Below are 230,686 nucleotides of genomic sequence, written 5' to 3'. Positions count from 1 at the left end.
CAATCGTTTTAAACCTTCTAACAAGATTTCAGCAATATCTCGCTTTGCTATTGCACCTACAATTCCACACATATTTAGTTCCTTAGCATTCAATCATTTCTTTTGTTTGAGTGGACGTTTCCAGTTAGCAATCTGTTTTTGCTTAACACGGCTAACCACTAGCTCATTTTCAGCCACATCATTGGTGACAGTTGTCCCGGCAGCGATTGTTGCACCTTTAGCAATTTTTACTGGCGCAATCAGCTGGCTATCCGAACCGACAAACACATCATCCTCGATCACTGTTTGAAATTTATTCGCACCATCATAATTACACGTAATCGTGCCGGCACCAATATTCACATTATCGCCAATTTCGCTATCACCTAAATACGTTAAGTGGCCAGCTTTAGTTCCTTTGCCTAAATGGGCTTTTTTCAGCTCGACAAAATTACCGATATGGGCTTTTTCATCTAGTTTACAGCCGGGTCTTACTCGAGCAAAAGGCCCAACAGTGCAGGCTTTAGCGATAACAGAATTTTCAATAATACTGTAAGGACTAATTTCACAGTCATCATCAATCACACAGTTTTTTAATATACATCCAGCGCCGATATATACCCGATTACCTAAATTAACCGAGCCTTCAATAATCACATTACTATCGATCACCACATCCATGCCATGTACAAGCTCACCGCGTAAATCAAAACGGCTCGGATCACGTAATGTTACTCCGGCAAGTAGCAGTTTGTCGGCAAGATTACGTTGGTAAGTTCGCTCCAAATGAGCAAGCTGCATACGATTATTCACCCCTTCTATTTCGTAAACATGAAGGGGATGCGTCGCTTTAATCTCACACCCATCTTGGTGCGCAAAATCAATAACATCAGTTAAATAGAATTCTTGTTGGGCATTATGATTGGTAATTTTACTCAGCCAATGCTTAAGTTGTTTACCTTGAGCGAGCATGATACCTGTATTAATTTCTGTAATCGCTTGTTGCTCGGCAGTGGCATCTTTTTGCTCAACAATCGCCGTAATTTCATCATTATTTCGGACAATGCGACCATACCCCGTCGGATCAGCTAACATTGCCGTTAACAACGAGATACCATTGGCAGGCTTATTGTTAATGAGATCTTGTAGGGTTTTTACCGCAATCAATGGCGTGTCGGCATAAAGAATTAACACATCTTCGTCATCTTGTAGATAAGGCACAGCTTGTAAAACCGCGTGAGCGGTACCAAGCTGTTGCTCTTGTAATACTAGCTGAACGTTTTGACCCTGTAATGCAGTAGCAAGCTGCTCTTTACCATGACCATAGATAACATAAATATTGTCTACCTTAAGTGATTCAACCGTATCAACCACATGTTGTAGCATCGATTTATGCCCAATTTTATGTAACACTTTGGGAAGTTGTGAATACATCCTGGTGCCTTTACCGGCAGCAAGAATCACAGCGCTTAATTTAGACATCATCATAATCGCATAAAAAATAATACGGTTACTATAATAAAAGACTGCATCGATAACAATGTAAATCAATTTGATTTGATTAATTTTTACATCAAAATAAGTATTAGGATATAATCTTAAATATTACGTCACAATATCATTGGAAATAATATGCAACTAAAAAATGATCGATACTTGCGCGCACTACAGTGCCAACCCGTTGATTGCACTCCTGTATGGATGATGCGCCAGGCTGGCCGCTATTTACCAGAGTACCGCCAACTCAGAGCAAAGGCTGGCGATTTTATGACGATGTGCAAAAATCCGGAGCTCGCATGTGAAGCAACACTACAGCCCCTGCGCCGCTTTGATCTTGATGCTGCAATTATCTTCTCTGATATCCTAACAATTCCAGATGCAATGGGATTAGGTTTATACTTTGAACAAGGTGAAGGACCTAAATTTCAACGCAATATCACCAGTCTTGCCGATATTGAGGCTTTACCGATTCCAGATCCGGAGTTAGAACTCGCTTATGTCACCGATGCAATCCGCTTAACCCGTCAATCACTACAAGGTAAAGTGCCTTTAATTGGTTTCGCAGGTAGTCCATGGACACTCGCAACTTACATGGTTGAAGGCGGAAGCAGTAAAACATTCGGTAAAATCAAAAAAATGCTTTATAGCGATCCCGCCGCTTTGCATTTATTGCTTGATAAGCTTGCAGATAGTGTTGCGTTATACCTCAATGCCCAAATACAAGCTGGTGCACAGTCGATTATGATATTTGATTCATGGGGCGGCGCATTAAGCCATCGCAGCTACGTGGAGTTTTCGCTGCAGTATATGCAAAAAATTCTGGCCGCCTTACAGCGAGGACAACGCGGCACTCAATATACACCCGAATATGTCCCTGTCACGCTGTTTACCAAAGGCGGCGGTCTATGGCTTGATAAAATTATGGCCACGGGATGTGACGCAGTAGGGGTCGACTGGACCGTTGATTTAAGCACTTTACCAAAAGGGCATACCGCGATACAAGGTAATTTAGATCCAACTATTTTATATGCTGATAAAACAACGATTGAGCAAAATACGGCATTAATTTTAAAAGAGTTCGGACCTCATAACGGTCATGTATTTAATTTAGGACATGGTATTAACCAAGACACGCCGATTGCAAGCGTAGAAACCCTGATTAACGCCGTACACCAATTTTCCAAAAGAGAAGTATAATAGAGAATTAGCATGATTAAAAATCCAATCCACCTACGCTTAGAAAAACTAGCAACTTGGCAACTCAGGTTATTCATGGTGTGCCTATGCGAACGAATGTATCCCAATTTTGCACTTTACTGTCGACAGACAGACTCTGAAGCGGCGACAAAATACCAATCGATTCTAGCACTAAACTGGGAAACGTTATTAGTTAAAAAAAGCAAAATCAATTTTGATAGCCAACTCGAAAAACTAGAAGAGATCATTCCCTCTGTCAATGAACAAAGTCCATATAGTATTTATCCGGCACTTGATGCGTGTGAGGCGTTAAGTGAGCTACTGCATTCGTACCTTAGCGGTGAAGAATTAGTTAAACACGCCATCGCCATTAGCCAAATATCATTAAAAACTATTGTTGAACTCGAAATGGCTAAAAATGATAACAACTTGACCCAAGCGGCACTGGAAAAATGCCAACCAGTACTCGATGAGCTCGATATACAATGGGACATATACCGTTTACTCAAGGATGAAGAACAACTCAACATTACCTTGATCAAAGGATTAAAAAACGACTTGCAGGAAGAGCCCATCAGCAATATTGGTGTTTTTTTAACCGATTAAACGCAGTGAAAGTAAATTTTTACAAATTTTTGAAAAATTTTACTTTAATCTTCTCTAAATATAGTCTACATTTAGACACAATGAGTATGTGTTCAGCCACATTATTTCAATCAACAATAAATATTATGTAAGGATATGTTCATGAATAAGACAGAACTTGTAGATGCGATTGCAGCTAAAGCTAACATCACTAAAGTTGCAGCAAAAACGGCTCTTGAAGCAACGTTAGCAGCTGTATCTGAATCACTTGAGAAAGGTGATGCAGTTCAACTAGTTGGTTTTGGTACTTTCAAAGTAAACAGCCGTAAAGCACGTACTGGTCGCAACCCTAAAACTGGTAAAGAAATCAAAATCGCAGCAACTAAAGTTCCAGCGTTTGTTGCAGGTAAAGGTTTAAAAGACGCAGTTAAATAATTTATATTCGCTAATTGTAGCTGATAATTATTCTAATTGAATTAGTCAGGATTTTAGGTCAAATTATTAAATAATTTGACCTTTTTGTTTTATTAAGCACTATATCTTTAATTATTTATCACATAACATTGATAAAAAAAGCGGCTAATGCCGCTTTTTTACTTTGATTTTATTTAACTGGTCGCATTGCTGGGAACAAAATAACATCGCGAATAGTATGACTATTAGTGAAAAGCATCACGCTGCGATCGATACCAATACCAAGCCCTGCTGTTGGCGGTAAGCCATGCTCAAGTGCCGTAACATAGTCTTCATCATAAAACATCGCTTCATCATCGCCTGAATCTTTTTGTTTAACCTGATCAGCAAAGCGCTCTGCTTGATCTTCAGCATCATTGAGTTCTGAGAAACCATTACCAATTTCACGTCCACCAATAAAAAATTCAAAACGATCCGTCACAAATGGGTTGTCATCATTACGACGTGCCAGAGGAGATACTTCAGCTGGATACTCAGTAATAAAGGTTGGTTGAATTAAATTCGCTTCGGCAACTTCTTCAAAAATTTCAGTTACTACGCGACCTAATCCCCAAGATTTTTCAACCTCAATACCGACTGTTTTTGCAACTGCACAAGCTTTATCAAAATCATCGAGATCGGCATTGTTTGTTTCTGGTCGATAATGGCAAATTGCTTCACGCATCGTCATTTTAATAAATGGTTTACCAAAATCAAAGCTATGCTCACCATACTGAACCACTGGTGAACCTGTTGTCACCACCGCTAAACGGCGGAATAATGTTTCAGTAAGAATAATAAGATCTTTATAATCAGCATAAGCCATATAAAGCTCCATCATCGTAAACTCGGGGTTATGCCGAGGTGATACACCTTCATTACGGAAGTTACGGTTGATTTCATAAACGCGTTCAAAACCACCCACAACTAATCGTTTAAGATAAAGCTCAGGTGCAATGCGCAAGTACATATCTAAATCAAGCGCATTATGATGAGTAATAAATGGCTTAGCTGATGCACCGCCAGGAATGACTTGCATCATCGGTGTTTCAACTTCCATAAAGTGCTGCTCAGCCATAAATTGACGAATTTCAGCCACAATTTGCGAACGGACTTTAAATGTCGCACGAGATTCTTCATTGGTAATCAAATCAAGATAACGTTGACGGTAACGCGTCTCTTGATCCGCTAAACCATGGAATTTGTCCGGTAGCGGTCTAAGGGCTTTAGTTAATAATCGAATTTCTTCACAATGAATCGATAACTCACCGGTTTTGGTTTTAAACAGATAACCTTTAGCAGCAATAATATCGCCTAAGTCCCATTTTTTAAATTGTTCGTTGTATAGCCCTTCCGGTAAATCATCACGTGTCACATAAAGCTGAATTTGGCCACCAACATCTTGTAATGATACAAACGATGCTTTACCCATAATTCGGCGCATCATCATTCGTCCTGCAACAGCAACATAAATTTTTGATTCAACAAGTTCTTCGTTCGTCTTCTCGCCATATTTCTCATGTAATTGGTTAGAAATCGCATCACGACGAAAATCATTAGGGAATGCAATACCTTGTTCACGAATCTGTACAAGCTTTTCACGACGAGTTTTCAGTTCATTATTTAACTCTTCTAAGCTATTTTGAATTTGATCTTGAGTTTCTGTTGACATGGTTTTTACCTTAAATTAACTATTTATAATCCAGCTTTTAAGCTTTCTTCAATGAATTGATCTAAATCACCATCCAAGACGGCTTGTGTATTACGTGTTTCCACGCCAGTTCGTAAATCTTTGATTCGAGAATCATCCAAAACATAAGAACGTATCTGGCTGCCCCAACCGATATCCGATTTATTCTCTTCCATCTGTTGCTTCTCGGCATTTTTCTTGTGCATTTCAAGCTCATACAATTTTGCTTTCAACTGTTTCATTGCTTGATCTTTATTGCTGTGTTGTGAACGATTATTCTGGCATTGCGTCACAATGCCGGTTGGAATGTGCGTAATTCGAACAGCTGATTCAGTCTTATTAACATGCTGCCCTCCGGCACCTGACGCGCGGTAAACATCAATACGTAAATCTACCGGATTAATTTCAATATCAATATCATCATCGACTTCAGGATAGACAAATACTGACGCAAACGAAGTATGCCGACGATTACCTGAGTCAAAAGGGCTTTTGCGGACTAAACGATGAACCCCGGTTTCGGTGCGTAACCAACCATAAGCATAGTCACCCGCAATACGAATTGTGGCTGATTTAATACCAGCAACATCGCCATCGGAGATCTCCATCACTTCCGTGGTAAATGAACGTGATTCAGCCCAGCGCAAATACATGCGTAATAGCATTTCAGCCCAATCTTGAGCTTCCGTACCACCTGAACCGGATTGAATATCCAAATAACAATCAGCACTATCATATTGACCCGCAAACATGCGACAAAATTCTAGTTTATCGAGTTTTTTTTCGAGTTCAATTAGTTCGAAATTTGTTTCATCAAATGTATCTTGATCTTCCGCCTCAATAGCTAGCTCTAATAGCTCTGCTACATCATCTAGACCTTGAATAAGTGAGTCGATGGTACTGACGATTTCTTCAAGCGCTACTCGCTCTTTGCCGAGTGATTGCGCTTTTTCTGGATTAGACCAAACATCCGCCTGTTCGAGTTCACCGTTAACTTCCTCAAGACGCTCTTTCTTCTCTTCATAGTCAAAGGTACCCCCGGATAACCGCTGTACGTTCTGTTAGTTCTACAATTTTACTTCTGACTGGATTAATTTCAAACATAATACTCAATTTAAATCGTGTTATATTAGGCCTTATTTTAACGAAATATGAATAAATAATACAGATAATTAACGCGAATAAACAAGATTATTATCAAGATCGATACCATTAAACTCATCTTATTACATTGAATATTTTCAGTTAATGGTATTTATTAACACCAGAAATACCGTTAATCTATTTTGCGACGTTACCGGCAATATTGAGTACATCCCAGGTTCTTGCAAAAGGCGGAGCATAAATAAAATCCATAAAGCCAAGCTGTTCAACAGTTAGTTTTGCATAAATCGCCACGGCTAATGCATCAACACGGTGAACACTCCCACCTAAATAGGCACCGCAAATTTGCCCGCCCAATAATACTCGCGAAACTTTATCGTAAATAAGCTTAACCCAAATATCTGTTTGTGGTTGCACATAGTCTGTGTGATTTTTATCTTTGACAAAAACAACACCATAATCGATATTATTGTGCTTAGCCTCTTCTTCAGTAATTCCCGTACGGCCCGCTTCAAAGTCAAAAATACGGATGCCACTCGAGCCAAGCGTGCCAATGAATTGGCTATTATGACCAGCCATTACATCGCCCACTAAGCGGCCTAATTTATTGGCGGTGGTCGCAAGCGGAATAAAAGTATTACCCAAAATACAATGCACAACCGTCGCACAATCGCCAGCCGCATAGACATCAACAATATTAGTGCGACACGCATTGTCGATAATAATCGCCCCTTGGGGGGTTAATTCAATACCACTTTGCTTTAAAAAGGCCGTGTTTGGCTTAAAGCCTGTTGCTACAATAACCAGATCAGCAAGGTAGCTATTTTTATTCGTGACAACCGCTGTGACTTTACCATTGTCACTCAGAATGCTATTTACCGCTTCTTCAGTTCTTAAATTAACCCCATTTTTGACCAACTCTTGCTGCAATAATGTTGTGATTTGCTCATCAAAAGCTTTATTTAAAATACGCGGTGCAAATTCAACGAGGGTAACATTTTTACCTTGATGTCTCAATGCTTCAGCCGCTTCAAGCCCAATAAAACCACCACCAATAATTACCACGTTTTCGGTATGATCTAGCGCATTGACAATTCTTTTTGCATCATCGCGTGAATGCATTGTCATCACATTTTGCACATCCAAGCCATTCACTGGCGGACGAGAGGGCGATGCACCAACAGCAATTAATAGCTTGTCATACACAAACTCAACCTGTTTTTTATCGCTAAGATGATGACTTATTACCGTTTTATGCTTTATATCAATCTCAATCGCTTCATGCTGTAACTTAATATCAATGCCTAATTTTATAAAATCCTGATAAGGCCTAGCGGTCATTTGTTCAATATCAGTAAATTCCCCAGCCACATAGTATGGAATACCACATGAACCAAACGAAACAACCTCACTTTTTTCTAGCACGGTGATTTTTGCATTTTTATCACACTTCAAAATTCGCACAGCAGCAGAAAGCCCTGCGGCATTGGCACCTAAAATTAAATAATTCATTTACACTCCTTAACCACCGAATATATCAATGCAATTTAAATTCTTGTCATCACCCATTTAACGCTAAGATAGCTCATCTAAGCTATCAAGCCCCGCTTGTGGATCATTAAACACATCCATATCCATTGTGCCAACTTCACGGTCAGTCGCAACTGCAGAGGCCATTGTTCCAGATACATTAGCAACGGTTCTTGCCATATCAATAATAGGATCGATTGCCAACACAATACCAATTAAAGCAAAAGACTCGGCCATGCCCATACCCGATAAAACAATTGTCGCAGCAACCGTTGCTGTTCCCGGTATACCCGCAATTCCAATTGAGCCAATTACCACCACAATGAGCATCATAATATAAAATTGTACCCCAGTTTCGATGCCAATCATATGTGCAACCATAACTGCAATCATTGCCGGAAAAAAACCGGCACAGCCGTTCATACCCATGGTACTACCTAATGAGCCGACTAAATTCGCCGTACCACTGTTTACACCCATCCGATTGGTCAAGGTTGAAATGGTCATTGGTAAAGTACCAATCGATGAGCGGCTGGTAAAGGCAAGTAACCATGTACTGAAAGCTTTTCGGATAAACATAACCGGAGGCACACCATGGATAGCAATAATCACAATATGAACAACCAACATCACAAGCATAGCAATGTAAATTGCTAAGACAAAACTAGATACATCGATAATTGCTGGGATACCATTCGAAACAATAGTGCGTGCAAGTAACGCAACAACAGCAAAAGGCATATATTTAATGATAGTCATTGTCACCGACATCACGATTTTATATAAACCTTGAATTAAATTTTTAAATACCCCAATAATTTCGGGATTTTTCTTTTCCATTCGATTGGCCGCAATACCAAGTAAAGCAGAAAAGATCACCAAACCAACAATATTTTCGGTATTCATTGCGGTGATAATATTACTTGGAATTAAACGTAGTAGCGTATCAACTAAATTAGTATAGGTTTTGGCTTGAGCAACAACCGAAGTACTTGAGGTACTCGCACCCAAATTAAATATATTTGCTAATAGCGCACCTAATACACAAGCAATTGCGGTTGTAAACAATAACCAAAAAATACCTCTAAATGCGATTTTAGGTAAGTTTTCTTTACCCGCAAAATCAATAATCACTTTGACAATAGAAACAAAAATCAATGGAATAACGAGCATGCGGATAAATGCAATAAAGGCATTACCAACAAGCCCATACCATATACTGATTTCATTCATCCACACTGAAGATGTAGTTGGAAAACCGCCAAATGCTTGAATTGATAATCCTAAAATAGCCCCCAAGATCAACGCAACAACCATTCTTAATGAAAAAGAATATTTTTTATTTTGTAATTGCTTCAAAACAAAAAAACAAATTAAAATCGCAACAATACCTACTAGTGTTTGATAATGAGTAATAGATAAAAATCTATCAAAAAAAGTTCCTTCTAACATCGCAGATGAATTCATAGAATTATCCCCTTATTTAATGTATAAATAATTCGAAAATGGTGACTACGATAATCATTTCGAATATCAACCATACTGGAAATTTCGATATAAGCCAGCCTGTAAACAACACTTTCTTTGTTTTGCTATAATGTATGCCATAAAAGCAATAAGCACAAATAGCTATTTCCATATTAATATAATAGGAATTGGATTATCGACAGGCTAATTTGCTTAATTAGTGAGAAATATTATCAGTATAATTTGAATAATCTGATAGTTTAACAGCGTAAAACCACGCAAATTCTCAATGGCTTGCAGCATATGACTCTGCATGAGATAACCGTGAGATTAAATATCTGCAAATGGTACCAAGATAGTGATACTTTGCTAAAAAAATGCCTCATACAAGGCATCTTTTTAGATCAATTAATGTGTATTGACTATTTATCATTTTTACATAATAAAGGATAGATAATCCCAGCTAATACCGCACCAATAATTGGACCAACCCAGAAAATCCAAAGTTGTTCAAGTGCCCATCCTTGAACAAAAATAGCCTGACTCGTTGCGCGAGCTGGATTAACTGAAGTATTAGTAACGGGAATGCTAATTAAGTGAATCAACGTTAAGCCCAAACCAATTGCGATAGGTGCAAAACCTACTGGTGCTTTACTATGCGTTGAGCCCATAATAATCATCAAAAAAGCAAAAGTCATTACAATTTCACATACCATGCCAGCAAGTAAGCTATATTTAGCCGGCGAGTGTTCACCCACACCATTAGCCGCAAAGCCATCAGCTAAACTAAATCCTGTTTGGCCACTTGCAATCACATAAATTACTGCTGCCGCAATGATGCCGCCAATAACCTGAGCAATAATATAGGGTATTGCTTCCTTCAATGGAAAACGTTTACCGACCGATAAGCCAATTGTCACAGCCGGGTTAAGGTGACAGCCTGAAATATGCCCAATTGCATACGCCATGGTTAGCACAGTTAAGCCAAATGCTAAAGCCACGCCTGCATAGCCAATAAATGAACCAGCTAAAACTGCACTACCACAGCCACCCAGAACAAGCCAGAACGTGCCAAATGTTTCAGCAACACATCTTATTTTTAGAGAATACATATGAATTCCTTTCCTTTTTAAATATTAGAATAATGCCTATTATATTTACACATCAAAATGATGCGGTATCAATAACTCATTTAGATAATATTGATATATAATAAGAGGTTAGCTATTTATCATGATTATTTATCATCGTCAATTTTAATATATAAAAGCGGTATTCATCGGTGAAATAAAACACAAATAAGTATAAAAAAGGAATTTGATACTCAAAGTTAATACACAAATTATCATATTTTATTTACAATGGTCGGCTTACTTAGTAGCAGAGTGCGCTGCTATACAATATCAACATCATCGAGCGCTTTATCTATGTGGTTTATTCGATTCAAACAAGCGATGGCGATTTTATTTATGCCATGGCTATTATCACTGATCGTCCAAAGCTTAGGACGCTTATTTCTACTGTTCACTTACGTCAGCCAACACAAAATTTTAGAATATCAAAACGATGTTATTGAACTATTAACAATCGGTCTACGCTTTGATATTAGAATTGCTAATATAGCGTTTGGCACATTACTGATTTTAAGCCTATTCACCCTATTTTCTGCCAAAGTCACCGCGTTTTGGCAAAAAATACTCAGTTATTTAGCCACATGTTGTCTGCTATTAATCACTGTTTTTACTGTCATCAATATTTTCTACTACATAACCTACGATCGCCATATTGATGTGTTTATTTTTGGATTGATTGATGATGATACTGTTGCGGTACTAAAAACGATCTGGTCTGATTATCCCGTGATATGGGGTGGGTTTGCTTTAATCTTATTAACGTACGTTTTATTTAAATTCACCACCTTTTGGCGGTGTTTGATTACCAAAAGAATTAATCACACAACTTCATCATCGATTGCTATACCGTGTGCTATCGTTGTGTTAATCATGCTATTTATTGGCTGTCGTGGCGGCGTCAGCACATTCCCATTAAGGGAAGCTAATGGCCAAATATCGCGCTATGCCATGTTAAATCAATTTGTGCCAAATGGCGTTATTGCCATGAATTGGGCTTATACGGCTTATCAGTTAGAAGATCAGCTAGTACATCTTTCACCAGTACAGCGCGAACAAGCGATGAAAGCATTTTTTGGTGAAGATAAACCAGATTCAGTCAATATTTTTATGAGTGAAACTGACCAAAATCCAATCGCAGAAGCCAAATTGCCCAATGTTGTTTTTTCGGTGATGGAAAGTATGGGTAGTCATTTATTCCAATTCGATAGCGCTAACCGGGATCTGCTAGGCACACTGCGACCACATTGGCAAAATGATTGGTTGTTCTCTCGCTTTGTTTCGGAAGGCGATGGCACAATTGACTCACTTAATCGTTTTTTTGTTCGCAGTCCAATGGATAAAATCAGCCAATCGATTGCACAAGATGCCCAATTTATTAGTAACATGTTTAAGCCTTTTAAAGATAATGGTTATAAAATTATTTATATCACTGCCGGTAATGGTGCTTGGCGAAATTTAAATCAATTTCTACCAAAATTAGGCGTTGATGAATTTATTGAACAAAATACACTACAGCATGAATTTCCAGATGCAGAGCTAAGTACTTGGGGCGTGCCTGATGAGTATATGTTTAAATATGCCGAAAAGAGATTGGCGCAAGCGGAAAAAAACGGTGAACATGTCATGATCATGATGATGTCGGTCACCAATCATCCGCCTTATCACCTTCCGGCTGGTAATCCTTATTTTAACTATACTTTCACCCCTCAAGAGTTACAAAGATTTAAAAATATGGATTCAGAAATTGAATTAAGAAATATGTTCAATACATTTCGCTACAGTAATGAACAGCTCGGTAATTTTATTAACTGGGTCAAATCGCAACCACTGGCTGATCACACAATTTTAGCTGCAACTGGCGACCATAATCTGCGCCGTATTGGCTATCCCGATCCACAAGATTTAGTGTTGAGCCATGCAGTACCATTCTACTTGTATGTACCCAAAGCCTATCAATACAATTCTGTCTATGATAAGCGCCGTATCGGTAGCCATAAAGATATTATGCCGACCTTGTATCAGCTGTCACTTTCTCAAACGCCTTACTATCAAACTGGCTGTAACTTATTAGCAACAACCCTTAATCCGTTATGGTGTAATGTCGGCTATAATCCTTATGTAACAATTGATCAATATGGGGCGTATGCGTTAACTAACAACACGTTTTTACCTTGGCAAGATACTGAAGGACTAGCGGTCAGTGATGGTCAACACGAATTAACGCCAGCGCAACAAGCCGTGCTCTCACGTTGGCAAAGTTGGACAAAGCTGCTGCAATGGCAGCTCACCAAACAAATCGAGTCACACTAATTTAAATAAGTAAAATGAGAAGATGGAGGTATTGCTGTAATCATGCTTGAGATTACAGTAATCAGCCAAATTATAGGCAAAAAAATACCGTTTTAAAACGGTATTTTTTATTGATGAAGTGATTAACTACTTAGCAGCCGCATACAACTGAGCAACTTTATCCCAGTTTACGATATTCCAAAACGCAGCAATATAATCAACACGACGGTTTTGATATTTGAGGTAATAAGAGTGTTCCCAAACATCAAGCGTTAGAATGGGTGTACCCCAAACGCCAGCAAATTTTTCACCCATAATCGGGGTATCTTGATTCGGTGTTGAAACCACTGCTAATTTACCATTTTGTAAAACTAACCATGCCCAACCAGAACCAAATCGACCCGTTGCAGCAGCAGCAAATTTCTCTTTAAACGCATCAACTGAACCGAAATCTTTTTCGATAGCCGCTTTAAGCTCACCTTTTAATTCAGTACCGACTTTCAACAAGTCCCAGAATAAAGTATGGTTAGCATGACCACCAACGTTATTTTTAATTGGATTTAATTTATCAGCAGGCACTTTATCTAACTGAGCTAATAGTGCTTCTGGAGATAAGTCACGTAATTCAGCCGGTAGTGATTCAAGTGCTGCATTGGCATTGTTAACATATGTTTGATGATGCTTGTCATGATGCAAATGCAATGTTTCAGCATCCATATAGGGTTCTAACGCATCATATGCATAAGGTAAAGGGGATAACGTGTAAGCCATGGTATTGCTCCTTTGTAATTATTTTAGGAAATAGCATTAAAGACAACATTCGCTTTATTTAGTATACGCGCTTTACCACTTGTCTCAATCTATTATTTTTATAGTTAATATCTATAAAAGTTTATCTTATTTTTTATAGGGTTATATCGTGAATTGTGAAAAATTTATCGCCCGCTTTTTACGGGCATTAGTCTAAAATATACGTCATATACTCGCTTAATAACAGATCTCATAACACGGCTGATAAGCAGTGCCACCGGGTAGTTTCATTCGGTGCTGCTCAACAAAACTGCGCAATAACTCGTCGAGCTGTTTCATCATTTGTGCATCGCCTTGTAGCTTATAAGGGCCATACTGTTCAATACGTTTCATGCCCGATTGCTTAACATTGCCGGCAACAATACCTGAAAATGCACGACGCAAATCAGCCGCTAGCCGTTCAATAGGCTGATCTTTATGTAAATTAAGTGCCGCCATATTCTCATGCGTCGGATCAAAAGGATGTTGTAAATCATCGGCGATTTTTAACGTCCAGTTAAAACCGTATGCATCGCCACTCGCTAAACGAGCCGATTTTACTTGTTTTACACCATTTTTCATGATGCGTGCGACTTCTTCAGGGTCATCAATGACAATTTGATAAAGTTTCGTCGCTTGCTCACCCAATGTGCTGCGCACAAAATTATCAATCGCGTCAAAATATGCCGCGCACTCTTTAGGACCAGTTAAAATGAGTGGTAATGCCTGATTTTGATTCGCTGGATCTAATAAAATACCCAAAATATAGAGTAGCTCTTCCGCTGTGCCAGGGCCTCCGGGAAAAATAATAATCCCATGAGACATCCGCACAAACGCCTCAAGGCGTTTTTCAATATCAGGCATAATGATAAGTTCATTCACTAAGGCATTCGGTGGCTCCGCGGCAATAATTGAGGGCTCGGTCATGCCAATAAAACGGCTCTCTTTGTAGCGCTGCTGAGCATGGCCAACAGCGGCGCCTTTCATCGGTGCCTCCATAATTCCAGGACCACAACCCGTACAAATATTGAGTTCACGTAAACCGAGTTGCATGCCAACTTGCCGAGCATAATAATATTCGATTTCATTGATCGAATGGCCACCCCAGCAGACAATTAAATTGGGATCTTCACCGACATGCAGCGCATGCGCATTACGCAAAATCGCAAACACCAAATTGGTAATGTAAAACGAGTCATCATTCTTACCGCCAGTCGGTGTTAATATTCCTTGGATAACCGAAACTTGGTTATTAACAAATAAAATATCACGCAGTACGGCAAATAAATTAGCTTGTATTGAACGAATAATTTTACCATCAACAAATGCACTTTGTGGTGGGTTAACCAGCTCGAGTTTTATCCCCCGTTCCTTAGTAATCACGTTGATATCATACGATAAAAACTTATCAAGCAATTCTTTGGTATTGTCTGTTTTACTACCCGCATTGAGTGTTGCCAATGAACAATTTCTAAATAACTGATAAAGCTCACTATTAGCCGATCGCTTTAACATATTGACTTCAACTTGCGCTAACAGATCCATCGATCCTAATGGACTAATATGAGTAATCACACACACCTCTCTTTTCAACTTTTTTGCAGTTATTATGACCATTATTCTATACAATATTACAATTAACACGCTTATTATTGTGCTATTTTTACGCTTATCATTGCTTTTTAGCTACAATTAATTATCAACTTGATCAAAAATAGTCAATCGATTAACAGGCATAACATCATTATTGAGTTAATATGGAAAACAACAATCCGGCTTTTCAAGCATTATCACTCTTCACTCAGCGTTATATAGAGCAGTGGCAAACCGAATTTAATCATCTACCGCGAAGTACCGAGTTATATGGTATGCCCTCACCGTGTATTATAAAAAAAGATGACTCTGCCGTCTTTTGGTTACCCGTTGCAACAAATCATCATTCTTTAGAAGTGGTTGAAGAGGTTATTTACCTCACTATCCATCCTGATACACGTCTTTTTTATAGCGCACAATATGCCGGAGATATGATGGCAACCTTTGATGAGCGGTCTTTATCGTTAATCCAAGTGTGGAGTGATGAGGATTTTTCGCGCTTAGAGCAAAATATGCTTGCTCATTTGAGTATGCAAAAACGATTAAAACGCCGCCCTTCTGTTTTTATTGCCACCACCACAGATGAAACCGAAATCATTACGATTGATAATCAAACCGGTGCTGTGATGCTCGAAAAATTAATCGAAAACAAAACTGACAAGTTAGCAGAGAACCTTGCTACGTTTTTGAACGGCCTAAAACCTATTGCTCAATAGCTTTTTTAAGGCGTATAATATTTAGCTAAACAATAGAAAACAGGTGAATTCATGTTTGAAGGTCTCACAGCTGCGGCAGCCGATCCTATTTTAGGGTTAGCGGATATTTATAACGCGGATGAACGTACTCATAAAATTAATCTTAGTGTTGGCATCTATAAAGATGAAAACATGCTTACGCCGATTTTAAATTGTGTCAAAAAAGCAGAAACATTTTTATTAGAACGCGAACAGACTAAATCCTATTTACCAATTGACGGACTTGCTACGTTCAACAGCGCCACCCAAAAATTGCTATTTGGTGAAGACAGTCCACTGCTTCAAACTGGCAGAGTCAAAACAGCACAAGCACCTGGTGGAACCGGCGCACTCAGAATCATGGCGGATTTTTTGGCTCGCCGAACCAAAGTGCGCCGCATCTGGGTTAGTAATCCAACTTGGCCAAATCACCAAAGCGTCTTTCAAACCGCTGGACTTGAGGTAAGGGAATACCGCTACTACAATCCACACACGCACGAGCTTGATTTTGCCACTTTACTTGAAGATCTCAGTCAAATTTCAGCCGGTGATGCGGTGCTATTTCATGGTTGTTGCCATAATCCAACGGGCATTGATCCAACGGCTGAACAGTGGCAAGCAATCTCTGATGTTGCTGCAAAAAATGGCTGGTTGCCGGTTTTTGATCTTGCTTATCAGGGCTTTGGTAAAAATTTAGATGACGATGCTTTTGGCGTACGCTTTTTTGCTGAGCATCAGCCAGAACTCTTAATCGCCAGTTCTTACTCGAAAAATTTTGGCTTATATAATGAGCGAGTTGGTGCATTGACCTTAATTGCACAAAATGACGATATTGCAACGAAAGCATTTAGTCAAATCAAAACCATGATTCGAGCTAATTACTCAAACCCACCTTCGCACGGTGCCAAAATTGTAGCTTATATCCTCAATGATCCAGAAATGAAAAATGAATGGATTGATGAGCTAACAACCATGCGTCAACGAATCCACCGTATGAGACAATTATTTGTCAAAACATTGCAAGAAAAAGGTGCTAGACAAGATTTCAGTTTCATCGCCAAACAAAATGGTATGTTTTCTTTTAGCGGCTTAACGGAATCGCAAGTCCTCACCCTTCGTGATGATTATGGTATATACACCGTTAATTCCGGTCGAATCAACGTTGCTGGCATGACGCTCGATAACATGTCTTTACTGTGTGAATCTATCGTAAAAGTTTTAGCATAGCCCCCTATTATTGCTCGGTTGCTCGCTCAGCACCAAATCAACCGAGCCATTTTCAATACTTTTTAGCCTGTTTAAGGCATAATCAATAGCATCTCAAATTAAATCAAGTATAATCTAACAAAAGTCATTAATTAAGAATTAGTTAAGTAGGATTGTTATGAAACAAGGTCGCTCCGTTATCGATCAATCGCTGTTTTCTCTCAGTTGGCCCATTTTTATCGATATTTTCTTGCACTTAGCAACACTCTTGATAAATACTTACATGATCAGCCATGTATCAATGACAATGGTTGCAGCCACAACAGTTGGTAACCAATTTTTTGATATTTTTATTCCTATCTTTAACTTTATTGGTATCGGTTGTAGCGTGGTTGTTGCTCAATATTTGGGAGCAGGAAACCGTGAACAAGCCCGTAAAGCGATTCATTTATCGATCTCATTTAACCTTGTGCTAGGTGTTTTATGCTACGCGTTTATCTCCGTCATGGGTTATCAAGTCTTAATCTGGATGAATACACCAGATGCTATTTTAGATATGAGCTATGATTATTTTCATGTACTGGGTATCTGCTTAATCTTTGAAGCCATTGCCATTATTATGGCATCTTGCTTACGGGTTTATGGTCAATCCAAAGTCGCTATGTATGTGTCAATTATTATGAATGTTATCACTGTTATTGGTAATATCATCGTGCTATACGGATTTTGGGGATTCCCACAAATGGGGCTCGTTGGCGTTGCATGGTCAACCGTAATCGGCCGGGTTATCGGTGTCACGTTATTATTCTGCTTACTGTTTTATGGACTGAGAATTAAAGCTGAACTCTTTTTATTTTTACATTGGAATAAAAAGATTCTTAAACAAATTTTCCAAATCGGCTTACCCTCAGCCGGAGAGAACCTATCTTGGTCAGGGCAAGTACTGGTTATGACCGCATTTATTGGATTACTGGGCGAAACCGCCTTAGCGGCGCAAGCGATTTTCTTCCAAATATCCTATTTTATGATGCTCTTCTCTCTCTCTATCGGCGTTGGTAACGAAATTATGGTTGGTCACTTAGTAGGCGCTAAGCGATTTAATGATGCTTATAAACGAACCTTTAAAAGTTTGATATTGGGTATGGTTGTTACCGCCATCGTGGTCATTACGTTCTTTTTAGTCAGAGAACCACTCGTCACTTCATTCACCAACGATTGGGACGTGGTAAACACCATTTTACCTATTTTTATCTTATCGATTTTTCTGGAACCGGGGCGCACGCAAAATATTATCATGGTCAATGCGCTACGTGCCACCGGTGACGCTAAGTTTCCGTTATATACCGCATTAATTTTTATGTGGGGAATTGCGATCCCAATTGGTTATTTCCTTGGTATCAAAATGGGGATGGGGCTACTGGGTATTTGGATCGGTTTTGCTTGTGATGAATGGGTCCGTGGCTTGGTGAATGCATGGCGTTGGAAGTCACGTAAATGGGAATCTAAGCGCCTTAATATTGAACATTAATAATTAGCTTACTTATCACCACTAGTGATTATGGTGATAAGTACATTTTGCAATTTAATATTTTATTAATGTTTATCTTATAGGATATTGTAATACTCAATCATAAATACGCTCAAGGTGCATATATATGAGAATACTCCTTATTGAAGATGACGCCTTAATTGGTGATGGTATTAATATCGGTCTAAAAAAAATGGGCTTTACATTAGATTGGTTTACCGATGGTCAAGAAGGTGAGAATGCCTTATCACTTGCGCCTTATGATGCGGTTATTTTAGACTTAACGCTGCCGAAAAAAGACGGTTTAGCGATACTGAAAAGCTGGCGTCAAGCCGGTATGACAACGCCGGTGTTAATTTTGACGGCTCGTGATGCAATTGAACAACGCGTGACTGGCTTGCAATCGGGAGCTGATGATTATGTCTGTAAACCCTTTGCGCTATCTGAACTCTCAGCCAGACTGCAGGCATTAATCCGCCGTAGCCATCAAAAAATAACACCCGAGCTGACCACCGGTGATATTAGCTATAACCCAGAAACTCAAGAAGTCAAAAAAGCGGGTCAATTAGTTGTGTTAACCACCAAAGAAACCCGCCTATTAGAACTATTTTTGCTCAATGCAAATAAAGTACTATCTCGAGAGCTCATTCAAGAAAAACTATACAGCTGGTCCGATGAAGTCGTCAGTAACACCGTTGATGTTTATATTCATAATTTACGTAAAAAACTCGGTAATAATATCATCAAAACGGTTTACGGTGCAGGTTATGCACTCGGGCAAGAGTAGGAATTCATGCTATGAAATCGCCAAGTTTACGCTTAAGGCTTACTTTATTTATTAGTGGTATTTTGTTATTAGCTTATCTCATTACAACTAGCATCTCCTATTTTGAGCTGAAAAATTCACTCAACCAGCTATTTGATAGCCAGCAACTACTTTTTGCTAAACGCCTTGCCGCTTTAAATACCCATGGTAATGTGATGATTAAACCAGGCTACCCTAAAAAAATCCCAGAAATTGATGATAATGAAATTGAGTCGTTAAATTACGATGATGATGCACTTGCTTTTGCGGTGTTTAACCGTAAGGGCGAAATGATAATGGATGATGGTGAAGAAGGCCGAAAACTCTATTTTTACGGTGGTTTTTTTCCAACGGCAAGTCACCGCGCAATGGTCAGTGAGCAAGGGCGGTGGCGCATATTATGGCTACTTAGTAACGACAACCGTTCCGTCGTTGCCGTAGGACAAAAACTTGATTACCAACAAGATATTTTAACTGACTTGATCTATAAACAGTTAATTCCTTGGTTAATTACCTTCATTATAGTGATTTTATTTGTCGCTATATTAATTGGCCGCAGCTTTACACCGATAAAAGCATTGGCAACCAAACTGGCTAATCGAGAACCAGATGAAGATACCCCGATTAATCTTAATGGTATTCCAAAAGAGATTAGCCCATTTATTCAAGCTTTGAATAAACTTTTTGGTCGAATTTCATCAATGATTACCCATGAGCGGCAATTTATCTCTGATGCGGCACACGAATTGAGAACCCCACTTGCTGCGCTGCGCGTACAGACAGAAGTTGCCCAATTATCAAATGATGATCCTGTCAGCCAAAATAAGGCGTTAAGCAATTTACTCATTGGGATTGACCGGACTTCGCACTTAGTTGATCAGTTATTAACCTTATCACGGTTAGACTCTCTAGAAATCCAAGATGAACTCAAAACGCTTTATTGGCGTGACATTATTAGCCAAGTTAAAGAGGAATTATCGCCGTTAGCGATGCAAAAACAGCTACAAATCACCATCGATGAACAAAGCCCAAATGAGAAGATTATTGGCCAACCTTTATTGTTATCCATGCTCACGCGCAACTTGATTAATAATTCGATACGCTATATTCCAACTCATTCATGCATTACGATAACCATTGCACCCAATATCATCTATTTTGCCGATAATGGACCGGGTGTTAGCGATGATATCGTATCACGTTTAGGTGAACGTTTTTATCGCCCAGCAGGACAAAAAGAGAAAGGGAGTGGACTGGGTTTATCGATTGTCAGAAAAATTGCTGAATTACACAAAATTACCGTAAAATTAAGCAATCAAGAACAGGGTGGATTTATGGTCACCCTGTCATATTGAATTAATTAAGCTTCGGGAAAAAAGTGACAAGCAAATAGATAAATCCACAAACTAACTGCTAATAAAATAGACACAAAAACAGCTGCCGAACCATAATCCTTTGCGCGGCCAGATAATTCGTGCCGTTCAGTGCCAATTCGATCGACAACACACTCAATAGCGCTGTTGAGCAGCTCAACTATCATGACAAAACCAACAGAACCCACAAGTAATATCCGTTCATAGATCGAAAAATCAATCAACATTACCACCACATAAGCACCGATGAGTAAAAAACACTCCTGTCGAAATGCTGTTTCATATAGAAATGCTGATTTTAGTCCCTGAATAGAATACTTGGCAGCATTAATTACCCGACTTATTCCTTTTGCCTTTGCCATATAACAACCTAATTTTATCTTACATAACCGTAATTCATCAAACGCTGAAAGCGTCTTTCTAGCAATCCTGAACTATCCATCGTTTCTAATTCGTTAAGATCTTCAATTAAGCGTTTTTTTAACGATGATGCAACTGCTGAATAATCTCGGTGTGCGCCACCTAATGGCTCAGGTACAATCGCGTCAATCAAATCAAGCTTTAATAGCTTATCTGCCGTCATATTCATCGCCTCAGCAGCTAATGACGCTTTATCCGCGCTTTTCCATAAGATAGATGCACAGCCTTCTGGCGAAATAACAGAATAGGTACTATATTGCAACATATTCACTTTATCACCTACACCAAGTGCTAATGCGCCACCCGAACCGCCCTCACCGATAACAGTACAAATAATTGGCACATTCAAACGTGACATTTCACGTAAATTACGTGCAATTGCTTCTGCTTGTCCACGCTCTTCTGCGCCGATACCAGGATAAGCACCCGGTGTGTCTATAAACGTAATAATCGGTAAGTTAAAACGCTCAGCAAGCTCCATTAAACGTAGTGCCTTACGGTATCCTTCTGGCGCTGGCATACCAAAATTTCGATAAATTTTAGTTTTAGTTTCACGGCCTTTTTGATGTCCAATTACCATAACGGGGCGATCATCAATACGTGCCACGCCACCAACAATTGCTTTATCATCGGCATATGCTCGATCGCCATGCAGCTCATCAAAATCAGTAAAGATCTCTTTCAAATAATCGAGTGTATAAGGTCGATTTGGATGACGAGCTAACTGCGCCACTTGCCATGGAGTCAAATTCGAAAAAATTTTTTTAGTCAACTCTTTACTTTTTTTATTAAGCTGTTTGATCTCTTCATCAAGATTAATATCAAGTTGAACTTCTTGCGAATTCATATTTTTTAATGAGTCGATTTTCGCTTCTAACTCAGCAATAGGTATCTCGAAATCTAAGAAATTATTCATAACTATCCAACGGTTGCCTCTTGTTATCCCGCTAATTGAGCAGGACGAATCAATATTCTGTATTTATTCAATTCACAAATAATATCGTATCAAAATTAAACATATCATGTAATGATATTCTAGCTTCGGTCAATTTTACTATGTATTGAACATAAAGTGCTACAAATTTCCCAATTTTATCGAAAACTAATCAAACTCGAGTTCAATTCGTTCATTACCTAATAATGTTTTCAAACCAATTAACAATTCATCGTTAGGTGTCACACGCCAAGTTGTACCAAATTGAATACGAACACGGGCATGATTGGCTTGATAATAAATATTCACCGGCACACTACCGTTGCGATAAGGTTCAAATGATTTTTGTAATTGCTGTAGAAAAGAACGACTAATTTCTGATTCTTCCAACGAAATACTTAAACCTTTGACATATTTTTCTCTTGCTTCACTCACTTCAATAATTTCTCGTGCAGACATTTTAAATCCGCCGTTAAAATCATCAACGCTTACTTGACCTGAAACAATCAAAATCTTATCTTCTACAAGCAAATGCTCAAACCGTTCGAGCGCTTCACCAAATGCGATAGCCTCTATACGTCCAGATCGATCATCTAAGGTAAATAAACCGATGCGGTTGCCCTTCTTCGTTAAACGAATTCGAGCTGAAATAACTAATCCGGCAAAGGTAGCCATTTTCCCCCAACCGGTTGGACTGGCCTCACTAATGCGAGCGCCATTAGTATAACGACTTAACTCTTTTAAATACTGCGTCACTGGATGACCCGTTAGGTATAATCCAAGCGCCTCTCGCTCGCCATCAAGTATAACTTGCTCTGGTAATTCAGGCACATTACCATAGGCATATTCAACTTGTTCTGGCTCTTCAGCTAACACGCCAAACATATCTTCTTGACCAATATCTCGTGCTTTAGCATGTTGATCCGCCGCTTGCATCGCATCGTTAATACTATGCAAAATTGCTGCCCGATGTGGGCCTAGCTTATCAAATGCGCCCGCCATCGTTAGTTTTTCTAATACACGACGGTTAAGTTTTTTGATATCTGTTTTGGCACAAAGTTCAAATATATTTTTGAAAAATCCATTTTTACCTTGGGTATTACGCGCTTCAACAATCGCCTCAATTGGTCCCTCTCCCACCCCTTTAATCGCGCCAATACCATACACAATTTCGCTTTTATCATTAACGTGGAAGTGATATAAGCCACTATTAATATCGGGAGGATTAACTTTAATTCCCATGCGTAAGCATTCGTCAACAAGGCCAACAATTTTTTCGGTATTATCCATATCAGCGGTCATCACCGCCGCCATAAACTCGGCCGGAAAATGCGTTTTTAGCCACAACGTTTGATAAGAAACCAGTGCATAGGCAGCGGAGTGAGACTTATTAAAACCATAACCGGCGAATTTTTCAACGAGATCAAAGATTTTCATGGAAAGCTCACCATCGATACCACACCGTTCGGCCCCTTCTTTAAATACTGAGCGCTGCTTTGCCATCTCTTCCGGTTTCTTTTTACCCATTGCCCGGCGTAATAAATCAGCACCGCCTAGCGTGTAGCCCGCTAAAGTTTGGGCGATTTGCATGACTTGTTCTTGATAAAGAATAATGCCGTAAGTGGGTTCTAAGATCGGTTTTAATGATTCATGTTGATATTGGCTATCAGGATATGACACCTCTTCACGGCCGTGCTTTCTATCAATAAAGTTATCCACCATGCCCGATTGCAAGGGACCTGGGCGAAATAAAGCAACAAGGGCTATCATATCTTCAAAGCAGTCAGGTTTTAAGCGCCTAATTAAATCCTTCATCCCGCGCGACTCTAGCTGGAATACCGCCGTTGTTTCAGCCCGCAGCAGTAATTCAAATGATAGTGCGTCATCTAAAGGAATGCGATTAATATCAACTAAAGGTTGACCTTCTCTGATCATGCGGGCATTTATCATTTCTAGTGCCCAATCAATGATCGTTAAAGTTCTTAAACCCAAAAAGTCAAATTTCACTAAACCCGCATACTCAACATCATTTTTATCAAACTGAGTGACGGGATGATGCCCTTCTGAGTCACAATAAATCGGTGAAAAATCGGTAATTTTAGTCGGTGAAATAACTACGCCACCAGCATGCTTACCGGCATTACGTGTTACCCCTTCTAATTGACGAGCAATATCAATCAAGCCTTTGACATCTTCGTTATTATCATATAGCTCTTGTAGCTGAGGCTCAACTTCAAATGCTTTCGCCAGCGTCATCCCCGGATCCATTGGAATCAATTTTGAAATACGATCGACAAAACCATATGGATGCCCAAGCACTCGTCCAACATCGCGAATAACCGCTTTTGCCGCCATTGTACCAAAGGTGATAATTTGTGATACTGCGTCACGCCCATACATTTCAGCAACATGATCAATCACAAGATCGCGCTTATCCATACAGAAGTCGACATCAAAGTCTGGCATTGAAACACGTTCAGGATTTAAAAATCGCTCAAAAAGTAGATCAAATTCAAGCGGATCTAAATCAGTAATTTTTAACGCGTAGGCAACAAGCGAACCGGCACCAGAGCCTCGGCCAGGGCCAACAGGCACCGCATTATCTTTTGACCATTGTATAAATTCCATGACGATTAAAAAATAACCAGGAAACCCCATTTGGTTAATAACACCCAGTTCAATATCTAATCGCTCATCATATTGCGGACGGCACTTTTGCCGCACCTCAGGATCGGGAAATAAAAATTCTAATCGCTCTTCAAGACCTATTTTTGCACGATGAACCAAAAAGTCTTCAGTCGACATATCACCCGTTGGAAATTGAGGTAAAAAATATTCACCTAACCGAATAGATACATTACAACGCTTTGCAATCTCAACGCTATTAGCTAACGCTTCGGGAATATCGGAAAATAGCTCACACATTTCCGCTTCGCTGCGAAAGTATTGCTGAGGGGAAAATTTTTTCGGTCGCTTTGGATCATCGAGCGTATCACCGTCATGAATGGCGACGCGAATTTCATGAGCTTCAAAATCTTGGCTATTAATAAATTTAACATCATTGCTCGCCACAACCGCTAAATCATATTGTTCGGCTAGCTTAATCGCCTGCTCAACAAAAAATGTTTCATTTTCTCGGCCCGTTCTAATAAGCTCTAAATACCAATGATTTTCAAAGTACGTTTGATAAAATTCAATCGCCTGACTAACCAACGTTGGATTATTGCGAATGACACCAAGACCAACATCACTTTTATAACCCGCTAAAATAATCAGGCCAAATCGGTGCTCAACTAACCACTGTTTATCAACAACCGGACCATCACCAAGATACCCCCGTTGGTATGCTTTTGAAATTAATAGTGTTAAATTCTGGTAGCCTTCATTATTAGCAGCAAGTACCGTCATATCATAAAACTCATCGCTTTCTTCATGACGAATTTTAAGATCAGCACCAATAATCGGCTTTACCCCTTTTGATAAGGCACTACCATAAAACCGCACAAGTCCACACAAATTGGTAAAATCAGTTATTGCAAGGGCAGGCATAGCCATTGAAGCGGCGTGTTTAACTAAAACATCGGTTTTAGCAACACCATCAATCATCGAAAAGTCACTATGTACGTGTAAATGGATAAATTTAGGATCAGACATAAACTCATACTAATAATTAAATTTTATGCGATTATATCATTAATTCACTAGCGGGTTGAAACAATCTTATCTGTCATACCAGTACAGATTAACTCGATCAATTGATTGATAAAAACAGTTAATATAGTGTAATAATTATTTCAATACGAAACAAAAGCACCCATTTTTCTCAGATTAAGCTAAAATAACGCACAACAGTGAAATCAATAATTATGTGAATAAGGTTTATCATCGAATGGATGAAAATGCAGATGTTATCGCAATGCTATGCCGTCGTATCAAAATGGCAAGAATTGAGAAAAATCTCTCTCAAGTAGAGTTAGCTGAGCTATCTCAAGTTGGAATCGCAACAATTAAACGTATTGAGCTCGGTGAATCAATTACTTTACTGACACTGATCTCAGTTCTACGAGGCCTAAATGAACTCGATCAGTTAAATCATTTATTAGTACACAATGAATTAAAAAATCAGTCAAAAAAAAACATGCAACAAAGAAAACGTAAATTAAAAACCAAAGAAGATAATAGCCCAACAGAGATAGTTGGAAACGATTTTATTGTATCGCATTTAAGCAACATGCATTGGAAATACTAAAATGTATTCGACAACAAGAAAACCACCCAGTAATAATGATTAAAAAACACGGAATATCACTGACAATATCCCGTATCAATTAAGCGAGTTTATTCACATCTAATTGTAATTGCCAATCCACCACGAGACGTTTCACGATATTTAGAATTCATATCCTTACCCGTTTCATACATAGTTTCAATAACTTTATCAAGTGAAACTTTGGCAATTGTTGTCCGTCTTAACGACATCCGCGCTGCATTAATTGCTTTAACTGCAGCAATAGCATTACGTTCAATACATGGAACTTGCACTTGCCCACCAACCGGGTCACAAGTTAACCCTAAATTATGCTCCATTCCAATTTCAGCTGCCATACAGACTTGTTGCGCATTACCACCAAGTAATTCAGCTAAACCGGCTGCGGCCATTGAGCAAGCAACACCGACTTCACCTTGACAACCCACTTCCGCGCCTGAAATTGATGCATTTGTTTGATAAAGCTGACCAATGGCACCACAGGTTAAAAAGAAACGAATATAAATATCAGGAGTAATTGGCGTCACGAATTTATTATAATAAGCTAATATTGCAGGAATAATACCACATGCACCATTAGTCGGCGCGGTCACCACTCTTCCGCCCGCAGCGTTCTCTTCACTAACGGCTAAGGCAAACATATTAACCCAATCGATGATAATCATCGGATCGGCAATAATTTTCTCTGATGATGTTGCAAGTTGTCGGTGTAACGAACACGCTCGACGAGATACTTTCAGTGGTCCAGGTAATAAGCCTTCCGTATTCATACCTCGTCGAATACACTCATCCATGGTTTGCCCAACACGCGTAAAATAAGATTCGATTTCATCGTAGCTATGCATGGTTAATTCATTTTTCATCATAATACTTGAGATAGATAATGAATTATCATTACAATATTCCAATAGTTTTTCTGCACTTGAAAATGGGAATGGCACATCTTTACCAGAGGTGTCTTCCAAACCAAATTCCTCTTCAAGAACGATTTTACCACCACCAACAGAATAATAGGTTTCTTGCAGCACAAGCTTGTCATTATCAAATGCAGATAATGTCATGCCATTCTCATGTAAAGGTAAAAATTTAGAATGGAAATTCATGCTAGTTGCTAATGGAAAATTAACCTGATATTTACCACCATAAATAGACAATTTTCCCGTTGTCGCAACTGAATGAATAAAACCAGGAATAGTATCAATAGCAACTGTATCTGGTTTTTCACCGGCAAGCCCCATAATAATTGCGACATCCGTTTGATGTCCTTTACCTGTCAAAGATAGCGAACCATATACATCAGCAGTAATCGTTGTCACAGATGACATCAGATTTTTCTCGATTAATTGATCTATAAACAGTTTACCAGCACGCATTGGCCCGACAGTATGGGAACTTGATGGCCCAATTCCAATTTTAAAAATATCAAATACAGAGCCCATTATTATCTCCTCACTACTACTTAAACTTCATATATATGTCTAAATAATAAAAATCAAACTACTTCATGTTAAATATAAAAAATGTCAGCACTGCCAATCACAGCACTGACAAATAACCTAAGCTTATACTAAGCTATATACTGCAGCTGAAATGGCAATTAAACCCATAATAACGATAAACACGTTACTAACTTTGCCACGATATTTGGCTAAAACCGGTAATTTATGAATCGCATACATCGGCATTAAGAATAAAATAATCGCTAGAATTGGCCCACCTAATGATTCGATTAAACCTAAAATACTTGGATTTAATGTCGCAACAATCCAAGCTGTTACAAACATAAAGATCGCGGCGATATTATCCAGTTTTTTCTGGCTAATTGTTTTACCTTGACTACGTAACGCTTTATTAACCATACCATTAAACCCTTCTTTGCCCCCTAAATAGTGACCTAAGAAAGATTTAGTCATTGCAACAAATGCAATTATTGGTCCCATATACGCAATCACTGGAGAGTCAAAACGGTTAGCAAGATACGATAAAATTGAAATATTTTGTGCTTTGGCATCTAGTAATTCAGCAGGCGTTAAACAAAGCGCACAGCTAAATACGAAAAACATGACAGTCACAACCATTAGCACATTGCTCATACCAATGATTTTGCCACATTTTTGCTCAACATACTTATCACCATACTCTTTACGTTTAGCAACCGCAAGAGATGAAATAATTGGCGAATGGTTGAACGCAAAAACCATAACTGGAATCACTAACCATAAAGTCATCCAAAGACCTTGGCTACCCATCGCAGAACTGCCTGACCAAGCAAAATCAGTAAACAACGCACCATTCCACTCTGGAATTAAAAATAATGCTAAGATCATCAATACCACAATAAATGGAAAAACTAACACTGACATCACTTTAACAATTAAGTTTTCACCTAAATGCACAATCAGCATTAATGCGCCAACTAAGACAAATGAGAGTAACACTCGTGGTGGTGGTGTCATGGCTAATTGATGTTCCATGAAGTTAATCACGGTATTGGTAATGCCTACGCTATACACGAGCAAAATTGGATAAATGGCAAAGAAATAAAGCACGGTGATAGCACCACCCGCTGCGCGACCAAATGCTTCTTCCGCAACAACCGTAATATCACCGTCAGCGCTCTTTCCAGATAAAACAAAACGACACAATGCGCGATGAGCAAAAAACGTCATTGGAAATGCTAATACCAGCATAACCAATAGTGGTAATAATCCACCAGCTCCTGCATTAATTGGCAAAAATAGCACGCCAGCACCAATTGCCGTACCATATAGGCTTAACATCCAAGTTGTATCAGTTGCGCGCCATTTCGGTATTTGGCCATTATCTGCTGTTACTATTTTGTCATTACTCATAAACTACTCCTCTATATATCTATACGCATTTTTAAACTTGCTAAATAGTAGCAAAATTTTTAAAAAAAAGGAGTGACCCGCATCACAAAAATAAAAGCTTATTATTCAAAGGGTTATAGTTTACTGATTGATACCTAAGGACAAAAAATAGGACAAGGAATCACTATTGATACGCATGATTAATGATAAGTTAATTAATGTTGCAATTTTGATACGTTATCAAGGATAAAAAATTTATTTTCTCTCAATAAACCAAATAGATAACCTAAATAGTAATCCCTTTTTTTAACTAAGTAAATGGTGAAAAATTATTTTCTTTGATGATTCTTCTCTAAATTCAATAACCAATTTTTTCGCCATAATCCGCCACCATAACCGGTTAATTTACCATCGGCGCCAATAACTCGGTGGCAAGGAATTACAATACTCATTTGATTGAGTCCATTTGCATTAGCAACCGCTCTTACCGCTTTGGGCTTGCCAATCAAAATAGCCTGTTGTTGATATGAGCGCGTTTCACCAAATGGAATCTCAACTAACCCTTGCCACACTTGTTGCTGAAAATCAGTGCCACGAATATCAAATGGAATCGTAAACTGATCACGATTACCGGCGAAATATTGCTCAAGCTGCTGCTTGGTTTGTTGAATATGTTGATTTTCACCGCGCAGTAATTTGGCGTTATAGCGCTTGACTAATTGCTTAAACTCGATGTCTAAGATGCGGCGGTCAGTAAATTCAAGCAAACACAGTCCCTTCTCGGTTGCACCTGCAAACATCGTCCCTATTGGCGTTTCAATGCGACTGATATACACAATATTATGATTTTTAGCTTGTGAGGCACTCACACCAAATATCGCTTTAAACGACTCCCCCAAGTGACTTAATGATTCAAATTCACTATCATATGCAGCATTTATTATCGACTCACCATCTTGTAATTTTTTTAACGCCATATTAAGACGATACATACGTTGAAAAGCTTGAAAAGTCATATTATGATGCTTTAAAAACCAACGTCGAACGGTATAAGGCTCTAAGCCTTTTTCGCGTAGGTCTTGATCTGATATTTTTTGTTCAGGATGCTGCTCTAAAAACGCTAATAAACTAGCTATATCAGCGGGTGTTTGGTCCAACAAATATTGGGGTTTACAAATTTTGCATGGCCGGTAGCCACTTAGCATCGCATCATGCATCGAATCAAAAAATTCAATATTCTCTGGTTTTGGTTTATGCATAGTACAGATGAAACGACAAAAAATCCCGGTTGTTCGAATACCCGCATAAAATACTCCATCATAACGCGGATTTTTATTAACAAGTGCTTGATATAATTGTGCGAATGTTGGTTGCATAGCGCTCCCTTTATTGTTATTGACCGTTGTTATACTTTAAACAAAAAAGAATTATGCTACCAACCGTAAAATTAACAACTATTATTTATTTTACATGACGACAATATGGTAATAAACCTTAATATGTATTATATAATTGAAAAAAATTATGTAATTCAATACAGTATGAATCATTCGAGTAACAATAATCAGTCTTAAACAAAATCGAGAGTTTACTGTTAAAATTGGTAATAAAATTTCTTTAGTGTTGGCTTGGGTGCTGCTAAACTAACACAATTTTATAGCTAATCTGGAATAAATCATGCGAGCAAGTCAATATCTTCTATCTACATTAAAAGAAACACCAGCTGACGCTGAGGTTGTGAGTCATCAATTAATGCTTCGCGCGGGCATGATCCGAAAAGTTGCTGCCGGTCTTTATACCTGGTTACCAACGGGGTATCGTGTACTTAAAAAAGTAGAAACCATTGTCCGGGAAGAGATGAATAAAGCCGGGGCAATCGAAGTTTTAATGCCCGTCGTTCAACCCGCTGACATCTGGGAAGAAAGTGGTCGTTGGGAACAATATGGCCCAGAATTATTACGTATTAAAGATCGTGGCGATCGTGACTTTGTCTTAGGTCCAACGCATGAGGAAGTCATTACGGATTTGATCCGTAATGAACTCAGCTCTTATAAACAATTACCGTTAAACTTTTTCCAAATTCAAACCAAATTCCGTGATGAAGTTCGTCCACGTTTTGGGGTAATGCGTTCACGTGAATTCATTATGAAAGATGCGTATTCATTCCATACTTCGCAAGAATCATTACAAAAAACGTATGATGATATGTATAAAGCGTATAGCGCTATCTTTACCCGCGTTGGACTGGATTTTAGAGCAGTTAGAGCCGATACGGGTTCAATCGGCGGCAGTTCATCACACGAATTCCAAGCACTAGCAGATTGTGGTGAAGACGATATTATCTTTTCAACTGAATCCGATTATGCTGCCAACATTGAAATGGCGACCGCACTGGCACCAAGTGGAACAAGAGCTTCACCAAGCAAAACGATGGAATTAGTTGATACGCCGAATGCAAAAACAATCGATGAACTCGTTACGCAGTTTAACTTACCGATTGAAAAAACGGTTAAAACATTAGTTGTGAAAGCCAGCAAAAACAGTGAACATCAATTAGTGGCGTTATTAGTGCGTGGTGATCATACACTAAATGAAGTGAAAGCAGAGAAATTAGACCTTGTTGCAACGCCAATCGAATTTGCCTCAGAAGAAGAAATTAGACAAATTATCGGTGCTGGGCCAGGATCATTAGGCCCAGTTAACCTTAACTTACCTGTGATCATTGATCGTGATGTTGCGGTTATGAGTGATTTTGGCGCGGGTGCTAACATTGATGGTAAGCACTACTTTAATATCAATTGGGAACGTGATGTTGCATTACCAACTGTTGCCGATATCCGCAATGTCGTTGAAGGTGATGCAAGCCCCGATGGCAAAGGAACATTGCTAATCAAACGCGGCATCGAAGTCGGCCATATTTTCCAATTAGGCACCAAATACTCGCAAGCAATGAATGCCACCGTACAAGGTGAAGATGGCCAAAATCATGTCATGATCATGGGATGTTATGGTATTGGTGTTACCCGAATTGTGGCGGCAGCAATCGAGCAGTGTAATGATGAACGAGGCATTGTATGGCCAGAGGCTATCGCGCCGTTTAGTGTCGCGATTATCCCAATGAATATGCACAAATCAGCTAAAGTACAAGAAACCGCTGAAACACTGTACACTCAGCTGCAAGCTGCCGGTATTGAAGTCTTTTTTGATGATCGTAAAGAACGCCCAGGCGTGATGTTCGCTGATTCAGAGCTAATTGGTATTCCGCACACTATCGTCATTGGTGAACGCAACCTTGATAATGGTGAAGTAGAATATAAACATCGTGCAGGTGGTGAAAAAGAGATGATCAGCATCGATAACATTATTGAGTTCATTAAACACAAAGCACAATAATACCGACGTCGATTTAAGTCACAATGCCCTTATTATATTAATAAGGGCATTTTTTATATTTATGCTTTTGGTTTCCAACGCTTTAATAATAAGGCATTGGTCACAACACTCACACTACTGAGCGCCATAGCCGCCCCGGCAATCATTGGATTAAGCAGACCAAATGCCGCTAAAGGCACGCCAATCACATTATAGAAAAAGGCCCAAAATAGATTTTGTTTAATCTTATTATAGGTTTTTCTAGAAATATCAATCGCATCAGCGATTAATAGCGGGTTACCTCGCATTAAGGTAATTGCCGCAGTTTGCATCGCCACATCCGTCCCCGTGCCCATCGCAATACCAATATCGGCGGCGGCAAGTGCAGGGGCATCATTAACGCCATCACCCACCATCGCCACTTTACCATATGCCTTTTGCATTTGATAAATTTTATCGGCTTTATCTGTTGGCATCACTTGGGATACAATTTCATCAATCGCTAATCGTTTACCGACTGCGTTTGCTGCGCTAGCATTATCACCGGTTAACATAATGGTTTTCACGCCTAAATGTTGTAAAGCGGCAATAGCCGGCATCGTCTCATCTTTAACCACATCAGAGAAACCGAGTAGTGCTAATACTTTGACATGATCACGCGTTTGCTCAGCTAACCACGATATCGTACAACCCATCGCTTCTAGCGCACTTACTTGATGGTTTAACTCAGCAAAATCAGCGTGCAATGATTGCATCCAACGTGAGCTGCCTAAAACATAATGCCGCTCATTGACCGTTGCTCGAAGTCCCGATCCTGCTACATTTTCAAGGTTCTGCGCATAACCATATTGTAACTGTCGCTCAGTTGCTGCTTGTAGTACCGCTTTAGCCAGTGGATGCTCACTACCCACTTGCATTGATGCCGCAATCGTTAGAATGCTATCATCGTCACTCCCCGCAATGGTGTTAAAACTGACTAGTTCAGGCTTACCAATCGTTAATGTTCCAGTCTTATCAAAGGCAACCGCTTTAACACTGTGCATGGTTTCAAGTGCCTGCGCATCTTTAATTAAAATACCATGACGAGCTGCAATCCCGGTACCAACCATGATAGATGTCGGCGTTGCAAGCCCTAACGCACATGGGCAAGCTATCACTAATACGGCAACAGCATTGAGTAACGCAACCTCCCAATTATCTTGTATAATTCCCCAGCCGAGTAAGGTAATTAGAGCAATGATTAAAATCACTGGTACGAAAATGGCACTGATACGATCAACAATACGTTGAATCGGTGCTTTTTTCGCTTGTGCAGACTCGACCAGTTGGATAATTTTAGCTAGCATCGATTGTGCTTGAATAGCCGTCGTTTTGACAATCAATAACCCTTCACCATTAATCGCGCCGCCCGTTACGCCGTCGCCTACTTGCTTACTAACCGGCAAGCTCTCACCGGTTATCATTGACTCATCGCTACTTGAAGCTCCTTCAATAATCAGCCCATCAACCGGGATACGCTCCCCTGGCTTGATAATGACAATATCATCAAGCTTAACTTGATCGATAGGTAAAGCTAACTCTTTGTCACCGCGTTTGATTCTAGCGGTTTCTGGTCTAAGAGCGCTGAGCGCCTCAATCGCCTTAGTGGTTTGATGCTTTGCGCGCGCCTCCAACCATTTACCAAACAAAATTAACGTAATAATCACCGCCGCTGATTCAAAATACAGGTGCGGCATATAATCGTTTCCCCACCATTTGATCAGCTGATATAACGACAAGCCGTAAGCTGCACTGGTACCGATTGCGACCAGCAGATCCATATTACCGGTAAATGCTTTAACCGCTTTCCAGGCACTACGATAAAAACGCGCACCTAGGATAAATTGTACTGGCGTTGCAAGAATTAATTGTCCCCAAGCAGGTAGCATCCAATGAATACCAAATAGCTCAAGTAACATCGGTAACGCAAGCGGTAAAGCAAGCAGCGCCGAGATAATCACTGGCCATAATGAAGGCTGTTTTGGCTTGACAACTTGCGCTTTCTTTTCGTCTAAAAATTCTGCGGTATAACCCGCATCTTCAACGGATTGAATTAACAACGCAACATCAAGGTGCATGCCCGTAATAGTGGCTTTTTCTGTTGCCAGATTAACTTGAGCACTTTTCACTCCGGCAACATTATTTAATGCTTTTTCGATTCGATTGACACAAGAAGCACAGCTCATTTCACCAATTGACAATATAACCTGTTGTTCATCATCCGCTGAAGGTAGTGCAATGGCATGATAACCCGCTTCTTCAACAGCCTGAAATAAGTTATCTATGTTCATCTCCTGCGCTGTTTGAACCGTCGCTCTTTCTGTCGCTAAATTCACACTAACTACCGTCACGCCATCAACTTTATTGAGCGCCTTTTCAACTCGGCCAACACAGGATGCACATGACATTCCTTCAACCATAAATTGATATTCTGCCACTTAATCTACTCCCTAAATGTATCGATTTCTTTTGATGGTATCACTATAAATCCGACCTTAATAGTAGGATAAAGAGATAATTTACGCTTTTTACATTTAATTTATATAATTATCTATGCTAATGATTTTATGGCTTATTCACTATTTAAATACTTAATTTGCACCATTAATATATGATGTTTACCCCAAATAATACTAGTATTATCTAGATAGATATGGTATAAAACGCGCGCACATTTTCTATTTATATTTTAGCAAATGTGACACTAAACAATTTAATTTACTAACGTTATAACACACACATATTACAACACTTTGCCGGGGTGCTTTGGTGAAAACTAAAGTCGGTTGAAGCGAATATGTGGAGGCATAACCCCAATTTTTAATGAGGAAATCATGACTACAGTATCTATGCGCGATATGCTGCAAGCTGGTGTACACTTCGGTCACCAAACCCGCTATTGGAACCCAAAAATGAAACCATTTATTTTTGGTGCTCGTAATAAAGTTCATATTATTAACCTTGAAAAAACAGTTCCTATGTTCAACGAAGCATTAGATATGCTAAATAAAGTTGCTGCTCGTCGCGGTAAAATTTTATTCGTTGGTACAAAACGTGCTGCAAGCGAAGCGGTAAAACAAGCGGCAGAAAGCTGTGGACAATTCTATGTCAATCACCGTTGGTTAGGTGGTATGTTGACTAACTGGAAAACAGTTCGTCAATCAATTAAACGTTTGAAAGATCTAGAAACGCAATCACAAGATGGAACTTTTGATAAATTAACCAAAAAAGAAGCGTTAATGCGTACACGTGAAATGGCTAAATTAGAAAATAGCCTTGGTGGTATCAAAAATATGGGTGGTTTACCTGATGCGATTTTCGTTATCGGTGCAGATCACGAACATATCGCGATTAAAGAAGCAAACAACCTAGGTATTCCTGTTGTTGCTATCGTTGATACTAACTCAAATCCAGATGGCATTGATTACATTGTCCCTGGTAATGACGACGCAATTCGTGCAATCCAACTTTATGCAAATGCAGTTGCAAGCGCAGTAAGTTCTGGACGTGAACAAAACCAAGCTCCGGTTTCATCAGAAACGTTTGAAGAAACAGCTGCTGAATAATTTATTGATCGATATTTACCTATTATTAGGAGGAGTGTTCTCCTCCTATTCTTGTGTATCAAATACAATTTGCCGAAGATAATTTGGGCAAATGACAGATTTAACAGAGGATTAAAAAATGGCTGAAGTAACTGCCTCTATGGTTAAAGAACTGCGTGAAAGAACTGGCGCAGGTATGATGGAATGTAAAAAAGCATTAGTTGAAGCAAATGGCGATATCGAACTTGCAATCGATAACATGCGTAAATCAGGTCAAGCAAAAGCAGCTAAAAAAGCAGGCCGCGTTGCTGCCGAAGGCGTGATTATTTCTAAAATTTCAGCAGATAAACAATTTGGTGTGATTTTAGAAATTAACTGTGAAACTGACTTTGTTGCAAAAGACGCTGGATTCTTAGCATTTAGTGAAAAAGTAGCAGAAGCTGCGCTCGCTGATCGCATTAGCGACGTTGCCGTATTACAAGCTAAATTTGAAGAAGAAAGAACTGCATTAGTGGCAAAAATTGGTGAAAACATCGGTATTCGTCGTATTGCTGAAATCAATGGCGGCGTTGTTGGTAGCTACCAACACGGTGCTCGAATTGGTGTATTAGTTGCCGCAAACGGCGCTGAAGATGAGTTAGTTAAACACATCGCAATGCATATTGCAGCAAGTAAACCAGAATATGTGAATCCATCTGACGTTCCAGCTGATGTTGTAGAACATGAACGCCAAATTCAAATTGATATTGCAATGCAGTCTGGTAAACCACGTGAAATCGCAGAAAAAATGGTTGAAGGCCGTATGCGTAAATTCACTGGTGAAGTTTCTTTAACTGGTCAACAATTTGTCATGGATCCATCAAAAACTGTTGGTGATTTACTCAAAGAGAAAAACGCAGCAGTTGCAACTTTTATCCGTTTTGAAGTGGGTGAAGGTATTGAGAAAGTTGAAGTTGATTTCGCAGCTGAAGTTGCGGCAATGTCCAAACAATCTTAATTTTGAACTGAAAATAGCTGAAACCGCCGTTAAGGCGGTTTTGTTTATCAGAAAAATGTTTTAGAATTACACTTACAAATCGATTATTAATTTTTTACTCATAGGATCATTCGGCTATGACCACGCAAACTCCCCACTATAAACGTATCCTTTTAAAACTGAGCGGTGAAGCCCTACAAGGTGATGAAGGTTTTGGTATTGACGCTTCTATTCTTGATCGCATGGCTTTAGAAATTAAAGATCTAGTCGAAATGGGAGTCGAAGTTGCGGTAGTCATTGGTGGCGGTAACTTATTTAGAGGTGCAGGCCTTGCAAAAGCAGGCATGAACCGAGTTGTTGGTGACCATATGGGTATGCTGGCAACCGTGATGAATGGCCTGGCTATGCGCGATGCACTACACCGCATAGAAGTGAATGCGCGTTTAATGTCTGCCATTCCACTTAACGGTGTATGCGATGACTACCGTTGGACGGAAGCCATTAGTTTACTACGTCATGGCAAAGTTGTTATTTTATCAGCAGGAACGGGCAATCCATTTTTCACTACTGATTCTGCAGCCTGTTTAAGAGGCATTGAAATCGAAGCAGACGTGGTGTTAAAAGCGACTAAAGTGGATGGTGTCTACTCCGCAGATCCGGTCAAAGAACCGAATGCAACACTATTTAAAACACTCAACTATGAGAAAGTACTTGATGATGAACTCAAAGTGATGGATCTTGCTGCCTTTACCCTCGCTCGAGATCATAATCTACCTATCTGCGTATTCAATATGAATAAACCAGGTGCACTAAAACGTGTTATCCTTGGTGAACCAGAAGGTACACTTATCAACAATAATGTGACTATAAGTCAATAATTATAGGAAAGAAGGTTTATTATGCTTAATGAGATACATAAAGACGCTCAGGATAGAATGGAAAAAAGCTTAGAAGCTTTCCAAAATCATATTGGTAAAATTCGTACCGGTCGGGCTTCACCAAGCCTACTTGATGGTATTATGGTTGAATATTATGGTAGTGCAACACCACTACGTCAACTTGCTAACGTGGTTGCGGAAGATTCACGTACCCTTGCCATTACGGTATTTGATCGATCATTGTCGCCAGCCGTTGAAAAAGCAATTTTAGCGTCTGATCTAGGCTTAAATCCGTCCTCTGCTGGAACGGTTATTCGAGTACCACTACCGGCACTAACCGAAGAACGTCGCCGTGATTTAACTAAAATCGTTCGTGGTGAAGCAGAGCAAGGACGAGTTGCGATTCGTAATGTTAGACGTGATGCTAACGATCAAATTAAAGCGCTATTAAAAGACAAAGCTATTTCAGAAGATGATGAGCACAAATCACAAGATGTGATTCAAAAACTCACAGATAATATGATCAAAAAATTAGATGTTATTCTTGCTGACAAAGAAAAAGAGTTGATGGAATTTTAAATAAATCGTATTGGAAGTTAATGTTCTAATACGCCCAAAAATAGATATGATTGATTCAACTTATTCAGTTATATCTATTTTATTCGGTTCTGGCATTAAAAAATAAGATGCAAATATGCAAAATAAACCAGTTGATTTATTCGATTACTATGGCCAAAATCCAAAACAATTTTATCATAAAAAAATTTACTCTAAATTTTGTATTATTTTTTGGTTACTGTTTATTATATTAGGGTACTTTATTCATCCTATTATGAGTATCATCGGTCTTTTTTTATTTCCTATTTTTTTAATCATAAGTTCAAAACATTATTACTTTAATGCAACAAACAATCGTAAAATTGTTTCTGTTCTAGACGTAAGTTTCGAAAATTATTTAAAGAAAAAGGACGAAATTCTTTATTGTTTTTTAAATAAGCGGTTTGTCCGTCTAAAACAATTGTTAGATGAAAAAGAAGATCTCAGTTATATCGATCATGATTTCCCTGATGATCTAGATGAAATCAATCAATTATCCGATGAAGAACGTAGTTATTTTGATTCGATTCATCTAGAAATAGATAAAGAAGAAAATAGCCAAAAATACTATTGTATACTGTGGCAACAAAGAGAAAACCCAAAAGATGATGAAGATGAGCTGATAGGATTAACTGACGTTCTTATTTTAGAACACAGTGATTACTTAGCACTAAATGCTCTCATTGAGCCCCAAAAAGTGAAAAAGAACAAAGCCACTTCAATTGTATCTTAAAATTAAAATTCGAATATAAATAAAACAGCCGAGTATTAAACTCGGCTGTTTTATTTGAATGTCTATATGCCGTTAATTTTCAATCGCCATACGCAATTTTTGCATTGCGTTTTTTTCTAACTGACGAATACGTTCAGCAGACACCTGATATTTTGCCGCAAGCTCTTGTAGTGTTGATTTAGTATCATCAGCATCTAACCAGCGCGCTTTAATGATATCTTGGCTGCGTTCATCTAATTTAGACAATGCTTCATGCAATTTATCAGTTGTATCGGTTTCCCAATTATCATTTTCAATCGATTGTGAAAAATTGGAATTAATATCTTCTAAGTACAATGCTGGTGCAATAACTGCATTATCATCATCGTCATTATCCATATCAAATGACATATCTTGGGCTGACATACGTGATTCCATTTCAAGTACATCTTTACGTGTCACGCCGAGTTCATCGGCCACAATACCGACTTCATCATGGCTAAACCAACCTAAACGTTGTTTGGATTTACGTAGATTAAAAAATAATTTACGCTGCGCTTTCGTCGTCGCAACTTTAACAATTCGCCAATTTTTCAGTACATATTCATGAATTTCAGCCTTAATCCAGTGCACAGCAAATGACACCAAACGTACGCCCATTTCAGGATTAAAACGACGTACTGCTTTCATTAAACCAATATTGCCTTCCTGAATAAGGTCAGCTTGTGGCAGACCATAACCGGAATAACCTCGCGCAATATGCGCAACAAAACGAAGATGTGATAAAATTAGCTGCCTTGCCGCATTCACATCGTCTTGATAATACAGTTTTTCACCTAGTTCTTTTTCTTCTTCTGCACTTAACATCGGGTAAGTGTTAATCATGCGCAGATAAGATTCGATATTACCTTGTGGAATCAAAGCAACAGATTGCATTTTTACTTCGTTAGCCATATAAATTCCCCCTACTTATTTTCGCGGTTCTTAGCAGACAACCCCGAATATCATATTCAATTTAGCTCATTTAACATTTAACTATTTAAAAGTTAGACCACTGATATGTGATTTAGTTCACATTTTAGTCCAAATAATAACCATTTTCATACTGACTATTGTATCAACAACACACCTGCCTCACTAAGCAATATGGGTCATCTTTAAATATTTTTTTGTTGCAACTAGCGCAGAAAGCCAGCCAATAATAGTAGATAATAACACAATAAACAGTGCTTCATCCCAGTTTAGACCATCTATGGTAAATATTGTTCCAAAAACAGATGAAACATTCAAGATGATCGCCTCAATTTGAAAAATAAATATTTCCGATAATATCAAAGCCACTACCGCACTGACAAACCCATTAAACATTCCACTATATAAAAATGGCCGTAGGATAAATCCTTCGGTTGCGCCAATAAGCTGCATCACAATAATGGTTTGTCTTCTGGCAAAAATAGCTAACCGAATACTATTGCCTATCACTAATGACACGGCAATCATCATAAAAATAGCAATCGTCCAGGCAATCGCTTTGACCATATCAGTTAACGCCGTTAAACGCGTAAACCAGCTATCATCCAATCTAACATCGCTGACCCCTTTGAGTTGAACAATTTCCGTCTGCATCGCATGCAAAATTGCGCTTTGCTTTGCCTCCTCTTTAGGAATGACAATTGCCACAGCGGGCAATGGATTCTCATCGAGCAAATCGATTGCCTCACTAAATCCTGACCACAGCTTAAACTCCTCAAGCGTTTGTTCTCGCGATAAGTACACAACGTCAGCTACCTCTGGATACTGCTTGATGTTACTCACTAAGGTATCCGTTTCCTGCTGAGTTAATGATTTATCTAAATAGACCGTTAAATTGGGCGTTGGATACCACTGATGCGCCGCTTCGTTGGCATTTTTCCAAAGTAGATAACTAATCGTTGGTAACACAATCGAAATGGCAATCACAATAATGGTTAATAAAGTAGCGAAAATATGCTGTTTACAATCATTAAACACATTTTGCCAAGCATATTTAATCTGCCGAATCCAGCGTGGAAAAAAGGCATTATCATCTCGTTGTGGATTCTTTTTACGGCTAGTCACTAACATGCGTATCTCCAATTAAGCGCCCTTGGCTTAAATTTAAAATACGGTGATGCTTACGCCGTATAAGTCCAGTATTATGCGTTGCCATTAATACTGTTACGCCGGTTTGATTAAACTCTTCAAATAATTTTAAAATATCTTTAGACAATTTATCATCCAAATTACCTGTGGGCTCATCAGCGAGTAGTATCGTCGGCTTATTAACAATTGCTCTTGCAATGCCCACTCGCTGCTGCTCCCCGCCAGATAATTGAATCGGATAGAATTTCATCTTATCAATTAAGCCAATTTTATCTAATGCAGCCGAAACCCGGCGACGAATCTCTTCAACAGGCTTACCCAAAATAATCAGCGGAATGGCAACATTATCATAGACCGTATGATCCATCAGCAATTGGTGATCTTGAAAAATCACTCCAATTTGCCGGCGTAAAAAAGGCAAATCGGATTTTTTTAGCTGACTGACATCATAGCCATTAAGCAAAACATGACCATCATTGGCGCGTTCTAATCCACAAATCAAACGTAATAAAGTACTTTTGCCGGCGCCAGAGTGACCCGTCAAAAAAGCCATTTCCCCACTGTTAAGCGAAAAGTTAATATTCTGCAACGCGGGTTTACCGCCAGAATAAACTTTACTGACGTGATTAAATTGAATCATACGCTTTCGCTATTATCTGTATTGTTGTCAAAAAGTGCATCAATAAAATCCTGAGCCACAAAAGGACGCAGATCATCGATTTTTTCACCGATCCCGATATAACGAATCGGAATATTAAACTGATCGGCAATGCTAAAAATTACCCCACCTTTTGCTGTGCCATCAAGCTTAGTCAGCGTCAAGCCAGTTAATCCAACCGCTTCATCAAAAAGTTTGGTTTGGCTCATCGCATTTTGGCCAGTGCTACCATCTATGGTTAGCATAATTTCATGAGGCGCTGTTTCATCTTGTTTTTTCATAACGCGGACAATTTTCTTGAGCTCATCCATCAAGTGAGATTTATTTTGTAATCGACCAGCGGTGTCAGCAATTAACACATCCACTTTTTTTGATTTAGCCACTTGTAAGGCATCAAAAATCACTGAAGCAGAATCGGCATTGGTATGCTGGGCAATGACAGGAATATTATTACGCTCGCCCCACACTTGTAATTGCTCAACAGCTGCCGCTCTAAAGGTATCACCCGCCGCTAACATGACCGATTTACCTTGATTTTGAAATTGCTTAGCCAGTTTACCAATGGTTGTTGTTTTACCGACACCATTGACGCCAACCATTAAAATAACAAACGGTTTATGACCATCGAGATCAAGCGGTTTATCTACATCAGCAAGAATAGCACTCATCTCTTGTTTCAATAAGTCATGTAAGGCATCAGCATCTTTCAGCTGTTTTCGTGAGGCATGCTCTGTCAGCGAGGCAATAATTTTTTGAGTCGTATCAACACCAACATCAGAAATTAGTAGTTGTTCTTCCAATTGATCAAATAGTGCATCATCAATTTTCTTACCTTTAAACAGACTGATAAAACCAGAGCCAATATTTTGCTTAGTCTTAAATAGACCATTTTTTAAGCGAGCAAAAAAACCCACCTTTTTTTGTTCTGTCATTTGAACAATAACTCCAATAATTTCTTATAATTGACTAAAATTTCTTACTTATTATCAACCAAATAACCCATTTTAACAAATCTATATTATTGATCAATTTACATTTTTATCAGCAGATTTTACCATGCGAATCTAACTAGGCTACATAGCATTATATTAGCACAATGGCGCTTTAGCTATGCTTGGCTGGCAAGATCTGCGGCAATGCTAATTTGCGCATCAGTTGGCGTTTGGCCAGTATACAAAATAAATTGCTCAACTGCTTGTAAAATCATCACTTCTCTGCCCGATATTGTCATCAGATTGTGGCGCTTTGCTTCATTAATCAGTGGCGTACAAACCGGCATTGCAATCACTTCAAAAACAACGCAAGCTTTATGAATTAATTCAGCTGGAAAAGAAAGTTTATCGCTATCAGCGCCACCTGACATGCCAATTGGCGTTGCATTGACTAAAATATCATAATGCTTGGTCGGATGAGTCACTGCTGAAAAATGATACTTTTGCGCTAATGATTGACCGGCAGCCTCATGACGGGCCAATATGGTGACATTTTTAAACCCAGCATCATAAAATGCCGCGATAACGGCTTTTGCCATCCCGCCACTGCCATGGATCATAACCGACTGCGATTGGCATAACCGATATTGGCTAATTAATTTACGAATAGCAATATAATCGGTGTTATAAGCGGTTAAATGACCATTATCATTGACGATGGTGTTGACTGAATCAATAGCAAGAACCGAATCGGTCAAAGTATCTAGAAACGGCATGCACGCTTCTTTAAATGGCATCGAAATCGCACACCCACGAATACTTAATGCCCGAATTCCCTTAATCGCATCTTCAATATTATTGGTTGAAAAAGCTTTATAAACAAAATTCAGTCCTAACTGCTCATATAAACTATTATGAAATCGTGTGCCAAAGTTACCCGGTCTTGCCGATAAAGACATACAAAGCATCGTGTCTTTATTGATCATAATATTCTCCCTATTGAGTTTATCTTTACATTACATACGATATAAATCAGCTTCAGTCAGCTTAGTCCATTGCCCTAAAGCCAGTGGGTTAGCAAGCAGATTAAATTGGCCAATTTGCACGCGAACTAACCTTAAACAAGGGAAACCAACTGCCGCGCACATCCGCCTGACTTGGCGATTCTTACCTTCGGTGATGGTAAGACTTAACCATGATGTTGGCACCGATTTACGCTCTCTAATCGGCGGATCTCGTTGCCATAATGCCAAAGGTTCTGCCAAGATTTTAGCCTTAGCTGGTTTAGTGGTAAATTCTTTTAATTGAACGCCGTTTTGTAGCTGCTCAATCGCGGTAGGTGTCAATATTCCCTCTACTTGCGCCCAATAAGTCTTCGGTAATTTAAACCTAGGCGAGGCAATTTTCGCTTGTAAACTGCCATTATTGGTTAATAGCAGTAGTCCTTCGCTATCGGTATCTAATCGACCAGCAGGATAAAACTCAGGGAGCTCAATATACTGTTTGAGTGTGGGGTGTTTTTCATGTTCAGAAAACTGGCAAATCACCCCAAAGGGTTTATTAAATGCGATTAATGAAGCAACCATACTATTAAGGTTTTATTATTTTTCATAACGAGATTATACACATAATTTGCCAATAAACTCCCTATCTATTTACATAATAGATATTTTTTAAACAAAATTAATTAAGCTTTTTTTGCCATTTAATGCTAGGAAAAATGGTAAAAAGATTGATAATTGAACTAATTTTAGCTATTTATTTTTTTACGTAAAAAAAGTTTGTAAAAAATAAAAATATTCGGTAGATTAGGTATAGTCAATTTATGCATAATTATCTTTATTATGATAGGAGCAATACAATGCGCTTAATTCCCTTACAAACGGCACAAGAAGGCGGTGCATGGGCCGCAAATTATATAATTGAACAAATTAATAAATATCAACCAACAGCAGAAAAACCGTTTGTGCTGGGTTTACCAACGGGAAGTTCACCGTTACTGATGTATCAACAATTAATTAAACATTTCAAAGCCGGCCACGTTAGCTTTAAACATGTTGTGACATTTAATATGGATGAATATGTCAATCTGCCAGAAAATCATCCACAAAGTTATCACACCTTTATGTACCAAAACTTCTTCAACCATATTGATATTAATCCGAATAATATTCATATTTTGAATGGTAATGCGCAAGATGTTGAACAAGAGTGCCAAGAGTATGAAGATAAAATTAAATCTTATGGCAAAATTAATCTGTTTATCGGTGGAGTAGGTCAAGATGGCCATATCGCTTTTAACGAGCCAAGTTCATCACTACGATCACGCACACGGATAAAAACATTGACTGAAAATACACTCATTGCTAACTCTCGATTTTTTGATAATGACATCAACAAAGTGCCAAAATATGCCTTAACTATTGGTGTTGGGACATTAATGGATGCAGAAAAAGTGGTATTATTAGTGTTTGGGCATAATAAAAGTATTGCATTACAAGCCGCCGTTGAAGGATCAGTCAACCATATGTGGACCGTCAGTATTTTACAAACGCATCCCAAAGCAATTATTGTCTGTGATGAGCCAAGCACAGATGAATTAAAAGTCAAAACGCTAAAATATTTTAAACAGCTTGAAGCGAATAACTTAACCGTTACCGTGCTGTAGCATAATTTTACAATTGGCTTACTCAGATTTAGTATAAGGATAAATTTTATGTATGCATTAACTAATTGTCGAATTTACACTGGCATGGAAATACTTCATGAGCACGCTGTTATTATCGATAATGACACCATCAGCATGATTTGTCATCGTGATCATATTCCGGCCAATATTCCGGTTGAAAACCTATCAGGCGCCCTACTTGCGCCAGGATTTATTGATATCCAACTTAATGGCTGTGGTGGCGTGCAATTTAACGAAACCATAGAATCGCTTAGTATTGAAACGCTTGAAATCATGCAGCAAACCAATCTGCGCTCCGGTTGTACGAGCTATTTACCAACACTTATTACCTCAAGCGATGAATTTATGCGTAAAGCGGTTGAGGTAATGCGAGCATATCTGCAAAAACAGACGAATCAAGCGTTAGGTCTGCACCTTGAAGGCCCTTATATCAATCCAGAGAAAAAAGGAATTCATAATCCGAATTATATTCGCAAACCCGACCAAAACATGATCGATTTTCTTTGCCAAAATGCCGATGTGATAAAGATTATCACCTTAGCGCCAGAAAGAGTTGAAGCAGCCATGATTAGGCAGCTGGTCGATGCAGGCATTCATGTTTCAACAGGCCACACTAATGGCACTTATGAAGATGCGCGAAATGGCTTTAATGCGGGTATTAGAATGGGAACACATTTGTTTAATGCCATGCCAGCAATTACCGGCAGAATGCCTGGCGTCGTTGGTGCTATTTACGATGAGTCTCAAGTCTATTGCGGTATTATTGCCGATGGCTTACATGTTAACTGGGCCAATATACGCAATTCACACCGCATTAAACAAGATAAGTTAATTCTGATTACGGATGCGATTCTACCCGTTGGGACCAATATTGAACAATGTACCTTTGGTGGCCAAACCGTATACTATAAAGATGGTAAATGTACCGGCATTGATGGCACATTAGGCGGCTCTGCTTTGACCATGATCGAAGCCGTTAAAAACAGCGTCAATTATGCCGGTATTGCACTAGATGAGGCACTTAGAATGGCAACATTATACCCAGCTAAATCTATCGGTGTTGAGAGTAAATTAGGCACAATTAGCGTTGGAAAAGTGGCAAATCTCGTGGTATTTGATCATGATTTTATTATTCAAAAAACTATTGTTAACGGCCAGACACTTAGCTAAACGCCCCGCCATTCTCACGTTGCTAACTATTGCTGCACAGTAAATGAGGATGGCACGGCTAACGAACAAATAATGTCATAGCCTATTAATTAAGTATATAATGTGCTAATTAATCCATTATTAGTCACATTTATTACCATCTAACAAGGACAAAATAGGTCATGACATTGAATTATTTGAACTTGATAGGCAATGCAGAATTAGTGAAACAGCTAAACTATGCAATGATTTATCGATTAATTATTCAACAAAGTCCAATATCTCGAATTCAATTAGCGGAAATTAGCCAGCTTGCACCGGCGAGTATTACCAAAATTACACGCCAGCTATTGAAAAAAAAACTGATCAAAGAAGTGGATGTTCAGCAATCAACTGGTGGTCGACCCGCTGTATCTATTGAAGCAAAATTTGATTACTATCAAGTTATTGCCATCAAATTTAGTCGTGATGATCTAACCATTGAACTGTATGATCTTGGTGGCAATAGTCTAGCATTTAAATCTTATCCCTTAAATGACTTTACTCAGCGATTAGCGCAAAATTACCTGATTAATGTTATCGAGCTATTTATTCACGAACAGAGTAAAAAAATCAAAAACTTGATTGCGATCTCTGTTGTTATGCCTGGTGTCATTGATTCGGTACAAGGTATTATCCGCTATACACCGCATATCCAAGTCAATAACTGGCCACTAGCTCATATTTTAAACGAAAAGTTTCATGTCACGGTGGTTGTAGGTAACGATGTGCAAAGCTTAGCCTTAGCCGAAAGTTATTTTGGTTCAACCAAGACCGTCAAGGACTCAATTTTAATTCGTGTCCATCGCGGGGTTGGCTCTGGCGTCATTATTAATCATCAGCTGCTAATGAATCATAATCAAAGCGCAAGCGAGGTTGGCCATATTCAAATTGATCCACTCGGCGGACGCTGTCATTGTGGTAATTTTGGCTGCCTTGAAAATCAAGTGGTGAATATTGCTATTGAAGAAAAAGCAAAACGACTGCTTGAACAAGGTTATCCTAGTAAATTAACGAGCGAGAAGTGTGATATTGCAACCATTTGCCAACTGGCAAATCAAGGCGATAGGCTGGCTGAAAAACTGATTAAAAACGCGGGGGAAAACCTAGGACAAGCCGTCGCAATTATGGTCAATATTTTTAATCCGCAGTGTATTGTACTAGCCGGTGAAATAACCAAAGCACCGCAAATATTACTCAGTGCCGTACAAAGTTCTCTGGAAGCGCAAACCTTAAAACAGCTGCGAGAAAACGTGGTAATTGGCTGCTCGACGTTAAATGATAAATCCGCAATCGGCGCATTTGCCTTAGTGCAACAAGCGCTATTCAACGGCTCTTTAATTATGATGATTTTAGGTGACGAGAAATAACAACCGCCACACGAGCTGCAACGAACAGACAGCTCGTGTAATAAATCACTAGCGTAAAATTCTCAGCATACGGCGCAGTGGCTCCGCCGCCCCCCACAATAGCTGATCACCTACCGTAAATGCAGATAAAAATTCTTTACCCATGTTAAGTTTACGCAGGCGCCCAACCGGGGTTGATAACGTGCCCGTCACTGCTGCCGGCGTCAGTTCACGCATTGATAACTCACGATCATTTGGAATCACTTTAACCCAATCATTATGGTGAGCAAGTAACTGTTCAATATCCGTAATCGCAATGTCCTTTTTCAATTTCAATGTAAATGCCTGACTGTGGCAACGCAGCGCGCCAATGCGGACACACAAACCATCAACCGGAATAATTTGACTGGTTCCCAAAATTTTATTGGTTTCAGCTTGCCCCTTCCACTCTTCCCGGCTTTGACCGTTATCGAGTTGTTTATCAATCCACGGAATTAAGCTGCCCGCTAACGGTACGCCAAAATTATCAGTCGGTAATGAACCATCGCGCATTTTTGCGGTCACTTTTTGCTCAATATCTAAAATAGAGGCGTGAGGATTAGTTAGCTCTTTAGCAACATCGGCATGTAACATACCCATTTGTGTCAGCAGCTCTCGCATATGACGAGCACCACCACCAGAAGCCGCTTGATAAGTAGACACAGACACCCAATCGATCAGATCAGCCGCGAACAAGCCACCTAGCGACATAAGCATCAAACTCACTGTGCAGTTACCGCCAACAAATGTTTTTATACCACGATCGAGCGCAGCATCAATATTTGCACGATTGACTGGGTCAAGAATAATGATCGCATCATCTTTCATACGCAGGGTTGAAGCAGCATCAATCCAGTATCCTTGCCAACCAGATGCACGCAATTTAGGATAAACAGCAGAAGTATAATCACCGCCCTGACAAGTGACAATAATATCTAAGGCTTTTAATGCATCAATATCGTTTGCATCTTGTAGCACGCTTGTTTTACCTGCAAAAGCCGGAGCTTGCTGACCTGTTTGAGATGTTGAGAAAAATATGGCATTAATACCATCAAAATCACGTTCTTGAATCATACGCTGCATTAATACAGAACCAACCATGCCTCGCCAACCGATAAAACCAACATTTTTCATAAGCAATTATCCATAAATTAAATAAATCGTTATTTTTAATGGGTACATACCCAAGCTCTCTAGATTTAACTATTAAAACAAAATATCAGTATAAAACAAGCAAGATAATAATTATTTTGAAAGTGGAATCGGTTATAAAAGGTGATTATGTCATTACTGATACCAATTGTAGGCTTACTTTCATAATAATCTAAATTTATCTTAGATTCTAATGTAAATAAACGAGTTTTATCGGCATATTCTCGCCTATATGCTATAAATATAGCATGATGTTATGGTATTATGCTTACCCTAAACGATAACAGTTTGATATCCATTTGATTTATTATGTCAACACCATTTGATCCAACAAAACGATTTTTGATAAAAGGAATAGCAGCAGCCTGTCTGTTGTCGGTTGCTCGTGTTGGATTTGCAGCGACAGCTCAAATAGTTGCAGTACGTGTTTGGCCCTCTTCAACGTATACGCGTATCACACTTGAATCGAATGTTCGCTTATCTTACAAACAATTCTTACTGACTAATCCGAATCGTTTAGTCATCGATATTGATGATCTCAATTTAAATGGTACATTTCGCAATATTACCGCTTTAGTGCAACCTCAAGATCCCTATATTAAACAGTTAAGAGTTGGGCAGTTTGATCATAAAACCGTTAGATTAGTTATTGAATTAGCCCAATCGGTGAATCCAAACTTATTTACATTAAGCCCAATTGCAGAATTTAAAAATCGCTTAGTCATCGATCTCTATCCACAAATGCCTAGCGCTGCTGATGATGATCCGCTATTTGCGTTACTGCAAGAATTTAATAAAGGGGAATTAGGTGATGATGAACCCACTGTATCACCGATGCCAAAAAAGCTTAATGATAAAGTTATCATTGTACTTGATCCAGGTCATGGCGGAGAAGATCCTGGCGCGATTGGTTATTATAAAACACGTGAAAAAGATATCGTGTTACAAATCGCACGTAGATTACGCGATTTAATTAAGAAAGAAAAAGATATGATCGCCCATATGACACGTAATGAAGATGTTTTCTTACCTTTGCGCGTCAGAGTTGAAAAAGCACGCACACTCCATGCCGATTTATTTATCTCAATCCATGCGGATGCCTTTACTAAACGATCGGCAAGAGGGTCATCGGTATTTGCCCTGTCAACCAAAGGGGCAAGTAGCTCTGCGGCAAGCTATCTTGCTCAAACCCAAAATGAAGCTGATGAAATCGGTGGCGTTAGCCGTAGTGGCGATCGTTATCTTGACCATACTCTTCTTGATTTAGTCCAAACTACAACTACCAGCAATAGCTTAGTGCTTGGTAAAGAGATTTTAACCCAAATGAAGCGGGTCAATACGCTGCATAAATCACTAGTTGAAAGTGCCGGGTTTGCGGTATTAAAAGCGCCTGACGTCCCTTCGGTGTTAGTTGAAACGGCATTTATTAGTAATATCAATGAAGAGAAAAAACTGAAAACGGCTAACTTCCAAAATCAAGTCGCCAAAGCAATACTTGACGGCATTAAAAACTACATTAAATTACGCAAAAATTAATCAGTATAAGCGAACTAAGATTAGCACACCAAGCTGACAATAACGACTCATCGTCAATCACAATCATATCGTGTATTTATTATCGATCATGATCTCATATAGTATAATTTAGCATATAAATCGCTATAACCTGTAAATTAAGTCGATAATTCGTCATTTTAACTACAAAAATAAACACATTAGTAAACATTGCAGACTTAACAATCAAATAAAATTATTTTAAAACGAAAATTTAGCAATAAATTCGACGTATAAAAAAAAACTATATCAAATGATAAAAAAATAGAATTATTCAATATCAACGTTTTTTGTTATCTTCAAATAAGACAAAATTTAACCCGTTAATTGAGGAAACAAATATGACTACATCTGTTATTGGCTACCCACGTATCGGTAAACTTCGCGAATTAAAATTTGCCATTGAGTCTTATTTTAAAGGTGATAACACCCAAACTGACTTACTTGCTGTTGCAAAATCGCTACGAGCAACACACTGGCGGCAACAAGCTGACAATAAAATTCAATATATCTCATCCAATGACTTTTCATTTTATGATGCCATCCTTGATACAGCGTGTTTACTAAATATCATCCCGAAACGTTATCAGCAACTCAATTTACCAGCACTAGATCAATATTTTGCCATGGCACGTGGTTACCAAGGTGAGCATGGTGACGTCCATGCTCTAGCAATGAAAAAATGGTTTAATACCAATTACCACTACCTAGTACCTGAAATCGAAGCAACAACTGAAATAAAACTGGTTGGCAGCAAACCGTTTGATGAATACCTTGAAGCGAAGCAATTAGGTATTGAAACAAAACCAGTGATTATCGGACCACTGACCTTTTTAAAATTAGCGAAACTCCCTGCTGGTCAAACCTATCAGCACTATCAAGCAGCAGTGATTGCAGCATACCAAAATATCATCGCTAAATTCTCACAATTAGGCGTAAATTGGCTACAAATCGATGAACCTATTTTAGTCACCGATTTAAACCAACAAGACATTCAAGCATTTGAACAAATTTACCAAGCTTTGCTAGCGAAAAAGCGCAACGTTAAAGTTTTACTGCAAACGTATTTTGGTGATATCCGTGATTGTTATGCGCAGGTAACTGCCCAGTCATTTGATGGAATTGGTATCGACTTTGTCGAAGGTAAACAGTCAGTTACGCTTTTACAACAACATGGCTTCCCGGCGGATAAAATCCTATTTGCCGGTGTGATTAATGGTAAAAATATTTGGCGTAATAACTATGCAAACACCTTAGCATTACTCGATAAAATTAAGGCTAAAACAACAAAGCTCGTCATTAATACCTCTTGTTCGCTATTACACGTCCCTTATACATTGCAAAGTGAAACAAAATTAACGATAGCGCAAAAAGCATACTTTACTTTCGCCCAAGAGAAACTACAAGAACTTGCAGAACTCGGTTTACTGATTAAAGAGGCAGATGCCAAACAACACACAGCCTATAAATCAAATCAAGTCTTGTTTACTCGTGAGCGTGAAGGAACGCATCACGCCATCAAACAACGTGTGACAGCACTAACCAAGCAAGACTTTGTCCGCTTACCCGAATTTGCTGAGCGCGAAAAATTACAACAACAAAAACTGAATTTACCGGTATTACCTACCACAACAATTGGTTCTTTTCCCCAAACCGGTGACGTACGTTTAAATCGTGCAAAATTTAAAAAAGGTGAAATCAATCAGGCGCAATATACTGAATTTAATCAGCAAAAAATTTCCGAATGCATTAAATTACAAGAAAACATCGGCCTTGATGTCTTAGTTCATGGTGAGTTTGAACGTAATGACATGGTGGAATACTTTGGCGAAAGCTTAAATGGCTTTTTGTTTACTGAAAAAGCTTGGGTGCAGTCTTATGGCACACGCTGCGTTAAACCGCCAGTTATTTGGGGTGATGTATCACGTTCCAAGCCGTTTACGGTCGAATATTCACAGTATGCGCAAAGCCTAACAAACAAACCGGTTAAAGGCATGTTAACAGGCCCTGTCACCATTTTAAATTGGTCATTCCCACGTGAAGATATCTCTTATAAAGAATCAGTATTCCAAATTGGTCTAGCTATCGCTGATGAAGTCTTGGATTTAGAAGCTGCAGGTATTGGTATTATCCAAATTGATGAAGCGGCGTTAAAAGAGAAACTACCATTACGTAAAGCAGATTGGCACAGCGAATATCTTGATTGGGCAATCCCAGCTTTCCGTCTTGTCCATAGCAAAGTGAAGCCTGAAACACAAATTCATACACATATGTGTTATAGCGAATTCACTGACATCATTAAAGAAATTGATCAGATGGATGCCGATGTCATTTCGTTTGAAGCATCACGTTCTAATCTCGAAATTATTGATGTGCTAAAACGCAATAACTTTAAAACCGAAGTCGGGCCCGGTGTTTATGATATTCACTCACCACGCGTCCCATCAATTGATGAAATTCGCCTAACGATTGAAAAACTATTGGCCAAAATTGATAAACAAAAATTGTGGGTCAATCCAGACTGTGGTCTAAAAACACGTGGTGAAAAAGAAGTTGTTGCCAGTTTAACTAACCTAGTCAAAGCAACACAGGCTATTCGACAGGAATTATAGCGATGAAGATTAATCAAAAATTCAAAGATAAGACCATATTGTCTTTTGAGGTTTTCCCACCGCGGAAAACCTCTCCACTGGAATCGATTTACGGCACACTACGTGAGCTTGGTAATTTAAAACCAGACTTCATTAGCGTCACCTATGGTGCTGGCGGCAGTTTAAATGGCGAAACAACTATTAATATTGCCCATGCCGTTAAGCATACTTATGGCATCGAAAGTGTTGCACACCTTCCATGTATTCACTTTAGCAAAGATGAGATTAAATCCATTTTAACTGAGCTAAATCATGCTGGGGTCGTTAATGTGCTGGCATTAAGGGGGGATATTACACCTGAATGGCAACCCAAAAAAGACTTTAATTACGCTAGTGAGCTAGTCACTTTTATTAAAGAACAAGGTGATTTTAATGTGATTGGTGCCTGCTACCCTGAGGGGCATACCGAAGCGACAACCGTAAAACAAGATCTGATTAATTTAAAAGAAAAAGTGGATGCAGGTACCAATCAATTAATTTCTCAGCTTTTTTTTGATAATGACTATTTTTATGTTTTCCGAGAGAAAGCCGCTAGCATGGGTATCCATGTCCCCATTGAAGCCGGTATCATGCCGGTTGTGAATAAAAAGCAGATAGAAAGAATGGTCTCTATTTGTGGTGTTAATCTACCTAAGAAGTTTAAACAGATGATGGAAAAATATGAGCATCATCCGGAAGCTTTTCGTGATGCAGGTATTGCGTATGCGATAGATCAAATCGTTGATTTAGTATCACAAGACGTAGACGGCGTACACTTATATACAATGAATAACTCATTAATTGCCAGACGAATTAATGAATCAGTCGCTTCATTATTTAGTGTGCCAAAACAGATTCAATAACTAACGGCGCCTTGAGTGGCATCTTTGTCTTTATTGTGATAATAATCAAAAGATAAAAATTCACTTGCGCGTCATTTAACTACAGAGCTTAATATTGTGTTATCAATTTTGGGATATAGAATAAAAGACAAAAAATGAATGGTAAAAATTGGTTGCGGGGGCTGGATTTGAACCAACGACCTTCGGGTTATGAGCCCGACGAGCTACCAAGCTGCTCCACCCCGCGTCAGAGAGGTGCCCATAATATAGTATTAAAAAAAGATTGCAACTATTATTATGGCAACATGCTTAAAAGATAAGCAAATGATTAAAAATGTCGGTTAAAGCAGCGATAGGTGTCTTAAATTAACACTATTTTTCACAACGATGATTTAAATAAGCCTATTACAACATTTTGTTGTTCTGTGCCTTTTTATATCATCATATATGCTAAGTGGGATATGATTAACATTGGTAGATATGCTAGACTACTGGAGTATTTGTAACCTGCATCGAGAGTCACGCCCATGAAGTTTAAAGCAATCATATTAGGATTTATTAGCTATTTATCAATCGCAGCAAGTTATGCAGATAATGCATCTCTCGATCAGTTGCGTAACCGTTTTAGTCAATGGCAAACAAGCTATCAGTCACTATCAGATTCTGATCAGAAAAAGCTGCTTGATTCGCTCCAAAGCTATCCTTTATACCCTTATGCCAAATATCAATACCTACAAGCTCATCTCGATACACTAACGTCAGATCAAATCAATCAGTTTATCGCCGAAAATCAAAACTTTCCGCTCTCAACAACACTAATGCAAAACTATTTACAAGCGTTAACCATACGTCAAGATTGGAATAGTATTACCCAATTAAATATCGATAACTCGATTGCTTCACAATGCCGCTACCAATATGCACTATTTCAGCAAGGCAAAAAGACGTTAGCATTAGAACCGATTAAAGAGATTTGGTTATCTGCCAGTGATCTGCCCGCAGCCTGTGATCCGATTTTCGCTGAATGGAGTAAAACCAGCGATAAAACGGCGAATACCGTTTTAACTCGTATCGATCTCACTTTGAAAAGAAATAATGTTAAATTAGCGCGTCACCTTACCGACCAGTTACCCGATAACTATAAAACCCTGAAGAAAAACTTAATTGCGCTGTATAATAGTCCAAAAACCTTACCTGACTTTGCCCGTAATATTTCACCAAGCCCATTTAGTCAAAAAGTGGTGATGCAATCTTTTGCCCGTTTTGCCAGTATAGATACCGATAAAGCAAAATCCTTAATTCCAACCCTAGTTAAGCAACAAAAGTTAAGCAAAGATGATGAAAATGCAATGTTTAGAACTATTGCCAGTAACTATTTTCAAGATTCAGCTACCGATGAACAAATTAAATGGCGAGATCAATTCATCGCACAAGATCGCAGTACGTCGTTGGTTGAAAGACGAATTCGACAAGCCCTTAGAAAAAATGATATCAACGATCTCGCTTACTGGTTAAATCTGTTAAACCAACAAGATAAACAAAAAGATGAATGGCAATATTGGCAAGCAATCGTGTTACTTAACAACAAACAGGAACAAGAAGCTAACACAATTTTTAATACGCTGATAGAAGGACGTGGTTTTTATGCAATTTATAGCGCACAAAAACTCAATAAGCCTTACCATTTTGATCTTAATTATCCGGTTATGAAAGGCGAGGCATCAAAACAAAAAGAGCTAACCATCCTGCGTGATAAATATAAAAATGATCCGGTAATGAAACGCATTGATGAACTGCATTTTTGGCAAATGCGAGCCGAAGCCGCAAAAGAATGGCGCAACTATTTATATAATACTCCCCATAATAAACAATACGCCGAGCTTGCACGCTATTCCCATAGCATGGGCTGGGGTGAACATAGTATTCAAGCCACAATAGCCGGTAAATTATGGGATAATTGGGTTGAGCGCTTCCCCATTGTCTATCAAGACCTATTTAATGAATCACTCACTGAAAAAACAATACCGCTATCATTTGCTCTGTCTATCGCCAGACAAGAAAGCGCACTCGATGCAACCGTACAATCACCCGCAGGTGCAAGAGGATTGATGCAATTAATGCCAGGAACCGCTAAAGATAGTGCGAAAAAAATCACTAACTTGGACTATACCTCAGCTGAACAACTCTATGATCCTAAAACCAATATTCAATTAGGCACCTACTATTTGAATTATGTTTATCAATTATTTAATAACAATCGTATTCTAGCCTCTGCGGCTTATAATGCTGGGCCAAATCGTGTTAATCGCTGGCTAAAAGACACATCAGGCAAGCTTGATGCGATTGCATTTATTGAGAGTATCCCTTTTACAGAAACGAGAAATTATGTTAAAAGTGTACTCGTTTATGATTACATATATGCACTGTTACTTAACAACCAACATGATACTATTTTGCATGATAATGAAATAAACAATGCCTATTAAATTTATGATCAATAACACGATATTTAGTTTTAGAAGAGAATCCAATGAAAGACGATGATTGGCAAAATACAGTAAATTTTTTACAACAGGCTTTTGAAGATAACTATCAGCTTGATTTATTCAAGCTGCTGATGACAACCGATGAGCGCAGTGCACTCATTACGCGCGTTAAAATAGTCAAATCCTTACTCGAGGGCAGTGTAAACCAACGTCAACTGAAAGAACAATTGGGAATCGGCATTGCAACGATTACACGTGGTTCAAACTCTTTAAAAGATGTTTCTCCAGAATGTAAAGCTTGGCTAGAAAAAACCCTTTTAAATAAATAAGACGCTAAATTTAGCGCCTTATTTAATATCAAAGTTACATTACAAACAACCCGCATCATCTTTCATAATGATGGGCACGCAATAATCGCATTCCATCAATGGTATCTCCGATACAATAGATGATGCAGTTAAGTTACTGTGATCATAGTGAATTTCAATCACATCACCGGCACGAATTTTGATATTTAAGCGAGGAAGTGCTGAAAAATAAACTTGTGACATAAAATCAGAAAAACCACTTGGTATACCAACATATTTAAAACAAATATACAGGCCGCCTTGATTCACATATTTATGTATATTATCAACGATACTATTGTCTTCAAGACCAATCGTATAAAATATCTGCTGTTCATCGATATGATCTTTATCACTGTGCGTGCGCATGAAAGTATAGATTCGATCAGGTAACATTTTATGATTTTTAAAATATTTGGCTAAATAATCGGTAAAAAATTGTTTTCTAAAAACGGCATTATTTTGTATCAGTTGATTTAAGGAGCAGTTATTTCGATATGTTATACCCCAAAAGACCTTTTCAGGAAAGTTGACAAATGAGGGTTCTGGCAACATAAATCTAGTTCGATTCAGTACAATCGGTGGCATGATTCCCTCTAAATCCCATAAGGTATTACGTCGATATGTTGCCGGAGTGTCACTAAACTGTTTCTTAAATGATCTAGTGAAGGTTTGCTGAGAATCAAAGCGATATTGCATAGCAATATCTAAAATAGGCTTACTGGTTAATTTAAGAGCTACTGCTGCATGAGTTAAACGACGATTACGAATATAAGTACCTAAAATTTGACCGGTGACTTTTTTAAACATTCGTTGCAAATGCCATTTTGAATAACCGGACTTATCAGCGACATGATCAATAGATAATGGCTGTTCTAAATTTTTTTCAATCCAAAGTATTAAATCGGATATAATGCTAGTTTGATTCATCATAATGCGTCATTATCCATAATATTAAGCCCACATTTTTCTTAATTATGCCGCAAATATTGCTATAATCAAGAGATAAAACAATATTTTAATAATATGAATGCTCTCCAGATTGATGATCCGTTAAATCTCTTACACCGACTAATTCCGTAAACTCAGTGAGTAACTGTTTTTCGATACCTTCCTTTAACGTGACATCAACCATCGAACATCCATTACAACCGCCGCCAAACTGGAGTATAACGTAATTATCTTCGGTAATTTCTACTAAACTGACATAACCACCATGACTGGCAAGTTGAGGATTAATTTCAGCTTGTATCATATAATTAACACGTTCAATCAAGGGAGCGTCATCTGATACTTTTTTCATTTTAGAATTTGGTGCTTTTAACGTTAACTGAGAACCCAACTCATCAGAAACAAAATCAATTACCGCTTCCGCTAAAAATGGCGCACTAATGTGATCAATATAAACAGAGAAATCGCCATTATCTTCTTCAATATCTGACTCTTCAACCGCATCAGGTGCGCAATAAGATACGCCACATTCCGCTGTTGGTGTACCAGGATTAATGACAAAAACACGAATCTGCGTTCCCTCTGGTTGGTTACTTAATAATTTTTTAAAATGCGCCCTTGCTGCATCATTAATCGTAATAATCGACATATTTCCTTCTCCTGCCAAAAAATGTTATCCTCAATCAGGATAATAGTTGACTTAATTTATCAATTATTATAAAGCTTGTTTTGGCTTTTACAAGCGGGTACGACATAAACACAATATCTGAATATGTAATGCGCCTTGTTTTTTAAGTTCTTTACTCAGCTCATGTACGGTGTAACCTGTCGTGACAATATCATCGATAACGGCTATCGTTTTCCCCGTTAAATCCTCATAACAGCTAAAAGTATTTTTTACATTACAAGCTCTTTGCGATTTAGATAATAATTTTTGTTCCAACCTGCCGGAATGACGCGACAGTAGATAAGGCTTGAAATCGCTATCAAGCCAGTGTGCAATATGTTGAGCTAACAATTGTGATTGATTATATCCCCTTAACCAATATCGAGATCTAGACAATGGAACACAAGTGACAATATCCGGCTTAGCTAAGCCATAGCACTCTCTCGCGTGATACCAAGCTAAAAATATTAACCTTGCCAACCCATACGATAATTGAGTTTTTTGCCGAGATTTGAATTGGTAAATAAGCTGACTCAAAGGAGGTCTATAATCCGTAAATGCAGTTAATGTATGCCAGGCTGGTTTAAAATCAAGGCAGTAATAACAAGGCTGATTGATATTGAGTAAGGGTAAACCACAACCTAAACAGGTTAATGAAGTATCAGAGAGATGCTTAATACACTCACTACACACTCCCCAAGGTAAACTAAGTGGTAAACAACACAAGATACAGTTCATGAGAAAATCACTCAAACTTTACCATCATAACCTACAATAATTGTACAATATGTATTGCAATCAAGTGTTGCTAAATTTTGCGAGATACCACTAAATTTATTATTTTCTTTTTCCTATTGTGGTGTGAATTAGTTATAATGCCAGCAATTAAATCGTATTAAAGGAAATTGAAATGAATGCAATAAAAGCATTATTATTGACAGCAACCCTAACACTTATTTCAACGTTTGCTATCGCCAATAGCAAAGTATTAATGGAAACAACAGCCGGTAACATTGAAATCGAACTCAACAGTGAACAAGCTCCAATCACGACTGAAAACTTTTTAACCTATGTTAATAACGGATTTTATAATGGTCTTACCTTTCACCGCGTTATCCCTAACTTTATGATTCAAGGTGGTGGCGCAGATGATCAACTTAATTTTAAAACACCTAAAGCACCAATTAAAAATGAAGCAGACAATGGCTTGAAAAACGACCGCGGTACGATTGCGATGGCAAGAACAAGTGCTGCAGATAGTGCAACGAGTCAGTTTTTCATTAATGTGGTAGATAATGATTTTCTTAATTACCAATCACCAGCCAATTATGGTTATGCGGTATTTGGTAAAGTGACCCAAGGTATGGATGTAGTTGATAAAATTGCTTCTGTACCGACGGATCGTAAAGGGCCGCACCAAAACGTACCTGTTGACCCGATTTATATTACAAAAGTGAGTGTGATTGAGTAATCTCAAATAAAAAAAGCGCAATATGCGCTTTTTTTTATCTATTATTTAAGTCGCATCAACAAATTGGCCAGCGACCTGACGCCAACCCCTGTTGCCCCTGTTGCCCATAACGCTGTTGCGCTTTTACGAAAGGTAGCAGAACAATCCACATGTAGCCAATTCTTTTTATAATCTTTAATAAAGTAAGACAAAAAAGCCGCTGCCGTGCTTGCACCTGCGGTATTAGGTAAGCCAGAGTTACCAATGTCAGCAAATGACGATGGGAACTGACCACGATGAAATTCTGCTAAAGGCAGTTGCCAAAAAGCTTCATGTTCATCATCTGCGCCATTTAATAACTGCTTTGCAAAACTATCATCAAAAGACAATAACGCATGGTAATCATTACCCACCGCGGCTTTAGCCGCCCCCGTCAAGGTGGCGCAATCAATCAGGTATTTAGGATTATCGTTATCAGCGCATAAAAGGCCATCAGCAAGAACTAAGCGGCCTTCAGCATCGGTATTTTCAATTTCCACGCTGACGTTATTACGATAACGAATAATATCGCCAAGCTTAAATGCATCACCACTGACTAAATTATCTGCGCAGCATAAATAAAGCTTGATACGTTGTTGTACTCCGCGAGCAATCGCTAAGGCAAGTCCGCCGCTAACTAACGCCGCGCCACCCATATCAGCGCGCATAGACTCCATAAAGCTACTTGGTTTTAAACTATAACCACCCGAATCAAAGGTAATCCCTTTACCAACCAAGCAGGTAAAAATAGGCGCTTGTGGATCTTGTGTAGGATTATAGTCAAGTTCAAGTAACACTGGGGGACGAACCGATCCTTTACCCACCGTATAAAGCCCCATATAGTTTTTACTTTTTAAGCCGTCACCCACAATAAATTGATATTTAACATAAGGTGATAGTGAACTTAAAAAGTCAGCACACCCCTGAGCAAGTTGCATCGGACTTTGCTCTTCTGCCGGCTGATTAATCAGATCGCGAGTCCAGTCAACTATTTTTAGCCGATTTTGTAGCTCTTGTTGATCAGCTTTGCTGAGCTTAGACCACGTAATTTTGGCTTTTTGATGTGTTTTTGGCTGACGATAACCCATCCAAAAATGCCAATTGGCTTCTAAGTCCCAATCGTCACCATCGAATTTGAGCGTGTAAATACCTTGGCTCTCTATTTTACGCCCCGCTCGCTGAATGGCGCCAAGCTTATGCCCTTTTTTATAGTGAATCGTAATTCCTTGCTCTGAATAGCTCAGTAAAGCAGATTTACCCCACAATTCACCAGCCGGTTGATTGGACAGAAAAATCGACATTTTAGGCATGATACGTAGCTCCAATAATATAATATAGCAATGTAGGATTAATGATGAACTTAATGCTTACCATCATGAATAAACCAATCAAATAAAAGTAATCAGATCGTTTTACTCTTTGTAATCTGTAAATTTAAGCTATAATTTAGCTAAAGATGAAACAAAATACAACAGAGAGGCATCTAATGTCGCCGCTATCATCACATATTATGACGATTGAACATGGTATCAACTTCCGCGATCTCGGCGGAATAAAAACACAAGATGGGCGCACAATTCGTTCTGGTTTACTCTTTCGATCGGGTGATTTTTCGGATATCACTAAAGATGAGATACAAATTCTCCATAAAAAACTAAATCTGCAAAATGTACTTGATTACCGCGACCATGCTGAAACTCAAAAACGGCCCGATAATTTATGGCCTGGCGTCAACTATCTGCATATTCCCGCTAATCCACTGAGCAATGAAGTAACGGCTACGTTAACCAACGAACTAAGATCAGACAATCACCCCAAAAAATTCTTACCAACCGAGTTTATGATTCAACTTTATCAATTATTACCATTTAATAATCTAGCTTACCAAAAACTGATTGAATTATTGCTCCGTGGTGAATCATTGGTGCAACACTGCGCAATTGGCAAAGATCGAACTGGAATTGGAGTTGCTATCACACTTTTTATCCTCGGTGTTGATGAACAAACGATTATGACTGATTATATCTTAACCGATAAGCTACTCGCCAATTATCGAGAAAAGTTACTTAACCAATATAAAGATCAGTTAGGTGATAATGCTTTTGCAGAGCGGCAAGACATTTTTTTAGCCAAACCTATCTATTTACAAGCAGCGTTTGATGCAATAAAACAAAAATATCAATCAATTGATGATTGGCTTAAATATGAATATCAATTAAATGAACAAAAAAAGCGAGTGATTCAAAATTACTACCTAAGTTAATGTTCATTAATAGCATTTAGCGATATACTGATTTATACAAAGCAATGTCAAATAAAATAATAAATCATAACTCACACTATTAATGGGAGCAGTATCATGTTAACGAAAGAAATGGCGCAAAAGCTTAATGATCAACTCAATCTTGAATTTTACTCATCTAATCTTTATCTACAAATGAGCGCTTGGTGTGATGACCAAAATTTTTCAACATTTGCGCGCTTTCTTCGCGATCATGCCAAAGAAGAGATGAATCACATGCAGCGTTTATTTGATTATGTTCAAGATTGTGGCTCACTTGCAATTGTTGGAAAAATTGATGCACCAGAAACTCAATTTAGCTCATTAGGCGATGTCTTTAAAAAAGCCTATGCCCATGAAATGAAAATTAGCCAAGCAATTAATGATCTTGTTGATTACGCTTTAACTAAAAAAGACTATTCGACTTTTCAGTTTTTACAATGGTATGTTGCTGAGCAGCATGAAGAAGAAAAGCTATTTAAAACCATTCAAGACAAATTAGAATTAGTTGGTGATAAAAAACGTGACCTATTTTTCATGGATAAAGATTTTACACAAGTCTTATCCGAATCTGGATTACTTGCCAATAATAATGCTTAGTCTTCATTGATGTTAATAAAAAAGGCGTTTTAACTAAAACGCCTTTTTTAATCGATTAATCTGGTTGCCATAATATATCTTTAACATAGCCAATAATTGTTTCCGAAATATTTTTCATAACACTACTTTCAGGCGCAAAGCGATGCCAATAAAGCATACGGCGTTGGAATAGTCCTTCGGTTAAATTAACTAACTCACCGCTTTTTAACTCTTTTTCAACCTGTAAAATCGGCAGCATACAACACGCATTACCTTGTTTTGCTAATTGCACAAATGCTTCTGATGAACTGGTAATATGGCATACAACACTACCTGGCGCCAAATTAAAATTATCGTTTAAAAACATTTGATGCATATCATCTAAATGATCAAAAGCAACAGCTGGTGCTTTCATGAGCGTAGCACGGGTTACGCCATTAGGGAAATAACGTTTAGCAAAATCAGGTGAAGCTACAAAAATATAATCAAGTGCGCCTAATCGATCAGAAAGGCAACCTGGTAATGGTAACTCTTGAATACTAATCGCCCCAACAACAGTCCCTAAACGCAATAAATCTAAAGTATGTTCTTCATCTTTAACTAAAATATCAAATCGTAGATTACTTTTATCAAGTACCGGTTTTAAAGCGGGAAGTAACCAAGTCGCAAGGGAATCAGCATTGACTGCAATCGAAAGCGATAAAGGCGTAGTATTATGATCATTATCACCAAGCCACTGTTGTTCTAATAACTCAACTTGATGCAATAAACCTAATAAATGTTCGCCCTGCTTGGTTGCTTTTGGCGGAATAGTCCTAACTAAGAGCTGTTGACCAAAAAAACTTTCAAGCTGCTTAATACGCTGTGATACTGCTGGTTGTGTAATGCAGAGTTTATCCGCAGCACGCTCAAATCCGCGTTCTTTTATAACAGCATCTAATGCTTGTAAAGCTCTATAATCTGGACGTTTCATGGTTATACAATCGTTTTATGTGGATTTTATAGTCAAAAGATTCATTTATTTTGTCAAAATCATAATGATTTTTATGTTCTCATTAGTTACTATGCCATATATTATACAATATTGCTTTTAAAATTTTTATTTTTTATCAAGAATCAAATAAAGGTATCGATAATGACTCAAGATGAACTAAAAAAAGCAGTCGGTTTTGCCGCACTGAAATTTGTCAAGCCCCAAACAATTGTTGGTGTTGGAACCGGCTCAACTGCGGCTCATTTTATTGATGCTTTAGCAACAATAAAGCACGATATTATCGGCGCCGTTTCGAGTTCTGAAGCATCAACAGCGAAGTTAAAATCCTACGGTATTACTATTTTTGATTGTAACGATGTCGATAGTTTAGATATTTACGTTGATGGTGCAGATGAAATCAACCATCAAATGCATATGATTAAGGGTGGCGGGGCTGCATTAACGCGCGAAAAAATCATTTCAGCAATCAGTAAACAATTTATTTGTATTGTTGATGAATCAAAAGTCGTTAATACTTTAGGTAAATTCCCATTACCGATTGAAGTCATTCCAATGGCACGTTCTTATGTTGCAAGAGAATTATTCAAACTGGGCGGCAAACCGATTTATCGTCAAGGAGTAATCACCGATAATGGTAATGTCATTTTAGACATTCATGATCTCACAATTACCGATCCCATTGAACTTGAAAACAAAATTAACAGCATTGCTGGCGTTGTCACCGTTGGACTATTTGCTAATCGCGGAGCCAATATCGCATTAGTTGGCACAGCTAATGGTGTAAAAGAGATAATCAAATAGGCTATTATTATCAATTGAATTATATCAATAATCTAAAGAGAGGATAACATGGTAGTTCAAGCATTAACCAAAGATGAAAATAAATTTTTGTTACTTGAAGGCGTTCATGCTAGTGCAATAGAAGTTCTAAAATCATCCGGTTATAACAATATTGAGTACCATAAAGGTGCTTTGGATGAAAAAACCTTAAAAGAAGCAATCAAAGATGCTCGCTTTATTGGTATTCGATCCAGAACCCAACTTTCAAAAGAGATTATTGATGCTGCACCAAAACTTGCTGGCATTGGTTGTTTTTGTATTGGGACCAATCAAGTAGACTTAAGCGCAGCGATTCAAAAAGGAATTCCGGTATTTAATGCGCCGTTTTCCAATACCCGATCAGTGGCAGAATTAGTACTTGCTGAAATCATTCTATTATTTAGACGAATACCTGAAGCTAATGCGCAAGCACATTTAGGGAAATGGAATAAAATCGCAGTAGGTTCACACGAAGCAAGGGGCAAACGCCTTGGTATTATTGGTTATGGTCATATTGGTAGCCAATTAAGCGTTCTAGCTGAATCACTAGGTATGAAAGTGTATTTCTATGATATTGAAACCAAATTACCGTTAGGTAACGCAAGGCAAATAAAAACATTATCAGCTTTACTGGAAAAATGCGATGTTATTTCGCTGCATGTCCCTGAAAATACAACGACTATGAATATGATTGGTAAAGCACAACTAGCAATAATGAAACCAAATGCCATATTAATCAATGCATCACGTGGCACTACCGTTGATCTTGATGCCTTAGCTCAAGCTTTGGAAAGCAAACATCTCTCGGGTGCGGCAATCGATGTATTCCCCGTAGAACCCGCAAGTAATAACGAACCATTTGAGTCGCCGTTATGTAAATTTGACAATGTGATTATCACCCCACATATTGGCGGTTCAACCATTGAAGCACAGGAAAATATTGGTGTTGAAGTCGCGACTAAATTAGCAAAATATTCAGATACCGGCTCAACGCTTAGTGCGGTGAATTTTCCTGAAGTTTCATTACCAATACCAAGTCAAGGTGTCAGTCGATTTTTAAATATTCATAAAAATCAACCAGGTGTATTAAATGCCATCAATAATTTATTTGCAAGTCGGGGACTAAATATCTCCGCGCAATATTTGCAAACCATGCCAGAAGTTGGGTATGTTGTTATTGATATTGATCGTGTTGATTTTAATAAAGCAGAAGATATGCTTGAACAACTAAAAAACGTACCTGGTACTATCAGAGCAAGATTACTGTTTTAATCATGCGTAAAAAATAAAAAAGCGCTATTTAATCAAAAATAGCGCTTTTTTTTGAGTCAAGTATTTTGAGTCAAGTAATTAGTCTTTATTACCGCCTCTAAACGCACGTTTACGATCATTTTCAGTTAAATGACGTTTACGTAAGCGGATAGAAATTGGCGTAACTTCAACTAATTCATCATCATCAATAAATTCTAAAGACTGTTCTAAAGACATTTTAATTGGTGGTGATAATGTCGTTGCTTCATCGGTTCCTGATGCTCGCATATTGGTTAATTTTTTACCTGTTAAACAGTTAACCGTTAAATCATTTGAACGAGTATGAATACCAATAATTTGTCCTTCATAAACTTCTGTACCGTGACCAATAAATAACTTACCACGATCTTGTAAGCTATAAAGCGCATAAGCCAATGCTTTACCGGTACCGTTAGAAATAAGCACACCGTTATTACGTTGGCCAATTTCACCAGGACGTACATCATCATAGTGATCAAATGTTGAGTATAACAAGCCTGTTCCCGATGTCATGGTCATGAATTCAGTTCTAAAGCCAATTAATCCACGACTTGGAATAATATAATCTAAACGTACGCGTCCTTTACTATCTGGTAGCATATTAGTTAAATCGCCTTTACGCAGGCCTAATGCTTCCATCACCGAGCCTTGATGTTGCTCTTCAATATCTAATGTTACTTGTTCAAATGGTTCTTGGCGTTTACCATCAACTTCTTTAAAAATAACTTTAGGTCTTGAAACACCTAACTCATAACCTTCACGGCGCATATTTTCGATTAATACAGATAAATGTAACTCACCACGACCTGAAACACGGAAAGCATCTGGATCTGGGGTTTCTTCAACGCGTAGTGCCACATTATGAACAAGTTCTTTTTTCAAGCGTTCTAAAATTTGACGAGAAGTAACAAATTTACCTTCTTTACCCGCAAAAGGAGAGTTATTTACGTTAAAGAACATAGTTACCGTTGGTTCATCAACCGTTAATGCTGGTAATGCTTCAACTGTATTGACATCACAAATCGTATCAGAAATACCTAATTCACCAAGTCCTGTTATTGCAATGATATCACCTGCTTCAGCAACATCAGCTTCATAACGCTGTAGGCCTAAATGACCTAACACTTGACCCACTTTACCGTTACGTCGTTTACCTTCACTATCAACAATAGTGACTTGTTGATTTGGTTTAATACGACCACGTTTAATACGACCGATGCCAATAACACCTACATAGTTATTATAATCAAGTTGCGAGATTTGCATTTGAAATGGACCATCTAAATCAACTTTAGGTGGTTCAACATGCTTAACAATTGCTTCAAATAATGGTGTCATATCTGGCGCCATTGCTTCGTGATCCTGACCGGCAATACCCATTAATGCTGAGGCATAAATAATTGGAAAATCTAATTGTTCATCAGTTGCACCAAGATTAACAAATAGATCGAAAACTTGATCAACAACCCAATCAGGTCTTGCACCTGGTCGATCCACTTTATTAATAACAACAATTGGTTTTAAACCATACGCAAATGCTTTTTGTGTCACAAAACGGGTTTGAGGCATCGGCCCATCCATTGCATCAACAAGCAATAAAACCGAATCAACCATTGACATAACACGTTCAACTTCACCACCAAAATCAGCATGTCCCGGAGTATCAACGATATTAATACGGTAATCATTCCAATTAATAGCAGTATTTTTTGCTAAAATGGTAATACCACGCTCTTTTTCAATCGCATTCGAGTCCATTACACGCTCAGCATCTTCACCACGAGTTTCACCAAGGGTACCTGATTGTTTCAGCAATTTATCAACCAATGTTGTTTTTCCATGGTCAACGTGCGCAATAATGGCAATATTTCTTAAGTTTTCAATCACAATATCTATTCCAGAATAATTAACGGGACAATTAGGCGCAAAATTATACACCTTTTTTGTAATAAGTGTTGCTCTGATTCACAAATAATTCATTTATTATTAAACATACTCGCAGCGATTATACTATATTACCGTAACTTTATAATGAAAAATAAGTATTTACCGCCAAATTATGCCATTTGTGCTAAAATAGAACGAAATATCGCTCGCGTTGGGATAAACCATGAATAAACAGCCCAAAATAGTCATACTCACTGGCGCCGGTATCTCTGCTGAGTCAGGCTTAGCCACTTTCCGAGCTCAAGATGGATTATGGGAAGGGCATGATGTTAATGATGTCGCAACATATGAAGGCTATCAACGAGATCCGATTGCCGTCCACCGCTTTTATAATATGTTACGCCAAAAACTGCGCGATCCCCATATACAACCCAATGCTGCACATTTTGCCTTAGCCGAGTTAGAGTATAAACTAGGTCGTGAAAATGTGACAATTGTGACACAAAATGTGGATGACTTGCATGAAAAAGCCGGTTCACAGCATGTTATCCACATGCATGGTGAATTACTTAAAGCTCGTAATGAAAAAACCGGCGTAATTTTTGACTGCCAGAACGATATTGATTACCTAAAAAATAACAATATTCGCCCTCATATTGTCTGGTTTGGCGAAATACCACTGCAAATGGATGAAATTTACCACCTATTAACGCAGGCTGATTATTTTATCTCAATTGGTACATCAGGCCATGTTTACCCAGCAGCGGGATTTGTACAAATAGCAAACGAGGCTGGCGTAAAAACCATTGAACTCAATTTAGAACCATCCCTAAAAGAGAGCCAATTTGATCAAAAACTTTATGGACCCGCAAGCCAAATTGTTCCCGAATTTATTAAACAGTTGATTTAAATAAAATTAATGTTAACTAATTTTATTTAAATATCGGGTTTTATCTAAATTTCTGACCTGTTCTTGTATCCATTTGGCTTTATTTATCACATATTGATTAGGATGGATGGGACTTAAATAACGCGGATTAGGTAAAATTGCTGCCAGCAAACTGGCTTGCTCAAGTGTTAATTTTTTAGCGCTGGTTTTAAAATAGTATTGTGCTGCAGCGTCAATACCAAAAATACCCTCCCCCCATTCCACACTATTTAAATACACTTCTAGTATTCGCTCTTTCGACCAAAATAATTCAATCCATAATGTAAACCACAGTTCAAATCCTTTACGAATAAAATTTCGCGATGGCCACAAGAATAAATTTTTTGCGACTTGCTGAGTAATCGTGCTTGCACCGCGCACTGTTTGATTATTTTCATTGTAAGTTATCGCTCGCTCAATAGCGTCAACATCAAAACCGAAATGATGAATAAAGTTTTGATCCTCAGCAGCGATCACGGCAATTTTAATATTATCAGATATCGCATCAAAATCACGCCAAACACGATCTTGTTTGGCAGACCAATTTGACAATTTTTGCTCAACCATTAGCATGGTTCCGGGTGGATTGATAAAACGAAACATCAATACCAATAAAATGGATATAATTACAAAAAGAATAATGATTTTTTTGATGAACTTAAACAATCTTTGCATATATGGAACCATAAAAGCGTCATTCATTTGTCAGGCAAGAATCCATTATATACTGATGCTAATGGATATATCACGGTATTGACGCATTATTATGTAAATAACATTGTATAAAGTTACTAATTAATTCAACATCGTCAATATCAAACCATTTAATCTCATCAACTAAATGAACATCTGACGCAATCGCAATAGTATGCGAATCATAAAAAAGAGCTTTATTGTTAGCTTGTCGGTGACAAACTATTTTAGTAATCGCTGCATCTTTAAAACCTTCAACTAACACTAAATCGACATCACTAAATTGCTTAACAAGGTCTGTTAAATTTGGTGGATTATTCGGTGTTTCGGTGATAAGCGCCCAGCGGTGTGAACTGGCAACAATGATTTGCTCCGCGCCTGATTTACGCAATTCATAGCTATCTTTACCTGGAATATCAATATCCATATCATGATGGCTATGTTTGATTACCGCAAAGCGCACATTTCGGGCTTTAAGCTGTAAAATTAATTTTTTTAGTAAGGTTGTTTTGCCACTGCCACTATAACCACAAATACCCATTATTTTTGTCATCACTGATTCCAAATCGATAATTCTTCAGGAGTATTAATATTAATAAATGATTGTTTTTGATCAGCTAAATTAACCATCGCCGCGTTGATACTCTCTAAAAACAGCAATAGTTTACGATCACCTTGCATCAAGTATGATCTAATTTTTTCTGCCATATTACGGTGAATAAGTAAAATTGTTGGATGAGATTTTTCGCCATCAAAAACATAAGCAGCAGGCCTATCAGCAATATTTTGCTGTAAATGCAAAACCAAATCATCGGGTAAAAACGGCGTATCACAACTAACCACTAAATTCCACGGCGTTGTGCTCCTGACTAAACCAGAATATATTCCCGCTAATGGCCCTAAAAATCCATCTAATTCATCACAAATAACCCGGTAACCTGATTGCTGATATTGTTCGATGTGACGATTAGTATTAATAATAATATCGGTCACTTGAGGGTTAATTTTATCAATAACATGACGATATAATGGCAAGCCTTTTAATAAGAGCAATCCTTTATCATTACCCTGCATTCTAGTACTTTTTCCACCAGCAAGAATGATGGCTGTTATAGGCGTTTTTAACATAAATTATTACTTTTTTTGCATTGATAAAATTAAAAATAACATTACTATACTGCAACAAATACGTAATATTCGTTTAATAATGCTTGATCCTTTAGCGATAACAAGCAAAATATATTATCATCGAGTATATACTTAAATTATCTGAAAATGCATAATAAATAATATGCATAAAAAATTAAATGGGTAAATTATTATGGCCTGCCATAGAATAGAAGAATTAATCGAATTATTAACGCCTGCTTGGGAAAAAGAACAAGATTTAAGCTTGCTGCAGTTTTTAGTAAAACTAGGCAAAGAAGCTGGGTTTGAGGGGGAATTAAGTAGTTTAAGCGATGAAATATTAATCTATCATTTAAAAATGCGCGACTCAGCTAAAACAGAAGCGATCCCTGGCATTAAAAAAGATTACGAAGATGACTTTAAAACAGCGTTATTAAAAGCACGCGGTATAATTAACTAATGACATATAGGTTTTATTAGGAGTTCTATAATGATTAAAATGTTTTTTGTAGCATTAATAACAATTGTTCTTTCATTTAATGTATTTGCTGATGACACTCAGGTTAATAATGAATTACCTAATATTGAGGCAGGAAAACAATATGTTGTCTTGAAAAAACTGCCATCAGAAGAAAAAGAAGTTGTTGAGATATTCTCTTTTAACTGCCCTAGCTGCTTCCGTACTGATACTGAACTGAAAATTGCTGACGAAATAAAAGAAAATTTACCAGAAGGTGTGGTCTTTAAAAAATACCATTTAAATACCTTTGGTCCACTTGCTGCAGAACTATCTGAAGCTTGGGCGATTGCTAATGTGTTAGGGATAACTAAAGATGTCTCAATAGAGCTTTATAACGGCATCCAACGAGACAAAACCATTAAATCAGCTGATGATATTAAAGGCGTTTTTGCAACGTTAGGTGTAGACAATGAAAAATATAACAGCATGAAAAATAACTTCCTAGTCAAAGCATTTATTGTGCAGCAAAATGAAGCAATCAAAGATCTTAAGCCAGCAACAATACCCACTTTTTATGTTAATGGCCAATATCAAATTGATCCAACTAAATTAGCTCAAACAAGCAACGAAGAATTTGTAAAAGATTACTCAAGAGTATCAAATTACCTTTCACAATTAAATTAAACCGAACAACTACTATAAAAACGCGCATTAATGCGCGTTTTCTATTTCTATCACTTTTTAGTATACTCATTATTAACCTTGTATATAAAAAGTGAATTCATTATGTCAAATCAAAAACCTATCATTCTTATCGATGGTTCATCATACTTATATAGAGCCTTTTTTGCCACACCATCACTAACCAATCAAAAAGGAGAGCCAACTGGTGCGATTTATGGTGTGACAAATATGATTAGAAGTTTAATTAATCAATACCATCCAAGCCATATTGCAGTTGTTTTTGATGCGAAAGGTGGATCATTTCGCAAGGAAATTTATAGTGAATATAAAGCAACTCGTGAAGCGATGCCTGAAGATTTAAGAGTTCAAATTGAGCCAATTCACACCATATTAAAAGCGATGGGATTACCATTACTATGCGTTGATGGTGTCGAGGCTGACGATGTTATTGGTACACTGGCTAAGCAAGCTGAAGCTGAAAACTTATCAGTTTTAATTAGTACGGGCGATAAAGATATGGCTCAGCTTGTATCCGGTCATATTACCCTAATTAATACAATGAATAACCTTATTTTAGACCCAGAAGGTGTAGAGAAAAAATTTGGTGTTCCGCCAGCAAAAATCATCGACTTTTTAGCCTTAATGGGCGATAGCTCAGACAATATACCTGGCGTACCGGGTGTTGGCGAAAAAACAGCAACCAGCTTATTAACCGAATTCAATGGTATTGATGATATTTATAATAATCTTGATAAAGTTGCAACATTAACAATCCGTGGTGCTAAATCTCTCAAACAAAAACTACTCGATAATGAAAATGATGCGCGTCTTTCTTATTTACTGGCAACAATAAAAACCGATGTTGAGTTAAATCTAAAAAATGAGCAGCTCAAACCAGAACCGCCTGATTTAAATCTTCTTAAGGACATTTTTGCATATCAAGGATTTAATCGCTGGTTAAATGAATTACAAAATGGCACATTTTTTAAAACCGAAAATCAGCAGCTAAACGAGCCACAAAATAATGCTGCGATAGACAGTACTGTTCATCAAGCTCAAACAGCAGAAAAACACTACGAAACTATACTGACACATGAGCAACTTGATAATTGGGTCAAAAAATTACAAACTAGCAAACTATTTGCATTCGATACCGAAACCAATAGTGTGGATCATTTCCATGCTCAATTAATTGGTATTTCACTTAGCATTCATCCCAATGAAGCGTGTTATATTCCATTGCATCATTACTATCTCGGTGTGCCAAAACAGTTACCTATTGATGATGTCATCGAGAAATTAAAACCGATTTTTGAAAACGATAAGATTAAAAAAATTGGTCAGAATGTTAAGTTCGATTACAGCATACTGGCTAATTATGGCATCACAGTAACAGGAATTACATTTGATACTATGCTTGAGTCTTACGTTCTTAATAGTAATGATCGTCATGATATGGATAGTCTGGCACAAAAACATTTAGATCATAAAACCATTACTTACGATGAACTGACTAAAATTGACCGTAAAAAAATAACCATTGATATGGTCGATATAGAACAAACATCACTTTACGCCAGTGAAGATGCCGATATCACCTTACTGCTTCATCAAAAATTATGGCCAACACTTGAAGCAAAAGAGAAATTAAAAACACTTTTTACTACAATTGAGATGCCACTTGCAATCATTTTAGCCAATATGGAAAGAACCGGTGTTTTAATCGATGAACAGCAGCTTAACCACTACTCGAAAGAGCTAAAAATAAAATTAGAACAGCTAGAAAAGCAAATTCACGAACTTGCTGGTGAAGTTTTCAATATTGCTTCTCCCAAACAGTTACAAGTCATTCTGTTTGAGAAAAACCAACTACCTATCCTTAAAAAGACACCAAAAGGTGATCCTTCAACCAATGAAGAAGTACTGAGTGAATTAGCTAATGATTATCAATTACCTCGACTAATATTGGAATACAGAGGACTGGCCAAACTTAAAAACACTTATACTGACAAATTACCACTGATGATTAGTGAAAAAGACGGTCGAATACACACCAACTATAATCAAATTGGTACTGTAACAGGACGCCTATCATCTAATGACCCAAACTTACAAAATATACCTGTACGCAACGAGGAAGGCCGTAAAATACGCCAAGCCTTTATTGCCCCAAAAGGATATAAAATTGTCTCTGCTGACTATTCACAGATAGAATTACGCATCATGGCGCATCTATCGCAAGATAAAAACTTGCTTGATGCTTTTGCCAATGATAAAGATATTCACCGCTTTACCGCTAGCGAAATTTTAGCCAAACCAGAAAACGATGTTAGTTCAGAAGAGCGTCGACGTGCTAAAGCAGTTAATTTTGGCTTAATATATGGCATGAGCGCCTTTGGTTTATCCAAACAAATCAACATTGCAAGGAATGAAGCTAAATTCTATATAGATAGCTATTTTGAACGTTATCCTAGTGTTGAACGTTATATGGAAAATACTAGGCTACTTGCTGCTGAAAAAGGTTATGTTGAAACTCTGTCAGGAAGGCGCCTTTATTTACCTAAAATCAACTCCGCCAGTGGTATTGAAAAACGCGCAGCAGAGCGCGCAGCAATTAATGCGCCAATGCAAGGAACCGCAGCAGATATTATTAAAACGGCGATGATCGCAATGAATCGATTTATAAAAACTCAAGGTGATCACATCAAAATGATTATGCAAGTACACGATGAATTAGTCTTTGAAGTACAAGAAGATCATCTCGATCAGATGGTAAAACAAATCAAATTGATCATGGAAAACTGTTATAAACTTGATGTGCCGTTAAGAGTGGACGTTGGAATTGGTGATAACTGGGACGAAGCACACTGATCCTAACGATAAAAATAAACGATAAATAAGTTAAAATAACGAAATTAACAGTAAGCCACATTAACGAATGTGGCTTTTTTGATCTAAAATAATCATAAAAAATAAAATCCGCGGTTATTTTATAATCAATTTAAAAACAATAAAACAGCGATCAAACTTATTTTTTGTGGATAACTCTGTCATTAACCCGCTAACAATCCTGTTATTATCTATCTAATAACTTAACAGTCAATATCACTTGTGGATAAGTAACTAAGTTATCCTCAACCTTAATGGGTGCATAAAAGGATCTGTTAACATAGTAAAAAAATGAATAAATCATTAAAATATATCACTAAAAATCAGTTATCAACAGATGATCGCTTGCTTAATAAAAATAATAATAAAATAAAAACATAAAAGATCTTATTTAATTAATAAACGATCTAAAACAGATCATTTGACGTAATCAAAAAGACGAGTAAAATTTGTCACTCTTATTTCTCTTTGATGTGATAATCCATTTTTTAACAGACGTAAACCGAGGATATTATGCTTTACCCAGAACTTTTTGATGTCATTATTGTTGGCGGCGGTCATGCAGGCACTGAGGCAGCTGTGGCATCTGCCAGAATGGGAAGAAAAACACTCCTTTTAACGCATAATATCAATACGTTAGGACAAATGTCTTGTAACCCAGCAATTGGTGGGATCGGCAAAGGTCATTTGGTTAAAGAAATTGATGCAATGGGCGGCTTGATGGCCAGAGCAACCGATAAAGCAGGAATTCAATTTAGGATCCTTAATGCCAGTAAAGGCCCAGCGGTTAGAGCAACGCGCGCCCAAGCAGATAGATCCTTATATCGTCAAGCGGTAAGAATTGCACTTGAAAACCAAGAAAACCTAATGCTTTTCCAACAATCAGTTGAGGATGTGATTATTGAGAATGATCGCATAACCGGTGTTATCACTCAAATGGGTGTAACATTCAAAGCAAAAGCAGTCGTGTTAACCACCGGAACGTTTCTTGATGGTAAGATCCATATTGGATTAAATAATTACAGCGGCGGACGAACCGGTGATCCCGCCTCTGTTGGATTATCCAAATCTCTTCATCAATACAATTTTAGAATGGGAAGACTAAAAACAGGTACACCACCAAGAATTGATGCCAGAACGATCGATTTTTCTCAGTTAGGCATTCAAGGCGGTGATAACCCAATCCCTGTATTCTCATTTTTAGGTCATGCTAGTGAACATCCTGAACAAATACCGTGTTATATCACATCAACCAATGAACAAACTCACGACATTATTCGAAATAGTTTAGATCGTAGTCCTATGTATACCGGTGTTATTGAAGGCATTGGACCGCGTTACTGCCCTTCAATTGAAGATAAAATTATGCGATTTGCTGATCGTGATTCTCACCAAATCTATTTAGAACCGGAAGGATTAAATAGTAATGAAATTTATCCAAATGGGATTTCAACCAGTTTACCATTTGACACACAACTTGCTTTTGTTAGAAGCATGAAAGGTCTTGAAAATGCCAATATTATCAGACCAGGTTACGCAATTGAGTATGATTATTTTGATCCGCGCGATCTTAAACCAACTCTAGAAAGTAAAGTGGTAAAAGGGTTGTTTTTAGCCGGACAAATCAACGGTACAACCGGATATGAAGAAGCGGCAGCCCAAGGTTTACTTGCTGGATTAAATGCAGCGAGATTGGTGACTGAGCAAGATCAATGGCATCCAACGCGCGATCAAGCTTACTTAGGAGTGCTAGTTGATGATCTTTGTACACTTGGTACTAATGAACCTTATCGTATGTTTACCTCGCGCGCTGAATATCGTTTAATGTTGCGTGAAGATAACGCTGATATTCGATTAACTGAAATTGGTCGCCAGTTAGGTTTAGTTGATGATTATCGTTGGCAACAATTTAATCAAAAAGTCGAAGCAATTGAAACTGAACGTGCGCGTTTACGTGATATTTGGGTTCATCCTCATATCGAAACCATTGATGAAGTCAATTCAGTTTTAAGTGCGAATTTAACCAAAGAAGCTAATGGTGAAGAACTGCTTAAACGCCCTGAAATGGACTATAAGACATTAAAATCATTATCATTATTTGCGCCGGGACTTGATGATGAGCAAGCTGCTTTGCAAGTTGAAATTCAAGTGAAATATGATGGTTATATTAAATTACAAATTGAAGAGATTGAGCGTCAAAAACGTAATGAAGAGACCATTATTCCTGATTCTATTGATTATGCTGATATTTCTGGCTTATCAAATGAAGTGGTTGCTAAACTTAAGTTACATAAACCTGTTTCGATTGGTCAAGCTTCACGTATTTCGGGTGTAACGCCGGCCGCAATATCGATGCTATTGGTTTATTTAAAGAAAAAAAACTTCATCAACAAAAATAAAATACAATAAATTATGTTAAAGACTAAACTCGTTAGCCTGATTAAACAGACCGATCTTGTTATCAACGATCAGCAAATTGATCAGTTAGTTTGCTATGTTGAAATGCTTGATAAGTGGAATAAAGCTTATAATTTGACATCCGTACGTGATCCTAACGAGATGTTAATTAAACACATAATGGATAGCTTAGTGATTTCCCCTTATTTAACAGGGGAGCAATTTATCGATGTTGGTACCGGTCCGGGTTTACCTGGAATACCCCTTGCAATTATTAATCCAGATAAAACATTTGATTTAGTTGATAGTTTAGGTAAACGCGTGCGTTTTTTAAAGCAAGTTCAATTTGAATTGCAACTTGATAATATTCATCCTGTGCAAAGTCGTATTGAGCAATATACGGATAAGCACTTTGATGGTGTAATTAGCCGCGCTTTTGCATCATTAATTGATATGCTTAATTGGTGTGAACATTTACCTAATCAACATGGCGCATTTTATGCTTTAAAAAGTCAATCGTCAGATCAAGAGATCATGTCGTTACCTAGTCAGTTTGAGGTAACCGATATTGTAAAACTTGATGTACCTAATCTTGATGCTGAACGTAATTTGATTATTATCAAAAGTAATAATTCAGTAAAATTATCAAACTAGTTTTTTTTTATCCAAGAAATTATGCTAAAATTATATATCAGTGGTTATAGCGACCTACGAGTAGTATAGATTCTTAACAACTGAGGCCTACCAATGAAAATTGTTGAAGTTAAACATCCCCTTGTCCGTCATAAAATCGGCTTAATGCGTGAGTTCGATATTTCTACCAAAGATTTTAGAGATCTCGCCAGCGAAGTTGGCAGCTTATTAACTTATGAAGCCACCGCTAATTTACCGACCGAAAAAGTCACTATTCAAGGCTGGTGTGGTCCTATTGAAGTTGAGCGTATTAAAGGCAAAAAAATTACCGTGGTACCTATTTTACGTGCTGGACTTGGTATGATGGATGGCGTACTTGAACATATCCCAAGTGCTAGAATTAGTGTGGTTGGTTTTTACCGTAATGAAGAAACCCTTGAACCCGTACCTTACTTTCAAAAATTAACGTCTGATATTGAAGATAGAATGGCGCTAGTTGTTGATCCAATGCTAGCAACGGGCGGTTCAATGGTTGCAACGATCGATTTATTAAAACAAGCTGGCTGCCAGCAGATTAAAGTATTAGTTTTAGTTGCCGCGCCAGAAGGAATTAAAGTTTTAGAGCAAGCTCATCCGGATGTTGAATTATACACGGCATCGATTGATGATAGACTCAATGATAAAGGGTATATTATTCCTGGATTAGGCGATGCCGGAGATAAGATCTTTGGCACTAAATAAAATCTCATTTTTTAGACCGGCTTAGCCGGTTTTTTTACGTCCATAATTTAATTTATTAACAAAAGAGAGAAAGTTCACCAATGAGTTCGCATGAAATAACGAATCAAGTCGAAAATAATAAACACTCCTGGTTAGATATTTTAACTGGTGCTCAAATGCTGTTTGTCGCATTTGGCGCATTAGTTTTAGTCCCGTTATTGACTGGATTAAATCCTAATGTTGCATTGTTTACTGCTGGTTTAGGAACCATTTTATTTCAAATTACAACCCGAGGCAAAGTGCCTGTCTTTTTAGCCTCTTCATTTGCTTTTATTGCCCCTATCTCATATGGCGTTGCTCAGTGGGGAATCCCGGCAACCCTTGGTGGGCTGATGGTTGCTGGTTTTGTCTTCATGCTATTTGGTTTTTTAGTTAAAATCAATGGCGCAAATGTTATCAATCGAATTTTACCACCAGTTGTGACTGGACCCATTATTATGGTTATTGGTTTATCACTTGCCCCTGTAGCCATTGGTATGGCGATGGGAACCGGTGAAGGTATTCCTGCAAATATTCCAAAATATCAATTGATTTTAGTATCGATGATTTCATTACTGACCACTTTGATTGTTGCCATTTGGGCAAAAGGATTTCTGAAATTATTACCGATAATATCCGGTATTGTCGTTGGTTATGTATTATCGTGCTTTTTAGGCTTAGTTAATTTTCAACCGGTTTATGATGCACCTTGGTTTGCTTTACCTAATTTTACCTTTCCTGAATTTAAGTGGCAGGCAGTACTTTATATGATTCCGATTGTGATAGCACCAACCATTGAACACGTTGGTGATATTATGGCTATTGGTAGTGTAACCGGTAAAGACTATACAAAAGAGCCGGGCTTACAAAGAACATTATTTGGTGATGGCCTTGCAACATCAGCAGCTGGATTGCTAGGGGGCCCTCCTTGTATTACTTATGCTGAAGTGATTGGTGCGGTGACATTAACGCGTAATTTTAAAACTCGTGTCATGACATGGGCGGCGATTTGGGCAATTGTGATGTCGTTTATTGGTAAAGTGGGTGCCTTTTTAGCTTCTATCCCATCGGTTGTTATGGGGGGAATTATGGTGTTACTGTTTGGATCGATTGCATCGGTTGGCATCAATATTTTGGTTAAACATAAAGTTGATTTATCAGTATCGCGTAATATGTGTATTACGGCATTAGTATTAGTATTTGGTATTGGCGGCATGGTTTTTGACTTTGGTTCTTATGCACTTGAGGGCATAAGTCTGTGCGGTATTTTAGCGATTGTATTAAATTTAATTTTACCCCGCGCATAAATTCATCAAACTAAGGCAGTTTTACTGCCTTAGTGAATCAAAAAATAAATAATATTGATTTTTAAGTACTAGAATTTATACTACCTTGGTTTGTAAAATATTTTGAGGTAGTAACAATTAACTCACAGCAGCTCGTTTTGCCTGTTTCATTACCTGATACAGAAACATTTACCAGTTTTTATACTGGTGATAACATTTTATTGCTTAATTATTTAAAGGAAACTTTAAATAAATCAGACTTCTATTCGCTTTATATTTGGTCTGCTTTTTTGTCAGGAAAAACACATTTACTGCATGCTTCTTGTCATTATTTATCGCTTTTAGATAAAAAAATTAGTTATATTCCTCTTGAACAACATCTGTTTTTAGAACCTAATATTCTATTAGGCCTTGATGATTATGATCTGGTCTGCTTAGATAATATTGATAAAATAGCCGGTAATCGATTGTGGGAAGAAGCTATTTTTGATCTATTTAACCGCTTGATTGAAAGTAATCGAAGTAAATTATTAATTACCAGTAATGCGCCGCCAAAACAGGTGCCTTTTATTTTACCTGATTTAGTATCAAGACTAGAGTGGGGACAAGTTTATCGATTAAAAGAACTTAGTGATGAAGATAAACTCTATTCATTACAACTTAGAGCATTGTTAAGAGGTTTTGAGCTACCAACTGATGTTGGATTGTTTCTATTAAAACATGTTGATCGCGATATGAGAACGCTATCTGGATTACTTGATAAACTTGATAAAATTACGATCACAGAGCAGCGAAAATTGACCATTCCATTTATTAAGACGGTTTTTAACTTATAACGTTATGAGGTGATTGATGACAAGTAAACCTAAGGCAATTGTTTTTTTCGATTTGGATGGCACGTTGTTAACGCGAGATGTGACGGTTGCTAGTAGCACGATTGATGCGATTAATCACCTTTATGAAAATAATATCATGCCAATCATTGCAACCGGTAGAACTGTTTGTGAAGTACAGCATATTATGCAGCAAGCTAAAATTAACTCGATTGTTGCAATGAATGGTCAGTCTGTGTTTTATCAAGGCGAACACATTTTTTCAAATAACATTGATAAACACGTTATTGAACGTCTAGTCGATTTTTCGAAAACTCAGACCAATATTCCGCTGGCTTTTTATAATGATAAAATCATGAGAATTTCTGAACTAGGCGAGCCAGCAGAGATCTTTTATCACTATTTAAAACAATCAATTCCGCCAGTTGATAATGATATTTATCGTCAAGAACCGATCCAAATGATGTTATTGTTATGTCAAAGTGGCGAGGAACAGTATATTAAGCAGTTTCCTGAATTAAACTTTATACGTAATACACCTTACTGCGTTGATGTGTTTAATCATGGTGGCTCGAAAGCATTTGGCATTAAAAAATTACTGGAAAATAAAGGATTTTTAGATGTGCCGACCTATGCTTTTGGTGATGGCCTAAATGATATTGAAATGTTTAAGATGGTCGATCACTCTATTGCTATGGGCAATAGCGTTGAACCATTAAAACAGCTCGCTGAATTTATTACCGATGATAACAATCATCACGGTATTGCCAACGCATTGAAAAAATTAGGATTAATTTAATCCTATTATTTTATTAAGCCGTATTGTGTTGATAGAGCGTTAAATTACAATCAAATTTTTTGTTTTTTTAGGGCTTGGTCCGTATTGATTATCGCCTGTTGTTGGCGGTAAAAAAATCGATACGATGATAACAATTGCGGCAAATCCTAGGTAAAACAAACATAGCCAACCGGACAAACCAGCGTCATGCAATCGCCTTATATTATAAGGTAGTATCGTCATAAAAGAGATCAAGCAATATATCACGGCGATCGTATCGCTAGTTGTATCGTTAAAGCCTGGTATTTGGGGGAAAATTCGGGTACAAATCATCCCTAAGATGATGAATAAAATAAATTGAATGATCAGAAAACAACCAAATGCGCTGCGCCTTTCTCTACCTGAATAACAAAACATTTTTTTATAGCCATTAAGCCAGGAATTAAATGCATATTGAATCATATTGATTCTTCCTCATTATTTTGGATAAATTACCCCTAAACTGACTGATTGCGTTGCACCGGTGACGCTTGGGATATTGCTAGCTAAATTATTGATTCGGCAATAAGCAAGCCAGGCAAATGCCATCGCTTCCATATAATCGCTATTAATGCCAACCGTATCAGTTGTTGCGACCAGCCAGTTAGGAAGCAATTCATTGAATCTTGCCATTATTAATGAATTTTTTGCTCCGCCGCCACAAACGAATAACTCGCATGGTAGTGTATTGTTAGCTAATAGGTTATTTAATTGATTAACGGTTGCCATCACCGTTAAGTCAACGAGTGTTGCTTGTACATCCGCTGCTGGTAGAGAATAGTTCGATAATTTGTATTGTAACCATCGTAAGTTAAATAGTTCACGACCGGTACTTTTTGGGTAAGTTAATTGAAAATAGGGTTCACTTAATAACTCATTTAATAAGGGTTTATTGACTTGCCCTGTTTTTGCCCAGTGCGCATCTTTATCATAGGGTTCATTGAGATGCATCATTATCCAACTATCTAATAATACATTACCAGGACCCGTATCATAACCAATAATGGCTTGATTAGGGCACAGGCACGTAATATTACTGATACCACCAATATTTAATATAATGCGGTTTTTATCAGCTACGCTAAATAGTGCTTGATGAAAAGCAGGTACCAAGGGCGCACCTTGACCACCAAAAGCCATGTCCTTGCGGCGAAAATCAGCAATCGTTGTAATACCGGTTTTAGCTGCCACAATATTGGCATCACCAATTTGCATCGTAAATGGGGAATCGCCATTTGGCGAATGGAAAATCGTTTGGCCATGACAACCAATTGCGATAACTTCATTACGATTTATGCGATTAGTCTTAATAAAATGATTAATTGACTCAGCATACAGCTTGCCTAATTGGTGATCAATTTGGCCAAGTGTTTGCAATGAACACTGCTTCTGCTCGCAGATGGTTAATAAATCGCTGCCAATATGATCAGGAATTGGATAACAATGGCTGGCAATGAGTGTGATATTATTTGCTGATATATCAACTAGCGCAATATCAATGCCATCTAAGCTCGTTCCTGACATCACGCCAATGTATAGTCCTTGTTGCATGATAGCTATCCTTGCCTAATGATTTGCCCGGTTTGAATATCGCGAATTTCTGATGGTTTGGTTCTTGTACCTATTTCACCGTGTAAAGCAGGGAATGCTTTACCAAACTGTTGTTCAATTTCAACAATACTACGGCAAGGTTCTTGACCTGATTGATTAGCACTTGTTGAGACTAGTGGCTTACCAAATAATTGGCACATTTCTCTGACTAACGGGTGAGCGGTGACACGGACTGCTATTGAATCAAATTCGCCGGTTAAAAAGTATGGCGTTGTTTTATGCTTAGGAACAACCCAAGTCACCGGCCCTGGCCAGGAGTTAAACATTAACGTTTTCTGCTCTTGAGTTAAAGCTGATTGATCAATGTAAGGAATCAATTGATTGAAGTCACTTGCGATTAATATTAAGCCTTTTTCGATAGGACGATTTTTTAACGCTAAAATGGTTAAAACCGCATTCTTACAATCAGGATCACAGCCTAAACCAAAAACTGCTTCTGTTGGGTAGGCAAGCACGTTACCGGCAATGAGTTGCTCATAAGATTGTGTTAATGAAAGTGTTGTCATAGTTGCTTACAATTCAATTTTTACTGAGCAATATATTAACAGTTTTATAGCTATATTAAATAGCTTTATCGCGAACATAGCCGCCATTTATCGTCCTAATCGCACCTTCTAATTCTAGCTCCATAAGCTTTATTGCAACGTCTGTTGCCGATTGACCTATTTTATCGACAATCATATCAGCAGAGATGGGTTGGTGATTAATAAGTGCAAAAATTTCGGGATGAATCATCGGTAGTAATAGGGATTGATCGTCTGTGTGTGGTTTTATCCACGATAAACTACTTGCATAGTGTTCTAAAATATCAATCGGCTTAGTCACTAAATAAGCACCTTGTTTAATGAGCCAATGTGTCCCATCGTAATTTTCATTACTAATATCACCCGGTAAAGCAAATACGTCACGGTTTTGTTCAAGTGCATAGCGAGCTGTGATTAATGAGCCACTTTTTTGTGAGGCTTCGACAACAAATGTGCCTAAACTTAGTCCACTAATAATGCGATTTCGACGAGGAAAGTATTTTGGATGAGCGATGATTTGCGGCAAAAACTCAGAGATAATACAGCCTCCGCTTGCTAAGATATTCTGCGCTAGATGATAATTCGTTTTTGGCGTGATATTAAGTAAGCCACTGCCTAAAACCGCAATGGTTTTTCCTGATACATCTAATGCACCGCGGTGGCAAATCGCATCGATACCGAGTGCTAAACCGCTAGTAATGGTTAATCCATTAATGGCAAGTTCACTGGCAAAGTAACGTGCCCACTGCGCACCGTACTCACTAAAAATACGACTGCCAACCATGGCAATTTGCGTTGTAGATAACAGTTCTCTATCACCTATTCCAAACAATAATAGCGGTGGGCTGCTAATTTGCTTTAATAAATCAGGATAGCGTGGCTCATCGTAGCTGATTAAAAAATGGTTATCTTGGTGTATCCAATCGAGGGTTTTTTGAATATCTAGTTGATAAAATTGCCTGATTTGCGCACTATCCCATTTTAGCTGATGTAATAACAGCCCATCATCGATATCGTTTTGTATCTGGCGAAGGTATTGTCTAATTTTGGCTGGTTTTTTTTGGTTTACCATTGAAAAGCGAATTAAAAATTCATATTTATTCATAGACTCACTATTTTATTAATAGGGATTTAGCTCTACCCATAAGCATAATTAGTGTTTAGAATGTAGAGTAGAAGATAAAAAGGTTATTGAGAGGAATATCGAACAATTTATGGCTATTTTACCAGTATTACGTTTTCCCGATGAAAGATTACGCAAAATTGCGAAACCTGTTGAGAAAATCACAGCAGAAACACAACAAATTATTGATGACATGATTGAAACAATGTACGCAGAAGAAGGGATTGGCCTTGCTGCTACCCAAGTTGATGTTCATGAACGTATTATTGTTATCGATGTGTCTGAAAATCATGATCAGGTGTATGTGATTATTAACCCTGAAGTAATTAATCAAGACGGCGAAACCGGTATTGAGGAAGGTTGTTTATCTGTGCCCGATAGCCGAGGGTTTGTCTCTCGCGCAGAAAAGATAAAAATTAAAGCATTGAACCGTCACGGTGAGCCTTATGACATTGATGCAGATGGCTTATTGGCAATTTGTATTCAACATGAGATGGATCATTTGATGGGGAAATTATTTGTCGATTATCTTTCACCATTAAAGCGTCAGCGTATTGAACAAAAAATGAAAAAAATCAATCGCCTTGAAGCAAAACAATAAGTCTACTTGCCCGTTATTTTATCCATGATCATTGATTCTAAAAAAAGTGAAAAGAATTAATGATCATGCTCAATTCCCCACTGACAAATATCGCTAATAAGCTGTTTTAAACTTTTTCCTTTAGCTGTTAATGAATATTCGACTTTTGGTGGAATTTGCGGAAATTCTTTACGATTAATAATACCGTCTTGTTCTAACTCTTTTAATTGTGCACTGAGCATTTTATGGGTAATACCCGTAATGCTACGTTTTATTTCACCATAACGGGCAATATCACAACAAATCAGCAGGTAAATTATTTTCATTTTCCATTTACCGGCAATAATCGAGAGGGTATATTCAAATGGTTTTTTATCTATTATTTGTATCGTTGGTTTTTTCAAATCACTCTCCTTTTGGTGCATATCATACTAAAAAGTGCATTCTTTCTAAAAATAATAAAAAGATTATAATAAAATTATTGCCACTTATTCAATATTTTCCTAATTCAAACAGGAGCGCAAGATGAGTAAACTCTTTAGTCCGATTAAAATCGGTTCACAATCTTTTGATAATCGAATTGTTATTCCGCCAATGTGTCAGTATTCAGCAAAAAATGGTTTAGCGGGTGATTGGCACTTAATGCATTATGGGGCACTTTCCCACTCAGGTGCTGCTTTAATGGTTTTAGAAGCCACCGCTGTTTGCCCTGAAGGGCGTCTGTCCCCTTTTGATTTAGGTTTATGGGGTGATGAACAACAGCAAGCAATGAAAGTGCTTATTTCATCAATCCGTCAGTATTCATCCATGCCAATTGCCGTGCAGCTCGTTCATGCCGGTCGTAAAGCATCGATGCCGGCACCATGGCAAGAAGAGAAATATGTGCCAGTTTCACAGGGCGGTTGGCAAACGGTTGCGCCTTCAGCGCTTGCATTTAATGTCAATTATAATACTCCGCTTGAATTAACGACGGCACAAGTTAAAGATTTAGTTAAGCAATTTGCTGATGCGGCTGTTCGAGCTGATAAAGCAGGTATCGACGTGATTGAAATTCATGCTGCCCACGGTTATTTAATTCATCAATTTTTATCACCGTTATCTAATTCGCGTACCGATCAATATGGCGGTAGTGCTGAAAATCGGATGCGATTTGCAATTGAAATCTTTGAGGCGATTCGCGCCGTATTCCCTAAACATAAAGGGGTTGGTATACGCATTTCAGCAACCGATTGGGTGGATGGTGGCTGGAATTTAGCTGAATCAATTTTGTTAGCCAAAAAATTAGATCAATTAGGTTGTAGCTATATTCACGTTTCTACGGGTGGGATTGATATTCAGCAGCAAATTCCGGTTGGGCCTAATTATCAAGTTCCATTTGCACAAGCGATTAAACAGCAAGTGGGTATGCCCGTTATTGCTGTTGGCTTAATTACCGATGCGATTCAAGCTGAAGCAATTGTTTCAACTGGGCAAGCCGATATGGTTGCCATTGGGCGAGATATGTTATTTAATCCACATTGGCCATGGCAAGCGGCTAAAGAGCTGGGAGCAAAAGTGATTGTACCACCACAGTATGGCCGCAGTGCGCCACATGGTGCAAAAAATTTATTTAAATAAATGGTATAAAAAAAGCCCTAATATTAGGGCTTTTTTACTAGGATATAATACGATATTTTCAATAAAAAATTAATTAATAAATCGTCTCTTTGCAGGCAAATACATTGGCACGTTCTTGCCAACCACCAAGACCATTTGTCAATGCTACGACATATTGTGCGTTGATCCCTGTTTTAATTTCTGATCGTGCAGGTCCAACCCAGAATGTCGACGTTTCATAAATTACGCCATCTTTAGATGATACAGCTTTTTTAGAATAAAAATCACTGTTTGGATAGTTATTATAAAGATTTCCCCATACCCCCATAAATGTTTTATCTAGTGTACGTGTAAATCTTCCCTCTGCGCTAGTCGTCACCGAACCATCTGCTTGTAGCGGAACATTAGTAATATCTTGCATTGAATAAAAATAAGTTAATGACTGGGCATAGGTCATTGTGGCTGTGTCTGGATTACCAGCACAAACATTAGCTGCTGGATAAATTGCTTGTGAATTTGGGTCAACAGCTCCGGTAAAATAGAATTTAGGGCTTTGATAAGTCATCCATTTATTTGGTCTTTTCAATGTATAATTATCAACTACCTGATAAATACCGGATTGAATTTCATAAGCTAATTCAATTGTTATGTCACTGGTGGGTCTGGTACTCGTATATTCAATATAACAATTTTGCCCAGATGAACCTGATACAGTTGATAATTTAAGGCTATCTGTTGCACCACTTACAATTGAACATTTATATTTACTTTGATCTTGACCTGAACCAAGAATATAAAACCCAGCCCCTTTAAATGCTGTACCTGGAAACTCTTTATTAGTGGCTAAAAAACCATTATCAGGATCAAATACAGTACTATTATAGCCACCACCTAGTCCACTTTGAGCAGGAAAAGTCGTGAGATCCAATGGTTGTAAATAACAAATCCCCATACCAGCTTGTTTAAAAGTATATGTGACTTCCTTTGTACCATAATCCGTTAATCTTGGATCGCCATATTGTGTTTTTGCGGCTGTATCGGTTACTGATACTGTAAGGGTATATGGTCCACTACACTTGGTGGGTTGGCTATCTAGTGTAGTAATCACTTCACCATTATTTTTCCATACCGCTTTAATTGTTCCACTAATATCACCACCCGTATCGCCATTATTATCATAAGATTTATAGTAATTTATTAGCGATGAGAAATTGCGATCTGTATTATCGGCAACAATCGCTTTCGTCATTATATCGTTAAATGTTTTATCTGCTGGAAAATCAATTGATCTACCTGCAGCACTCGGTAATACAGTCGATGAACCACTACTATTAGGTACGTTAATTATTAATAACTCATCTAATGTCGAAATAATATTGTCTTCTTGAATATCCCATATATAGGGGGATTGACCTTGAATTGTTATTGCTGTTTTTGCTGTAATAGCGACTGCATTTATCGGTAATACTGCAGTAACTATTAGGAAGGGCGATATTGCTAAAGGTAATTTTTTGTTTATTTTACGGTAATAGCTTAAAAGTAGATGTTGTTCCTTATTTTCCATTATTTTATCTCATTATTTTTATAAATTTTATTCAATTGGACATCATCAATTGTAAATATAAAAATAAATTATTCAATAAAAAACATTTTGGGATTATATACTAAATAGATTAACTAATTTGAAATGCTAAGGAAATCAAGTACTCCTTAGCATAATTTTTCAAATTAGTTATTTTTTAGGTGCACCAATAGGTAAAATTGTGCGGCCATATTGTTCGTTCAATAATTCAGCCATTGCTAAGTAGATTGCACTTGCTCCACAGATAATACCTTCAAAACCAGCGATTTGAATAAGTCCTGGCATATTGCAAATATTACCAATTGCTAATAATGCAAATAGAATAGTTAAACTACCAAAAACAAATTGAATCCCTTTATTTGCTTTTAATGTACCAATAAACATAAAGGCAGTAAAAATACCCCATAATGCTAAAAAGATACCCACAAATGTTTTATCAGTTGCAGCTGTTGCTGCTGAAGTTGGTAAATACCAGATACCAACTAAGGCAATCCAGAAGAATCCATAAGAAGTAAATGCAGTTGTACCAAATGTGTTACCTTTTCGAAATTCTAATATACCCGCAATAACTTGCGCTATTCCGCCGTAAAAAATCCCCATAGAGACAATTGCAGTTACAGCAGGGAAAAATCCTGCATTATGAATATTTAATAACACTGTTGTCATACCAAAGCCCATAAGTCCTAAAGGACCTGGGTTGGCAAGTTTAATATTTTCCATTGAAATCCTACTTACAAAAATAAAATTGATTGTTTTTAAGCGCAGCAATGATAAGGGTAGATAGATAAGCAATCAAGAGTGAATGAAAAAAAATTTCATTTTTACCCTTGATATTATTCATAACAGACCCATCTAAGTGAAAACAGAATATTTTCTTGTTAATTTAGGGACTTGAAAAAAAAGATTTCAGACCTATATACAAAAAATAAAATACAGATTTTTTAGGAGAAGATTATTATGGGTAAAATTATTGGTATTGATTTAGGTACAACAAATTCATGTGTTGCTGTAATGGATAATGGTCAAGCAAAAGTATTAGAAAATGCTGAGGGTGATAGAACAACCCCATCGATTATTGCTTATACTCAAGATGGTGAAATTTTAGTTGGACAACCAGCAAAACGTCAGGCTGTGACTAACCCACAAAATACACTTTTTGCAATTAAACGTTTAATTGGTCGTCGTTATGACGATGCTGAAGTACAACGTGATGTTGGCATTATGCCATATAAAATTGTCAAAGCAGATAATGGCGATGCTTGGGTTGATATTAAAGGCCAAAAAATTGCTGCACCACAGATTTCAGCTGAAGTATTGAAAAAAATGAAAAAAACCGCTGAAGATTATCTTGGTGAAACAGTAACTGAAGCAGTAATAACAGTGCCTGCTTATTTTAATGATGCTCAGCGCCAAGCAACAAAAGATGCGGGTCGTATTGCCGGACTTGATGTTAAACGTATTATTAACGAACCAACTGCTGCGGCACTTGCTTATGGTTTAGATAAAGATGTTGGTAATCGTACAATTGCAGTTTATGACTTAGGTGGTGGTACATTTGATATCTCGATCATTGAAATTGATGATGTTGATGGTGAAAAAACATTTGAAGTGTTAGCAACGAATGGTGATACCCATTTAGGTGGCGAAGACTTTGATTCTCGTTTAATTAACTATTTAGTTGAAGAGTTTAAACGTGAACAGAATTTTGACTTGAAAAATGATCCACTTGCAATGCAACGTTTGAAAGAAGCAGCAGAAAAAGCGAAAATTGAGCTTTCATCAGCGCAACAAACTGATATTAACTTACCTTATATCACTGCTGATGCAACAGGTCCAAAACATTTAAATATTAAAGTAACGCGTGCAAAATTAGAATCGTTAGTTGAAGATTTAGTTAAACGTTCTATGGAACCAGTTAAAACTGCATTAAAAGATGCTGGACTTTCCGTTTCTGAAATTCAAGACGTTATCTTGGTTGGTGGTCAAACACGTATGCCAATGGTACAAAAAGTGGTTGCAGAGTTCTTTGGTAAAGAACCGCGTAAAGATGTTAACCCTGATGAAGCTGTTGCTGTAGGTGCGGCTGTTCAAGGTGGTGTTTTAGGGGGTGATGTTAAAGATGTATTGTTACTAGACGTAACGCCATTATCATTAGGTATTGAAACAATGGGCGGCGTGATGACGCCATTAATTGAGAAAAATACGACTATCCCAACTAAACATAGTCAAGTATTCTCAACTGCTGAAGATAATCAATCAGCCGTAACTATTCACGTGTTACAAGGTGAGCGTAAACGTGCAGGTGATAATAAATCATTAGGTCAATTTAACCTTGATGGTATTCAAGCTGCGCCACGTGGTATGGCACAAATTGAAGTTACTTTTGATATTGATGCTGATGGTATTTTACATGTATCTGCGAAAGATAAAAATACTGGGCGTGAGCAAAATATTACGATTAAAGCATCATCAGGTTTAAGTGAAGAAGATATCCAAAAAATGGTTCGTGATGCCGAGCTTAATGCAGAGTCTGATCGTAAATTCGAAGAGCTAGCACAAATTCGTAATCAGGCCGATCATTTAGTTCACTCAACGCGTAAACAAGTATCAGAAGCAGGTGATCAGTTATCTGACGATGATAAGAAAGCGATTGATGATGCAGCAAATGCGTTAGAAGTCTCGGCTCGAGGCGAAGATAAAGCGGATATTGAAGCAAAAATTCAAGCATTGATGGAAGCATCTAAAAAACTACTTGAAATTGCACAGCAACAAGCGGGTGCACAGCAAGCTGATAATGCAGGTAATAGCAATGCAAAATCAGAAGATGATGTTGTTGATGCTGACTTTAAAGAAGTTGATGATAACAAATAACAATGACTGATGTTATTATCCAGAAGTTATCTCAGATAGCTTGATGAAGTAAGTGCGAAACGGGCGAGAGGTAACTCAAGCCCGTTTAATTGTTTTTTATAAATGGATAAAAATACGTTAATTCAATGACAGGTAAGATAGTTGTCATACTATATCAGCCTTTTTATTCACGTAAATGTCATCATTAATGGCAAATTGAATTAAAACGAGAAGGTAAATAATTAATGGCAAAGAAAGATTATTATGAGGTTTTAGGCGTCAGTAAAAGTGCTGATGAGCGTGAGATTAAAAAAGCTTATAAACGCCTTGCCATGAAATATCATCCAGATAAGAATCAGGATAATAAAACGGAATCGGAAGCCAAGTTTAAAGAAGTTAAAGAAGCTTATGAAATTTTAACCGATCCACAAAAGAAAGCGGCTTATGATCAGTATGGGCATGCTGCATTTGAACAAGGTGGTCAAGGTGGTTTTGGTGGCGGTTTTGGCGGTGGTGCTGATTTTGGTGATGCATTTGGTGATATTTTTAGCGAGTTTTTTGGCGGTGGTGGTGGTCGCTCTCGTGGGCAAGCTGCATCAAGAGGTAATGACCTACAATACAATATCACGCTTAATTTAGAAGAAGCGGCAACAGGCGTAACGAAAGAAATAAAAGTGCCATCTGCGGTTGAATGTGATGTGTGTCATGGTAAAGGTGCTGAAAATTCTGCTGATATTAAAACATGTGACACGTGTCATGGCAGTGGTATTGTTCAAATGCGTCAAGGATTTTTTGCGGTGCAGCAAGAGTGTCCGACTTGTCATGGACTTGGTAAGATTATCAAAAACCCATGTAAAAAATGTCATGGTGATGGTCGGGTACAAAAAAATAAAACATTGTCAGTGACTATTCCTGCGGGGATTGATACGGGTAATCGTATTCGACTATCAGGTGAAGGTGAAGCAGGTAAAAATGGTGCGCCAGCAGGCGATTTGTATGTTCAAGTACAAGTAAGACAACATGCAATATTTGAGCGTGATGGCATTAATTTACATTGCGAGATCCCAATTAATATTGTTCTTGCCGCGTTAGGTGGCGATGTTCAGGTTCCGACACTCAATGGCAAAGTGAGTTTAACAATTCCAGCTGAAACGCAAACTGGCAAAGTGTTTAGGCTCAAAGGTAAAGGCATTAAGTCATTAAGAGGCAGCACAGTTGGCGATCTCTATTGCCATACAGTTGTTGAAACGCCAGTGAATTTAACTAATAAACAAAAAGAGTTGTTAAAAGAGTTAGGCGAAAGTTTAGCGGGTGATAAGAGTGCTAAACACAGTCCAAAAGAGAAAAATTTTTTTGATAAAGTGAAAAAGTTTTTTGGCTAACGAAATCACGCAATTTTCAGAATCATTATCCCTTTTATTTGCATTCGGTTTTTTATGTGAATATGAGGGATAATTTATTTTTCATAAATTGTTCACCAATTAATATAATTAGTCCTTTTAACTAACACACAACTTATTCTTAGACTGTTAAACGGGTAACAATAGTAAATTAAACGTTATTGTATTTAATCTTATTAATCAGTGCTAAATTATATAATATCATTTGTATTATTCGTTACATAAATGGATAAATGTGAGTTAAGTTATGATCAAATCACAAAATTTAACGATTAAAGATATTGCTAAATTAAGCCGCGTAAGTAAATCAACCGTATCACGTGTGATTAATGGTGATAGTCATGTTAAGGCAAAAACCCGTGAAATCGTCGAAAAAGTGATTGCAGAGTATCAGTTTTCGCCATCTAAATCAGCACGAGCAATGCGTGGCTATAGTAATAAAGTGATTGGTATTATTGTCTCTCGATTAGACTCTTCTGCTGAAAATGAAGCGATAAGAGCGATGCTGCCACTATTTTATCAGCAAGGTTACGATGCTATTATTTTGGAAAGCCAGTTTGATTGCAATAAAGTTATTGAGCACTTAGCGATGTTATCACAGCGTCAAGTTGACGGATTAGTGATGTTTGCTTTCAGTGGCCTTGATGCGCAATTGCTAACGCCTTGGCGCAACCGCTCGGTTGTGATGGCAAGACCTTTTGTTGGTTATACGTCAATTTGTTATGATGATCATCACGCAGTAATGCAATTGATGGCACATTTTTATCAGCAAAAGCAACACCAACGAATTGGCTATATTGGCGTTGAAACGGATGATCATACCACCGGTCAGCTACGTTATGATGCTTACTTAGAATTTTGTCAGCAATATCAATTAACGGTTTGTGCACAACTGGGTAGACTTGATTATCAGACGGGTTATCAACTGGCACCGGATGTTTTGCAGCATAAGCCTACCGCGATTATTTGTGCCACTGATACTATCGCTTTGGGATTGAATAAATACTTACATGAACATAAGTTAGACCAAATTGACGTTGGCAGTGTTGGTAATAGTAAACTGTTACAATTTTTGTTTCCGAAAACATGTTGTGTCGATTTAGGCTTTTGTGATGCCGGTATTTTAGCAACTCAAGCGCTATTGTCAGCCCTCTCTGAGCCAATCCAGGCCCAAATCACCATCGTGCCGTCTCGATTAGCAAGTACGATATAATTTTTCTCAGATTATTGAATCTTTATCTCTAATGTTACCGATGTCTTAAGCGATGCATTCTTACGATGCTCGTCTTATTTTTATTCGGTTATTTGTGATATTGATCTCAACACGGGAACGTTCCCATTTTTAAGTATTATCTTTTGTTATATGCTATTTAATAACACGAAATCGTGCTATTAAACGATGCCTTACTATGACAATAGAGGACTTGATATGGCTAAAAAATCTCACGTTAATCCCCAAATGCTTCAAAGTTTGATTGAATTAATCGGTGGGAAGGAAAATGTGGCAAGTGTGACACACTGCCTTACTCGTTTGCGTTTTGCTTTGGTTCAGCCTGACAATGCTGATGTTGAGCGGCTAAAAAAACTCCCTTTTGTCAAAGGGTGCTTTAATAATAGCGGTCAATTTCAAGTGATTATTGGCATGGATGTTGGCGAGTATTATCAAGAACTGATCAAACAGCTTCATATGAGTGAATCAAGCAAAGAAGAGACAAAAATTGCAGCGAAAAAGAATATGGCTTGGTATGAGCAATTGATTGCAAATTTAGCTGAGATTTTTGTGCCGCTCTTACCTGCTTTAATTGCAGGGGGATTATTACTTGGGCTGCGTAATATTATTGGTGAAATGCCAACAGTTGGCGGCCTACCTTTAACCGCAACTTATCATTGGTTACAACCAATTTATGACATGCTTTGGTTGCCGTGTGAAGCAATTTTCCATTTTCTACCGGTTGCGATTTGTTGGTCAACCGTGAAAAAAATGGGGGGATCACCCGTATTAGGTATTGTCCTTGGTATTACACTGGTTTCACCACAGTTAATGAATGCTTATGAGATTGGCAGTAAAATTCCGCAAGTATGGGATTTTGGTTTATTTACTATTGAAAAAGTCGGTTATCAAGCACAAGTTATTCCCTCTATTCTTGCCGGTGTTGCATTAGGTTGGCTAGAAACACGTTTACGCCGTATCATTCCTGATTACTTGCATTTGGTGATTGTGCCAATTGTTGCGCTATTGGTTTCAGTTTTCCTTGCGCATGCACTTCTTGGGCCGTTGGGGCGTTTATTGGGCGAAGGGATGGCTTATTGCGTCAAATTCTTAATGACGGGCGATTTTGCCATGATCGGTGCGGCGATATTTGGTTTTTTATATGCGCCTTTGGTCATTACTGGTATTCATCACACCACGCTGGCGATCGATTTGCAAATGACCAATAGCATGGGCGGAACGCCGATTTGGCCAATTATTGCTTTGTCTAATATTGCCCAAGCGTCTGCCGTGGTTGGTATTATTTTAGTCAGTCGTAAATATAATGAACGCGAAATTTCGGTTCCGGCAGCGATTGCTGGCTATTTAGGCGTGACTGAACCGGCTATGTACGGGATTAATCTGCGTTATAAGTTCCCGATGCTATGTGCCATGATTGGTGCTGCGCTTGCTGGGTTAATTTGCGGTTTATTTGGCGTATTATCCAATGGTATTGGTGTTGGTGGCCTGCCTGGTATTTTGTCAATTCAGCCGACTTACTGGTTAATTTATTTATTTGCTATGCTAGTGGCCATTGTCGTACCTATTCTTTTGACCGTAATTTTTTATAAAGTGAAACAGAAAAATGGCACGTTAATTCAGGATTAAGAAGGATATTAAGTGAAAATGAAACAAAATAATCAGACTGATTGGTGGAAAGATGGTGTCATTTATCAAATCTATCCTAAAAGTTTTCAAGCTATAAATGGTCAAGCAATCGGTTGTTTGACCGGCATCATTCATCGATTAGATTACTTACAGCAACTAGGCATTAATGCCATTTGGCTCACGCCGATTTATCCGTCACCACAAGTTGATAATGGCTATGATGTGGCCAATTATTGTGATATTCATCCCGACTATGGCTCCATGGCTGATTTTGAATTACTCGTTGCGCAAGCCCATCAACGTAATATTCGCATTATGATGGATATGGTTTTTAATCATACATCAACCGAGCATCCTTGGTTTAAAGCTGCTTTAGATCAGCATAGTCCTTATCGTGCTTTTTATATTTGGCGAGATGCTTCACCCGCTGGCAAAGCACCCAATAATTGGCAGTCAAAATTTGGTGGTAATGCCTGGCAATGGCATGCAGATAGTCAACAGTACTATTTACATTTATTTGCCAAGGAGCAAGCGGACTTAAATTGGGAAAATCCACAAGTACGGCAAGAATTAAAACGTGTTTGTCAATTTTGGGTGGATAAAGGCGTTGATGCACTGCGATTAGATGTGGTTAATTTAGTCTCAAAGCAGCAAGATTTTCCCAATGATGAGGATGGCGATGGTCGCCGTTTTTATACCGATGGTCCGCGAGTTCATGCGTTTTTACAAGAGATGAGCCGAGACGTGTTTTTGCCCTATCAGCTTATCACTGTTGGTGAAATGTCATCGACATCTTTGGCCCATTGCCAGCGTTATGCAAGCTTAGATGGTAATGAGTTGACGATGACATTCAATTTTCATCACTTAAAGGTTGATTACCCTAATGGCGAAAAATGGGCATTAGCAAAACCGGATTTTATCCAACTAAAAGCGTTATTTAATGAGTGGCAAAGGGGAATGTTTAATCGTGCATGGAATGCCTTATTTTGGTGTAACCATGATCAACCCCGTATTGTGTCACGTTTTGGTGATGAGCATCAATATCGCGTATTGTCGGCAAAAATGTTGGCAATGGTTTTATATGGTATGCAAGGTACGCCTTATGTGTATCAAGGTGAAGAAATTGGTATGACTAATCCGCATTTTACCGATATTAACCAGTATCGTGATGTTGAAAGTTTAAATCGCTATCAAGAGATGCTGACTCAGGGCTTAGCTCATGATGAGATTATGGCTATTTTAGCCAGTAAATCTCGAGATAATAGTCGTACACCAATGCAATGGGATGCATCGCCGCATGCCGGTTTCACCGATGGTACGCCATGGATTGGCGTTGCTGATAACTATCATACCATTAATGTGAAAGCGGCTCTGGCTGATCCGAATTCGATTTTTTACTGCTATCAAAAGCTGATTGCACTACGTAAGCAAGAAGCCGTTTTTGTTGAGGGTAGTTATCATGACTTAGCGCCAGATTCGCCATCATTATGGGCTTATGCTCGTCAGTTAGCAGATAACACTTTGTTAGTGTTTGCTAATTTAACCGCTGAGCCTATTTGTTGGCAAAATAGGTTAAGTGAGCTTGGTAAAGATTGGCATATGCTGATGAATAATTATAATGAACCATTTATTTTGACCAACAATTTGACGCTTAAGCCTTATCAGGCGGTGTATTTACTGGCGGTAAAATAGCGAGTTGATATTAGAAATAGACGTTTGATTAGAGCGAGATAAAAAATAACCCAGCTCAAGCTGGGTTATTAAACCAAAATAGGTTATTACATATTCGTTGTGAATGTACGAGTAATTACATCACGTTGTTGTTCAGGTGTTAATGAGTTAAAACGCACAGCATAACCAGACACACGAATCGTTAATTGTGGGTAGTTTTCTGGGTGTTTAACGGCATCTTCTAATGTTTCACGACGTAATACGTTAACATTTAAGTGTTGGCCACCTTCAACTTTAACGGTTGGAGCAACATCTAATGGAATTTCACGGTATTCGAATTGACCTAGATCTTTAGTCGAAACGATTTGGTTTTCTTCGTATACTGATTTTGCTGCAACACAACGAGCTTCGTTTGTTGAGTCATCTAATAACCAAAAAGAATTTAAAAGCGCGCTGTTGTCTGCTTTAGTAATTTGGATACCTGTAATCATTTTTTAATCCTCCTAAATGGGTTTAATTACCCTAATAAAACTAATGGTATTGTAGCACCTTTAAAATTTGATTTAAATCAAAAAGTGCTATTGATCTAATAATTTTTTCCTTTTTTTATGCTATTAATTTATACAATATGGCCCTTATTCTGCCATCATTGCTATGTTTATTATGGTTTTTCGGTATACTGATAAGTAAAAATGCATAGTATAAATTATCATAATAAAATGTAGGTAGCTTATGACTAAAAAATTAACTTGGCATGATGTTGTCGGTACTGAAAAACAAAAAGATTATTTTAAGTATATTTTGCAGTATGTTGATAATGAACGTAAAAATGGCAAAATTATCTATCCTCCACAACGTGATGTCTTTAATGCGTTTCGTTTCACCGCTTTTGCGGATATTAAGGTGGTGATTTTAGGTCAAGATCCTTATCATGGTCCCAATCAAGCACATGGTCTCTCTTTTTCGGTGTTGCCTGGTATTAAAACCCCGCCTTCTTTACTCAATATGTATAAAGAGTTAGCAACAGATATTGCTGGTTTTGAGATACCAAAACACGGCTATCTAGGCCATTGGGCAAATCAGGGGGTATTAATGCTCAATAATGTGCTAACCGTTGAGGCAGGCCAAGCTCATTCGCATGCGAAAATTGGCTGGGAAACATTTACTGATCATGTTATTGCTGCAGTTAACCAGCATTTAACGGGAGTGGTATTTTTATTATGGGGATCGCCAGCTCAGAAAAAAGGTCAGTTTATTGATAGGCAAAAACATCATGTTTTAACCGCGGTTCACCCATCGCCATTATCAGCCCATCGAGGCTTTTTTGGTTGTAAGCATTTCTCAAAAGCGAATGAATTGATCACACAGCAAGGTAAAACTCCGATTGACTGGATACCTCAATTACCTGATGCGTATTGATAGATTTTTATTTAGCTAATAGAAAATATCTATTGATATAGGCACCAAACTGACGACATTGAGCGTTAATCTTGCTTAATAATTATCTCATTATCTTAACTTAGTGTAGCTTACTGAATTTCTGGGTTTTGCTACTTTTAGCCAACATTATCCATACCTATAAAATATGATATTCGTCACAAATTTTACTTTTTTAAGTTGAATTGCATGACTATAATATATAATGTTACCCGTAACATGACAATAAAATAACAATCAACTGCGTGGAAACAAAGCAAAACCCGTATTTAAGGTAGCCACTAAAGAAAAGTGATAGTGACTACTGAACAGATCTTCGCACAATCTGTGCGAGCCAATACAGTGAGTGGCAAGAAGCAAAAGGAATATTGAATTTTAAATTAGAACAGTGTGAAAGAGGTGATAAATGAACAAGGTTATTCTAGCGGTTACCCAGCGAATTATAGAACGATCTAAACCCACAAGAACGGCGTACTTACGCAAAATTGAACATGCTATGTCGAAAAAAGTAACGCGAGCGAGCCTACCTTGCAGTAATTTAGCTCATGGTTTCGCGGCATGTTGCAGTGCTGATAAAAGTGATCTAAAAAATATCCTAAAAAGCAATATTGGTATTATCAGTTCTTATAATGACATGTTATCTGCCCATCGACCTTATGAATACTATCCAGAACAAATCAAAAAAGTATTACGGGAAAATAGTGCGGTTGGTCAAATGGCTGGTGGTGTTCCGGCAATGTGCGATGGGGTGACACAAGGCGAACCGGGCATGGAAATTTCATTAATGAGCCGAGATATTATTGCGATGTCAGTTGCTGTTGCCCTGTCGCATAATATGTTTGATGGTGCATTATATTTAGGAATTTGTGACAAAATTGTACCAGGCTTATTTATTGGTGCCATGGCGTTTGGTCATTTACCGGCTATTTTTATTCCAGCAGGGCCGATGCCATCAGGCTTGCCAAATAAAGAAAAGGTGAAAATTCGTCAGCTTTACTCTGAAGGGAAGGCAACGCATGAAGACCTACTCGAATCTGAGTCAGCATCATACCATACTAGCGGAACTTGTACGTTTTATGGTACGGCCAATAGTAACCAAATGGTTATCGAATTGATGGGCCTACATCTGCCTGGTGCGGCATTTGTTCAACCAGAAACGGCATTACGTTTTGAGCTAACTAATGCTGCCGCTAAGCAGATTACGCGTTTAACCGAACAATCAGGTCATTTTATGCCAGTTGGTAAAATGGTTGATGAACGGGTCATTGTGAACGGCTTGGTAGCATTATTGGCAACCGGCGGTTCAACCAATTTAACTATGCATTTAGTCGCAATGGCTAAAGCGGCAGGCATTATTATTAATTGGGATGATATTTCTGATTTATCTGAAGTAGTGCCACAACTTTGTAAAATTTATCCGAATGGCCCGGCTGATATCAATTACTTCCAAGCTGCTGGCGGTACGTCAGTGTTAGTGCGTGAACTGCTTAAAGGCGGTTTATTGCATGAAGATGTGGAAACGGTTGTTGGTCGTGGCTTAAGCCGTTATACCAAAGAGCCTATTTTAGAAAATGGCCAATTAATCTACCGTGAAGGGCCGCTTAAATCATTAGATGAAAGCGTGATTGCATCAATTGAAAAACCGTTTAATTCCCATGGTGGTTTAAAAGTGATGTCGGGGAATCTAGGCCGTGCAGTTATGAAAACGTCAGCGATAGAAGCTGATCATCAAGTGATCGAAGCTCCAGCGGTGGTGTTTAATAGCCAATATGATCTTGATGCAGATTTTAAAGCCGGTAAATTAGATAAAAACTGTGTGGTTGTGGTTCGTTTTCAGGGACCTAACGCGATTGGTATGCCCGAGCTACATAAACTCATCACCCCACTTGGTGTGTTACAAGATCGAGGTTATAAAGTCGCTTTATTAACCGATGGCCGTCTGTCTGGCGCATCAGGTAAAGTGCCCGCGGCAATACATGTTACGCCAGAAGCGTATATGGGCGGTTTGCTTAATAAAGTACACAATGGCGATATGATCCGCGTTAATGGTAAAACCGGTGAAATGACGTTATTAGTTGATGAAAAAGAATTGGTAGTGAGAAAACCGGTAGAATGTGACTTAACCGAGTCTCATTATGGTTTTGGCCGAGAGTTATTTGCAGTTGTGCGACAAAATCTCTCTTCAGCAGAAGAAGGCGCAGTGTGTTTTTAATATGATCAGAAGCACTGAGTTATTGTGCTTCAATTACAAACTTGATAATTAAATATTACCGTCATTTATACTAAAACAAGCGATGAAAAGATGATTGTAGTATTTAATTTCTCCCATCTACTTATTCATTAATGACGATTGAGTGAATGGGATGACTGCAACAGATAGACAAATAGATCTGTTCAAGTTGCTGGTGATAAGGATAAAAATCGGTAGCAAATTTCGCGGTAATTTGCTGCGTGGGCATTGCAATTGCAAGTTCTTTCATTTGCCAAACTCCTTTGGCATAAAGTTTTAAGGCCGATTCTCGTAATGTCCAAAGTTGCCAAAATGCGTTAAGTGGATCGCTTTGCTGTGTTAGCCACTCATTCTCCTGTTGCGAGAAAAATTGCATAGCAATTTTTTTTGCATTTTGACGTGCTCGTGCCAGCTCGATATCTAACCCTATTTTTCCCGTTGAGCTGATTGCAACCGCGATAAAGTTGCCACTATGGCTAATATTGAAATCAGGTAAATTAACCTTTTCAAATTGTGGTCGGCTATTATCGCCAATTTTGATATTGGGTAATTGGTCGACATCAAAATGTTCATTCAATAGTTCTGCTAACAAGTAACGACAAGCGACAAATTGCTTTTTCCGCTTATCATCAAGCCCTGCTGATTGTTGAATAACTTGCTCAGATAATAAAGAGGAGCTAAGTAAAGCCTCATAGGACAAATCATTTAAATTAGCTGATTGAATAAAAATAAAATTTTGGCGCATAATTCACGAGATTAAAAAGTTTTCACTATTCTAGCAGGATTTTGGCGAGTTGTTTTAAAACATGGTATGCTAATTTATACGATTTATTTCACTTAAAAAGTCTGTCGGTGCATAATTAGCCGCAAACTAGATAAGGCAATGCCTAGTCATTACTTTATCTGCACGATGTATAAGCATAAATCAGACATTTTATCTGCTTTAATATTGATGATAAAACCTAACATTTGTGAGAGGACGTTATGAAATTTCCGAAAAACACACAAACTCAGCTAATTAGTGCTGGACGAAAAAAACGCTATACTCAAGGTGCGGTCAATAGTGTGATTCAGCGGGCATCGTCGTTGGTTTTTGATTCTGTTGAAGCGAAAAAAGACGCGGCAAAAAATCGGACTAATGGCGCGTTATATTATGGTCGTCGTGGCACATTGACCCATTTTTCATTACAAGATGCGATGTGTGAGCTTGAAGGTGGCGCTGGTTGTTATCTTTACCCTTGTGGCGCAGCTGCTGTGACGAATGCAATTTTAGCCTTTGTGAAAGTGGGCGATCATGTTTTATTGTCAGAGGGCGCTTATGAGCCAACTCATGACTTTTGCGATCGGGTGCTTGGGGACTTAGGAGTTGAAACGACCTATTTCCCCGCTTTAATTGGTCGATATATTACAAAATACATTAAACCCAATACCAAAGTGGTGTTTTTAGAAGCACCAAGCTCAATAACGATGGAAGTGCATGATATTCCGGCAATTGTCAAAGCGGTACGCCAAGTTAATCCAGAAATCATTATTATGATTGATAATACATGGAGCGCCGGCGTGCTATTTAAAGCGCTTGATTATGACATCGATATTTCGATTCAGGCGGGCACTAAATATCTTGTTGGACACTCTGATGCGATGATTGGAACTGCCGTTGCAAACGAACGTTGCTGGCCACAATTACGCGAGCGTTCTTATTTAATGGGACAAATGTGTGATGCTGATACCGCTTATATCACCTCGCGGGGATTACGTACATTAGGTGTACGATTAATGCAGCATCAAAAGAGCAGCTTAACAATCGCCAAATGGTTAGCTAAGCACCCTAAAGTCGAACGAGTCAATCATCCAGCACTAACGAGTTGTAAAGGCTATCAATTTTTTCGGCGTGACTTTTTAGGCTATAGCGGCTTGTTCTCATTTGTCTTAAAAATGCGCCTGTCTGATATTCAGGTAGCGGACTTTTTAGATGAATTTAAACTGTTTTCAATGGCTTATTCTTGGGGCGGATTTGAATCATTAATTTTAGCCCATCAACCCGATGAGATTGCTGAAATTAGACCCGTAAGTGGCGTTGATTTTGAGGGAACACTCATTCGCGTGCATATTGGTCTTGAAGATGTTGATGATTTAATCGAGGATTTGGCAGCTGGGCTTGATCGTATTAAGGTTAGTCATCATAAAATCACCGCTTTACAATCTTTAGTGTGATTGAATGACTTCATTATCGACACTACAATCCTTAGTACAAAGTACGGTTCTGGCAAAAATTGGTCCGCATAGGGATATACTGGTGGCATACAGTGGTGGAGTTGATTCAACGGTATTACTGCATGCGCTAATGATCTTGCAGCGGCAACATATGCCAGATTTGCATCTCCAAGCGATTTATATTCATCATGGTATTAGTCAGCATGCCGATAGCTGGGCTAAGCATTGTGAGCAGCAGTGCCTTGATTGGCAAATTCCTTATGTGGTTGAAAAGGTCACACTCGAGCTTGAGCAAGGTAATATTGAAGAGCAAGCACGAGAAGCACGCTATTTAGCGATGCAGCAGTACCTAACACCAAATCGGTTATTATGTACGGCGCAGCATCAAGATGATCAGAGTGAAACCTTCTTTCTAGCATTGAAACGAGGTAGTGGACCGACCGGTTTATCGGCTATGCCAGCACTATTGCATCTTGATTCGCACTCCCTCTTAAGACCATTATTAACCATTACTCGGCAACAGATTGAACAATATGCTTATAGCTATAATTTGGTTTGGGTTGAGGATGAAAGCAATCAAGACTCCCACTACGATCGTAATTTTTTACGTTTGCATGTCTTACCGGTGCTCAATCAACGCTGGCCTCATTTTAATCAAATGGTTTCAAGAAGCGCTGAGCTCTGCCATGAGCAGCAGCAGTTATTAGATGAGTTATTAGCGGCTGATTTCTCCGCGTTAATTGATGCCGATCGCTGTTTATCGTTTAAGCCATTATTGTCCGCGTCGCAAATAAAGCGTAACGCGCTATTAAGAATGTGGTTTAAGTTGCATAAAAGTAGCATGCCTAGTCGTAAGCAGCTTGAAGTGATTTGGCAAACGGTCGCTTTAGCCAAAGAAGATAGTAATCCTGAATTTAGATTAAATGGCAGGCAGATTCGCCGTTATCAAAATAGGCTTTACCTGTTGCCACAATATCAGGATATACAGTCTGTGCAGCTCACTTGGGATTTAAAAACCTCGCTTGTCTTACCTGATGGCTTAGGTCAGTTGTCGGTTACTACCTCAGGCAATAATTGTTGCCGGCTGCCTTTGGCTAATGAGCAGGTTTCGGTGCGTTTTCATGCACAAGGCTCATGGCATATTGCCGGAAGAACCGGTTCACGGCAAATTAAAAAACTATGGCAAGAGTATGATATTGCGCCGTGGATGCGAACACGTATTCCACTTATTTTTTATAATGAAATGCTGATTACAGCGGTTGGTGTTTTTGTTTCTGTACAAGGACAAGGCAATCAAGTTAGTTATAGACATAAACACGATTAAACTTGCGTAATTTTCATACCATGTCAAGATATACATGGCATGATTATTATTTAAGCAAATAAAAATTTAATTTGATAATTTGTGTGTTAATTCGACTTTTTTCGAATCTGTTGTTGACTTCATATAGGTGAAATGGTTTAAAATAAGGGTTCTAATTATTAGAACGATTGTTTATTCCTTTCATTTAGCGATAGAGATGAATGGTATAAATAATTTATTTTCCAAATAAAGGATAGTGGTAACATGGCAATCTCTCCTCCAAAAACACCACAAGAGTACATTGAGCATCATCTTCATAATTTACAGGTTGGTGAAGGATTTTGGACGTTTAATCTCGATTCATTATTTTTTTCAATCGTATTGGGTTTGGTGTTTTTAATCATCTTTCGTGCTGTAGCACGTAAAGCGACAAGTGGCGTGCCAGGTAAATTACAGTGTGCCGTTGAAATGATTCTCGACTTTGTTGATAAAACAGTTAAAGACATGTCTAGCGGGCCGAATAAGTTGCTTGGGCCATTAGCGTTAACGGTATTTATGTGGGTATTTTTGATGAATTTCATGGATTTAATTCCAGTCGATTTTCTACCGTATATCGCTCAGCATATTGGCCTTCCTTATTTACGAGTAGTACCTACCGCAGATGTTAACATTACGATGTCGATGTCTTTAGGTGTGTTTTTACTCATTATAATTTATACATTCAAGTTCAAAGGTGTCAAAGGTGCCGTAAAAGAGTATACGCTACATCCTTTTAATCATTGGGCATTTGCCCCGATTAACTTTATCCTTGAAATGGTAAGTTTATTAGCGAAACCGATTTCTTTAGGTTTACGACTATTTGGAAATATGTATGCGGGTGAGTTAATCTTTATTTTGATTGCTGCGTTATTGCCGTGGTGGTCTCAATGGGTATTATCTTTACCGTGGGCTATTTTCCATATTTTAATAATTGTTTTACAAGCGTTTATTTTCATGGTGTTGACGATTGTCTATTTATCAATGGCAGCGGCAACAGAAGATCACTAGTCAAGTTTTTTTTAATTTAATTGGAGTTATATGATGGAAATGTTATTTATCGCAGCGGGTATTATGATGGGATTAGCTGCAATTGGTGGTGCTATTGGTATCGGTATTTTAGGGGGTAAATTCCTTGAAGGTGCTGCGCGTCAGCCTGAGCTAATGCCAATGTTACGTACTCAGTTCTTTATCGTAATGGGGCTCGTCGATGCGATTCCTATGATCTGTGTTGGTATTGCTTTATACGTTATTTTCGCGGTTGCAGGTTAATCATTGTTAGATGAAAAGTTAAGAGGAATTGTCTCATGGATATGAATGCAACACTCCTCGGCCAAGCAGTTACATTTGTATTGTTTGTTTGGTTCTGCATGAAGTTTGTATGGCCACCTGTTATTAACGCGATTGAAAAACGTCAAAAAGAGATCGCTGATGGCTTAAACTCTGCAGAAGCAGCAAAAAAAGATTTGGAATTAGCCAAAGCAAATACATCTGAAATTATGCAACAAGCGAAGGTTGAGGCTAATGCAATAATCGAGCAAGCGAATAAGCGTAAAGCAGCTATTCTTGATGAAGCACAACAAGAAGCTCATCGTGAAAGAGAGCGAATTGTTAATCAAGGATTAGCCGAAGTCGAAGCTGAACGCAAACGCGCTCGAGAAGAGTTAAGACAACAAGTTGCTACACTCGCTATTGCAGGTGCAGAAAAAATTATTGAACGTACTGTTAATGAAGCCGCAAATAGCGACATCATTGATAAACTCGTAGCTAAGCTATAAGGAGTATTGAGCAATGGCTGACTTAATTACAATTGCTCGCCCTTATGCTAAAGCTGCTTTCGATTTTGCGGTAGAGCACAAAAGCATTGAAGCTTGGCAGCAGATGTTAGTGTTAACATCTGAAGTCAGTAAGGATGAGCAAATTCAAAGTATTTTGACATCTGATATGAAGCCAGAGTCAATTGCAAAATTATTTATCAACATCTGTCAGGATGTGCTAGATGAATATCGTGCTAATTTTATTAAAATTATGGCAGAAAATAAGCGATTAGCTTTACTGCCAGAAGTGTTTACGCTTTTCCAACAGCTTTGCTTAGAAAAAGCGTCAGCTGCTGATGTTGAAGTTATTTCAGCAACAGAGTTAACAGCAGACCAACTTAATAAAATTTCTATCGCGGTCGAACAACGTTTATCTCGAAAAGTAAATCTGAAATGCCATATTGATAAGTCGATTATTTCTGGGTTTATTATTCGTACGGGTGATATGGTTATTGATAGTAGTATCAGAGGTCGCCTTAATCGTTTAAGCGACGCTCTACAGTCTTAAGGGGACTGATAATGCAGCTAAATTCAACTGAAATAAGTGAACTAATTAAAGAGCGAATCGCTCAATTTAATGTTGTGAGTGAAGCTCACAGCGAAGGGACAATCATCTCTGTTAGTGATGGTATTCTTCGTATTCACGGATTAACTGAGGTTATGCAAGGCGAAATGATTGCATTACCAAATAACCGTTATGCAATGGCACTTAACTTAGAACGTGATTCTGTTGGTGCGGTGGTGATGGGTCCATATGAAGATCTTGCAGAAGGCATGAAAGTACAATGTACTGGTCGTATTTTGCAAGTTCCTGTTGGTGATGGTCTACTTGGACGTGTTATTAATACGTTAGGTGAGCCAATTGATGGTAAAGGCGCGGTTCAACATGATGGTTTCTCACCAGTTGAAGTGGTTGCGCCAGGTGTTATCGACAGAAAATCTGTTGATCAGGCAATGCAAACGGGTTATAAAGCCGTTGACTCAATGATTCCAATCGGACGTGGTCAGCGTGAGCTAATTATCGGCGATCGTCAAACGGGTAAAACAGCCTTAGCGGTTGATGCTATCATCAATCAGCGTGATTCTGGCGTAAAATGTATTTATGTTGCAATTGGGCAAAAACAATCAACAATTGCTAACGTTGTACGTAAACTCGAAGAGCATGGTGCGCTTAAAAATACCATCGTGGTTGTGGCATCAGCATCAGAATCAGCAGCCTTACAATATTTAGCGCCATATGCCGGTTGTGCAATGGGTGAATATTTCCGTGATAGAGGGCAAGATGCGTTAGTTGTTTATGATGATTTGTCTAAACAAGCGGTCGCTTATCGTCAAATTTCATTATTACTTCGTCGTCCACCTGGGCGTGAAGCTTATCCCGGGGATGTGTTCTATTTACATTCACGTTTACTTGAACGTGCAGCTCGCGTTAATGCTGAGTATGTTGAAGAGTTCACTAAAGGTGAAGTAAAAGGTAAAACTGGTTCATTAACCGCATTACCAATTATTGAAACACAAGCAGGAGACGTTTCGGCGTTCGTACCGACTAACGTAATTTCGATTACTGATGGCCAGATCTTCTTGGAAACCAATTTATTTAACTCTGGTATTCGCCCTGCTGTTAACCCAGGTATTTCGGTATCTCGTGTTGGTGGTGCTGCGCAAACTAAAGTTATGAAGAAATTGTCTGGTGGTATTCGTACTGCACTTGCACAGTATCGTGAATTAGCGGCGTTCTCGCAATTTGCTTCTGACTTAGATGAAGCAACGCGTAACCAGTTAAGCCATGGTGAAAAAGTAACTGAATTATTAAAACAGAAACAATATTCACCAATGACGGTTGCCGATCAAGCGATAGTGTTATTTGCTGCAGAACGCGGTTATTTAGACGATGTTGAACTTGAAAAAGTACTCCCTTTTGAAGCAGCCTTACAGTCTTATGCTCATAGTCAATATGCTGATTTTATGAAGGAACTTGCTAAAACAGGTAATTACAACGATGACGTTGAAAAACAGCTGAAAGATATTTTAGACAGCTTTAAATCAACACAAACTTGGTAGTAATTATTGCAAGTGGGAAGAGGTAAAATAAATGGCTAATGCAAAAGAGATAAGAACGAAAATCGCAAGTATTCAAAGTACCCAAAAGATTACTAAAGCGATGGAGATGGTTGCTAACTCTAAAATGCGTAAAACGCAAGATAGAATGGCAGCAAGTCGTCCTTATGCTGAGTTGATTCGTAAAGTAATTGGACATTTAGCGTTAGCTCATTCAAGTGTCAAACATTCGTACTTGGAAACAAGAGATGTTAAGCGCGTTGGCTACTTGATTATTTCAACCGACCGTGGCTTATGTGGTGGTTTGAATATTAATTTATTTAAAACCGTGCTTGCCGATATGAATGATTGGCAAGCAAAAGGAGTGCAATCAGATGTTGCATTGATTGGTTCAAGAGGTGTATCGTTTTTCTCATCACTGAAAGCGAACATTCTAACTCAAGTTACCGGAATGGGCGATGAGCCTTCTCTATCTAGTTTGATAGGGCCTGTGAAGACTATGTTAGAGGCGTATGATGAGGGTAAAATTGATCGTTTATACATTGTAACGAATAAATTTATTAACACGATGTCACAAAAACCAACCATACAGCAATTGATACCACTGCCACCTTCTGATGAAGATGAGCTACAAGATAAAGCTTGGGATTATATTTATGAGCCAGATGCGAACGCATTATTAGATGTGATGCTGCGTCGGTATATTGAATCTCAAGTTTATCAAGCCGTTGTTGAAAACTTGGCAAGTGAGCAAGCAGCAAGAATGGTAGCAATGAAGGCAGCGACGGATAATGGTGCAAATCTGATTAATGATTTACAAATTGTCTATAACAAAGCCCGACAAGGTGCAATCACCAATGAGTTGATTGACATTGTGTCTGGTGCGTCAGCTGTTTCAAGTTAACGTTAAGTCGAGTTAATAGCTAGGGTTATTAACAGTTATATTGAGTTATAAAGACATAGAGGAATAAAGATGGCTACTGGAAAGATTGTCCAGATTATCGGCGCAGTTGTTGATGTCGAATTCCCTGAAAATGCGGTGCCAAATATTTATGACGCATTAGAAGTGGACACAGGCGCTGAGAAGCTAGTTCTGGAAGTTCAGCAACAATTAGGTGGCGGTGTTGTTTGTTGTATTGCAATGGGATCAACAGATGGTATTCGACGCGGCTTGGCGGTGGTGAATACGGGTCATGGTATCGAAGTACCCGTTGGGATTGAAACCTTAGGCCGTATCATGAATGTACTGGGTGATCCAGTTGATAAAGCCGGTCCAATCAATGAAAAAGAGCGCTGGGGAATTCACCGCAGTGCGCCAACATACGAAGAACTGGCGAACTCAACTGAACTTTTAGAGACGGGAATTAAAGTTATCGACTTAATTTGCCCATTTGCTAAAGGTGGTAAAGTTGGTTTATTCGGTGGTGCGGGTGTTGGTAAAACCGTTAACATGATGGAATTGATTCGTAATATCGCCATTGAACATTCGGGTTACTCTGTATTTACCGGTGTTGGTGAGCGTACTCGTGAAGGGAACGACTTCTATCATGAAATGAAAGATTCTAACGTACTTGATAAAGTATCGCTAGTGTATGGTCAGATGAATGAGCCACCAGGGAACCGTTTACGTGTTGCTTTAACGGGATTAACCATTGCTGAAAAATTCCGTGATGAAGGTAAAGACGTACTATTGTTTATCGATAATATTTATCGTTATACCTTAGCGGGTACAGAAGTATCAGCACTATTAGGCCGTATGCCATCAGCGGTAGGTTATCAACCGACACTTGCTGAAGAAATGGGCTTATTACAAGAACGTATTACATCGACGAAGAAAGGTTCAATTACCTCGATTCAAGCGGTATATGTACCTGCCGATGACTTAACTGACCCATCACCGGCAACAACATTTGCGCATTTAGATGCGACAATTGTATTGAGCCGCCAGATTGCATCATTAGGTATTTATCCTGCGGTAGATCCACTTGACTCAACGAGCCGTCAGTTAGATCCATTGGTTGTTGGTCAGGAGCACTATGACTGTGCGCGTGGTGTGCAATCAATTTTACAACGTTACCAAGAGTTGAAAGATATTATTGCGATTCTCGGTATGGACGAATTATCTGAAGACGATAAGTTAATTGTTGCTCGTGCACGTAAAATTCAACGTTTCTTATCTCAGCCGTTCTTCGTTGCTGAAGTATTTACCGGTTCACCAGGTAAGTATGTTTCATTGAAAGACACTATTAGCGCGTTTAACGGCATCATGAAGGGTGACTACGATCATCTTCCTGAACAAGCGTTCTACATGGTTGGTTCAATAGACGAAGTAATTGAGAAAGCAAAATCTCTGTAAGAGATTGCGCAAACGGAGATCATTATGGCACTAACTTCCTATCAATTAGAAGTCGTTAGTGCTGAATCTCACCTGTTTTCAGGTGATGTTCAGCGAATCAGAGTGACAGGTAGTGAAGGTGAGCTTGGGATTTATCCTGGTCATACGCCATTATTAACAACAATTAAACCAGGAATGGTGGGTATTGTTAAACCTAATGGGGATGAAGAGTTTATCTATCTTTCTGGTGGAATTTTAGAGGTGCAGCCAAATACGGTAACCATTTTGGCTGATACAGCGATTCGAGGTGAAGATCTTGATGAAGCGAAAGCGCAAGAGTCGGTAAGACAAGCAGAAGAGCGAATTAAAAATCCATCTAATGATATGACTTATGCACAAGCCTCAGCGGAACTTTCCAAAGCTTTAGCTAAACTACGTGTTATTCATCTTACACGTGGTAACCGCTAAGTAACGATGTTTCTATTCATTATCGCGTTATAACAGACGCGATAATCTTTCCTTTTTATAACCGTGTTATAGCAATATATTGCACTCTTTTTCATAATGATGATAAAAAAGTAGCCAACTGAGTCGAAAGAATTTATAATCCATTGCCTGTCGAATCAGCTAACTTATTCTATGGCAACCTCAATCAAAACTGAATTAATTTATCGATTGGATGATCGTCCACCTTTACCGCAAACACTCTTTGCCGCACTTCAACATTTATTAGCAATGTTTGTGGCTGTTATTACACCTGCTTTGATTATTTGCCAAAGTCTTGAATTACCCGCCGAAGATACACAGCATATCATTAGCATGTCGCTCTTTGCTTCTGGCGTGGCCTCGCTTATCCAAATTCGCACTTGGGGACCGATTGGTTCTGGATTATTATCGATTCAAGGTACTAGTTTCAACTTTGTTGCCCCGGTTATTGCTGGTGGATTGACGCTAAGATCGGGCGGTGCGACGGTTGAAGTTATGATGGCGACACTATTTGGTACCTTAATGCTTGGCTCATTTACCGAGATGATTTTATCGCGTGTGTTACATTTAGCGCAAAAAATTATTACACCGCTAGTATCAGGAATTGTGGTGATGATCATCGGTTTATCGCTGATCCAAGTCGGGCTCACTTCCGTTGGTGGTGGATTTGCAGCAATGCAAAATGGCACCTTTGGTTCTTTAATTAATTTATCGTTAGCGGGGATTGTGCTACTGGTTATTATTGTGCTTAATATCCAAAAGAATCCGTATTTACGTTTATCATCTTTGGTGATCGCCATGGCGGTAGGATATGGCTTAGCGTGGTGGCTAGGCTTATTACCTGAGTCCGTTGAGTCGAGTGCTGATTCGATAATGATTCCAACACCATTATATTATGGATTACGTATTGATTGGGGACTGTTATTACCCTTCATTTTAGTGTTTTTAATTACTTCACTTGAAACAATTGGTGATATTACTGCGACATCTGATGTGTCAGAGCAGCCTGTTTCAGGACCATTATATATGAAGCGGCTAAAAGGCGGTGTATTAGCTAATGGATTTAACTCTTTTGTTTCAGCAGTGTTTAATACGTTTCCTAACTCATGTTTTGGTCAAAATAATGGCGTGATCCAATTAACCGGCGTTGCCAGCCGTTATGTTGGTTATTTTGTGGCGGGTTTCTTGGTTTTATTGGGTTTATTCCCGCAAGTGAGTGGCTTTGTTCAACATATTCCTGAGCCAGTGTTAGGCGGAGCAACACTGGTCATGTTTGGTACAATCGCGGCATCAGGTGTGCGCATTGTCTCTCGAGTGCCGCTTAATCGCCGTGCAATGATGATTATTGCACTATCGTTGGGAATTGGTCTTGGTGTATCGCAAAAACCGGAAATTTTCCAGTTTATGCCTGATTGGGTTAAATCGTTATTCTCGTCCGGTATTGCTGCCGGTGGATTGACGGCGATTGTACTTAACTTTTTGTTTCCTGAAGAGAAGAAATAAGTTTATTAACAAAATAAAGAATGCGGCTAATGCCGCATTTTTAATACAGTTTTTTTGACCAACCTAACTTAGTTGATAAGTTACGGAAATAATTGTAGCGAGTTGAGTGAATAAGATTAAATTGATAAGGCGCACATTTGATGACAATTTCATCGGTTGGCTGCGCGGCTAAAATGATCTGACTATCGCAAGCAACTTGTAGAATTTTGGTTGCTTTTGGAAATTTTAATCGGATGATATTGTCGCTTTTGATGACCAGTGGTCTTGCCGATAACGAGTGCGGGAACATTGGTGTAATAATAAGCGCATCAAGATCGGGGGTAATAATTGGTCCACCTGCGGAAAGCGAATAAGCGGTTGAACCTGTTGGCGTCGAGATAATTACTCCATCAGCGCGTTGGGCGAAGGCTTTTTTATCATTAATATAGGCTTCATATTCAATCATATGTGCAACCTGATCTGGATGGACTACAATTTCGTTGACAGCAAAGCTGGAAATGGTGCTTTCACCGTGTTGGTTATACAACGTGACTTCTAATAAGAAACGTGGATCATCTACGTATTCACCAGAAAGGACATCTGATAAGCTAGCGATTGCTTTATCGGGTGTAATATCGGTTAAAAAGCCAAGATTACCGCGATTAATACCAATAATTTTAATATCGTAGTGTGATAAATAACGCGCTGCTCGTAGCATATTACCATCGCCGCCAATGACAACGGCAAGTTGTGCATGTTGACCAATCTCATCTAAAGATGCGTAACTGGTCACCGGGAATGACAAATGCTCTTTAAGCTTATCTTCAACAAGCACGTGATAGCTATTTTTTGTTAGCCAATTATAGAGCATTTCATGCGTCACTAATGCTTCAGGTTGCCTTGGTACACCAATTAATCCAATACAGTTAAATTGTGTGTTCATAAAATTATCCTTATAACTTATTGATTTTAAATTAATAAAATCATTTTTACCTTACTAGTTAGCACGGTAGCCTTGTTTTCTTAAATTTTAGCCCCATAATACCTTAAATAAAATGTATTTTTTATAATTTTGGGGTACCTTATGACTGAACAAACACATAATAACGCAGAACAAACAGAAGATATTCAGGTAACTGCTGCATCAAATAACGCGGCGGAAACGGCGGCTGAGCAGCAACCCGATCTTCAATCACAGCTTAAAGAGAAAGATCAGCGTATTGATGAGCTAGAAAAAGAGCTGCAAATTGCGAAGAAAAATGAAGCAGAAGCCATGGTTCGCGCGCGTGCTGAAATTGATAACGTACGTAAACGAGTTGAACAAGATGTTGAAAAAGCACATAAATTTGCATTAGAAAAGTTTTCTAACGAGTTACTACCTGTTATTGATAATTTAGAAAGAGCGCTTGAAGCAACCGATAAAGAAAACCCAGAACACAAAGCAATGATTGAAGGATTAGAACTCACGCTAAAATCCTTTTTAGATACGGTGAAAAAATTTGGTATTGATGTGGTGTCAACGCAGGGTGGTCAATTAAATCCTGATGTACACCAAGCGATTACTATGATTGATTCTACCGAACACCAATCAGGGCAAATTGTTAACACTATTCAAAAAGGCTATACTTTAAATGGTCGCCTACTGCGTCCTGCGATGGTTATTGTTGCGAAGTAGTGTGCGATTAATGGCCGTAAGTCAGTTATTGTCGTCAGTTGGTAACATAGAATAAAATTTAAAGCCATATCAATGATATGGCTTTTTTAGTATCTGGATATATAGCGCAAAGCGACACTATTGTCGCCAAACGCCTCTGATCGGACGAGCAAAGTGAGCTAGAACAGCAATTAGACAAATCTCAATTGAAGCGGCCCAATAAATATGACCCAGAATTTCACTCCAGAGTTCATAGCCATTAAGGTTCCATAACCAACCAACCGCGCCATTATCATAAGCTGGGTTTCTAAAACCAAGTAATGGGATTAAAAAACCATGCATCACGACGGTAATGATAATGCCATACAAAGCACCATACCAAAGTCTGATTTTGTTACAAAAATAAGATATATAGACATAAACAAATGCAAAGGCAAAGCTAAATAACCAATGATAAAGCGTCACCGCACCTAGCACTGATGTATTTTGATAAATATAATCGAGTGAGTGTGAGTCGATACCGATCCAACCTAGCCATGCATCAATATGTGCTGCTGGTGGTGAGATTTCACCCGGTTGTCTTGGTGGCATGTTAACCTCTGAGCCCCATTTGACTAGAGAGCTAAAAAATCCCCCTAAAATCGTGGTCCAGATAATAATCTGACGATTCACTTTATTCTTAAACATACAGTATATCCCCTTATTAAATTATGGCAGAAATAGTATAGGGCAAAATCGTTTGAAAGAAAAAATAAAACCGTTTTTTGTTAATGATATCTTAAATAAGTATTACTTATGGTTAACTACAGATAGATCACTACGAATTATTATTAGTGGTGATGTGATTTAGTAATTAAATAGACACTGCACGATTGTACCTTGTTGGCCATCATCACGATTTTTTAGAATTAACTCACCTTTATGCAGTTTTATGATGCGCTGGACGATACTCAGCCCTAAACCAATGCCTTTGTGCCGGCGATCCATTCTAAAAAAAGCTTCGGTTAATTGGGATATTTTATTTTCATCAAGCCCTGGACCTTGATCTTTAACTTCTAGCATCATTTGGTGATTATTATAGCGATAACTATCAATAATAATTTCACTGTTTGGTGGGCTATAGCGGGAGGCATTTTCAACTAAATTACGAATCAGTAAGCATACGAGTATATTATCACCTTGAAAAATAACATCTTTATCAGACTGTTGCCAAGTTAACGTTTGACCTTTGAGACGGACCATTTCACTTAATTCATTCGCCAACAGTGGCATTGTATTGTTTTGAAAGTGAATGAGTTGCTCATCGCCAGTAATAAATCGTTGGCTAGCTCTTGCCAGTGTTAGCAGCTGCTCAACGGTATTGACTAATCTATCTATTCGTTCGATTAGCTCCTGACAATTGATATGATGAGTGCGTTCGAGTAATTCTAAATGTAGGCGGATTCCTGCTAATGGCGTACGCAGTTCATGAGCAACATCGGCAGTAAAAAGCCGCTCTTGTTGTAGCGTTTCATTTAGGCGGTAGAATAAGCCATTGAGCGCCGATGAGATGGCCTTAATTTCATGCATTTTACTAAACGAATTAATCGGATTGAGATCTTCTGCTGCGCGTTTTACTAAGTCTTGTTGTAATAACTCGAGTGGTTTGGTAATGCGTTTGATTGCTTGATAGGCGAGCAGCAGCGTGACAGACATGATAACAAAAGTGGATGTTAATAACGCAAAGATGGCTTCGATCTCTTCATGCCGAACCTTGGCTTGGCTAATTTCTTGGCTTAAGGTTAAATCAACCAGTAGATCTATCTGTTCTTTACTTTCATGCCATAACCAAAAGACAGTAATCAATTGGCAAACTAGCATGATTAGACCAAGCGTTACAAACAAGTTCCAGCGAATACTGTATTTTAGATGATTAATCTTGTCGATGATATTTATGTTCATTGTACCGCTCATTATTAATTAATCTCTAGCGTAAATTGATAACCATAACCGCGAATAGTACGAATATAGTGTTTACCAATTTTTTGCCGTAAACTGTGAATATGGACTTCTAACACATTTGAGCTAGGATCGCTATTCCAATTATAGAGATCATTTTGCAGTATATCCCGGTGCACTTGTTGCTCAGCTTTACTCATCAAGCGGGTTAAAATTGCAAATTCCTTGCTTGTTAAAGGGATGACTGTTTGGTTAAACTGAACTTGTTGCTGCCTAAGATCAAGTAAAAAAGGCCCACAGTGAATCTGATTATCAATTTGTCCTTGATTACGGCGGATTAACGCCCTGACGCGTGCTAGTAGCTCTGTTAGTGCAAAGGGTTTGATCAAGTAATCATCGGCACCCAAATCAAGGCCCTCTACACGGTCTTCGATGGTATCTCGAGCGGTTAAAATCAGCACCGGTATGGCATTTTTTTGTTTGCGCCAGTGTGATAATAACTGTAATCCATCACAGTCAGGTAGCCCGAGATCGAGTATCACTAAGCTAAATTGTGACATCTCCATAAATTGACTCGCTTGTTGGCCATTCTCGGCGACTTCACATACAAAACCTTCTGCGGTAAGTGCGCTATATAGCCCCTTTTGTAAGAGGCTATCATCTTCAGTAATGAGTATTTTCATAAAGGTTTCACCATCTCGCCTTGATTCGCTATTTGGCAGCGGCTTAAGAGGTTAAGTTGTGGTTGATATTGTGTTGTTTTAATATTAAACATTCCGAGCAAAGAATGGAATAAATTATCTTGCGAAAACTGATCATTTTTTGCTTGTTGACTTAAGCAGTCGGTATCAATATTTTCTTGCTGCTGATATTTATCTGATAGCCAAATGAGCAGTGGAATTTGTGTTTGGTATTTTGGTGCAACCGAATACGGCATACCATGTAAATAGATATTACTCTCTCCTAATGATTCACCGTGATCGGAAAGATACATTAACGAGGTATTATAGCGGTCATCATAGCTTTTTAGTAAGTTAATTGCCTGATTAATAATCGAATCAGTGTAAGCAATCGTATTATCATAAGTATTAATTAAGGCTTCTTGTGAGCAGCGATTAATTTCGTTGGTATCACAAGTTGGCGTGAATTTTTTGTATTCATCGGGATAGCGCTGATAATAAGTTGGTCCGTGACTGCCAATGGTATGTAAGACAATTAAGGTATCGCTTTTAATATTATCTAAATACTGTGGTAAATCAGAAAACAATATATCGTCATAGCATACTCCGTCACGACACTGTTTGAAATTATTTTTATATTTTTCAGTAATATCAACATTGGGTACGCGATCGCAAACACCTTTACAGCCACTATCATTATCAACCCATAAAATATTGATGCCGGCTTTTTGTAGAATATCTAGCGCATTAGATTGTTTATTAGCAAGCTGTGGTTCATAGTTCTCACGCGTCATATTTGAAAACATGCATGGTAGTGAATAGGCCGTTGCTGTGCCACAAGATGAAGTGTTTTGGAAATAAATAACGTTTTGTTTAGCCAGTAAGCTATTGGTTGGTTTGTCATAACCGCCTAAAGAGAAATTATTGGCGCGCGCCGTTTCACCAACAATTAAGATCATTACATTTTTTTGACCATTGGTATTTTTGATCGGTACTTGATAAGCATCATCGCCGAGCTCAGTGAACGGAATGCGCTGATATTGTAAGTAGTTATATTGATTATAGACTGCCACAATATAATTTGATGGCATTAAATATTTGATAATACCGTTATTATTACGCATAAATGTGGCGTAGTTTTTATAAAAAAACATGGCGACTAAGGCAATAACTGCGATTGAGAGGATAATGGTTATCATTCTGCGTAATAGATAATAGGTCCATTTTTTTATCGGTTTTACTCGGACAAAGAGAATCAATAGTGAGGGTAAAATACCCAAAATGATCACATTAATGATTAAGCTTGGCGTAACAAGTGCAAACGATTCAGCTTGGTTAGTATCGAGTGCATTTTGTAACATATCACGATCGATCATGATGCTATAAGTTGACATAAAATAACTAAGCCATGCGCCGATAATAACTAGTAAGCAAGCGATGAGTTTGATCAGTTTGGGAAAAATGAACACACTCAGTAAGGCGCTGATGACACAAAAAACTACAATCGGCATCGTGCAGAAAAATAATACGTCATCAAGACTATTAATGGATAAAGCGGATAGTACGTGCTTATAGTAGGTAAAATTTAAAAATGTGGCTTGATAAAAGGCGATAAGGCTTACTAGCAGTGAGACCGATATCGCTTTTTGTCTAAACAGTGTGTAGATTTTTTTTAGCATAATAATGTGTTCTTATTGTTATGAGTTTGAGTTTTTTGTGATGTGTTTGAGTACTTTAAATTTCATCATGATAGTCGATAACGATGTGTGAATTTTAGTAAATCGCTGAGTTAAATTAAACCAGTTGCGCTGCACAATATAAGCACTTAATGCACTTACTACTATTCCGGCGGTAATATCTAATGGCCAATGTACCCCAAGATAGATTCGTGACCAACAGATAACCATCGCAACGAATAAGCAGGCAATAAATGCATATTTTTGCATAATTTGCTGTTTTGAATCGTTAAACAGTGCAAAGGTAATGGCAAAAATAAATACAGCATGCTTACTTGGGAAAGAGTTACTGCTCGAATGCGATAAAAAATTAGTGCCAATTGACAGCTCAAAAGGTCTTGGTGAACTAATGAAAGTGCGTAAGATAGCGGCTATGATTAATGCCGTTAATGTTGTTAACGCTATTTTGGCAATTAAGTTTCTGCTAGCGGGGTTTTTAAACCAGCAGACTAACATGATAATAATCGGTGCATAAATTAAATACTCAGCACAAAAAACAGCGAAAGAAATCATCGATTTTGATGCATTTGGTGTCGCATTAATGAGCATGAAGAGTTGTGTATTAATTGTGTTTAACATTGTTTATACCTTTCATATAGCAAAATAAACTGATGGATGAAAGTATAGATTTTGAAGCTTAAGAAAACCTTAAGGTGAGATGTTTTATGAAATGTGTAGCAAGATTAATATAACAAATTGATATAGCTTGATTTTATATTTGATGGTAGATAAAAAACGAGCGCGAAAGCATCGCGCTCATTATCGGCATTACTTGGCAATATTTACTTTAAAATAGTTGATAGTGCTTTAGTCACCATTGGTACTGGCTGAGTTCCATCAACTTTGAAGTATTGCGTATGACCCAGTTTAGCTTCATGTTGATAGTAATTGATTAACGGCTTAGTTAATTGATGATATTCGACTAAGCGTTTACTCACGATTTCTTCGCTGTCATCTTTACGAATAGTCAGCGCTTCACCAGTGATATCATCAATTCCTTCGGTTTTCGGTGGATTATATTTAGTATGATATACTCGGCCAGATGGCGCATGGATGCGGCGTCCGCTCATTCTATCGATGATAACTTCATCTGGCACATCGAACTCTAAAACGTAATCAACGGTAATACCGGCAGCTTTCATGGCATCTGCTTGTGGCACAGTGCGCGGAAATCCGTCTAATAAAAAGCCCTTTTTACAGTCTGCTTGCGCAATACGTTCTTTGACTAAAGCGATAACCAGTTCATCAGTAACTAATTTACCTGCATCCATCAACTCTTTGGCTTGTAAACCTAGTGATGTGCCGGCTTTCACTGCCGCTCTTAACATATCACCGGTTGAGATTTGAGGAATGCCATATTGCTGCATAATAAACTGAGCTTGTGTGCCTTTTCCTGCGCCTGGTGCACCTAATAAAATAATTCGCATTGAAGATAACCTCTTTCGTCTTTAATTTGTTTAACTTAGCTATTGTGCTAGATACTGATATATCACTTTACTGCCAGATATTAATCCATCGGTTTGGCATAAATAGTTAATTGCACCGCAGCCTTTTATTTGCTCTAACGTTTTGTTACAGATAGGGCAAATATAGTTTTCATAATAGTGCTGTGCACATACTTGGCAATAATAGTCCCTTGGGCTTTGTTGTTGCATCGACTGGTGACAGGTTGGACATATTCCCTCTGCCACCATATTCTGTGCTACTTCGGTCATACTAGCGGCGTCCCCTGCTCTTAACATGTTTTAGTAAACGTCGTCGTTTACGCTGTTGAGACGTGGTTAATGAGTTCTTTTTGCCTTCATAAGGGTTATTACCTTCTTTAAATTGAACGCGAATTGGTGAACCCATTATTTTTAATGAACGTCTAAAATAGTTCATCAAATAACGCTTATAAGAGTCAGGTAAGTCAGTGACTTGGTTACCATGTATGACCACAATTGGTGGATTATAACCTCCAGCATGAGCATATTTTAATTTAACTCGGCGACCTTGTACTAATGGTGGTTGATGATCATCTTGTGCCATCTGCATGATTTTAGTCAGTAACGCTGTATTGACACGCCTTGTTGCACAGTCATAAGCTTCTTGAATGGAATCAAATAAGTTACCAACGCCGCTACCATGCAGGGCTGAAATAAAATGTAAACGCGCAAAATCAATAAAATCTAATCGATCATCAAGCGTCGTTTTAATTTGTTCTCTGACGTCTTGAGCTAAGCCATCCCATTTATTGACAGCAATAACGAGGGAACGCCCGCTGTTAATAATAAATCCTAATAGTGATAAATCTTGATCGGCTATCCCTTCTCTAGCATCAATCACTAAAATAACAACGTTCGCATCTTCAATTGCTTGCAGCGTTTTGATCACTGAGAATTTTTCAACGGTTTCCGATATTTTACCGCGCTTTCTAACACCAGCGGTGTCAATCAACACGTATTCGCGTTCATCTCGAGTCATCGGGATGTAAATACTATCACGGGTAGTACCTGGCATATCATAAACAACAACGCGATCTTCACCTAAGATACGATTGGTTAGCGTCGATTTACCAACATTTGGTCTGCCGACGATTGCGACTTTAATCGGCTGATTAATCAGGCTTTCGACATCATCTAAGATGGAATCATCATAGGATTCAGGCAGATCGTGCCGATCATCATCTTCATCGTTAAAGACGGTTTGATCTTCAAATTCAAAAATAGGATCTAACACGGTTTCGATCAATGTGGTAACACCACGTCCATGACTTGCTGCGATCGGATACACATCTCCTAGCCCCAATTCATAAAATTCATTCATTACCACGTCTGCATCTAAACCGTCAGTTTTATTCACAACCAAAAATGTTGGTTTTTCGCGGCTACGTAAGTGTTTAGCAATCGCATGATCCGCAGGCATAACGCCTGCGCGGGCATCAACCATAAATAAAACGATATCAGCTTCTTCGATTGCTTGTAAGGACTGCTCGGCCATAAAGCTTTCGATACCTTCTTCGCTACCGTCAATACCACCAGTATCGATCACAATATATTCATGCCCTTGAATTTCGGCTCGGCCATACTTACGATCGCGAGTAAGGCCTGGAAAATCAGCGACAAGCGCATCTCGTGTTTTTGTTAATTTATTAAATAATGTTGATTTTCCTACATTTGGACGACCAACTAATGCAATGACCGGTATCATGTCAATTCTCTTTTTAAAGGCTATTAAATGTTATTTTTGGCTATAGGCATAAACATTACCATTTTTAGCCTGAATAATAATTTTATCGTCAGCGACAATTGGTTTAGCGGCTAAACCACTACTGCTAACTTGTGTTTTTGATACAATATCGCCTGAGCTGATATCAATGAGGTAAAGATAGCCTTCAAAATCACCAACCACGACATAATTTTGATAAATGACGGGATCGGTTAATTGTCTATGTAATAAGTCAGATTGTTTCCAGATGACGGTACCACCATTTTTAGATAGCGCATAAACATTATCATCTTGATCTACCACAACAATATGATTTTGTTGGATAACAAAACTGTGTGTTGAGCCTAGCGCTTTCTTCCAAACCGTTGAACCATTACTTAAGTCAAGTGCAACGATATTACCGTTATAGCCAATGGCGTACACTAAACCTTGTTCTATAATAGGGGTTGTATCAACGTCGTTAAGTTTAGCAATTTCAGTTGAGCCTTGTGGTTGAGAGATACGTTGTTGCCAAATTAGTTGTCCATCTTTGGCAAAATAAGCATTAACATGACCATCATCATCACCCAGTACGATCGCACCATAAGCGGCAGCTGGCGTCGATTGGCCTCTCAATGTTAGAGCGGGAATCTCCATGTTTGTTTCCCAAACATTATCACCACTATCTTGGGCTAATGCTTGTAAATACCCATTTGCCGTATTAATTATGACATTATTATCTACCGAAATCGGTTTGGCCAGTACTTCGCCTTTTACCGATTTTTGCCAAATAATAGCTCCGGTACTTTTATCTAATGCGTAAGCTTGAGCGCGTTCACTACCTAAATAGACATGTTTATCATCAGCGCTAACGCCACCTGAGAGCAGCGCAGATTGACTGCGAAATAGCGAGCTATTTGATAAATCGACATTCCACAGCGTTTTACCGCTTGCCAGTTCAATCGCTTTTACTTGGCCACTTCGCCCTGCAGCATAAACAATATTGTTATTAACCGTCGGAGATAACAAAGAATATATTTTTGCATTACCAGATAAACTATTACTCCAGATTTGGTTTAATGGAAATAGCGTTTGAGTTTCTGGAGATGGCGAGACAGTAATGGTATCTTCTTCACCACCAAAAAGTGAACAGCCCGTTGTCATTGAGGCTAACGATACCACTAATGCACTAGCTAAAAAATATTTACGCAAATTCATGTTATTTCCCTACAAATAAGTGTTTTTACATACTACGGTTGCGGTTTTTGTTCGCTTGTTACGGCTTGATTACTTTTAGCCTCTTGCGCCACTTGTTGCTTTGCCAGAGCATCTTGTTCTGCTAGTAAATACTCAGCACGATTCAGTTTTAGCTTAATACTTTTTTCTAAATCAGCGGTTGGTTTAGACGATAATGCTACATTATAAGCATTACAGGCTTGTTGATAGTGTTCTGTTTTTACGAATATATCGCCACGGATATCATTAACGATAACTGACCAATTTTCGTTAGTAACTTTATCAAGTGTTTTTAAGCTTTCATCATATTTGCCAAGTTGATATTGTAATCTTGCAAGGCGAATATTGATAATTGCAAGCACGGGCTCTGAATCAGTTTTTTTGCTGGCATCGGTAAGTAATGTTTCAGCACCAGCATAATCTTTAAGATCTTGCACATAAATTTGTGCTGCTTTCAAGCTAGCAAACACACTATAAATGGTATCGGTATTTTTAGCGAAAGCAATTAGCTCATCAATTTCAGTTGTTGCTGAGTTATCGGCGGCTAATTTAGAGAGTAATTGCTCATATTGATCTGATGCTACTGTGATTTTTTCGACTTGGTAAGATTGCCAGTATCGCCATCCCCAAAAGGCAAGTAGCCCAATGACTATCACGGCAATAAATATTTTCCATGTTTTAGTAAAAAATTCTCTCATTGCTAGAAATTGATCTTCACTATCAGAATGACTCACGTTATTCTCCCTTTTCCAGTATTTCTAAACATTTTTCAGCAATCATCTCTTGTGGTAGTGCATATTGATTGCCTGTTTGTAATTCTTTGATCACAGCTGTATTTTCTAGCGCTTCATTGCCGCCGATAATTACTGCAATTTTAGCGCCGTATTTGTCTGCTTTCGTAAATTGTTTTTTAAAATTGGTTGTGCCATAGTTGGTCATAATACGTTTTTCGGGCATTATATCACGAATTTTTTCGGCTAATTGTTGAGCGATTGCGGTAGTATGCTTGCCTTCAATTAATTCGGCAGATGATATCATATAAACATCAATAGTATTATCATTTTTCAACGTGTTGTTGACGGTTTGAATAAGTAATACTAAGCGTTCAAATCCAATGGCAAATCCAACGCCTGGTGTTGCTTGCCCACCAAGTTGGCTAACTAATCCATCATAGCGCCCCCCCCCACAGACGGTCCCTTGCGCACCAAGGCTATTTGTCACCCATTCAAAAACAGTACGATTATAGTAATCAAGGCCTCGCACTAAGCGCTGATTAACGGTGTAGTTGATTCCTGCATTATTAAGTAGTTGACATAAACCATCAAAATGATTTTTAGATTCACTATCTAAATAATCGAATAATTTTGGTGCATTATTGAGTATTTCTTGTAAGCTAGGATTTTTAGAGTCAAGCACACGTAACGGGTTGGTATACATACGGCGCTTACAATCTTCATCAAGCTGCTCTTTATGCGCTTCTAAATATTGCACTAAAGCGTGTTTATATTCAGCCCTCGCTTCTAATGAACCAATGCTATTGAGCTCTAATGATGTATGTTGGTCAATGCCTAATGCTTTCCACAATCTAGCGGTTAGTATGATTAATTCCGCATCAATCCCGGGTCCTTCAAGACCAAACACCTCAACACCGAATTGATGAAATTGACGATAACGTCCTTTTTGTGGTTTTTCGTATCGAAATGCAGGACCAAAATACCATAATCGTTGTTCTTGGTTATATAATAATCCATGCTCAATACCTGCGCGCACGCAGCCAGCCGTTAGCTCTGGTCGTAGTGTGATACTTTCATCATTACGATCATTAAAGGTATACATCTCTTTTTCTACGATATCGGTAACTTCACCGACTGCGCGTTTAAAAAGCCCAGTATCTTCCACAATAGGGGTACGAATTTCATTATAACCGTAGCTATTTAGAATCATTTTGACGGTTTTTTCGACCTGTTGCCAAAGCGCACTTTCTGTTGGGAGTAAATCATTCATCCCTCGAATAGATTGTATTTTTTTCTCTGCCATTTTTAATTCACTAATAGAAGTTAATTATTCAGTTTTAATGTCGATTTTATTGGCTAAAAGCTGGGCTTTAGCGCGAATTTTTGTTTCTAATTCATCGATCATTGCATCATTATCGATTCTTGCAATTCTAACGCCATCTTCATAAAAACCACTTTTCTTGTTGCCACCCGCAACACCCATTGTTGAGGCTAAAGCTTCTCCTGGACCGTTTACAACGCAGCCAATAATCGAAATATCCATTGGCGTAATAATATCTTCTAGTCGTCGTTCTAGTTCGTTGACGGTATTAATGACATCAAACTCTTGCCTTGAACACGTTGGGCAGGCAATAAAGTTTATACCGCGCGAACGGATGCGTAATGATTTTAATATATCGAATCCAACTTTGACTTCTTCCGCCGGATCGGCCGCAAGTGATACACGCAGTGTATCGCCAATGCCTTCGGCAAGTAGCATTCCTAAGCCAATTGCGGATTTGATGGAGCCACTTCTTGCCCCACCTGCTTCAGTAATACCTAAATGTAGTGGTTGTTTAATTTGTGTTGCAAGTAGACGATAAGCGGCAATTGCGGTAAATACGTCAGAAGCTTTAACACTGACCTTAAATTGATCAAAATTGAGTTTATTTAAAATTTCAACGTGACGCATTGCTGATTCAACGATTGCTTCAGGCGTTGGCTCACCATATTTTTCTTGAATATCTTTTTCAAGAGAACCCGCATTGACACCAATACGAATAGGAATATTGTTATCTCGAGCGCATTCCACAACGCTACGGATACGGCTTTCGTTACCAATATTCCCTGGATTGATACGTAAACAGTCTACGCCATATTCTGCGACTTTCAGTGCAATACGATAATCAAAATGAATATCAGCGATTAATGGTACATTTACTTGTTGTTTTATTAGCTTAAATGCTTCCGCAGCCTCAAGTGTTGGCACGGACACTCGCACAATATCAACGCCAACTCGCTCAAGTGATTGAATTTGTGCAACGGTTTTTTCGACATCAGTTGTACGTGTGTTTGTCATTGATTGAACCGCAATTGGTGCACCAGCACCAATGGGTACATTACCCACATAAATTCGGGTGGATTCTCGTCGCTTAATTGGTGAATCCGAATAGCTCATACATCAGCCTAACTAGAATAAAATAATTTGCGCTAATCTTAGCAAGATTTATCAAAAATGTCTGTAAGTAATAGGAAAAATTAGCTGGGTAGTGTTTTGTTTCAAAATATGGGTAGTGTAGGTAAAAAATACTAAGTATTACGGATAGATTATTCCTTAAAATAATCCTATCCGTTTAAGTGAGTGATATAAAAAATCTATTCATTCGTTATTTTAGCTATTCGTTGATGGTGTTTTAGAGATATAGTGAGTAACTTCTATAAGCTCACTTTTATTATCTTGCCAAGTGAAAAATGCCGTCACGCCAACGATGATTACCAAAATAAAAATACTGATAAATAATAATCTTTTACCATTACGTTTGTTTTGCTCTTTATTGGAATAATTCTTCATCGTGTTTGATGATTGTTGATTGGATAATTGGTCTAGATACTCTTGGTATTCTGTTACCGGTAAGCCAACAATTGTGGCATAGTGTTTAATATAACCTCTTAAAAAAACGGCGGGAGCATTCACTGTTTTATCTAGTTCAATATCTTCTATTATCGAAGTTTTAACGTGTATCTTGCTGGCAATATTACGCTGCGTTAATCCTTGCTCTAGGCGCAAATTTGCTAGTTTTTTTCCTAATGAAACAGTAGGTGCTTCAGATTCGGTTATTTCTTCTTTCATTAGTCTATCCTCACAATCATAGTCAGGTTTGAAGCAGCTATCCTTACTGCTTTTTTATTTCAATCTATTTTTGTTGCTGTAAAGTATTGGCTCGGTTTAGCTATTTCATCTTGAGCGGCAACAAGTTGCAGCTCATATTGATGGCGTTTTAATGTCTCAAGCATCACGGCATAAACCGATGATGTAGTATGTTCGAAAGCTGTCACTAATGATTTACCTAACAAAATATTGGCGATAAATAGACCACTGGTCATATCACCAACACCGACAGGTTGCCGCGCGCCAAAATCAACGAGTGGTCGATGTATGTGCCAAGCTTCATCTGGCGTGACAAGTAACATTTCAAAACGATCTTTTTGGTACCCAGCTCGACTTAAATGCTTAACTAAGATTGTTTTTGGGCCTTTTTGGCATAAATTACGACAAGCAATAACCGCTTCATCTACACTATGAATGGTTTGCTTGCCATTGAGTTCTTCAAGTTCTAACACATTTGGTGACATGATGTCACTAATTGGCAAGGCAATATTACATAAAAATTCTGATACACCTGGCGCAACAAAACAGCCTTTTTCAGGGTGGCCCATAACGGGATCACAGATATACATAGCATTAGGATTTGCTACTTTGACTTTTTTGACTATCTCGATAATCGCATTACCTTGTTCCGGTGAACCCATATAGCCGCTCAGTACGGCATCGCAGTTTTTGAGTTCATCAATTGCACTAATTCCATCAGCAATATCAACAAGGTGATCTGCTGGCATCACGCTACCTGTCCACTGGCGATACTGCGTATGATTCGAAAATTGTACGGTATTAAGTGGCCAGACATTCACTCCCAAGCGACGCATTGGAAACTCTGCGGCACTATTGCCCGCATGGCCAAAAACAACATGAGATTGAATGGATAAAATGTTCTTCATGTGTTTTCCTTTATTTGGCTGATGGCCAAATTAATAAACAGTAGTACTTTTTACCGCGACGAAGTAATGTATAACGCTGGTACAATTTATCCGCTTCAGTAAATTTATAGTCTGCCGCAGAGTGTTTCTCACCATTAATCGAAATGGCATTCGATTCAATCATGGTTCGTGCTTGACCACGTGAAGGCGCCAATCCTGCATTAACAAGTGCTTGTTGTAAGTCAGCATCATTTTCCAGATTAACAATTGGCATGCCATCTTGTTCTAATTGAGCGAAATCATCTTGGGATAAATCTTTTAAAGAACCCGAGAATAGGCTATCTGTAATTCTTTTCGCTGCGATTAAGCCTTTTTCGCCATGAACTAATTGGGTGACTTGCTCAGCAAGCACATATTGCGCTCTTGGTGCACTATTGCTATTTTTATCTTCTTCTTCTATCGCATCGATCTCATCTAATGACATAAAGGTGAAGAATTTAAGGAAACGATAGACATCCGAGTCAGCGGTATTGATCCAGAATTGGTAAAATTTATATGGGCTGGTTTTTTTCGGATTAAGCCAGATTGCGCCACTTTCGGTTTTACCAAATTTCGTGCCATCTGATTTCGTGATAAGTGGTACGGTTAGGCCATATACTTGTTGTTGATGTAAACGTCTGGTTAAATCAATCCCTGAGGTAATGTTGCCCCATTGGTCAGAACCGCCGATTTGTAGCGTGACATTGTGCGCTTTATTCAGGCAAGAGAAATCATAAGATTGTAGAAGATTATAAGCAAATTCAGTGAATGAAATACCAACATCGTCACGTTCAATACGTTGTTTAACCGCTTCTTTACTGATCATGGCATTAACGGAGAAGTATTTGCCGATATCACGTAAAAAGGTTAGTACGTCCATGTTACCAAACCAGTCATAGTTATTAACGACGGTTGCTGAATTATCGCCACAAGCAAAATCAAGGAAAGGTGACACTTGTTGCTTAATTTTATCGGCCCAATCTTGCACGATATCGGTGGTATTTAATTTACGTTCAACGGCTTTAAAACTTGGATCACCAATTAAGCCGGTTGCACCGCCAACTAAGGCAACGGGTTTATGTCCAGCTTCTTGAAAACGTTTTAAGCATAATAGGGGAACAAGGTGACCTAAATGTAGGCTATCAGCGGTTGGATCAAAACCACAATATAAGGCGATAGGGCCTTTCATTAACTGCTCAGTAAGTGCATTCTCATCCGTGATTTGCGCAATAAGACCGCGTTCTTTTAGTTGTTTGATCACATTTGTTGCCATAGTATTACCCTATCTTTTAGTCTCTTAATCGTAAAATAAATTTGTGACATTGGAGTGAACCAATAAATTTGGTTGAAGTATACTCCATTCTCATAATAATGTCTTTTTTTGTCTACAATTTGTCATGTTATTCTGTAGTTAAGCAGATGACATGACAAATCAAAATTTATGCTTTGTTTATTATCAATATTCACTTTTATGATGATATAACTTGTAAGCCGTATCAAACTGGGCCAGAACGCTCGCTTCTGGTTTTTTCCCTAGCAAGCTGACAATAATAATTGCCAAAGATGAAAAGGCAAAGCCAGGAATCAATGAATACAACTCAAACCAGTTAAATTGAATCCACACCAGTACCGTAATTGCTCCCACCAACATGCCGGCTAAGGCGCCGTTACGGGTCATTCTTTGCCAAAAAACAGAAAAAACAATAATCGGTCCAAACGCAGCGCCAAATCCAGCCCAAGCGTCACTGACTAAACCAAGGACACTATTATCTGGATTGAGTGCGAGCAAAATAGCGATAATGGCAACCACTAATACCATCGCGCGGCCCACCCAAACCAGCTCTTTTTGCTTCGCTTTGGGTCTAAAAAATGCACGATATAAATCTTCAGTAATGGCACTTGAACTGACCAATAATTGACAACTGAGTGTACTCATGACTGCCGCTAAAATAGCAGCAAGTAAAACACCGGCAACCCAAGGATTGAATAGCAGTTTCGATAGTTCAATAAAAATGCGTTCTTCTTTGCCATTATCGATTAGATAGCTAAATTCAGGATGGCTGGAGAAATAGGCAATACCAAAGAACCCGACGGTAATTGCGCCAGCTAAACATAAAACCATCCATGTCATGCTAATTCGACGCGCGTTTTTCATGACATCATGTGATCCTGCTGCCATAAATCTGGCCAGAATATGGGGCTGACCAAAATAACCTAATCCCCAGCCAAGCAGCGAGATGATGGCGATGAAATCCATATTGGCAAATAGATTGAGGTATTGCGGATTAAGCGTACCAATTGCATCAATCGTATCACTGACGCTACCGCAAGAGATAATAACCATAATCGGTGTTAAAATCAGTGCAAACATCATTAAACTTGCTTGCACGGTATCGGTCCAACTGACTGCTAAGAATCCGCCAACAAAGGTGTATAAAATGGTGGCACCAGCGCCGGCCAGCATGGCCCAGCCATAGCTCAGTCCGAAGGTACTTTGAAATAATTTTGCGCCAGCGACAATGCCTGATGCACAGTAGATAGTAAAAAATACCAGAATGATGATGGCAGAAATTAATCGTAGTAAGGAGCTGTGATCGTTAAAACGACGAGTGAAATAATCGGGTAATGTCAATGCGTTATGGTTGACTTCGGTAAATACGCGTAATCGACCGGCAATGAGTAGCCAGTTAAAATAGGCACCAATAATTAGACCAATTGCAATCCAGCTTTTTGAAATACCAAATAAAAAAACCGCGCCAGGTAATCCCATTAATAACCAGCCGCTCATATCTGATGCACCGGCGGATAATGCGGTAACGAAGCTGCCTATTTTCCTGCCACCAAGTATATAGTCGCCAAAATTTTTGGTCGAGCGAAAAGCGCAGAAGCCAATCGCTATCATGCCTATAATATAGATGGCAAATGTTACAATCATCGGTAAAGACATAGTGGTATTTTTTTCCTAAAAAACAGTTAGCGCAACAGCTTATCATAGATTAAACGCAGCCAAAAGAACTAACCATAAGGATATTGATACAATTTCAAACAATTATTGTTATACTATAAACAAAGTATTTTCGATAAAAGATAAGATTGTGAAACAAAAAACCCGTATAGAAGTATTAGAGCGTTTACAAAAACATATTGAAGATCCGACGACAGAGCTGGTATATCATTCTTCTTTTGAACTGTTAATTGCGGTATTACTATCCGCGCAGGCAACGGATGTGAGCGTCAACAAAGCGACTAAACCGTTATTTGCTGTTGCCAATACGCCTGAGAGTATATTGGCTTTAGGGCTTGAGCAGTTAAAAGGTTACATTCGTACGATAGGGCTTTATAATAGCAAAGCGGAAAATATTCTTAAGACTTGCCAAATTCTGATTGATAAACATCAAAGTGAAGTGCCTGAAAATTTTGACGCTTTAGTTGCACTGCCGGGGGTTGGCCGTAAAACGGCGAATGTGGTACTCAATACCGCTTTTGGCTGGCCAACGATTGCCGTTGATACCCATATTTTTCGCGTCTGTAATCGTACCGGGTTTGCGCCGGGCAAAAATGTTGAAGCCGTCGAGGCGCACTTGTTAAAAGTGGTACCTGATGAGTATAAGATTAATTGTCATCACTGGTTTATTTTACATGGGCGCTATACCTGCATCGCGCGAAAACCGCGCTGCGGTGCTTGTGTGATTGAAGATTTGTGTGACTTTAAAGAGAAGGTTTATCCTGAGTAATACGTTATGTCAAAAAATTATCGTCCAAGTGACGAAGAATTAGCATTATTTAAAAATGTTATCGGTAATGCTAAAAAGCTAAAACAAGACACGGTTGTTCATGCTCCTGCTCGTGCCAATAAAACGGTGCTGATCGAGAAAAAACAACAACAAGAAACGATCAATAGTGAATTTTATTTTTCTGATGATTTCCAGCCGTTATTGTTAGACGATCCGATTCGTTATTGCCGTGAAGAGGCAGATCCGAGCGAACTTAAAAAGCTACGCCAAGGATTTTATGAACCAGAATTGTTTTTAGATCTGCATGGTTTAACACAAAATGAGGCGAAAAAAGAGATCGCAGCCCTCATTACGGCCTGTATTCGTGAGCGTATACCCTGTGCTAGCGTGATGTATGGTCATGGTAAAAATATTTTGAAAAAACAAACGCCGATGTGGCTTGCTCAGCATCCTGATATTATCTGTTTTCATCAGGCGCCAAAAGAATTTGGTGGCAGTGCCGCGTTGTTAATTCTGTTTGATTTAGATAAACACCAAGATAATTTCTTTAAAAGCTAGGAAAACTTATCATGAAAATACTCAATCAGTATAAAGCGTTTGTACTAGTATGGTTTGCATTGTGGTTAGTTGGTTGTGATGGTCTTGGCCGTATACCGGTAGAAAAACAAGACTATATTGGCACTTGGTATGGCCAGTATATGGTATTGACGATTTCACCCAATGCCCGAGTGGAATATGAATATCATAAAGAGAATGCGTCTAAATCGATTAGTGCCCCGATTACGGAATTTATTGGCGACGATTTTAACGTCGGTGCGTTTGGTATGACCACAACATTTCTTGTGACTAAGGCGCCTTACCATGAAGACGGGGTATGGAAAATGGTGGTCGATAATCAGCTTGTGGTCAGAAAACCAGTTGGCGATTCATCGTTAGTGTTATAAAGATAAATGCCAGCTTATTTGCTGGCATTTTATTATGGTAGAATCATGCTTCAGCGTGAGTTGGCCTTGGGATTAAATAGGACGAGAATAAAGCAAGTATGGTTATTCCTAGTCCCAATAAGATGCCATTAAAATAGCCATCCATTGGATTGTTGCTCGTTGCGTCAGTAATCACTTGCACCGCCGGTAACAGTGCAAAGCTTAACCCCGCCCCTAAATTGAATGCACCGGCATTCATGCCCGGTAGAAATCCCGGATTGTCTGTTGGTGATAAGACAATGCCAAGCCCATTAAGAATAATGTTTGCCATACCCGCGTAAAAGATACCTAATAGCATCACGCCAACGGCCATTATCGGCAATGAATGTAAGCCGTACAACAGGATAGTCAAAATACCAATAATACAGCCAATTAGGCCAAATTTCAGCACCCGGTTATATCCCAAAGTGGGTGCTAAACGGCCAGAGAAAGGCCCGACCAACCAGCCGATTAACGCGTATGGTGTTAAAAAGATCAGCGAAGCCCCGTCAGCTTGTAAACCAAAGCCATTTTGCTGACTTTGCGCTAAAGACATCACTAAGCCATTAACGATGGCAAAAATTCCTGTCATGGTTAGCGTTGTTGTTAACAATAATGCCCATGTGCTGCGTAGCTTAAGATGCTCAAGGGTGACTAATGGCTGCTTGTTGCGTTTTTCTGTTTGCCAAAATAACACAAAACAGACAAGAGAAAATACAATGAAGCCGAGCATCATGATGCCATTAGCGGCAGTGAGTTTAGCCGCTTCATTAAGCGCAAAGAGTAAACCGGCAATAGTTGATACCAATAGCAGCACGCCTAACCAATCCATTTTTGTGCGTGCCGACGGTTTTGATTCACGCGCAAAACGATAGACCAGATAGGTGGCAATAATCGCAATGATGCTGATCACCCAAAAAACCGAGCGGAAACCAAAATGTGATGCCAGCAGTCCGCCGGCAATCGCATCAATTCCGGCAATGCCGCCGTTGACGGCAGTGACCACTCCCATTAGCATTCCGTATTGTTTGGCATTATTGATTTCATGATTGAGCATGAGTAAACATAAAGGCACAACCGGGCCAGATACCCCTTGAATCATTCTGGCGATATAAAGCACGGTAATATTTGGCGATAAGGCCGCCAAAACGGTACCTAATGCCATAATCGATAACATGCCGATCAGGACTCTTTTGCGGCCTTTAATATCACTCAGGCGCGGTAAGAATAGTGAAAAAAGGGCGGCAGAAGTAAAAAATGCGGTTTGTGATAATCCAACTGCTGCATCATTGGTTTTTAATTCACTGGCGATCGTGACTAATACCGGACTGAGCATACTGGCGTTTAATTGAAACGCAACGCAGGCGGCTAAAAGTGCAACCATTAGCGAGACAACGCTTTGCTGTTTTTTATCTGCGGCGCTTTGGGTCATATTTTTACCTCACCAATACGTTGTAGGGCATCGACGATAAGATCCCAAAAACCGGCATGGTCAAGTTTGGTCGCCACTTGTGTATGGCATGTTTCATCAGCCGGAAAACGAAAATCAGCAACCGTCATACCAAGCGTTAACGTGCCGGTGAGCTCAATATCGATCGGAACGCGTTTGGTGGTAATTAAATCGGGATTAATCACATAGGCAACGGCGCAAGGATCATGAACCGGCGGATAGGTAAATCCTTGTGCTTTTTTGTACATTTTGCCAAAAAATTCCAGTAGCTCTAATACAAATTTTGCTGGGGCGGTGTTGATCGCGGCAATTTTTTCTATCACTTCTGGCGTTGCTAAAGCTTGATGGGTGAGATCTAAACCTACCATTGTGACCGGCCATGCTTCATTAACGACAATATGGGCGGCCTCTGGATCGATTTTAATGTTAAATTCAGCAACGGCGCTCCAGTTACCGACATGATAACCGCCGCCCATTAAGACCACCTCTTTTACCCGCTCGACAATTTTGGGCTCTTTTCTGGCCGCTAAAGCAATATTAGTCAGTCCTGCCGTTGGTACGATAGTGATGGTTTTTGGCGGATGAGACATAATGGTTTCAATGATTAAATCAACTGCATGCCTTGGATCTAATTTAATGGTCGGCTCTGGTAATATTGGGCCATCAAGTCCTGATTCACCGTGGATATCGGGCGCGACTTCGACTGCTCTTACTAAAGGACGAGGACACCCGGCAGCAAAAGGCACATTGGTGATATTGGCAATACGTGCAACAGCAAGTGCATTGCGGGTGACTTTTTCAAGTGTTTGATTACCCACTACCGTCGTCACAGCTAACAGCTCAATATGGGGGTTACCATGCGCTAATAGCAAAGCGATGGCATCATCATGGCCGGGATCGCAATCGAGAATGATTTTTTTGGATTGGCAGGTCATTATCTTTATCCTCTTTATTTGATGAATCACTGTATAGTCATTCGTTGTAAAACTTGTTGATGAGATGGCATGTTGGCTGCCCCTTCGCGCTCAACGGCAATGAGGCAAAGGCTGCTGCATAAGTCGCTGCTTGCGAGGTCGTTTGGCCTTTTGCTAAGCAGGCACACAGTGCCCCATTAAAGGCATCACCCGCTCCGGTTGTATCAATTGCAACCTTTTTGAACGGCTCGATATATTGATGCGTTTGGCCATCAAATATCAGTGCGCCCTTACTGCCTAATGCAATAATAACTGTGCGAACTCCCATCGTATAAATCTTTTCCGCGGCTTGTTTGGCACAACAGTGCTACCCAAGCTTTTTGCCAGTTTCATCGCGTTATAGGTGGCATCAAAATTATTTTCCAGTTGTACGAGGAAAATATTGGCTGTTTGAGCTTAGTCTCAAGTGCCATAATCTCATCATCTGTCATCGTTAAATTGGCACCACTATAGATAGTAATCATGTTTTCAGCATCTTCTTCAGAGACATAAATCACCGCATTACCGGTAGGCTCAGTTTGTGACTGATATAAGATAAATGAGTCAATTTTTGATGAAGTGAGGTGATCATAAGCAAACTGGCTAAATTGGTCTTGACCAACTTTGGCAACAAAATTTTTTGCTTTTTATATTGGGTTAATAGCGCTGAGATATTCTCGGTTGATGTCACGGTGCGGGTGAATTGATGGCGCAAAATCATTGCGCCGCCATGACAGCGAGTAATTAAATGCTGTTTGGTTAGCGCAGATAAATCTTTTCTAATGGTGTCTTTTGAAACGTAAAATTGGTTAGCAAAGTATTCGACCGTTCCTTTCTCATGTTTATCTAAATAAGCTAAGATTACTCTTTGTCGTTCTATTATAAACATAATCACCTCATTCAATTAGGTAGCTCATTATAGAATGAAGCTAGCAAAAAAAGGGTGATAAGCGTCATAACTTACTATTATAAACGGAATAAAACGGAACTTTAGATGAGTAAAGGACAAAAAAAGCCAGCCTAAATTATTAAGCTGGCAAACATTGGAAGCAATGTGAGCAATGTCATACTCTTGAGATGTACTGCTTATCTGCTAGAGCACTCATTAATGATAATAATTATCATTTGCAAAATCAAGTATTATTTATCAATATTGGTAATAAAATACTAACTGATGGGTTATAAACTATTTTTCATAAAAGGTTTCTACGCCTTCTTCATCACTTTCATCCCAATCATCAAACTCGTCATCTTCAATGGCATCTTCCATCGCTTGTTGGTGATAATCATCCCACATGAATTCAACTTTTTCTTTTACCACTTCGGCTTGTTCTTGTTCTCTTGGATGCTCATTAATGTAGGTCATTAAATCCCAACAAAGCGGTTTAACGCCTTCTTGGTTGACCGCTGAAATGAGATAGTATTTATCTTGCCAGCCCAGTGCTTTGACAACTTCAGCTGCTTTAACTGCCGATTCTTCTTTACCAAGCACATCACTTTTATTAAACACTAACCAGCGTGGTTTTTTAGCCAAGGCTTCGCTGTATTGTTCGAGCTCTTGAATAATGACTCTCGCATTCTCGATAGGATCAGATTCGTCAATTGGTGCGATATCGATTAAGTGTACTAACACGCGGCAACGTTCTAGATGTTTCAAAAATCGAATACCAAGTCCAGCGCCCTCTGAGGCTCCTTCAATTAAACCAGGAATATCGGCAATCACAAAGCTTTGCTCATTATCCATGCGCACCACCCCAAGGCTTGGGACTAAGGTTGTAAAGGGATAATCGGCTACTTTAGGTTTTGCCGCTGACACAGCGCGAATAAACGTTGATTTACCGGCATTAGGTAAACCGAGCATACCTACATCAGCAAGTAATAATAATTCAAGTAAAATATCGCGTTTTTCGCCCGGTGTACCATCGGTTTTTTGTCTTGGAGCTCGATTGACCGAAGATTTAAATCTTGCATTACCCAGACCATGGAAACCACCTTTAGCGACCATGATTTTTTGCAAGTGTTTAGTTAAATCGCCAATCACTTCATTGGTATATTTGTCAATAATTCGTGTACCAACAGGGACTTTAACCGTAATATCATCACCGCGTTTACCCGTACAGTCAGAACCTTGACCATTTTGTCCGCGACCCGCACGATATGCTTTTTCAAAACGAAAATCGATTAAGGTGTTTAAGTTTTCATCTGCGATAAAGTAGACATCGCCACCATCACCGCCGTCACCGCCGTCAGGCCCACCTTTGGGAATATACTTTTCACGGCGGAATCCAACACAGCCATTTCCACCATCACCGGCCTCCACTCGAATTGAAGCTTCATCTACAAACTTCACCTTTTTTCTCCTTTTTTCCGGTTAAATAAAAAACCTTTTCTTTGATGCCATATTTTATGGCCTATTGTTGCAAACATTGCCCCGCATACTACAGCAAAAGCACCGATATAACCAAGAATATTTAAATATTGCATCACAAAATTTTCCGGCCAAATTAGCGCAAATAAGTCGGCAAAAATTAATGAAAATAGTGGTGTTAGTGTGGTGATAGCGCTGACTTGCGCTGCTTGCCAGCGCTCCATTGCGGCAACGAGTGCACCATAGCCAATAATCGTGTTTAAGCCACAAAAGATAATGGCAAATATTTGCCATGGATTGGCAGACATGATCTTCATTGGCGAAGCGATAAATAATAGTAAGACCGCGCAGGTAACGTAAATGAGCCACAGTAACTGCTCTGCCCGTAGTTTTTGCAGCAGCGCTTTTTGTGCTAATGCATATAAAGCCCAAGATGCTGCGGCAATTGAGGTGAGTAGCACCCCCAATCCGTATTCGGATAGATTAGCAAACAGATCGATTAAATTTTTGTTAAAAAATAGCAATAAACCGATAATTAATACGCTAATACCAATGATCTGTGAAGGTCTTAAGCGCTCGTTAAACACGATAGCGCTAGAAATCATAAAAATCACTATCCCAAGTTGTGCAACGACCTGAGAGGTGGTTGCTGACAGGTATTTCACGCCAGATGCAAATAACACAAAATTACCCAGCAGACCCAAAACAGCAACCGCTAACATTAAAAGGCGTCGGCGTTTTTTAAAAATTGAGAATCTTGGAAACTGTTTTTTATACGCTAGCCATAACGTCAGCCCGATAGCTGAAATCATAAATCGGTACCAAACCAAGGTATAAGGATCGACTGCCTGTAATGCATATTTCATGGCAATTGGCACAACCCCCCACATAATGGCGGTAATCATCGCTAATAAGAAGCCAAGTTTAACATTTTGTTGCTTAATCATGATGACATCTATTGAGAGTGATAGTATTGGATTGTATGTTAATCATACTGATAATATCGAATTTAATGAAGCTTAAAATGAAAAAAAGCCCCACAAATTAATGTAGGGCTTCTAACTCTAATTAACGTTTAAATTAGCTGTTTGCTACGATGCTAATATAACGACGGTTTTTAGGACCTTTAACTTCAAATTTTACTTGTCCATCAACAAGTGCAAATAGGGTATGGTCACGACCACAACCAACATTTGTACCTGGGTGGAATTGAGTTCCACGTTGACGAACTAGAATGTTACCAGCTAAAACTTCCTGACTACCGTAACGTTTAACACCTAAACGTTTACTCTGGGAATCACGTCCGTTACGTGACGAACCACCAGCCTTCTTATGAGCCATTGTTAGTTACTCCTATTAAGCGATTGCAGTGATCTTCACATCAGTAAACCACTGACGGTGACCTTGTTGTTTACGGTAATGTTTACGACGACGAAATTTAACAATTTTAATTTTGTCACCGCGACCGTGTTCAACGATTTCTGCTTTAACTGTTGCACCTTCAACAAACGGAGCACCAACTTGGATGTTTTCACCATTTGCTACCATTAAAACTTTATCAAAAACGATTTGTGAACCGGTTTCGACTTCTAATTTTTCCAAGCGAACGACTTGTCCTTCGCTAACTCGGTGTTGTTTACCACCACTTTGGAAAACTGCGTACATATCTAACTCCGCAATAAAAAGCAGACAACATGATCTAAATTAACAGTCTGCATAGATTAATCATATAGGGCGAGAATTTTACGCAAAAAATACTGTTGTTGCAAGTGCTGTTTAATAAAAGATCGCAAAAAGTCACAAAAAGATCGGTATGAGGCACATTTAAAGGTACAATAGCCAACTTGTTCCGTTAATTTTAAATAAAAATGTTAAAGAAAGTTAGATACAGTGTCTCAATTGTGAACCGCTTAACGTTATTGATGCTTTTTTTAGGTGCAATTGCATTACTTGCGTTGTCGATATCGGTGCGCATTGCTAATGATACTAAAGGTAGTGCCAATATGATTAACCAATTGGGGTTACTGCGCATGAAAAGTTATCAATTACTTTCTATGGTGCCCTTAACATCGGCTCAATCTTTTCGATTAAATCTTTTTGCTGATATCCCGTTGTCGTCAGATTATACCAAATTACTCACTCATTATGAATTAATGGCGGACTTTAATCAGTTACAAATGCAGTGGGAAAATCAGTTAATACCTAAAATTGAGCAGGCAAGCGCGGTTGAGGAACTTCGGCCGAGCATTAACGATTATGTCGTGCACATTGATAACTTAGTGCACCAAATTGATCTAAAAACCGAACAACAATTAGTCACCATATCGCGGTTACAGCTGATTTTTATGTTCGTGATTGTGCTGTTTTTACTGATTCAAATCTATTATTTACGTCAATACTTGCTAGTTCCTTGGAAAGGGTTGGTCAATATGGCTGAGTCGATTGCTCAGCGCAATTTTAGCGCTCGCTTTAAGCTGCGTAACAAAAAAAATGAATTTGATATATTGGGACAGGCATTTAATGAAATGTCAGAACAAATTGAATCGCAATATCAGCTATTAGAAGAGCGCGTTGCGGAAAAAACGGCTGAATTACAGCATAAAAATAGCATTGTCTCATTTTTGTATCAATCAACTAAGCAGCTGCATACATCGAAACCACTATGTGAACGTTTTCTATTAGTTTTACATCAGTTGGAGGGGCTCACGCCACTAAGCCAATTTCAAATGCGCTTTTATGAAACGGATGATCTCGATCGTTATCAAGAGATTGGTTATGATCAGCAGCAAAAGCTACCTTATTGCCAAAATCAGGAGTGTTCGGCCTGTTTAATTCCATCAAAACCGTATCAACTAGCGGGTAAATCACGGTATTGGTATTTACAAGATAACAATCAAAAATACGGTTTATTGTTAGCCGTGTTACCTGAAAATACCACATTAAGTCAAGAACAAGAAGAATTGATATCGGGTTTGGTTGAGCAAATGACGATGACGATTGCGCTTGATCGACAAATTGAGCGGCAAAAGCAGTATTTATTAATGAAAGAGCGCTCGGCGATGGCTAGAGAACTGCATGATTCTATCGCGCAGTCATTATCATGCATCAAAATTCATGTCAGCTGTTTACAGATGCAAGGTGAACTGAAATCGCCAGAAGGCATCGAACTGCTTGCTACCATGCGCAAAGAGATCAATATCGCTTATTCTCAGTTACGTGAGCTTATCACCTCATTTCATTTGCGTCTTAATGACACTGGCTTTTATGCCAGTTTACAAGAGTTGGTCAAAGAGTTTGAAAAAAAATTGGTGATGACGATTACATTGAACTATCAGCTACCATTGAATATGATTGGTAGTAAACATGCGATTCATTTATTGCAAATTATCCGTGAAGCGCTTAATAATATTTATAAACATGCTCAGGCAACCGCTGTAAGCATTAATTTGTTTATTGATGAAAATAATGCGATTCGTGTCAGTATTGAGGATAATGGTTTTGGTATACAGCCAGCTCATTTAACCGAAGATCATCACTATGGACTGATTATTATGCGAGATAGAGCTGAACTATTAAATGGCCATTTTGTAATCGATAGTGAGCCAAATAAAGGCACAAAAATTATGATCACATTCAAAAGTAACCATATCCCATTTACCGTGATTGAGGATTAACACATGGAGCAGTTCAAAACCACAATTTTATTGATTGATGATCATCCCATGTTGCGTAATGGGGTAAAACAGCTGATTAACTCTATTGATCATTTTCAGGTGGTTGGTGAAACCGGCCAAGGCAGTGAAAGTTTAGCATTAGCACAAGAACTTGAACCGGATATTATTTTGCTTGATATTAATATTAATGGCACCAATGGGCTCGATGTGTTGCGCCAACTACGAGCTCATAATGTATCGAGTCGTATTATTATGTTTACTGTCTCTGATGATAAAGAGGATATTATCACGGCACTGAAAAGTGGTGCGGATGGGTATTTGCTCAAAGATATGGAGCCAGAAGACTTATTAAATTCACTGCAAGATGTGGTGGAAGGTAAATTAATGATGGATGGGGCGGTCTCGAATATTATTCTCGGTTATATGCGAGGGGAAGAACTAGCCACCAATCAGGCTCATGATATTCAGTTATTGACACCAAGGGAGCATGAAATTTTCAATTTATTAGTACAAGGACTATCGAATAAGTTGATTGCTAAAGAGCTGAAAATTGTTGAAAGCACGGTAAAAGTGCATATTAAAAGCATTTTTAAAAAATTAAACTTTAAATCACGTATGGAAATGACGGTGTGGTTTTTACAAAACAATAAAGAGTAATTTTATGGGTTGGTTACCAAGATTGTCCGACTTGGGTGGTCAATCTTGGTGAGTATTTTCTGATCGTGTTAACTTGAGAACCAGTTCAATTTTTCACGTAGCGCCACAACTGGTCCAATAATAATTAAGCTTGGGCTGCGCGCTTGTAGCGCCAGTTCAGATAAATCCTTAAGTAAGCCGCTGATGACTTTTTGTTTTACCGAGGTTCCCTCTTCGACAATCGCCACCGGCGTATCGCTATCCATCGCATGTGTTAAGAGCTGATGTTGAATATTGGCCGCTTGCGATAAGCCCATATAAAACACCAATGTTTGCCGCTCTGCTGCTAAACTTTGCCAGTCTAGATCGTTATCCTCTTTTAAGTGACCAGTAATTAGGCGCACGCTATGGGCATAGTCCCGATGCGTCAGCGGAATACCGCTATAAGCTGAGCAGCCCGATGCGGCGGTAATTCCCGGTACCACCGAAAACGGAATATTGGCATTATACAGTGTTTCAAGCTCTTCGCCACCGCGCCCAAAAATGAACGGATCGCCACCTTTTAGGCGCACAACACGTTTGCCTTTTTGCGCTTGTTCAAGCAGCATTTGGTTAATTTGTTCTTGTGGCACGCAATGGAATCCTGCTCGTTTCCCCACAAATACACGCTCGGCATCGCGCCGCGTTAAGTTAAGGATCTCATCAGAAACCAGACGATCATAAACAATAATATCGGCTTGCTGCATTTGCTGTAGGCCCTTTAAGGTTAATAAACCTGCATCACCGGGGCCTGCGCCAACTAATACCACTTCACCACGACTATCAAGTGGCTCATTAAATAGTCGTTGAGTCAGGTTTGCAACTTGATCTGAATCGTTGTTCGCAAGTGCTTGGGCTAAGCGATCATGAACAAACAGTTTTTCCCAAAAACGTCGGCGCTCAGTTAATGTCGTATAGGTATTTTTCACTTTTTGGCGAAGATAGCCGGCATAACTGGCCAATTTACCTAAATGCTGTGGTAATAAGGCTTCGAGTTTTTCACGTAATAATCTGGCTAAAACGGGCGCTTTTCCGCCCGAGGAGACCGCCACAATGATCGGTGAACGATCGATGATTGATGGCATGATAAAGCTGGCACTTTGAGGGGCATCCACCACATTGCAGAAAACATGCTGCTTTTCCGCTACTTCACTGATACTAAAATTAAGGGCTTCATCGTTGGTCGCTGCAATGATGAGCCATTTCCCTGTTACTAACTCAGGATCAAAATCACGCTGAATTAACGTAAGTTGTTGTTGATTGGCCCAACATTGAAACTGTTCATTAAATTCAGGTGCATTAACAATGACATTTGCTCCTGCATCGAGTAGTAAGCGGGCTTTTCGCTCGGCAATTTCACCCCCACCAACTAATAGGCAATCGCGGTTAGTGAGTTTACAAAAAATGGGTAAATAATCCATAACACCTCAACAAACACCAGGAATGTGTGCACAATACCTGATTATATAAAAATCTTGCGCCTTATCAAGCCTAATTATGTTTAGGTTATGTTTAAGGCGATAACACTATATTGCAATCAGCAAGATTTGACTTGCACTGACCCATTTTCATTGACGTTAACATCGTAATGCTTAACGGAGTAGCTGGCATCTTCAAAGCATCGGCCATCTTTTAAACGAAAACGCTGCTTTTTCAACGGACTGGCAACCCAAAGTTCATGCTCATGTTCGGCGATAATGCCACGCGATAAAATACTGGCATCGGCAAACGGATCAATGTTGCTAATGGCATAGACTTCATGGCTAGGATAAGGGCGAAAAATCGCAACATGATCGTCACCAACTAACGCACAAACGCCCGTTGCGGGTAAAATATCATCGATTTGACATACGGTAATCCACTCACTCATTTTCTCTCCTCACTATTCTCTTTCTGCTTTTGTTGCTGGGCGGTGTTGGTCTCGTTCTGGAACAAATTGCACATTATTATCGCGTAATGGACTATTGATAAAATGCGCGAAACGGTGTTGGCGCTCTGGATGTTCAACGGTCTCTTTCCATTCACAAGCAAATAGTTTGCGCACACGTGTCATTTCATTTTCTAATTCGGCGTTGACGCCTAATTTGTTATCGATAATCACACTGCGTAAATAGTCAATGCCACCTTCCATATTTTCCAACCAAACTGACGTACGTTGTAGCTTATCTGCGGTGCGGATGTAGAACATAATAAAGCGGTCAAGGTAGGTGATAAGTGTCGCTTTATCGAGATCAGCAGCTAATAAATCAGCATGGCGCGGCTTCATTCCGCCATTACCGCACACATATAAATTCCACCCTTTTTCGGTTGCAATAATACCGATATCTTTACCTTGAGCTTCAGCACACTCGCGCGTACAACCCGATACGCCCAGTTTAAATTTATGTGGCGCACGAATCCCTTTATAACGATTCTCAAGTTCAACACCAAAACCAACGCTATCGCCAACGCCATAGCGGCACCAAGTGCTACCCACGCAGGTTTTAGCCATCCGTAGTGCTTTGGCGTAGGCTTGACCGGTTTCAAAGCCAGCGCTAATGAGTTCTTGCCAAATCGCAGGCAAATCATCTTTTTGTGCACCAAATAAACCAATACGTTGAGAACCGGTAATTTTAGAGTATAGCTGATATTTTTTCGCAATTTGTCCGACCGCAATTAATCCATCAGGGGTAATTTCACCACCGGCACTACGAGGGATAATCGAATAGGTACCATTTTTTTGGATATTACCTAAAAAGAGATCATTACTGTCTTGTAATGGCACTAAATCTGATTTGAGGGCATAGTCATTCCAGCAAGAAGCTAGGATTGAGGCCACAGTTGGCTTACACACTTCACAGCCATAACCATGACCGTGTTTTTCGATGATTTCTTGGAATGATTTTAAACCTTCAACGCGGACCAGATGATACAGCTCCTGCCGAGAATATTGAAAGTGTTCGCACAGCGCATGGCTGACTTCGATTCCCTGTTTGGTTAACTCTAAATTCAGGATTTGCGTCACTAACGGAATACAGCCGCCGCAGCCGGTGCCGGCTTTGGTTTCGGCTTTAATTGCCGCAACGGTATGACAGCCAGCATGGATCGCATCGATGATTTTTACTTTAGTTACATCAAAACACGAACAAATTTGCGCCGAGTCAGGTAACGCGTCAACGCCCATTGTTGGCTTCGCGCCAGCATGAGCCGGTAAAATTAAGGTATCTGGATGCTCAGGTAGATCCATATTATTGAGCATGAGTTGCAATAAATTACTGTAATCAGAGGTATCGCCGACTAATACCGCGCCAAGCAATTTTTTATTATCACATGATACGACCAGTTTTTTATAAACCGGTAGGTTTTCATCCAGATACACATAGCTTCGGCATCCGGCTGATCGGCTTTTGGCATCACCAATACTACCCACATCAACGCCCATTAGTTTTAATTTCGCGCTCATATCCGCACCGGTAAATTGTGCTTGCTCGCCGATTAAATGGGCCAGGGCAACTTGGGCCATTTTATAACCGGGTGCGACTAAGCCAAATACTTTGCCTTGCCAAGCTGCGCATTCACCAATGGCATAAATGTCCGGATCTGATGTCCGGCAGTTGTCATCAACAACAATACCGCCACGCGGACCAATGTCAAGCTCACAAGCCTTTGCTAGTGCATCATGTGGACGTATCCCAGTTGAAAAGACGATAAAATCGACTTCCAGTGCAGAGCCATCAGCAAACTGCATCACTTTACCATTGGGGGTATGTAAAATTTCTTGGGTGTTTTTACTGGTATGTACACCAACGCCCATTTCTTCGATTTTACGGCGTAGCTGCTCGCCGCCCATCGCATCAAGTTGCTCTGCCATTAGCACGGGGGCAAATTCGATAACATGGGTTTCCATGCCTAAATTTTTAACGGCTCCAGCTGCTTCGAGTCCAAGTAAGCCACCACCAACGACTGCACCGCTTTTGCTGCGATTAGCGCACTCTTGTATCGCATCAAGATCTTCAATTGTACGATAGACAAAGCAGTCAGGACCATCAGCACCTTTAATCGGTGGCACCCACGGGTAAGAACCCGTTGCGATAATGAGTTTATCGTAGGCAATAATTTTACCAGTGTGTGAATGGACTTCTTTGCGCTGGCGATTGATTAAAATTGCGCGTTCGCCTAATAATAACTCAATGTCATTTTCTGAGTATAACCCTTCACGCACCAATGACAGGTCCTCGGCAGTATGACCTGAAAAATAAGAGGATAGGTGAACACGATCGTAAGCTACGCGCGGTTCATCACAAAAAATCGTAATTTTGAACTTATCAGACTGCTTTTTGTCAATTAATTCTTCAACAAAACGATGTCCAACCATCCCATTACCAATGATGGCGAGATTAGTTTTACTCATATAAATACTCCAATCTTAATTTATCGATTCTAATTTAAGCTAAGAGTATTGTATAAAACCTTGTATATAATATAACTACCCTCAAGGACTACCACTTTGGGGGTAAAGTTAAAAAGTAGCATAAAAACAATGAAATAGTTGAATGTATCATTGAGACAAGTAGTGCTATTTATGATATTTCACAGTAGATAAGTAAAGTCGGAATATCGCTTACTCTCAAACTTACAGATAAGCTTGTTTATTCTTAAGTCAAATCCGTTTGCCGTGTATTTAAATATAAGTGAGTGCTAACTTTCGCAAGTCATTTTCATGATTTAACTCAATACTGTATGGGTTATGTGTTAGGATGTTTATATTCGAGAAAACACAATCAAAATGATGCGGTTGTGAAATATGCTCTTATTCGCAGATAAGATAAGAAATGCTGAAAAGAGTTAGTATTCACTTATTTTATCGTTACAATAATATTATTGAGTCAATACCACGTATAAAATATGATCTGACATCATAAAGAGTTATAAATTTTTATTGCTTTAGTTGATTCTTTAACGAGTCGCGATATCATGATGGAAGATAAATAAAGGAGTTTTATATTATGTTAAAAACCGTTAATCCTACCGGAACAGCAGCATGGAAATCCCTACAATCGCATTTTGAGCAAATGAAAGATGTCACGATTAAGTCGTTATTTGATGCCGATAAGCAGCGTAATGAAAAATTCTCGTTGACGTTTAACGATCAGATTTTGGTGGATTTTTCAAAGAACCGCATCACTCAAGACACATTAGATAAGCTACAAACATTAGCCAAAGAGTGCGGCTTATCTGCCGCGATTAAATCGATGTTTAGTGGTGAGAAGATCAATCGCACTGAAGATCGAGCGGTATTACACGTTGCACTGCGTAACTTGTCAAACTCACCAATTTATGTCGATGGACAAAATGTTATGGATGATGTTAATGCGGTGCTAGACAAGATGGAATCGTTTAGTAAGCGCGTGATTAACGGTGAGTGGAAAGGTTACACTGGTAAAGCAATCACTGACGTAGTTAATATTGGCATTGGCGGATCGGACTTAGGGCCGTTTATGGTGACCGAAGCGCTTCGTCCTTATAAAAATCATTTAACGATGCACTTTGTTTCCAATATTGATGGTACACAGATGGCGGAAACACTAAAAAAAGTCAATCCAGCAACGACGCTCTTTTTAGTCGCATCAAAAACCTTTACGACGCAAGAAACCATGACCAATGCGCAAAGCGCACGGGACTGGTTACTCAAAGCTGCGCAAGATAAGTCAGCGGTCGCTAAACACTTTGTGGCGTTATCAACCAACACTAAAGAAGTAGCGAAATTTGGCATTGATACTGCCAATATGTTTGAGTTTTGGGATTGGGTTGGCGGACGTTATTCCCTGTGGTCAGCAATTGGCTTATCGATTGTTTTATCGATCGGTTTTGATAACTTTAAACAATTGTTAGCAGGTGCTCACGATATCGATAATCACTTTAGTCAAACACCGCTTGAGCAAAATATTCCAGTCATTTTAGCGCTGATTAACCTTTGGTATAACAACTTTTTTGATGCACAAACGGAAGCGATTCTACCTTATGATCAGTATATGCATCGATTCCCGGCTTATTTCCAACAAGGTAATATGGAGTCAAATGGTAAATATGTTGATCGTGATGGCAATAAAGTGGATTACTCAACGGGACCAATTATTTGGGGTGAACCTGGCACCAATGGGCAACATGCTTTCTATCAATTAATTCATCAGGGAACCAAGTTAATTCCTTGTGATTTTATTGCGCCAGCGATTAGCCATAATCCGTTAGGTGATCACCATGAGAAACTGTTATCTAACTTTTTTGCGCAAACGGAAGCATTAGCATTTGGGAAGACGCGAGCAGACGTGGAAAAAGAGTTTTTAGCGGCAGGTAAAAGCCTTGATGAAGTGCAAGAGATTGTTCCATTCAAAGTGTTTGAAGGTAATAAACCGACCAATTCATTGTTACTCAAAGCGATCACGCCTTATACACTCGGCGCATTGATTGCGATTTATGAGCACAAAATTTTCACTCAAGGTGTAATTTGGAATATTTTCAGCTTTGATCAGTGGGGGGTGGAACTTGGTAAGCAGTTAGCAGGTAACATTTTACCTGAATTACAAACTGAACTGGCAATTGCCAGCCATGATAGCTCAACCAATGGTTTAATTAATCGTTATAAGTCTTGGCGATAACGCGGGTTATGGGAATAAAAAAACCGCCAAATGGCGGTTTTTTTATTAACGTAATCACCACTTATTTTTTCACTTTCATGATAGCAGTTTTACCCGCTTCAACCGTGCCGGTAAGTTTAATTAGTTCATGAATGCTATCCATATTGGAAATCACCACCGGTGTTAGAATAGATTTTGCTTTACCCTCCAAAAAGGCTAAATCAAATTCAATAATTGGATCGCCCGCTTTTACTTGTTGACCTTCTTCTGCAATGCGAGTGAAGCCTTCACCTTTTAATTCAACAGTATCAATACCAAAGTGGACAAACAGCTCGATTCCATCATCAGACTCTATTGCAAAAGCATGATTGGTCTCAAAAATTTTTCCTATTCTTCCTGATAAGGGGGCGACTATTTTGTTACCAGTTGGTTTAATTGCCACGCCGTCACCGACGATTTTTTCTGCAAAAACAACATCTGGTACATCTTCAATTTTGACTATCTCACCAGATAGCGGTGCCAAAACTTCAATATAGTTCTGATCATCATCAGACACAAACTGCTTTAATTTATCGAATAAGCCCATGACGCTCTCCTACTAGCAAACTTGCTTTTCAGCGGTAAATTTTTCCAGTAATTCACTAATTTCTTTTGCTGTTGCTTTTTGCAATGCCTCTTCAGCGAGTTTTTGCGCTTCGCTAAAATTAGTGTTACGGATAATTTTCTTAATTTTAGGAATTGAAATAGAGCTCATACTAAACTCATCTAATCCCATACCGAGTAATAGAACAGTTGCACGTTCATCTCCGCCTAACTCACCACACATACCGGTCCATTTCCCTTCTTGATGCGATGCATCGATCACATTTTTGATCAGTGTTAAAACAGAAGGTGACATTGGATTATAAAGATGAGAAATAAGCTCATTACCACGGTCAACTGCTAACGTATATTGGGTTAAATCGTTCGTACCAATACTTAAGAAATCAACCTCTTTCGCTAAATGACGAGCAATGACTGCCGCAGCTGGCGTTTCGACCATGACGCCGACTTCAATTTGTTCATCGAATTTTTTGTGCTCAGCACGGAGTTGCTCTTTTAAAATATTAAGTTCTGATTTTAATAGCCGAACTTCTTCAACTGAAATAATCATTGGGAACATGATGCGTAATTTACCAAACGCAGAAGCGCGTAAAATAGCGCGTAGCTGAGCATGTAAAATATCTTTTTTATCCATACAAATACGGATTGCACGCCAGCCTAAGAATGGATTTTCCTCTTTTGGTAAGTGCATATAAGGCACGTCTTTATCGCCACCAATATCCATGGTACGTACAATAACGGGTAAACCATTAGTTGATTCAGCGACTTCTTTATAAGCTTTAAATTGTTCGTCTTCATTTGGATAAGCATCGCGATCCATAAATAAAAACTCAGTGCGATAAAGTCCAACACCTTCATAACCATTACGATCCGCACCGGTGATATCACGCACAGTACCAATGTTAGCACATACTTCCACTTGATGACCGTCTAAGGTAATAGCCGGTAAATCTTTCAATTTTGCTAACTCTTCTTTATCTTCAATATACTGTTTTTGAACTTGTTTTAGTTGCTCAATTGTTTTGTCGTTTGGATTAATATAGATGTTGTTATGAATTGCATCAAGAATGATGTAATCACCTTGTTTTATCTTTTTAGTTGCATTTGAGGTGCCGACAATCGCAGGGACTTCTAGTGAACGCGCCATAATTGATGTATGTGACGTTCTACCACCAATATCGGTAATAAAGCCTAAGACCATATCAAGGTTTAGCTGCGCTGTTTCTGAAGGGGTTAAATCAGTTGCAACAAGGACACAAGGTTCATTGATGGCACTTAAGTCAACGATTTCCATACCTAATACATTTTTAAGTAAACGTTTACCTATATCGCGAATATCTGCCGCACGCTCTTTGAGGTATTCGTCATCAAGGCCTTCTAACTCTTTGGCTTGTGCTTCAAACACAGAGTGGACCGCTGAATCAGCAGAGGCATGTTTTGTTTTAATACGGCTAATGACTTCACTTTCAAGATCTTCATCTTCTAATAACATGATGTGACCTTCAAAAATCGCTGCTTTGTCTTCACCTAACGTGGTTTTAGCACGTTCCATAATCGCGTTGAGCTGCTGGCTTGATTTTTCACGGGCATCTTTAAAGCGTGCAATTTCTGCATCAATTTTATTATCTGCAATTGGTCTAGTATTTAGAACAATTTCATCTTCTTTTAGTAGTAAGGCTTTTGCAAATGCAATACCTGGCGAAACGAGTATACCGGAAACCATAATATTCATCCTTTTCAGATAGTATTACTAAAATTAAACATTTTTGATTCGATGGGGTTATTCTAATTCAGGAATAAGCTTAATTAAATGCTCGACGGCTTGTTGCTCATCTTCACCCTCTGCTGCGATAGTAATTACAGTGCCTTGGGTTAATCCAAGCGTTTGCAATTTAAATAGACTTTTTGCACTTGCACTTTTACCATTGGATGTGATGGTGACCTCTGAATTAAATGCTTTAGCTTCCTTTACAAATTGAGCTGCTGGGCGAGTATGAAGACCATTTTGCGCTGTGATTGTAATGTCTTGCTGATACATATTAATATTTACCCCTAAAAATAATAGTTATGATGCTCAATATAAATAAAATTGAACAAAAAAACCAGTGAGTTTTTACCCTGAACCTGAGTATCACTTGTTTTTAATTAGGTCGATATTATGGCGAGGAAATGAAATTGAAACAAGCACATTTATTAAGGCTCTGTTTAATATTGAGATAATTTTATATTTAGCAAAGCTATTTCATTTTTTTACGCACTTATTAGCAGTTTTTAGTAAGTTGCTTACTGCTATATTTAGGCTGTTTTACTCGTTAGAATTGCAGTTTTGTAACTATTTAAGCGATTTTACCTGGGCATTGGATACTCGTTCATGCACTAAATAGTAAGTTTTCTCCTTTTTTATCAAGAGATAATGTCGGGTTTCATTATTATTGTGTTGAGTATATTATGATGTCGTGTTGATAATGTAACAAATCGATTGGGATTAGGAGTTATTCGTCATGGGAAAGAGTGCTGCAATGTGGCAAGAACTGATTGATGTGTTAAAACGTCAGGTGTTACCTGCAACTGGCTGCACAGAGCCAATTTCGTTAGCGCTGGCAAGTGCGACGGCGATAGCGCAACTTGGCACCAAAAATATTGATCGAATAGACGCGCGTGTTTCACCCAATTTAATGAAAAATGGTATGGGCGTGACGGTGCCAGGAACTGGCATGGTTGGTTTACCCATTGCTGCTGCTGTTGGAGCATTTGGTGGTGATGCAAAAGCCGGACTTGATGTATTAAACAATATCAGCGAGCAAGATGTTGAGCGTGCGAAAGTATTCTTACAGCAAAAACGCGTGACGGTGAGCATTGCGCCAACTAATAAGGCATTGTATGTGGAAGTGTATCTTTATACGGGTGAGGAGTATGTCCACGTCTGTATCGAAGATTCGCATACTAATGTTACCTTAATTGAGCAAAATGGCCGGATTATTTTGCAAAATAGCGCTATTAAACAAGATAGCCATCATGGTGTTAATGTAATGCAGTGCCTTTCTGTCAAAGCGATTTATGATTTTGCCAGTCAGATTGAATTTGACAAAATTCGTTTTATTTTACGTGCAGCGGAGCTCAATAATGCCTTATCGCGAGAAGGACTAAGTCGCGCTTACGGTTTGAGTATTGCAAATATACTAAAGCAACAAATCGATAAAGGGTTATTATCTGATGATTTATTAACCAAAATCATGATCCGAACTACAGCCGCATCGGATGCCAGAATGGGCGGTGCGACGTTGCCCGCCATGAGCAATTCGGGTTCAGGCAATCAAGGTATTGCCGCAACCATGCCGGTTGTAGTTATTGCTGATTATGTTGAAGCAACAGATGAAACATTAGCGAGAGCATTAGTGTTATCGCATGCAATTGCCATTTATATTCACAGTAAGTTCCCACCATTATCAGCGCTGTGTGCGGCTTCAACGGCATCGATGGGGGCGGCAGCTGGTATGGTTTATTTGCTTGATAATCATAATTTTGATGCGGTCAGTATGGCGCTTTGTAATATGGTGGGGGATTTAACCGGTATTATTTGTGACGGCGCTTCAAATAGCTGTGCGATGAAAGTATCAACCTCTGCATCATCGGCGTTTAAATCTGTATTAATGGCATTAAGTGCTGTTAGGGTAACGGGTAATGAGGGGATTGTGTGTGAGAGCGTTGAAGCATCAATTAATAACTTATGTGCATTAGCGAGCCACAGTATGCAGCAAACCGATAAACAAATTATTGAAATAATGGTACATAAGCCTTAATAAAATACAGATAATGTTGTTTATATAATCAAGTGAACAAAAATTTTAAAAAATCCACTAGACAAAATATTCATAAATGCGTAATATTGCGTCCTGCTTATATGGTGGCTATAGCTCAGTTGGTAGAGCCCTGGATTGTGATTCCAGTTGTCGTGGGTTCGAATCCCATTAGCCACCCCATTAAGCTTTAACGGCGAGTAGCGCAGCTTGGTAGCGCAACTGGTTTGGGACCAGTGGGTCGGAGGTTCGAATCCTCTCTCGCCGACCAATTTTAAAAAACCGATGCAAGTCGGTTTTTTTACGCCTAAAATTTATCAAGACGAGAACCTCCGCAGCACGTTGACAAAATCGTCAGCAACTATTTTTCATAACGTGAAAGCCTTAGGATAAGGTGCTGACTATCTGCTCTCGATGACTTTACTTTAACATTCCGCTTTTGCGCGCTTTTACTCTGGCGATTGCATCAGCAATTTGCTGTTTGCGTTGATCGGGAGCTTCTTGCTGCGGCACTTGTATCACTGTTGGCTGATTTTTTGCCGCTAATATCCGTTGCTGCTTTTGAGCTTTAAGCGTGGATTCTCGTTCCTCACTCATTGGCGCGCAAGGCGTTTTTAGACTAATACAATCTGTCGGACAGGCATTGATACACTCTTCGCAGGAGGTGCACAATTTGGGTACGATCGTGTGCAGAAAATGTTTAGCACCCACAATGGCATCGGTTGGACAAACGCGAATACATTTGCCGCAACCAATACAGTTTTCTTCGTCTATAAATGCAGTAAGTATCTCTATCATTAACTTAAACCAACAATGTTACCTTTATCATCAATATCAATATGGCGATAGGCTGGATTGGTACCAAGACCTGGCATCGTCATAATATTACCTGCATAAACCCGAATAAATCCAGCGCCTGCAGAGACCGCTAAATGACTAATATCAATATCGAAATCAGTCGGGACATTTTTTAAGTTTGGATCGGCACTAATTGACATCGGCGTTTTGGCAATGCAAAGTGGCAGATGATCTAATTTAAGCTGTTCAATTACTTGAATATCATTTAATGCTTGCGCGGATAAATTAGCTTTATTGGCCCCATATTTGTGCGCCATTTTTTGAATTTTATCGCTCAGTTTATCACTATTTTGGTAAGGGAGTGCAATGTCGCTTGCTTGTTCGCATGCGTTAACAATATGGTGTGAAAGCGCTTTGGCACCTTTGCCGCCTTGCATGAAGACTTCGCTAATTTCACACGCAAAGGCACCTTGCTCAATGGCATAGTGCTGCAAGAATGTCAGTTCTTCTGCGCTATCATGCGGGAAACGATTAATTGCGACAATCACGGGTAGGCCATAACTTTTGGCGTTTTTGATATGCCAGCCCAAGTTAGCGGCGCCAATCGAGAGTAATTCGACATTCGATTCACTGATCGCTTTCGGCAGTGGTTGGCCTGGTTTGATATTGTACTCACCGCTATTGGATTTTAAACTGCGCACAGTTGCAACGAGTACCACGCAAGATGGTGCGATTCCCGATTGGCGATATTTGATATTAAAAAATTTCTCCATGCCCATATCAGAACCAAACCCGGCTTCGGTCACCACATAATCGGCAAGCGGTAGTGCGATGCGATCGGCAATCACCGATGAGTTACCATGTGCAATATTGGCAAAAGGCCCTGCATGAATCAGTACCGGTGTGTTTTCGACTGTTTGCATGATATTGGGATTGATGGCATTTTTCAGCAGCACCGTCATCGCACCGGCAACTTCCAAATCTTCGGCGGTAATGACGTCACCATCAAGATTGTAAGCAAGAATCACTTGGCCAATACGTTTACGCATATCGTGCAGATCATTGGCTAAAGCGAGAATCGCCATTAGCTCAGATGCGGCGGTAATCTCAAAACCTTCTTTGCGTTCGACACCATTTAATCCACCGCCAACGCCAACGGTGATGGCGCGCAGCGCACGATCGTTATGATCGATAACGCGTTTCCAAATGATGCGATTTTTATCAATATTTAATCTTTTCAGGCCAGTTTGAGCGGTAAATTCATCACCCAAGTGTTCTTCATGATATAAACGTGCATCGAGCGCTGCTGAGGCTAAATCATGTGCGGCAGTGATAGCGTGAATATCACCAGTGAGGTGTAAATTCAACGTTTCCATCGGTAGTACTTCGGCTTGCCCACCACCAGCTGCGCCACCTTTGACACCAAATACGGGCCCTAAACTCGGTTGGCGAATACACGCAATCGCTTTTTTACCAATATAATTGAGCCCTTCGCTCAAACCGATCGTATTGACGGTTTTACCTTCACCTAGTGGCGTTGGTGTAATTGCAGTAACCAGAACTAATTTTCCGTTTGGTTTGTGTTTATTCGCCTGCAAAATAGATAAATCAATTTTGGCGACATATTTACCATGAGGGATGAGATACTCTTCATCTATACCACATTTTCGAGCGATTTCACCAATAGGATGCAGCTGGGCTGAATTTGTCATAATAATACTCTCTTATATTAGTAATAAAATAAGTGGTAATAAATAAGATGCGTGGATATCGGTAGTATAATGAAATTGTGTCACCTTATAAAGGCGAATTATTTTATTAATAAAACCAATTGGTTATCAATATTGTAATGATGGATGAGTGATAAAAACAAAATTAAAAACGACGTAAATAGGTCAAAGTTTTCACTAAATCTGCTATGATAGCCAATTATCTGATGATGAGGATGTAAGTGAATTATGGAATGGTTTTTTCAATACGTTATTTTTTTAGCTGAAACAGTGACTGTAGTATTAGCGATTTTGTTTGTCGTCATTTTTATTATGGCACAACGTAAAAAATCGGCCCCACAAGGCAATCTTGAAATCAAAGATTTGACGCTTGAATATCAAGACATTAAAGAAACCATGCAAATGGGCGTAATGACTGAAGCGGAATTAAAGCAATTTAATAAAACGCAGAAAAAACTCAAAAAACATGAGAAGAAATTAGCCAAACAAAACCAGAAAAAAGCCGCTGAAAAGCAGCATGATGCTAATAGTGATGGGCAGGCGGCAACAGGTAGCAAACCGACTTGTTATGTCTTGGCGTTTAATGGCAGTGTTGATGCGCATGAAGTGGAAGATTTACGTCAAGAAGTGAGCGCGGTGTTGGCGGTGATTAATCCCCTGGATAAGGTGATTTTAAAATTAGAAAGCCCTGGCGGCGTTGTACATGGTTATGGTTTAGCCGCTTCACAGTTGATGCGTTTTAGAAAACGTGATATTCATTTAACGGCAATTGTTGATAAAGTCGCCGCGAGTGGCGGATATATGATGGCATGTACGGCAAATGAAATTATTGCTGCACCATTTGCTATTGTCGGTTCTATCGGCGTTGTGGCGCAAATTCCTAACTTCCATCGTTTACTCAAAAAGAATGAAATTGATGTTGAGCTGCAAACGGCAGGTCAGTATAAGCGAACCTTAACCATGTTTGGTGAGAATACTGCCGAAGGCCGGCAAAAATTCCAGCAAGAACTGGAAGAAACTCACTTGCTATTTAAAGAGTTTGTTGCTGAAAATCGACCTAACCTTAATATTGATGAGGTTGCAACCGGAGAGCATTGGTTTGCCATTCAAGCTAAAGAGAAAGGCTTAGTTGATGAAATTGGCACTAGCGATGATGTGATTTTATCGCAAATTGAGCAGTATAAAATCATTGAAGTAAAATTCCATCGACGTAAAAAACTGTCAGATCGCTTGGCTAAAAATGTGGTGAGTGGCGTTGAAAAGCTTCTATTTAGAAATAGCCGAACAGGTAGCTAGGCAATCAGGTCAATTATGTCACAAGATAAGGCATTGTTAGAACAATTTTTGGATTCTCTTTGGCTTGAGCGCAATTTGGCTGATAATACGGTGCAATCCTATCGGCTAGATTTGCAAGCGTTAAGCAAGGCATTGACTGAGTTGCAGGTAACATTTTTAACGGCACAAACGCGCCATTTGCAAGACTTTTTATTGCAACGGGTTGAAGAAGGGTATAAAGCCACCAGTTCGGCCAGATTGTTAAGCGCGATTAAGCGGTTATTTCAATACCTCTATCGTGAGCAATATCGTGAAGATGATCCGTCGGCATCATTATCTTCACCTAAATTACCGAAAAATTTACCTAAAGATTTAACCGAGTCCCAAGTTGACGCGTTGCTCGCATCCCCTAATACAGAAGATAGTTTGGAAATTCGCGATAAGGCAATGCTAGAAGTACTCTATGCAACGGGACTGCGCGTGTCGGAGCTCGTTGGCTTAGAGCTCAGTGATATTAGCTTAGTGCAAGGCGTGATTCGAATTATTGGTAAAGGTGATAAAGAGCGGTTAGTGCCGCTGGGGGAAGAGGCGGTTTACTGGATTGAGTATTATTTAAAGTACAGTCGCGAGGGACTACTTAAAGCTGGGCCGAGTGATGTTTTATTCCCGAGCCGATTAGGTAAAAAGATGACTCGACAGACATTCTGGTATCGGATTAAATATTATGCCATACTAACAGGTATCGATGGTGATGCATTATCACCTCACGTTTTACGGCATGCTTTTGCAACACATTTACTTAATCATGGTGCGGATCTACGTGTTGTACAAATGTTATTAGGACACAGTAGCTTATCCACAACGCAAATATACACTCATGTTGCAACAGAGCGTTTAAAACAGCTGCATCGAAAACATCACCCAAGGGCGTGATTTTCGGTAAATAAACATACATAATAGGACGATGTAATGAAAAAATTAACTCTTACGCTTGGATTATTCTCTGGCTTAATGATGAGCACGGTGTACGCATCAGATGCGGATATTATGGCTTCGCTACAAAAATTGGGTTATACCAAAGCGGATGTGCAGATACAAAAGACGCCGATGGCGAATATGAGCAGTGTTACAACGCCAGATGGTGTTTTATATATTTCTAGCGATGGTAAATTTTTAACGCAGGGCCCGATCTATGATATGAGTGGCGCGACACCTGAAAACATCGCTAATGCAGATAACTTGAAACTGATTGAATCAATTGCATCAGATGCGATCGTGTATAAAGCTAAAGATGAAAAATACGCGATCTACGTATTTAGTGATTATACGTGTGCATATTGTAAGAAGTTACATGAAGAGATTAATACCTATCTTGATGCTGGTATCTCCGTGCACTATTTTGCCTTCCCTCGAGCAGGACTTGATTCTGATGTTGCAAAAAATATGCAATCGATTTGGAGCGCCAAAGATCGTAAAGCCGCATTTGATAATGCGTATAAAGGCGGTAAAATTTCACCTGCTTCAAGCATGGTGCCTTATGTTGAAATGCAATATAACGTTGGCCGTAAATTAGGTTTATCGGGTACGCCTGCGATTATTTTACCTAATGGTCAGCTACTAGCGGGTTACGTTCCTGTTGATAAGTTACTGCCATTGTTAGAAAAAACAACCAAATAATCATTGCGTTAAGTTCTGTTTATAAATAGCGCGACATGACGATGTTGCGCTATTTCCATTATGATTAACCATTAAGTAGATTATGAGCGATATTGTAATAAAACAACGCGTTACGCCATCACAAAAGATAACATTACCCACTGTCTCTCACCCGCTATTAGAAAGGCTGTATATCACCCGAGGGATTACATCGGTCGAACAATTAAATCACTCAACGCAAGCGCTACTTAATTATCAGCAGCTATTGGGTATTGATCAGGCGGCAGAGTTATTGTATCAAGCGGTGTTGCAGCAAAAAAATATCCTAATTGTCGGTGATTTTGATACTGATGGTGCAACGAGTACTGCACTGGTTGTGACCGCGTTAAAGCGTTTTGGGGTGAAAAATGTCAATTATATGATTCCCGATCGTTTTGAAGATGGTTATGGCTTAAGTGTTTCGGTGGTGAAAAAAGCACTGGAAAAACAGGCTGAATTGATTATTACTGTCGATAATGGCGTGTCGGCTTTTGAAGCGGTTGAATTTGCGCAGCAACACAATATTCAAGTGATTATCACCGATCACCATTTGGCGCCTGATGTTTTGCCAAAGGCTGATGCGATTATTAATCCCAATTTGCATGGCTGCTCATTTGCCTCTAAAAATTTAGCCGGGGTTGGCGTTGCATTTTATTTTATGCTGGCGTTTCGAGCATTACTACGAGAGCACAATTGGTTTCAAACGCAAAATCTCAAAGAGTATAATTTAGCCAATTTACTTGATCTTGTCGCACTTGGCACTATTGCCGATATGGTTGCGCTAGATCAAAATAACCGAATTTTGGTGCAGCAAGGTCTTGGACGTATTCGTGCGGGTTACTGCTGCGCGGGTATCAAGGCTCTTATTACCATCACTAAAAAAAATATGTCGCAGCTGACGTCACAAGATTTATCGTTTTATTTAGCGCCGAGGATTAATGCGGCGGGTAGAATGGAAAATATGTCATTGGGCGTCGAGTTACTGTTAGCTGATGATGAGCAAAGCGCTTATGAACTGGCTGAAGTGTTAGAGGATCTCAATAGTTCGCGTAAGGTTGTTGAACAAAATATGCAGCAAGAGGCTTGGGCCTTTATTGAACAGCTTGAGCAAACAACCCAAGACGTCCCCACCAGTTTTGTGTTGTATCATCCTGATTTTCATCAAGGGGTGATTGGTGTATTGTCATCGAGAGTTAAAGAACGGTTTTATCGCCCGGTAATTTCATTTGCCGTCGCTGAAAATGGCGATTTAAAGGGATCGGGTCGTTCTATTCATGGTGTTCATTTGCGAGATATTTTAGAGAAAGTTAACCTGCGAGCCCCAAATTTGATTATCTGCTTTGGGGGGCATGCGATGGCAGCGGGATTAACGATTGCACCGGAAAATCTTGCCATGTTTACGCAGTATTTTTCGCAGGAAGTGGCTAAAGCAGTCGAGGGTATGTCACTTGAGAATATCATTGAAACGGATGGTGAGATTGACAGTGCCTATTTTAATTATGAAACCGCAAGGCTACTTAAAGAGACGGGGCCATGGGGAGAGCAATTTCCTGAACCGGTGTTTGATGGTGTTTTTTCGGTTTATCAACAAAAATTGATTGCCAATAAACATTTAAAATTGGTGGTTCAACCGGCCAATGGTGAACAACTGATTAATTGTATCGCGTTTAATGTTGATCTGGCATTATGGCCGGATCAATCAGTCAAAACTGTCAAGATGGCTTATAATCTTGATGTTGATGAGTTTCGTGGTAATCAAGGCGTCAATTTGCTAGTAAGATATTTACAAGCTTTAAATTAATCGTCTGTACTCAAGATAAATTTCAGCGCGTATAATAGCGTAATTAACACAAGTTAGTCAGAAAGGATCAAAAATGAATATTCATATTCTTGGTATTTGTGGCACGTTTATGGCCGGGATTGCACTTATTGCTCGTTCTTTAGGTCATAACGTGACGGGGGCAGATAAAAATGTGTATCCGCCAATGAGCACTTTGCTTGAAAAAGAGCATATTCAAACTGTCGAAGGTTATGATCCAAGTCAGCTTTCGCCGGCGCCTGATTTAGTGATTATTGGCAATGCAATGTCACGGGGTAACCCTTGTGTTGAGTATATCTTAGATCACAATATTCCTTATATTTCCGCGCCACAGTGGTTGCATGATAATGTGCTCAAAGATCGCTGGGTGATTGCGGTTGCAGGCACCCATGGCAAGACAACCACAGCTGGCATGGTGAACTGGATTTTAGAGCAAGCAGAGTATAAACAAGGGTTTATGATTGGTGGCGTGCCGGGTAATTTTGACGTTTCAGCGCGGTTAGGTGAAGGTGACTTTTTTGTTATTGAAGCTGATGAATATGATTGTGCCTTCTTTGATAAACGTTCTAAATTTATGCATTATTCCCCTAAGACACTAATTTTAAATAACTTAGAGTATGATCATGCCGATATTTTTGATGATTTAAGCTCTATCCAAAAACAGTTCCATCATTTGGTTAGATTGGTACCAAGTAAAGGGCTAATTATTTCACCGCAAGATGATATCAATTTAAAACAAGTGCTGGCGAAAGGCTGTTGGAGCGAGCTAATTCAAACGGAATCGAATAGTGGCTGGGATGCTAAGAAAATTAGTAATGATGCTAGCCATTTCAATGTATTTTTGCAGGGCGAAATTGTCGGTGAGGTAAAATATTCGCTGGTTGGTGAGCATAATATGCACAATGCATTAATGGCCATCGCTGCAGCGCGAAATGTCGGTATTCCTATCGCCGATGCGTGTAAAGCACTAGGTAGTTTTACTAATGCCAAAAGGCGTTTAGAGCTTTATGGTCAAGTTGATTCGGTGCAACTGTATGATGACTTTGCCCATCACCCAACGGCGATTTTGGCGACATTAGAAGCATTACGCAGCAAAGTGGGTGCTAATAAGCGTATTTTAGCGGTACTAGAGCCGCGTTCAAATACCATGAAACTTGGGGTATGTAAGGACGAAATAGCACCGTCATTAGGTCGCGCTGATGAAGTGTTTATTTATCAACCCGAGCAGTTGCCTTGGTTAGTGTCTGATGTGGTTGATGAGTGTATTCAGCCTGCTTACTGGTCGAGTGATTTGGATTTATTAGTCGAAATGATCACCAAAACGGTTAAACCCAATGATGTTATCTTAGTGATGAGCAATGGTGGTTTTGGTGGAATACATCAAAAAATCATTGATAAACTGATTAAAGAGCGAGATAAAGAACGATAATATTAAGTGACTAATAAATAAAAGGCCGAATTTTTCGGCCTTTTTTCTCGTTATTACTTAATGATTCGTTTATATTTCGCACGTTTTGGTTCTAATGCTTCAGCGCCAAGTGTCCGTTTTTTCCAGTCTTCATATTCGGTAAAGTTACCTTCAAAGAATTCAACGTGCCCCTCATCTTGATAATCAAGAATGTGAGTGGCGATGCGATCTAAGAACCAACGGTCATGAGAAATCACTAGCGCAGAGCCGGGAAACTCTAAAATTGCATTTTCTAAGGCGCGCAGGGTTTCTACGTCTAAATCATTGGTTGGTTCGTCAAGTAACAGCACATTACCACCAATTTGCAGTAATTTCGCTAAGTGCACACGACCACGTTCACCACCAGAGAGTTCGCCAACACGTTTTTGCTGATCAACACCTTTGAAGTTAAAACGGCCGACATAAGCCCGGCTTGGAATTTCAAAATTACCAATACGCATAATGTCTTGGCCATGTGAAATTTCGTCCCAAACCGTCTTTTTGTCATCCATACTATCGCGGAACTGATCGACTGAGGCGAGTTGCACTGTTTCACCCAGATTAATATTACCTGAATCGGCTTGTTCTTGCCCTGACAGCATTCTAAATAGCGTTGATTTACCCGCACCGTTTGGACCAATGATACCAACGATAGCCCCTTTTGGAATGCGGAACGAAAGATTATCAATTAAGACACGATCGCCATACGATTTGGTCAGGTGTTCAACTTCAATGACTTTATCGCCCAGTCTTTGACCGGTTGGGATAAACAGTTCATTGGTTTCGTTACGTTTTTGGTACTCGCTACTATTAAGTTCATCAAAACGAGCAAGACGCGCTTTGCTCTTTGCCTGACGACCTTTTGGATTTTGACGTACCCATTCAAGCTCTTTCTCGATTGATTTACGACGCGCTGATTCTGTTGATGCTTCTTGCGCAAGACGCTGATCTTTTTGTTCAAGCCATGATGAGTAGTTGCCTTCCCAAGGAATCCCTTCACCGCGGTCAAGCTCTAAAATCCAGCCAGCAACGTTATCTAAGAAGTAGCGGTCATGGGTAACGGCAACCACAGTACCTTCGTAATCATGTAAGAAACGCTCAAGCCAAGCAACCGATTCGGCATCTAAGTGGTTGGTTGGTTCATCAAGTAGTAACATGTCTGGTTTTTCAAGCAATAAACGGCAAAGTGCCACACGGCGACGCTCACCCCCTGATAAATGCGCGATTTTTGCATCCCAGTCAGGTAAACGTAGTGCATCAGCGGCGCGTTCTAATTGTATGTTAAGGTTATGCGCATCATGGGTTTGAATAATGGCTTCAAGTTCCGCTTGCTCTTTGGCGAGTTTATCAAAATCGGCATCAGGGTCTGCATAAGCTGCGTATACTGCATCAAGGCGTGCTAGTGCATTTTTAGCGTCGCCAACGGCTTCTTCAACGGCTTCGCGCACGGTCTGTTCTGGATTGAGTTTAGGTTCTTGTGGTAAATAACCAATTTTTAATCCCGCTTGTGGGCGCGCTTCACCCTCGATCTCGGTATCAAGACCTGCCATGATTTTTAACAGCGTTGATTTACCTGAGCCGTTTAAACCAAGTACACCAATTTTTGCACCATGAAAAAAACTTAAGGAGATATTTTTCAGGATATAGCGTTTAGGTGGAACAATCTTGCCCACTCTATTCATTGTAAAAACATATTGTGCCATTGCGTTTTCCATTAATTAAAATGACAGTAGATGCGTATATTGTAATGGATAAATTGGTTCGGTCTAGATCTTAGGTTAATTTATTCTGTGATTGGCAATAAATAATCATGCTTTCCTTGTTTTACTCGTTTTGCTCTGTCTCAATTTGGTGCTTTGCTAGTCAATAAATAAATCGTCCATATCAACAAACCAAATACAGCTAGCGCACAGCTGGTTATTGCGATCGCCATCCAGCCATAATGGGCAAATAGGTAAGTTGAGCCGAGCGAGCCGAGCATGCCGCCGGTAAAGTAGCTGAGCATATAACCGGCATTCATCCGCGTTCTGGCTTCAGGCCGGCCTTGATAAATGGCATTTATACAAGAGACATGGGTGACTTGGACAGCAAAATCAATCAGGATGACGCCAACGATTAGCGCAATTAGCGACAGCTGGGCAAGTGATAACGGTAACCAAGCAAGTAACAATAATACCAAGCCAATTGAGGTGACTAATTTGCCTTTACCTTTATCTGAAAGATTACCGACAATCGGTGACCCTAGCGCACCAGCGGCTCCAGCTAGGCCAAATAAGCCAATTAAGTAGTCAGAGAAATGATAGGGATCATTGGTAAGCAAAAAGGCGAGTGGTGTCCAAAGTAATGAAAATAAGGCAAAAGCAATGCCTCCAATAAGTGAGCGAACTTGCAGTACTCGCTCATGGCGATATAGTGCGAAAATTGAGATGATGAGCGACCAGTAGTTAATCGTACTTTGGTTATGATAATGTGGTAGTGCACAATACAATAGCAGTGTGGTCAAACACATGATTCCTGCTGCAATAAAGTACACCATCCGCCAATCGACTAGCGTTGACACGCTACCGGCAAAAGTCCGTGCTAATAAAATACCGAGTAACATACCACTCATTAAAATCCCGACAATTTTGCCACGCTGTTCTGGTAATGCTAAGGTTGCCGAGAAGGGGATTAAGACTTGGGCAACCGATGAGCACATCCCCGCAATTGCCGTGCCGATAATTAGCATCAATGGTGATGTTGCCAGTGCGCTGATAATAAGACCAAAGGTGGTGAGTAGCATTAAAATTACAATTAACTTTTTACGCTCTATTTTATCCCCTAATGGCGCAATAAATAACAGCCCTAGTGCATAACTAAGTTGTGCGGTTGTTACGATGATGCCGGAACGTTCCATCGAAATATGGAGTTCTTGACCAATAGAGTGAAGCAGGGGCGGTGCATAATAGTTACTGGCAACAGAAATGGCAACTGCCAAAGCCATTAATAGCGTCAACCATGGAGATAACATTGGCGATTGTGATGTATTCATTTAGTCATTATAATGATGAAATATCACAGTATTATAATGCATGGCACAACAAGTACAATTATATAATATAACCGATATAGGGAATGATTAATGAAACTATTATCCATTTTAGCACTGTTAGGGTTTTCATTTTTGGTAATGGCGGAAGATAAAACGAATGCGGTAAAAGATGCTGTATCGAATGTGGTATCCGGTATTGTATCTTTTAGTAAGAATGCGTTAAGTGGTGTAAATCAAGGTGTTGAAGAAGGACGACAAGATGGCGAGAGCATTGATGGCGCAAGAATCATTAGTAGTCATAATACGCTCGCACATTACAATATTGTGTTATCTATTAGTAAAGTAAATCAAATTTCTGCAGAGCATTATGAAGTTATTATGGTTATTCGAAATAATGAAGCAGAGCCTGTTAGGTTTATTAATCTATTTGATTCGCTCAATGTTATCTTACTCGATGATGAAGGATTTTCATCTCATTTAACAAATAACTATCTTGATATTACTGTTCCAGCAAAGGCTGCGATTAAATCATCATGGCAATTTTATGGTGTTGAAGGTAAGCCAGATATATTACGGATCTATGGTCAAGAGATAAAAGTGCCTCAAATAATCCATGATTGAATATATATTCATAAATAATGAATAAATATTTACATCTAGACAATTTGGATTACAATACAAATTATTATAAAAATGTATTATCAGGATAACTTTATGACTCAGAAAGAACAATCTCCTATTACCCGAGCTATGTTTGATCAGCTTATTCTGCCCGTTTATGCCCCTGCGCAGTTTATTCCAGTTAAAGGTCAAGGTAGCCGCGTTTGGGATCAAAATGGCGATGAATATATTGATTTCGCAGGCGGTATTGCAGTTAATGCATTAGGTCATTGCCATCCTAACTTAGTCAAAGCGTTACATGAGCAAAGCGAAAAATTATGGCATGTGAGTAATGTTTTCACCAATGAGCCGGCACTGCAATTAGCCCAACGATTAATTGATAGTACGTTTGCTGACCGGGTATTTTTCGCCAACTCGGGAGCGGAAGCCAATGAAGCTGCGCTAAAATTAGCACGTCATTATGCGATTGAAAAATTTAGTCCGTATAAAACTAAACTTATCTCTTTTTATCACTCTTTCCATGGACGAACCTTTTTCACTGTCTCGGTCGGTGGGCAGGCAAAATATTCGGATGGTTTTGGGCCTAAACCGGCGGATATTATTCATATTCCTTTCAATGACTTAGACGCGGTCAAAGCGGTGATTGATGATCAGACATGCGCTGTTATTCTTGAACCGGTGCAAGGCGAAGGCGGATTAACATCCGCAACCCCCGAATTTTTAAACGGCGTACGTGAACTGTGTGATCAATTTCATGCTTTGCTTATTTTTGATGAAGTGCAATCCGGAATGGGACGAACAGGAACGCTTTTCACCTATCAGCAATATGGCGTTACTCCTGATATTTTAACTTCAGCGAAAGCGTTGGGTGGGGGGTTCCCAATTAGTGCGATGTTAACAACAGAAGCTATTTCATCGGTAATGCATCCTGGCGTGCATGGCACAACTTATGGCGGTAACCCACTTGCCTGCGCAGTGGGCATCGCGGCATTTGATACTATTAACTCTCCGCAGGTATTAGCTTCGATTAATGCAAAACGTGAGCTGTTTATTCGTGAGCTTGAGCAGATCAACCAGCAGTTTAATGTCTTTACGCAGTACAAAGGTAAAGGTTTATTACTTGGCGCTGAGCTGGCCCCTCAATACCATGGTAAAGCACGTGACTTTTTAAATGTGGCAACCTCCTTTAAAGTCATGATTCTTAATGCCGGAGCTTCGGTGTTGAGATTTACACCATCACTAGTAATTACTGACGAGGAAATTAAAGAAGGCATGCAGCGCTTTGCAAAAGCGGTGGCACAAATTAGCGCGAGTTAATCCTACCCGCTGATAACAGAAAGATTGCTCTGGCAATCTTTCTGTTATCGGTGACTAAAATCAGATTCCCCCTTTTAATGGTTGCAATTACAAGCTTTATTGCGATAGAATTCAACTATAAAATTTGTAGCTAAGCGTCAGATCAGAAAGTGGAAAATTAGTGATATTGCCTGCACTATCTCAGTCAAAACATACTTTTATCTGTCATTAAGAACCATTAAAAGTTCGAAACTCATCTCATTAATACAACGAAAGGTGGTCTTTGATGTCGATTGTGTCATTAAATTATGCTAAAACTCACTTTGTGCTTAGTGCACCTGATATTAACCATTTACCGGTAGATGGTGGCGTTGAAATCGCTTTTGCCGGGCGTTCAAATGCCGGTAAGTCCAGTGCATTAAATACGCTAACTAATCAAAAAAGTCTTGCCAGAACCAGTAAAACCCCAGGTCGAACGCAACTAATCAATTTATTTGAAGTTGAGCCGAATTGCCGCTTGGTTGATTTACCCGGTTATGGTTATGCACAAGTACCCGAACAGGTGAAGCGTAAGTGGCAACAATCACTGGGTGAATACTTACAAAAACGCGAAAGCTTAAAAGGGTTGGTCGTGTTAATGGATATTCGTCACCCGCTCAAAGACCTTGATCAGCAAATGATTGATTGGGCTGTGCAGTCAAATTTACCGGTAATGCTATTGTTAACCAAGTCGGATAAATTAGCATCAGGCGCACAAAAACAGCAGCTTAATATGGTTAAAGAAGCGATTTTGCCATTTCAAGGCGATATTACGGTCGCAACCTTTTCCTCTTTAAAACGCACGGGATTAGAACAGCTCAAGCAGAAACTCGATGAGTGGTTTAGTCAGCAAGGCTAAGCTAAAATTGTAAAATGGTGTTTTGTGCTGCTAATTGCTGGGCGAGTGCTGTTTTACTGATTATCTCTGCATCAAGAATCAGTTGGTGCGGCGATAAGTGATATTTTGCTAGCGATGACTCACATACATAGATATTACTAATATCATACAGTTCTAACATGCCAAACGTGGCGATATAATCCCTCATCAGAATCTTATCGGGTTGCTGATTAGCTAATAGGTGCAGCACGCCAGCATTGATAAAAAATACCGAGACTTGATTAATATCTGAAAGCGAGAGCGAGAGATCTAATCCTTCCCGACCTTGTGACGTGCCGTGTGGGGGGTGATTAAATACAATGGCGATGTTTTTCAAAGCGTCCCTCTGTATAGCTTAAAATTGTATGACTCTATCACACTGTGCAACGGAGTCACTGAGATCACCAAGTCCAACTAATTCAAATTCATTGGCGATATTGTTCGCGAACTCTTCTTGTGTCACACCGCGCCGCTGCGCTGCTGCAATGCAAACGGATAATTTAATATGATGTGTTTTGGCTAAGGTTTGCCACGCTTCGACCAGATGAAATTCATCATTGGCTGGATTCGTAAAGCGATTGGCATTATAAGTGCCATCGGCGTAGAAAAAAATAGAGTGCAGTGTGTGTGTGGAATTATTTAATAGTGATAAGCAAAATTGGTAAGCACAAAATGAAGACTGGGTCCCATAAGCGGGACCCGTGATAATCACTGAATAGCGGAATGATTTAGTTTTCACTAAACATTATTCAGCTGATTGTTGAGGTTGACTATCTTCGATACCTAATAGTTCAACTTCGAATACTAGCGTTGATGCAGGTGGAATACCGGCATTATCACCAAATGCTGGTTTTTCTTGATCGCCATAAGCTAATTCTGGTGGCACAACTAACTTAATTTTACCGCCAACGCCAATTAATTGAATCCCTTCAGTCCAACCAGCAATAACGCCTTTTAATGGGAATTTAGTAGGTTCACCGCGATCGTAAGAGCTATCGAATTTTTTACCATCAACCAAGGTACCTGTATAGTGAACAATAACCGTGTCATCAGCAGTTGGATGTTTGCCTGTACCTTCATCAATCACTTCGTAAAGTAGACCTGATTCAGTTTGCTTGGTTGTTGGTTGTTGTGCAAAGTCAGCACGGAATTTATCGCCAGCGGCAACACTTGTTGATTTTTCAGTTTCAAAACGTTCTTTAGCTTCAGTTTGTAGACGTTTATCAAGTTCAGTTAAAACATATTGAATCTGTTGTTGATTAAATTTTGCTTTGTCATAAAAACCATCGCTAAAGCCTTTAATCACTTCATCAGAGTTAAGGGTGACATGACCTTTTTCAAGATTGTTTTTTAAATAGTTACCAAAAGATGCACCAACGGCATAAGCTTCATTTTCTGCATTGATTTCAACAGTTGTATCTGTGTTCGTATTTTGTGTCGCTGCTGGTGCTGTTGTTGATGTGGTGTTGTCTTTTTTGTCATCACATCCCGCTAGGGCAAGTACAATTGCACTACCAATTAGCGTCATTTTCAATAATGATTTCATTCCGTATTCTCCATATATAGTTACTTAGGGGTAAATCGAGCTATTGTATAAAATAGTGTTTTTGCATTATATACAAATATAATCTTAATAGCATGTAATTTATAAAAACCTGATAGATTCCTTATTACGGTATTTCCATGAATAACCGAAATAATCAGTGGAAACGATTCCCCCAAGTCATAACATCAGTTATAATGGCGCCCAAGCATAATTATTAGTAGATAAGGATGATATTTTGAGCACTGAATTAAATTCTCTTGATATTGACGAGATAATTCGTTTATTACCACATCGCTTCCCATTTTTAATGGTTGATCGGGTTGTCAGTTACGAAAAAGGTAAAACACTAAGAGCGATTAAAAACGTTTCAGTGAACGAACCTTTCTTCCAAGGACATTTCCCTAATAAACCGGTTTTCCCTGGAGTGTTAATTCTAGAAGCAATGGCACAGGCAACCGGTATTTTAGCGTTTAAAAGTATTGAAGAGTTAACGCCGGGTCAATTGTACTATTTTGCCTCTGTTGATAAGGCGCGTTTTAAACGCCCTGTCGTGCCTGGTGATCAGATGATTCTTGATGTTACCTATATTAAAGAGCGCAGAGGAATTGCATTATTCCACGGTATCGCAACCGTTGACGGTAAACTGGTGTGCGAAGCTGAAATGATGTGTGCGCGTAAATAGGTTGTAAATGAAATCTTGATATTAAGGAATGTTTATGGCAATTGATAAATCCGCTGTAATCCACCCAAGTTCTATCATTGAAGATGGAGCGAGCATTGGCGCTAACGTAAAAATAGGGCCGTTTTGCTATGTTGGCCAACATGTTAGTATTGGTGAGGGAACTGAGTTAAAATCCCATGTCGTGGTAAATGGACATACAACAATAGGCCGAGATAATCAAATTTATCAATTTGCGTCGATTGGTGAAGTTAATCAGGATTTAAAATATCAAGGTGAGCCGACAAGAACTGAAATCGGCGATCGTAACCGTATTCGAGAAAGTGTCACGATTCATCGCGGCACAGTACAAGGTACAAATGTGACCAAAGTGGGTAGTGATAATTTATTTATGATCAATGCGCACATTGCCCATGATTGCCAAGTCGGTAATCGTTGTATTTTAGCGAATAATGCAACGCTTGGCGGACATGTTGAGTTAGACGATTTTGTTATCATTGGCGGTATGACCGCTATTCATCAGTTTTGTATTATTGGTTCTCACGTCATGGTGGGTGGCTGCTCTGGCGTTGCGCAAGATGTCCCTCCTTACTTAATTGCGCAAGGTAATCACGCGGTTCCTCATGGTGTTAATCTTGAAGGACTTAAGCGTCGCGGATTTAGTAAAGAGGCGTTACATGCGATTCGTAATAGTTATAAGGCGTTATACCGCAATGGTTTATCCCTTGATGAAGCGAAAGAACAAATTAGCAGCATTGCTGCAGAGCATCTTGAAGCTCAGCTTTTCCTTGATTTTCTATCACGTTCTACTCGTGGTATTATTCGTTAATGATAATGATGCATCGTGCTTTGCGCGGCGCATCTTTGTTAATCCGATTTACTCAGCATAATAATTTTTATCATGAATAATCAATCTCCTCGTCTTTTAACTATTGCAATTGTTGTGGGTGAAACGTCTGGCGATATTCTGGGTGCTGGATTGATGAGTGCACTCAAGCAGCGCTATCCCCATATCCGTTTTGTCGGTATTGCTGGCCCCAAAATGCAGGCTGAAGGCTGTGAAGCTTGGTATCAAATGGATGAATTATCGGTGATGGGCATTGTTGAAGTGCTCGGCAAGCTAAGACGCATCTTATCCATTCGTAAAGCCCTCACAACGAGGATTAAAGCATTAAAGCCTGATCTGTTTATGGGTATTGATGCACCTGATTTTAACCTGTCGTTAGAAGGTAAGCTTAAACAAGCTGGCATCAAAACGATGCACTATGTGAGTCCATCTGTATGGGCTTGGAAGCAAAAACGCGTGTTTAAGATCAAGCGTAATACTGATTTGATGTTGACGTTTTTACCGTTCGAAAAAGCATTCTATGATAAATACGATGTGCCTTGCTGGTTTATCGGTCATAAAATGGCTGATGATATTGCCTTATCACCAGATAAAGCACAGATGCGGGCAAAACTCAGTATTCCTGCTGATGCCAAAGTGCTATCGTTATTACCGGGTAGTCGTCATGCAGAAGTGAGCTTGTTGTCTGAGCCATTTTTACAAGCGGCGCAATTAGTTCAGCAATCAATATCATCGCTGTATATTGTCGTACCTTTAGCGAACGCCAAAAGACGGCAAGAGTTTTTGCAAATTAAGGCGCAAGTTGCGCCTGATTTACAAGTAACATTACTCGATGGCCAAGCGAGAGAAGCGATGATTGCCAGTGATGCGGCGATATTAGCTTCGGGCACGGTTGCACTAGAGTGCATGTTAGCAAAATGCCCAATGGTTGTTGGTTATAAAATGAAATCATTCACATTTTGGCTAGCTAAAAAATTGGTCAAAACTCCTTATGTGTCATTACCCAATATTCTTGCCGGTAAAGAAATTGTCGCAGAACTGCTACAAGATGAATGTACACCAGCTAATCTTGCTGAGCGTATTGTGACGCTGCTTAACGATGATAATGCAGCGTTAAAAGAGACATTTCTATCGCTTCATCAGCAAATTCGGTGTAATGCCGATGCGCAAGCGGCTGAGGCAGTACTGACGATGTTAGGAATTTCATTATGATATTTGTCTATCCAAATCACACGGGATTAGTTGCTGGCGTTGATGAAGTCGGGCGAGGCCCATTATGTGGTGATGTTGTAACTGCGGCAGTGATTTTAGATCCGAATAAACCGATTATAGGGTTGATGGACTCTAAAAAAATCACTGAAAAAAAACGAGAATATTTATCTGATATTATTAAAGAAAATGCCTTAGCTTGGTGCGTGGCCCGGGCGAGCGTTGCGGAGATTGATCAATTAAATATTTTGCATGCCACCATGCTGGCGATGCAAAGAGCGGTTGCGGGTTTAACCGTTAAGCCCGGTTTGGTTTTAGTCGATGGCAATCGTACGCCTGATTTTGGAATTGCTGCGCAATCCGTGGTGAAAGGTGATAGCTTAGTACAAGAGATTAGTGCGGCATCAATACTGGCTAAAGTGACGCGTGACAGGGAGATGGTTGAGCTTGATAAAATGTATCCTTACTATGGACTTGCTCAACATAAAGGTTATCCGACTAAAGCGCATTTAGAGGCTATTTTACAACACGGCGTTAACGATATTTACCGCAAGAGTTTTGCGCCCGTCAAAAAGCGCCTTATGCAATCTTCGTTAAACGATTAAGTACACTGTTGTTTACCATCATTGCGTGACATGAAAGATAAGATGAAATTTCTTTCATCTATTTTTCATGTAGCTTTCATTCCAGTTCGTTATATTGTGCCTTAATTTGAATCAGCGAGTTAATTTAGATTAAGGTGAATGATGAAATATAATCTCAAACTTATTATTCCTATTGGCGTAGTAGCTGCCTGCTTTGCGCTGTATTTTTTTGTATTCAAGTCATCGAACGATATTCATTACATTACTGTGCCGGTTAGTAAACAAAATATTAGCCAAGAAGTCAGCGCAACGGGCGAAGTGACTGCGATTCAGTTAGTAACAGTTGGTGCGCAGGTTTCAGGGCAAATTGAGACGCTGTATGTAAAGCTTGGACAGACGATTAAAAAGGGGGATTTAATCGCCCAGATCGATTCAACGACACAGCAAAATACCTATGATACTGAAGAGGCAAAACTAGAAAGCTATCAAGCTCAGTACGACGCAGCGCAAGTGCAATTAACCGTTGCAAAATCAGAGTATGATAGGCAAACCACACTTTATGCGCAAAAAGCGACTTCAAAGGCTAGCTTAGAAGAAGCGCAAAGCGCGTATGCCACCGCGAAATCAAAATTAGTTGAACTTAAATCTATGATATCGCAAACGCAAATATCCTTAAATACTGCTAAGGTTAATTTAGGCTATACCAAAATTTTGTCTCCGCTTGATGGTACGGTGGTTTCTATGCCGGTTGAAGAAGGGCAAACGGTCAATGCTGCCATGTCGACCCCAACCATTGTGCAAATTGCCGATTTAAGTGAAATGAAAATTCTAATGGAAATTTCGGAAGGTGATATTAATAAAATCAAACCGGGCATGACGGTCAGTTATTCGATTCTCTCATCGCCCGATGACGTGTTTAATACGACCTTAAAATCGATTGATCCAGGTTTAACGACATTAACCAATGGTAGCTATGAGCAAGGTGGCAGTTCTGATCAGGCGATTTACTATTATGGCCGACTTGAGGTGCCAAATCGGGATGGTAAACTGCGTATTGGTATGACGACACAAGATACGATCCAAATCGCGCACAAAGAAAACGTGTTAACCATTCCAATAGCAACATTGGTTTCGCGTAACGGTAGTAACTATGTCAAGATTCTGGATAATAATCAAGTCATTGAGAAGAATGTGACAACCGGCTTATCTGATGGTATCAACATTGAGATAACTAGTGGATTAACGGAAGGTGAACGCGTTATACAATCGCAAATGAGTGATAGTGAAATTAGCAATTCGGTCAATAGCAGCAATCGTGGCCCGCGCATGATGTAGTTATTGATATACGGTGAATGTGTTGCGTTAATCACAATCTTAAGTTGATGGTTATTGGTAGTTAAGACTGCCATAACCAAATAGGAGTTAACGATGGATATTATCAAGATTAGTCAGATCAATAAATGTTTTGGCAGTAAAGACAATCAAGTTTATGCGTTAAAGGATATCGATTTAACCATAGAAAAAGGCGATTTTGTAGCAATTATTGGTCAGTCTGGTTCGGGTAAATCAACCTTAATGAATATACTCGGTTGCCTTGATATGGCCAGTTCCGGTTCTTACCAAATTAATGGTGTTGAAACGAGCCAGATGACGAATAATCAATTAGCTGAGCTACGTTCGAATACGTTTGGTTTTATTTTCCAGCGTTATAATTTACTGGGTAATTTAAGTGCATTAGAAAACGTGGCTTTACCGGCAATTTATAGTGGTGCCAATATTACTGAGCGACGCGAACGCGCAAAGCAGTTATTAATTGATTTGGGCCTTGGTCACAAGTTAGAAAATAAACCCAGTGAGCTTTCAGGTGGCCAGCAGCAGCGTGTCAGTATTGCGCGCGCTTTAATGAATGGTGGGGAAATCATTTTAGCCGATGAGCCAACTGGGGCGCTCGACTCTAAAAGTGGCGAAAATGTGATGGAAATTATTATCGATTTACATCGCAAAGGCCATACCATTATTTTAGTTACCCATGATAAAAATATCGCTAATTATGCCAGCCGGGTGATTGAAATTAAAGATGGTACGATTATTGCCGACTACCGTCAAAATGAAGAAATTTATACGTCATCTGCGCCAGTGAAAAAAACAACTCGGAATCTTCTTTCACTGTATAAGTTCATGTTTTTTGAATCGTTTAAGATGTCCATTCAAGCGATTTTATCGCATAAGATGCGCTCTTTATTGACCATGCTAGGGATTATTATCGGCATTGCATCCGTTGTCACGGTGGTTGCATTAGGGCAAGGCTCTACGCAAAGTATTATGGCCAATATTAATTCGATGGGGACCAATACCATCGATATTTTACCCGGTAAAAACTTTGGTGATATGCGGTCAAATAAGATTAAAACCTTGACGGTTGGTGATGCCAATTTTTTGCAACAGCAAAATTATATTGATAGTACAACGCCAAACAGCTCAACTACCGGTACGATTACCTTTGCCAATGATTCGGTGAGCGCTAAACTCAATGGAATTGGTGATCAATATTTTGATGTTAAAGGCATAAAAATCGAATCAGGACGTATCTTTAGTGCGCAAGATGTTAAAGACAGTGCATCGGTTGTTGTGATTGATCAGAATGTTAAAAACAAATTATTTGCGAATGGTGAAAATCCGCTAGGTAAAATGATCATTTTTAATAAAAAGCCATTTAAAATTATTGGGGTAGCACAAAAGCTAACCACCGTTGGTATGTCTAATGATACCTTAACTTTATGGGCTCCTTATACGACAGTAATGAATAAAGTCACGGGCGATAAATATATTAATTCAATTACGGTTAAAGTTGCTGATAATGTCAGCTCACAAATGGCTGAAAATAGCATTATTGATACACTAACCCAGCGCCATGGCAGTAAAGATTTTTTCACCATTAATACTGACAGTATTAAACAAACGATTGAAAGTACCGCCAGCACGATGACAATACTGATTTCGGGGATTGCATTAATCTCATTAATTGTGGGGGGTATTGGTGTGATGAATATTATGTTGGTGTCAGTTACCGAGCGAACCAAAGAAATTGGTCTACGTATGGCGATCGGCGCTAAACAAGCAGATATTATGCAGCAGTTTTTAATTGAAGCGGTATTAATATGCTTGATTGGGGGGACATTTGGCTTAATCTTTTCAGGCTTAATTGGCAGTATATTACAGTTTTTCTTAAGTGGCTCGATGACCCTTTCTTATTCGGTTAATGTGATGGTGTTATCGATTATTTTTTCTATGTTAATCGGTGTTGTGTTTGGTTTTATGCCAGCTAAAAATGCGGCTAAACTCAATCCGATTGAGGCATTAACGCGCGAATAATATTCGCGCTGTGCGCAGTTGCATGATGGGCAATTTTGCAATTGATTAAGCCAGTGGTAACTCAATTCTAAAGCAGGTGCCTTTGCCTAAATGGCTGTCGACAGTAATATGACCTTTGTGCAGTTTGATAATAAAATCAACAAATGAAAGGCCTAATCCCGAACCTGATTGAGAGCGTGATTTATCGGCACGATAAAATCGATCAAAAATAAAGGGCAGATCGCTTGCTGCGATGCCAATACCATTATCGACAACTAAAATAACGGCATGTTTACCTTCTTTGTAGAGATCAATGTTGATATAGCCGCCTTCTTTACCGTATTGCACGCCATTATCAATTAAGTTGGTTATCATGCGTGAGAGCAACATAAGATCGCCATTGACGATAATATCGCTTTCTGACTCGACATGAATGGTGATCTGTTTCTCTTCTGCTTTTGGTGAACGCTCTTCGGCAATATCGGTGATGACACTGCTAATATCGAGCGTCTCTATCTCCATCGCCTGAGCTTGTTCATTGCCTCGTGCCAAGATCATTAGCTGTGATAGCATTTGCTGCATATGGCGGCTTTTGTTAATAATTAATGCTAGCGTTTGTGTACAGGTTGCTAAATTTTGGCTCTCGATGGCATATTCTGCATTAGTAATAATGACAGCAATTGGGGTACGCATCTCGTGTGAGGCGTCGGCGCTAAACTGTTTCTCGCGTTCAATGACGTTTTGCAGATTATCTGCCATATGATTAAACTCCGTGAGTAGTTCACCAATTTCATCTTTTGCTGCATCGAGTTTAATGCGTTTTGACAGATCTCCAGCGCCAATTTCTTTGGCTGCTTTGGCAATATTTTTAATCGGTTTTAATGCCCAACGGGTAATTAAAAAACCACCTAAAGCCGCTAATAATAAACAAGGGATTATTGAGAGTATGCCTTGTTCACGCATGGCGGTTAATGCTTGAAACGTGGAGGTGGTATCAATGGTGGTTCTGACCCAGCCAATTTGTTTGCCATCTTTGTTGACCGGATAGTCGTAGATAAACCAATAAAGATCATTATGTTCAATGGTGCGAATTTGTTCTAAGTCTTTCGGTAACTTTAGCATCCAGTTTTCATATTGCCCGGTTTTTACTTCATCTTGATTATTGAAAAAAGCGAAATAAACATCTCTGGGTGGGACTTTTTTTTCGTAAGTCGAGAGTTGATTGGGATTTTCTGATTTGGCAATCATGCGCGCTAAATTATGTGCCCCTCTTTGCATACCGGTGCGATGTTGCTCAAGCAAAATATCGTACATCGCATTGTAGGAACCGGCGACACCAAGTGCTAAAAAGATCATGAGCACAATGGTATACCATAGTGTAATACGGGTTCTAATACTCACTTTTTTCATTGTAATCTCTTAAGACGTAACCGACGCCACGGACAGTATGTAATAATTTATTATCAAAACCATTATCAATTTTACGGCGCAAATAGCCGACATAAACATCAATTACATTGGAGTCATTGTCGTAATCAAAGTTCCAAGCGTGATCGATGATTTGATCGCGAGTGAGTACGCGATTGGGGTTATGTAAAAAATAGGATAAAATAGTAAATCCTTTAGCCGAGAGTTCGATGTGCTGATTACCACGGGTCACAGCTCTGGTCGTGAGGTCTAGCGTTAAATCGGCATATTGTAAGATGGTTGACGTCTGTTCGCTATTACGCCGCACTAGCGCCCTGATACGCGCTGATAATTCATCGTAAATAAACGGTTTGACCAGATAATCATCAGCGCCGGCGTCAAGCCCAAGCACTTTGTCACCAATACCATCTTTTGCGGTGAGTAGTAATACGGGCGTTTTATTGTGCTTTTTACGCATCTGCCTGAGCACCGTTAGCCCGTCTTGAATGGGTAGCATGATATCCATCACAATGCAGTCATAAACGCCCATTTCAATATAGCCTAGTGCTTCTTGTCCATCTGATGCCATATCGACACTATACCCTTCTTGTGAAAGGCGTTTTGCCAGTACATTTAAAATGGATTTTTCATCTTCGACGACGAGTATTCGCATAATCGTTTCTCTACTGATTTAATTAATTTGTTGATATTCTAGTTGTTAAGTTAGCATCTTATCAATATTTTAACACGATCTCATTGATAGAATTAAAAATTATGCTTGCTATCCATGCCCTAATATGAGTTAATAGTTACAGCATATAGCGATGTAACTTTTTTAAAGCGTGAAGAATTGAATATAAAGTGATTAGTGAAATTTTTGACATTTTCAACTTTTGCTCCTCTAAGTTTTAAAAATGAATTATGTAAGTTTATGTTAATGCGCATATATTTATCATATGCAGTAAGTTTTATTTTTTAGGAAATTTTGAAAATGACAAAAAAAACTGGCCAAGTTAAATGGTTTAACGAAAGTAAAGGTTTTGGATTTATTACTCCAACTGACGGTAGCAAAGATGTATTCGTACACTTTTCTGCTATTATGAACGATGGATTCAAAACATTAGCTGAAGGGCAAAATGTTGAATTTGTAATTCAAGACAGCGCTCGTGGTCCAGCAGCAGCAGAAGTTAAATTAATCTAATCACATTGTGATTACTTTATATATTTTAAACCCGCTTAATTGAGCGGGTTTTTTATGTCTTTTCCTCTTTCCAAGTGACTTGGATAAGGCAATCGTACCGATTGATGACTATTTTTCGTTGCCGTAGTTTCGGTATCGCCTGCTAAAATGAAATTATCTAATATTGTTTTAATTATGCTGCCCAAAGAAAAGGCGCATTACGATAAAATACGCCTATATAGCTACGTATCAACCGATTAAATTAATCACTCTTCAATAAATGGCTCGTATTTAAAATCAATATTAATCTTAGCTTTTTCAATATCGACCGTTACAATACAACCTATCCAAATAGAATTACCATTAGTTAAATTATTAACTATAGTAAATTCTCTTAATTCAATTAAATAATCCATTAGATCGCTGCTCGCCTGTGCGCTATCATTATCAAACCATTTAGTATTATTATCCGCATCGACATAATCATATAGAAAAGTACAAACATCACCTTCTGGAACAAATTCCGCTTGCAATATAACTTTTTTTGCTCCATCTGGACTTATACTAAATAATATTTTTCCAATATCATTATAAATATCATTATCATTTCTCATTAAATTCCCCCAGGAGCATTAATTAAAATTTTCTCAATACTTCTTCCATTATCAATAGAGTATTTTACTTTAAATTTATCTGGTCTTATACCACTACTATTATAAACAGGCTCAATTTTAACTTTAACCGTTTTTCCTTCTTGCAATGCTTTAGCCCATGTATTTTCCATTTGCTTCCATGCGCCACGATTAAGGTTGGCATTCATCGGTAGCATATTTATTTTTTCACCCGAGCCATTTAATATTGATGCGATTAAATGACCACCCTCGTCGCCCTCAATACCTTGTTTACCCATTTTTAATTGTTGATACGTATTTCTGTCTAATGTATCGAGTTTAAGTTCAGCTTCTACCTGCTTTAATCTGCCCAGTTCATCAGTATGATATCTTTTATTCCCATCAACAAGATAAATGCTATTCGGCTCTGGATTATTGAGTGCTTTATTCCAATTGCCTTTGCTACCCGATTCGGTTTCTATTGTAACCATTTCCAGCTTATAGTGAACTTGCGTTTTAACATCGGGCACCATCCACTTAATTCTGGCATATTTTAATGCCCGTAATGAATGGGCAAAGGGTTCAATAAGGGCGCCAAGCAGTAACCCCTCTAAGGTGTTTTTTAATCGACCTTCCGCTGAGCTATCATCTGGACTGGCTTGTAGATACGCCGTCACCGGATTTTGTAACTCATCAAATGATTGAATCAGATTCGATAACCGCTCTTCATGCGGGGCAAATACGGCAAAATCAGCGACACCACCGGCAATCATACTTTGCGCTAGTTTCCCCATTCTTGTCAGGGGTTTGATAATTTTAAGCCCTTTAGCGGCAGGAATAAAACCCACTAAAAACTGACTGACACCATGAGCAAGCGCACCCGATACCGTTTCGGCCTCGGGGACTTTTTCAAATTGTGCAGGATTTTTCATTTCGACATGAAAATCATGTTCAATAGTCTGTTTAATTGGAGACATATCCCACGCTAAATCAGATACTGATTGCCCCGCATCACGCAGACCACCGAGTAATTGAAGGGGAACATCGTAATACCAGGGGCGGTCGGTTTGTTGTTTGTCAAAGACGATATCAACATATTGGGCATTGACAGGTAAACTCACATAAGCGTAACCACCACTGTCTAATGTGCCTTGCTTAAGCATCTTCTGACTGGCATTATCAAAGATAGTAAAGGGCTGATTGGCTAAATTATAAACCGTCAATTCAATATAATTTTCTTCATTATCATAGCGTGCCAGTTGACGCGCTTGGACTTCGCTAGCCGTTAATCGACGGGGTATTGGGTTACTCGGTAATTTTAGAAAGTTATTTTCTGGCGGTAACAGGCCTGAACTGTACTCGATAGGTATTTCGATTAAAATCGCCCGTTGTGATTTTAAAGCCTCTTTTAGTGCCTCGGTAAATCTTTTATCATCTTTATTATAAGTATTCGTTCCATAATATAAGCCTAGCGTTTCGAGGGTTGAATAGAGGTTTTTACACTCATCTTGATATGTAACACAGTATTGAATAATCTCATCCATCTGACCGCTATAATTATAACGAACCGGTTTGAGCTGAGTATAGTCAACAATACGACTCGGCACCAAAGGACTACGACGGAAAATTGAATTCTCTTCTTGCGGTTTTTGCAATTCATCCCACTGCCGAGCGGTCAGTAATAAATAATATTTCATCAGAGTTTATTTTATCATTTATATGCGTATAAGGTAATTTAATTGAGGTATATTAACAAGGTTGCGAGCACTACGCCACGCTATTTTAGAGCGGTTAGATTTTATTGCTTTAATTCGAGTATTCAGTGATGGTGTGTTAAAGCGTTATATGATAGTCATGTTATATAAAAATGTGGTTACAAGTATATCTTGAGGATATTTAAAAAATCGATAAAACAGGTGTTAAAACTTAAGATGAACTGTACTGGGATCTAATAGAAACAAAAAATATTGCAAATGAGTGAATTGGTGGAGCCAAGGGAAACAGAATCATACAAATTTAACTATTGGAAATACTTAATACCTAAACTTATGAATCAACATCATATAACTAAAATGAAAAGTGTCCCTGTGAAGTTAATATATTTTAGCAGATATATTTTAAAGGAAAATTTCTTTCATGGGGTTGTTTTAAAAATAAGATAATAAATTTTGACAGTGGAAATTTTTGATTAAGTGGTCGGTGTCCGTGAAAATTATTTTATAGTTTTGGCATACCCCCCATAATATAAAACTTTCATTAAAAAATGTTCATGGTGTTCACTCTTTTAATTAAGTATGTCAGCTACATCCATTAACTTTTGAATTATATTTTTGAATGTAATGTTTTGACATGTTGCTATCGGCTATTTGACTTGCTGATACTTTGCTATATCCAGCCTTTATTAGTGCTTGTGTTGCTTTGCCTCCGATTTGAAAATGACCTAAGTTTAAAATCAGGGACTTAAGTTCTATTAAGGTTTTGTTTGAAACATTGAACAAACACATTGGTACAGAAATCGATTTTGAAAGTGATGATGTGCAAGATAGTCAATAAAAAAGCCCCGAGGGGCTTTATTTAATTATCGTTTAAACATGCACTTACCTTGGATACCTCATTCTCGAGGGTTTTAAGTATCACCGACGGATTAGCTCCGTCCCAATTCCCAATTGGATTGAACCCATTATTAGCTACATAACCTGTTTCTGCTTGAGCTTGTTTTATATTACTAAATGTATAATTAAGGTTTGTTTTGTCCTTTTTTACAGTCAACGTATATCTAACATAATTGGTGATCGGTACCCATGATTGAGGGTTTTTGTACTTTGTCAATCCCTTAATAACAATTGTCTTATCATCACTATATTGCTGCACACTTCCACCAGAAGAGGTTGAGCCTGAAGTAACATTATAATAATTACCTGAATAAGACCCAACAAAACTTTTAGATGAGTCAGTTAGTTTAACATCATCGTTTTCGATATTTTGAAGTAAACAAACATTAATATCGTTTATGTTTTTCGAAGTAGTACCTTGAACGGTAAAACTTTTTAGCATTTTATATTCACCCTCATAATCCTCGTAAGTAACGCCAGTGAAGCTTGCTAAATTTTTATCAACTTGTTGAGCTGCACATCCAAACAATGCTATAGACATAAAAACTAATAATAACTTTTTCATATCATGACCTCATACCCTATCCTTTATGTAAATTTAGATTAATAGTATGAGATTTCACTTATTAATTCAATAAAAAAAGCTCCGAAGGGCTTTGATTAGATATTAAAACTGAATTATTGGATTTTTAAATAATAAAAGACAGCCAAGACTGTCTCTATTTTATATTTAGCGGCTCCACTTTAGCTACTAATTTGACTTAACTAATAGATACATGCCGCCACCATCAAATAAAGAATAATCCTTATCCCTTGGCTTGGCTGCTTTTATCTGTGTATCTGTTAATGGGAGTGTTTTTCTAGCCATAATAGTTTTAGGTATACGATAAATAGGTATATTGTCTCCATATACCTAAAAAATGGGGTTGTAAATGTGTCTTAATGGTACTTACAGATGAAAAAAACAGGCTTTAAGGCTTGATATTACTTGATTTAACGTATTTAAATGGATATTAAAGAATCTTGCAGAATAGTGAATTGGTGGAGCCAAGGGGGATCGAACCCCTGACCTCAACGCTGCCAGCGTTGCGCTCTCCCAGCTGAGCTATGGCCCCATAACGATGGAATACCGAGCAATGATATGCAACTAAACTATTGATGTCAATATGCCAGTTACGATATTGCCTATTTATTATTGGATATCGAGTAATAAATAGGCAAATATCAATTTGTTAACGCATTAAAGGTGCTTGATCGGCGCCTTCTGCTTCTATTTTTTGTGGGATAAAATGATCGCGTTTGATGCCCATTTTTAATGACATATAAGCAGCAACGTAAATCGATGAGAAGGTACCAAGTACGATTCCTACCCCAAGTGTTTCCGAGAAACCTTTTAGCATACTACCGCCAAAAATGTACAGAATTACAACTACCGCAAGGGTTGTTGCTGAGGTCATTAATGTTCGACTTAAGGTTTGAGTCAGTGAAATATTAATGACGTCATAAGGCGTTGCGCGGCGAATTTTTCTGAAATTTTCTCGAATTCGGTCAAATACCACAATGGTATCATTTAAGGAATAACCAATAATTGATAGCATTGCGGCGACAATAGTTAAATCTAGCTCGCGATTAAATAACGATAAGTAGCCAGCGGTAATAATAACGTCATGGGCTAACGCCACCACAGCACCAGTACCAAAGCGCCATTCAAAGCGTAGACCAATGTAAATCAAGATACAAACTAAGGTTGCGATAATTGCTAAAATACCATCTTGCGCAAGCTCTGAACCAACAGTTGGCCCAACGAAGGCTACACGTTTAATGGTTGCGCCTGCATCGATATCTTGATGTAATAGATCCGCGATTTTACTGCCGATAGTGCTATTCATTTTTTGAATCTCTTTCGCGTCAGGCTGTTGACCCGCTTCAATAGATTCATCTTTTGTAATCACCGGTAAACGGATAATAATATCGCGGCTACTACCATAATTTTGGACAACCGGCTCACCGTATCCAGCTTGTTTTAAGCTCATTCGAATATTATCAAGTTCTACTGCTTGGCTAAGGGTTATCTCAATAGTTGTACCGCCGGTAAAATCTTGGCCAAGATTAAAGCCTTTGACAAAAATAACAACTACTGATGCAACGACTAATATCATTGAAATAACAAAAGCAATAAATCCAAAACGTAGAAAATCGATAACTCGTCGCCCATGATTGAGAGACTCAACCGTAACGGCGGCCTCTTGATCTTGTTTTTTGGTTAATTGTGAATTTGCCATCATAAACTCCTAAATTGATAGCTTATTAACACGGCGACCACCGTAGATTAAATTAGCTAATGCTCTTGTACCAACAATCGAAGTAAACATAGAAGTTAAGATACCAATTCCTAACGTAATCGCAAATCCTTTGATTGAACCCGTACCAACAGCATACAAGATGACTGCGGTAATTAATGTGGTGATATTGGCGTCAAAAATACTGCTCCAAGCTCCAGCATAACCTTCGCTAATCGCGTGCTGTATACCGCGACCATTACGCAGCTCTTCTTTTATTCGTTCATTGATCAATACGTTAGCATCAACCGCCATCCCTACTGTTAATACGATACCGGCAATACCCGGCATACTCAGCGTTGCACCCGGTAATAAAGACATAATACCGACAATTAGAATTAAATTAGCTACTAAAGCAATACTGGCAAAAACACCAAATAATCGGTAAACCACAAGCATGAATATGACCGAAATGATTAAGCCCCACATACAAGACTCTAATCCTTGGGTAATGTTTTCTTGCCCCATTGATGGCCCAACAGTTAGCTCTTCAATAATTTGGATTGGTGCAATTAACGCACCCGCACGAAGCAGTAATGAGAGTTGCTTGGCTTCATCAACATTACTAATGCCTGTTACTTGGAAACGGTCACTGAAAATACCTTGAATGGTTGCAACATTTATAATCTGTTCTTGTTTTTCTAAAATCGGTTTACCCGCTTTATCAACTTTTCCCGAATCTTTATACTCAACAAATAAAGTCGCCATCGGTTTATAACGATTTGCTTGAGTAAAGGCCAACATTTTTTTGCCGCCTTCGCTATCAAGTGAAATAGAAACTTCAGGCTGGCCATATTCGTTTAAGCGAAACGATGAATCAGTAATATGATCGCCCGTTAAAACAATATTTTTATAAAGTAAAACCGGCCGCCCATCTTGCATATATTTGATTTCGGAGCCATAAGGTGCTCTTTCTTGCCCGGAAATGATATTATCTAAGTTGTATGAATTAGAATTATTTACTTGTCTAAATTCTAATGTTGCCGTTGCCCCTAAAATTTGTTTTGCCAGTGCAGTATCTTGAATACCGGGTAGCTCGACTATAATTCTATCAGAACCTTGTCGTTGGACGATGGGCTCGGCTACACCAAGTTGGTTAACTCGATTTCTTAAAATTGTGGTATTTTGTGCAACAGCATCAGATTTCGTTTGCTGTAAACGGTTTTCACTAATGCCAATGATCAGTTGTTTGTCATTTTGCGCAACAACATTATAGTCAGCTAATTGATTGACTCTTGATACCGCAGCAGCTTTGGCATCATTATTATCAAACATTACAACAACTTGTTGATCGTTATTTCGATGTAATGAAGTATAATTGATTTTGTTATCGCTAAAATCATTTTTTAACGCGTCGGATGCTTGGTCAGCTAATTTATCTAGCGCTGCGGTCATATCCACTTCCATCAGAAAGTGCACACCACCACGTAAATCCAAACCTAATTTCATTGGCTCTGCCCCAATGGCTGTTAACCAACTTGGCGTCGCGGGTGCTAAATTGAGCGCAACAATATATTTATCACCTAACTTATCAGCGATAATTTCTTTGGTTTTTAATTGGGTATCATTATTAGCGACTCGAATTAAAATCGAATTGTTTTCGAACTCGATTGATTTCACCTCGATTCCGTTATCACTTAATGTTTTTTGAATTTGTTCTTGAGTTTTAACGGTAACTTCAGCACCTCTTGAACCTGAAATTTGAATGGCAGGATCTTCACCATAAATATTAGGAAGTGCATAGAGAAGGCCGACGAAAACAACGACGACCAACAAAATATACTTCCACAAAGGATAGCGATTTAACACGACGTAGTCTCTTGTGGTTTATTATTTAACTTATAACACAATGAATTATAAAGACTTCATTGTTCCTTTAGGTAGGACTGAAGTAATAAAATCACGCTTGATAACAACTTCAGTTGTATCGTTAAGTTCTATGGCAACATAACCATTTTCACTGATTTTAGCGACACGACCAATTAAGCCACCATTTGTTAACACTTCATCACCTTTAGAAATCGATGACATCAGCTCTTTGTGGGCTTTTGCGCGTTTTTGTTGTGGTCGCATAATCATAAAATAGAAAAATAGACCAAATACGACTAGCATAATTGGTAAAAAATAAGGATTTGCTTCACCTGCAGCATCGGCACCGTCGGCATAAGCTTTACTGATAAAAAAGTCCATACTTTTCCTCTTGAGTAAGTTAAAGATTGAATAAAAAATTGATGAACAATAATACACGAGAAATTAGATTATAGCATCCTTATTTAGCATAAAGATGCTATTGAGTCTTATGTTCTAGCTTAATTTGGTGATAAATATTGTGCAACACTGACTAAATTAAATAACCACTTAGGATAGATTCCACAGAGTAAAATCAGCAGCGCGGAAACAACAATAAAAAACTCATTGATATCGATACGTTTAGGTGTAAAAAGAGTAATTGATGGTTTAACCTTAATATGAGTAGGTTTCATGTATAAGCTAATCACTAAACGCAAATAGAAATAGAGCCCGAGTGCACTACCGATAATTATTGCGCCAATAAGCCACCAGAGTTCGGCTGTAACGCCCAGTAAAATGAGTGAAAATTGACCAATAAACCCAACCGTTAGTGGCACTCCGGCTAAAGAGAGTAAGCCTGTCCCCATTGCTAAAGCTATGATGGGTTTACGCCAAAATAGTCCGCTTAAGTCGAGTGCTTGTTCTTCTTTTTCAGTTGATCGCGATTCTAAACTAATAACGGATAACACACAGATATTTGCTAAAACATAACCGATAAGGTAGACGCCGATTGTTTCTAATGCAAGCACTTGATATTGTACTGAAATCAATGCAATCAATAAATAACCAAAATGGGTAATCGACGAATACGCTAATAAACGTTTGATATTTTGCTGTTTTAGTGCAAAAACGCTTCCCCAAATGATAGAACAAAATGCCATGATAACCATAATCATGCGAATCGTTTCATTATTAACAATCGGTGCAAGCAGAAATAGCCTAGCAACTGCGCAAAATACGGCGACTTTGCTCACCGTTGTTAGCCATAATGCGATGCAAGTTGGCGCGCCTTGGTATACATCAGGTAACCAAAGTTGAAATGGGAACAGTGCAAGTTTGAAACCGATGCCAACGAGCATCAAGCATACTCCTAGCAATAATAAAGTGCTTGGGGCAGACAATGTCGATAGCTGAAAACTCAGTCCGATAAAAGTAAGCTCACCAGTTGCGGCATAATAAAAAGCAATACCCAGTAATAAAAAGGTCGTTGATATAACCGAAAGTACCATATATTTTATTGCTGCTTCTAATGCATATTTTCGCTGATATTGATAACCAATAAGTCCAACAATTGGAATTGATAATAGCTCAATGCCAATAAAGAGTGACATTAAATGGCTGGCATAAATCAAAATTGTCGCACCGAGTGCTGAGAACAGTATCATTAGATAGAATAAACCGTGATGGGTTTCTTCATCATTTTTAAACCAGTTGAGCGCGAGTGTTGATACAATTATCGAAAGAATCAGCACTAAGCTGGTATAAAGCGCACCATAACCATCGCTTGTAAATAATGCCGTGACGTAACTGGCTTGCCAATAGACTGCTAAATGCTCTTCAGCTTGTACGAGATTGGCTTGTTTGATTGCTAAACTTGGCGCAACAGGCGTTGGGTCAGGTGGATATAGCTCAAGCTCAGTAGATAGCACATCTGCGCTTTGGGTTTGTACTGATAATGGCGCTATGATGGTATCATGTTGTTTATCAGTATTAACGATAATTTGATAGCCTACAAATGTGGATGTGCTTAACGCGATAGCTAAGCTAACCACGGTAAATAGCGCTGCAAATTTGGTATTAATACGCAATAAAAGCAATAAAAATAGTAATACAATAATTGCTAAACCTAATATTAGGATCGGCAATAAATAGATTAGTTCAGATGTCGTAATCGCCGTCATAATCGTTATACATCCCCTTTGATGAGATTGGTTTGCGCACTACTAATAATTTTTTGAATTTGATCAATGTCAGGATACGACATATCAAGCACCCATTGAGGATATAAACCGATAAAAATTAAAATGATTAATATCATGATTAATAGAAATAAGTCTTTACATGACACTGGATTTTTGTCTGATAACGGTTTATCGATAGTGCCATAAAAAATTGGCTGAGTCCGTACAACGATCGAGATTGATAACAAAATTAATCCAATAATAAGAAAAACTGCGATGTAAGTTGAATTTTGGTAACTACCAAATATCGCCATGAAATTACCCACAAAATTAGCGGTTCCGGGTATGCCTAACACTGATAATATAAAAAACAACGTTAAGGTAGATAAATACTTAACATGTGTTTTTAAGCCTAAAAAGTGATGGATATTACGCGTTAGATAGCGTTCGGCTAATAAACCACTAATGATAAATAAACCGCTAATGACGAACGTAATCGCCACGACTTCTAGAATAATGCCTTGATAAGCTAGCAGTGAACCACTGTAGATGACAACGGTCATAAAACTCATCAGCGCGATATGAACATAAGCGATTAATCGTTTAATATCACTTTGGCTAAAGCATAACAAGGTCGAATAAAACAGCGTTAGTAGTCCAAGTATCGACATGATCGGTGCAATAGTCAATGAGGCATTCGGGAAAAGCGGGAGTACAAAACGTAATAAACCATACAGTGCGGTATTGACTAATAATCCGCTAATCATAATTGAGCCTGTTGTCGAAGACTCAATATGGGCATCAATAAACCAGTTATGAAAAGGAACTAACGGTAGACGGACAACAAGCGCGGCTAAAAAACCTAGCATAATCATAAATTCAAGATAACTTGAAATTGGTGTTTTCATTAAGACATAGTAGTCAAATGTCCATTGATTAGTTAGTTGCCAGTTGGCTAACGCAAGAGAAATAATAGCAAGGAGCATAAACAAACTACTCACTTGCGTATAGATTAAAAATTTATTGGCACCATTTGGATTGGTAGTGCTATTTGTATCGCGTTGTCCCCATAGCGTAATCAGAAAATAGAACGGAATGGCGACAGCTTCCCACAGGAAAAACCATAAAAACAGATCCATAGTCATAAACAACATCATCACCGCTGATGTCATAAATAGTAGGCAAAAATAGAACAATCCAGCGCTATTAGGCATCTCTTTTCGAGAGTACAATAGCGCGATGGTGACAACGATACAACTTAACATACTCATTAATATTGACAGCCCATCAAGTACTAGATGAAAGCGTATACCAAGTAGGGCAATCCAACTAACATCGATTTGCAGGCTCCAGTTTTGTCCGTGTCGCAAAGCGGTTAATGCCTCGTAGCCTAAAACAGACATAATTACTAAAACGGCAATCATGGTTAATAACGCAATCGAGTTAGCCGTAAATTGGCAAACTTCACTATTGAGTTTATTTAAAAAAATGAAGCGACTACGATGTTCTATTTTACACTGCCCAATTTGCGTAAAGGAGTGACGAAGATACGCTTCAAGCAGCCATCCTACGAATCCACCTAATAAGGGTAAAAAAACAAGCCAAAATAACACAGATAATCCCTTCTGAAATTATATTAAAATAAGTAACAATAGTATGATGATACTGCCGATGACAATCGACATCATATACCAGCGTAATCGACTATTTTCTAGCGATGCAATTTGGAAATTGATCTTTCTTGCGCCCCAGTTGATAGCTCGATTCCATTGTGATAACGGGTCGGTTTTAATTAATCTTGCCAAATAAAGATAAGGACGAATTACGACTATTTGTAATATTTGATCAAAGCACCACTCATTATGCCAAAGTCTAAAGAGCATTTTCCCAATCGGGGTATGGATAATCTCGTTTATCTCAGAGTTGGTATCAAAAAATAGAATGTAAGCAATGAGAATACTCAAAATAGTTACCGCTGCTAATAACAGTTGTAAAATGAGTTGATTTTGAGTATTAAAATCAACACTAGGTACCAGTCCTTGAATTGGTAATGGCAGATAAACAAAAGTAGCTGTCGACATAATTGCTAGAATTGCCAAAGGCAGATAACTATATGGCAAAATTGGTGTGAAAGATGTCAGTTTTTGTTTGTGATGAAAAACGGTAGAAATTAATCTCAATATACTTAATGTTGAGAGCAAAATACCAATTAATGCTATGGTACCTAAGCCCATCTTGTCATTAATCATTAGTCCCCAAATAATATCTCCTTTGGTGTAAAAGGCAGACATAATCCATGGCATTGCACAGAGCGAGGCCGCAGATAATAAAAATGTGCCATATAAAACAGGATAACGGCGGCATAATCCACCAAGTTTATAGATATTTTGCTCACCATTGCTGACTTTAATCAAAATGGCACTTGATAGTAATAATAAAGCACTCGTTACACTATAGCTAATCATATAATAGAGCGCCAGTTCCCAGTTTTTGATAACAAACGCAAAGAAAATGTAACTGATTTGACCTAGGTTAATATAAGTAACGAGTGTTTTAATATTATTTTGTACTAACGACACACAGCTTGCAAAAATCAGTGTGATACCAGCCATCACGCCCATTATGACAAACACATCCGTTGACATCATAAACAGTGGGCTTAGTCTTAATACAAAGTACCCACTTGATAGTACAAAAGCCAGCGATTGTAATATGGTGACAACGGGCATCGGAGCAATTGAGCTTTCAGTGAAGCTGGTGTGCAGTGGGAATAATCCAGCTTTACCCATCACGCTAATGAATAGAACCAGTGTTATCCAAAATATAATTTCCGAATCAATCGCTAAGTTTTCATTGGCGAGTGAGATTATCTCACGAATATTCAATGTATTCAGCTCATTATGAATGAGAAACATACCTAATAGTAAGAACGCATCTGCGATACTAATAACAATAAATGCTTTGATGGCTGAAAAACTGACTTGCCGTTTTTGATAATAGATACCAATCAACAGATAGCAACTAATGCCCATGCCTTCCCAGCCAACTAATAATATAAATAAATTATCGGCTAATATTAGTAAGAGTAGGCTTGCAATAAGTAAATTACCATAGGCAAAAAAAGTATAAATGTCCTTTGATGATGTTAGATAACAAGCAGAAAAACTGTAGATTAGTAGACTAAAAAACGCAATAATTACTAAAAAAACTAACGATAAACCATCGAGTTGTAAAGCAATTGCGATCTTCGTGTCACCGACTGTAAACCACTCCCATAAATAACGAGTGTAAATTAAGGAGGTATCGGGTACGGTATTGGCTTGATAGTCGATACAAACGAGTACTGTTAAAATACACAATAAAATAATCGTACTAATTCCAATAATGATAATATTATTTTTGCTGATATGTCGGCCACTGCACACCAATATTAAAAAAGATAGTAGTGGAATTACAATTGTTAAATAAAGTAGATTCATCCTTTCATTTCACTCAATGCATCAATGTTTACTGTTTTGCGGCGATGGAACATTTTGACTAATAACGCAAGGCCAATACAAGACTCAGCGATGGCGGCACTTAAAACTAAAATTGAGATGATTTGTCCATCTGGTTGCTGCCAATATGCGCCAGCGGCAACAATTGCGATTAAAGCACCATTTATCATCACCATTAAACTTAATAGTAAAAAAAGAAAATTACGACGAATCATTGCCCCAAATAAACCGATAACAAAGAGCGTCGTGGCGAGAATAAGGCTATGCATTAGTGGAATCATGTTGCTCCTCGATCTGATCATCTTGTGCAAGTGAATGCGATTCTTTGTGAATATAAAGACGATAAATAAAATGATACGCAATTACAAGGCCACATAAAAGCAATAAAATTGCTAATTCAATCACCAGAATATAAGGACCTAAGAACATCTCTGTCAGTGTCGTGCGATCGCTATGATTAGTTTGCAAAGCGCTGTAATCATTGCTTGCAATACCATAAATTAACGTAACAAAGAGCACAAAAACCAAAATAAGGGGACCAAGCCATATTTTGGGGCTAATGCCATGCTTATTTTGTTCAACCATATCTTTGCGCAGATTAATTAATGAGAGCACCGATAAAAAGAGTAATGATACCGCCCCGATAAATAACACGACAATAAGTGCTGCCGAGAAATATGCCCCCATGATGAAAAATACCACAGAGGTTGCTAAAAGCGATATCACAAAATATAAAAGGGCGCTCATTGATTTTGTACTACTGATAGCTTTAATGCTTGCTAAAACAGTAATAATCGCCGCTATATAAAAAATGGAAACCATTTATTTACCCAAATTGTTATTCAATATTTTAAGTTGTTAATATGAATTGATTCCATATTATTGTACTACTCATTATAGTATAGAGAATTGAATAATCAAAAATTCTTATCCCTAGCTATGGCATTTAAGCGAGTGAATTTCAAATAAAATTGTTTATGCTGCTGTATTCTTATGCTTATTAAAAAAAAAGTCTAGTGAATTTAATATTGTGGAGATGTAAAGGATGAATTTGAAGCAGATCATCTAACACGCGAGTCAATAAATGGCGCAGGCGGCTTAACACATAATGATAATTAGTCATTAATCGGGCGATATAAGTTTTTATGATTTAATTTTATTATCGCATTGTTATAAAGTATCTGATGAGTATTGCATTCTATTTTTCATACTATTATTTTTGCACGTCAATTGAGGGCTCCTATGAAGACCGATTATTCACTGATGAAAAGCAACGTCAATATGCTTGGTACACTTTTAGGTAATGCGATAGAGCGAGCAGCTGGTAAAGAAACGCTTGAGCGAGTTGAAAATATTAGACGACTCGCTAAAATGAGCCAGCAAGGTGATCGTATCGCACATGATGAATTACTTCGGGTTATTAGTCATTTAAGTAATCAAGAGCTACTGCCGATCGCGCGAGCATTCAATCAATTTTTAAATCTTGCCAATACGGCCGCAGAGCATTATGGTATTTCACCTCATGGCGAGGCCGTGAGTAGCCCGCAAAAACTCACCGAATTATTTGCCGCATTAAAAAGTCAAAACATTGCTCCACAACTGATTGATCAAGCGATTGATAAATTATCGATTGAATTGGTTTTGACTGCGCACCCTACCGAAATTAATCGTCGCACTTTGATTAATACCTATACCTCGATCAACACCTGCTTGGTGCAGCTTGATCATGATGATTTAGCGGATTATGAAAAAGATCGCATTATGCGTCGGCTACGTCAATTAGTCAGCCAGGCTTGGTATACCGACGAAATTCGTAAACAGCGGCCAACCCCCATTGATGAAGCAAAATGGGGATTTTCAGTTATTGAAGATAGCTTGTGGGTTGGCGTGCCGCTCTTTTTACGCGAGTTTAATGATCAGCTAGTCGATGCATTTGAGCGGCAGCTACCGGTTGAACAAGTGCCGATTAAATTTACTTCGTGGATGGGCGGCGATCGCGATGGTAACCCAAATGTGACCGCGCAAGTGACTGCCAAAGTGATGTTACAAGCTCGCCTTAAAGCAATTGAACTATTTTTGGCTGATATTCAAGTGTTAGTGCGTGAATTATCGATGTCAGAGTGTACGCCAGATGTGCTGCGCTATTTAGAATCCGATAAAGAGTACTCTGAGCCGTATCGCGTTGTCATGAAAATGTTACGTTCGCGCTTAGTACAAACTCATGCTTATTTAACGTCTAAACTTAACGATGAAGATATTTTACCACCAGCGGGCATTTTACTTAAAAATGACGATCTGTGGCAGCCTCTTTATGATTGTTATAACTCGTTAATTACCTGTGGTATGTCAACGATTGCACATGGCCCACTTTTAGATACGTTACGCCGGATTAAAAGTTTTGGTTTGCAGCTGGTGCGCTTAGATATCAGACAAGATAGTGCATTACATACAAAAGCCCTTGATGCCTTAACTCAAGAACTCAATATGGGTCGTTATGAGCTATGGTCAGAAGAAGAAAGAGTACAGTTTTTACTCTCAGAACTCGCGTCCAATCGACCCTTGTTACCTTATCGCTGGCAGCCTACCGAATCGGTTAAAGAGGTATTTGATACTTGCGAAGTCATTGCGCAGGCGGGAGATGAGTCGATAGCTGCTTATGTGATTTCGATGGCCAAAACACCATCAGATATTTTGGCGGTGAATTTATTACTTAAAGCGGCTAATTGTCAAAAAAATATTCCGGTTGTGCCGCTTTTTGAAACGTTAGATGATCTGAATAATGCTAAATCGGTAATGCAAAAACTGCTTGATATACCCTGGTATCGAGCAAAAATGAATGGTAAGCAGATGGTGATGATTGGCTATTCTGATTCAGCTAAAGATGCGGGAACACTTGCTGCCTCATGGGCGCAATATCGATCACAAGAAGAACTGGTAAAACTGTTCGCTGATAACGGCATTGAACTTACCTTATTCCATGGACGTGGTGGGACAATTGGGCGTGGTGGTGCGCCGGCACATGCGGCATTACTCTCTCAACCGCCGGGATCATTACAAGGTGGGCTGCGAGTGACCGAACAAGGTGAAATGATCCGTTTTAAACTTGGATTACCGGAAATTGCCTTAAGTAGTATGATGCTTTATGCATCAGCAATCTTACAAGCCAATTTACTGCCACCACCAAATCCTAAGCAAGAGTGGCGTGATTTGATGGATCAAATGTCACAAACCTCATGTCAGTGCTATCGACATTATGTGCGAGATGAACCTGAGTTTGTGCCTTATTTCCGCGCGGTTACGCCCGAAACTGAGTTAGGTCGTTTACCGTTAGGTTCAAGACCTCAAAAGCGGAAACAAAATGGCGGTATCGAGAGCCTTCGTGCGATTCCATGGATTTTTGCCTGGACACAAAACCGTTTAATGTTACCGTCTTGGTTAGGGGCCGGCTCTGCACTGCAAACAGCGATTGATCAGGGTAACGAGATGCTATTAAAACAGATGTATCATGATTGGCCGTTTTTCAATACTCGTCTTGGTATGCTGGAAATGGTGTATGCAAAGTCAGATACCAATATTTATCGTTACTATGAAAAACGTTTAGTATCGCCGTCGCTGTGGAATTTAGGTGAAGCCCTTTGTCAGCGACTAAAAGATGATATTAATACTGTATTAAAAATTACCGATGATGACAGCCTTATGGCTGACTTACCTTGGATTGCTCAATCGGTCGCACTGCGAAATACTTACATTGAGCCGCTCAATTTATTGCAAATCGAGTTACTTGAGCGTTCTAGAAAAAATCAGGAGGAAAATTCGGTAGTTGAACAAGCGCTGATGATTACAATTTCTGGCATCGCCGCTGGCATGCGTAATTCTGGCTAGCGATAAATTAAGCATTGCCGAATTGGCAATGCTTATTTGTCTTCGGTATATTTATCATCTTTGAGTAATTCAGCTAAATAAGCTTGTGCATCTGGATCGTTTTGTGAGGCCGCTTTGGTAAACCAATAAATAGCACGTCCTTTATTTTTAGTTATGCCATCGCCTTCAAGATATTTCACGGCTAAATTATACTGTGCATCGACACTACCTTGTTCGGCTGCTTTTATATACCACTGTGCTGCTTTAGCCGGATCTTGTGGTACCCCGCCACCGACATCGTACATGACACCAATATTATATTGGGCGTCGGCATTACCGTTTTCAGCTGCTTTAGTAAACCAATAGGCTGCTTTTTCATTGTCTGGTCTCGTACCAGAACCGGTTGCATACATAATTCCCAAATTATACATTGCCGGCACATAGCCATGTTCTGCTGATTCAGTATAGAAATAGATAGCGGCAATATAGTCTTGAGTGATGCCATCGCCTTTCTCTGACATAACAGCAAGATAATAGAGGGCTTCACTATTGCCATCAGTTGCTGCTTTACTAAACCAATCTGCTGCCGTCGCTCGATTTTCTTTAATACCATCGCCAAAAAAATACATCAAGCCAGCGTTGAGATTAGCATCCGAGATACCTTGTTCTCCCGCCACTTTGAATAAATCGATAGCTCTTAACGCATTTTTCTCAGTACCGGTGCCATTCTTATACGCTAAGGCAAGATTATATTGTGCTAAGGGATAATTTTGATCCGCTGCTAATTTATAATATTCAAAGGCTTTGACTAAATCGCGTTCGACACCTAAACCGTCAGCATACAGATTGGCGAGGTTATTTTGTGCTTTAGCTAATCCTTGATCGGCGGCTTTTTTGTACCAAAAGGCGGCTTTGATATAATTAACATCTTCGCTCAATCCTTGTTGATAAATATTCCCTAAAGAATACTGCGCATCAGCTTCACCTTTTTCAGCCGCTGCGCGTAGTGACGGAATAAGAACAGAGGGGTCATTGACAACAATACTATTGTTTGAATCTGATAGCGTGATAGCCGGTTTTGCATAAGCGCCATGCATGAAAACTATCATACATAAAAAAGGGGTAAATAAGCGCAATTGAGTCATCGCATCTTCCTAATAAAGGTTACCAACGGGATTACTTTGATCAAACATGATAACTAATTATACATAAATGTTTGAGGCGATAATAGCAATTGTTTGTTAATAGTTGTATGGTTTTATCTAGAATATATCACAATGGTCCTATTTTATCATAATTTGTATTTACCACTTGAAAGTGGTTGTAACCAGTTGAGAAATACATAAATTATGATTGATACACCTTATTCCAATTGGTTTTTTGACAATGCCAACGTAAAATTTTTATCATGCGATTAGCCGTCAATGTTAAGGGAATATTACGAGGATAAATCAGGCTATAGGTAGCACATGGCAAACTTGTCGTTAAGATAATTTCAGCAAAGTGTTCGCCAAGCATCAAGGGCTTTGACATGGATTTGGCAATAATAATTAAATAGTCACTGTTGAGCACTAAATTAAGACCACAGATGACGGAATCGGTTGATAATGGTGTTGAGGCTAATTGGGTATGGCTGTTGTCTAAAAATTGCTGCAATTGTTGGTAATAACCCATATCGGTTGCTGGGACTAACCAATTGGCATCTTTGAGCTGTTCAAGATGGGTACAGTGCTCAAGTTTATGCCCTTTACGGCATAAAATGGTGAACGAGGCTTTAAAGAGTGGTTCTTCGATAAAATCAAACAAGGGAATATTTTCTGAAACCGATCCAATGGCAAAATCGAGTTTATTCTCCCTTAATTCTGGCATTAATGACGATAATTGACCCTCTTTGAGTAGTAAAGAGGCTTTTGGATGATATTTTTTAAATTCAGCCAAGATTTTGGGATAAATGGTTAATAATATTAACGATGAACAGCCAATACGCAGATTGCTTTCAGCTTGTTCATTGACATACTGCAGCTCTTCAGTTGCTTTTTGCAGTTCTCGTAAAATAATTTCCATTCTCACGGCAAATAATCGACCCGCTTCAGTCAGTTCGATACCGCGTATGCCGCGAATGATTAAAGTGGCACCAAGACTAGCTTCTAACTCTTTAAGTGAACGTGTCAACGCAGGCTGAGATTGATTTAGAGCACGCGATGCTGCTCGGATACTGCCATATTTAATCACAGCTTGAAAAACTTTTAATTGGTTTATTTTAGGTAAATATTTCATCTGTTACTCTATCAGCTTTTATTATCACGTGGTGAAAAATATTATTCCCCTATAAATAAAAAGGGAATATATAGTAATTAATAACAACTAATTTATTGTAATATAATAATTTTTTGTGACATAGATCACGTTTTTATGATGATTTAATTAACCACCAATACACAAAATGTCTCATTAAAGTTAACAAAAGTGGGTAAAACAATGAAAATAGAAAAAAAGTATATGATGATATTACTACTATTTATCGGTTATCTGGTTGTGTATATTGATAAAACCGTAATTGGGCTGGCGATGATTGATATTAGCCGTGAACTTGAGCTTTCTACGCAAGATGTTGGCTATATTACCGGTCTATTTTTCTTGTCCTATTCATTATTTCAAATTCCCGCGGGTTGGTTAAATGATCGCATTGGCTATAAAAAAGTGTTATTGCTATCATTGGTAACAATTAGTGCCTGTGCATTTTTATTTGGTTTTGTTGGCTCAACCATCGCGTTATTGATTGCGTTTCGTTTTTTAGCCGGTGTGGGCCATTCGGGTTATCCCTGTTCATGTGCAAAGGCGGTTTCTGCGAATTTTGCGGTTGATGAACGTACATTAGCACAATCGATCTTATTATCATCAGCGGGTGTGGCGATGATTGTTGGCCCGATTGTGGTTAGTTATACAGTCAGTACGATCGGGTGGCGCTGGACGTATGTTGATTTAGCCGTTATTGCATTACTTGTTGCTTTGTTTATTGTGTTATGGGTTCCGAGCGCTAAAAAAGGGCAATCGATCCATGCTGCTGATAGCGTGAAAATATCTTATATCTCGTTACTGAAAAACCCGGTGGTCATTCTTCTTTTTGTTGCCATTTTTGGCGTGAATATTCCGGCATACGGTTTAATGGTTTGGTTGCCTAAGTATTTAGTGCAAGTGCGGGGGCTAAATCTGGAGTGGGCAGCTTATGTGATGGCGGTGGGCGGTGTTGCTCAGTGGCTTTCATCAATCGGTAGCGGCTGGTTTGTAGGTAAATACATGCGTAACAAAGAGAAAAGTGTTATTTTTGTTAGTTCAATGATTTCAGCGCTATCGATTTGGCTGGTTTATGTTAGCCCAAATATTATTGTGTCAGCGGTATTTTTATTTATCGCCTATATTTTTCTAATGACATCATTTGTCACCATTTTTACCTTACCAATGAAATGGTTACCTTCTAATGTCATTGGTTCAGCAATGGGACTAGTCAATACAGGCGGAACGCTTGGTGGATTTGTTTCACCGATTGTGATTGGATTTATGATTTCAACACAAAACAATGCGATGTCAGGTGACTTTTCGTTTGCCTTTATGTTCCTCGCCGCTGGAATGGTGTTGGCGGGATTAATTGTATTGCCTCTTAAAAAACCACACGCTTAATTACATTGACGGATTAACATTAGGAGTAAGTTTATGGAAACAATCAATACGTTAATAGAATCAGTTAAACATGATGTGATTACCTGGCGCCGCCATATTCACCAGTATCCTGATTTAACATTTAATGAACAAAAAACCGCAAATTATATTTATGAGCAATTAACGCAGATCGACGGGTTAACGTTAAGTCGCCCAACACCAACGAGTGTGACGGCCTATTTACAAGGCGCTCAGGCTGGTAAAACCATTGCGCTGCGCGGTGACATTGATGCCCTGCCGATTACCGAGTGTAGTGGTGAAGCGTTTAGCTCAACCAATCCTGGCGTGATGCACGCTTGTGGTCATGATGCGCATGCGGCGATGCTACTTGGGGCGGCTAAAGTGCTAGCACAAGTAAAGTCGCAGATTAAAGGTAATGTGCTCTTTATTTTCCAACCCGCAGAAGAAGTGCCGCCCGGCGGCGCCAAAGAGTTGGTTGAGAAAGGTGTATTAAACAATGTGGATATGATTTTTGGCCTACACGTTTTCCCAACGATTGAAACGGGTAAAGTTTCACTTAAACGTGGCGTGTTTAGTGCATCGAGTGACAATTTTGATATTACGATTAAAGGAGTGGGGGGCCACGGTTCAATGCCACAGCTTTGTATTGATCCGGTGGTGATTGGCGCGGAAATTGTCACCGCATTACAGCAAATCGTTGCGCGTAACCTTGATCCGCTGCACGCACCGGTACTTACGGTTGCGACATTCCAAGCGGGAGATAGTTATAATGTAATCCCAACATCAGCGCATTTAGCTGGCACATTAAGAACCCATAATAAAGACGTTCGCCAAAAAGTACCGCAATTAATGGAACGTATTATTGCTGGCATTACTCAGGCGCATGGTGCAAGTTATGAGTTTAAATGGACGCAAGGTTATACGATTGGCAATAATGCTCAGTCTGCTTGTGATGTGGCGGAGCAAGTGATAACGAAAGTCGTTGGTGCAGATAATTTGATTATGGCTACCGCGCCGATGTTTGGTAGTGAAGACTTTTCCTCTTATCAAGAAAAAGTGCCGGGCTGCTTTTTATTTATGGGATCAGGTAATAAAGAAAAGGGCGCAACGGCTGGATTGCATAATGCTAAATTCATTTTAGATGAAGATGTGATGGATGTCGGTGTTAAAATGCATGTTGGCTTTATTCAAAATATGTTAATGTCTTAGTATTACACAAGCAATTGATGTCCTTAGATGATAAGTGCCAGTTAAGGCATTTATCATATTTATCTTTGGTGTTATTGACTAAAAATATTGATAGATAACGCTATTTATCTGTTTTTACCATTCTGTTGTTGATCGTTCATCAATCCATTTACTTTTTAGCTGGATTCACTCGCAACAAAGCATTACAATATAGACCGCTAAAATCACGGAGTTAAAGCCGTTTTCATTTTAACAATTATATAGCTGAGTCATTGATGAGCAAAAAATTACATATCAAAACTTGGGGCTGCCAGATGAACGAGTATGATTCGTCGAAAATGGCAGACCTCCTTGAATCAACCCATGGTTTAACCTTAACTGAAAATGCAGAAGAAGCCGATATCTTATTATTAAATACTTGCTCTATTCGCGAGAAAGCACAGGAGAAAGTATTTCATCAGTTAGGCCGTTGGAAAAATTTAAAGAAACATAACCCGGACATTGTTATTGGGGTTGGGGGATGCGTTGCTTCGCAAGAAGGTGAGCATATCCGCAAGCGAGCACCGTTTGTCGATATTATTTTTGGACCACAAACGTTCCATCGTTTACCCGAAATGATTAATCAAGTGGTGAACAATGAGAATACTCATGTTGTCGACGTTAGTTTTCCTGAAATCGAAAAATTTGATCGCCTACCTGAGCCTCGTAGTGAAGGTCCGACAGCATTTGTCTCGATTATGGAAGGATGTAACAAGTATTGTACATACTGCGTTGTGCCTTATACTCGTGGTGAAGAAGTGAGTCGTCCGTGTGATGATGTTATTTACGAAATTGCACAATTAGCCGCTCAAGGCGTGCGTGAAGTGAATTTGCTTGGGCAAAATGTGAATGCTTATCGCGGTCCAACGTTTGATGGTGAAATTTGCACATTTGCTGAGTTACTACGCTTAGTTGCTGGCATTGATGGTATTGATCGTATTCGCTTTACCACTAGCCATCCGATTGAATTTACTGATGATATTATCGAGGTGTATCAAGATACGCCAGAATTGGTCAGCTACTTACATTTACCGGTACAAAGTGGTTCTGATCGCGTGTTAAATTTAATGAAACGTACACATACTGCGCTAGAATATAAATCAATTATTCGTAAGCTGCGTAAAGTGCGTCCTGAAATTCAAATCAGTTCTGATTTTATCGTCGGTTTCCCGGGCGAAACGCAAGAAGATTTTGAACAAACCATGAAATTGATTGCGGATGTCAATTTTGATCTAAGCTATAGCTTCGTCTATTCAGCAAGACCGGGTACGCCAGCGGCTGATATGGAAGATAACGTATTAGAAGAAGAGAAAAAACAACGTTTATACTTGTTACAGCAACGTATCAATCAACAAGCGATGCAATTTAGTCGTCAGATGTTAGGTACCGTTCAGCGTGTATTGGTTGAAGGGCCATCGAAAAAAGATTTGATGGAATTAACCGGACGCACTGAAAACAATCGTATTGTCAATTTTGCCGGTCAACCAGCGATGATTGGTAAGTTTGTTGATGTTGAAATCACCGATGTGTATCCAAACTCATTACGTGCTAAAGTGATTCGCACTGAAGATGAGATGGATTTACGCGTGAGCCAATCACCAAGTGCTATTATTGCCAAAACACAGAAAGAAGATGCTCTGGGTGTTGGTATGTATCGTCCTTAGTGGCTAAATGTTTAGATTGAAGGATAACTCTTGAATATTATTACCCATGAAATTGTGTTAGATCCCGCGGATAATCAACGTTTAAATAGTCTTTGCGGCCCTTATGATAATAATATTAAGCAGCTTGAAAAACGTTTAGGTATTGAAATTAATCACTGGGGTAATCAATTCCGATTAACCGGTGATAATATCTGCGTGCAGGCCGCCGGGGAAATCCTGCAATCATTATATAAACAGACGCAGCAGCGCCAACAAATTATCGATATTGAACCTGAGCAGATTCATTTGGCGATCAAAGAGAGTGGCGCGATTGAGACAGCCACGCAACATTTACCCGCTCATGCTTTGTATGATGGCGGTAAATTAGTGATGATTAAAACCAAACGTGGCGTGATTAAGCCACGTACGCCCAATCAAGCCCGTTATATTGCCAATGTAATGGATTATGATATTACCTTTGGGATTGGTCCTGCTGGAACGGGCAAAACGTATTTAGCCGTTGCCGCGGCTGTTGATGCCTTAGAAAAACAGCAAATTCGTCGCATTTTACTGACTCGCCCGGCTGTTGAAGCTGGCGAAAAGTTGGGATTTTTACCTGGAGATTTGAGCCAAAAAGTCGATCCGTATTTGCGCCCACTCTATGATGCGCTGTTTGAAATGTTAGGATTTGAAAAAGTTGAGAAACTGATTGAAAAAAATGTTATTGAAGTTGCGCCATTAGCTTATATGCGTGGGCGAACGCTTAATGATGCATTTATTATTCTTGATGAAAGTCAAAATACGACGATAGAACAGATGAAAATGTTTTTAACTCGGATTGGTTTTAATTCAAAGGCGGTGATTACCGGTGATATCACTCAAGTTGACTTGCCTCGTAATCAAAAATCAGGTCTAAAACATGCCATTGAAGTGTTAAGTTCGGTTGATGATATTAGCTTTAACTTTTTTTATAGTGAGGATGTGGTTAGGCACCCTGTAGTGGCCAGAATTGTGAATGCTTATGAAGCATGGGAGCAGGATCAGCAAAGGCGTAAACTTGAGAACAGATCACGTCATGACGTCGAGAATCATCAGGAGTAGCAAGTTATACAACACTTAAATTGGCGCCATCAAACTAAAATTCGAGATCACAGCGCAGAAACCAATTTATTTTTACGCCGAGTGTTAATTGCTTTTGCTGTCCTGTTGGTGATGGTTACGATTCTACTTGTGACACTGGCGCATTTACAGATATTTAGTTATGGCTATTACAATACTAAATCCAATAAGAATCGGATTGAAATTATACCCGTTCCGCCGAATCGCGGCATTATTTATGATAGAAATGGCATTCCGCTTGCGATTAATAACACCATCTACCAATTAAATATTACCCCGGACAAAATTAGTAATCTCAATGCCCAGCTCGATGAACTACGGACACTAGTTGATCTCACTGATGAAGATATCGAAAATTTTCAAAAAGAACGACGTGGTTATAAAGCCCACCGGCCGGTGCCACTCAAAGACAATTTGACACAACAGGAAATTGCGAGATTTGTGGTAAACCAGCATCGCTTTCCATTTGTTAATATTACGGGCAATCAGCATCGTTATTATCCTTACGGCAGTGCATTAACGCATGTCTTGGGCTATGTATCGAAGATAAATAATCAAGATAAAGCACGGTTAGAAGAAGAAGATAAACTCAGTGATTATGTCGGTACGCCGAATATTGGTAAAATTGGCATTGAGCGATTTTATGAAGATTTATTGCATGGTACGCCCGGTTATGAAGAGGTTGAAGTTAATAACCGAGGTAAAATTGTTCGTCAGTTAAATCACAATCCGCCTCTTGCTGGTGAAGATATTTATTTGACAATTGATTTAAATTTACAGCTGTATATTCAAAAATTACTGGCCGGAAGGAAAGGTGCAGTGGTGGCAATTGATCCTAATAATGGCGAAGTATTAGCATTAGTCTCTAGCCCAAGTTATGACCCTAATTTGTTTGTCGGCGGGATTTCTTCGGCGAAATATAAGGCACTGCTTGAGGATCCCGATAAACCGCTGTTTAATCGTGCTATGCTAGGAACCTACCCACCGGCATCAACGGTGAAGCCATTTATTGCTGTTTCTGCGCTTAGTGAAGGCGTTATTACGCCCAAAACTGTGGTCAGTGATCCCGGTTATTGGCAGCTCCCTGGCACTGAAAAGCGTTTTCGTGACTGGTTGCGTTGGGGACACGGTAAAGTCGATGTCACGAAATCTTTAGAAGAGTCCGTTGATACTTATTACTATCAAGTCGCTTATGACTTAGGTATCGATCGATTATATTTTTGGATGAATAAATTTGGTTATGGTGAACGAACCGGTATTGATATTTCGCCAAATGAAGAAAGTCGAGGCATATTACCGAGCAGAGAATGGAAAATGGGGCGCTATAAGCAGCCTTGGTTACAAGGTGATACGATTCCAGTCGGTATTGGTCAAGGATATTGGACTGCAACCCCAGTGCAGCTAGCAAAAGCATTAACGATTATGGTCAATGATGGCAAAAGCTATATACCTCATTTACTAAAACAAACACGCAGTGATTTACTTAATGAAGATAATTTTCCGCCTTCACCCGCGGCCGCCTTAAAAGTAGATACCACCTTGGCAGGTTTGATTAACGAAAAATATTGGCAAATCGCCAAAGATGGCATGTATAAAGTGATGTTTGGTACGAGGGGAACAGCAAGAAAAATTTACGCTGGTTCCCCTTATAAAGCCGCGGGTAAATCCGGAACCGCGCAGGTCTATGGCTTAAAAGCGGATGAAATTTATAATGCGAGTCAAATTCCAGAGCATTTACGAGATCATGCATTATTTATTGCATTCGCGCCTTATGATAAGCCAAAAATTGCGATCGCTGTTGTATTAGAAAATGGCGGTAGCGGTAGCTCCAAAGGTGGTGCATTTGCTAAACGCATTTTAGATTATTATCTTTTAGGGGATGATGATGTCAAAATATCAGAATCTATTTTAAACATGAGGCAGGGTGACTAATGATCAATAGCAAAAAACGATCGCTATGGATGCGATTACATATTGATCCATTATTTTTATTTTTTATTTTGTTACTATTAGCCTATAGCGTATACATTATGTGGAGTGCGAGCGGTCAAGATTTACCAATGACTGAGCGTAAAGTATCGCAAATTATATTGGGAATTGTGGTGATGATTGTATTTGCACAATGTTCACCGCGTGTTTATGAAAAATGGGCACCTTACCTTTATATTGCCTGTATTATTGTGTTAGTGATTGTTGATGTGTTTGGTTATACTAGTAAAGGCGCTCAGCGCTGGCTCAACTTGGGATTTATTCGTTTTCAACCTTCTGAAATTGCTAAAATTGCAGTGCCATTGATGGTGGCAAAATTTATTAACCGAGAAGGCTGCCCGCCGCCATTTAAGACGACCATTCAAACGTTAGCAATTATTGCTGTGCCAACACTGTTAGTTGCGATGCAGCCTGATTTAGGAACATCGATATTGATTGCCATGTCAGGTATTTTTATTATTTTCCTTGCTGGCATTAGCTGGAAGTTTATTTTTGCTTCAATTGTTGCGATTGGCGCATTCATTCCAATTATGTGGTTTTTCCTTATGCATGATTATCAACGTGAGCGAGTACTTACTTTATTTAATCCAGAGCGTGACCCGCTGGGTAAAGGTTATCATATCTTACAATCCAAAACAGCGATTGGCTCCGGCGGTATGTGGGGAAAAGGTTGGTTGGCTGGCACACAATCTCAGCTTGAATTTATCCCAGAACGGCATACTGATTTTATTTTTTCTGTCATTGCAGAGGAGTTTGGTTTTGTCGGCGCAATCATTTTATTAGCACTATTTATGTGTCTAATTAGCCGAGGGCTAATTATTGCCGCTCAAGCGCAAACGACCTTCGGACGCGTTTTGGCCGGAGGGCTGACGTTAGTCCTATTTATTTATGTCTTTATTAATATTGGTATGGTGAGTGGAATATTACCAGTTGTTGGTGTACCATTACCCTTAATTAGCTATGGCGGTTCATCTTTAGTGGTACTCATGGCTAGTTTTGGGATTATAATGTCGATCCATACTCATCGTAATATGTTATCTAAGAGCATATAGTTGTGTTTTACCTATAAATGATCAGGTTAGTATAATGAAAAAACAGTTATCTACTAAAGTGAAGTATTCGTTAGCGATATTGGCTTTATCTATTAGCACTGCAAATGCAGAGATTAATTTCCCCATACCTGATGCGCCAAAACTTGATGCACAGGCCTATATTTTAATTGATGCAAATTCAGGTGAGATCTTGGCTGATGAAAACGCTGAAACAAGGCGAGATCCTGCTAGTTTGACGAAAATGATGACAAGTTATGTGGTTGGTGAGGCAATAAAATCAAATCGTATTAGTGAGAATGATATTGTCACAATTAGTAAAGATGCTTGGGCAACAGGTAATCCTGTGTTAAAGGGCTCTTCTTTAATGTTTTTAAAACCGGGCGATCAGGTGTCAGTTGCAGACCTTAATAAAGGGATTATTATTCAATCGGGGAATGATGCGTGTATCGCGATGGCTGAGCACGTTGCTGGTAGTCAAGATTCTTTTGTGAACTTGATGAATAATTATGCTCAGCAGCTTGGATTAACCGATACACATTTTGAAACCGTTCATGGGCTTGATGCACCGGGTCAATATACTACTGCGAAAGATATGGCATTTTTAGGCCGTGCATTGATTAAAAATCTACCACAAGAATATGCTGTTTATAAAGAAAAAGAATTCAAGTTTAATAATATTAAACAAACTAATCGTAATGGCCTATTATGGGATACTTCACTCAATGTTGATGGGATTAAAACTGGTCATACTAATGCAGCGGGTTATAACTTAGTTGGTTCTGCTGTTGAAGGTAATACGCGATTAATTTCGGTAGTATTAGGTGGCAGAACATTTAAAGGCCGTGAAGAAGAGAGTAAAAAATTACTGACTTGGGGGTTTCGCTTTTTTGAAACGGCTGTGCCAGTAAAAGCTAATAAACCAGTTGTTTCTGAGACGATTTGGTACGGTGATAGTAATTCGCTACCGTTAGGTTCATTAGATGATGTGTATGTAACAGTACCAAGAGGACAGGCTGCAGATCTTAACGTTACTTATCAATTAAATGATGCTTACTTATCGGCACCGCTTGAGAAAGGCGCTGTAGTTGGTAATATTGAGTTTACGTTAAATGATAAAGTCATAGCCCAAAAGCCACTTGTTACTCTTGAAGCGGTAAAAGAAACGGGCTTCTTTGGGCGGATATGGGATTATATAAAACTCAAATTCCATTTATGGTTCAGTTAATCAGTGTTATTAATCGTAAATAAGGTGGTTTTGCCATTTTATTTACGATTCCCGTTGATAACGTTATTATTATCCCCATATATATAAAAGCAAGTTAACTATTACAATAAAAAATAGAAGAGAATATTATGCAACCAACTAAGTTAAATGAATTACTCGATTTTCCTTGCTCTTTTACTTATAAAGTGATGGGAGAGGCTAAACCCGAATTAGCTGATAAAGTTCTTTCTGTTATTCAGCGCCATGCGCCTGGTGATTATTCCCCCTCAATTAAACCAAGCAGCAAAGGCAATTATCATTCAGTGTCGGTGACGATTACTGCCACACATATTGAACAAGTGGAAAGCTTGTATAAAGAGCTTGGAGATATCGATATTGTGAGGATGGTTTTATAAAATCGATCTTGAGCGATTAAGAAAAGGAAAGCATAAAGCTTTCTTTTTTTTGCACACAATATTTGGTACCGCGAAAAAAGCCGTGTTAGTTAACACGGCTTTTATTTTTATATAAATAGTGTGATTGATTACTTTTTATAAGCATCATTGTGTACGCCAACCGCTGCGCGTCCAGATGGATCATTTAAATTTTTAAATGATTCATCCCACTCAATAGCTTTCGCAGTTGAGCATGCAACAGAGGGTCCACCAGGAACGCTTTGCGCCGCGCTTGGCAATGGGAATAGCTCATCAAAGATTTCACGATACATATACGCTTCTTTTGACGCTGGCGTGTTATATGGGAATCTAAATTTCGCATTTTCCAACTGCTGGTCAGTGATCTTTTGCGCGGCGACTTCTTTTAATGTGTCGATCCAGCTGTATCCCACCCCATCAGAGAACTGTTCTTTTTGACGCCACACAACAGAAGCGGGTAAATATGACTCAAACGCTTCACGTACAATGTGTTTCTCCATTTTACCATTGCTACCACACATCTTATCTTTTGGATTGATGCGCATTGCGGTATCTAGGAATTTTTTATCTAAGAAAGGTACGCGAGCTTCCACTCCCCATGCTGACATGGCTTTATTTGCGCGTGCGCAGTCATACATATGTAACGCCGCTAATTTGCGTACTGTTTCTTCATGGAACTCTTTAGCATTTGGCGCTTTATGAAAATACAAATACCCACCAAACACTTCATCCGCTCCTTCACCAGAAAGGACCATTTTGATTCCCATCGCTTTGATCTTGCGGGCCATTAGGTACATTGGCGTTGATGCACGAATAGTTGTGACATCATAGGTTTCGATAAAGTAAATCACGTCGCGAATCGCATCAATTCCCTCTTGAATAGTGAAATTGATTTCGTGATGCACGGTGCCTAAATGATCGGCGACGGCTTGCGCTGCTTTTAAATCTGGTGCACCTTTTAATCCCACTGCAAATGAGTGTAGTTGTGGCCACCAAGCTTCAGATTTTTCGTGATCTTCAACGCGGCGCGCTGCGTATTTTTTGGTTATCGCCGAAATCACCGATGAGTCAAGCCCGCCAGATAAGAGTACGCCATAAGGCACATCTGACATTAAGTGACTTTTCACTGAATCTTCAAGCGCATTACGTAGTTCGTTAATATCCGTTTTATTATCTTTAACATTGTCATATTCCATCCAGTCGCGCTGATAGTAAGCGGTAATCTTACCTACAGTGCTAGATAAGTAACATCCAGGAGGAAATGCTTCAATCGTTTTACATACTGGCACTAATGCTTTCATTTCTGACGCAACATAGAGCGTTCCATTTTCGTCATGACCTGTATAGAGAGGAATAATACCAATATGGTCACGACCAATAAAATAAGTATCTTTATTAATATCATAAAGAATGAAAGCAAACATCCCTTGCAATTCATCAAGACAATCAATGCCTTTTTCTTGATAAAGAGCTAAAATAACTTCACAATCAGAGCCAGTTTGGAATTCATAACGATCTTTATATTGGTTGCGAATTTCTTGGTGATTATAAATTTCGCCATTAACGGCTAGAACTAACGTTTTATCTTTGTTATAAAGCGGCTGAGCACCAGTATTAACGTCGACAATCGATAGACGTTCATGCGCAAGAATTGCCTTATCTGAAGCAAAAACACCAGACCAATCAGGACCACGATGGCGCATTAAACTTGATAATTCTAGCGCTTTGGTTCGTAGTTGAGTTGGATCTGATTTAATATCTAGAATACCAAGAATTGAACACATTGAGTTTCTCCACAATAAATATCATTAAAGCAATGAACTTATATTAAAATAACAGAAAATAATGCAAAAAACATACCAAAATAAAGTTTTTATTAAAAATGATGATTTTAAAACTGTACTCAGTTGCTTTTATCCGTATTTACCAATAACCATCAGATAAAACAAACGTGATTATTGGTATCGTACTTAGAGTTCAATCAGCTGATGATTGAACCTATAACTGACTATAGTGCACTGTTGTTGTTAATAAATAGGGTGCGCATATTATTAGCGCACCAAATTAATGCAACTTGCACATAAAGGATACTGTCAGCCCAATTATTGATCTGCTCTCGCATTAATATAAGTAAGTGCTTGATCAATTCGTGATAGCGTCCTTGCTTTACCGATTGCTTGAATCGTTGCATCAACTGAAGGTGACTGTCCCATACCGGTTACTGCAACGCGCAGTGGCATACCGACTTTGCCCATACCAACTTCAAGTTCATCAGCAGTACTTTGGATGGCATGATGAATAATTGTTGTTTGCCAGTCTAGTTCGCCAATCGCGGTTAATTTTGCTTTGATCAATTCAAGCGGTGCTTTTGCCACTAATCTTAAGTGTTTTTTAGCGGCATCTGCATCAAATTCGCTAAAATCTTGATAACAATAAGCACAGTTCTCAGCCATCTCTTTTAAGGTTTTGCTACGTTCACCATACAGTTTGACAATAGTGATTAAATCTGGCCCATTAGCAAGATTATAGCCTTGTTGATTCATATGCCACATTAAGTGCTGCGCAACATAATCTGCGTCTAATTGATTAATATAGTGATGGTTTAACCACAGTAACTTTTCGGTATTAAATGCACTTGCCGAGCGACTTACGTCCTCTAGAGTGAAATATTCAACCATTTCCGGTATAGAGAAAATCTCTTGATCGCCATGAGACCAACCTAAGCGGACTAAATAGTTTAATAAGGCTTCTGGTAGATAGCCATCATCACGGTATTGCATCACGCCTACCGCACCGTGACGTTTGGATAATTTTTGCCCATCATCACCTAAAATCATTGAGACATGGCCATACTGTGGTAACGGCGCGTCTAATGCTTTTAAAATATTGATTTGACGTGGGGTATTATTGATATGATCTTCACCGCGAATGACATGAGTAATTTCCATATCCCAGTCATCAACTACAACACAGAAATTATATGTTGGTGAACCGTCTGTGCGACGAATAATTAGGTCATCTAACTCTTTATTGGCAATTTCAATTGGGCCACGGATGAGATCTTTAAATATCACAACCCCATCAGTAGGGTTGGCAAAGCGTACGACATGGGGTTCATTATCGTGATGTGCTTTTTGCGTAGCATCACAGCGGCAGTGTCCATCATAACGCGTTTTCTCACCTTTAGCCATTTGCTCTTCGCGCAGTTTTTCTAGCCTTTCTTTAGAACAGTAACAGCGATATGCTGTACCTTTACTGATCATTTGATCAATGACTTGATTATAGCGATCAAAACGTTTGGTTTGATAGTAAGGACCTTCATCCCAAGAGAGATCTAACCAGTTCATACCTTCGATAATTGCATCAATCGCTTCTGGTGTTGAACGCTCTAAATCCGTATCTTCAATACGAAGAACAAAAGTACCTTTCGCATGGCGAGCATATAACCAAGAATATAGTGCGGTACGGGCACCGCCAACGTGGAGGTAACCAGTTGGGCTAGGGGCAAAACGAGTTTTAACTTTCATGAAATGATTCCTACTACAAAATGGAGTAATAATTGCGTATTTTAGCATGCCCAAGAGATTGAGCAATAAAGTCGATTAATTAAAAAAGGGAAAGTCTATAAGCGGCTTTCCCTCGGTCGTTAATTAACTATTAGCTTGTATTAATTTTAGCTCAGGATGGCGCTCAAATTGCCGCTGGGCGTAAGTACAAACCGGGATAATTTTACGATTTTCCTGCTTCATTTTAGTAATTACAAGTTCAAATAAACGATCGGCAATACCTTGACCTCGGTATCGTGAGTCCACATAGGTGTGATCGATAGAGGCTTTGTCAGTTCCGATTCGTGTATAAGTCATTTCACCAATATCTTCACTTTCATCTGTATTTTTAACGTAAAAACGGTTTTCACCTTCTAAATATTGCATGATAGTGCCTCATAGTAACTACGATAAAATCAATCCATTATTAAAATAAACGTTTAGCTGTATTATAAAGGTCAATATCAAATGGTCGTTTCATGTTACTTAACGCATCCATGATATCATGGTGAACTAATTTACCATTTTGGATACCGACACTACGTCCACCTTGTCCTTGGATTAGCAGTTCAACCGCATAGGCCCCCATACGTGAACCAAGGATTCGATCGTAAGGCACTGGTGAACCACCGCGTTGAACGTGCCCTAGCACAGTGGCTCTAGTTTCATGTTTAACAGCAATTTCAATGTCTTTTGCTAATTGAGCAACATCTAACATATGCTCAGCAACGGCAACGATGGCATGTTTTTTACCTTTCGAGAAACCAAATTTAATTTCTTCAATCAAATCTTCTTTAGTGTAAGAAACTTCAGGAATAATCATGAATTCACAGCCACCTGCAACAGCTGCATTTAACGTTAAATCACCACAGCCTCTGCCCATAATTTCTATAATGGAAATACGGTGGTGTGAAGAACAGGTATCACGTAAACGGTCGATTGCTTCAACTGCGGTTTGTAGAGCCGTGAAATAACCAATTGTATAATCTGTCCCGCGAATATCGTTATCGATAGTGCCCGGTAAACCGATGCACGGAAATCCCTCTTCTGTTAAACGCATAGCTCCAAGATACGAGCCATCTCCGCCAATAACGACTAAAGCATCAATATTATTTTGTCTTAAATTATCAATGGCTTTTTGACGGGTTGCTTTCTCTTTAAATGCTGGAAAACGTGCGGAACCTAAAAAGGTGCCTCCGCGGGTAATAATATCGGATACGCTATAGCGATAAAGTTGATTAATACGATTTTCATATAAACCTAAATAACCATCCTCGATACCGTAAACTTCAAGCCCTTCTGTGAGTGCCGTACGAACAACACCTCTAATTGCTGCGTTCATGCCAGGGGCATCGCCGCCACTTGTAAGTACACCTATTTTTTTTATCATATAAAATAACCTCAATCATTATATTTTTAGCCATTATAGATACTTAATACAATACTCTCAATAGTCTGAAAGTACGCATTATTTGAATTTATTCCGTAATCTTGGTTTTTCTTTAGGTACAACAGAGAGCGGATCTTGATGAATAATGACTTCGGCCGGCTCAAATTGTTGTGAAATAAGTTTTTCTATTTTATCGGCAATTGCATGGGATTGGACTAAAGACATATTATCATCGAGTTCAATATGTAACTGTACAAAAGTCATAGGTCCTGAGCGGCGGGTTTTAAGATCATGCAGGCCATGAACTTCAGGAAAAGATGACGCAATATCTAAAATGAGTTCATTGTCCTCTTCGGGTAGGGCTTTATCTAACAAGTCCTGTATCGCGAGGAAAATAATTTTTAATGCGCTGTATAAAATATAGGCGCCAATCAACAGTGCAAAAACTGCATCGGCATAAATCACACCGTACCAAGTTAAGAATAGTGCGATAACAACGGCAATATTCATAAAAAAATCGGCTGAATAGTGAAGCATATCGGCTTTAATGGCTTGACTATTTGTCTGTTTAATTACATAGCGCTGATAAAGAATTAATCCTGATGTCAATACAATCGAAATAAAAGAGATAGCTATACCTAAAAGTGGTGAATTAACGGGTTCAGGGTGAAGTAACAACTTAATACTATTGAGAAGTAAAAAAGCAATCGAGCCAATAATAAAAGCACTTTGTGCTAGAGCGGATAAGGATTCTGCCTTACCATGGCCGAAGCGATGATCCTCATCAGGGGGTTTTAGCGAATAGCGAATTAAGACAAAATTTAGCCCAGAAGCAAGCAGATCAATTGAGGAATCAAATAATGATGCAAGCATGCTGACTGATCCTGTAATCCACCATGTAAAAAATTTAATGATAATAAGAATCAATGAGAAAATAACCGCAAAATAGGTCGCTTTTTTAACCAACTTACTATATTGACTATGCATAAATATCCATTATTGGTTATTGGCAATTTTCGCTCTATATTAGCATGCCTCAGCAATTTCTGGTAACGATAAGTCGTTGACTATTACAATTTCCGCTTCAATCTTAATTCTTCTTTACGGATATGAGTAATAAATTATCTAGCTAAATTGTCAAATTATCGCATTGCTGCACTGCAATTGGCTCTGGTATGTTATTTGATTGAGAAAAATATAATTTTATTTTAAAAAAATAACTTTGCTATATAATGCTGTTTGAAAGCTAATAAATACGACACTACACACAAAAAAAATAAGACCGAATAAGGAAGATTTTTTATAACTACTTTGATGCAAGGAATGGTAATGAATAAAAAATTACTGCTAGTGGATGATGATCTTGAAATAACCGCACTACTGAAAGAATTATTAGAATTAGAAGGTTTTACTGTCGAAATTGCGTACAATGGCGCAGAAGCGCTGACCAAATTTAATCACTCAATTGATCTGGTTCTACTTGATATTATGATGCCAGATACTAACGGTTTAAGCGTATTAACGCAGCTGCGTGCAAAATACACAGTTCCTGTGATTTTGTTAACGGCAAAAGACAACGATTTAGATAAGATAATCGGCCTTGAATTAGGGGCTGATGACTATATTATTAAACCATTTAATGATCGTGAACTTGTTGCACGAATTCGAGCAACTTTGCGGCGTAGGCATTGGGATTCATCTTCTTCTCAGCAAGATGATGCAGCGCCAGCAGAATATCAAGTTGATGGTTTGAAAGTGAATGTCCGTCAACAGGCGGTTTATTTTGATAGCAAATATATTGAACTTACTGGTACGGAGTTCCAGATTTTATTGAAACTACTCGAACAGCCGGGCAATATTATTTCTCGAGATATGCTCAGCGAGTCTGTTTTAGGTAAAGAGTTTTTGCCTTTTGCACGCTCAATCGATGTGCATGTCTCTAATTTGCGTAAAAAACTGCCTCCTCGTAAAGATGGTCTACCGTGGATTAAAACGCTGCGTTCAAAAGGCTATTTATTTGTGATTGATAAAGATTTTGGATAAAAAATATTAAGGCTAGATAGGCGATAAGATGTGGATTTTTGATCGATTAACGATAAGAATATTTATAATATTTTCACTCACTATTGCCTTTTTTTTGTTTTTGATTATTACGATTCCAAATCTTGATTCAAGAAATTTAACATATGTCTCTGATAAAGAAAAAAATACCGGCTTGGTGCTTGCCGCTAATATTGAAAATGTGATTGTCAAAGTGCCGAAAAATAGTTTTCGTTGGTGGATGCGTTTTATTGTGGCGATGGATAACTTGAAGCGACCAGGTCAATTCCTCTATATCTTAACGCCAAGTGAGCAAATTATTGCACCCGATACAAGCAATATTGATATTGTGCGTAATTTTAGCGAACTGACGAGTAAATCAAGTTCGCCAGCAAAGAAAATTTATGACAATTTAGAAATCATAGGCCCTTTTTTAATTCCCTATAGTGATGAGTCTTATCACCTTTATATTGTGCAAGAAGTATTTGATACCCAATCACAATTTGTTAATCTCATATTTGATCACCCATTTTTGTTATTAGCTTTAACTATGATAGCCAGTACACCTCTTTTGTTATGGTTGTCTTGGAGCCTTGCTAAACCAGCAAGGCGCTTAAAGAAAGCCGCTGATCAAGTCGCCAGAGGTAATATTCAAGAGTGGCCAGAACTCGAAAAATTTGGTTCATCAGAGTTTAAAGCAACGGGAATGAGTTTTAATCACATGCTGCGCGAATTAAAACGTATGCAAGAGTTACAACAGCGCTTATTGTCGGATATCTCACATGAACTGCGCACACCATTGACACGATTGCAACTAGCGGCATCGTTGTCACGACGCAAATATGGTGAAACTAAAGAAAACGAACGTATTGAAATTGAAAGTAAAAAACTTGATTTAATGATCGGTGAACTACTTTCATTAGCGAGACAGCAATACGCTAATAACGAAATTAAAGCGCCTCACCAATTCAATAGATTGTTAAAAAACGTACTGGATAATGCTACGTTCGAGGCTGAGCAGTTAGGTAAGTCATTAAATTTATCGACTAATCTTCCCGAAAAATCGATTTTATGTTATCCCCAAGCATTATGTAGTGCATTTGAAAATGTGATTCGTAATGCGTTTCGTTATTCACACCAGCAAATTGACGTGAGTTTTAAGCTCAGCAATGAGCAGTTAATTACGACAATTGATGATGATGGTCCTGGCGTTGCTGATCATGAACTGCAACAAATTTTCCGGCCATTTTATCGTACTAGTGAAGCTCGCGATCGCGAGTCTGGCGGGAGTGGTTTAGGGCTAGCGATTGTAGCGAATGCCATTACGCAGGATAATGGTGAGGTTTACGCTGAAAAAAGCCATCTTGGTGGCTTAAGAATTGTGATAATATTACCCTTATACCACAAGTCATAAGAGATATTAATGTGTTAAATATTGTGCTTTTTGAACCAGAAATTCCTGCTAATACCGGAAATATTATTCGTTTATGTGCTAATGCGGGATTTCGGTTGCATATCATTGAGCCGATGGGATTTTTTTGGGATGATAAAAAGCTCAAACGAGCAGGGCTTGATTATCACGAGTTTGTTGAAACTAAGCGTTATAAGAATTTTGCTGACTTTTTATCAACTAATCAATTAGTCTTGTCTCAATGCCATTGTTTGTATGCGATGACGACTAAGGGCTCTCGGCCGCATAGCGATGTGCAGTATCAGGCTAACGATTACTTGTTGTTTGGGCCGGAAACTCGCGGGCTTCCTGCTGAAATTCTTGATGAGTTGCCAGCATCGCAGCGTATTCGTATTCCGATGCTGGCCAATAGCCGTAGCATGAATTTATCAAATTCAGTTGCGGTGGCGATTTATGAGTCTTGGCGACAATTAAATTATCAGGGTGCAGATATTTAGTCATTCTTTAGTAATAAAAAAAACCGCAATAGTTGCGGTTTTTTTACATATTAGCTCGGCTTATTTCACACGTGAAACGTATTCACCTGAGCGCGTATCAATTTTTAACACTTCACCAATTTGGATAAATAATGGCACACGCACGACAGCACCCGTTGATAATGTTGCCGGTTTACCGCCAGTTCCCGCGGTATCACCTTTTAAACCCGGATCGGTTTCAATCACTTCTAATTCAACGAAGTTTGGTGGTGTTACGGCGATCGGTTGACCATTCCAAAGTGTTAAAATACATTCTGCTTGTTCAACTAACCATTTTGCATTATCACCAACTGCTTTGCTGTCTGCTGATAATTGCTCAAATGTTTCGTTATTCATAAAATGCCAGAATTCACCATCAGTATATAGATAGGTTAAATTCATATCCATTACATCAGCAGACTCAACGCTTTCACCTGATTTAAATGTTTTATCAACCGTTTTACCCGATAGTAATTTCTTAATTTTTACACGGTTAATCGCTTGACCTTTGCCTGGTTTGTAAAATTCATTTTCAACAATGACACAAGGTTCATTATCTTGCATTATTTTAAGACCCGCTTTAAACTCACTAGTACTATAAGATGCCATACAAGCTCCAAAATTCTGAATACACAAAAATGAGCCACATTATACAGCAAAATAACGAGCAGCAAAATAAAGAAGCGTGGATTTATGATCTTGCTAACGTTGTTACTGATTTAAAAGAACTTTTTTCACTATTAGCACTAGATGAATTAACCCTCTCTCCTGCCATGTTAGCGGCTAAAAAGCAATTTGCTTTACGTGTCCCGTTAAGTTTTATTGCGAGAATGGAAAAAGGTAATCCAGATGATCCTTTGTTGCGTCAAATATTATGCGATCAGCAAGAGATGCAAACCGTATTGGGTTACAGTAGCGATCCGCTCAATGAGCAGCATAATGCGATTCCCGGCTTACTACATAAATACCATAATCGTGCTTTACTCATTACTAAAACCAACTGTGCGATTAATTGTCGTTACTGCTTTAGGCGGCATTTTCCTTATCAAGATAATCAAGGATCTAAAGCAAATTTAACTCAGGCGCTGGCGTATATTGCCGATCACACTGAGTTAAACGAGATCATTTTGTCAGGTGGTGATCCGTTAATGGCGAAAGATCATGAACTGCAGTGGCTAATTGAGCAGTTAGCGGCGATCGCTCATGTTGAGCGTTTGCGTATTCATACTCGCTTAGCGATTGTTATGCCTAATCGTATTACTGATAATTTATGCCAATTATTACATACTAGCCGCCTTGATGTGGTTTTAGTGACGCACATTAATCATCCCAATGAGATCGACCAATCGGTGATAGATGCGATGTCTAAGCTTAAGCAGCATCAGGTAACACTACTTAATCAAAGCGTCTTGCTCAAAGATATTAACGATCATGTGGAGACATTAGTTGCGCTCAGTAATCAGCTATTTAATGCTGGTATATTACCTTATTATTTACACGTACTTGATAAAGTACAAGGGGCCGCTCATTTTCTGGTTGATGACCAACGCGCACAGGAGTTGATGCGTGGACTTGCCGCTCAGGTTTCCGGTTATTTAGTGCCTAAATTGACTCGCGAAGTCGGCGGTGAAAAAAATAAGCGTGTGTTGCCGTATTAACTACTGAAAAAATGTTGACTGGTGACTTATGCGCGAGCCGGCAGTTAGGTTTGCCGGCGTTAGCCTTTTATTTAGTATGCTCAGTTTAGTCGATGGTTAAATTACGTGTTTTTAAATCATATGGTGTTAATTGGTAAACATAATAGTTGAGCCAATTGCTAAACAGTAAGTAAGCGTGGCTGCGCCAAGTCGCTTTGGCGGTTAATTCAGGATTGTTATCCGGGAAATAGTTATCGGGCAGGGACGGGTTAATACCTGCATTGAGATCTCGGAAATATTCATTGGCGAGCGTGAATGAATCGTATTCTGGGTGACCGGTGACAAATGCCATGCGTTTATCTTGTGTTGCCATTAAATAAGCACCGGTTATTTTTGATTCCGCTAAAATAACCAGATCGGTTTTTTCACGAATAATATCACTTGGAAAATGTGCATAGCGCGAATGCGGCGCTAAAAATGTATCATCAAATCCTCGTGTTAAGATGGCATTTGGGTCAGTAATATTGTGACTATACACGCCAGATAGTTTTTGTTCCCGGGTTAACTTAGGTAAACCATATAAAATATTTAATGCGGCTTGAACAGCCCAGCAAACAAATAGTGTCGATGTGACATGCTCTTTTGCCCAATCAATAATTTCGACGAGTTGCGACCAATAAACAACATCGTCAAACTCGACTTTACCTAATGGTGCACCGGTGATAATTAGTCCATCAAAGTTTTGATTTTTAATATCAGCAAAATCGCAATAAAAGCTATCTAAGTGCTCTACTGGGGTATTTTTTGACTCGCGCTGATCGATACGCAGTAATTGAATATCAACTTGTAAGGCAGAATTGGATAATAAGCGTAGAAATTGATTCTCCGTTTCTATTTTTTTTGGCATTAAATTCAAAAATAACACTTTTAGTGGACGGATTTCTTGGGTTTTTGCGCGACTAGCCGCCATGATAAATACATTCTCATGACGTAAAACATCAACTGCGGGCAATGTATCGGGAATACAAATCGGCATATGTTAACTCCTTATCAAATTCTGCATTATTATTTATCCATTTAAACGTTTAGACGTCTAGAAATCTAAATATAGCTTTTTTTAACGCTATTGTCGAGTGTGAAAATTGTCATCAAAACCTACGCTTTATATTTACTCCGTATGCTGTAAATATCTTATTGATTATTCGAATTATTTATTTTTATTACGGAAATTGATAATAGCATCAACATGATTATGGTTATTAAAAACACATTAAAAACAGAAAAGTATTAAGCATTGCACAATCAACATAACTATTTTTAGTTGTAACAAAGTCATCTATTAGAATGCTTAAAGCATTATTCCAATAATGTCTCAATTATTTGTTTTATAATAATTTTATTAGATGAGGTTGTTATGCCCAAACAAAAAAGTCATGTACGTTTTCATATTGCAGCATTAATGCTGTTTGCCATTGTGATCAATTACTTAGACCGAACGGTGATGTCAGCTGCTGCGCCAATGATTGCATCCGATCTTAATATTTCGCCACAAGCTATGGGCTGGATTATGTCGGCATTTTTCTTAAGTTATGCATGTTGTCAAATACCAGCAGGATTTTTGGCCGATAGATTTGGACAACGTAAAACCCTAGCCGGTTCCGTTGCTTGGTGGTCGCTTGCAACAGCAGCAACCGCATTGGCAAAATCACCGGGTGGATTTATATTTGCCCGTATTTTTATGGGAATGGGTGAAGCTGCCGCTTATCCGTGTAACGGAGGGGTTGCGGCCAAATGGTTTCCCGATCGAGAACGAGGGCGCGTGACGGCATTATTCGATAGTGGTTCGCGATTTGGTACGGCATTTGCAATGCCATTAGTGGTTTGGATTATTGCACAATGGGGATGGCATGCGGCATTCTTCATCTGTGGTGGACTTGGCTTTGTTTGGGTTGTTTGGTGGTTGCGGGTTTACCAAGATCCCGAAAAACATCCGAGTATTAGTGAGGCAGAGCTAAAATATATTCGCAATGGGCAAGTGAAGAAAGACGGTATTGATAACATTCAGCCGATGAAATGGTATCAGTTGTTGAAATATCGTAATGTTATTGCCATGTGTATTGGATTTTTTATGCTTAATTATGCGGTCTATTTTTTTATTACTTGGTTCCCAACCTATTTGATTAATGAACGAGGATTAAGTTTTACTGAGATGGGCTTTTTTGCGATGCTACCGCCGTTATGCGGTGTCTTTGGTCAATGGATTGGTGGTTGGTTATTAGATTTTGTATTCATTAAAACCAATAATCTAAATATTGCGCGAAAGATTAATCTGGTGGGTGGCATGCTGGTGGCAACAAGTATTGCCTTTGCAGGTTTGGTTGATTCGATGTCAATTATGATGTTATTGCTATGCATTTCTTATGTTGGTTTGGCGTTTGCTGGTTCTGCGATTTGGTGCTTACCTGGTGATATTGCACCAAGAAATATGACATCGGTATTAGGTGGTATCCAAAATACCGTATCAAATTGCGGTGGTTTTTTAGGGCCAATCGTAACAGGATATATTATTGGATCAACGGGTTCATTTATGTATGCGCTTATCGTATCGGGTGGTGCGTGTGCCATCGGCGCGTTAGTCTATCTATTTATGTTAAAAGATATAAAACCTATTGAAGCGAAAAACGTGTAATATTAATGACGAACAAGTAGGGTTAATCCTCCTATTTGTTCGTGTAGGTTCACACATAAATACGCTATTAAAATAATAAATTTAATGTATCCAACGATGATTTTACATTGGAAACCCATCAATGAGCCGAAATCCCACCTTACGACAAAAAACGATCAATCAATTTATTGATTGTTTGGAAAAGAACATTTTAACATTTCCGCTTCCTGCGCTCATTACGCTTGCAGACATGTTTAATGTTAGCCGGACAACAATGCGTGCGGTTTTAGCGCATCTATTAAGTACGGGCGTTTTGCAACAAAATGGTGAACAATTTTGTTTACAACGTAAGCCAACTGGGCAAGATAAGGTGAACTGTATTTTTGAAGAGCGCTTCGTTCAAGATCAAAAATTTGAACACTACTTTTATCATCTCATTAATAGTCATAAGTTGTTGCCAGGCGATCGATTTGATGAAATTCAGATCGCTAAAGATGCCAAAGTTAGCCCAATTGTGGTGCGAGAATTTTTATTACGCTTTCTGCATTATGGTCTTATTAATCATTATGAAAAAGGTAAATGGGAACTGGTTATTGTTGGCAAAGATTATGCTGAAAAGCTGTATGAGTTTCGCAGTATTTTAGAAATATTTGCATTACGTTCATTTATGGCGCAAACCGAGACACATATTAATTGGACTAAGGCCAAAGAGCTGTTACAAAAACATAAGAATTTACAGCAAAGCATTCAGACTGATTTTTTACTGTTTTCTGGTTTGGATCGCGATTTTCATCAATTGATTTTGTCATCCAACAATAATCCCTTTTTTGTGCAGTCATTTGACTTAATTTCGGTAATTTTTCATTTTCATTATCAATGGGAAAATAGTGATCTTAAACAACGTAATAGCGTTGCGGTCAGTGAGCATATCGCGGTGTTAAGTGCGATGTTGCAAAAAGACGAAACCAAGGCTATCGCGGCATTATGCAAGCATCTTAATACTGCCAAAATATCGATGCGTGAATCTATTGATCGTTCTTTAAAAATAAAAGACAGATAAAAAACAAAAAAGTGAAATGTGAGGCACGAAATACACAACAAATTTAAGTGACACTGATTAGCTAAGATATAGTGCTCTGTACTCACCGTACAATATGTCAATAAAAGAGAGCCTGTGCTATGACTAAACAACTTAATCGCCAAAACTTCCCCGGCCCAGTTTATCCTGAAAAAGTGATTCAATTCGGTGAGGGCAATTTTTTAAGAGCCTTTATTGATTGGATTATTGATAACCTTAATGAAAATACAGACTTCAATAGTGGTATCACCATGGTGCGTCCGATTGATAGCCACCAGCCAAAACTCAATGAACAAGATGGTTTGTATACGACAGTGATTAGGGGGATTAACGAGCAAGGACAGGCCGTTGCAGTTCCGCGTATTATCTACTCGGTTAATCGTGAATTATCAGTGTATCAAGAGTTTGAGCAATATTTAAAATGCGCAGAGAATCCGGAATTAGAATTTATATTTTCAAATACCACTGAAGCGGGGATTGCCTTTAGTGATAAAGATCAATGCTCAGATACGCCTCCTACAACATTCCCTGCTAAATTGACCGTTTTTTTATACCATCGTTTTAAACATTTTAAAGGTCAGAAAGATAAAGGTCTTATCATTGTACCTTGTGAGCTAATTGACTATAACGGTGAAAAACTGAAAGAGTATGTCACCCATTACGCCAACTTGTGGAATTTTGGCAGTGGCTTTATGTATTGGCTTAATGATGCCAATACATTCTGTTCGACGCTAGTGGACCGTATTGTAACGGGCTATCCAAAAGATGAAGCGAGTAAATTGGAACACGAGCTGGGATACCAAGATCGTTTCCTTGATACCGCAGAATATTTCTACTTATTTGTGATTCAAGGTCCAAGCTGGATTAAAAAGAAATTAAAACTTGATGAGGTTGATCTCAATATCTTAGTTGTTGATGATATTAAACCTTATAAAGCGCGTAAAGTCGGCATATTAAATGGCGCGCATACCGCGATGGTCCCAGTTGCTTATCTTGCTGGTCTTCGAACTGTTGGTCAGGCGATGGCTGATGATAAGATCGAACGTTTTATCAAAAATCTGCTTAATCAAGAAGTCATCCCAACGTTATCTTTGGATAAAGATGAACTGAATCAATTTGCTAGCGATGTGTTGAATCGTTTTAAAAATCCGTTTATCAAACACGAACTTATCGCGATATCACTTAACTCATTAACGAAGTTTAAAACACGTTTGTTACCTCAGTTAGTGATATACAGTCAAAAATTTAATCAACCACCGAAATATATTGCATTCTCATTGGCGGCCTTAATTGCTTTTTACCGTGGTGAATATCAAGGTGTGACCATTCCATTAACCGATGATAAACCACTTTTAGATCGTTTTGCTGCTTGGCAACCACTGTATCAAAGCGATGTAAAACAATTAGTTGCAAATGTACTGGGTATGTCAGATCACTGGGAACAGGACTTGAATAATATTCCGGGCCTTACCGAGCGCGTGAGCGCTGACTTAACGCAGATTTTATCAACAGATATCAAAAACAGTATTCCACAGAATTAATGACCAAGGAGCAAACTCATGTCTAATATGAAATACATTGTCATTCCAGAACCAGGAAAAGTTGAAGTTAAAGAGATGGAAAAACCGGTTTTACAAAAAGGCGAGGCGATTTTAAAAGTACTTTACGGCGGCATTTGTGGTTCAGATATGGGGACATATAAAGGGACATTTTTATATGCGAGCTATCCTCGTATTCCAGGCCATGAATTTTCTGCCGAAGTGGTTGAAGTCGGTGAGAATTCACATGGTATTAAAAAAGGAATGATTGTTACCGCTAATCCGTATTTTAACTGTGGTAAATGTTATTCATGTCGCCGAGGCTTTGTAAACTGCTGTACTAGCAATCAAACCCTTGGTGCTCAGCGAGACGGAATTTTCCGCCAATATTATAGTATGCCAATAGAGCGTATTTATGATGGTAAAGGATTAGATGCCTTAACACTGGCGATGATTGAACCTTTTTGTATCAGCTATCATAGTGTACAGCGCACATCAGTAAAAGCGGGCGACAAAGTGTTAGTAGTTGGTGCTGGGCCAATTGGCTTATTTGCTGTGATGGCGGCTAAACTGAAAGGTGCTGAGGTGTATGTCAGTGATATGATGCAAAATCGCCTTGATAAAGCACTTGAAATCGGCGCAGCAGGCGTTATTCGTACTGATAAAGAAGATTTTGCCGAGCGCGTGAAAGCGATTACCAGCGGTGACGGGTTTGACGTATGTATTGAGTGTGTCGGTTTACCACAAACATTCCAAAACTGTATTGACGCTGCTGCATTTAGAGGTCGTATTGGACTTGTTGGTGTGGGCAAACAGAAACTGGATTTTGCTTTCACGCAAATTCAAACTAAAGAGCTCGATATCTTTGGTTCACGTAATGCACTGAAAAAAGATTTTATTGAGTTGATTGATTTAGTGAAAAGTGGCGGATGTGATGTGACACGTATCATTACTGATGTTTATGAGCTTAATGAGGCTGAAAAAGCCTTTACTGATATGGCAAACGATCCAAACAGCCGGCTGAAATCGGTAATCAAGATCGGATGATTGCGTGGAGTGAGCGAGTAATCTTGCTCACAAAACATGACTCATTTATCTTGTGATGGATCTGGCATCGTTTTGATGGAACAGAGCGGTGCCGATACATTTAAGATGTTATTTTAGGAACGTATAATGAAAAATATCATTAAAATCAATGGTAGTGACAATGTTATTATTGCATTGGAAGCGTTAAGTCAGGGCGATGTTCTCCCTATTGGTACTGAGCAAATCACTGTTTTGCAAAATATTCCGGTTGGTCATAAAGTGGCAATACAGGCGATCAATCAAGGCGAAAATATCATTAAATATGGTTTCCCTATCGGGCATGCAACTGCCGCGATCAAGATTGGTGAGCATGTTCATACTGATAATGTGGCAACCAATTTGGGGGAGTTAAATGAATATCAGTATCAGCCAGTAGTCGCTAAGGCTAAGACCACACTTGCTGATCGTGAAGTACAAATTTATCGCCGTAAAAATGGCTTGGTTGGTATTCGAAATCAGCTTTGGATTATTCCAACTGTTGGCTGTGTCAATGGGATCGCACAACTAATTAGTAAGAAGTTCATTGCGCAATTGGCTAAACAAGGCGATGATTTTGATGACGTGTATGTGCTTACTCATCCTTATGGTTGCTCGCAATTAGGGCAAGATCATCTTAATACTCGAACTATTTTACAAGATATGGTCAAGCACCCGAATGCTGGGGCGACACTGGTCATTGGTTTAGGCTGTGAAAACAATCAACTGAAAGTATTTCGCGAGACATTAGGCGATTATGATGCCGATCGAGTGGGTTTCATGATTTTACAAGAGGAAGCCGACGAAATCACCACCGGTCTTGACCACTTGAATACCCTTTATCAGAAAATGAAAACGGATAAGCGTGTTAATGGCAAACTAAGCGAAGTGAAATTCGGTTTGGAGTGCGGCGGTTCCGATGGACTATCGGGTATTACGGCCAATCCGCTATTGGGTAAATTTTCTGATTATGTCATCAGTCATGGTGGAACGAGCGTATTAACTGAAGTGCCGGAAATGTTTGGCGCAGAAACGATTTTGATGGCTCACTGCGTTGATGAGTCGACGTTTGATAAAACGGTTAACATGGTGAATCATTTTAAACGTTATTTTATTGAACATAACCAGCCGATTTATGAAAATCCGTCGCCAGGTAATAAAGCTGGCGGGATTACCACGCTAGAAGATAAATCATTAGGCTGTACCCAAAAGGCCGGTAGTAGTCAGGTAGTCGATGTGCTCGAGTATGGTGAACGCCTAACGAGAGCGGGACTCAATTTATTATCCGCACCGGGTAATGATGCCGTTGCAACGAGCGCTTTAATTGCCGCGGGTTGTCATATGGTCTTGTTTTCAACGGGCCGAGGTACGCCATACGGTGGATTTGTGCCGACGGTGAAACTGGCAACCAATACACGGTTAGCTAACAAGAAACCAACTTGGATCGATTTTAATGCTGGTCGATTAGTGGAAGGCGTCACAATGGATTTGTTATTACAGCAGTTTATTGATCTCATTGTGGATATCGCTAATGGTAAACTCAGTTGTAATGAGAAAAATGATTTTCGAGAGCTGGCGATCTTTAAAAATGGTGTAACCGAGTAATTGGTTGACTATGTTGCTGTTAAAGACGTGAACGCATTATTTTCGCCGAAAAATTACGCGATTGCAGCATAAATTACTCAATACTGACAATCGTTGCCACATTATTTTCCACGCAAAAGCGAATATTAAATTGGTATAATGAGATGCCAAACTCTTGGCGCTTTAGCGATTTTTGTTTATAGGCCGGACGCGGGTCTTGGCTGATGACTTGGATGATCAGTTGCTGTAGCGCCGGCTGCGATAGCAGCTGCGTCTGAGTATGTTGATTAAATTGAACTGTTAATTGCTTACCGGGCTTATTATTGGCATAACCCGCTTTTGCATCTGGATAACAATCGCTATAAGGAATATAAGGCTTGATATCAATGATCGGTGTATTATCGACGATATCAACACTACCTAATTGTAAAATGATGCGGTCTTTATCAATGCAGATATCCTGCAATTCAACAGCAGATAAACCAATTGGATTAGGCCGAAAAGTTGAGCGACTTGCGAAGACACCCATTTTTTCATTACCACCAAGTCTTGGCGGACGAACTGTTGGTTGCCAGCCTTGAGCCATTGTTTGGTTGAACACAAAGAGTAGCCATAAATGCGAAAATTGCTCTAAGCCTCGTACGCACTCGGCTTGATTGAATGGGGGCAGTAGATGTAGTTCACCGGTGCCCAGTGAGACTAAGTTCGGTTGTCTTGGTACGCCAAATTTCTCTTTATAAGGCGAACGGATGATACCAATGGGTTGTATGTTCATCATAGGATAAAAAAATGAAATAGCGAGAACGCTATTTCATTATTAAATTATTATTCATTCAATATTTGGTTACGTCTAAAAGGTGATTACCACCCTTTGACAGCACCGCCATTAAACACTTCATTGGCCTTTGTAGCAACGGCGTCGGTTTGGTAAGCTTTAACAAAATTGATGACATTAGGATCGGTTTTGTTATTTTCTCTTGCCACAATGATGTTGACGTATGGTGAGTCTTTATCTTCAACAAAAATACCATCTTCGCTTGGTGTTAAACCAACTTGACCGGCAAAAGCATTATTGATAATTGCAAGGTCAACTTGAGCGTCATCTAATGAACGAGGTAACATTGGTACTTCAATTTCAATAAGGTTAAGGTTGTAAGGATTATCAGTAACATCAATCACGGTTGGTAATAATCCTTTCGCTGGATCAACCGTAATTAATCCTTGTGCTTGCAATAGTAATAATGCTCGACCCAAGTTTGTTGGATCATTAGGAATGGCAATAGTTGAATTTTCTTTAATCAGGTATTTATCGCCACGTGGTGAAGTTACAACCACGCCCTTGTCATCGGTTGCTTCATCGGTTAATGGTTGTAGTTTATGACTATAAGCGGCAATTGGATAGACAAATGAGTTACCCACGATAGCGAGCGAATAACCGCGCTCAGTAATTTGCTGATCGAGATAAGGTTTATGTTGAAAAGCATTGGCATCAATTAGGCCATCATTTAATGCTTGATTTGGCGTAACATAGTCATTAAATGTTACTAGTTCAACATCTAAATTATATAAGTCTTTTGCTTGTTGTTTTGCCACTTCGGCAATCTCTTGCTCAGGACCTGAGATGACGCCGACTTTAATCGATGGTGCTGATGGCTCAGCAGCCATATCCGTTGATTTACTATTATCGCAAGCTGTTAGGAAGAAAGCGCTCGCGAGGGTTGTTGTGAGAAGCAAATTTTTGAATTTCATTGTTCTTTCTCCTTAAGTGAGAGTTAGTGATGTGTAACGCGTTTTACCAGTTTGTTACCAATAAACTGTATGATAAATACAATCGCAATGAGTATTACAAGCACGGTATTCATAATCGCTAATTTATAGCCGTTATAACCATATTGAATAGCGAGCTGCCCAAGTCCACCGGCACCCACCGCACCCGCCATAGCAATATAGCCTGTTAGCGTAATTAATGTGATAGTCATACTATTAATAAGTACCGGTAGCGATTCAGGTAAGAGCACCTTGCGAATAATTTGTAGCGGCGTTGCGCCCATAGAACGAGCCGCTTCAATGAGTCCTTTGGGAATATCCAATAACGCATTTTCAACCATTCGCGCAATTAATGGTGCAACAGCAATACTCAACGGTACAATCGCGGCTTGTTTACCTAAAAATGTTTTAACGCCTGTAAAGATATCCATCGTGATATAAGTAAATGGAATAATCCAGACAATTAAAATAATAAACGGAATCGAGCGAAAGATATTCGTCATGATTGATAAGATCACATTGACGATTTTACAGTCTAAAATCTGTCCCTGACGGGTGGTATAAAGGGCAATACCTAATGGTAAACCAATGACCAAACCAAAAAAGCCCGATAAAATGACCATATAAATCGTATCGTCAGTTGCTTGAGCTAATTTAAATAACATACTTTGGTTAAAACCATTAAATGTCGAGCAAAACTCGACAAAGCTTTGCCAAAAATCAAATTGTGATAAAAAGCGAAAGAGAGTTTCAAACGGCTTAAAACTAGGTAAAAAATTAAACATAACCAAGAACCTCTACTTTCGTATTATTATTTTGTAAAAATTGAATGGCATTTTTGGTGTTGAGCTGACTGCCTATCATTTCTGTTAACATAATGCCGAATTTCACACCACCAGCATAATCCATTTGTGCGCTGATAATATTATTATCAATATTAAACTCTTTAGCCGCTTGTGATAAGAGTGGTGAGTCGGTTGAAACACCAGAAAATGTGAGTCGAAGTAATGGATGTAATCCTTCTTCGGGCACTATTGACAGTTTTTGTAAATAGTCTTGCGGAATCGTTAGATGCAGTGTTGATTGAATAAACTGCCTTGCAATATCGGTTTTCGCGTTAGAGAACATTTCACCAATCGGTGCTTGCTCAATTAATTCACCATCGCTGATAACGGCCACTTGATCACAGATTTGTTTAACCACATCCATTTCATGGGTGATTAATAAAATCGTTAAGCCCAATTTTTGATTAATACTTTTAAGTAAATCAAGAATAGAGCGCGTCGTTTCAGGATCGAGTGCACTGGTTGCTTCGTCACATAATAATACTTTCGGGTCGTTTGCTAATGCTCTGGCGATCGCAACGCGTTGTTTTTGCCCACCAGATAAGTTAGCGGGGTACACATTAGCTTTTTCGGTTAAACCAACAAGTTCTAAAAGTTGATTCACTTTAGTTTTAATCGCTGCTTTTGGGGTTCGGTCTAATTCTAACGGCAAAGCAATATTGTCAAATACTGTTCGCGACGAAAGTAAATTAAAGTGTTGAAAAATCATGCTGATCTTTCGACGAATATGGATTAATTGTCTGTTTGATAATTGTGTGAGATCTTGGTTATCAACGAACACGCTGCCGCTAGTTGGCTTCTCTAATAAGTTAACACAGCGAATTAACGTACTTTTACCCGCACCAGATTTACCAATCACACCATATATTTGCCCCGCTGGAACATTAATATTAATATTTTTTAACGCGACAATGGATTTTTTGTTGTGGATAAATGTTTTAGAAATATTTTCAAGTCTTATCATAAAGGAATTCAAGCAAAAAAATGATTGAGAAATGTTAAGACGTCTAGACATCTAAGTCAATAGATATTATGCTACGTGCCAAATAAATACTGAAATTGAGTAACAAATGAAACCGGCTATTTTCCTTGATCGCGATGGCACAATTAACATAGATTATAACTATGTGCATAAAATTGATGATTTCCATTTTATTGATGGCGTTATCGATGCCATGCTTGAGTTAAAAAAAATGGGCTATCTTTTAGTTATCACGACCAATCAGTCGGGTATTGCGCGCGGCATCTTTTCACAACAACAGTTTGATACATTAACTGAATGGATGGATTGGTCTTTACTTGATCGTGGTGTTGAGCTTGATGGCGTCTATTATTGTCCTCATGATCCGCATCATAGTGATTGTGCGTGTCGTAAACCAAAATCAGGCATGATTTTAATGGCTAAAGAAGAGCTCGATATTGATATTGCTAACTCATACATGGTGGGTGATAGAGTTTCTGATCTATTATCAGGTAAAAACGCGGGTGTTAAGAAAACGGTACTTGTAAAGACCGGAGATGCTTTAACACCAGAGGCTCAGGCTCAGGCAGACTGGATAATTGACAGCTTAGCAGACTTGCCAAATATGATAAAAAATGAGCAGTTAAAAAAATAAATGCAAAATGTGCTTGAAGAAAAAAATAAGATGTCTATAATGCGCATCCACTGACGTAACGCAAGACCTTCTGAGAAGGCGGTTATATTGGTGAGACGGTCAAAAC

General features: G+C 38.9%; 204 protein-coding genes, 4 tRNA genes and 3 pseudogenes (1 of these 211 cut by a window edge). 103 read left to right on the top strand and 108 right to left on the bottom strand.

Annotated features, from left to right (window positions below; genetic code table 11):
• On the bottom strand, positions 1-72 hold the start of the coding sequence (gene glmS, locus DES39_RS06600) for a glutamine--fructose-6-phosphate transaminase (isomerizing) (RefSeq protein ID WP_121144999.1). It extends 1,761 nt beyond the left edge of the window; 72 of the gene's 1,833 nt are visible here — the first part of the coding sequence; its start codon is at positions 70-72; its stop codon lies off the left edge, out of view.
• A 21-nt stretch (positions 73-93) separates the two neighbouring features.
• Positions 94-1,467, bottom strand: coding sequence for a bifunctional UDP-N-acetylglucosamine diphosphorylase/glucosamine-1-phosphate N-acetyltransferase GlmU (gene glmU / locus DES39_RS06595; protein ID WP_121145186.1), 1,374 nt, complete (start codon positions 1,465-1,467; stop codon positions 94-96).
• A gap of 144 nt (positions 1,468-1,611) precedes the next feature.
• Here glmU and hemE point away from each other — a divergent pair, with 144 nt between their 5' ends.
• From hemE to DES39_RS06580, 3 genes are all read left to right on the top strand, one after another.
• Complete coding sequence (hemE, locus tag DES39_RS06590) at positions 1,612-2,676, top strand: uroporphyrinogen decarboxylase (RefSeq protein ID WP_121144998.1); 1,065 nt, start codon at positions 1,612-1,614, stop codon at positions 2,674-2,676.
• Positions 2,677-2,688: 12 nt separating this feature from the next.
• Positions 2,689-3,282, top strand: coding sequence for a YjaG family protein (locus DES39_RS06585; protein ID WP_121144997.1), 594 nt, complete (start codon positions 2,689-2,691; stop codon positions 3,280-3,282).
• A gap of 141 nt (positions 3,283-3,423) precedes the next feature.
• The gene (locus DES39_RS06580) at positions 3,424-3,696 is read left to right on the top strand and encodes an HU family DNA-binding protein (protein ID WP_121144996.1); all 273 of its coding nucleotides are present in this window, start codon (positions 3,424-3,426) and stop codon (positions 3,694-3,696) included.
• A gap of 169 nt (positions 3,697-3,865) precedes the next feature.
• On the opposite strand, the gene lysS is transcribed toward DES39_RS06580, so the two are convergent.
• The 5 genes from lysS to aqpZ all read right to left on the bottom strand — a co-directional run bounded on the left by lysS (position 3,866) and on the right by aqpZ (position 10,617).
• Positions 3,866-5,386, bottom strand: a complete 1,521-nt coding sequence (gene lysS / locus DES39_RS06575; protein ID WP_121144995.1) for a lysine--tRNA ligase — start codon at positions 5,384-5,386, stop codon at positions 3,866-3,868.
• Positions 5,387-5,409: 23 nt separating this feature from the next.
• Positions 5,410-6,508, bottom strand: a protein-coding gene (gene prfB / locus DES39_RS06570) for a peptide chain release factor 2 (RefSeq protein WP_121144994.1) whose coding sequence is annotated in 2 segments (ribosomal slippage) — positions 5,410-6,432 and positions 6,434-6,508 — 1,098 coding nt in all. Because the reading frame shifts where the segments join, the coding sequence is not laid out codon by codon here.
• A gap of 177 nt (positions 6,509-6,685) precedes the next feature.
• A complete protein-coding gene (locus tag DES39_RS06565) occupies positions 6,686-8,020 on the bottom strand; it encodes a CoA-disulfide reductase (protein ID WP_121144993.1) in 1,335 nt (444 codons plus the stop codon).
• A gap of 63 nt (positions 8,021-8,083) precedes the next feature.
• The gene (locus DES39_RS06560) at positions 8,084-9,505 is read right to left on the bottom strand and encodes a cation:dicarboxylate symporter family transporter (RefSeq protein WP_121144992.1); all 1,422 of its coding nucleotides are present in this window, start codon (positions 9,503-9,505) and stop codon (positions 8,084-8,086) included.
• A 422-nt stretch (positions 9,506-9,927) separates the two neighbouring features.
• Entirely contained in the window at positions 9,928-10,617 is a 690-nt protein-coding gene (gene aqpZ / locus DES39_RS06555) for an aquaporin Z (RefSeq protein WP_121144991.1), read from the bottom strand.
• 315 nt (positions 10,618-10,932) lie between these two features.
• On the opposite strand from aqpZ, the gene DES39_RS06550 reads away from it, so the two are divergent.
• Positions 10,933-12,948, top strand: coding sequence for an LTA synthase family protein (locus DES39_RS06550; RefSeq protein WP_121144990.1), 2,016 nt, complete (start codon positions 10,933-10,935; stop codon positions 12,946-12,948).
• 126 nt (positions 12,949-13,074) lie between these two features.
• On the opposite strand, the gene DES39_RS06545 is transcribed toward DES39_RS06550, so the two are convergent.
• Complete coding sequence (locus DES39_RS06545; protein WP_121144989.1) at positions 13,075-13,698, bottom strand: Fe-Mn family superoxide dismutase; 624 nt, start codon at positions 13,696-13,698, stop codon at positions 13,075-13,077.
• A gap of 216 nt (positions 13,699-13,914) precedes the next feature.
• Positions 13,915-15,291: a nucleotide 5'-monophosphate nucleosidase PpnN gene (ppnN, locus tag DES39_RS06540; RefSeq protein ID WP_121144988.1), complete on the bottom strand. Its 1,377-nt coding sequence runs from the start codon at positions 15,289-15,291 to the stop codon at positions 13,915-13,917.
• A 182-nt stretch (positions 15,292-15,473) separates the two neighbouring features.
• Here ppnN and syd point away from each other — a divergent pair, with 182 nt between their 5' ends.
• The 5 genes from syd (at position 15,474) to qseC (ending at position 20,937) form a co-directional block, all read left to right on the top strand.
• A complete protein-coding gene (gene syd, locus DES39_RS06535) occupies positions 15,474-16,025 on the top strand; it encodes a SecY-interacting protein (protein WP_121144987.1) in 552 nt (183 codons plus the stop codon).
• Between the two features lie 51 nt (positions 16,026-16,076).
• Entirely contained in the window at positions 16,077-17,270 is a 1,194-nt protein-coding gene (locus tag DES39_RS06530; RefSeq protein ID WP_121144986.1) for an amino acid aminotransferase, read from the top strand.
• 157 nt (positions 17,271-17,427) lie between these two features.
• The gene (locus DES39_RS06525) at positions 17,428-18,777 is read left to right on the top strand and encodes an MATE family efflux transporter (RefSeq protein ID WP_121144985.1); all 1,350 of its coding nucleotides are present in this window, start codon (positions 17,428-17,430) and stop codon (positions 18,775-18,777) included.
• A gap of 127 nt (positions 18,778-18,904) precedes the next feature.
• Positions 18,905-19,564, top strand: a complete 660-nt coding sequence (locus DES39_RS06520) for a response regulator (RefSeq protein WP_121144984.1) — start codon at positions 18,905-18,907, stop codon at positions 19,562-19,564.
• A gap of 11 nt (positions 19,565-19,575) precedes the next feature.
• Positions 19,576-20,937: a quorum sensing histidine kinase QseC gene (gene qseC / locus DES39_RS06515; RefSeq protein ID WP_121144983.1), complete on the top strand. Its 1,362-nt coding sequence runs from the start codon at positions 19,576-19,578 to the stop codon at positions 20,935-20,937.
• 5 nt (positions 20,938-20,942) lie between these two features.
• On the opposite strand, the gene DES39_RS06510 is transcribed toward qseC, so the two are convergent.
• The 3 genes from DES39_RS06510 to dnaE all read right to left on the bottom strand — a co-directional run bounded on the left by DES39_RS06510 (position 20,943) and on the right by dnaE (position 25,963).
• Positions 20,943-21,317 (bottom strand): diacylglycerol kinase, encoded by a 375-nt coding sequence (locus tag DES39_RS06510; protein ID WP_121144982.1) that lies wholly within the window; start codon positions 21,315-21,317, stop codon positions 20,943-20,945.
• Positions 21,318-21,331: 14 nt separating this feature from the next.
• Complete coding sequence (accA, locus tag DES39_RS06505; protein ID WP_121144981.1) at positions 21,332-22,291, bottom strand: acetyl-CoA carboxylase carboxyl transferase subunit alpha; 960 nt, start codon at positions 22,289-22,291, stop codon at positions 21,332-21,334.
• A 186-nt stretch (positions 22,292-22,477) separates the two neighbouring features.
• Complete coding sequence (dnaE, locus tag DES39_RS06500) at positions 22,478-25,963, bottom strand: DNA polymerase III subunit alpha (RefSeq protein WP_121144980.1); 3,486 nt, start codon at positions 25,961-25,963, stop codon at positions 22,478-22,480.
• A gap of 235 nt (positions 25,964-26,198) precedes the next feature.
• On the opposite strand from dnaE, the gene DES39_RS06495 reads away from it, so the two are divergent.
• Positions 26,199-26,558: a helix-turn-helix domain-containing protein gene (locus DES39_RS06495; RefSeq protein WP_121144979.1), complete on the top strand. Its 360-nt coding sequence runs from the start codon at positions 26,199-26,201 to the stop codon at positions 26,556-26,558.
• 89 nt (positions 26,559-26,647) lie between these two features.
• On the opposite strand, the gene DES39_RS06490 is transcribed toward DES39_RS06495, so the two are convergent.
• The 3 genes from DES39_RS06490 to DES39_RS06480 form a co-directional block, all read right to left on the bottom strand.
• Positions 26,648-28,015, bottom strand: a complete 1,368-nt coding sequence (locus tag DES39_RS06490) for an L-serine ammonia-lyase (protein ID WP_121144978.1) — start codon at positions 28,013-28,015, stop codon at positions 26,648-26,650.
• Positions 28,016-28,138: 123 nt separating this feature from the next.
• The gene (locus tag DES39_RS06485; RefSeq protein ID WP_121144977.1) at positions 28,139-29,428 is read right to left on the bottom strand and encodes a serine/threonine transporter; all 1,290 of its coding nucleotides are present in this window, start codon (positions 29,426-29,428) and stop codon (positions 28,139-28,141) included.
• A 308-nt stretch (positions 29,429-29,736) separates the two neighbouring features.
• Entirely contained in the window at positions 29,737-30,783 is a 1,047-nt protein-coding gene (locus DES39_RS06480) for a bifunctional transcriptional activator/DNA repair enzyme AdaA (RefSeq protein ID WP_121144976.1), read from the bottom strand.
• 301 nt (positions 30,784-31,084) lie between these two features.
• Between DES39_RS06480 and proS the strand changes: the two genes are divergently transcribed.
• Positions 31,085-32,800, top strand: a complete 1,716-nt coding sequence (gene proS / locus DES39_RS06475; protein WP_121144975.1) for a proline--tRNA ligase — start codon at positions 31,085-31,087, stop codon at positions 32,798-32,800.
• A 59-nt stretch (positions 32,801-32,859) separates the two neighbouring features.
• Here the strand turns inward: proS and DES39_RS06470 are convergent, their stop codons facing one another.
• Positions 32,860-35,238: a heavy metal translocating P-type ATPase gene (locus DES39_RS06470; protein WP_121145185.1), complete on the bottom strand. Its 2,379-nt coding sequence runs from the start codon at positions 35,236-35,238 to the stop codon at positions 32,860-32,862.
• Positions 35,239-35,652: 414 nt separating this feature from the next.
• On the opposite strand from DES39_RS06470, the gene rpsB reads away from it, so the two are divergent.
• The 5 genes from rpsB to DES39_RS06440 all read left to right on the top strand — a co-directional run bounded on the left by rpsB (position 35,653) and on the right by DES39_RS06440 (position 39,547).
• The gene (rpsB, locus tag DES39_RS06460) at positions 35,653-36,384 is read left to right on the top strand and encodes a 30S ribosomal protein S2 (protein WP_121144973.1); all 732 of its coding nucleotides are present in this window, start codon (positions 35,653-35,655) and stop codon (positions 36,382-36,384) included.
• A 118-nt stretch (positions 36,385-36,502) separates the two neighbouring features.
• Entirely contained in the window at positions 36,503-37,360 is an 858-nt protein-coding gene (tsf, locus tag DES39_RS06455) for a translation elongation factor Ts (protein ID WP_121144972.1), read from the top strand.
• 116 nt (positions 37,361-37,476) lie between these two features.
• Positions 37,477-38,217, top strand: a complete 741-nt coding sequence (pyrH, locus tag DES39_RS06450; protein WP_121144971.1) for a UMP kinase — start codon at positions 37,477-37,479, stop codon at positions 38,215-38,217.
• Positions 38,218-38,238: 21 nt separating this feature from the next.
• Positions 38,239-38,796, top strand: coding sequence for a ribosome recycling factor (gene frr / locus DES39_RS06445; RefSeq protein WP_121144970.1), 558 nt, complete (start codon positions 38,239-38,241; stop codon positions 38,794-38,796).
• Between the two features lie 115 nt (positions 38,797-38,911).
• Positions 38,912-39,547, top strand: a complete 636-nt coding sequence (locus DES39_RS06440; RefSeq protein ID WP_121144969.1) for a hypothetical protein — start codon at positions 38,912-38,914, stop codon at positions 39,545-39,547.
• A 72-nt stretch (positions 39,548-39,619) separates the two neighbouring features.
• On the opposite strand, the gene rpoH is transcribed toward DES39_RS06440, so the two are convergent.
• From rpoH to DES39_RS06410, 6 genes and pseudogenes are all read right to left on the bottom strand, one after another.
• Positions 39,620-40,480: an RNA polymerase sigma factor RpoH gene (gene rpoH, locus DES39_RS06435; protein ID WP_121144968.1), complete on the bottom strand. Its 861-nt coding sequence runs from the start codon at positions 40,478-40,480 to the stop codon at positions 39,620-39,622.
• Positions 40,481-40,663: 183 nt separating this feature from the next.
• The gene (ftsX, locus tag DES39_RS06430) at positions 40,664-41,629 is read right to left on the bottom strand and encodes a permease-like cell division protein FtsX (protein WP_121144967.1); all 966 of its coding nucleotides are present in this window, start codon (positions 41,627-41,629) and stop codon (positions 40,664-40,666) included.
• Positions 41,616-42,287 carry a cell division ATP-binding protein FtsE gene (gene ftsE, locus DES39_RS06425; RefSeq protein ID WP_121144966.1) on the bottom strand — a complete coding sequence of 224 codons (672 nt, stop codon included), beginning with the start codon at positions 42,285-42,287 and terminating at the stop codon, positions 41,616-41,618. The genes ftsX and ftsE overlap by 14 nt, the downstream gene beginning before the upstream one ends.
• Positions 42,284-43,222: pseudogene (ftsY, locus tag DES39_RS06420) on the bottom strand (signal recognition particle-docking protein FtsY); the annotation flags it as partial. The gene ftsE and the pseudogene ftsY, both read right to left, overlap by 4 nt.
• Positions 43,223-43,413: 191 nt before the next feature.
• The gene (locus tag DES39_RS06415; protein ID WP_121144965.1) at positions 43,414-44,223 is read right to left on the bottom strand and encodes a shikimate 5-dehydrogenase; all 810 of its coding nucleotides are present in this window, start codon (positions 44,221-44,223) and stop codon (positions 43,414-43,416) included.
• 30 nt (positions 44,224-44,253) lie between these two features.
• On the bottom strand, positions 44,254-44,823 hold the full coding sequence (locus DES39_RS06410; RefSeq protein WP_121144964.1) for a pseudouridine synthase: 570 nt from the start codon (positions 44,821-44,823) through the stop codon (positions 44,254-44,256).
• Positions 44,824-45,098: 275 nt separating this feature from the next.
• Between DES39_RS06410 and nagB the strand changes: the two genes are divergently transcribed.
• From nagB to DES39_RS06395, 3 genes are all read left to right on the top strand, one after another.
• On the top strand, positions 45,099-45,905 hold the full coding sequence (nagB, locus tag DES39_RS06405; RefSeq protein WP_121144963.1) for a glucosamine-6-phosphate deaminase: 807 nt from the start codon (positions 45,099-45,101) through the stop codon (positions 45,903-45,905).
• Positions 45,906-45,953: 48 nt separating this feature from the next.
• Positions 45,954-47,096 carry an N-acetylglucosamine-6-phosphate deacetylase gene (gene nagA / locus DES39_RS06400; protein WP_121144962.1) on the top strand — a complete coding sequence of 381 codons (1,143 nt, stop codon included), beginning with the start codon at positions 45,954-45,956 and terminating at the stop codon, positions 47,094-47,096.
• Positions 47,097-47,257: 161 nt separating this feature from the next.
• Complete coding sequence (locus DES39_RS06395; RefSeq protein ID WP_121144961.1) at positions 47,258-48,484, top strand: ROK family protein; 1,227 nt, start codon at positions 47,258-47,260, stop codon at positions 48,482-48,484.
• 48 nt (positions 48,485-48,532) lie between these two features.
• Here the strand turns inward: DES39_RS06395 and asd are convergent, their stop codons facing one another.
• A complete protein-coding gene (gene asd / locus DES39_RS06390; protein ID WP_121144960.1) occupies positions 48,533-49,636 on the bottom strand; it encodes an aspartate-semialdehyde dehydrogenase in 1,104 nt (367 codons plus the stop codon).
• 327 nt (positions 49,637-49,963) lie between these two features.
• On the opposite strand from asd, the gene DES39_RS06385 reads away from it, so the two are divergent.
• From DES39_RS06385 to metF, 3 genes are all read left to right on the top strand, one after another.
• Positions 49,964-51,190: an N-acetylmuramoyl-L-alanine amidase gene (locus DES39_RS06385; RefSeq protein WP_121144959.1), complete on the top strand. Its 1,227-nt coding sequence runs from the start codon at positions 49,964-49,966 to the stop codon at positions 51,188-51,190.
• Positions 51,191-51,549: 359 nt separating this feature from the next.
• Complete coding sequence (metE, locus tag DES39_RS06380; RefSeq protein WP_121144958.1) at positions 51,550-53,820, top strand: 5-methyltetrahydropteroyltriglutamate--homocysteine S-methyltransferase; 2,271 nt, start codon at positions 51,550-51,552, stop codon at positions 53,818-53,820.
• Between the two features lie 2 nt (positions 53,821-53,822).
• A complete protein-coding gene (metF, locus tag DES39_RS06375; protein WP_121144957.1) occupies positions 53,823-54,701 on the top strand; it encodes a methylenetetrahydrofolate reductase [NAD(P)H] in 879 nt (292 codons plus the stop codon).
• A gap of 149 nt (positions 54,702-54,850) precedes the next feature.
• On the opposite strand, the gene DES39_RS06370 is transcribed toward metF, so the two are convergent.
• Positions 54,851-54,927: transfer RNA gene (locus tag DES39_RS06370), tRNA-Met, on the bottom strand.
• Between the two features lie 280 nt (positions 54,928-55,207).
• Here DES39_RS06370 and sltY point away from each other — a divergent pair.
• Both sltY and trpR read left to right on the top strand, forming a co-directional pair.
• The gene (sltY, locus tag DES39_RS06365) at positions 55,208-57,166 is read left to right on the top strand and encodes a murein transglycosylase (protein ID WP_121144956.1); all 1,959 of its coding nucleotides are present in this window, start codon (positions 55,208-55,210) and stop codon (positions 57,164-57,166) included.
• 44 nt (positions 57,167-57,210) lie between these two features.
• Complete coding sequence (gene trpR, locus DES39_RS06360; RefSeq protein ID WP_121144955.1) at positions 57,211-57,495, top strand: trp operon repressor; 285 nt, start codon at positions 57,211-57,213, stop codon at positions 57,493-57,495.
• Positions 57,496-57,534: 39 nt separating this feature from the next.
• On the opposite strand, the gene robA is transcribed toward trpR, so the two are convergent.
• From robA to DES39_RS06345, 3 genes are all read right to left on the bottom strand, one after another.
• Complete coding sequence (robA, locus tag DES39_RS06355; RefSeq protein WP_121144954.1) at positions 57,535-58,446, bottom strand: MDR efflux pump AcrAB transcriptional activator RobA; 912 nt, start codon at positions 58,444-58,446, stop codon at positions 57,535-57,537.
• An 85-nt stretch (positions 58,447-58,531) separates the two neighbouring features.
• A complete protein-coding gene (nfuA, locus tag DES39_RS06350) occupies positions 58,532-59,107 on the bottom strand; it encodes a Fe-S biogenesis protein NfuA (protein ID WP_121145184.1) in 576 nt (191 codons plus the stop codon).
• Between the two features lie 93 nt (positions 59,108-59,200).
• The gene (locus DES39_RS06345; protein ID WP_121144953.1) at positions 59,201-59,869 is read right to left on the bottom strand and encodes a phosphoribosyltransferase family protein; all 669 of its coding nucleotides are present in this window, start codon (positions 59,867-59,869) and stop codon (positions 59,201-59,203) included.
• Between the two features lie 172 nt (positions 59,870-60,041).
• Between DES39_RS06345 and DES39_RS06340 the strand changes: the two genes are divergently transcribed.
• Complete coding sequence (locus tag DES39_RS06340) at positions 60,042-60,602, top strand: peptidylprolyl isomerase (RefSeq protein WP_121144952.1); 561 nt, start codon at positions 60,042-60,044, stop codon at positions 60,600-60,602.
• Positions 60,603-60,643: 41 nt separating this feature from the next.
• On the opposite strand, the gene pepB is transcribed toward DES39_RS06340, so the two are convergent.
• On the bottom strand, positions 60,644-61,921 hold the full coding sequence (gene pepB, locus DES39_RS06335; RefSeq protein ID WP_121145183.1) for an aminopeptidase PepB: 1,278 nt from the start codon (positions 61,919-61,921) through the stop codon (positions 60,644-60,646).
• Between the two features lie 185 nt (positions 61,922-62,106).
• On the opposite strand from pepB, the gene DES39_RS06330 reads away from it, so the two are divergent.
• Together DES39_RS06330 and ftnA are read left to right on the top strand one after the other, a co-directional pair.
• Positions 62,107-62,883: a tyrosine-protein phosphatase gene (locus DES39_RS06330; RefSeq protein WP_170143360.1), complete on the top strand. Its 777-nt coding sequence runs from the start codon at positions 62,107-62,109 to the stop codon at positions 62,881-62,883.
• Between the two features lie 96 nt (positions 62,884-62,979).
• Positions 62,980-63,501, top strand: a complete 522-nt coding sequence (ftnA, locus tag DES39_RS06325) for a non-heme ferritin (RefSeq protein ID WP_121144950.1) — start codon at positions 62,980-62,982, stop codon at positions 63,499-63,501.
• 55 nt (positions 63,502-63,556) lie between these two features.
• Here ftnA and DES39_RS06320 read toward each other — a convergent pair whose 3' ends face one another.
• Positions 63,557-64,453, bottom strand: a complete 897-nt coding sequence (locus DES39_RS06320) for a LysR family transcriptional regulator ArgP (protein ID WP_121144949.1) — start codon at positions 64,451-64,453, stop codon at positions 63,557-63,559.
• Positions 64,454-64,615: 162 nt separating this feature from the next.
• On the opposite strand from DES39_RS06320, the gene rpiA reads away from it, so the two are divergent.
• Positions 64,616-65,275 (top strand): ribose-5-phosphate isomerase RpiA, encoded by a 660-nt coding sequence (gene rpiA, locus DES39_RS06315; protein WP_121144948.1) that lies wholly within the window; start codon positions 64,616-64,618, stop codon positions 65,273-65,275.
• A gap of 48 nt (positions 65,276-65,323) precedes the next feature.
• Positions 65,324-66,565, top strand: coding sequence for a phosphoglycerate dehydrogenase (serA, locus tag DES39_RS06310; protein ID WP_121144947.1), 1,242 nt, complete (start codon positions 65,324-65,326; stop codon positions 66,563-66,565).
• Between the two features lie 78 nt (positions 66,566-66,643).
• Here the strand turns inward: serA and typA are convergent, their stop codons facing one another.
• The gene (typA, locus tag DES39_RS06305) at positions 66,644-68,470 is read right to left on the bottom strand and encodes a translational GTPase TypA (protein WP_121144946.1); all 1,827 of its coding nucleotides are present in this window, start codon (positions 68,468-68,470) and stop codon (positions 66,644-66,646) included.
• Between the two features lie 223 nt (positions 68,471-68,693).
• Between typA and cobB the strand changes: the two genes are divergently transcribed.
• A complete protein-coding gene (cobB, locus tag DES39_RS06300) occupies positions 68,694-69,380 on the top strand; it encodes a Sir2 family NAD+-dependent deacetylase (protein ID WP_121144945.1) in 687 nt (228 codons plus the stop codon).
• A 12-nt stretch (positions 69,381-69,392) separates the two neighbouring features.
• Here the strand turns inward: cobB and mtgA are convergent, their stop codons facing one another.
• The 3 genes from mtgA to mobA form a co-directional block, all read right to left on the bottom strand.
• Positions 69,393-70,073 carry a monofunctional biosynthetic peptidoglycan transglycosylase gene (gene mtgA / locus DES39_RS06295; RefSeq protein WP_121144944.1) on the bottom strand — a complete coding sequence of 227 codons (681 nt, stop codon included), beginning with the start codon at positions 70,071-70,073 and terminating at the stop codon, positions 69,393-69,395.
• Positions 70,074-70,143: 70 nt separating this feature from the next.
• Positions 70,144-70,644, bottom strand: coding sequence for a molybdopterin-guanine dinucleotide biosynthesis protein B (gene mobB, locus DES39_RS06290; RefSeq protein ID WP_121144943.1), 501 nt, complete (start codon positions 70,642-70,644; stop codon positions 70,144-70,146).
• A complete protein-coding gene (gene mobA, locus DES39_RS06285) occupies positions 70,644-71,219 on the bottom strand; it encodes a molybdenum cofactor guanylyltransferase MobA (protein ID WP_121144942.1) in 576 nt (191 codons plus the stop codon). The genes mobB and mobA overlap by 1 nt, the downstream gene beginning before the upstream one ends.
• Positions 71,220-71,412: 193 nt before the next feature.
• Here mobA and DES39_RS06280 point away from each other — a divergent pair, with 193 nt between their 5' ends.
• The 9 genes from DES39_RS06280 to DES39_RS06240 all read left to right on the top strand — a co-directional run bounded on the left by DES39_RS06280 (position 71,413) and on the right by DES39_RS06240 (position 81,959).
• Positions 71,413-71,679, top strand: a complete 267-nt coding sequence (locus DES39_RS06280; protein ID WP_121144941.1) for a YihD family protein — start codon at positions 71,413-71,415, stop codon at positions 71,677-71,679.
• 30 nt (positions 71,680-71,709) lie between these two features.
• Positions 71,710-72,363 carry a DsbA family protein gene (locus DES39_RS06275; RefSeq protein ID WP_121144940.1) on the top strand — a complete coding sequence of 218 codons (654 nt, stop codon included), beginning with the start codon at positions 71,710-71,712 and terminating at the stop codon, positions 72,361-72,363.
• A gap of 102 nt (positions 72,364-72,465) precedes the next feature.
• Positions 72,466-75,234 carry a DNA polymerase I gene (polA, locus tag DES39_RS06270; RefSeq protein ID WP_121144939.1) on the top strand — a complete coding sequence of 923 codons (2,769 nt, stop codon included), beginning with the start codon at positions 72,466-72,468 and terminating at the stop codon, positions 75,232-75,234.
• 531 nt (positions 75,235-75,765) lie between these two features.
• Positions 75,766-77,661, top strand: coding sequence for a tRNA uridine-5-carboxymethylaminomethyl(34) synthesis enzyme MnmG (mnmG, locus tag DES39_RS06265; RefSeq protein ID WP_121144938.1), 1,896 nt, complete (start codon positions 75,766-75,768; stop codon positions 77,659-77,661).
• 3 nt (positions 77,662-77,664) lie between these two features.
• Positions 77,665-78,303, top strand: coding sequence for a 16S rRNA (guanine(527)-N(7))-methyltransferase RsmG (gene rsmG, locus DES39_RS06260; RefSeq protein WP_121144937.1), 639 nt, complete (start codon positions 77,665-77,667; stop codon positions 78,301-78,303).
• A 93-nt stretch (positions 78,304-78,396) separates the two neighbouring features.
• Positions 78,397-79,023 carry a uracil phosphoribosyltransferase gene (upp, locus tag DES39_RS06255; protein WP_121144936.1) on the top strand — a complete coding sequence of 209 codons (627 nt, stop codon included), beginning with the start codon at positions 78,397-78,399 and terminating at the stop codon, positions 79,021-79,023.
• 95 nt (positions 79,024-79,118) lie between these two features.
• Positions 79,119-80,348, top strand: coding sequence for a uracil-xanthine permease family protein (locus DES39_RS06250; RefSeq protein ID WP_425463986.1), 1,230 nt, complete (start codon positions 79,119-79,121; stop codon positions 80,346-80,348).
• A gap of 77 nt (positions 80,349-80,425) precedes the next feature.
• Positions 80,426-81,163, top strand: a complete 738-nt coding sequence (hda, locus tag DES39_RS06245; RefSeq protein ID WP_425463985.1) for a DnaA inactivator Hda — start codon at positions 80,426-80,428, stop codon at positions 81,161-81,163.
• A gap of 16 nt (positions 81,164-81,179) precedes the next feature.
• Positions 81,180-81,959 carry a Cof-type HAD-IIB family hydrolase gene (locus DES39_RS06240; protein WP_121144933.1) on the top strand — a complete coding sequence of 260 codons (780 nt, stop codon included), beginning with the start codon at positions 81,180-81,182 and terminating at the stop codon, positions 81,957-81,959.
• A 39-nt stretch (positions 81,960-81,998) separates the two neighbouring features.
• Here DES39_RS06240 and DES39_RS06235 read toward each other — a convergent pair whose 3' ends face one another.
• Genes DES39_RS06235 through dprA form a run of 4 tightly spaced genes read right to left on the bottom strand, consistent with a single transcriptional unit; the run spans position 81,999 to position 85,217 of the window.
• Complete coding sequence (locus DES39_RS06235; protein WP_121144932.1) at positions 81,999-82,400, bottom strand: DUF805 domain-containing protein; 402 nt, start codon at positions 82,398-82,400, stop codon at positions 81,999-82,001.
• A gap of 15 nt (positions 82,401-82,415) precedes the next feature.
• Entirely contained in the window at positions 82,416-83,528 is a 1,113-nt protein-coding gene (locus DES39_RS06230; RefSeq protein WP_121144931.1) for an anhydro-N-acetylmuramic acid kinase, read from the bottom strand.
• A 5-nt stretch (positions 83,529-83,533) separates the two neighbouring features.
• Positions 83,534-84,094, bottom strand: coding sequence for an L-threonylcarbamoyladenylate synthase type 1 TsaC (gene tsaC / locus DES39_RS06225; protein ID WP_121144930.1), 561 nt, complete (start codon positions 84,092-84,094; stop codon positions 83,534-83,536).
• 55 nt (positions 84,095-84,149) lie between these two features.
• The gene (gene dprA, locus DES39_RS06220; protein WP_121144929.1) at positions 84,150-85,217 is read right to left on the bottom strand and encodes a DNA-processing protein DprA; all 1,068 of its coding nucleotides are present in this window, start codon (positions 85,215-85,217) and stop codon (positions 84,150-84,152) included.
• A 109-nt stretch (positions 85,218-85,326) separates the two neighbouring features.
• On the opposite strand from dprA, the gene def reads away from it, so the two are divergent.
• Positions 85,327-85,836, top strand: coding sequence for a peptide deformylase (gene def, locus DES39_RS06215; protein ID WP_121144928.1), 510 nt, complete (start codon positions 85,327-85,329; stop codon positions 85,834-85,836).
• A gap of 56 nt (positions 85,837-85,892) precedes the next feature.
• Here the strand turns inward: def and DES39_RS06210 are convergent, their stop codons facing one another.
• Positions 85,893-86,240 carry a winged helix-turn-helix transcriptional regulator gene (locus DES39_RS06210; protein ID WP_121144927.1) on the bottom strand — a complete coding sequence of 116 codons (348 nt, stop codon included), beginning with the start codon at positions 86,238-86,240 and terminating at the stop codon, positions 85,893-85,895.
• Positions 86,241-86,340: 100 nt separating this feature from the next.
• Here DES39_RS06210 and DES39_RS06205 point away from each other — a divergent pair, with 100 nt between their 5' ends.
• The gene (locus DES39_RS06205; RefSeq protein WP_121144926.1) at positions 86,341-87,432 is read left to right on the top strand and encodes an NADH:flavin oxidoreductase/NADH oxidase; all 1,092 of its coding nucleotides are present in this window, start codon (positions 86,341-86,343) and stop codon (positions 87,430-87,432) included.
• Positions 87,433-87,505: 73 nt separating this feature from the next.
• On the opposite strand, the gene DES39_RS06200 is transcribed toward DES39_RS06205, so the two are convergent.
• Together DES39_RS06200 and satP are read right to left on the bottom strand one after the other, a co-directional pair.
• Positions 87,506-88,975, bottom strand: a complete 1,470-nt coding sequence (locus DES39_RS06200; protein ID WP_121144925.1) for a hypothetical protein — start codon at positions 88,973-88,975, stop codon at positions 87,506-87,508.
• Between the two features lie 168 nt (positions 88,976-89,143).
• The gene (gene satP, locus DES39_RS06195) at positions 89,144-89,713 is read right to left on the bottom strand and encodes an acetate uptake transporter (RefSeq protein ID WP_121144924.1); all 570 of its coding nucleotides are present in this window, start codon (positions 89,711-89,713) and stop codon (positions 89,144-89,146) included.
• 237 nt (positions 89,714-89,950) lie between these two features.
• Between satP and dnaK the strand changes: the two genes are divergently transcribed.
• The 5 genes from dnaK to treC all read left to right on the top strand — a co-directional run bounded on the left by dnaK (position 89,951) and on the right by treC (position 97,792).
• Positions 89,951-91,864 carry a molecular chaperone DnaK gene (gene dnaK / locus DES39_RS06190; protein WP_121144923.1) on the top strand — a complete coding sequence of 638 codons (1,914 nt, stop codon included), beginning with the start codon at positions 89,951-89,953 and terminating at the stop codon, positions 91,862-91,864.
• A 224-nt stretch (positions 91,865-92,088) separates the two neighbouring features.
• On the top strand, positions 92,089-93,225 hold the full coding sequence (dnaJ, locus tag DES39_RS06185) for a molecular chaperone DnaJ (RefSeq protein WP_121144922.1): 1,137 nt from the start codon (positions 92,089-92,091) through the stop codon (positions 93,223-93,225).
• Positions 93,226-93,490: 265 nt separating this feature from the next.
• The gene (treR, locus tag DES39_RS06180) at positions 93,491-94,456 is read left to right on the top strand and encodes a trehalose operon repressor TreR (protein ID WP_121144921.1); all 966 of its coding nucleotides are present in this window, start codon (positions 93,491-93,493) and stop codon (positions 94,454-94,456) included.
• A gap of 216 nt (positions 94,457-94,672) precedes the next feature.
• A complete protein-coding gene (gene treB / locus DES39_RS06175) occupies positions 94,673-96,100 on the top strand; it encodes a PTS trehalose transporter subunit IIBC (protein ID WP_121144920.1) in 1,428 nt (475 codons plus the stop codon).
• An 18-nt stretch (positions 96,101-96,118) separates the two neighbouring features.
• Positions 96,119-97,792, top strand: coding sequence for an alpha,alpha-phosphotrehalase (gene treC / locus DES39_RS06170; protein ID WP_121144919.1), 1,674 nt, complete (start codon positions 96,119-96,121; stop codon positions 97,790-97,792).
• A gap of 86 nt (positions 97,793-97,878) precedes the next feature.
• Here treC and grcA read toward each other — a convergent pair whose 3' ends face one another.
• Entirely contained in the window at positions 97,879-98,262 is a 384-nt protein-coding gene (gene grcA / locus DES39_RS06165; protein ID WP_121144918.1) for an autonomous glycyl radical cofactor GrcA, read from the bottom strand.
• A 241-nt stretch (positions 98,263-98,503) separates the two neighbouring features.
• On the opposite strand from grcA, the gene ung reads away from it, so the two are divergent.
• Together ung and edd are read left to right on the top strand one after the other, a co-directional pair.
• Entirely contained in the window at positions 98,504-99,190 is a 687-nt protein-coding gene (ung, locus tag DES39_RS06160) for a uracil-DNA glycosylase (protein WP_121144917.1), read from the top strand.
• Positions 99,191-99,614: 424 nt separating this feature from the next.
• Entirely contained in the window at positions 99,615-101,420 is a 1,806-nt protein-coding gene (gene edd, locus DES39_RS06155; RefSeq protein WP_121144916.1) for a phosphogluconate dehydratase, read from the top strand.
• 121 nt (positions 101,421-101,541) lie between these two features.
• On the opposite strand, the gene DES39_RS06150 is transcribed toward edd, so the two are convergent.
• Entirely contained in the window at positions 101,542-102,183 is a 642-nt protein-coding gene (locus DES39_RS06150) for a 4'-phosphopantetheinyl transferase family protein (RefSeq protein ID WP_121144915.1), read from the bottom strand.
• Positions 102,184-102,422: 239 nt separating this feature from the next.
• On the opposite strand from DES39_RS06150, the gene metC reads away from it, so the two are divergent.
• The 11 genes from metC (at position 102,423) to DES39_RS06095 (ending at position 113,190) form a co-directional block, all read left to right on the top strand.
• Positions 102,423-103,652, top strand: coding sequence for a cystathionine beta-lyase (gene metC / locus DES39_RS06145; protein ID WP_121144914.1), 1,230 nt, complete (start codon positions 102,423-102,425; stop codon positions 103,650-103,652).
• A 4-nt stretch (positions 103,653-103,656) separates the two neighbouring features.
• Positions 103,657-104,976 (top strand): tRNA lysidine(34) synthetase TilS, encoded by a 1,320-nt coding sequence (gene tilS / locus DES39_RS06140; RefSeq protein WP_121144913.1) that lies wholly within the window; start codon positions 103,657-103,659, stop codon positions 104,974-104,976.
• A gap of 243 nt (positions 104,977-105,219) precedes the next feature.
• A complete protein-coding gene (gene atpB / locus DES39_RS06135) occupies positions 105,220-106,002 on the top strand; it encodes a F0F1 ATP synthase subunit A (RefSeq protein ID WP_121144912.1) in 783 nt (260 codons plus the stop codon).
• Between the two features lie 30 nt (positions 106,003-106,032).
• Positions 106,033-106,263 (top strand): F0F1 ATP synthase subunit C, encoded by a 231-nt coding sequence (gene atpE, locus DES39_RS06130; RefSeq protein ID WP_121144911.1) that lies wholly within the window; start codon positions 106,033-106,035, stop codon positions 106,261-106,263.
• 35 nt (positions 106,264-106,298) lie between these two features.
• The gene (gene atpF, locus DES39_RS06125; RefSeq protein WP_121144910.1) at positions 106,299-106,769 is read left to right on the top strand and encodes a F0F1 ATP synthase subunit B; all 471 of its coding nucleotides are present in this window, start codon (positions 106,299-106,301) and stop codon (positions 106,767-106,769) included.
• 13 nt (positions 106,770-106,782) lie between these two features.
• A complete protein-coding gene (gene atpH, locus DES39_RS06120) occupies positions 106,783-107,316 on the top strand; it encodes a F0F1 ATP synthase subunit delta (RefSeq protein ID WP_121144909.1) in 534 nt (177 codons plus the stop codon).
• Positions 107,317-107,327: 11 nt separating this feature from the next.
• The gene (gene atpA, locus DES39_RS06115; protein ID WP_121144908.1) at positions 107,328-108,869 is read left to right on the top strand and encodes a F0F1 ATP synthase subunit alpha; all 1,542 of its coding nucleotides are present in this window, start codon (positions 107,328-107,330) and stop codon (positions 108,867-108,869) included.
• A gap of 31 nt (positions 108,870-108,900) precedes the next feature.
• Complete coding sequence (gene atpG / locus DES39_RS06110) at positions 108,901-109,770, top strand: F0F1 ATP synthase subunit gamma (RefSeq protein ID WP_121144907.1); 870 nt, start codon at positions 108,901-108,903, stop codon at positions 109,768-109,770.
• A gap of 69 nt (positions 109,771-109,839) precedes the next feature.
• Positions 109,840-111,222 (top strand): F0F1 ATP synthase subunit beta, encoded by a 1,383-nt coding sequence (gene atpD, locus DES39_RS06105; protein ID WP_121144906.1) that lies wholly within the window; start codon positions 109,840-109,842, stop codon positions 111,220-111,222.
• Between the two features lie 24 nt (positions 111,223-111,246).
• A complete protein-coding gene (locus tag DES39_RS06100; RefSeq protein ID WP_121144905.1) occupies positions 111,247-111,669 on the top strand; it encodes a F0F1 ATP synthase subunit epsilon in 423 nt (140 codons plus the stop codon).
• A 171-nt stretch (positions 111,670-111,840) separates the two neighbouring features.
• Positions 111,841-113,190: a uracil-xanthine permease family protein gene (locus tag DES39_RS06095; protein ID WP_121144904.1), complete on the top strand. Its 1,350-nt coding sequence runs from the start codon at positions 111,841-111,843 to the stop codon at positions 113,188-113,190.
• A 40-nt stretch (positions 113,191-113,230) separates the two neighbouring features.
• Here the strand turns inward: DES39_RS06095 and nadK are convergent, their stop codons facing one another.
• Positions 113,231-114,112 carry an NAD(+) kinase gene (gene nadK, locus DES39_RS06090; protein ID WP_121144903.1) on the bottom strand — a complete coding sequence of 294 codons (882 nt, stop codon included), beginning with the start codon at positions 114,110-114,112 and terminating at the stop codon, positions 113,231-113,233.
• A gap of 141 nt (positions 114,113-114,253) precedes the next feature.
• On the opposite strand from nadK, the gene grpE reads away from it, so the two are divergent.
• Positions 114,254-114,844 carry a nucleotide exchange factor GrpE gene (gene grpE, locus DES39_RS06085; protein ID WP_121144902.1) on the top strand — a complete coding sequence of 197 codons (591 nt, stop codon included), beginning with the start codon at positions 114,254-114,256 and terminating at the stop codon, positions 114,842-114,844.
• 117 nt (positions 114,845-114,961) lie between these two features.
• Here grpE and DES39_RS06080 read toward each other — a convergent pair whose 3' ends face one another.
• The 16 genes from DES39_RS06080 to putP form a co-directional block, all read right to left on the bottom strand.
• Positions 114,962-115,510: a YagU family protein gene (locus tag DES39_RS06080; RefSeq protein WP_121144901.1), complete on the bottom strand. Its 549-nt coding sequence runs from the start codon at positions 115,508-115,510 to the stop codon at positions 114,962-114,964.
• A gap of 159 nt (positions 115,511-115,669) precedes the next feature.
• A complete protein-coding gene (gene pmrB / locus DES39_RS06075) occupies positions 115,670-116,764 on the bottom strand; it encodes a two-component system sensor histidine kinase PmrB (RefSeq protein WP_121144900.1) in 1,095 nt (364 codons plus the stop codon).
• Positions 116,765-116,778: 14 nt separating this feature from the next.
• The gene (gene pmrA / locus DES39_RS06070) at positions 116,779-117,444 is read right to left on the bottom strand and encodes a two-component system response regulator PmrA (protein ID WP_121144899.1); all 666 of its coding nucleotides are present in this window, start codon (positions 117,442-117,444) and stop codon (positions 116,779-116,781) included.
• Positions 117,441-119,120, bottom strand: coding sequence for a phosphoethanolamine transferase EptA (gene eptA / locus DES39_RS06065; protein WP_121144898.1), 1,680 nt, complete (start codon positions 119,118-119,120; stop codon positions 117,441-117,443). Before eptA ends, pmrA begins: the two co-directional genes overlap by 4 nt.
• A gap of 18 nt (positions 119,121-119,138) precedes the next feature.
• Positions 119,139-119,756 carry a phosphatase PAP2 family protein gene (locus tag DES39_RS06060; RefSeq protein WP_121144897.1) on the bottom strand — a complete coding sequence of 206 codons (618 nt, stop codon included), beginning with the start codon at positions 119,754-119,756 and terminating at the stop codon, positions 119,139-119,141.
• 203 nt (positions 119,757-119,959) lie between these two features.
• A complete protein-coding gene (gene adk, locus DES39_RS06055; protein ID WP_121144896.1) occupies positions 119,960-120,604 on the bottom strand; it encodes an adenylate kinase in 645 nt (214 codons plus the stop codon).
• Between the two features lie 39 nt (positions 120,605-120,643).
• Positions 120,644-120,892 carry a YfgJ family double zinc ribbon protein gene (locus tag DES39_RS06050; protein WP_170143359.1) on the bottom strand — a complete coding sequence of 83 codons (249 nt, stop codon included), beginning with the start codon at positions 120,890-120,892 and terminating at the stop codon, positions 120,644-120,646.
• 1 nt (position 120,893) lies between these two features.
• Entirely contained in the window at positions 120,894-122,366 is a 1,473-nt protein-coding gene (der, locus tag DES39_RS06045) for a ribosome biogenesis GTPase Der (RefSeq protein ID WP_121144894.1), read from the bottom strand.
• Between the two features lie 30 nt (positions 122,367-122,396).
• Positions 122,397-123,581: an outer membrane protein assembly factor BamB gene (gene bamB, locus DES39_RS06040; RefSeq protein WP_121144893.1), complete on the bottom strand. Its 1,185-nt coding sequence runs from the start codon at positions 123,579-123,581 to the stop codon at positions 122,397-122,399.
• Positions 123,582-123,613: 32 nt separating this feature from the next.
• On the bottom strand, positions 123,614-124,333 hold the full coding sequence (locus DES39_RS06035) for a YfgM family protein (protein WP_121144892.1): 720 nt from the start codon (positions 124,331-124,333) through the stop codon (positions 123,614-123,616).
• Position 124,334: 1 nt separating this feature from the next.
• The gene (gene hisS / locus DES39_RS06030; protein ID WP_121144891.1) at positions 124,335-125,636 is read right to left on the bottom strand and encodes a histidine--tRNA ligase; all 1,302 of its coding nucleotides are present in this window, start codon (positions 125,634-125,636) and stop codon (positions 124,335-124,337) included.
• Positions 125,637-125,660: 24 nt separating this feature from the next.
• A complete protein-coding gene (gene ispG, locus DES39_RS06025) occupies positions 125,661-126,770 on the bottom strand; it encodes a flavodoxin-dependent (E)-4-hydroxy-3-methylbut-2-enyl-diphosphate synthase (RefSeq protein WP_121144890.1) in 1,110 nt (369 codons plus the stop codon).
• 213 nt (positions 126,771-126,983) lie between these two features.
• The gene (locus DES39_RS06020) at positions 126,984-127,442 is read right to left on the bottom strand and encodes a helix-turn-helix domain-containing protein (protein ID WP_121144889.1); all 459 of its coding nucleotides are present in this window, start codon (positions 127,440-127,442) and stop codon (positions 126,984-126,986) included.
• Positions 127,443-127,501: 59 nt separating this feature from the next.
• Positions 127,502-128,368, bottom strand: a complete 867-nt coding sequence (gene pdxY, locus DES39_RS06015; RefSeq protein ID WP_121144888.1) for a pyridoxal kinase PdxY — start codon at positions 128,366-128,368, stop codon at positions 127,502-127,504.
• 10 nt (positions 128,369-128,378) lie between these two features.
• Positions 128,379-129,659, bottom strand: coding sequence for a tyrosine--tRNA ligase (tyrS, locus tag DES39_RS06010; protein ID WP_121144887.1), 1,281 nt, complete (start codon positions 129,657-129,659; stop codon positions 128,379-128,381).
• Positions 129,660-129,842: 183 nt separating this feature from the next.
• A complete protein-coding gene (gene putP, locus DES39_RS06005) occupies positions 129,843-131,333 on the bottom strand; it encodes a sodium/proline symporter PutP (RefSeq protein WP_211324645.1) in 1,491 nt (496 codons plus the stop codon).
• 148 nt (positions 131,334-131,481) lie between these two features.
• Between putP and nth the strand changes: the two genes are divergently transcribed.
• Genes nth through DES39_RS05990 form a run of 3 tightly spaced genes read left to right on the top strand, consistent with a single transcriptional unit; the run spans position 131,482 to position 133,064 of the window.
• Positions 131,482-132,120: an endonuclease III gene (nth, locus tag DES39_RS06000; protein WP_121144886.1), complete on the top strand. Its 639-nt coding sequence runs from the start codon at positions 131,482-131,484 to the stop codon at positions 132,118-132,120.
• A 6-nt stretch (positions 132,121-132,126) separates the two neighbouring features.
• A complete protein-coding gene (smrB, locus tag DES39_RS05995) occupies positions 132,127-132,678 on the top strand; it encodes an endonuclease SmrB (RefSeq protein WP_121144885.1) in 552 nt (183 codons plus the stop codon).
• Positions 132,679-132,689: 11 nt separating this feature from the next.
• Complete coding sequence (locus tag DES39_RS05990; protein WP_121144884.1) at positions 132,690-133,064, top strand: hypothetical protein; 375 nt, start codon at positions 132,690-132,692, stop codon at positions 133,062-133,064.
• A gap of 43 nt (positions 133,065-133,107) precedes the next feature.
• Here DES39_RS05990 and uriT read toward each other — a convergent pair whose 3' ends face one another.
• The 7 genes and pseudogenes from uriT to rplU form a co-directional block, all read right to left on the bottom strand.
• A complete protein-coding gene (gene uriT / locus DES39_RS05985; RefSeq protein WP_121144883.1) occupies positions 133,108-134,514 on the bottom strand; it encodes a uridine transporter UriT in 1,407 nt (468 codons plus the stop codon).
• On the bottom strand, positions 134,511-135,467 hold the full coding sequence (uriH, locus tag DES39_RS05980) for a uridine-preferring nucleoside hydrolase UriH (RefSeq protein ID WP_121144882.1): 957 nt from the start codon (positions 135,465-135,467) through the stop codon (positions 134,511-134,513). The genes uriT and uriH overlap by 4 nt, the downstream gene beginning before the upstream one ends.
• 26 nt (positions 135,468-135,493) lie before the next feature.
• A pseudogene (locus DES39_RS11205) lies at positions 135,494-136,374 on the bottom strand (PfkB family carbohydrate kinase).
• A gap of 297 nt (positions 136,375-136,671) precedes the next feature.
• Positions 136,672-137,835, bottom strand: a complete 1,164-nt coding sequence (cgtA, locus tag DES39_RS05970; RefSeq protein WP_121144881.1) for an Obg family GTPase CgtA — start codon at positions 137,833-137,835, stop codon at positions 136,672-136,674.
• A complete protein-coding gene (locus DES39_RS05965) occupies positions 137,832-138,800 on the bottom strand; it encodes a DMT family transporter (RefSeq protein ID WP_121144880.1) in 969 nt (322 codons plus the stop codon). The genes cgtA and DES39_RS05965 overlap by 4 nt, the downstream gene beginning before the upstream one ends.
• Before the next feature lie 133 nt (positions 138,801-138,933).
• On the bottom strand, positions 138,934-139,194 hold the full coding sequence (rpmA, locus tag DES39_RS05960) for a 50S ribosomal protein L27 (protein ID WP_121144879.1): 261 nt from the start codon (positions 139,192-139,194) through the stop codon (positions 138,934-138,936).
• A gap of 15 nt (positions 139,195-139,209) precedes the next feature.
• Positions 139,210-139,518: a 50S ribosomal protein L21 gene (rplU, locus tag DES39_RS05955; protein WP_121144878.1), complete on the bottom strand. Its 309-nt coding sequence runs from the start codon at positions 139,516-139,518 to the stop codon at positions 139,210-139,212.
• A 203-nt stretch (positions 139,519-139,721) separates the two neighbouring features.
• On the opposite strand from rplU, the gene narX reads away from it, so the two are divergent.
• Positions 139,722-141,527, top strand: coding sequence for a nitrate/nitrite two-component system sensor histidine kinase NarX (gene narX / locus DES39_RS05950; protein WP_121144877.1), 1,806 nt, complete (start codon positions 139,722-139,724; stop codon positions 141,525-141,527).
• Positions 141,528-141,530: 3 nt separating this feature from the next.
• On the top strand, positions 141,531-142,184 hold the full coding sequence (gene narL, locus DES39_RS05945; protein ID WP_121144876.1) for a two-component system response regulator NarL: 654 nt from the start codon (positions 141,531-141,533) through the stop codon (positions 142,182-142,184).
• A gap of 68 nt (positions 142,185-142,252) precedes the next feature.
• Here the strand turns inward: narL and cysG are convergent, their stop codons facing one another.
• From cysG to nirB, 3 genes are all read right to left on the bottom strand, one after another.
• Positions 142,253-143,623: a siroheme synthase CysG gene (gene cysG, locus DES39_RS05940; protein WP_121144875.1), complete on the bottom strand. Its 1,371-nt coding sequence runs from the start codon at positions 143,621-143,623 to the stop codon at positions 142,253-142,255.
• A 116-nt stretch (positions 143,624-143,739) separates the two neighbouring features.
• A complete protein-coding gene (nirD, locus tag DES39_RS05935; RefSeq protein WP_121144874.1) occupies positions 143,740-144,072 on the bottom strand; it encodes a nitrite reductase small subunit NirD in 333 nt (110 codons plus the stop codon).
• 12 nt (positions 144,073-144,084) lie between these two features.
• Positions 144,085-146,592 carry a nitrite reductase large subunit NirB gene (gene nirB, locus DES39_RS05930; protein WP_121144873.1) on the bottom strand — a complete coding sequence of 836 codons (2,508 nt, stop codon included), beginning with the start codon at positions 146,590-146,592 and terminating at the stop codon, positions 144,085-144,087.
• A 595-nt stretch (positions 146,593-147,187) separates the two neighbouring features.
• On the opposite strand from nirB, the gene pgi reads away from it, so the two are divergent.
• Positions 147,188-148,837: a glucose-6-phosphate isomerase gene (gene pgi / locus DES39_RS05925; RefSeq protein WP_121144872.1), complete on the top strand. Its 1,650-nt coding sequence runs from the start codon at positions 147,188-147,190 to the stop codon at positions 148,835-148,837.
• Between the two features lie 61 nt (positions 148,838-148,898).
• Here pgi and crr read toward each other — a convergent pair whose 3' ends face one another.
• The 3 genes from crr to ptsH are packed head-to-tail and all read right to left on the bottom strand — an operon-like array spanning position 148,899 to position 151,457.
• Positions 148,899-149,402, bottom strand: a complete 504-nt coding sequence (gene crr / locus DES39_RS05920; RefSeq protein WP_121144871.1) for a PTS glucose transporter subunit IIA — start codon at positions 149,400-149,402, stop codon at positions 148,899-148,901.
• A gap of 12 nt (positions 149,403-149,414) precedes the next feature.
• Positions 149,415-151,142 (bottom strand): phosphoenolpyruvate-protein phosphotransferase PtsI, encoded by a 1,728-nt coding sequence (gene ptsI / locus DES39_RS05915; RefSeq protein WP_121144870.1) that lies wholly within the window; start codon positions 151,140-151,142, stop codon positions 149,415-149,417.
• Between the two features lie 57 nt (positions 151,143-151,199).
• Positions 151,200-151,457 (bottom strand): phosphocarrier protein Hpr, encoded by a 258-nt coding sequence (gene ptsH, locus DES39_RS05910; RefSeq protein WP_121144869.1) that lies wholly within the window; start codon positions 151,455-151,457, stop codon positions 151,200-151,202.
• A gap of 463 nt (positions 151,458-151,920) precedes the next feature.
• Between ptsH and DES39_RS05905 the strand changes: the two genes are divergently transcribed.
• From DES39_RS05905 to DES39_RS05895, 3 genes are all read left to right on the top strand, one after another.
• Complete coding sequence (locus tag DES39_RS05905; protein ID WP_121144868.1) at positions 151,921-153,219, top strand: L-cysteine desulfidase family protein; 1,299 nt, start codon at positions 151,921-151,923, stop codon at positions 153,217-153,219.
• A gap of 104 nt (positions 153,220-153,323) precedes the next feature.
• Positions 153,324-153,399, top strand: a tRNA-His gene (locus DES39_RS05900).
• A gap of 11 nt (positions 153,400-153,410) precedes the next feature.
• Positions 153,411-153,487, top strand: a tRNA-Pro gene (locus DES39_RS05895).
• 149 nt (positions 153,488-153,636) lie between these two features.
• On the opposite strand, the gene DES39_RS05890 is transcribed toward DES39_RS05895, so the two are convergent.
• Both DES39_RS05890 and DES39_RS05885 read right to left on the bottom strand, forming a co-directional pair.
• Entirely contained in the window at positions 153,637-154,014 is a 378-nt protein-coding gene (locus DES39_RS05890) for an RnfABCDGE type electron transport complex subunit B (RefSeq protein WP_121144867.1), read from the bottom strand.
• On the bottom strand, positions 154,014-155,726 hold the full coding sequence (locus DES39_RS05885; RefSeq protein WP_121144866.1) for a formate--tetrahydrofolate ligase: 1,713 nt from the start codon (positions 155,724-155,726) through the stop codon (positions 154,014-154,016). Before DES39_RS05885 ends, DES39_RS05890 begins: the two co-directional genes overlap by 1 nt.
• A gap of 246 nt (positions 155,727-155,972) precedes the next feature.
• Here DES39_RS05885 and sohB point away from each other — a divergent pair, with 246 nt between their 5' ends.
• From sohB to mpl, 5 genes are all read left to right on the top strand, one after another.
• A complete protein-coding gene (gene sohB, locus DES39_RS05880; protein WP_121144865.1) occupies positions 155,973-157,040 on the top strand; it encodes a protease SohB in 1,068 nt (355 codons plus the stop codon).
• Between the two features lie 15 nt (positions 157,041-157,055).
• Positions 157,056-157,952, top strand: a complete 897-nt coding sequence (gene xerD / locus DES39_RS05875; RefSeq protein ID WP_121144864.1) for a site-specific tyrosine recombinase XerD — start codon at positions 157,056-157,058, stop codon at positions 157,950-157,952.
• 36 nt (positions 157,953-157,988) lie between these two features.
• The gene (dsbC, locus tag DES39_RS05870; protein ID WP_121144863.1) at positions 157,989-158,696 is read left to right on the top strand and encodes a bifunctional protein-disulfide isomerase/oxidoreductase DsbC; all 708 of its coding nucleotides are present in this window, start codon (positions 157,989-157,991) and stop codon (positions 158,694-158,696) included.
• Positions 158,697-158,778: 82 nt separating this feature from the next.
• On the top strand, positions 158,779-160,515 hold the full coding sequence (recJ, locus tag DES39_RS05865; protein WP_121144862.1) for a single-stranded-DNA-specific exonuclease RecJ: 1,737 nt from the start codon (positions 158,779-158,781) through the stop codon (positions 160,513-160,515).
• A 73-nt stretch (positions 160,516-160,588) separates the two neighbouring features.
• Positions 160,589-161,962, top strand: a complete 1,374-nt coding sequence (mpl, locus tag DES39_RS05860) for a UDP-N-acetylmuramate:L-alanyl-gamma-D-glutamyl-meso-diaminopimelate ligase (protein ID WP_121144861.1) — start codon at positions 160,589-160,591, stop codon at positions 161,960-161,962.
• A 53-nt stretch (positions 161,963-162,015) separates the two neighbouring features.
• On the opposite strand, the gene ettA is transcribed toward mpl, so the two are convergent.
• Positions 162,016-163,683, bottom strand: a complete 1,668-nt coding sequence (ettA, locus tag DES39_RS05855; protein ID WP_121144860.1) for an energy-dependent translational throttle protein EttA — start codon at positions 163,681-163,683, stop codon at positions 162,016-162,018.
• A gap of 140 nt (positions 163,684-163,823) precedes the next feature.
• Complete coding sequence (locus DES39_RS05850) at positions 163,824-165,011, bottom strand: MFS transporter (protein WP_121144859.1); 1,188 nt, start codon at positions 165,009-165,011, stop codon at positions 163,824-163,826.
• A gap of 90 nt (positions 165,012-165,101) precedes the next feature.
• Between DES39_RS05850 and DES39_RS05845 the strand changes: the two genes are divergently transcribed.
• The 3 genes from DES39_RS05845 (at position 165,102) to yihA (ending at position 167,826) form a co-directional block, all read left to right on the top strand.
• A complete protein-coding gene (locus DES39_RS05845; RefSeq protein WP_121144858.1) occupies positions 165,102-165,632 on the top strand; it encodes a hypothetical protein in 531 nt (176 codons plus the stop codon).
• 93 nt (positions 165,633-165,725) lie between these two features.
• Complete coding sequence (gene argD / locus DES39_RS05840; RefSeq protein ID WP_121144857.1) at positions 165,726-166,949, top strand: bifunctional acetylornithine/succinyldiaminopimelate transaminase; 1,224 nt, start codon at positions 165,726-165,728, stop codon at positions 166,947-166,949.
• Positions 166,950-167,220: 271 nt separating this feature from the next.
• On the top strand, positions 167,221-167,826 hold the full coding sequence (yihA, locus tag DES39_RS05835) for a ribosome biogenesis GTP-binding protein YihA/YsxC (RefSeq protein WP_121145181.1): 606 nt from the start codon (positions 167,221-167,223) through the stop codon (positions 167,824-167,826).
• Between the two features lies 1 nt (position 167,827).
• Here yihA and tusC read toward each other — a convergent pair whose 3' ends face one another.
• Genes tusC through fkpA form a run of 3 tightly spaced genes read right to left on the bottom strand, consistent with a single transcriptional unit; the run spans position 167,828 to position 169,390 of the window.
• Positions 167,828-168,181, bottom strand: coding sequence for a sulfurtransferase complex subunit TusC (gene tusC / locus DES39_RS05830; RefSeq protein ID WP_121144856.1), 354 nt, complete (start codon positions 168,179-168,181; stop codon positions 167,828-167,830).
• A gap of 18 nt (positions 168,182-168,199) precedes the next feature.
• Positions 168,200-168,583 (bottom strand): sulfurtransferase complex subunit TusD, encoded by a 384-nt coding sequence (tusD, locus tag DES39_RS05825; protein WP_121144855.1) that lies wholly within the window; start codon positions 168,581-168,583, stop codon positions 168,200-168,202.
• Between the two features lie 6 nt (positions 168,584-168,589).
• Positions 168,590-169,390 (bottom strand): FKBP-type peptidyl-prolyl cis-trans isomerase, encoded by an 801-nt coding sequence (gene fkpA / locus DES39_RS05820; protein WP_121144854.1) that lies wholly within the window; start codon positions 169,388-169,390, stop codon positions 168,590-168,592.
• A 235-nt stretch (positions 169,391-169,625) separates the two neighbouring features.
• On the opposite strand from fkpA, the gene fabZ reads away from it, so the two are divergent.
• The 6 genes from fabZ (at position 169,626) to DES39_RS05790 (ending at position 176,081) form a co-directional block, all read left to right on the top strand.
• Entirely contained in the window at positions 169,626-170,072 is a 447-nt protein-coding gene (gene fabZ / locus DES39_RS05815) for a 3-hydroxyacyl-ACP dehydratase FabZ (protein ID WP_121144853.1), read from the top strand.
• 34 nt (positions 170,073-170,106) lie between these two features.
• On the top strand, positions 170,107-170,898 hold the full coding sequence (lpxA, locus tag DES39_RS05810; protein ID WP_121144852.1) for an acyl-ACP--UDP-N-acetylglucosamine O-acyltransferase: 792 nt from the start codon (positions 170,107-170,109) through the stop codon (positions 170,896-170,898).
• Positions 170,899-170,970: 72 nt separating this feature from the next.
• Entirely contained in the window at positions 170,971-172,128 is a 1,158-nt protein-coding gene (gene lpxB / locus DES39_RS05805) for a lipid-A-disaccharide synthase (protein WP_121144851.1), read from the top strand.
• Positions 172,125-172,730: a ribonuclease HII gene (gene rnhB, locus DES39_RS05800; protein ID WP_121144850.1), complete on the top strand. Its 606-nt coding sequence runs from the start codon at positions 172,125-172,127 to the stop codon at positions 172,728-172,730. The genes lpxB and rnhB overlap by 4 nt, the downstream gene beginning before the upstream one ends.
• Before the next feature lie 141 nt (positions 172,731-172,871).
• Positions 172,872-174,044 carry an efflux RND transporter periplasmic adaptor subunit gene (locus tag DES39_RS05795; protein WP_121144849.1) on the top strand — a complete coding sequence of 391 codons (1,173 nt, stop codon included), beginning with the start codon at positions 172,872-172,874 and terminating at the stop codon, positions 174,042-174,044.
• A gap of 93 nt (positions 174,045-174,137) precedes the next feature.
• The gene (locus DES39_RS05790; RefSeq protein WP_121144848.1) at positions 174,138-176,081 is read left to right on the top strand and encodes a MacB family efflux pump subunit; all 1,944 of its coding nucleotides are present in this window, start codon (positions 174,138-174,140) and stop codon (positions 176,079-176,081) included.
• 45 nt (positions 176,082-176,126) lie between these two features.
• Here DES39_RS05790 and DES39_RS05785 read toward each other — a convergent pair whose 3' ends face one another.
• Together DES39_RS05785 and DES39_RS05780 are read right to left on the bottom strand one after the other, a co-directional pair.
• Positions 176,127-177,470 (bottom strand): sensor histidine kinase, encoded by a 1,344-nt coding sequence (locus DES39_RS05785; protein ID WP_121144847.1) that lies wholly within the window; start codon positions 177,468-177,470, stop codon positions 176,127-176,129.
• Positions 177,451-178,140 (bottom strand): response regulator transcription factor, encoded by a 690-nt coding sequence (locus DES39_RS05780; protein ID WP_121144846.1) that lies wholly within the window; start codon positions 178,138-178,140, stop codon positions 177,451-177,453. Before DES39_RS05780 ends, DES39_RS05785 begins: the two co-directional genes overlap by 20 nt.
• A gap of 318 nt (positions 178,141-178,458) precedes the next feature.
• Between DES39_RS05780 and cspE the strand changes: the two genes are divergently transcribed.
• Entirely contained in the window at positions 178,459-178,668 is a 210-nt protein-coding gene (gene cspE / locus DES39_RS05775; RefSeq protein WP_121144845.1) for a transcription antiterminator/RNA stability regulator CspE, read from the top strand.
• Positions 178,669-178,913: 245 nt separating this feature from the next.
• Here cspE and DES39_RS05770 read toward each other — a convergent pair whose 3' ends face one another.
• The 14 genes and pseudogenes from DES39_RS05770 to DES39_RS05710 all read right to left on the bottom strand — a co-directional run bounded on the left by DES39_RS05770 (position 178,914) and on the right by DES39_RS05710 (position 192,499).
• Positions 178,914-179,261 carry a hypothetical protein gene (locus tag DES39_RS05770; protein ID WP_121144844.1) on the bottom strand — a complete coding sequence of 116 codons (348 nt, stop codon included), beginning with the start codon at positions 179,259-179,261 and terminating at the stop codon, positions 178,914-178,916.
• Positions 179,261-180,955: a DNA/RNA non-specific endonuclease gene (locus DES39_RS05765; RefSeq protein WP_121144843.1), complete on the bottom strand. Its 1,695-nt coding sequence runs from the start codon at positions 180,953-180,955 to the stop codon at positions 179,261-179,263. The genes DES39_RS05770 and DES39_RS05765 overlap by 1 nt, the downstream gene beginning before the upstream one ends.
• Before the next feature lie 600 nt (positions 180,956-181,555).
• Positions 181,556-181,762 (bottom strand): terminase small subunit, encoded by a 207-nt coding sequence (locus tag DES39_RS11200; RefSeq protein ID WP_121144842.1) that lies wholly within the window; start codon positions 181,760-181,762, stop codon positions 181,556-181,558.
• Positions 181,763-181,832: 70 nt separating this feature from the next.
• Entirely contained in the window at positions 181,833-182,435 is a 603-nt protein-coding gene (locus DES39_RS05755) for a hypothetical protein (RefSeq protein ID WP_121144841.1), read from the bottom strand.
• Between the two features lie 189 nt (positions 182,436-182,624).
• Positions 182,625-182,738: pseudogene (locus tag DES39_RS11115) on the bottom strand (hypothetical protein); the annotation flags it as partial.
• Between the two features lie 171 nt (positions 182,739-182,909).
• A tRNA-Ala gene (locus tag DES39_RS05750) sits at positions 182,910-182,985 on the bottom strand.
• A 117-nt stretch (positions 182,986-183,102) separates the two neighbouring features.
• Positions 183,103-184,152, bottom strand: a complete 1,050-nt coding sequence (gene secF, locus DES39_RS05745; RefSeq protein ID WP_121144840.1) for a protein translocase subunit SecF — start codon at positions 184,150-184,152, stop codon at positions 183,103-183,105.
• A gap of 9 nt (positions 184,153-184,161) precedes the next feature.
• A complete protein-coding gene (gene secD / locus DES39_RS05740) occupies positions 184,162-186,018 on the bottom strand; it encodes a protein translocase subunit SecD (RefSeq protein WP_121144839.1) in 1,857 nt (618 codons plus the stop codon).
• Between the two features lie 45 nt (positions 186,019-186,063).
• On the bottom strand, positions 186,064-186,399 hold the full coding sequence (yajC, locus tag DES39_RS05735) for a preprotein translocase subunit YajC (RefSeq protein ID WP_121144838.1): 336 nt from the start codon (positions 186,397-186,399) through the stop codon (positions 186,064-186,066).
• Positions 186,400-186,518: 119 nt separating this feature from the next.
• Positions 186,519-188,180 (bottom strand): NADH-quinone oxidoreductase subunit N, encoded by a 1,662-nt coding sequence (locus DES39_RS05730; protein WP_121144837.1) that lies wholly within the window; start codon positions 188,178-188,180, stop codon positions 186,519-186,521.
• Between the two features lie 5 nt (positions 188,181-188,185).
• Entirely contained in the window at positions 188,186-189,793 is a 1,608-nt protein-coding gene (locus DES39_RS05725; protein ID WP_121144836.1) for a complex I subunit 4 family protein, read from the bottom strand.
• Between the two features lie 18 nt (positions 189,794-189,811).
• Positions 189,812-191,659 carry an NADH-quinone oxidoreductase subunit 5 family protein gene (locus DES39_RS05720; protein WP_121144835.1) on the bottom strand — a complete coding sequence of 616 codons (1,848 nt, stop codon included), beginning with the start codon at positions 191,657-191,659 and terminating at the stop codon, positions 189,812-189,814.
• Positions 191,656-191,958: an NADH-quinone oxidoreductase subunit NuoK gene (gene nuoK, locus DES39_RS05715; protein ID WP_121144834.1), complete on the bottom strand. Its 303-nt coding sequence runs from the start codon at positions 191,956-191,958 to the stop codon at positions 191,656-191,658. Before nuoK ends, DES39_RS05720 begins: the two co-directional genes overlap by 4 nt.
• The gene (locus tag DES39_RS05710) at positions 191,939-192,499 is read right to left on the bottom strand and encodes an NADH-quinone oxidoreductase subunit J (RefSeq protein WP_121144833.1); all 561 of its coding nucleotides are present in this window, start codon (positions 192,497-192,499) and stop codon (positions 191,939-191,941) included. The genes nuoK and DES39_RS05710 overlap by 20 nt, the downstream gene beginning before the upstream one ends.
• Before the next feature lie 420 nt (positions 192,500-192,919).
• Here DES39_RS05710 and ppc point away from each other — a divergent pair, with 420 nt between their 5' ends.
• Positions 192,920-195,559: a phosphoenolpyruvate carboxylase gene (ppc, locus tag DES39_RS05705; RefSeq protein WP_121144832.1), complete on the top strand. Its 2,640-nt coding sequence runs from the start codon at positions 192,920-192,922 to the stop codon at positions 195,557-195,559.
• 32 nt (positions 195,560-195,591) lie between these two features.
• Here ppc and DES39_RS05700 read toward each other — a convergent pair whose 3' ends face one another.
• Together DES39_RS05700 and DES39_RS05695 are read right to left on the bottom strand one after the other, a co-directional pair.
• Positions 195,592-196,683 carry an SEL1-like repeat protein gene (locus DES39_RS05700; RefSeq protein WP_121144831.1) on the bottom strand — a complete coding sequence of 364 codons (1,092 nt, stop codon included), beginning with the start codon at positions 196,681-196,683 and terminating at the stop codon, positions 195,592-195,594.
• Positions 196,684-196,885: 202 nt separating this feature from the next.
• Entirely contained in the window at positions 196,886-197,815 is a 930-nt protein-coding gene (locus DES39_RS05695; RefSeq protein ID WP_121144830.1) for a LysR substrate-binding domain-containing protein, read from the bottom strand.
• Between the two features lie 201 nt (positions 197,816-198,016).
• Here DES39_RS05695 and DES39_RS05690 point away from each other — a divergent pair, with 201 nt between their 5' ends.
• From DES39_RS05690 to ybeD, 8 genes are all read left to right on the top strand, one after another.
• Complete coding sequence (locus DES39_RS05690) at positions 198,017-199,216, top strand: MFS transporter (protein ID WP_211324642.1); 1,200 nt, start codon at positions 198,017-198,019, stop codon at positions 199,214-199,216.
• 33 nt (positions 199,217-199,249) lie between these two features.
• Positions 199,250-200,425, top strand: coding sequence for an amidohydrolase (locus DES39_RS05685; RefSeq protein WP_121144829.1), 1,176 nt, complete (start codon positions 199,250-199,252; stop codon positions 200,423-200,425).
• Between the two features lie 254 nt (positions 200,426-200,679).
• Entirely contained in the window at positions 200,680-202,107 is a 1,428-nt protein-coding gene (gene miaB / locus DES39_RS05680; RefSeq protein WP_121144828.1) for a tRNA (N6-isopentenyl adenosine(37)-C2)-methylthiotransferase MiaB, read from the top strand.
• 30 nt (positions 202,108-202,137) lie between these two features.
• Positions 202,138-203,187, top strand: a complete 1,050-nt coding sequence (locus DES39_RS05675; protein ID WP_121144827.1) for a PhoH family protein — start codon at positions 202,138-202,140, stop codon at positions 203,185-203,187.
• A gap of 6 nt (positions 203,188-203,193) precedes the next feature.
• The gene (gene mrdA / locus DES39_RS05670) at positions 203,194-205,137 is read left to right on the top strand and encodes a penicillin-binding protein 2 (RefSeq protein WP_121144826.1); all 1,944 of its coding nucleotides are present in this window, start codon (positions 203,194-203,196) and stop codon (positions 205,135-205,137) included.
• Positions 205,137-206,246: a peptidoglycan glycosyltransferase MrdB gene (gene mrdB / locus DES39_RS05665; RefSeq protein WP_121144825.1), complete on the top strand. Its 1,110-nt coding sequence runs from the start codon at positions 205,137-205,139 to the stop codon at positions 206,244-206,246. Before mrdA ends, mrdB begins: the two co-directional genes overlap by 1 nt.
• A 34-nt stretch (positions 206,247-206,280) precedes the next feature.
• Entirely contained in the window at positions 206,281-207,471 is a 1,191-nt protein-coding gene (locus tag DES39_RS05660) for a serine hydrolase (protein ID WP_121144824.1), read from the top strand.
• A gap of 128 nt (positions 207,472-207,599) precedes the next feature.
• Complete coding sequence (ybeD, locus tag DES39_RS05655) at positions 207,600-207,866, top strand: DUF493 family protein YbeD (protein WP_121144823.1); 267 nt, start codon at positions 207,600-207,602, stop codon at positions 207,864-207,866.
• Positions 207,867-207,994: 128 nt separating this feature from the next.
• On the opposite strand, the gene asnB is transcribed toward ybeD, so the two are convergent.
• The 5 genes from asnB to DES39_RS05630 all read right to left on the bottom strand — a co-directional run bounded on the left by asnB (position 207,995) and on the right by DES39_RS05630 (position 213,806).
• Entirely contained in the window at positions 207,995-209,668 is a 1,674-nt protein-coding gene (gene asnB / locus DES39_RS05650; RefSeq protein ID WP_121144822.1) for an asparagine synthase B, read from the bottom strand.
• Positions 209,669-209,986: 318 nt separating this feature from the next.
• On the bottom strand, positions 209,987-211,411 hold the full coding sequence (gene gltX, locus DES39_RS05645; RefSeq protein ID WP_121144821.1) for a glutamate--tRNA ligase: 1,425 nt from the start codon (positions 211,409-211,411) through the stop codon (positions 209,987-209,989).
• 123 nt (positions 211,412-211,534) lie between these two features.
• Complete coding sequence (locus tag DES39_RS05640; RefSeq protein ID WP_121144820.1) at positions 211,535-211,816, bottom strand: GNAT family N-acetyltransferase; 282 nt, start codon at positions 211,814-211,816, stop codon at positions 211,535-211,537.
• Positions 211,817-211,856: 40 nt separating this feature from the next.
• Positions 211,857-212,819 carry a 6-phosphofructokinase gene (pfkA, locus tag DES39_RS05635; protein ID WP_121144819.1) on the bottom strand — a complete coding sequence of 321 codons (963 nt, stop codon included), beginning with the start codon at positions 212,817-212,819 and terminating at the stop codon, positions 211,857-211,859.
• A 78-nt stretch (positions 212,820-212,897) separates the two neighbouring features.
• Positions 212,898-213,806 carry a cation diffusion facilitator family transporter gene (locus tag DES39_RS05630; protein WP_121144818.1) on the bottom strand — a complete coding sequence of 303 codons (909 nt, stop codon included), beginning with the start codon at positions 213,804-213,806 and terminating at the stop codon, positions 212,898-212,900.
• Positions 213,807-214,148: 342 nt separating this feature from the next.
• Here DES39_RS05630 and DES39_RS05625 point away from each other — a divergent pair, with 342 nt between their 5' ends.
• From DES39_RS05625 to trmL, 3 genes are read left to right on the top strand one after another with little or no spacing between them, the layout of a single operon-like run.
• A complete protein-coding gene (locus tag DES39_RS05625) occupies positions 214,149-214,862 on the top strand; it encodes a response regulator (RefSeq protein WP_121144817.1) in 714 nt (237 codons plus the stop codon).
• 34 nt (positions 214,863-214,896) lie between these two features.
• Positions 214,897-216,273 carry an envelope stress sensor histidine kinase CpxA gene (gene cpxA, locus DES39_RS05620; protein ID WP_121145179.1) on the top strand — a complete coding sequence of 459 codons (1,377 nt, stop codon included), beginning with the start codon at positions 214,897-214,899 and terminating at the stop codon, positions 216,271-216,273.
• A gap of 11 nt (positions 216,274-216,284) precedes the next feature.
• Positions 216,285-216,767, top strand: coding sequence for a tRNA (uridine(34)/cytosine(34)/5-carboxymethylaminomethyluridine(34)-2'-O)-methyltransferase TrmL (trmL, locus tag DES39_RS05615; protein WP_121144816.1), 483 nt, complete (start codon positions 216,285-216,287; stop codon positions 216,765-216,767).
• Between the two features lie 60 nt (positions 216,768-216,827).
• On the opposite strand, the gene efp is transcribed toward trmL, so the two are convergent.
• Entirely contained in the window at positions 216,828-217,394 is a 567-nt protein-coding gene (gene efp / locus DES39_RS05610) for an elongation factor P (RefSeq protein ID WP_121144815.1), read from the bottom strand.
• A gap of 29 nt (positions 217,395-217,423) precedes the next feature.
• Here efp and epmB point away from each other — a divergent pair, with 29 nt between their 5' ends.
• Complete coding sequence (gene epmB, locus DES39_RS05605; protein WP_121144814.1) at positions 217,424-218,443, top strand: EF-P beta-lysylation protein EpmB; 1,020 nt, start codon at positions 217,424-217,426, stop codon at positions 218,441-218,443.
• Between the two features lie 85 nt (positions 218,444-218,528).
• Here epmB and metA read toward each other — a convergent pair whose 3' ends face one another.
• Complete coding sequence (metA, locus tag DES39_RS05600; protein WP_121144813.1) at positions 218,529-219,458, bottom strand: homoserine O-acetyltransferase MetA; 930 nt, start codon at positions 219,456-219,458, stop codon at positions 218,529-218,531.
• A gap of 378 nt (positions 219,459-219,836) precedes the next feature.
• On the opposite strand from metA, the gene DES39_RS05595 reads away from it, so the two are divergent.
• The 5 genes from DES39_RS05595 to DES39_RS05575 all read left to right on the top strand — a co-directional run bounded on the left by DES39_RS05595 (position 219,837) and on the right by DES39_RS05575 (position 226,373).
• Complete coding sequence (locus tag DES39_RS05595) at positions 219,837-221,111, top strand: MFS transporter (protein WP_121144812.1); 1,275 nt, start codon at positions 219,837-219,839, stop codon at positions 221,109-221,111.
• Between the two features lie 121 nt (positions 221,112-221,232).
• Positions 221,233-222,150 carry a GntR family transcriptional regulator gene (locus DES39_RS05590; RefSeq protein WP_121144811.1) on the top strand — a complete coding sequence of 306 codons (918 nt, stop codon included), beginning with the start codon at positions 221,233-221,235 and terminating at the stop codon, positions 222,148-222,150.
• 119 nt (positions 222,151-222,269) lie between these two features.
• Positions 222,270-223,709 (top strand): tagaturonate reductase, encoded by a 1,440-nt coding sequence (locus DES39_RS05585; RefSeq protein ID WP_121144810.1) that lies wholly within the window; start codon positions 222,270-222,272, stop codon positions 223,707-223,709.
• A gap of 27 nt (positions 223,710-223,736) precedes the next feature.
• On the top strand, positions 223,737-224,753 hold the full coding sequence (locus DES39_RS05580) for a zinc-binding dehydrogenase (RefSeq protein ID WP_121145178.1): 1,017 nt from the start codon (positions 223,737-223,739) through the stop codon (positions 224,751-224,753).
• 126 nt (positions 224,754-224,879) lie between these two features.
• On the top strand, positions 224,880-226,373 hold the full coding sequence (locus DES39_RS05575; protein ID WP_121144809.1) for a UxaA family hydrolase: 1,494 nt from the start codon (positions 224,880-224,882) through the stop codon (positions 226,371-226,373).
• 73 nt (positions 226,374-226,446) lie between these two features.
• Here DES39_RS05575 and tsaA read toward each other — a convergent pair whose 3' ends face one another.
• From tsaA to metN, 4 genes are all read right to left on the bottom strand, one after another.
• Complete coding sequence (gene tsaA, locus DES39_RS05570) at positions 226,447-227,130, bottom strand: tRNA (N6-threonylcarbamoyladenosine(37)-N6)-methyltransferase TrmO (protein WP_121144808.1); 684 nt, start codon at positions 227,128-227,130, stop codon at positions 226,447-226,449.
• Positions 227,131-227,213: 83 nt separating this feature from the next.
• The gene (gene metQ / locus DES39_RS05565; protein WP_121144807.1) at positions 227,214-228,101 is read right to left on the bottom strand and encodes a methionine ABC transporter substrate-binding lipoprotein MetQ; all 888 of its coding nucleotides are present in this window, start codon (positions 228,099-228,101) and stop codon (positions 227,214-227,216) included.
• A 23-nt stretch (positions 228,102-228,124) separates the two neighbouring features.
• Positions 228,125-228,784, bottom strand: coding sequence for a methionine ABC transporter permease MetI (locus DES39_RS05560; protein WP_121145177.1), 660 nt, complete (start codon positions 228,782-228,784; stop codon positions 228,125-228,127).
• A 112-nt stretch (positions 228,785-228,896) separates the two neighbouring features.
• Positions 228,897-229,928, bottom strand: a complete 1,032-nt coding sequence (gene metN, locus DES39_RS05555) for a methionine ABC transporter ATP-binding protein MetN (RefSeq protein ID WP_121144806.1) — start codon at positions 229,926-229,928, stop codon at positions 228,897-228,899.
• Between the two features lie 106 nt (positions 229,929-230,034).
• On the opposite strand from metN, the gene gmhB reads away from it, so the two are divergent.
• Positions 230,035-230,580 (top strand): D-glycero-beta-D-manno-heptose 1,7-bisphosphate 7-phosphatase, encoded by a 546-nt coding sequence (gene gmhB / locus DES39_RS05550; protein WP_121144805.1) that lies wholly within the window; start codon positions 230,035-230,037, stop codon positions 230,578-230,580.
• Positions 230,581-230,686 lie beyond the last annotated feature (106 nt).

The organism is Orbus hercynius, from assembly GCF_003634275.1.
Classification (GTDB): Bacteria; Pseudomonadota; Gammaproteobacteria; order Enterobacterales; family Orbaceae; genus Orbus; species Orbus hercynius.
Note: the sequence above shows the minus strand (reverse complement) of the source record. Positions and strands in the feature narration are given on the sequence as shown.

Coding starts and splice junctions, on each gene's coding strand:
- edd (WP_121144916.1), top strand. CDS start 99,615: ATGAACAAGGTTATTCTAGCGGTTACCCAGCGAATTATAGAACGATCT.
- rpiA (WP_121144948.1), top strand. CDS start 64,616: ATGACTCAAGATGAACTAAAAAAAGCAGTCGGTTTTGCCGCACTGAAA.
- DES39_RS06020 (WP_121144889.1), bottom strand. CDS start 127,442: ATGAAAGAAGAAATAACCGAATCTGAAGCACCTACTGTTTCATTAGGA.
- DES39_RS05575 (WP_121144809.1), top strand. CDS start 224,880: ATGAAAAATATCATTAAAATCAATGGTAGTGACAATGTTATTATTGCA.
- bamB (WP_121144893.1), bottom strand. CDS start 123,581: ATGAATTTGCGTAAATATTTTTTAGCTAGTGCATTAGTGGTATCGTTA.
- lysS (WP_121144995.1), bottom strand. CDS start 5,386: ATGTCAACAGAAACTCAAGATCAAATTCAAAATAGCTTAGAAGAGTTA.
- satP (WP_121144924.1), bottom strand. CDS start 89,713: ATGGAAAATATTAAACTTGCCAACCCAGGTCCTTTAGGACTTATGGGC.
- nadK (WP_121144903.1), bottom strand. CDS start 114,112: ATGAACACACAATTTAACTGTATTGGATTAATTGGTGTACCAAGGCAA.
- DES39_RS06480 (WP_121144976.1), bottom strand. CDS start 30,783: ATGCAACCAACATTCGCACAATTATATCAAGCACTTGTTAATAAAAAT.
- gmhB (WP_121144805.1), top strand. CDS start 230,035: ATGAAACCGGCTATTTTCCTTGATCGCGATGGCACAATTAACATAGAT.
- mtgA (WP_121144944.1), bottom strand. CDS start 70,073: ATGCAAAGATTGTTTAAGTTCATCAAAAAAATCATTATTCTTTTTGTA.
- DES39_RS06200 (WP_121144925.1), bottom strand. CDS start 88,975: ATGGAAAATAAGGAACAACATCTACTTTTAAGCTATTACCGTAAAATA.
- DES39_RS06485 (WP_121144977.1), bottom strand. CDS start 29,428: ATGAGTAATGACAAAATAGTAACAGCAGATAATGGCCAAATACCGAAA.
- DES39_RS05965 (WP_121144880.1), bottom strand. CDS start 138,800: ATGATTAAGCAACAAAATGTTAAACTTGGCTTCTTATTAGCGATGATT.
- DES39_RS05795 (WP_121144849.1), top strand. CDS start 172,872: ATGAAATATAATCTCAAACTTATTATTCCTATTGGCGTAGTAGCTGCC.
- DES39_RS06490 (WP_121144978.1), bottom strand. CDS start 28,015: ATGGGCTCTGTATTTGATATTTTTAAAATTGGAATTGGGCCATCAAGT.
- DES39_RS05730 (WP_121144837.1), bottom strand. CDS start 188,180: ATGACGGCGATTACGACATCTGAACTAATCTATTTATTGCCGATCCTA.
- DES39_RS05755 (WP_121144841.1), bottom strand. CDS start 182,435: ATGAAAAAGTTATTATTAGTTTTTATGTCTATAGCATTGTTTGGATGT.
- nirD (WP_121144874.1), bottom strand. CDS start 144,072: ATGAGTGAGTGGATTACCGTATGTCAAATCGATGATATTTTACCCGCA.
- accA (WP_121144981.1), bottom strand. CDS start 22,291: ATGAATAATTTCTTAGATTTCGAGATACCTATTGCTGAGTTAGAAGCG.
- DES39_RS06235 (WP_121144932.1), bottom strand. CDS start 82,400: ATGATTCAATATGCATTTAATTCCTGGCTTAATGGCTATAAAAAAATG.
- asd (WP_121144960.1), bottom strand. CDS start 49,636: ATGAAAAATGTTGGTTTTATCGGTTGGCGAGGCATGGTTGGTTCTGTA.
- grpE (WP_121144902.1), top strand. CDS start 114,254: ATGACTGAACAAACACATAATAACGCAGAACAAACAGAAGATATTCAG.
- DES39_RS06585 (WP_121144997.1), top strand. CDS start 2,689: ATGATTAAAAATCCAATCCACCTACGCTTAGAAAAACTAGCAACTTGG.
- DES39_RS05845 (WP_121144858.1), top strand. CDS start 165,102: ATGAAACTATTATCCATTTTAGCACTGTTAGGGTTTTCATTTTTGGTA.
- DES39_RS05710 (WP_121144833.1), bottom strand. CDS start 192,499: ATGGTTTCCATTTTTTATATAGCGGCGATTATTACTGTTTTAGCAAGC.
- DES39_RS05580 (WP_121145178.1), top strand. CDS start 223,737: ATGAAATACATTGTCATTCCAGAACCAGGAAAAGTTGAAGTTAAAGAG.
- miaB (WP_121144828.1), top strand. CDS start 200,680: ATGAGCAAAAAATTACATATCAAAACTTGGGGCTGCCAGATGAACGAG.
- DES39_RS05780 (WP_121144846.1), bottom strand. CDS start 178,140: ATGCGAATACTCGTCGTCGAAGATGAAAAATCCATTTTAAATGTACTG.
- DES39_RS06495 (WP_121144979.1), top strand. CDS start 26,199: ATGGATGAAAATGCAGATGTTATCGCAATGCTATGCCGTCGTATCAAA.
- ybeD (WP_121144823.1), top strand. CDS start 207,600: ATGCAACCAACTAAGTTAAATGAATTACTCGATTTTCCTTGCTCTTTT.
- DES39_RS05990 (WP_121144884.1), top strand. CDS start 132,690: ATGAAAATACTCAATCAGTATAAAGCGTTTGTACTAGTATGGTTTGCA.
- lpxB (WP_121144851.1), top strand. CDS start 170,971: ATGAATAATCAATCTCCTCGTCTTTTAACTATTGCAATTGTTGTGGGT.
- tsaC (WP_121144930.1), bottom strand. CDS start 84,094: ATGACAACACTTTCATTAACACAATCTTATGAGCAACTCATTGCCGGT.
- sohB (WP_121144865.1), top strand. CDS start 155,973: ATGGAATGGTTTTTTCAATACGTTATTTTTTTAGCTGAAACAGTGACT.
- tsf (WP_121144972.1), top strand. CDS start 36,503: ATGGCTGAAGTAACTGCCTCTATGGTTAAAGAACTGCGTGAAAGAACT.
- ettA (WP_121144860.1), bottom strand. CDS start 163,683: ATGGCACAATATGTTTTTACAATGAATAGAGTGGGCAAGATTGTTCCA.
- pmrA (WP_121144899.1), bottom strand. CDS start 117,444: ATGAAAATACTCATTACTGAAGATGATAGCCTCTTACAAAAGGGGCTA.
- DES39_RS06385 (WP_121144959.1), top strand. CDS start 49,964: ATGTCAACACCATTTGATCCAACAAAACGATTTTTGATAAAAGGAATA.
- DES39_RS05585 (WP_121144810.1), top strand. CDS start 222,270: ATGACTAAACAACTTAATCGCCAAAACTTCCCCGGCCCAGTTTATCCT.
- DES39_RS05625 (WP_121144817.1), top strand. CDS start 214,149: ATGAATAAAAAATTACTGCTAGTGGATGATGATCTTGAAATAACCGCA.
- DES39_RS06080 (WP_121144901.1), bottom strand. CDS start 115,510: ATGTTTAAGAATAAAGTGAATCGTCAGATTATTATCTGGACCACGATT.
- qseC (WP_121144983.1), top strand. CDS start 19,576: ATGAAATCGCCAAGTTTACGCTTAAGGCTTACTTTATTTATTAGTGGT.
- crr (WP_121144871.1), bottom strand. CDS start 149,402: ATGGGCTTATTCGATAAATTAAAGCAGTTTGTGTCTGATGATGATCAG.
- DES39_RS06530 (WP_121144986.1), top strand. CDS start 16,077: ATGTTTGAAGGTCTCACAGCTGCGGCAGCCGATCCTATTTTAGGGTTA.
- ftsE (WP_121144966.1), bottom strand. CDS start 42,287: ATGATTCAATTTAATCACGTCAGTAAAGTTTATTCTGGCGGTAAACCC.
- smrB (WP_121144885.1), top strand. CDS start 132,127: ATGTCAAAAAATTATCGTCCAAGTGACGAAGAATTAGCATTATTTAAA.
- adk (WP_121144896.1), bottom strand. CDS start 120,604: ATGCGAATTATTTTATTAGGTGCACCAGGCGCAGGAAAAGGCACACAA.
- DES39_RS06550 (WP_121144990.1), top strand. CDS start 10,933: ATGTGGTTTATTCGATTCAAACAAGCGATGGCGATTTTATTTATGCCA.
- DES39_RS06395 (WP_121144961.1), top strand. CDS start 47,258: ATGACATTGAATTATTTGAACTTGATAGGCAATGCAGAATTAGTGAAA.
- hisS (WP_121144891.1), bottom strand. CDS start 125,636: ATGGCAGAGAAAAAAATACAATCTATTCGAGGGATGAATGATTTACTC.
- DES39_RS05850 (WP_121144859.1), bottom strand. CDS start 165,011: ATGAATACATCACAATCGCCAATGTTATCTCCATGGTTGACGCTATTA.
- grcA (WP_121144918.1), bottom strand. CDS start 98,262: ATGATTACAGGTATCCAAATTACTAAAGCAGACAACAGCGCGCTTTTA.
- DES39_RS06545 (WP_121144989.1), bottom strand. CDS start 13,698: ATGGCTTACACGTTATCCCCTTTACCTTATGCATATGATGCGTTAGAA.
- metN (WP_121144806.1), bottom strand. CDS start 229,928: ATGATAAGACTTGAAAATATTTCTAAAACATTTATCCACAACAAAAAA.
- rpmA (WP_121144879.1), bottom strand. CDS start 139,194: ATGGCTCATAAGAAGGCTGGTGGTTCGTCACGTAACGGACGTGATTCC.
- DES39_RS06520 (WP_121144984.1), top strand. CDS start 18,905: ATGAGAATACTCCTTATTGAAGATGACGCCTTAATTGGTGATGGTATT.
- mrdB (WP_121144825.1), top strand. CDS start 205,137: ATGATCAATAGCAAAAAACGATCGCTATGGATGCGATTACATATTGAT.
- metE (WP_121144958.1), top strand. CDS start 51,550: ATGACTACATCTGTTATTGGCTACCCACGTATCGGTAAACTTCGCGAA.
- gltX (WP_121144821.1), bottom strand. CDS start 211,411: ATGAAAGTTAAAACTCGTTTTGCCCCTAGCCCAACTGGTTACCTCCAC.
- DES39_RS05630 (WP_121144818.1), bottom strand. CDS start 213,806: ATGCATAGTCAATATAGTAAGTTGGTTAAAAAAGCGACCTATTTTGCG.
- ispG (WP_121144890.1), bottom strand. CDS start 126,770: ATGAGCTATTCGGATTCACCAATTAAGCGACGAGAATCCACCCGAATT.
- nagA (WP_121144962.1), top strand. CDS start 45,954: ATGTATGCATTAACTAATTGTCGAATTTACACTGGCATGGAAATACTT.
- atpE (WP_121144911.1), top strand. CDS start 106,033: ATGATGGAAATGTTATTTATCGCAGCGGGTATTATGATGGGATTAGCT.
- aqpZ (WP_121144991.1), bottom strand. CDS start 10,617: ATGTATTCTCTAAAAATAAGATGTGTTGCTGAAACATTTGGCACGTTC.
- nagB (WP_121144963.1), top strand. CDS start 45,099: ATGCGCTTAATTCCCTTACAAACGGCACAAGAAGGCGGTGCATGGGCC.
- mnmG (WP_121144938.1), top strand. CDS start 75,766: ATGCTTTACCCAGAACTTTTTGATGTCATTATTGTTGGCGGCGGTCAT.
- DES39_RS06100 (WP_121144905.1), top strand. CDS start 111,247: ATGGCACTAACTTCCTATCAATTAGAAGTCGTTAGTGCTGAATCTCAC.
- DES39_RS05685 (WP_121144829.1), top strand. CDS start 199,250: ATGGAAACAATCAATACGTTAATAGAATCAGTTAAACATGATGTGATT.
- treR (WP_121144921.1), top strand. CDS start 93,491: ATGATCAAATCACAAAATTTAACGATTAAAGATATTGCTAAATTAAGC.
- DES39_RS05690 (WP_211324642.1), top strand. CDS start 198,017: ATGAAAATAGAAAAAAAGTATATGATGATATTACTACTATTTATCGGT.
- DES39_RS06345 (WP_121144953.1), bottom strand. CDS start 59,869: ATGAACTGTATCTTGTGTTGTTTACCACTTAGTTTACCTTGGGGAGTG.
- DES39_RS06440 (WP_121144969.1), top strand. CDS start 38,912: ATGCAAAATAAACCAGTTGATTTATTCGATTACTATGGCCAAAATCCA.
- lpxA (WP_121144852.1), top strand. CDS start 170,107: ATGGCAATTGATAAATCCGCTGTAATCCACCCAAGTTCTATCATTGAA.
- DES39_RS05595 (WP_121144812.1), top strand. CDS start 219,837: ATGCCCAAACAAAAAAGTCATGTACGTTTTCATATTGCAGCATTAATG.
- metF (WP_121144957.1), top strand. CDS start 53,823: ATGAAGATTAATCAAAAATTCAAAGATAAGACCATATTGTCTTTTGAG.
- DES39_RS06415 (WP_121144965.1), bottom strand. CDS start 44,223: ATGATCAATAAAGACACGATGCTTTGTATGTCTTTATCGGCAAGACCG.
- cspE (WP_121144845.1), top strand. CDS start 178,459: ATGACAAAAAAAACTGGCCAAGTTAAATGGTTTAACGAAAGTAAAGGT.
- efp (WP_121144815.1), bottom strand. CDS start 217,394: ATGGCATCTTATAGTACTAGTGAGTTTAAAGCGGGTCTTAAAATAATG.
- syd (WP_121144987.1), top strand. CDS start 15,474: ATGGAAAACAACAATCCGGCTTTTCAAGCATTATCACTCTTCACTCAG.
- nuoK (WP_121144834.1), bottom strand. CDS start 191,958: ATGATTCCACTAATGCATAGCCTTATTCTCGCCACGACGCTCTTTGTT.
- DES39_RS06205 (WP_121144926.1), top strand. CDS start 86,341: ATGAGTAAACTCTTTAGTCCGATTAAAATCGGTTCACAATCTTTTGAT.
- serA (WP_121144947.1), top strand. CDS start 65,324: ATGGTAGTTCAAGCATTAACCAAAGATGAAAATAAATTTTTGTTACTT.
- ftnA (WP_121144950.1), top strand. CDS start 62,980: ATGTTAACGAAAGAAATGGCGCAAAAGCTTAATGATCAACTCAATCTT.
- uriT (WP_121144883.1), bottom strand. CDS start 134,514: ATGACCCAAAGCGCCGCAGATAAAAAACAGCAAAGCGTTGTCTCGCTA.
- treC (WP_121144919.1), top strand. CDS start 96,119: ATGAAACAAAATAATCAGACTGATTGGTGGAAAGATGGTGTCATTTAT.
- tyrS (WP_121144887.1), bottom strand. CDS start 129,659: ATGGCAACAAATGTGATCAAACAACTAAAAGAACGCGGTCTTATTGCG.
- atpF (WP_121144910.1), top strand. CDS start 106,299: ATGGATATGAATGCAACACTCCTCGGCCAAGCAGTTACATTTGTATTG.
- putP (WP_211324645.1), bottom strand. CDS start 131,333: ATGTCTTTACCGATGATTGTAACATTTGCCATCTATATTATAGGCATG.
- metC (WP_121144914.1), top strand. CDS start 102,423: ATGAAATTTCCGAAAAACACACAAACTCAGCTAATTAGTGCTGGACGA.
- DES39_RS11200 (WP_121144842.1), bottom strand. CDS start 181,762: ATGTGTTTGTTCAATGTTTCAAACAAAACCTTAATAGAACTTAAGTCC.
- atpA (WP_121144908.1), top strand. CDS start 107,328: ATGCAGCTAAATTCAACTGAAATAAGTGAACTAATTAAAGAGCGAATC.
- mobA (WP_121144942.1), bottom strand. CDS start 71,219: ATGTTAAAAACGCCTATAACAGCCATCATTCTTGCTGGTGGAAAAAGT.
- frr (WP_121144970.1), top strand. CDS start 38,239: ATGCTTAATGAGATACATAAAGACGCTCAGGATAGAATGGAAAAAAGC.
- DES39_RS05700 (WP_121144831.1), bottom strand. CDS start 196,683: ATGACTCAATTGCGCTTATTTACCCCTTTTTTATGTATGATAGTTTTC.
- argD (WP_121144857.1), top strand. CDS start 165,726: ATGACTCAGAAAGAACAATCTCCTATTACCCGAGCTATGTTTGATCAG.
- DES39_RS06580 (WP_121144996.1), top strand. CDS start 3,424: ATGAATAAGACAGAACTTGTAGATGCGATTGCAGCTAAAGCTAACATC.
- tsaA (WP_121144808.1), bottom strand. CDS start 227,130: ATGATGAACATACAACCCATTGGTATCATCCGTTCGCCTTATAAAGAG.
- upp (WP_121144936.1), top strand. CDS start 78,397: ATGAAAATTGTTGAAGTTAAACATCCCCTTGTCCGTCATAAAATCGGC.
- DES39_RS05640 (WP_121144820.1), bottom strand. CDS start 211,816: ATGCAATATTTAGAAGGTGAAAACCGTTTTTACGTTAAAAATACAGAT.
- atpH (WP_121144909.1), top strand. CDS start 106,783: ATGGCTGACTTAATTACAATTGCTCGCCCTTATGCTAAAGCTGCTTTC.
- atpG (WP_121144907.1), top strand. CDS start 108,901: ATGGCTAATGCAAAAGAGATAAGAACGAAAATCGCAAGTATTCAAAGT.
- mobB (WP_121144943.1), bottom strand. CDS start 70,644: ATGACAAAAATAATGGGTATTTGTGGTTATAGTGGCAGTGGCAAAACA.
- rnhB (WP_121144850.1), top strand. CDS start 172,125: ATGATATTTGTCTATCCAAATCACACGGGATTAGTTGCTGGCGTTGAT.
- DES39_RS06410 (WP_121144964.1), bottom strand. CDS start 44,823: ATGGTTGCTTCATTAATCGCATTTAATAAACCCTTTGGGGTGATTTGC.
- DES39_RS05590 (WP_121144811.1), top strand. CDS start 221,233: ATGAGCCGAAATCCCACCTTACGACAAAAAACGATCAATCAATTTATT.
- cysG (WP_121144875.1), bottom strand. CDS start 143,623: ATGGATTATTTACCCATTTTTTGTAAACTCACTAACCGCGATTGCCTA.
- DES39_RS06330 (WP_170143360.1), top strand. CDS start 62,107: ATGTCGCCGCTATCATCACATATTATGACGATTGAACATGGTATCAAC.
- polA (WP_121144939.1), top strand. CDS start 72,466: ATGTCAAATCAAAAACCTATCATTCTTATCGATGGTTCATCATACTTA.
- DES39_RS06560 (WP_121144992.1), bottom strand. CDS start 9,505: ATGAATTCATCTGCGATGTTAGAAGGAACTTTTTTTGATAGATTTTTA.
- DES39_RS06525 (WP_121144985.1), top strand. CDS start 17,428: ATGAAACAAGGTCGCTCCGTTATCGATCAATCGCTGTTTTCTCTCAGT.
- dnaE (WP_121144980.1), bottom strand. CDS start 25,963: ATGTCTGATCCTAAATTTATCCATTTACACGTACATAGTGACTTTTCG.
- secF (WP_121144840.1), bottom strand. CDS start 184,152: ATGGCAAATTCACAATTAACCAAAAAACAAGATCAAGAGGCCGCCGTT.
- DES39_RS05560 (WP_121145177.1), bottom strand. CDS start 228,784: ATGTTATTTAAATTAGCTCAAGCAACTGACGATACGATTTATATGGTC.
- DES39_RS06060 (WP_121144897.1), bottom strand. CDS start 119,756: ATGTTAAACACAATTAATACACAACTCTTCATGCTCATTAATGCGACA.
- DES39_RS05890 (WP_121144867.1), bottom strand. CDS start 154,014: ATGATAGAGATACTTACTGCATTTATAGACGAAGAAAACTGTATTGGT.
- asnB (WP_121144822.1), bottom strand. CDS start 209,668: ATGTGTTCAATTCTTGGTATTCTAGATATTAAATCAGATCCAACTCAA.
- eptA (WP_121144898.1), bottom strand. CDS start 119,120: ATGCTAAAAAAAATCTACACACTGTTTAGACAAAAAGCGATATCGGTC.
- dsbC (WP_121144863.1), top strand. CDS start 157,989: ATGAAAAAATTAACTCTTACGCTTGGATTATTCTCTGGCTTAATGATG.
- recJ (WP_121144862.1), top strand. CDS start 158,779: ATGAGCGATATTGTAATAAAACAACGCGTTACGCCATCACAAAAGATA.
- glmU (WP_121145186.1), bottom strand. CDS start 1,467: ATGATGATGTCTAAATTAAGCGCTGTGATTCTTGCTGCCGGTAAAGGC.
- DES39_RS06240 (WP_121144933.1), top strand. CDS start 81,180: ATGACAAGTAAACCTAAGGCAATTGTTTTTTTCGATTTGGATGGCACG.
- fkpA (WP_121144854.1), bottom strand. CDS start 169,390: ATGAAATCATTATTGAAAATGACGCTAATTGGTAGTGCAATTGTACTT.
- DES39_RS05785 (WP_121144847.1), bottom strand. CDS start 177,470: ATGAAAAAAGTGAGTATTAGAACCCGTATTACACTATGGTATACCATT.
- DES39_RS06510 (WP_121144982.1), bottom strand. CDS start 21,317: ATGGCAAAGGCAAAAGGAATAAGTCGGGTAATTAATGCTGCCAAGTAT.
- narL (WP_121144876.1), top strand. CDS start 141,531: ATGGAGCAGTTCAAAACCACAATTTTATTGATTGATGATCATCCCATG.
- narX (WP_121144877.1), top strand. CDS start 139,722: ATGTTAAAGAAAGTTAGATACAGTGTCTCAATTGTGAACCGCTTAACG.
- DES39_RS05790 (WP_121144848.1), top strand. CDS start 174,138: ATGGATATTATCAAGATTAGTCAGATCAATAAATGTTTTGGCAGTAAA.
- DES39_RS06320 (WP_121144949.1), bottom strand. CDS start 64,453: ATGAAACGTCCAGATTATAGAGCTTTACAAGCATTAGATGCTGTTATA.
- sltY (WP_121144956.1), top strand. CDS start 55,208: ATGAAGTTTAAAGCAATCATATTAGGATTTATTAGCTATTTATCAATC.
- yajC (WP_121144838.1), bottom strand. CDS start 186,399: ATGGACTTTTTTATCAGTAAAGCTTATGCCGACGGTGCCGATGCTGCA.
- DES39_RS06340 (WP_121144952.1), top strand. CDS start 60,042: ATGAATGCAATAAAAGCATTATTATTGACAGCAACCCTAACACTTATT.
- trpR (WP_121144955.1), top strand. CDS start 57,211: ATGAAAGACGATGATTGGCAAAATACAGTAAATTTTTTACAACAGGCT.
- ung (WP_121144917.1), top strand. CDS start 98,504: ATGACTAAAAAATTAACTTGGCATGATGTTGTCGGTACTGAAAAACAA.
- DES39_RS06050 (WP_170143359.1), bottom strand. CDS start 120,892: ATGACCGAAGTAGCACAGAATATGGTGGCAGAGGGAATATGTCCAACC.
- pfkA (WP_121144819.1), bottom strand. CDS start 212,819: ATGATAAAAAAAATAGGTGTACTTACAAGTGGCGGCGATGCCCCTGGC.
- DES39_RS06095 (WP_121144904.1), top strand. CDS start 111,841: ATGGCAACCTCAATCAAAACTGAATTAATTTATCGATTGGATGATCGT.
- nirB (WP_121144873.1), bottom strand. CDS start 146,592: ATGAGTAAAACTAATCTCGCCATCATTGGTAATGGGATGGTTGGACAT.
- ptsI (WP_121144870.1), bottom strand. CDS start 151,142: ATGGTTTCCGGTATACTCGTTTCGCCAGGTATTGCATTTGCAAAAGCC.
- DES39_RS06280 (WP_121144941.1), top strand. CDS start 71,413: ATGGCCTGCCATAGAATAGAAGAATTAATCGAATTATTAACGCCTGCT.
- ppc (WP_121144832.1), top strand. CDS start 192,920: ATGAAGACCGATTATTCACTGATGAAAAGCAACGTCAATATGCTTGGT.
- DES39_RS06275 (WP_121144940.1), top strand. CDS start 71,710: ATGATTAAAATGTTTTTTGTAGCATTAATAACAATTGTTCTTTCATTT.
- dprA (WP_121144929.1), bottom strand. CDS start 85,217: ATGAATAAATATGAATTTTTAATTCGCTTTTCAATGGTAAACCAAAAA.
- pmrB (WP_121144900.1), bottom strand. CDS start 116,764: ATGAACATAAATATCATCGACAAGATTAATCATCTAAAATACAGTATT.
- tilS (WP_121144913.1), top strand. CDS start 103,657: ATGACTTCATTATCGACACTACAATCCTTAGTACAAAGTACGGTTCTG.
- mpl (WP_121144861.1), top strand. CDS start 160,589: ATGAATATTCATATTCTTGGTATTTGTGGCACGTTTATGGCCGGGATT.
- DES39_RS05695 (WP_121144830.1), bottom strand. CDS start 197,815: ATGAAATATTTACCTAAAATAAACCAATTAAAAGTTTTTCAAGCTGTG.
- DES39_RS05660 (WP_121144824.1), top strand. CDS start 206,281: ATGAAAAAACAGTTATCTACTAAAGTGAAGTATTCGTTAGCGATATTG.
- cobB (WP_121144945.1), top strand. CDS start 68,694: ATGAATAAACAGCCCAAAATAGTCATACTCACTGGCGCCGGTATCTCT.
- def (WP_121144928.1), top strand. CDS start 85,327: ATGGCTATTTTACCAGTATTACGTTTTCCCGATGAAAGATTACGCAAA.
- DES39_RS05905 (WP_121144868.1), top strand. CDS start 151,921: ATGGGAAAGAGTGCTGCAATGTGGCAAGAACTGATTGATGTGTTAAAA.
- ftsX (WP_121144967.1), bottom strand. CDS start 41,629: ATGTTAGTGACTAGCCGTAAAAAGAATCCACAACGAGATGATAATGCC.
- pdxY (WP_121144888.1), bottom strand. CDS start 128,368: ATGAAGAACATTTTATCCATTCAATCTCATGTTGTTTTTGGCCATGCG.
- der (WP_121144894.1), bottom strand. CDS start 122,366: ATGATACCGGTCATTGCATTAGTTGGTCGTCCAAATGTAGGAAAATCA.
- pepB (WP_121145183.1), bottom strand. CDS start 61,921: ATGTCGATTTTTCTGTCCAATCAACCGGCTGGTGAATTGTGGGGTAAA.
- hemE (WP_121144998.1), top strand. CDS start 1,612: ATGCAACTAAAAAATGATCGATACTTGCGCGCACTACAGTGCCAACCC.
- DES39_RS05770 (WP_121144844.1), bottom strand. CDS start 179,261: ATGAGAAATGATAATGATATTTATAATGATATTGGAAAAATATTATTT.
- pyrH (WP_121144971.1), top strand. CDS start 37,477: ATGACCACGCAAACTCCCCACTATAAACGTATCCTTTTAAAACTGAGC.
- atpD (WP_121144906.1), top strand. CDS start 109,840: ATGGCTACTGGAAAGATTGTCCAGATTATCGGCGCAGTTGTTGATGTC.
- DES39_RS06470 (WP_121145185.1), bottom strand. CDS start 35,238: ATGGTTGAAGGAATGTCATGTGCATCCTGTGTTGGCCGAGTTGAAAAG.
- proS (WP_121144975.1), top strand. CDS start 31,085: ATGCGAGCAAGTCAATATCTTCTATCTACATTAAAAGAAACACCAGCT.
- DES39_RS06210 (WP_121144927.1), bottom strand. CDS start 86,240: ATGCACCAAAAGGAGAGTGATTTGAAAAAACCAACGATACAAATAATA.
- ptsH (WP_121144869.1), bottom strand. CDS start 151,457: ATGTATCAGCAAGACATTACAATCACAGCGCAAAATGGTCTTCATACT.
- rplU (WP_121144878.1), bottom strand. CDS start 139,518: ATGTACGCAGTTTTCCAAAGTGGTGGTAAACAACACCGAGTTAGCGAA.
- rpoH (WP_121144968.1), bottom strand. CDS start 40,480: ATGGCTAACGAAGTAAAAATGCAATCTGTTGCTTTGATTCCACAAGGT.
- DES39_RS06565 (WP_121144993.1), bottom strand. CDS start 8,020: ATGAATTATTTAATTTTAGGTGCCAATGCCGCAGGGCTTTCTGCTGCT.
- metA (WP_121144813.1), bottom strand. CDS start 219,458: ATGCCGATTTGTATTCCCGATACATTGCCCGCAGTTGATGTTTTACGT.
- robA (WP_121144954.1), bottom strand. CDS start 58,446: ATGATGAATCAAACTAGCATTATATCCGATTTAATACTTTGGATTGAA.
- treB (WP_121144920.1), top strand. CDS start 94,673: ATGGCTAAAAAATCTCACGTTAATCCCCAAATGCTTCAAAGTTTGATT.
- dnaJ (WP_121144922.1), top strand. CDS start 92,089: ATGGCAAAGAAAGATTATTATGAGGTTTTAGGCGTCAGTAAAAGTGCT.
- xerD (WP_121144864.1), top strand. CDS start 157,056: ATGTCACAAGATAAGGCATTGTTAGAACAATTTTTGGATTCTCTTTGG.
- DES39_RS05720 (WP_121144835.1), bottom strand. CDS start 191,659: ATGAATCTACTTTATTTAACAATTGTAATTCCACTACTATCTTTTTTA.
- DES39_RS06230 (WP_121144931.1), bottom strand. CDS start 83,528: ATGCAACAAGGACTATACATTGGCGTGATGTCAGGAACGAGCTTAGAT.
- DES39_RS05885 (WP_121144866.1), bottom strand. CDS start 155,726: ATGACAAATTCAGCCCAGCTGCATCCTATTGGTGAAATCGCTCGAAAA.
- atpB (WP_121144912.1), top strand. CDS start 105,220: ATGGCAATCTCTCCTCCAAAAACACCACAAGAGTACATTGAGCATCAT.
- uriH (WP_121144882.1), bottom strand. CDS start 135,467: ATGACCTGCCAATCCAAAAAAATCATTCTCGATTGCGATCCCGGCCAT.
- rsmG (WP_121144937.1), top strand. CDS start 77,665: ATGTTAAAGACTAAACTCGTTAGCCTGATTAAACAGACCGATCTTGTT.
- rpsB (WP_121144973.1), top strand. CDS start 35,653: ATGACTACAGTATCTATGCGCGATATGCTGCAAGCTGGTGTACACTTC.
- DES39_RS06150 (WP_121144915.1), bottom strand. CDS start 102,183: ATGCGCCAAAATTTTATTTTTATTCAATCAGCTAATTTAAATGATTTG.
- DES39_RS05765 (WP_121144843.1), bottom strand. CDS start 180,955: ATGAAATATTATTTATTACTGACCGCTCGGCAGTGGGATGAATTGCAA.
- dnaK (WP_121144923.1), top strand. CDS start 89,951: ATGGGTAAAATTATTGGTATTGATTTAGGTACAACAAATTCATGTGTT.
- metQ (WP_121144807.1), bottom strand. CDS start 228,101: ATGAAATTCAAAAATTTGCTTCTCACAACAACCCTCGCGAGCGCTTTC.
- epmB (WP_121144814.1), top strand. CDS start 217,424: ATGAGCCACATTATACAGCAAAATAACGAGCAGCAAAATAAAGAAGCG.
- pgi (WP_121144872.1), top strand. CDS start 147,188: ATGTTAAAAACCGTTAATCCTACCGGAACAGCAGCATGGAAATCCCTA.